The organism is Lysobacter spongiicola DSM 21749 (genome assembly GCF_900167055.1).
Lineage (GTDB): Bacteria > Pseudomonadota > Gammaproteobacteria > Xanthomonadales > Xanthomonadaceae > Novilysobacter > Novilysobacter spongiicola.
The window spans coordinates 110,597-339,602 of the sequence record NZ_FUXP01000001.1 but is presented as its reverse complement, the minus strand read 5'-3'; the positions used below and the strand labels follow the sequence as shown (position 1 = coordinate 339,602).

At 66.8% G+C, this 229,006-nt stretch carries 207 protein-coding genes, 7 tRNA genes and 7 pseudogenes (1 of these 221 only partly in view); 115 read left to right on the top strand and 106 right to left on the bottom strand.

Annotated features, from left to right (window positions below):
- The 4 genes from acnA to B5D37_RS15010 all read right to left on the bottom strand — a co-directional run.
- Positions 1-941: the start of an aconitate hydratase AcnA gene (gene acnA, locus B5D37_RS01620; RefSeq protein ID WP_078756948.1), read on the bottom strand. The gene continues 1,810 nt to the left of window position 1, outside the view; the window shows 941 of its 2,751 coding nt (coding positions 1-941); its start codon is at positions 939-941; the stop codon falls past the left edge of the window.
- A 183-nt stretch (positions 942-1,124) separates the two neighbouring features.
- Entirely contained in the window at positions 1,125-1,748 is a 624-nt protein-coding gene (hflD, locus tag B5D37_RS01615) for a high frequency lysogenization protein HflD (RefSeq protein WP_078756947.1), read from the bottom strand.
- Complete coding sequence (gene mnmA, locus B5D37_RS01610) at positions 1,745-2,878, bottom strand: tRNA 2-thiouridine(34) synthase MnmA (RefSeq protein ID WP_268776099.1); 1,134 nt, start codon at positions 2,876-2,878, stop codon at positions 1,745-1,747. The genes hflD and mnmA overlap by 4 nt, the downstream gene beginning before the upstream one ends.
- Positions 2,875-3,354 (bottom strand): NUDIX hydrolase, encoded by a 480-nt coding sequence (locus B5D37_RS15010; protein ID WP_234987677.1) that lies wholly within the window; start codon positions 3,352-3,354, stop codon positions 2,875-2,877. The genes mnmA and B5D37_RS15010 overlap by 4 nt, the downstream gene beginning before the upstream one ends.
- Positions 3,355-3,449: 95 nt before the next feature.
- On the opposite strand from B5D37_RS15010, the gene clpS reads away from it, so the two are divergent.
- Both clpS and clpA read left to right on the top strand, forming a co-directional pair.
- A complete protein-coding gene (gene clpS, locus B5D37_RS01605) occupies positions 3,450-3,782 on the top strand; it encodes an ATP-dependent Clp protease adapter ClpS (RefSeq protein ID WP_078756945.1) in 333 nt (110 codons plus the stop codon).
- Positions 3,783-3,916: 134 nt separating this feature from the next.
- Positions 3,917-6,190, top strand: a complete 2,274-nt coding sequence (clpA, locus tag B5D37_RS01600) for an ATP-dependent Clp protease ATP-binding subunit ClpA (RefSeq protein ID WP_078756944.1) — start codon at positions 3,917-3,919, stop codon at positions 6,188-6,190.
- Positions 6,191-6,251: 61 nt separating this feature from the next.
- Here clpA and infA read toward each other — a convergent pair whose 3' ends face one another.
- From infA to trxB, 4 genes are all read right to left on the bottom strand, one after another.
- Positions 6,252-6,470, bottom strand: a complete 219-nt coding sequence (gene infA / locus B5D37_RS01595) for a translation initiation factor IF-1 (RefSeq protein WP_078756943.1) — start codon at positions 6,468-6,470, stop codon at positions 6,252-6,254.
- A 101-nt stretch (positions 6,471-6,571) separates the two neighbouring features.
- Entirely contained in the window at positions 6,572-7,330 is a 759-nt protein-coding gene (gene aat, locus B5D37_RS01590; protein ID WP_078756942.1) for a leucyl/phenylalanyl-tRNA--protein transferase, read from the bottom strand.
- A complete protein-coding gene (locus B5D37_RS01585; protein ID WP_078756941.1) occupies positions 7,299-8,462 on the bottom strand; it encodes a GNAT family N-acetyltransferase in 1,164 nt (387 codons plus the stop codon). Before B5D37_RS01585 ends, aat begins: the two co-directional genes overlap by 32 nt.
- On the bottom strand, positions 8,459-9,412 hold the full coding sequence (gene trxB / locus B5D37_RS01580) for a thioredoxin-disulfide reductase (RefSeq protein WP_078756940.1): 954 nt from the start codon (positions 9,410-9,412) through the stop codon (positions 8,459-8,461). The genes B5D37_RS01585 and trxB overlap by 4 nt, the downstream gene beginning before the upstream one ends.
- 230 nt (positions 9,413-9,642) lie before the next feature.
- Between trxB and B5D37_RS01575 the strand changes: the two genes are divergently transcribed.
- The 5 genes from B5D37_RS01575 (at position 9,643) to B5D37_RS01555 (ending at position 16,310) form a co-directional block, all read left to right on the top strand.
- On the top strand, positions 9,643-10,713 hold the full coding sequence (locus tag B5D37_RS01575) for an alanine dehydrogenase (protein ID WP_078756939.1): 1,071 nt from the start codon (positions 9,643-9,645) through the stop codon (positions 10,711-10,713).
- A 103-nt stretch (positions 10,714-10,816) separates the two neighbouring features.
- Positions 10,817-13,180, top strand: coding sequence for a DNA translocase FtsK (locus B5D37_RS01570; protein ID WP_234987676.1), 2,364 nt, complete (start codon positions 10,817-10,819; stop codon positions 13,178-13,180).
- A gap of 234 nt (positions 13,181-13,414) precedes the next feature.
- A complete protein-coding gene (lolA, locus tag B5D37_RS01565; protein WP_078757437.1) occupies positions 13,415-14,035 on the top strand; it encodes an outer membrane lipoprotein periplasmic chaperone LolA in 621 nt (206 codons plus the stop codon).
- Positions 14,036-14,149: 114 nt separating this feature from the next.
- A complete protein-coding gene (locus tag B5D37_RS01560; protein WP_143814080.1) occupies positions 14,150-14,911 on the top strand; it encodes a hypothetical protein in 762 nt (253 codons plus the stop codon).
- 127 nt (positions 14,912-15,038) lie between these two features.
- The gene (locus B5D37_RS01555; protein ID WP_078756937.1) at positions 15,039-16,310 is read left to right on the top strand and encodes a replication-associated recombination protein A; all 1,272 of its coding nucleotides are present in this window, start codon (positions 15,039-15,041) and stop codon (positions 16,308-16,310) included.
- Between the two features lie 36 nt (positions 16,311-16,346).
- On the opposite strand, the gene B5D37_RS01550 is transcribed toward B5D37_RS01555, so the two are convergent.
- The 3 genes from B5D37_RS01550 to B5D37_RS01540 form a co-directional block, all read right to left on the bottom strand.
- Positions 16,347-17,075 (bottom strand): ferritin-like domain-containing protein, encoded by a 729-nt coding sequence (locus tag B5D37_RS01550; protein ID WP_078756936.1) that lies wholly within the window; start codon positions 17,073-17,075, stop codon positions 16,347-16,349.
- Positions 17,076-17,112: 37 nt separating this feature from the next.
- Entirely contained in the window at positions 17,113-18,282 is a 1,170-nt protein-coding gene (locus B5D37_RS01545; protein ID WP_078756935.1) for a hypothetical protein, read from the bottom strand.
- A 198-nt stretch (positions 18,283-18,480) separates the two neighbouring features.
- Complete coding sequence (locus B5D37_RS01540) at positions 18,481-19,068, bottom strand: DNA-3-methyladenine glycosylase (protein WP_078756934.1); 588 nt, start codon at positions 19,066-19,068, stop codon at positions 18,481-18,483.
- A 47-nt stretch (positions 19,069-19,115) separates the two neighbouring features.
- Between B5D37_RS01540 and B5D37_RS01535 the strand changes: the two genes are divergently transcribed.
- Positions 19,116-20,183, top strand: coding sequence for an NAD(P)-dependent alcohol dehydrogenase (locus B5D37_RS01535; RefSeq protein ID WP_078756933.1), 1,068 nt, complete (start codon positions 19,116-19,118; stop codon positions 20,181-20,183).
- Here the strand turns inward: B5D37_RS01535 and treY are convergent.
- From treY to B5D37_RS01500, 7 genes and pseudogenes are all read right to left on the bottom strand, one after another.
- Complete coding sequence (gene treY, locus B5D37_RS01530) at positions 20,180-22,957, bottom strand: malto-oligosyltrehalose synthase (RefSeq protein ID WP_078756932.1); 2,778 nt, start codon at positions 22,955-22,957, stop codon at positions 20,180-20,182. The genes B5D37_RS01535 and treY overlap by 4 nt on opposite strands.
- Positions 22,954-25,050, bottom strand: a complete 2,097-nt coding sequence (gene malQ, locus B5D37_RS01525) for a 4-alpha-glucanotransferase (RefSeq protein ID WP_078756931.1) — start codon at positions 25,048-25,050, stop codon at positions 22,954-22,956. Before malQ ends, treY begins: the two co-directional genes overlap by 4 nt.
- On the bottom strand, positions 25,047-26,819 hold the full coding sequence (gene treZ / locus B5D37_RS01520; protein ID WP_200809171.1) for a malto-oligosyltrehalose trehalohydrolase: 1,773 nt from the start codon (positions 26,817-26,819) through the stop codon (positions 25,047-25,049). The genes malQ and treZ overlap by 4 nt, the downstream gene beginning before the upstream one ends.
- 17 nt (positions 26,820-26,836) lie before the next feature.
- Positions 26,837-28,951, bottom strand: a complete 2,115-nt coding sequence (gene glgX / locus B5D37_RS01515; RefSeq protein ID WP_078756929.1) for a glycogen debranching protein GlgX — start codon at positions 28,949-28,951, stop codon at positions 26,837-26,839.
- On the bottom strand, positions 28,952-31,138 hold the full coding sequence (gene glgB / locus B5D37_RS01510) for a 1,4-alpha-glucan branching protein GlgB (RefSeq protein ID WP_078757436.1): 2,187 nt from the start codon (positions 31,136-31,138) through the stop codon (positions 28,952-28,954). It lies immediately after the preceding gene.
- Between the two features lie 29 nt (positions 31,139-31,167).
- Positions 31,168-34,496, bottom strand: a pseudogene (treS, locus tag B5D37_RS01505) (maltose alpha-D-glucosyltransferase).
- A complete protein-coding gene (locus tag B5D37_RS01500; RefSeq protein WP_078756928.1) occupies positions 34,493-37,708 on the bottom strand; it encodes an alpha-1,4-glucan--maltose-1-phosphate maltosyltransferase in 3,216 nt (1,071 codons plus the stop codon). Before B5D37_RS01500 ends, treS begins: the two are co-directional and overlap by 4 nt.
- Positions 37,709-37,988: 280 nt before the next feature.
- Here B5D37_RS01500 and B5D37_RS01495 point away from each other — a divergent pair.
- The 3 genes and pseudogenes from B5D37_RS01495 to B5D37_RS01485 all read left to right on the top strand — a co-directional run.
- Positions 37,989-38,726: pseudogene (locus B5D37_RS01495) on the top strand (efflux RND transporter permease subunit); the annotation flags it as partial.
- A 10-nt stretch (positions 38,727-38,736) separates the two neighbouring features.
- Complete coding sequence (locus B5D37_RS15005) at positions 38,737-39,198, top strand: copper-binding protein (RefSeq protein WP_234987675.1); 462 nt, start codon at positions 38,737-38,739, stop codon at positions 39,196-39,198.
- A gap of 823 nt (positions 39,199-40,021) precedes the next feature.
- A complete protein-coding gene (locus B5D37_RS01485; protein WP_078756926.1) occupies positions 40,022-40,588 on the top strand; it encodes a DUF305 domain-containing protein in 567 nt (188 codons plus the stop codon).
- Positions 40,589-40,863: 275 nt separating this feature from the next.
- Here the strand turns inward: B5D37_RS01485 and B5D37_RS01480 are convergent, their stop codons facing one another.
- On the bottom strand, positions 40,864-41,100 hold the full coding sequence (locus B5D37_RS01480) for a hypothetical protein (protein ID WP_143814078.1): 237 nt from the start codon (positions 41,098-41,100) through the stop codon (positions 40,864-40,866).
- Positions 41,101-41,516: 416 nt separating this feature from the next.
- Here B5D37_RS01480 and B5D37_RS01475 point away from each other — a divergent pair, with 416 nt between their 5' ends.
- Both B5D37_RS01475 and B5D37_RS01470 read left to right on the top strand, forming a co-directional pair.
- Entirely contained in the window at positions 41,517-42,413 is an 897-nt protein-coding gene (locus B5D37_RS01475) for a manganese catalase family protein (protein WP_078756924.1), read from the top strand.
- Positions 42,414-42,551: 138 nt separating this feature from the next.
- Positions 42,552-43,640, top strand: coding sequence for a potassium channel family protein (locus tag B5D37_RS01470; RefSeq protein ID WP_159447320.1), 1,089 nt, complete (start codon positions 42,552-42,554; stop codon positions 43,638-43,640).
- A gap of 553 nt (positions 43,641-44,193) precedes the next feature.
- Here B5D37_RS01470 and B5D37_RS01465 read toward each other — a convergent pair.
- From B5D37_RS01465 to B5D37_RS01420, 10 genes are all read right to left on the bottom strand, one after another.
- On the bottom strand, positions 44,194-44,958 hold the full coding sequence (locus tag B5D37_RS01465; protein WP_200809170.1) for a glutaredoxin family protein: 765 nt from the start codon (positions 44,956-44,958) through the stop codon (positions 44,194-44,196).
- A 259-nt stretch (positions 44,959-45,217) separates the two neighbouring features.
- Positions 45,218-45,673: a four-helix bundle copper-binding protein gene (locus B5D37_RS01460; protein WP_234987674.1), complete on the bottom strand. Its 456-nt coding sequence runs from the start codon at positions 45,671-45,673 to the stop codon at positions 45,218-45,220.
- A 485-nt stretch (positions 45,674-46,158) separates the two neighbouring features.
- Entirely contained in the window at positions 46,159-46,566 is a 408-nt protein-coding gene (locus B5D37_RS01455; protein ID WP_078756920.1) for a heavy metal-responsive transcriptional regulator, read from the bottom strand.
- Between the two features lie 274 nt (positions 46,567-46,840).
- Complete coding sequence (locus B5D37_RS15000; RefSeq protein WP_234987673.1) at positions 46,841-47,170, bottom strand: DUF411 domain-containing protein; 330 nt, start codon at positions 47,168-47,170, stop codon at positions 46,841-46,843.
- A 248-nt stretch (positions 47,171-47,418) separates the two neighbouring features.
- On the bottom strand, positions 47,419-47,922 hold the full coding sequence (locus B5D37_RS01445; RefSeq protein WP_078756918.1) for a YybH family protein: 504 nt from the start codon (positions 47,920-47,922) through the stop codon (positions 47,419-47,421).
- An 18-nt stretch (positions 47,923-47,940) separates the two neighbouring features.
- A complete protein-coding gene (locus B5D37_RS01440; protein ID WP_078756917.1) occupies positions 47,941-48,681 on the bottom strand; it encodes a c-type cytochrome in 741 nt (246 codons plus the stop codon).
- Between the two features lie 12 nt (positions 48,682-48,693).
- A complete protein-coding gene (locus B5D37_RS01435; protein WP_234987672.1) occupies positions 48,694-49,602 on the bottom strand; it encodes a copper resistance protein B in 909 nt (302 codons plus the stop codon).
- A 623-nt stretch (positions 49,603-50,225) separates the two neighbouring features.
- Complete coding sequence (locus tag B5D37_RS01430) at positions 50,226-52,109, bottom strand: copper resistance system multicopper oxidase (RefSeq protein WP_078756916.1); 1,884 nt, start codon at positions 52,107-52,109, stop codon at positions 50,226-50,228.
- Between the two features lie 83 nt (positions 52,110-52,192).
- Positions 52,193-52,648, bottom strand: coding sequence for a CopL family metal-binding regulatory protein (locus B5D37_RS01425; protein WP_078756915.1), 456 nt, complete (start codon positions 52,646-52,648; stop codon positions 52,193-52,195).
- Positions 52,649-52,759: 111 nt separating this feature from the next.
- Positions 52,760-53,008, bottom strand: a complete 249-nt coding sequence (locus B5D37_RS01420; RefSeq protein ID WP_078756914.1) for a heavy-metal-associated domain-containing protein — start codon at positions 53,006-53,008, stop codon at positions 52,760-52,762.
- A 174-nt stretch (positions 53,009-53,182) separates the two neighbouring features.
- Between B5D37_RS01420 and B5D37_RS01415 the strand changes: the two genes are divergently transcribed.
- The 38 genes and pseudogenes from B5D37_RS01415 (at position 53,183) to B5D37_RS01235 (ending at position 90,970) form a co-directional block, all read left to right on the top strand.
- Complete coding sequence (locus B5D37_RS01415; protein ID WP_078756913.1) at positions 53,183-55,618, top strand: heavy metal translocating P-type ATPase; 2,436 nt, start codon at positions 53,183-53,185, stop codon at positions 55,616-55,618.
- A complete protein-coding gene (gene cueR, locus B5D37_RS01410; RefSeq protein WP_078756912.1) occupies positions 55,608-56,069 on the top strand; it encodes a Cu(I)-responsive transcriptional regulator in 462 nt (153 codons plus the stop codon). The genes B5D37_RS01415 and cueR overlap by 11 nt, the downstream gene beginning before the upstream one ends.
- A complete protein-coding gene (locus B5D37_RS01405) occupies positions 56,066-56,797 on the top strand; it encodes a hypothetical protein (protein ID WP_078756911.1) in 732 nt (243 codons plus the stop codon). Before cueR ends, B5D37_RS01405 begins: the two co-directional genes overlap by 4 nt.
- Positions 56,798-57,097: 300 nt before the next feature.
- The gene (gene hutG, locus B5D37_RS01400) at positions 57,098-58,006 is read left to right on the top strand and encodes a formimidoylglutamase (protein ID WP_078756910.1); all 909 of its coding nucleotides are present in this window, start codon (positions 57,098-57,100) and stop codon (positions 58,004-58,006) included.
- A gap of 124 nt (positions 58,007-58,130) precedes the next feature.
- Entirely contained in the window at positions 58,131-58,532 is a 402-nt protein-coding gene (locus B5D37_RS15245) for a CopL family metal-binding regulatory protein (RefSeq protein ID WP_143814077.1), read from the top strand.
- Positions 58,533-58,666: 134 nt separating this feature from the next.
- Positions 58,667-60,517 (top strand): copper resistance system multicopper oxidase, encoded by a 1,851-nt coding sequence (locus B5D37_RS01390; protein WP_078756908.1) that lies wholly within the window; start codon positions 58,667-58,669, stop codon positions 60,515-60,517.
- On the top strand, positions 60,514-61,662 hold the full coding sequence (locus B5D37_RS01385; protein ID WP_353688666.1) for a copper resistance protein B: 1,149 nt from the start codon (positions 60,514-60,516) through the stop codon (positions 61,660-61,662). The genes B5D37_RS01390 and B5D37_RS01385 overlap by 4 nt, the downstream gene beginning before the upstream one ends.
- Before the next feature lie 13 nt (positions 61,663-61,675).
- Positions 61,676-62,446: a c-type cytochrome gene (locus B5D37_RS01380; RefSeq protein ID WP_078756907.1), complete on the top strand. Its 771-nt coding sequence runs from the start codon at positions 61,676-61,678 to the stop codon at positions 62,444-62,446.
- A gap of 17 nt (positions 62,447-62,463) precedes the next feature.
- Positions 62,464-62,973, top strand: coding sequence for a YybH family protein (locus B5D37_RS01375; RefSeq protein ID WP_078756906.1), 510 nt, complete (start codon positions 62,464-62,466; stop codon positions 62,971-62,973).
- A gap of 14 nt (positions 62,974-62,987) precedes the next feature.
- A complete protein-coding gene (locus B5D37_RS01370; RefSeq protein ID WP_234987670.1) occupies positions 62,988-63,512 on the top strand; it encodes a DUF411 domain-containing protein in 525 nt (174 codons plus the stop codon).
- Between the two features lie 70 nt (positions 63,513-63,582).
- The gene (locus tag B5D37_RS01365) at positions 63,583-63,933 is read left to right on the top strand and encodes a four-helix bundle copper-binding protein (RefSeq protein WP_078757431.1); all 351 of its coding nucleotides are present in this window, start codon (positions 63,583-63,585) and stop codon (positions 63,931-63,933) included.
- 163 nt (positions 63,934-64,096) lie between these two features.
- Positions 64,097-64,480: a copper homeostasis periplasmic binding protein CopC gene (gene copC, locus B5D37_RS01360; RefSeq protein ID WP_024867866.1), complete on the top strand. Its 384-nt coding sequence runs from the start codon at positions 64,097-64,099 to the stop codon at positions 64,478-64,480.
- Positions 64,481-64,490: 10 nt separating this feature from the next.
- Positions 64,491-65,420 (top strand): copper homeostasis membrane protein CopD, encoded by a 930-nt coding sequence (copD, locus tag B5D37_RS01355; protein ID WP_078756905.1) that lies wholly within the window; start codon positions 64,491-64,493, stop codon positions 65,418-65,420.
- Positions 65,421-65,525: 105 nt separating this feature from the next.
- Complete coding sequence (gene tatA, locus B5D37_RS01350; RefSeq protein WP_078756904.1) at positions 65,526-65,759, top strand: Sec-independent protein translocase subunit TatA; 234 nt, start codon at positions 65,526-65,528, stop codon at positions 65,757-65,759.
- Between the two features lie 30 nt (positions 65,760-65,789).
- Positions 65,790-66,278, top strand: a complete 489-nt coding sequence (tatB, locus tag B5D37_RS01345; protein WP_078756903.1) for a Sec-independent protein translocase protein TatB — start codon at positions 65,790-65,792, stop codon at positions 66,276-66,278.
- The gene (gene tatC, locus B5D37_RS01340; RefSeq protein WP_078756902.1) at positions 66,259-67,014 is read left to right on the top strand and encodes a twin-arginine translocase subunit TatC; all 756 of its coding nucleotides are present in this window, start codon (positions 66,259-66,261) and stop codon (positions 67,012-67,014) included. Before tatB ends, tatC begins: the two co-directional genes overlap by 20 nt.
- A gap of 290 nt (positions 67,015-67,304) precedes the next feature.
- Positions 67,305-67,703, top strand: a complete 399-nt coding sequence (locus B5D37_RS01335; RefSeq protein ID WP_078756901.1) for a heavy metal-responsive transcriptional regulator — start codon at positions 67,305-67,307, stop codon at positions 67,701-67,703.
- Complete coding sequence (locus B5D37_RS01330; RefSeq protein ID WP_078756900.1) at positions 67,700-70,072, top strand: heavy metal translocating P-type ATPase; 2,373 nt, start codon at positions 67,700-67,702, stop codon at positions 70,070-70,072. Before B5D37_RS01335 ends, B5D37_RS01330 begins: the two co-directional genes overlap by 4 nt.
- A gap of 66 nt (positions 70,073-70,138) precedes the next feature.
- Positions 70,139-70,408, top strand: coding sequence for an EF-hand domain-containing protein (locus B5D37_RS01325; protein ID WP_234987669.1), 270 nt, complete (start codon positions 70,139-70,141; stop codon positions 70,406-70,408).
- A gap of 239 nt (positions 70,409-70,647) precedes the next feature.
- Positions 70,648-71,220, top strand: a pseudogene (locus tag B5D37_RS14995) (copper-transporting ATPase); the annotation flags it as partial.
- Between the two features lie 43 nt (positions 71,221-71,263).
- Complete coding sequence (locus B5D37_RS01315) at positions 71,264-71,686, top strand: hypothetical protein (RefSeq protein ID WP_078756898.1); 423 nt, start codon at positions 71,264-71,266, stop codon at positions 71,684-71,686.
- 129 nt (positions 71,687-71,815) lie between these two features.
- Positions 71,816-73,138, top strand: coding sequence for a TolC family protein (locus tag B5D37_RS01310; RefSeq protein WP_234987668.1), 1,323 nt, complete (start codon positions 71,816-71,818; stop codon positions 73,136-73,138).
- Positions 73,135-74,547 carry an efflux RND transporter periplasmic adaptor subunit gene (locus tag B5D37_RS01305; RefSeq protein WP_078756896.1) on the top strand — a complete coding sequence of 471 codons (1,413 nt, stop codon included), beginning with the start codon at positions 73,135-73,137 and terminating at the stop codon, positions 74,545-74,547. The genes B5D37_RS01310 and B5D37_RS01305 overlap by 4 nt, the downstream gene beginning before the upstream one ends.
- 1 nt (position 74,548) lies before the next feature.
- The gene (locus B5D37_RS01300) at positions 74,549-77,701 is read left to right on the top strand and encodes an efflux RND transporter permease subunit (RefSeq protein WP_078756895.1); all 3,153 of its coding nucleotides are present in this window, start codon (positions 74,549-74,551) and stop codon (positions 77,699-77,701) included.
- 117 nt (positions 77,702-77,818) lie between these two features.
- Positions 77,819-78,328 carry a MerR family DNA-binding protein gene (locus tag B5D37_RS01295; protein WP_078756894.1) on the top strand — a complete coding sequence of 170 codons (510 nt, stop codon included), beginning with the start codon at positions 77,819-77,821 and terminating at the stop codon, positions 78,326-78,328.
- Positions 78,325-78,591 carry a DUF2933 domain-containing protein gene (locus tag B5D37_RS15135; protein ID WP_078756893.1) on the top strand — a complete coding sequence of 89 codons (267 nt, stop codon included), beginning with the start codon at positions 78,325-78,327 and terminating at the stop codon, positions 78,589-78,591. The genes B5D37_RS01295 and B5D37_RS15135 overlap by 4 nt, the downstream gene beginning before the upstream one ends.
- Positions 78,592-78,672: 81 nt before the next feature.
- Positions 78,673-80,058 carry an MBL fold metallo-hydrolase RNA specificity domain-containing protein gene (locus B5D37_RS01285; protein ID WP_078756892.1) on the top strand — a complete coding sequence of 462 codons (1,386 nt, stop codon included), beginning with the start codon at positions 78,673-78,675 and terminating at the stop codon, positions 80,056-80,058.
- On the top strand, positions 80,055-81,572 hold the full coding sequence (locus B5D37_RS01280) for a thymidine phosphorylase family protein (RefSeq protein ID WP_078756891.1): 1,518 nt from the start codon (positions 80,055-80,057) through the stop codon (positions 81,570-81,572). Before B5D37_RS01285 ends, B5D37_RS01280 begins: the two co-directional genes overlap by 4 nt.
- Positions 81,569-82,483 (top strand): ribose-phosphate diphosphokinase, encoded by a 915-nt coding sequence (locus B5D37_RS01275; protein WP_078756890.1) that lies wholly within the window; start codon positions 81,569-81,571, stop codon positions 82,481-82,483. Before B5D37_RS01280 ends, B5D37_RS01275 begins: the two co-directional genes overlap by 4 nt.
- Entirely contained in the window at positions 82,480-84,414 is a 1,935-nt protein-coding gene (locus tag B5D37_RS01270) for a phosphoketolase family protein (protein WP_234987667.1), read from the top strand. Before B5D37_RS01275 ends, B5D37_RS01270 begins: the two co-directional genes overlap by 4 nt.
- Positions 84,405-84,944 (top strand): hypothetical protein, encoded by a 540-nt coding sequence (locus B5D37_RS14990; RefSeq protein ID WP_234987666.1) that lies wholly within the window; start codon positions 84,405-84,407, stop codon positions 84,942-84,944. The genes B5D37_RS01270 and B5D37_RS14990 overlap by 10 nt, the downstream gene beginning before the upstream one ends.
- Positions 84,889-86,559: an ABC1 kinase family protein gene (locus tag B5D37_RS01265; RefSeq protein ID WP_234987665.1), complete on the top strand. Its 1,671-nt coding sequence runs from the start codon at positions 84,889-84,891 to the stop codon at positions 86,557-86,559. The genes B5D37_RS14990 and B5D37_RS01265 overlap by 56 nt, the downstream gene beginning before the upstream one ends.
- 35 nt (positions 86,560-86,594) lie before the next feature.
- A complete protein-coding gene (locus B5D37_RS01260; protein ID WP_138349939.1) occupies positions 86,595-87,077 on the top strand; it encodes a hypothetical protein in 483 nt (160 codons plus the stop codon).
- Entirely contained in the window at positions 87,074-87,931 is an 858-nt protein-coding gene (locus tag B5D37_RS01255) for an alpha/beta fold hydrolase (RefSeq protein WP_078756888.1), read from the top strand. The genes B5D37_RS01260 and B5D37_RS01255 overlap by 4 nt, the downstream gene beginning before the upstream one ends.
- Positions 87,931-88,551: an MFS transporter gene (locus B5D37_RS01250; protein ID WP_078756887.1), complete on the top strand. Its 621-nt coding sequence runs from the start codon at positions 87,931-87,933 to the stop codon at positions 88,549-88,551. The genes B5D37_RS01255 and B5D37_RS01250 overlap by 1 nt, the downstream gene beginning before the upstream one ends.
- A 29-nt stretch (positions 88,552-88,580) precedes the next feature.
- Positions 88,581-89,114, top strand: coding sequence for a hypothetical protein (locus B5D37_RS01245; protein WP_159447319.1), 534 nt, complete (start codon positions 88,581-88,583; stop codon positions 89,112-89,114).
- Between the two features lie 2 nt (positions 89,115-89,116).
- Positions 89,117-90,310: a cyclopropane fatty acyl phospholipid synthase gene (gene cfa, locus B5D37_RS01240; protein WP_268776098.1), complete on the top strand. Its 1,194-nt coding sequence runs from the start codon at positions 89,117-89,119 to the stop codon at positions 90,308-90,310.
- Positions 90,311-90,322: 12 nt separating this feature from the next.
- The gene (locus B5D37_RS01235; RefSeq protein WP_078756884.1) at positions 90,323-90,970 is read left to right on the top strand and encodes a DUF6629 family protein; all 648 of its coding nucleotides are present in this window, start codon (positions 90,323-90,325) and stop codon (positions 90,968-90,970) included.
- A 102-nt stretch (positions 90,971-91,072) separates the two neighbouring features.
- Here B5D37_RS01235 and B5D37_RS15240 read toward each other — a convergent pair.
- A pseudogene (locus tag B5D37_RS15240) lies at positions 91,073-91,231 on the bottom strand (IS5/IS1182 family transposase); the annotation flags it as partial.
- Positions 91,232-91,512: 281 nt separating this feature from the next.
- Here B5D37_RS15240 and B5D37_RS01230 point away from each other — a divergent pair.
- From B5D37_RS01230 to B5D37_RS01190, 8 genes are all read left to right on the top strand, one after another.
- The gene (locus B5D37_RS01230; RefSeq protein ID WP_200809168.1) at positions 91,513-91,836 is read left to right on the top strand and encodes an NADH-quinone oxidoreductase subunit A; all 324 of its coding nucleotides are present in this window, start codon (positions 91,513-91,515) and stop codon (positions 91,834-91,836) included.
- Positions 91,837-91,913: 77 nt separating this feature from the next.
- Positions 91,914-93,155, top strand: coding sequence for a hypothetical protein (locus B5D37_RS14885; RefSeq protein WP_200809167.1), 1,242 nt, complete (start codon positions 91,914-91,916; stop codon positions 93,153-93,155).
- Positions 93,148-94,083, top strand: coding sequence for a complex I subunit 1 family protein (locus B5D37_RS01215; protein WP_078756880.1), 936 nt, complete (start codon positions 93,148-93,150; stop codon positions 94,081-94,083). The genes B5D37_RS14885 and B5D37_RS01215 overlap by 8 nt, the downstream gene beginning before the upstream one ends.
- A gap of 3 nt (positions 94,084-94,086) precedes the next feature.
- A complete protein-coding gene (locus tag B5D37_RS01210) occupies positions 94,087-94,650 on the top strand; it encodes an NADH-quinone oxidoreductase subunit J (protein WP_078756879.1) in 564 nt (187 codons plus the stop codon).
- A complete protein-coding gene (nuoK, locus tag B5D37_RS01205; RefSeq protein ID WP_078756878.1) occupies positions 94,647-94,949 on the top strand; it encodes an NADH-quinone oxidoreductase subunit NuoK in 303 nt (100 codons plus the stop codon). Before B5D37_RS01210 ends, nuoK begins: the two co-directional genes overlap by 4 nt.
- Entirely contained in the window at positions 94,946-96,856 is a 1,911-nt protein-coding gene (locus B5D37_RS01200; protein WP_078756877.1) for an NADH-quinone oxidoreductase subunit 5 family protein, read from the top strand. Before nuoK ends, B5D37_RS01200 begins: the two co-directional genes overlap by 4 nt.
- Before the next feature lie 2 nt (positions 96,857-96,858).
- Positions 96,859-98,349: a complex I subunit 4 family protein gene (locus tag B5D37_RS01195; protein WP_078756876.1), complete on the top strand. Its 1,491-nt coding sequence runs from the start codon at positions 96,859-96,861 to the stop codon at positions 98,347-98,349.
- A gap of 15 nt (positions 98,350-98,364) precedes the next feature.
- Complete coding sequence (locus tag B5D37_RS01190) at positions 98,365-99,783, top strand: NADH-quinone oxidoreductase subunit N (RefSeq protein ID WP_200809166.1); 1,419 nt, start codon at positions 98,365-98,367, stop codon at positions 99,781-99,783.
- A gap of 224 nt (positions 99,784-100,007) precedes the next feature.
- Here the strand turns inward: B5D37_RS01190 and B5D37_RS01180 are convergent, their stop codons facing one another.
- The 3 genes and pseudogenes from B5D37_RS01180 to B5D37_RS15230 form a co-directional block, all read right to left on the bottom strand.
- A complete protein-coding gene (locus B5D37_RS01180) occupies positions 100,008-101,135 on the bottom strand; it encodes a cation diffusion facilitator family transporter (RefSeq protein WP_200809165.1) in 1,128 nt (375 codons plus the stop codon).
- Positions 101,136-101,233: 98 nt separating this feature from the next.
- Positions 101,234-101,359, bottom strand: a pseudogene (locus B5D37_RS15235) (hypothetical protein); the annotation flags it as partial.
- Positions 101,360-101,500: 141 nt separating this feature from the next.
- Entirely contained in the window at positions 101,501-101,680 is a 180-nt protein-coding gene (locus tag B5D37_RS15230; protein WP_425478007.1) for a hypothetical protein, read from the bottom strand.
- Here B5D37_RS15230 and B5D37_RS14875 point away from each other — a divergent pair.
- The 5 genes from B5D37_RS14875 (at position 101,627) to B5D37_RS01160 (ending at position 105,835) form a co-directional block, all read left to right on the top strand.
- Positions 101,627-101,980: a gamma-glutamyltransferase gene (locus B5D37_RS14875; protein WP_234987664.1), complete on the top strand. Its 354-nt coding sequence runs from the start codon at positions 101,627-101,629 to the stop codon at positions 101,978-101,980. The two genes, B5D37_RS15230 and B5D37_RS14875, sit on opposite strands and share 54 nt — an antisense overlap.
- Positions 101,904-102,284, top strand: a complete 381-nt coding sequence (locus B5D37_RS15225) for a gamma-glutamyltransferase (protein ID WP_200809185.1) — start codon at positions 101,904-101,906, stop codon at positions 102,282-102,284. The genes B5D37_RS14875 and B5D37_RS15225 overlap by 77 nt, the downstream gene beginning before the upstream one ends.
- A 108-nt stretch (positions 102,285-102,392) precedes the next feature.
- Positions 102,393-102,557, top strand: coding sequence for a hypothetical protein (locus tag B5D37_RS14860; protein ID WP_200809161.1), 165 nt, complete (start codon positions 102,393-102,395; stop codon positions 102,555-102,557).
- A gap of 79 nt (positions 102,558-102,636) precedes the next feature.
- On the top strand, positions 102,637-104,712 hold the full coding sequence (locus B5D37_RS01165) for a heavy metal translocating P-type ATPase (protein ID WP_234987663.1): 2,076 nt from the start codon (positions 102,637-102,639) through the stop codon (positions 104,710-104,712).
- Positions 104,713-104,731: 19 nt separating this feature from the next.
- On the top strand, positions 104,732-105,835 hold the full coding sequence (locus tag B5D37_RS01160) for an acetate kinase (protein ID WP_159447318.1): 1,104 nt from the start codon (positions 104,732-104,734) through the stop codon (positions 105,833-105,835).
- Between the two features lie 37 nt (positions 105,836-105,872).
- Here the strand turns inward: B5D37_RS01160 and B5D37_RS01155 are convergent, their stop codons facing one another.
- Positions 105,873-106,808 (bottom strand): hypothetical protein, encoded by a 936-nt coding sequence (locus B5D37_RS01155; RefSeq protein ID WP_234987662.1) that lies wholly within the window; start codon positions 106,806-106,808, stop codon positions 105,873-105,875.
- On the opposite strand from B5D37_RS01155, the gene B5D37_RS14985 reads away from it, so the two are divergent.
- From B5D37_RS14985 to B5D37_RS15220, 5 genes are all read left to right on the top strand, one after another.
- Positions 106,809-106,985 (top strand): hypothetical protein, encoded by a 177-nt coding sequence (locus B5D37_RS14985; RefSeq protein WP_234987661.1) that lies wholly within the window; start codon positions 106,809-106,811, stop codon positions 106,983-106,985.
- Between the two features lie 1,149 nt (positions 106,986-108,134).
- A complete protein-coding gene (gene relB, locus B5D37_RS01150; RefSeq protein WP_078756872.1) occupies positions 108,135-108,317 on the top strand; it encodes a type II toxin-antitoxin system RelB family antitoxin in 183 nt (60 codons plus the stop codon).
- A gap of 353 nt (positions 108,318-108,670) precedes the next feature.
- Positions 108,671-109,012 (top strand): HU family DNA-binding protein, encoded by a 342-nt coding sequence (locus B5D37_RS01145; RefSeq protein WP_078756871.1) that lies wholly within the window; start codon positions 108,671-108,673, stop codon positions 109,010-109,012.
- Positions 109,013-109,185: 173 nt separating this feature from the next.
- A protein-coding gene (locus B5D37_RS01140; RefSeq protein WP_143814076.1) for an IS3 family transposase occupies positions 109,186-110,342 on the top strand; the annotation gives its coding sequence in 2 pieces (ribosomal slippage) (positions 109,186-109,426 and positions 109,426-110,342; 1,158 coding nt in all).
- A gap of 306 nt (positions 110,343-110,648) precedes the next feature.
- Positions 110,649-111,497 carry a TniQ family protein gene (locus tag B5D37_RS15220; protein WP_078756869.1) on the top strand — a complete coding sequence of 283 codons (849 nt, stop codon included), beginning with the start codon at positions 110,649-110,651 and terminating at the stop codon, positions 111,495-111,497.
- 356 nt (positions 111,498-111,853) lie between these two features.
- On the opposite strand, the gene B5D37_RS01125 is transcribed toward B5D37_RS15220, so the two are convergent.
- The 5 genes from B5D37_RS01125 to ribA form a co-directional block, all read right to left on the bottom strand.
- The gene (locus tag B5D37_RS01125) at positions 111,854-112,498 is read right to left on the bottom strand and encodes a hypothetical protein (protein WP_078757426.1); all 645 of its coding nucleotides are present in this window, start codon (positions 112,496-112,498) and stop codon (positions 111,854-111,856) included.
- 156 nt (positions 112,499-112,654) lie between these two features.
- Entirely contained in the window at positions 112,655-112,924 is a 270-nt protein-coding gene (locus tag B5D37_RS01120; RefSeq protein WP_078756868.1) for a hypothetical protein, read from the bottom strand.
- Positions 112,925-113,352: 428 nt separating this feature from the next.
- Positions 113,353-113,790, bottom strand: a complete 438-nt coding sequence (locus tag B5D37_RS01115; RefSeq protein WP_078756867.1) for a hypothetical protein — start codon at positions 113,788-113,790, stop codon at positions 113,353-113,355.
- A 131-nt stretch (positions 113,791-113,921) separates the two neighbouring features.
- The gene (locus B5D37_RS01110) at positions 113,922-114,896 is read right to left on the bottom strand and encodes a glutathione S-transferase family protein (RefSeq protein ID WP_078756866.1); all 975 of its coding nucleotides are present in this window, start codon (positions 114,894-114,896) and stop codon (positions 113,922-113,924) included.
- A gap of 39 nt (positions 114,897-114,935) precedes the next feature.
- Positions 114,936-115,595 (bottom strand): GTP cyclohydrolase II, encoded by a 660-nt coding sequence (gene ribA / locus B5D37_RS01105; RefSeq protein WP_078756865.1) that lies wholly within the window; start codon positions 115,593-115,595, stop codon positions 114,936-114,938.
- A gap of 156 nt (positions 115,596-115,751) precedes the next feature.
- Here ribA and B5D37_RS01100 point away from each other — a divergent pair, with 156 nt between their 5' ends.
- The 5 genes from B5D37_RS01100 (at position 115,752) to B5D37_RS01080 (ending at position 119,941) form a co-directional block, all read left to right on the top strand.
- Positions 115,752-117,521: a copper resistance system multicopper oxidase gene (locus B5D37_RS01100; RefSeq protein ID WP_078756864.1), complete on the top strand. Its 1,770-nt coding sequence runs from the start codon at positions 115,752-115,754 to the stop codon at positions 117,519-117,521.
- Entirely contained in the window at positions 117,518-118,489 is a 972-nt protein-coding gene (locus B5D37_RS01095) for a copper resistance protein B (protein ID WP_078756863.1), read from the top strand. The genes B5D37_RS01100 and B5D37_RS01095 overlap by 4 nt, the downstream gene beginning before the upstream one ends.
- A gap of 29 nt (positions 118,490-118,518) precedes the next feature.
- Positions 118,519-119,073 (top strand): DUF411 domain-containing protein, encoded by a 555-nt coding sequence (locus tag B5D37_RS01090; RefSeq protein WP_200809184.1) that lies wholly within the window; start codon positions 118,519-118,521, stop codon positions 119,071-119,073.
- A 91-nt stretch (positions 119,074-119,164) separates the two neighbouring features.
- Positions 119,165-119,518, top strand: a complete 354-nt coding sequence (locus tag B5D37_RS01085; protein WP_078756862.1) for a four-helix bundle copper-binding protein — start codon at positions 119,165-119,167, stop codon at positions 119,516-119,518.
- Positions 119,519-119,536: 18 nt separating this feature from the next.
- Complete coding sequence (locus tag B5D37_RS01080; protein ID WP_078756861.1) at positions 119,537-119,941, top strand: hypothetical protein; 405 nt, start codon at positions 119,537-119,539, stop codon at positions 119,939-119,941.
- 12 nt (positions 119,942-119,953) lie between these two features.
- Here B5D37_RS01080 and B5D37_RS01075 read toward each other — a convergent pair whose 3' ends face one another.
- Positions 119,954-120,991, bottom strand: a complete 1,038-nt coding sequence (locus B5D37_RS01075; protein ID WP_078757424.1) for a LysR family transcriptional regulator — start codon at positions 120,989-120,991, stop codon at positions 119,954-119,956.
- A 341-nt stretch (positions 120,992-121,332) separates the two neighbouring features.
- Between B5D37_RS01075 and B5D37_RS01070 the strand changes: the two genes are divergently transcribed.
- The 6 genes and pseudogenes from B5D37_RS01070 (at position 121,333) to B5D37_RS01050 (ending at position 128,631) form a co-directional block, all read left to right on the top strand.
- On the top strand, positions 121,333-122,157 hold the full coding sequence (locus tag B5D37_RS01070) for an SDR family NAD(P)-dependent oxidoreductase (RefSeq protein ID WP_078756860.1): 825 nt from the start codon (positions 121,333-121,335) through the stop codon (positions 122,155-122,157).
- A gap of 89 nt (positions 122,158-122,246) precedes the next feature.
- Positions 122,247-123,401: an efflux RND transporter periplasmic adaptor subunit gene (locus B5D37_RS01065; RefSeq protein ID WP_234987659.1), complete on the top strand. Its 1,155-nt coding sequence runs from the start codon at positions 122,247-122,249 to the stop codon at positions 123,399-123,401.
- Positions 123,402-123,539: 138 nt separating this feature from the next.
- Complete coding sequence (locus B5D37_RS01060) at positions 123,540-126,707, top strand: efflux RND transporter permease subunit (protein ID WP_078756858.1); 3,168 nt, start codon at positions 123,540-123,542, stop codon at positions 126,705-126,707.
- Positions 126,700-127,122, top strand: a pseudogene (locus tag B5D37_RS15310) (hypothetical protein); the annotation flags it as partial. The gene B5D37_RS01060 and the pseudogene B5D37_RS15310, both read left to right, overlap by 8 nt.
- An 11-nt stretch (positions 127,123-127,133) precedes the next feature.
- Entirely contained in the window at positions 127,134-128,162 is a 1,029-nt protein-coding gene (locus tag B5D37_RS01055; protein ID WP_200809160.1) for a TolC family protein, read from the top strand.
- Positions 128,163-128,244: 82 nt separating this feature from the next.
- The gene (locus tag B5D37_RS01050) at positions 128,245-128,631 is read left to right on the top strand and encodes a DUF1622 domain-containing protein (protein WP_200809159.1); all 387 of its coding nucleotides are present in this window, start codon (positions 128,245-128,247) and stop codon (positions 128,629-128,631) included.
- A gap of 52 nt (positions 128,632-128,683) precedes the next feature.
- On the opposite strand, the gene B5D37_RS01045 is transcribed toward B5D37_RS01050, so the two are convergent.
- The 4 genes from B5D37_RS01045 to ppsR form a co-directional block, all read right to left on the bottom strand.
- Positions 128,684-128,759: transfer RNA gene (locus B5D37_RS01045), tRNA-Glu, on the bottom strand.
- Between the two features lie 64 nt (positions 128,760-128,823).
- Positions 128,824-128,899, bottom strand: a tRNA-Ala gene (locus B5D37_RS01040).
- Positions 128,900-128,943: 44 nt separating this feature from the next.
- Positions 128,944-129,438, bottom strand: a complete 495-nt coding sequence (locus B5D37_RS01035; protein WP_078756857.1) for a DUF1249 domain-containing protein — start codon at positions 129,436-129,438, stop codon at positions 128,944-128,946.
- A gap of 75 nt (positions 129,439-129,513) precedes the next feature.
- Positions 129,514-130,335, bottom strand: a complete 822-nt coding sequence (gene ppsR / locus B5D37_RS01030; RefSeq protein WP_078756856.1) for a posphoenolpyruvate synthetase regulatory kinase/phosphorylase PpsR — start codon at positions 130,333-130,335, stop codon at positions 129,514-129,516.
- 141 nt (positions 130,336-130,476) lie between these two features.
- On the opposite strand from ppsR, the gene ppsA reads away from it, so the two are divergent.
- Both ppsA and B5D37_RS01020 read left to right on the top strand, forming a co-directional pair.
- Entirely contained in the window at positions 130,477-132,852 is a 2,376-nt protein-coding gene (gene ppsA, locus B5D37_RS01025; RefSeq protein ID WP_078756855.1) for a phosphoenolpyruvate synthase, read from the top strand.
- Positions 132,853-132,949: 97 nt separating this feature from the next.
- On the top strand, positions 132,950-133,849 hold the full coding sequence (locus tag B5D37_RS01020; protein ID WP_078756854.1) for a mechanosensitive ion channel family protein: 900 nt from the start codon (positions 132,950-132,952) through the stop codon (positions 133,847-133,849).
- Here the strand turns inward: B5D37_RS01020 and orn are convergent.
- Positions 133,846-134,427, bottom strand: coding sequence for an oligoribonuclease (gene orn, locus B5D37_RS01015; protein ID WP_078756853.1), 582 nt, complete (start codon positions 134,425-134,427; stop codon positions 133,846-133,848). The genes B5D37_RS01020 and orn overlap by 4 nt on opposite strands.
- Before the next feature lie 62 nt (positions 134,428-134,489).
- Here orn and B5D37_RS01010 point away from each other — a divergent pair, with 62 nt between their 5' ends.
- Positions 134,490-134,972 (top strand): DUF2721 domain-containing protein, encoded by a 483-nt coding sequence (locus tag B5D37_RS01010; protein WP_078756852.1) that lies wholly within the window; start codon positions 134,490-134,492, stop codon positions 134,970-134,972.
- Here B5D37_RS01010 and tadA read toward each other — a convergent pair.
- From tadA to folD, 5 genes are all read right to left on the bottom strand, one after another.
- A complete protein-coding gene (gene tadA, locus B5D37_RS01005) occupies positions 134,969-135,472 on the bottom strand; it encodes a tRNA adenosine(34) deaminase TadA (protein ID WP_268776097.1) in 504 nt (167 codons plus the stop codon). The genes B5D37_RS01010 and tadA overlap by 4 nt on opposite strands.
- A gap of 51 nt (positions 135,473-135,523) precedes the next feature.
- The gene (locus B5D37_RS01000; protein ID WP_078756851.1) at positions 135,524-136,828 is read right to left on the bottom strand and encodes an NAD(P)/FAD-dependent oxidoreductase; all 1,305 of its coding nucleotides are present in this window, start codon (positions 136,826-136,828) and stop codon (positions 135,524-135,526) included.
- A gap of 83 nt (positions 136,829-136,911) precedes the next feature.
- Positions 136,912-138,477, bottom strand: coding sequence for a glutamine-hydrolyzing GMP synthase (gene guaA, locus B5D37_RS00995; protein ID WP_078757421.1), 1,566 nt, complete (start codon positions 138,475-138,477; stop codon positions 136,912-136,914).
- Between the two features lie 14 nt (positions 138,478-138,491).
- Positions 138,492-139,949: an IMP dehydrogenase gene (gene guaB, locus B5D37_RS00990; RefSeq protein WP_078756850.1), complete on the bottom strand. Its 1,458-nt coding sequence runs from the start codon at positions 139,947-139,949 to the stop codon at positions 138,492-138,494.
- 160 nt (positions 139,950-140,109) lie between these two features.
- Positions 140,110-141,021, bottom strand: coding sequence for a bifunctional methylenetetrahydrofolate dehydrogenase/methenyltetrahydrofolate cyclohydrolase FolD (folD, locus tag B5D37_RS00985; protein WP_078756849.1), 912 nt, complete (start codon positions 141,019-141,021; stop codon positions 140,110-140,112).
- Between the two features lie 126 nt (positions 141,022-141,147).
- Here folD and B5D37_RS00980 point away from each other — a divergent pair, with 126 nt between their 5' ends.
- Positions 141,148-141,921, top strand: a complete 774-nt coding sequence (locus tag B5D37_RS00980) for an alpha/beta hydrolase (protein ID WP_078757420.1) — start codon at positions 141,148-141,150, stop codon at positions 141,919-141,921.
- 9 nt (positions 141,922-141,930) lie between these two features.
- Here the strand turns inward: B5D37_RS00980 and moeB are convergent, their stop codons facing one another.
- The 9 genes from moeB to ndk all read right to left on the bottom strand — a co-directional run bounded on the left by moeB (position 141,931) and on the right by ndk (position 151,088).
- Complete coding sequence (gene moeB / locus B5D37_RS00975; protein WP_078756848.1) at positions 141,931-143,058, bottom strand: molybdopterin-synthase adenylyltransferase MoeB; 1,128 nt, start codon at positions 143,056-143,058, stop codon at positions 141,931-141,933.
- A 33-nt stretch (positions 143,059-143,091) separates the two neighbouring features.
- Entirely contained in the window at positions 143,092-144,294 is a 1,203-nt protein-coding gene (locus tag B5D37_RS00970) for a molybdopterin molybdotransferase MoeA (protein ID WP_078756847.1), read from the bottom strand.
- A 31-nt stretch (positions 144,295-144,325) separates the two neighbouring features.
- On the bottom strand, positions 144,326-145,726 hold the full coding sequence (der, locus tag B5D37_RS00965; RefSeq protein WP_078756846.1) for a ribosome biogenesis GTPase Der: 1,401 nt from the start codon (positions 145,724-145,726) through the stop codon (positions 144,326-144,328).
- 51 nt (positions 145,727-145,777) lie between these two features.
- Complete coding sequence (gene bamB / locus B5D37_RS00960) at positions 145,778-146,986, bottom strand: outer membrane protein assembly factor BamB (protein WP_078756845.1); 1,209 nt, start codon at positions 146,984-146,986, stop codon at positions 145,778-145,780.
- Complete coding sequence (locus B5D37_RS00955) at positions 146,986-147,615, bottom strand: YfgM family protein (protein ID WP_078756844.1); 630 nt, start codon at positions 147,613-147,615, stop codon at positions 146,986-146,988. Before B5D37_RS00955 ends, bamB begins: the two co-directional genes overlap by 1 nt.
- Before the next feature lie 103 nt (positions 147,616-147,718).
- Entirely contained in the window at positions 147,719-148,561 is an 843-nt protein-coding gene (locus B5D37_RS00950) for a RodZ domain-containing protein (protein WP_078756843.1), read from the bottom strand.
- Between the two features lie 8 nt (positions 148,562-148,569).
- On the bottom strand, positions 148,570-149,355 hold the full coding sequence (gene pilW / locus B5D37_RS00945; RefSeq protein ID WP_234987658.1) for a type IV pilus biogenesis/stability protein PilW: 786 nt from the start codon (positions 149,353-149,355) through the stop codon (positions 148,570-148,572).
- A 34-nt stretch (positions 149,356-149,389) separates the two neighbouring features.
- On the bottom strand, positions 149,390-150,643 hold the full coding sequence (gene rlmN / locus B5D37_RS00940) for a dual-specificity RNA methyltransferase RlmN (protein WP_078756841.1): 1,254 nt from the start codon (positions 150,641-150,643) through the stop codon (positions 149,390-149,392).
- 19 nt (positions 150,644-150,662) lie between these two features.
- Positions 150,663-151,088 (bottom strand): nucleoside-diphosphate kinase, encoded by a 426-nt coding sequence (gene ndk / locus B5D37_RS00935; protein WP_078757419.1) that lies wholly within the window; start codon positions 151,086-151,088, stop codon positions 150,663-150,665.
- A gap of 239 nt (positions 151,089-151,327) precedes the next feature.
- Here ndk and B5D37_RS00930 point away from each other — a divergent pair, with 239 nt between their 5' ends.
- The 3 genes from B5D37_RS00930 to B5D37_RS00920 are packed head-to-tail and all read left to right on the top strand — an operon-like array spanning position 151,328 to position 155,577.
- Positions 151,328-151,948 (top strand): TetR/AcrR family transcriptional regulator, encoded by a 621-nt coding sequence (locus B5D37_RS00930; protein ID WP_078756840.1) that lies wholly within the window; start codon positions 151,328-151,330, stop codon positions 151,946-151,948.
- 30 nt (positions 151,949-151,978) lie between these two features.
- Positions 151,979-154,354 (top strand): 3-hydroxyacyl-CoA dehydrogenase/enoyl-CoA hydratase family protein, encoded by a 2,376-nt coding sequence (locus tag B5D37_RS00925; protein ID WP_078757418.1) that lies wholly within the window; start codon positions 151,979-151,981, stop codon positions 154,352-154,354.
- Between the two features lie 20 nt (positions 154,355-154,374).
- Positions 154,375-155,577, top strand: coding sequence for an acetyl-CoA C-acyltransferase (locus tag B5D37_RS00920; protein WP_078756839.1), 1,203 nt, complete (start codon positions 154,375-154,377; stop codon positions 155,575-155,577).
- A 34-nt stretch (positions 155,578-155,611) separates the two neighbouring features.
- Here B5D37_RS00920 and B5D37_RS00915 read toward each other — a convergent pair whose 3' ends face one another.
- The 9 genes from B5D37_RS00915 to cmk all read right to left on the bottom strand — a co-directional run bounded on the left by B5D37_RS00915 (position 155,612) and on the right by cmk (position 165,250).
- Positions 155,612-156,907, bottom strand: coding sequence for an NAD(P)/FAD-dependent oxidoreductase (locus B5D37_RS00915; RefSeq protein WP_078756838.1), 1,296 nt, complete (start codon positions 156,905-156,907; stop codon positions 155,612-155,614).
- Between the two features lie 46 nt (positions 156,908-156,953).
- The gene (galU, locus tag B5D37_RS00910; RefSeq protein ID WP_078756837.1) at positions 156,954-157,853 is read right to left on the bottom strand and encodes a UTP--glucose-1-phosphate uridylyltransferase GalU; all 900 of its coding nucleotides are present in this window, start codon (positions 157,851-157,853) and stop codon (positions 156,954-156,956) included.
- Positions 157,853-159,766 (bottom strand): polysaccharide biosynthesis protein, encoded by a 1,914-nt coding sequence (locus B5D37_RS00905; RefSeq protein WP_078756836.1) that lies wholly within the window; start codon positions 159,764-159,766, stop codon positions 157,853-157,855. Before B5D37_RS00905 ends, galU begins: the two co-directional genes overlap by 1 nt.
- Before the next feature lie 3 nt (positions 159,767-159,769).
- On the bottom strand, positions 159,770-160,591 hold the full coding sequence (locus B5D37_RS00900) for an MraY family glycosyltransferase (RefSeq protein WP_159447317.1): 822 nt from the start codon (positions 160,589-160,591) through the stop codon (positions 159,770-159,772).
- Between the two features lie 163 nt (positions 160,592-160,754).
- Positions 160,755-161,933 (bottom strand): lipopolysaccharide assembly protein LapB, encoded by a 1,179-nt coding sequence (lapB, locus tag B5D37_RS00895; RefSeq protein WP_078756834.1) that lies wholly within the window; start codon positions 161,931-161,933, stop codon positions 160,755-160,757.
- A gap of 3 nt (positions 161,934-161,936) precedes the next feature.
- On the bottom strand, positions 161,937-162,200 hold the full coding sequence (locus B5D37_RS00890; RefSeq protein WP_078756833.1) for a LapA family protein: 264 nt from the start codon (positions 162,198-162,200) through the stop codon (positions 161,937-161,939).
- A 94-nt stretch (positions 162,201-162,294) separates the two neighbouring features.
- Complete coding sequence (locus B5D37_RS00885) at positions 162,295-162,597, bottom strand: integration host factor subunit beta (protein WP_078756832.1); 303 nt, start codon at positions 162,595-162,597, stop codon at positions 162,295-162,297.
- A gap of 99 nt (positions 162,598-162,696) precedes the next feature.
- Entirely contained in the window at positions 162,697-164,388 is a 1,692-nt protein-coding gene (gene rpsA, locus B5D37_RS00880) for a 30S ribosomal protein S1 (protein ID WP_078756831.1), read from the bottom strand.
- Between the two features lie 175 nt (positions 164,389-164,563).
- Positions 164,564-165,250, bottom strand: a complete 687-nt coding sequence (gene cmk, locus B5D37_RS00875; protein ID WP_078756830.1) for a (d)CMP kinase — start codon at positions 165,248-165,250, stop codon at positions 164,564-164,566.
- A gap of 152 nt (positions 165,251-165,402) precedes the next feature.
- Here cmk and ykgO point away from each other — a divergent pair, with 152 nt between their 5' ends.
- From ykgO to B5D37_RS00840, 7 genes are all read left to right on the top strand, one after another.
- Complete coding sequence (gene ykgO / locus B5D37_RS00870) at positions 165,403-165,528, top strand: type B 50S ribosomal protein L36 (RefSeq protein ID WP_036206164.1); 126 nt, start codon at positions 165,403-165,405, stop codon at positions 165,526-165,528.
- A gap of 184 nt (positions 165,529-165,712) precedes the next feature.
- On the top strand, positions 165,713-166,045 hold the full coding sequence (locus tag B5D37_RS00865) for a hypothetical protein (RefSeq protein WP_078756829.1): 333 nt from the start codon (positions 165,713-165,715) through the stop codon (positions 166,043-166,045).
- A gap of 39 nt (positions 166,046-166,084) precedes the next feature.
- Positions 166,085-167,134 carry an agmatine deiminase family protein gene (locus B5D37_RS00860; protein ID WP_078756828.1) on the top strand — a complete coding sequence of 350 codons (1,050 nt, stop codon included), beginning with the start codon at positions 166,085-166,087 and terminating at the stop codon, positions 167,132-167,134.
- An 85-nt stretch (positions 167,135-167,219) separates the two neighbouring features.
- Positions 167,220-168,104, top strand: a complete 885-nt coding sequence (locus B5D37_RS00855; protein ID WP_078756827.1) for a carbon-nitrogen hydrolase — start codon at positions 167,220-167,222, stop codon at positions 168,102-168,104.
- A gap of 62 nt (positions 168,105-168,166) precedes the next feature.
- Entirely contained in the window at positions 168,167-168,796 is a 630-nt protein-coding gene (locus B5D37_RS00850; protein ID WP_078756826.1) for a TetR/AcrR family transcriptional regulator, read from the top strand.
- A 21-nt stretch (positions 168,797-168,817) separates the two neighbouring features.
- Entirely contained in the window at positions 168,818-169,744 is a 927-nt protein-coding gene (locus B5D37_RS00845; RefSeq protein ID WP_078756825.1) for an alpha/beta hydrolase, read from the top strand.
- Between the two features lie 159 nt (positions 169,745-169,903).
- On the top strand, positions 169,904-171,133 hold the full coding sequence (locus B5D37_RS00840; RefSeq protein ID WP_078756824.1) for a TraB/GumN family protein: 1,230 nt from the start codon (positions 169,904-169,906) through the stop codon (positions 171,131-171,133).
- Between the two features lie 24 nt (positions 171,134-171,157).
- Here the strand turns inward: B5D37_RS00840 and B5D37_RS00835 are convergent, their stop codons facing one another.
- From B5D37_RS00835 to B5D37_RS00825, 3 genes are read right to left on the bottom strand one after another with little or no spacing between them, the layout of a single operon-like run.
- Positions 171,158-174,232 carry an efflux RND transporter permease subunit gene (locus B5D37_RS00835; protein WP_078756823.1) on the bottom strand — a complete coding sequence of 1,025 codons (3,075 nt, stop codon included), beginning with the start codon at positions 174,230-174,232 and terminating at the stop codon, positions 171,158-171,160.
- A complete protein-coding gene (locus B5D37_RS00830) occupies positions 174,229-177,744 on the bottom strand; it encodes an efflux RND transporter permease subunit (RefSeq protein ID WP_078756822.1) in 3,516 nt (1,171 codons plus the stop codon). Before B5D37_RS00830 ends, B5D37_RS00835 begins: the two co-directional genes overlap by 4 nt.
- An 11-nt stretch (positions 177,745-177,755) precedes the next feature.
- Positions 177,756-178,901 (bottom strand): efflux RND transporter periplasmic adaptor subunit, encoded by a 1,146-nt coding sequence (locus B5D37_RS00825; protein ID WP_078756821.1) that lies wholly within the window; start codon positions 178,899-178,901, stop codon positions 177,756-177,758.
- Positions 178,902-179,175: 274 nt separating this feature from the next.
- Between B5D37_RS00825 and B5D37_RS00820 the strand changes: the two genes are divergently transcribed.
- Together B5D37_RS00820 and B5D37_RS00815 are read left to right on the top strand one after the other, a co-directional pair.
- Positions 179,176-179,493 carry a c-type cytochrome gene (locus B5D37_RS00820; protein WP_078757417.1) on the top strand — a complete coding sequence of 106 codons (318 nt, stop codon included), beginning with the start codon at positions 179,176-179,178 and terminating at the stop codon, positions 179,491-179,493.
- A gap of 11 nt (positions 179,494-179,504) precedes the next feature.
- Positions 179,505-179,933 (top strand): c-type cytochrome, encoded by a 429-nt coding sequence (locus B5D37_RS00815; protein WP_078756820.1) that lies wholly within the window; start codon positions 179,505-179,507, stop codon positions 179,931-179,933.
- An 86-nt stretch (positions 179,934-180,019) separates the two neighbouring features.
- Here B5D37_RS00815 and B5D37_RS00810 read toward each other — a convergent pair whose 3' ends face one another.
- Positions 180,020-181,708, bottom strand: a complete 1,689-nt coding sequence (locus B5D37_RS00810) for a hypothetical protein (protein ID WP_078756819.1) — start codon at positions 181,706-181,708, stop codon at positions 180,020-180,022.
- Positions 181,709-181,724: 16 nt separating this feature from the next.
- Positions 181,725-182,321: an NfuA family Fe-S biogenesis protein gene (locus tag B5D37_RS00805; protein WP_078756818.1), complete on the bottom strand. Its 597-nt coding sequence runs from the start codon at positions 182,319-182,321 to the stop codon at positions 181,725-181,727.
- A gap of 103 nt (positions 182,322-182,424) precedes the next feature.
- Between B5D37_RS00805 and B5D37_RS00800 the strand changes: the two genes are divergently transcribed.
- Positions 182,425-182,766, top strand: a complete 342-nt coding sequence (locus B5D37_RS00800; RefSeq protein WP_078756817.1) for a 4a-hydroxytetrahydrobiopterin dehydratase — start codon at positions 182,425-182,427, stop codon at positions 182,764-182,766.
- Positions 182,767-182,769: 3 nt separating this feature from the next.
- Complete coding sequence (locus tag B5D37_RS00795) at positions 182,770-183,195, top strand: energy transducer TonB (RefSeq protein ID WP_078756816.1); 426 nt, start codon at positions 182,770-182,772, stop codon at positions 183,193-183,195.
- 12 nt (positions 183,196-183,207) lie between these two features.
- Here B5D37_RS00795 and B5D37_RS00790 read toward each other — a convergent pair whose 3' ends face one another.
- A complete protein-coding gene (locus B5D37_RS00790) occupies positions 183,208-184,167 on the bottom strand; it encodes an RluA family pseudouridine synthase (protein WP_078756815.1) in 960 nt (319 codons plus the stop codon).
- 481 nt (positions 184,168-184,648) lie between these two features.
- On the opposite strand from B5D37_RS00790, the gene rne reads away from it, so the two are divergent.
- Positions 184,649-186,808, top strand: a complete 2,160-nt coding sequence (gene rne / locus B5D37_RS14980) for a ribonuclease E (protein ID WP_425478006.1) — start codon at positions 184,649-184,651, stop codon at positions 186,806-186,808.
- Entirely contained in the window at positions 186,771-187,766 is a 996-nt protein-coding gene (locus B5D37_RS15210; protein WP_143814074.1) for a hypothetical protein, read from the top strand. The genes rne and B5D37_RS15210 overlap by 38 nt, the downstream gene beginning before the upstream one ends.
- 78 nt (positions 187,767-187,844) lie before the next feature.
- Here the strand turns inward: B5D37_RS15210 and B5D37_RS00780 are convergent, their stop codons facing one another.
- The gene (locus tag B5D37_RS00780) at positions 187,845-188,492 is read right to left on the bottom strand and encodes a response regulator (RefSeq protein WP_078756814.1); all 648 of its coding nucleotides are present in this window, start codon (positions 188,490-188,492) and stop codon (positions 187,845-187,847) included.
- 75 nt (positions 188,493-188,567) lie between these two features.
- Between B5D37_RS00780 and B5D37_RS00775 the strand changes: the two genes are divergently transcribed.
- Entirely contained in the window at positions 188,568-189,488 is a 921-nt protein-coding gene (locus B5D37_RS00775) for a M28 family peptidase (protein WP_159447316.1), read from the top strand.
- A 2-nt stretch (positions 189,489-189,490) separates the two neighbouring features.
- Here B5D37_RS00775 and B5D37_RS00770 read toward each other — a convergent pair.
- Both B5D37_RS00770 and B5D37_RS00765 read right to left on the bottom strand, forming a co-directional pair.
- A tRNA-Ser gene (locus B5D37_RS00770) sits at positions 189,491-189,580 on the bottom strand.
- Positions 189,581-189,627: 47 nt separating this feature from the next.
- The gene (locus B5D37_RS00765; protein ID WP_078756812.1) at positions 189,628-190,602 is read right to left on the bottom strand and encodes a LysR substrate-binding domain-containing protein; all 975 of its coding nucleotides are present in this window, start codon (positions 190,600-190,602) and stop codon (positions 189,628-189,630) included.
- Between the two features lie 112 nt (positions 190,603-190,714).
- Between B5D37_RS00765 and B5D37_RS00760 the strand changes: the two genes are divergently transcribed.
- Complete coding sequence (locus tag B5D37_RS00760; RefSeq protein WP_078756811.1) at positions 190,715-191,293, top strand: FMN-dependent NADH-azoreductase; 579 nt, start codon at positions 190,715-190,717, stop codon at positions 191,291-191,293.
- A gap of 24 nt (positions 191,294-191,317) precedes the next feature.
- Here the strand turns inward: B5D37_RS00760 and serS are convergent, their stop codons facing one another.
- Complete coding sequence (gene serS / locus B5D37_RS00755) at positions 191,318-192,598, bottom strand: serine--tRNA ligase (protein WP_078757416.1); 1,281 nt, start codon at positions 192,596-192,598, stop codon at positions 191,318-191,320.
- A 121-nt stretch (positions 192,599-192,719) separates the two neighbouring features.
- On the opposite strand from serS, the gene B5D37_RS00750 reads away from it, so the two are divergent.
- Positions 192,720-193,373: an energy transducer TonB gene (locus B5D37_RS00750; RefSeq protein ID WP_078756810.1), complete on the top strand. Its 654-nt coding sequence runs from the start codon at positions 192,720-192,722 to the stop codon at positions 193,371-193,373.
- Between the two features lie 30 nt (positions 193,374-193,403).
- On the opposite strand, the gene aroA is transcribed toward B5D37_RS00750, so the two are convergent.
- Together aroA and serC are read right to left on the bottom strand one after the other, a co-directional pair.
- The gene (gene aroA, locus B5D37_RS00745; RefSeq protein ID WP_200809158.1) at positions 193,404-194,726 is read right to left on the bottom strand and encodes a 3-phosphoshikimate 1-carboxyvinyltransferase; all 1,323 of its coding nucleotides are present in this window, start codon (positions 194,724-194,726) and stop codon (positions 193,404-193,406) included.
- Complete coding sequence (gene serC / locus B5D37_RS00740) at positions 194,727-195,812, bottom strand: 3-phosphoserine/phosphohydroxythreonine transaminase (RefSeq protein ID WP_078756809.1); 1,086 nt, start codon at positions 195,810-195,812, stop codon at positions 194,727-194,729.
- 125 nt (positions 195,813-195,937) lie between these two features.
- On the opposite strand from serC, the gene msrP reads away from it, so the two are divergent.
- Together msrP and B5D37_RS00730 are read left to right on the top strand one after the other, a co-directional pair.
- A complete protein-coding gene (gene msrP, locus B5D37_RS00735) occupies positions 195,938-196,906 on the top strand; it encodes a protein-methionine-sulfoxide reductase catalytic subunit MsrP (protein ID WP_078756808.1) in 969 nt (322 codons plus the stop codon).
- Positions 196,907-196,922: 16 nt separating this feature from the next.
- Positions 196,923-197,549, top strand: a complete 627-nt coding sequence (locus tag B5D37_RS00730; protein WP_425478005.1) for a protein-methionine-sulfoxide reductase heme-binding subunit MsrQ — start codon at positions 196,923-196,925, stop codon at positions 197,547-197,549.
- On the opposite strand, the gene B5D37_RS00725 is transcribed toward B5D37_RS00730, so the two are convergent.
- Positions 197,546-198,349 carry an FHA domain-containing protein gene (locus tag B5D37_RS00725; protein WP_078756806.1) on the bottom strand — a complete coding sequence of 268 codons (804 nt, stop codon included), beginning with the start codon at positions 198,347-198,349 and terminating at the stop codon, positions 197,546-197,548. The two genes, B5D37_RS00730 and B5D37_RS00725, sit on opposite strands and share 4 nt — an antisense overlap.
- Positions 198,350-198,438: 89 nt before the next feature.
- Between B5D37_RS00725 and B5D37_RS00720 the strand changes: the two genes are divergently transcribed.
- The 7 genes from B5D37_RS00720 (at position 198,439) to B5D37_RS00690 (ending at position 203,837) form a co-directional block, all read left to right on the top strand.
- The gene (locus B5D37_RS00720) at positions 198,439-198,714 is read left to right on the top strand and encodes a polyhydroxyalkanoic acid system family protein (protein WP_078756805.1); all 276 of its coding nucleotides are present in this window, start codon (positions 198,439-198,441) and stop codon (positions 198,712-198,714) included.
- Between the two features lie 91 nt (positions 198,715-198,805).
- The gene (locus B5D37_RS00715; RefSeq protein ID WP_078756804.1) at positions 198,806-199,759 is read left to right on the top strand and encodes a restriction endonuclease; all 954 of its coding nucleotides are present in this window, start codon (positions 198,806-198,808) and stop codon (positions 199,757-199,759) included.
- Between the two features lie 115 nt (positions 199,760-199,874).
- The gene (locus tag B5D37_RS00710; RefSeq protein ID WP_159447315.1) at positions 199,875-200,921 is read left to right on the top strand and encodes a L,D-transpeptidase; all 1,047 of its coding nucleotides are present in this window, start codon (positions 199,875-199,877) and stop codon (positions 200,919-200,921) included.
- Positions 200,922-200,991: 70 nt separating this feature from the next.
- Entirely contained in the window at positions 200,992-201,843 is an 852-nt protein-coding gene (locus tag B5D37_RS00705) for a murein L,D-transpeptidase catalytic domain family protein (RefSeq protein WP_078756802.1), read from the top strand.
- A 155-nt stretch (positions 201,844-201,998) separates the two neighbouring features.
- On the top strand, positions 201,999-202,919 hold the full coding sequence (locus B5D37_RS00700) for an MBL fold metallo-hydrolase (protein ID WP_078756801.1): 921 nt from the start codon (positions 201,999-202,001) through the stop codon (positions 202,917-202,919).
- Positions 202,916-203,689, top strand: coding sequence for an SDR family NAD(P)-dependent oxidoreductase (locus B5D37_RS00695; RefSeq protein WP_078756800.1), 774 nt, complete (start codon positions 202,916-202,918; stop codon positions 203,687-203,689). Before B5D37_RS00700 ends, B5D37_RS00695 begins: the two co-directional genes overlap by 4 nt.
- Before the next feature lie 73 nt (positions 203,690-203,762).
- Positions 203,763-203,837 (top strand) — tRNA-Val (locus B5D37_RS00690).
- A 493-nt stretch (positions 203,838-204,330) separates the two neighbouring features.
- On the opposite strand, the gene B5D37_RS00685 is transcribed toward B5D37_RS00690, so the two are convergent.
- Together B5D37_RS00685 and B5D37_RS00680 are read right to left on the bottom strand one after the other, a co-directional pair.
- Complete coding sequence (locus B5D37_RS00685) at positions 204,331-204,717, bottom strand: type II toxin-antitoxin system HicB family antitoxin (protein ID WP_078756799.1); 387 nt, start codon at positions 204,715-204,717, stop codon at positions 204,331-204,333.
- A gap of 9 nt (positions 204,718-204,726) precedes the next feature.
- The gene (locus B5D37_RS00680) at positions 204,727-204,909 is read right to left on the bottom strand and encodes a type II toxin-antitoxin system HicA family toxin (RefSeq protein ID WP_078756798.1); all 183 of its coding nucleotides are present in this window, start codon (positions 204,907-204,909) and stop codon (positions 204,727-204,729) included.
- A gap of 278 nt (positions 204,910-205,187) precedes the next feature.
- Here B5D37_RS00680 and arsC point away from each other — a divergent pair, with 278 nt between their 5' ends.
- Positions 205,188-205,538 (top strand): arsenate reductase (glutaredoxin), encoded by a 351-nt coding sequence (gene arsC / locus B5D37_RS00675; protein ID WP_078756797.1) that lies wholly within the window; start codon positions 205,188-205,190, stop codon positions 205,536-205,538.
- 12 nt (positions 205,539-205,550) lie between these two features.
- Here the strand turns inward: arsC and B5D37_RS00670 are convergent, their stop codons facing one another.
- The 8 genes and pseudogenes from B5D37_RS00670 to uvrC form a co-directional block, all read right to left on the bottom strand.
- Positions 205,551-207,176, bottom strand: coding sequence for an FMN-binding glutamate synthase family protein (locus tag B5D37_RS00670; protein ID WP_078756796.1), 1,626 nt, complete (start codon positions 207,174-207,176; stop codon positions 205,551-205,553).
- Between the two features lie 57 nt (positions 207,177-207,233).
- Positions 207,234-208,496 (bottom strand): annotated as a pseudogene (locus B5D37_RS00665) (lytic murein transglycosylase); the annotation flags it as partial.
- A 64-nt stretch (positions 208,497-208,560) separates the two neighbouring features.
- The gene (locus tag B5D37_RS00660) at positions 208,561-209,592 is read right to left on the bottom strand and encodes a YeiH family protein (protein WP_078756794.1); all 1,032 of its coding nucleotides are present in this window, start codon (positions 209,590-209,592) and stop codon (positions 208,561-208,563) included.
- Between the two features lie 22 nt (positions 209,593-209,614).
- Positions 209,615-209,701: transfer RNA gene (locus B5D37_RS00655), tRNA-Leu, on the bottom strand.
- Between the two features lie 49 nt (positions 209,702-209,750).
- Positions 209,751-209,824, bottom strand: a tRNA-Cys gene (locus tag B5D37_RS00650).
- Between the two features lie 124 nt (positions 209,825-209,948).
- Positions 209,949-210,024 (bottom strand) — tRNA-Gly (locus B5D37_RS00645).
- Between the two features lie 40 nt (positions 210,025-210,064).
- A complete protein-coding gene (gene pgsA / locus B5D37_RS00640) occupies positions 210,065-210,631 on the bottom strand; it encodes a CDP-diacylglycerol--glycerol-3-phosphate 3-phosphatidyltransferase (protein WP_078756793.1) in 567 nt (188 codons plus the stop codon).
- Positions 210,632-210,634: 3 nt separating this feature from the next.
- Entirely contained in the window at positions 210,635-212,548 is a 1,914-nt protein-coding gene (uvrC, locus tag B5D37_RS00635; protein ID WP_078756792.1) for an excinuclease ABC subunit UvrC, read from the bottom strand.
- A gap of 169 nt (positions 212,549-212,717) precedes the next feature.
- Here uvrC and B5D37_RS00630 point away from each other — a divergent pair, with 169 nt between their 5' ends.
- Positions 212,718-214,037 (top strand): DUF445 domain-containing protein, encoded by a 1,320-nt coding sequence (locus B5D37_RS00630; RefSeq protein WP_078756791.1) that lies wholly within the window; start codon positions 212,718-212,720, stop codon positions 214,035-214,037.
- A gap of 8 nt (positions 214,038-214,045) precedes the next feature.
- On the opposite strand, the gene B5D37_RS00625 is transcribed toward B5D37_RS00630, so the two are convergent.
- The 15 genes from B5D37_RS00625 to B5D37_RS00550 form a co-directional block, all read right to left on the bottom strand.
- On the bottom strand, positions 214,046-214,519 hold the full coding sequence (locus B5D37_RS00625) for a low molecular weight protein-tyrosine-phosphatase (protein WP_078756790.1): 474 nt from the start codon (positions 214,517-214,519) through the stop codon (positions 214,046-214,048).
- Entirely contained in the window at positions 214,512-215,288 is a 777-nt protein-coding gene (gene kdsB, locus B5D37_RS00620; protein ID WP_425478021.1) for a 3-deoxy-manno-octulosonate cytidylyltransferase, read from the bottom strand. The genes B5D37_RS00625 and kdsB overlap by 8 nt, the downstream gene beginning before the upstream one ends.
- 56 nt (positions 215,289-215,344) lie before the next feature.
- The gene (gene lpxK / locus B5D37_RS00615) at positions 215,345-216,382 is read right to left on the bottom strand and encodes a tetraacyldisaccharide 4'-kinase (RefSeq protein ID WP_078756788.1); all 1,038 of its coding nucleotides are present in this window, start codon (positions 216,380-216,382) and stop codon (positions 215,345-215,347) included.
- Positions 216,379-218,127 (bottom strand): lipid A export permease/ATP-binding protein MsbA, encoded by a 1,749-nt coding sequence (gene msbA, locus B5D37_RS00610; RefSeq protein ID WP_078756787.1) that lies wholly within the window; start codon positions 218,125-218,127, stop codon positions 216,379-216,381. Before msbA ends, lpxK begins: the two co-directional genes overlap by 4 nt.
- Positions 218,124-218,570 carry an ExbD/TolR family protein gene (locus B5D37_RS00605; RefSeq protein WP_078756786.1) on the bottom strand — a complete coding sequence of 149 codons (447 nt, stop codon included), beginning with the start codon at positions 218,568-218,570 and terminating at the stop codon, positions 218,124-218,126. The genes msbA and B5D37_RS00605 overlap by 4 nt, the downstream gene beginning before the upstream one ends.
- Positions 218,571-218,574: 4 nt before the next feature.
- Positions 218,575-219,237, bottom strand: coding sequence for a MotA/TolQ/ExbB proton channel family protein (locus tag B5D37_RS00600; protein ID WP_078757414.1), 663 nt, complete (start codon positions 219,235-219,237; stop codon positions 218,575-218,577).
- A gap of 28 nt (positions 219,238-219,265) precedes the next feature.
- A complete protein-coding gene (locus B5D37_RS00595; protein ID WP_078757413.1) occupies positions 219,266-221,641 on the bottom strand; it encodes a DNA internalization-related competence protein ComEC/Rec2 in 2,376 nt (791 codons plus the stop codon).
- Positions 221,642-221,722: 81 nt separating this feature from the next.
- A complete protein-coding gene (gene lolD, locus B5D37_RS00590; RefSeq protein WP_078756785.1) occupies positions 221,723-222,439 on the bottom strand; it encodes a lipoprotein-releasing ABC transporter ATP-binding protein LolD in 717 nt (238 codons plus the stop codon).
- Complete coding sequence (locus tag B5D37_RS00585) at positions 222,432-223,676, bottom strand: lipoprotein-releasing ABC transporter permease subunit (RefSeq protein WP_078756784.1); 1,245 nt, start codon at positions 223,674-223,676, stop codon at positions 222,432-222,434. Before B5D37_RS00585 ends, lolD begins: the two co-directional genes overlap by 8 nt.
- 409 nt (positions 223,677-224,085) lie before the next feature.
- The gene (locus tag B5D37_RS00575) at positions 224,086-224,343 is read right to left on the bottom strand and encodes an FAD assembly factor SdhE (protein WP_078756782.1); all 258 of its coding nucleotides are present in this window, start codon (positions 224,341-224,343) and stop codon (positions 224,086-224,088) included.
- A 14-nt stretch (positions 224,344-224,357) separates the two neighbouring features.
- The gene (locus tag B5D37_RS00570; RefSeq protein ID WP_078756781.1) at positions 224,358-225,143 is read right to left on the bottom strand and encodes a succinate dehydrogenase iron-sulfur subunit; all 786 of its coding nucleotides are present in this window, start codon (positions 225,141-225,143) and stop codon (positions 224,358-224,360) included.
- A 19-nt stretch (positions 225,144-225,162) separates the two neighbouring features.
- Positions 225,163-226,956 carry a succinate dehydrogenase flavoprotein subunit gene (gene sdhA, locus B5D37_RS00565; RefSeq protein WP_078756780.1) on the bottom strand — a complete coding sequence of 598 codons (1,794 nt, stop codon included), beginning with the start codon at positions 226,954-226,956 and terminating at the stop codon, positions 225,163-225,165.
- 6 nt (positions 226,957-226,962) lie between these two features.
- On the bottom strand, positions 226,963-227,370 hold the full coding sequence (sdhD, locus tag B5D37_RS00560; RefSeq protein WP_078756779.1) for a succinate dehydrogenase, hydrophobic membrane anchor protein: 408 nt from the start codon (positions 227,368-227,370) through the stop codon (positions 226,963-226,965).
- Complete coding sequence (sdhC, locus tag B5D37_RS00555) at positions 227,367-227,762, bottom strand: succinate dehydrogenase, cytochrome b556 subunit (RefSeq protein WP_078756778.1); 396 nt, start codon at positions 227,760-227,762, stop codon at positions 227,367-227,369. The genes sdhD and sdhC overlap by 4 nt, the downstream gene beginning before the upstream one ends.
- A 71-nt stretch (positions 227,763-227,833) precedes the next feature.
- The gene (locus tag B5D37_RS00550) at positions 227,834-228,010 is read right to left on the bottom strand and encodes a DUF1674 domain-containing protein (protein WP_078756777.1); all 177 of its coding nucleotides are present in this window, start codon (positions 228,008-228,010) and stop codon (positions 227,834-227,836) included.
- A 137-nt stretch (positions 228,011-228,147) separates the two neighbouring features.
- Here B5D37_RS00550 and ygfZ point away from each other — a divergent pair, with 137 nt between their 5' ends.
- Positions 228,148-228,930 carry a CAF17-like 4Fe-4S cluster assembly/insertion protein YgfZ gene (gene ygfZ, locus B5D37_RS00545; RefSeq protein ID WP_234987655.1) on the top strand — a complete coding sequence of 261 codons (783 nt, stop codon included), beginning with the start codon at positions 228,148-228,150 and terminating at the stop codon, positions 228,928-228,930.
- Positions 228,931-229,006: the final 76 nt, after the last annotated feature.

Here is a 229,006-nt window from a genome sequence, read left to right as displayed (position 1 = left end):
ATGCCGCAGGTCGCGCCGTACTCGGGGGCCATGTTGCCGATGGTCGCGCGGTCGGCCAGCGGCAGGTGCTGCAGGCCGTCGCCGAAGAACTCGACGAACTTGCCGACCACCCCGTGCTTGCGCAGCATCTGGGTGACGGTGAGCACCAGGTCGGTCGCGGTCGCGCCTTCCGGCAGCTTGCCGTTCAACTTGAACCCGACGACCTGCGGGATGAGCATGGAAGACGGCTGGCCCAGCATCGCGGCCTCCGCCTCGATGCCGCCCACGCCCCAGCCGAGCACGCCGATGCCGTTGATCATGGTGGTGTGGCTGTCGGTACCGAACACGGTGTCGGGGAAGGCTAGCAGCTCACCGTCGACCTCGCGCTCCATCACCACCCGGGCCAGGTTCTCCAGGTTCACCTGGTGCACGATGCCGGTATTGGGCGGCACCACCTTGAAATTCTCCAGCGCCTTCTGGCCCCAGTGCAGGAAGCTGTAGCGCTCCTTGTTGCGCTCGAATTCGATCCTGCCGTTGAGGTCCAGCGCATCGGCGCGGCCGAAGACGTCGACCTGCACGGAGTGGTCGATCACCAGCTCGGAGGGGATCTGCGGATTGATCTGGCCGGCGGTGCCACCCAGGCGGGACACGGCATCGCGCATCGCAGCGAGGTCGACCACGCATGGCACCCCGGTGAAGTCCTGCAACACCACGCGCGCCGGCATGAAGGCGATCTCGGTGGAGGCCTCGGCCGCGGGGTCCCAGCTTGCAACGGCCTCGATGTGGTCCTTGCCGACCGTCATCCCGCCATCCTCGTGGCGGAGCAGGTTCTCCAGCAGGATCTTCATCGAGTAGGGCAGCTTGCCCAGGTCGAAGCGCTCGCCCAGCTTGGGCAGGCTGAAGTAGGTATAGGACTTGCCGTTGACGTCAAGTTGCGAGCGGGTGGCGAAGGAGTCTGCCATTGGGGGCTCCGTGGCTGCAGCAGGGAAGGGCGGGACGCCCCCGAGCGGGGTATGTCGCCGCATATTTAGCTGGTCAATTATGCCGGAAACGGGCCCATCCTGCGTCGGCGCCTTGTGCACGCGGCGGGGATGGTGCCGGTTCGCGCGGCCGTCGCACGCCCTCCGTGGCGCGCTGCAGGGGGCTCAACGGAGCAGTTCGTCCACGGTGGCCGCCATCGCCCGGCGCCGTAGCAGGAAGTCCCACATGCTGCCGCCCATCTGGCGCCAGAGGACCGCCGAACGGACCGCTGCGAGCAGGACTGCACGCACCTCGGCCACTACCCCGGCCTGGCCCAGGTAGTGCGGGTTTCCCTGCACCAGCACCCGCGGCCGCAGGTTGCTCAGGGTGTCTGCATACAGGCTCCCCATCGCCGCGATCACGTCGGGGTGGGTGCATCCCAGCTCGCGAGCCGGCCCTGACTGCGCGCGGATCCCGGCCTGCACCTTGTCGGCCATGGCGGCGTCGCCAACGAACCTGCGCTCGAGCTGCATGACCGACAGGGCGAGCCGGGGGAGTTGCTCGTCCTTGGGCTTGCTGCCGAAGTACTCGCGGAGCAGCATCAGCCCCGGCCGGACCTGTTCGCGGCCGCCATATACGCCCTCGGGAGAGTCGGCTTCGATCCGGAACACCGATCCGAGCGAGGTCTCCAGCACGCTGGCGTTCGCCTGCCCGGTGTCGGCGATCCGACGCACCTGCGCCAGGGCCTGGACCAGTCCTGCCAGGGCCAGTACGCGTGCGGAAAGCGGGTTGTCACTGGTATCACTCATTCAGCGGTAGTCCTCATGCGGAGTTCGAGTGGCGCATTGGTGGTGGCGATGACCGCCCCGCCCAGGCAGGCGTCGCCGTCGTAGAGCACGACCGACTGGCCGGGCGTGACCGCACGTTGGGGGCGCTGGAACCGCACCTCCAGCGTGGCGTCCTCCCGCACGATGACGTCGCATGGCTCCTCCGCCTGCCGGTACCGGGTCTGGGCGGTGCAACTGAAGCGCGCAGCGGGCGGAGCACCGGCGATCCAGTGCATGGTTTCGGACTGCAGCGTCGTGGAGTGGAGCCATGGCGAATCACTGCCCTGGGCAACGTACAGTACGTTCTGCCGTACGTCCTTGCCGACCACGTACCACGGGGCGGGTTCGAAACCGCGGACACCGCCGATGTTCAGGCCCTCGCGCTGGCCCAGGGTGAAGTAGAAGACCCCGGGGTGCCTGCCGACCACGTGGCCTTCCGGGGTCCGCATCTCGCCCTCCCTGGCGGGCAGGTAGCGGCCGAGGAACTCGCGGAAGTCGCGTTCGCCGATGAAGCAGATGCCGGTGGAGTCCTTCTTTGCGGCGGTCGGGAGGCCTGCGCTGCGTGCAAGCTCCCGGACCTGGTCCTTGGGCAGCTCGCCGAGCGGGAACCGCGTGGCCGCCAGCTGTTCCTGCCCCAGTTGGTGCAGGAAGTAGCTCTGGTCCTTGTTGCGGTCCCGTCCACGCAGCAACCGGAAGCGCCCGCCATCCCCTGCAACCCGTGCGTAGTGCCCGGTGGCGATGTGGCTGGCCCCGAGTTCCCGGGCGGCATCCAGGAAGTACCGGAACTTGATCTCGCGGTTGCAGAGCACGTCCGGATTCGGCGTGCGGCCGGCAGCGTATTCGGCGAGGAAGTGCTCGAAGACACCGCTCCAGTATTCGCCGGAGAAGTCGCGGAAGTGGATGGGGATGCCGAGCCGCCCGCACACCGCGACCGCATCACGCCGATCGTCCTCGGCCCGGCAGTCACCACTGCCGTCGTCGGCCCAGTTCTGCATGAACAATCCGGCAATCGGCTCGCCCGCCTGCTGCAGCAGCAGTGCGGCGACGGAGGAGTCGACCCCGCCGGACATCCCCACGATGGTCCGGGCAGGCGTGGAGCCGGCAGCGTTCACGACAGCTGGCGGGCGAGGTCGAGCGGGTGCCGCCGACCCGCGAGGAAGTCGTCCACCGCCTGCCAGACCAGGGGGCTGCGGTGTTCGGCCGAACGAGCCTGCAGTTCCGCCGGGGTCAGCCACAAGGCCCGCACGATACCCGTATCGAGCGTTCGGGCCGGGTCGTGCGAGACCGGTTCCGCGGCGAAGGCGAATCGCAGGTAGTGGCGCCCACCGCTCCCGTCGGGCAGCACCGGGGCCTTCCACTGGTAGGCGCCGAGGAAGCAGGTGGGCTTCACCTCCCATGCTGACTCTTCGCGCGTCTCCCGCACCGCCGCATCCACCAGGCTTTCGTCCGGTTCGAGGTGGCCCGCCGGCTGGTTCAGGACCCGCTGCCCCCCGACGACCTCCTCGACCATCAACAGCTTTCCGTCGCGAACCACCACCGTGGCCACGGTCACGTCCGGTTGCCAAAAGCGGCCTTCGCGATAGCTCAAGGAGACGATCCGGTGGTGGGGACAATGCGCCATTCTGACCGTGGCGCCGGCGGTGGTCCATCGCCGCGCGGGCCGGCGGGATTTATAATCGCGCCATGCCCAAGCACTCCGACCGAGAACACGAGCACGACCACGGCCATGGCGCCATGGTCGAAGCCAGCCGACCCGAAGTCGCCAAGCCGCCGCTGTATTCGGTGTTGTTGCTCAACGACGACTACACCCCGATGGACTTCGTGGTGGAGGTGCTGATGCGCTTCTTCCCCATGACCGCCGAGAAGGCGACCCAGATCATGCTCCACGTGCACACGCGTGGCCGGGGCGTATGCGGGGTTTTCACGCGCGAAGTGGCCGAATCCAAGGTAGCCCAGGTGAACGAGTTCTCGCGGCTCAACCAGCATCCTCTGCTGTGCACCATGGAGCGGGCCTGACCGCCAGGCAGTATCTTCTGAACGAAGGGGGAACCTGCCAGAGCGTTCGGGGTCCAAAGAGGCCGGGGGCGCATGGAAAAGCCCGCGTACATCCCCATCTAGGATCGCAGTAGCTTTTCGGAGGCGTCCGCCCCATGTTCAGCAAGGATCTCGAGTACAGCATCGGCCAGTGCTACAAGCGCGCCCGTGAGGCGCGCCATGAGTACATGACGGTCGAGCACCTCCTGTTGGCCCTGACCGAAAACCCGTCGGCCGAAACCGTGATGAAGGCCTGCGGGATCGATTTCGAGCGGCTCCGGGGCGATCTGGAGCAGGCCATCACCACCTCCGTCTCCGTGCTTCCCGATGAGATCGACCGGGATACCCAGCCCACGCTGGGGTTCCAGCGCGTGCTGCAGCGGGCGGTCTACCACGTGCAGTCTTCCGGCAAGAAGGAGGTCACCGGCGCCAATGTGCTGGTAGCGATCTTCGGCGAGAAGGACTCCCACGCCGTGTACTACCTCAACCAGCAGGACGTCGCGCGCCTGGACGTGGTGAACTTCCTCTCGCACGGCATCGCTCGCCACGGCGACGCGGGCGACAGCGAGCCGGTCGAGGGAGAAGCGCAGCCGGTCGAGGGCGGCGAGGGCAAGGCCGATCCCCTGACCGAGTTCGCCGTGGACCTGAACCAGCTGGCGCGGGACGGGAAGATCGACCCGCTGGTGGGGCGTTCCGAGGAGGTCGAGCGCACCATCCAGGTGCTGTGCCGCCGTCGCAAGAACAATCCGCTCTACGTCGGCGAGGCCGGCGTGGGCAAGACCGCGATCGCCGAGGGCCTGGCCAAGCGCATCGTCGACGGCGACGTGCCCGAGGTGCTGGCCGACGCGACGATCTATTCCCTGGACCTCGGCGCGCTCGTGGCCGGGACCAAGTACCGCGGCGACTTCGAGAAGCGCCTGAAGGCGGTGCTCGCGCAGATGAAGAAGATCGAGGGTGCGGTGCTCTTCATCGACGAGATCCACACCATCATCGGTGCCGGCTCGGCGTCGGGCGGCACCATGGACGCGAGCAACCTGATCAAGCCGGCGCTGTCGTCGGGCGAGTTGCGTTGCATCGGCTCGACCACGTTCCAGGAATACCGCGGGATCTTCGAGAAGGATCGGGCGCTGGCCCGCCGCTTCCAGAAGATCGATATCGTCGAGCCGACCGTTGGCGAGGCCTTCGAGATCCTGCAGGGCCTCAAGCCGCGCTACGAGGCCCACCACGGGGTCACCTACGAGGACGATGCGTTGCAGGCCGCGGTGGACCTTTCGGTCAAGCACATCGGCGATCGGTTGCTGCCCGACAAGGCCATCGATGTCATCGACGAGGCCGGTGCCCGCCAGCGACTGCTGCCCGAGGGTGAGCGCAAGTCGCTGATCGACGTCGAGGAAATCGAGACGATCGTGGCGAAGATGGCCCGTATTCCCGCCAAGCAGGTCTCGGCGACCGACAAGGACGTGCTGCGCAATCTCGAGCGTAACCTGAAGATGGTGATCTTCGGGCAGGACCCGGCGATCGAGTCGCTGACTGCCGCCATCAAGCTCGCACGTTCCGGCCTGGGCAACCCCGACAAGCCCATCGGCAACTTCCTGTTCGCGGGTCCGACCGGCGTCGGCAAGACCGAGGTGACCAAGCAGCTCGCGCTGCAGCTGGGCATCGAGCTGGTGCGTTTCGACATGTCCGAGTACATGGAGCCGCATTCGGTGTCGCGCCTGATCGGTGCGCCTCCCGGCTACGTCGGCTTCGATCAGGGCGGCCTGCTGACCGAGAAGATCGTCAAGACGCCGCACTGCGTGCTGCTGCTGGACGAGGTGGAGAAGGCCCATCCGGACATCTTCAACATCCTGCTGCAGGTCATGGACCGTGGCGTGCTGACCGACACCAACGGGCGCGAGGCGAATTTCCGCAACGTGATCCTGGTGATGACCACCAACGCCGGCGCGGCGCAGGCCGCCCGTCGCTCGATCGGCTTCACCAAGCAGGACCACAGTACCGATGCCATGGAAGTGATCCGCAAGGGCTTCACCCCCGAGTTCCGCAATCGGCTGGACGCGGTGGTGCAGTTCCAGGCACTGGGGCTGGACCACATCCTGCGGGTAGTGGACAAGTTCCTGATCGAGCTGGAGTCCCAGTTGCACGAGAAGGGTGTCACCCTGAGCGCGACCCCGGAAGCGAGGGAGTGGCTCGCCCAGCACGGGTTCGACCCGCTGATGGGTGCGCGCCCGATGGCACGCGTGATCCAGGACAAGATCAGGCGTCCGCTGGCAGACGAGTTGCTGTTCGGCAAGCTGGTAGGCGGTGGCCGGGTCACCGTCGAGGTGAGGGACAACGAGCTGGTGATCGATGCACACGCCGAGCCCGAGCGGCTATTGCCAGCGACGGTATGAGACAGGTGGAAACGAAAAAAGGCGGCCAGTGGCCGCCTTTTTCTTCAGTAACTTACCGCAGTTACTTCATGCGGTAGGTGATGCGACCCTTGGTCAGGTCGTATGGGGTCATCTCCACCTTCACCCGGTCACCCGTCAGGATGCGGATGTAGTTCTTGCGCATCCGGCCGGAGATATGGGCAATGATCTCGTGCCCGTTTTCGAGACGCACACGGAACATGGTGTTCGGAAGGGTTTCCGCCACCGTGCCCTCGAATTCGATCACGTCGTCTTTTGCCATGTGTTTCCTAGTGTTGCCTTGAAGCAGCGCAAAATGCGGCCGCGAAGCCGGGCATTCTGCCACGGCAGGGGCCATCAAGCAAAGCCAGGCGCCCGGCGTGTTCAGCCGTCGCGGCGGTTGCCGTCGGCCGCTGCAAGGTCCGCGGCGTGGAGTTGGCCGAACGCATTGCTCCAGCAGCCCGTCATCCCCGGTTGTGCGCATAGTTCATGCACTGCCTGGAGAAAGCGTTCCCTTGGCCAGGATTCCGCGCCCAGTGAGAGCAGGTGCGGGTTCTCCACCTGCGCGTCGATCAGCGGGAAACCCCACCCCTCCAACCGATGCGCGAGCGCGGCAATCGCCACCTTGGACCCGCCGGAGGCGAGGCTGACCATGCTCTCGCCAAAGAACATGCGGCCGATCGCGATGCCGTACAGGCCGCCAACCAGCCGGGCGCCCGTCCGCACCTCGATCGAATGGGCATGGCCGAGCCGGTGGAGTTGGGTGTAGGCGGCCTGCATCTCGCTTGTGATCCAGGTCCCCGGCTGGCCGGCGCGGGGCGCGTCGGCACACGCGGTGATGACGTCCTGGAAGCAGGTGTCGGCGGTAACCGTCCACTCGCAGCGCCGCAGCGAGCGACGGAACCTTGATGACAGCCGGACCCGGCCGGTCCGGAAGACCATTCTCGGATCCGGCGACCACCACAGGAGGGGCTGCCCTTCGGCATACCAGGGGAACACCCCCTGCGCGTAGGCATTCAACAGGCGGGCCGGGGACAGGTCGCCGCCCATCGCCAGCAGCCCGTCCGGCTCCCGCAGGGCAGTTTCGGGCGGCGGGAATGCGGCCGTCGGATCAGCGGGAAGGGCGGGCAGGCGGATGGGCATCGGCGGGGAGGGTCTTGAAGGGCGAATGCGCGGCGAGGGTCGCAGCGTACGCCCGGACAGATTCCGCCTCCTGTCCGCACCATCCCTGCAGTGCATCGTGGAACGCAGGGTGGGCGATCCAGTGGCGGCTGCGCACGATGCTGGGCAGGAAGCCCCGCGCCAGCTTGTGCTCGCCCTGTGCACCGGGTTCGAAACGGGTCAGCCCATTGCGCAGGCAGTAGTCGATGCCCTGGTAGTAGCAGGTCTCGAAGTGCAGGCCCGGGATCGCCTCGCGTGCACCCCAATAGCGCCCATGGAGCGTGTCCCCGCCGCGAAGGCAAAGGGCGCCGGCGACGGGCTCGCCTGCGAGCTCGGCGAAGAAGATCACCAGCGACTGCGGCATCTTCTCCGCCAGGTGCTGCAGGAAGGCGAGGGTGAGCGCCGGATGGTTGCCATACTCGGCGAAGGTGCGCAGGTAGAAGCCGTGCATTGCCTCCAGGTCGGCCGGCGTGGCCTGCTGGCCCTCCACGACCCGGAAGGTTACGCCGGCACGCGCGACCCGCGCACGCTCCTGCCGGATGTTCTTGCGGTGCTTGTGGTCGAAGGCGGAGAGGAAGCCCTCGAAGTCCCGCCACCCGGCCTCGTTGTGCCAGTGGTACTGCACGTCGATGCGCTGCAGCCACTCGGGACCGAAAGCGACGTCATCGCGTTCGAGATGGAAGTTGACGTGGGCGGAAGACAGGTGCGTCTGTCGACACATCGCCACCATCACGTCGGGCAGCAGGCGCCGCGTCTCCTCGTCCTTCGCCAACAGGCGCGGCCCCTGCACCGGCGAGTAGGGCACCCCGCACAGATACTTGGGGAAGTACTCCAGGCCGTGCCGGGCATGGGCATGTGCCCATGCGTGGTCGAACACGAACTCCCCGTGGGAGTTGTCCTTCAGGTAGCCCGGTGCGGCGGCCACCAGTTCGTCGCCGCGCCACAGGGTGAGATGGCGCGGCGTCCAGCCCCAGTCGGGGCGCAGGCAACCCGTGGACTCCAGGCCTTCAAGGAAGGCATGGACCAGGAAGGGGTTGCTGCCATCGTGCAGCGCATCCCAACGCGCTGCCTCCACTTCAGCGAGGTTCGCGAGGAACCGCGCCTCCACGGTCACGCGTCCAGGTCGAGGAATTTCTCCGCGTCCAGCGCCGCCATGCAGCCGAAGCCCGCCGAGGTGATCGCCTGGCGGTACACCTGGTCGGCGACGTCACCCGCCGCGAACACGCCGCGCACCGAGGTCTGGGTGGCATTGCCGTCCAGGCCCGACTTGATCTGCAGGTAGCCGCCCTTCATCTCCAGTTGCCCTTCGAACAACGACGTGTTGGGCGTGTGCCCGATCGCCACGAAGAAGCCGTTCAGGGCGATCTCCCGGGTGGCGCCGTCCTTGGTCGAGCGCAGGCGCATGCCGGTCACGCCGGAGTCGTCTCCCAGCACTTCGTCGACGGTGTGGTCCCACACCATCTCGACCTTGCCGGCCTGGGCCTTGGCGAACAGCTTGTCCTGCATGATCTTTTCGGCGCGCAGGGTGTCGCGACGATGCACCACGTAGACCTTGCGGGCGATGTTGGACAGGTACAACGCCTCTTCCACGGCGGTGTTGCCGCCGCCGATCACCGCGACTTCCTGGTCCTTGTAGAAGAAACCGTCGCAGGTGGCACAGGCCGACACGCCCTTGCCCATGTACTTCTGCTCGGACTCGATGCCCAGGTACTTGGCGCTGGCGCCGGTGGCGATGACGAGCGCGTCGCAGGTGTACTCGCCGTTGTCGCCGGCCAAGCGGAACGGGCGCTGGGACAGGTCGGCGGTGTGGATGTGGTCGAACACCACCTCGGTATCGAAACGCTCGGCGTGGGCCTGCATGCGGGCCATCAGGTCCGGCCCCATCAGTCCGTGGGCATCGCCGGGCCAGTTGTCGACCTCGGTGGTGGTCATCAGCTGGCCGCCCATCTGGAGGCCGGTGATCACCAGCGGCTTCAGGTTGGCGCGGGCGGCGTAGACCGCCGATGTCCAGCCGGCGGGGCCGGAGCCGAGGATGATGAGACGGGCGTGTTTGCTTGGGGTCATGGGTATAATCGCGGCAGGATTTCCGGGGCGCGCCATCGGCGCGCGAAGCAAGGCCGCGCAAGCGCGGCCGACGTGGACATAGCTTGGCGGCGGCGCTCCGGCAAAACAAGGCAGGCACCACGGACGCAGCGTTCCAGTGCACCGTGGCATCTGTACACAAGGACCACACCCAACCTGGCCAGACGCCGCGCCGACGCGGCGTTTTTTCTGGCCCACCGGAGAGCACGGCAATGCGTATCGGCGTACCCAAGGAAACCAAGACCCTCGAAGGGCGCGTTGCGCTCGTGCCGGCCGCGGCCGGTGACCTGGTCAAGCGGGGCCATGAGGTCTGGGTCGAAAAGGATGCGGGCACCAAGAGTGGCTTCAGCGACCAGCAGTACATCGACCTGGGCGTGAAGATCGCGCCCGATGCCGCAGCCCTGTACGAGCAGGGCGAGATGATCGTCAAGGTGAAGGAGCCAATCGAAGGCGACCTGGCGCACCTGCGCAAGGACCACCTGCTGTTCTGCTACCTGCACCTGGCAGCGGAGCCGGCACTGACACGCCGCCTGCTGGACATCGGCCTGACAGGCGTCGCCTTCGAGACCGTCGAGTTGCCCAATGGCGACCTCCCGCTGCTCGCGCCGATGTCGATCGTCGCCGGCAAGATCGCCACCCAGGTCGGCACCACGCTGCTGCACCAGCCGCAGGGCGGCAAGGGCAAGCTGCTGGGCGGCCTGCCGTCGACCGAGCGGGGCAAGGTGGTGGTGTTTGGCGCCGGCAAGGCCGGTGGTGCCTCGGCCGAACTGGCTGCGGCCGGCGGTGCCAACGTGGTGGTGTTCGAGATGCGCCAGGACCGCATGGACGAAATGATGCGCCTGGGCCCGAACGTCACCGCGCTGTACCCGTACCACGACGTGGTCGCCCGCGAGCTCGCCACCGCCGACCTGGTGGTCGGTGCCGTGCTGGTGACCGGTGCCAAGGCCCCGCGCGTGCTGACCCGGGAGATGCTCAAGGGCATGCAGGACGGCAGCGTGGTGGTGGATATCTCCATCGACCAGGGCGGCTGCTTCGAGACCTCCCGCCCGACCACCTGGAAAGAGCCGACCTACGTCGAGGAGGGCGTGACCCACTTCTGCGTCACCAACATGCCCGGCGCGGTCCCGCAGACGAGCTCGCAGGCGATCTGCGCGGCCATCCTGCCGTGGGTGAACCGCATGGCGTCGAACAGCAACTGGCGCGAAGACCCCGCGCTTGCGAAGGGCATCAACGTGGAAGGTGGCAAGTTGGTGCATCCCGCGCTGCAGGACATGAAGGTCTGACCTGACGCAGCCACGGCGCCGGCCCAGTGCCGGCGCTGTCATTTTGCAATCATCCTCCGTATATTCAACGACTAACAGCACCTAGCTGAGGCAGAACATCACGGTGGCGCAAGCCTCGACCGCAACCCGCAGGAAGAAGACGACCGCATCCGACCGCCCCGCAGCCTCGCCGCGGCGGCAGCGGTTGATGCGCGACATCGCGCTGATCCTGATCGCGCCGTTCCTGCTGTACCTGCTGGTGTGCCTGGTGACGTTTTCACCCAATGACCCGGGCTGGTCGCAGTCGGGCAGCATCACCGCGCCGCTGCACAATCGCGGTGGCCGGGTAGGTGCGTGGCTGGCGGATGTCCTGTTGTACCTGACCGGCTACGTCGCCTTCCTGCTGCCGCTGGTGCTGGGCCTGATCGCCTGGATCGCGTTGTTCCGGATGGACACCGATGGCGACGGTGACCCGGACCTCGGGCCGGCGCTGCGGTTGGTCGGGATCGTCGGGTTCCTGGTGTCCGCTACCGGGCTGCTGCAGCTCCGCATCGGTCCCGTGCTGGACTTTTCCGCCGGGGCAGGGGGCATCCTCGGGCAACTCGTGGGCCGTTCGCTCTATAGCGGGTTCGGGCCCGTCGGCGGCAACCTGTTCCTGCTCGCATTGCTGCTGGTGTCGATCACCCTGGCAACGGGCATTTCCTGGCTCGCGGTGATGGACCGCATCGGGCAGTGGGTGCTGGCCGCGGGACCGGTGCTGATGGGCCTGTTCCGGCGCAGCAGCCGACAGGCCAGCGACTGGCAAAAGACCCGGGCGATGCGCGAGGAGCGTGAGGTCGTGCGCAAGGTCGACACCGAGCTGCGGGCGAAGCGCGCCCCGGTCCGGATCGAGCCCCCGGCGGCGCCGGCTGTCGAGAAGAGCGACCGGGCCAAGCGGGAGCAGCAGATCCCGCTGTTCCATGTCGGGGACGGCAGCGGCATCCCGCCATTGGCGCTGCTGGACGATCCCAAGCCGCAGCCCAAGGGCTACAGCGCCGAGACGCTGGAAACCCTGTCGAGGCAGATCGAGTTCAAGCTCAAGGACTTCCGGATCGAAGCGCAGGTGGTGGGTGCCTATCCCGGGCCAGTGATCACGCGCTTCGAAATCGAGCCGGCGCCAGGGGTCAAGGTCAGCCAGATCAGTTCGCTGGACAAGGACATCGCGCGCGGGCTTTCGGTGAAATCGGTGCGCGTGGTCGACGTGATCCCGGGCAAGTCGGTGATCGGCCTGGAGATCCCGAACACCCAGCGCGAGATGATCTATCTCTCCGAGCTGCTGCGCTCGAAGGAATACGACAAGTCCCAGGGCCCCCTGACCCTTGCACTGGGCAAGGACATCTCCGGTCGTCCCACGGTGGCCGACCTGGCGCGAATGCCACACCTGCTGGTGGCCGGCACCACCGGTTCGGGCAAGTCGGTGGCGGTCAACGCGATGGTGCTCAGCCTGCTCTACAAGGCTTCGCCGAAGGACCTGCGGGTACTGATGATCGACCCGAAGATGCTCGAGCTGAGCGTCTACGAGGGCATCCCGCACCTGCTGGCCCCGGTGGTCACCGACATGAAGGAGGCCGCCAATGGCCTGCGCTGGTGCGTGGCCGAGATGGAGCGCCGCTACAAGCTGATGAGCGCCGTCGGCGTGCGCAACCTGGCAGGCTTCAACAAGAAGGTGCGCGAGGCCGCCGATGCCGGGCAGCCGATGCTGGACCCCCTGTTCAAGCCGAACCCCGACATCAACGAAGTCGCGCCCCAACTGGAGCCGCTGCCGCACATCGTCGTGTTCATCGACGAATTCGCCGACATGATGATGATCGTCGGCAAGAAGGTGGAGGAGCTCATTGCCCGCCTGGCGCAGAAGGCCCGTGCCGCCGGCATCCACCTGATCCTGGCGACCCAGCGCCCGTCCGTGGACGTGATCACGGGCCTGATCAAGGCCAATATCCCGACCCGCATCGCGTTCCAGGTATCCAGCAAGATCGATTCCCGCACCATCCTCGACCAGTCCGGTGCCGAGACGCTCCTGGGCAACGGCGACATGCTCTACCTGCCGCCCGGCACCGCGATGCCCGAACGCGTGCACGGCGCATTCGTCTCGGACGAAGAGGTCCACCGCGTGGTGGAGCACCTCAAGCAGTCCGGCGGCGGCCCCGACTACATCGAGGGCGTGCTGGAAGAGGTGCAGACACTGGGCGACGGCACGGTGGTCGGTGCCAGTGGCCTGCCAGAGGCTTCCGGCGGCGGTGGCGACGAGTCCGATCCGTTGTACGACGAAGCGGTCCGGGTAGTGACCGAGACCCGCCGCGCCTCGATCTCCGGTGTCCAGCGCCGGCTGAAGATCGGCTACAACCGGGCCGCACGCCTGGTGGAGGCGATGGAGGAGGCGGGTGTCGTCAGCCGCGCGGAACACAACGGCGACCGCAGTGTCCTGGCGCCACCCCCACCGCGGGACTGAGCCCGGGGAGCGGGTTTAAGGCTTCTGTCCCCCAAGGGGACTTCCTTCGGGCGTAGGAGCGGCTTCAGCCGCGATCGGATCATCGGTTGCCCATCCGCTTCCGGATCGCGGCTGAAGCCGCTCCTACAACAGCGCGCGTATCCAACGGCTCCGCGCGGGCGATGTCGAGCACCTGTTCAGCTTGTCGCGCACACACTGCAGCCTGACTGATCGGAGATCGATTGCATGAACCAGATGATCCGCCGGGGCACCGGACTGTTGTTGGGAACCCTCGTTGCCGGAAGCGCGTTTGCTGGCGCCCGCGACGAGCTCAACCAATTCACCGACGGGCTGGAGGGGCTCGATGGCAGCTTCACCCAACAGGTGTACGACGCCCGCGGTGCGCTGAAGGAGACCTCCAGCGGCCAGGTCCAGTTGTCGGTGCCGCGGCTGTTTCGCTGGGAGTACGTCAAGCCGTATCCGCAGCTGATCGTGGCGGACGGGACGAAGGTATGGATCCTCGATCCGGACCTTGAGCAGGTCACGGTCCGCCCGCAGGGCGCGGAAGAACAGGACAGCCCGCTGTCCGCCCTGATCGAGCCGAAGAAGCTGGATGCGAAGTTCAAGGTCGAGGAAGCGGGACGGACCGGCGATCTGCAGTGGCTCAAGCTCACTCCGAAGGATTCCGAGCGTGCCAGCTTCAATTCCGCGCGGCTCGCCTTCGACGATGAGCAACTGGTGCAGATGGTCGTGGTCGACGGTGTCGGCCAGCGGACCGAGATCAAGTTCAGCGGCTGGCAACGCAATCCCGAATTCGCGCCCGGCACCTTCAGCTACACCCCCGCACCGGGCGTGGACGTGATCGGCGGAGGCTGAACGCGGCGCCAGACATAACCGTTCATATTCAGGCACTTGGCTCACATGGTTTCGACGCGCCGGTGGGGATAGTGGCTTCCAGGGGCACAGCCTGCCGCCCCGGGAGTCTGTATCGTGCAAGTGCCTTCATTGCGTTTTTCGCTGCGTCCCGCTTCTCTTCCGTTGGCCATCGCCGCGCTGGTATTCGGTGGCGCAGTGGCCACGGCTTCTGCCGGGCAGGACCGCGGGGGGGAGCAATCCGTGGTGGCCGTGCAGGCCGAGGCCCTGGAAGCACCCGACTCCCGTGTCGAGGGTGACCTCGCCATGGACGGTGCCGTCGCGGCGGCCGTGGTCGGCGCGATTTCCACGCGCTTCGATGAGCGCGACGTGGCGGTCAAGCTCGACCAGGTGGACGTGGAGCCGCTCAGCGTCCGGGACCGGGCCGTGAGTGGACATGGCCGCATGCGGATCGGCGACGGCGAAGCGTGGATGCCGCTCAGCTTCGAGGCGGTGTATGACACCCGCACGGCGACGGTCGGTTATCCGTACCTGGTGCTGGGCGACACCGGCGCCGGGGACGTTCTGGATGCGGGTTCGGAAGTGGCGGTCGAACTCGTCGAGCGCGTGAATGCCGCGCTGGCAGCCGAGTTCGCGGGCCAGCCGGTCGAGCTTGAGCTGGAAAGGGTCGTGGCGGCGCCGGCGGGCGGGCGATACCTCAGGGTCCGGGCCACAGGGACCGCCGATTTCGATACCGAAGGCACGACTGCCGCCCAGGTGCAGGCACTCTATGACCAGCGCTCGGGCGACTGGATCGACCTCGATTACGAACTCGGAACCACCGCCAACTGGGCGGGCGACCAACCGGAGCCGGTAGCCACATCGGTCGCCACGCGTTGAGCCGCTGCTTGGTATCTTAGGCGCCGGCCGCCACCCCGGACCCGCCTTGGCACGTCGCTCCGCCCGTTCCACCCCTGACCTGATCCCCGCTGCCGGTAGCGATGCGCTCCGCCCGCTCGCGGAACGGATGCGCCCGCGCGAACTCGACGAGATGGTTGGCCAGCGCCGGCTGCTCGCCCAGGGCTCGGCGCTGCGGCGCGCGGTGGAATCTGGGCACGTGCACTCGATGATCCTGTGGGGCCCGCCGGGGTGTGGCAAGACCACGCTGGCGCTGTTGCTGGCGCATTACGCCGACGCCGAGTTCCGCGCGATCTCCGCGGTGCTGTCGGGGCTGCCGGACGTGCGCGTCGTGCTCGCAGAAGCAGGGGAGCGGTTCGCGCAGGGGCGACGGACAGTGCTGTTCGTCGACGAGGTCCACCGGTTCAACAAAGCCCAGCAGGATGCCTTCCTGCCGCACATCGAGCGCGGCAGCATCCTGTTCGTCGGTGCGACCACCGAGAATCCATCTTTCGAGCTCAACTCCGCCCTGCTTTCGCGATGCCGCGTCCACGTGATGGAGGCGGTCTCCGCGCAGGACATTGCAGTCGCGCTTGAACGCGCACTACAGGATGACGAGCGCGGCCTCGGCGGACACGGGCTGCGGGTCAATGCGGAGGCGCTGGCGCAGATCGCCGGTGCCGCGGATGGGGACGTCCGCCGCGGCCTCACGTTGCTAGAGATCGCGGCCGAGCTTGCCGGGGACGAGCGCGGAGAAATCACTGAAGCCACGCTCGTGCAGGTGCTGGCCGACCGCACCCGTCGCTTCGACAAGGGCGGAGAGCAGTTCTACGACCAGATATCGGCGCTGCACAAATCGGTGCGCAGCTCCAATCCGGATGCAGCGCTGTACTGGTTCGCGCGCATGCTCGATGGCGGCTGCGATCCGATCTACCTGGCGCGCCGCCTGACGCGGATGGCCACCGAGGACATCGGGCTGGCCGACCCGCGCGCGCAGACCATGGCGGTGGAGGCGTGGGACACGTACGAGCGGCTGGGAAGCCCGGAAGGAGACCTGGCCCTGGCGCAACTGGTGATCTACCTCGCCAGCACCGCGAAATCCAACGCCGCCTACGTTGCCTTCAATGAGGCGAAGCGGGATGTCCGGGAACATGGCACGCAAGAGGTGCCCCTGCACCTGCGCAATGCGCCGACCAAGCTGATGAAGCAGCTCGGCTACGCCAAAGGCTACCAGTACGACCACGACGCGGAGGGTGGGGTGGCGCTCGACCAGACCGGTTTCCCGGATGCGATGGGGGAGCGCGTCTACTACCGGCCAGTGGACAGGGGGCTGGAGATCAAGCTCAAGGACAAGCTCGACCGCCTGCGCAGCGAGCGGAAGTCCCGGCGTCCCAAGGGCTGAACCGGGACTTCCACGTCTTCGCCACTCCGGTCGTATTCAGCCGACGCTGGCGACCTCGGCCATCGCCGCCGACAGCCAAGCCTTCACCGTGGCCTCGTGCCGGTTTTCGGCCTCCAGGGCGACGGTGAAACGGTCCACCAGCTCGTTCTGCTTGAACTGGCGGGCCAGTTCGATCAGCAGCTCCCACGAGGCGGCATCGATCAATTCGGCGTCGAGCAGCGTCTGCAGGGCCTGGGGGATGGTCACTCTCGGATCGTTCATCGCCTGCAGGAGCCCCATGCCCTGCACGGCGGCGATGTCCGCGCACGGCGTCTGGGTGGTGGGGTCGGCGCCAAGCTTCTCGATGGCATCGGCCAGCAGGAGGAAATGCGAGGCCTCTTCGTCACGTATTTCCCTGAGGCCGGCGACGGTGACCCCGCCGGGCAGGTGCTCCGCTGCCGACACCTTCCGCAGCATCGCGTCGTAAAGCCGGGTGCCCGCACGTTCGAAAGCCGCGCGCTCACCCATCTTGTCCAGCAGGATGTGCATCTTGTGCCCGGTCAATGCCTCGGCTGCCACGCCCAGCACGCCCTTGATCGACGTCGGTGGCGGGACGGTGCCCACCGCGTCCGCGTCGGCCTGGTAGGCGGCGCGGATCTCATCCGCGGTCGGGGAGGGCGCGGGGGCCGACTCCTGCAGTTCCTGCACCTCCAGCAGCGCCTTCGCGTCGATCGGCGAGGCCTTCATGCCGGTGCGGTTCATGCCGGTGTGTACGTTCTTCTCCATGGGATTCTCCTTCGGATCCTGATCGCTTGCGGGCCGGCTACTTCCGGGCGGGCCTCGGTGTCTGCTCGGTTCCCGGATTCCACATGTAGCCTTCGGCCACCGCCTCGGTCGGTGATCCCTCCGAGTTCATGTGGTCGCGGTAGCGGATCGACGCCTCGTTTTCCTGGTCCCTCGGGACAAAGTCCGGACCGTTCGCCCGCAGGTCGACCTCCTGCAGCAGTACCTTGCGCACGAAGTCGCGCTGGCTCGCGAACTTGATCGGCTCGGGCAGCTCGTCGGGAAGGATCTCCATCGGATCGCGCCGTTCGTGCTCCTTGAACAGGTCCATCGCGACCTGCAGGTGGCCCAGCTCGTAGTCCAGGAACCGCTCCCACAGCGCCTTGATGCGCGGATTGGTCTCCTGCTGCACGCAGCTGTAGTAGTTGTAGACCTCGTTGAGCTCGTGCATCACCCACTGCTCCATCCAGGTCTGGTCCGGATCGATGATCGATTCGTACTGGGTGACGTGCTGCTCCTCGATCGATGCGATCTCCGCATACAGCAGCCGCGCGATGGGATCGGTGAACAGCGGCCCGATGTTCATGTAGTAGTTGTGGGTCTGCTGCTCGGCGGCCATGATCGTCAGCGCGTGCAGCTTGGAGATCGGTGCGGCGGTCCGCCGGTCGAACGGGTTGCGCAGGTCGTCGTCCGGGTGCCGGTGCTCGACCACGGTCGGGCGCCCCGGAAGGATGTCGGTATAGCACTGCAGGATGTTGTTCGCGTCCTTGCCCTCGAGCCTATCCAGCATCGCCGAATAGCGGTACATGTGGTCGAAGTCCTCGAGCAGGCCGAAGCGGTAGGTCTGCGCGAGGTAGGCATCGGGCTCGGTCTGGGCCACCGCCGCGGTCACTTCGATGGCCACCTGCTCGTAGGCGATCGTGGTTTCCAGCGGAGAGTGGTCGGCACCGATCAGCCAGTTGATCATCGTCGCCTGGTGTTGCTCGACCCGCCGCAGCCGCGCGAGCGGTTCCCGTAGCGCACGATTCATGCGCGCGGCGGAGTGGGAGAAGCGCAGGGCCTCCATTTCCAAGCCGTTGAGCAGGATGATGCGCACCCGGGTGAAGGCGTCGTCGTCCAGCTTGCTGATCGGTTTCTGCACCAGCTCGCGCCAGGTGAAGCGCTGGCGGTCGATTGGGCAACCCTTGATGTCGGTAAGGCTGAGAGCCACGTTGTCCTCCTTCTGCGGCGGTGCCGCTCCTGTCCGTTGCGGTGCCCCAGGTACGGCGCAAACGGCGTGCCAACCCGGGGGTTCCGTGGAGGCGGAATCGGGACGGCCAGGCACGCTTTGGCATGTTCAACACCGCTGCACGACGCGAAGCTTTTTCAGGATCAGGAAAGACTTGCAAGGCGCCGGAGCAGGTGCCGGCTACGGACGCGAAATTCCGGCATGGCCAGGCACGTACCAGCGCCACGGCAGGTCGCGCGCCCGCGTGATGCCAACCCGGGTGGTCGCCACGGGGGTCGCGGGCGGCGGGGTGCCATCGTCGAGGATCCTGAACGCGCCGGTGGCCAGGTCTTCGCCGTCGAAACGCCCGTCGATACCCAGGGCCTGCGCAAGGCGGGCCGGTCCGCTGCACAGGTCGCGGTCCTTCCGTGCAGCCGGCCGGGCCGGGTACATCAGGTCCAGCCCCCGCAGCGGCTCGAGGGCCCGGAGCAGCACCGCGGTGCCTTCTCCATCTTCTCCGCACACGGCGTTGGCGCACCAGTGCATGCCGTAGGTGAAGTAGACGTACATGTGCCCCGCCGGTCCGAACATCGTCGCATTACGTGCGGTCATGCCGCGCCATGAATGCGAGGCGGGATCATCCGTGCCGAGGTAGGCCTCGACTTCTATGATGCGCCCCGCACGGCCGTCGGCTGCAACGAGGACCTTGTTGAGCAGGGCCGGGCCCACCTCGCGTGCATCGCGGCGGTAGAACGCGTGGGGCAGGGCGGGGGACGACATCCCGGTCATGATAGGGCGGCTATCCTGAGCGCTTCGATACCTTGCCCGGAGGCACCATGATCAAGTCGCGCGGCTATGCAGCCCAGTCCCCCACGGACGCCCTGGCGCCGTTCCAGTTCGAGCGGCGGGATGTCGGGCCCGATGACGTCAGGATCGACATCATCTACTGCGGCATCTGCCACTCCGACCTGCACACCGCCCGCAACGAGTGGGGCAACACCATCTACCCGTCCGTGCCGGGCCACGAAATCATCGGCAAGGTGGTCGAGGTCGGCAGCCAGGTGTCCCGGTTCAAGGTCGGCGACGTCGCCGGCGTCGGCTGCATGGTCGACAGTTGCCAGCATTGCAGCTCCTGCACCCAGGGGCTGGAGCAGTATTGCGAGAACGGCTTCGTCGGCACCTACAACGGGCTCGCCCCGGATGGTGGATGCACTTACGGCGGATACGCCGAGAACATCGTGGTCAAGGAGGATTTCGTCCTGAAGGTCGGTCATGCCGACAACCTGGCGGCCGTGGCACCCTTGCTTTGTGCCGGGATCACCACGTATTCGCCGCTGAAGCAGTGGGGCGTGGGGCCCGGCAAGCGCGTCGGCGTGGTCGGGCTCGGCGGACTGGGCCACATGGCGGTGAAGATCGCCCGGGCGATGGGCGCCGAAGTGGTGCTGTTCACCACCTCCCCGGAGAAGAAGGAAGACGCCCTGCGCCTGGGCGCGCACGAAGTGGTGGTGTCGCGCGATGCCGAGCAGATGAAGGCACAGACGAACAGCCTGGACTTCATCCTCAACTGCGTGGCCGCACCGCATGACCTGGATGCCTTCCTCAACCTGCTCAAGCTCGACGGCACCATGGTGCTGGTCGGCGCTCCGGCCGAGCCGCACCCGTCTCCGGGCGTGTTCAACCTGATCATGAAGCGCCGCCGGCTCGCCGGTTCGCTGATCGGCGGCATCGCCGAGACCCAGGAGATGCTGGACTTCTGCGCCGAGCACGGGATCGTCTCGGACATCGAGATGATCGACATCAAGGACATCAACGAGGCCTACGAGCGCATGCTGAAGGGCGACGTGAAGTACCGCTTCGTGATCGACATGGAATCCCTGCGCAAGGAAGCCGCGGCTGCAGCCTAGCCCGCAGTGGCGGGGCCTTCATCAGGATGGCAATCGCTGGCCTGCACGAGCAGTGCCAGCGGCCATCGGGGCATCAGCTCCGTCACTTCGATCGGGCGGCCGCCCTCGATGGTGGTGTCATCCAATACGCTCTCCCATCGGCCACGGGGGAGGTGGAGATGGGTGCCGGCCCAGCGTTCCCCGGGAATGGCCGGTACGTCAGATGATGCATCCAGCAGGCGCCAAGGCAGCCGCGGCGCAAGGATGATGGCGGCGCCCTCGCGATGCTTCCGCGCGAAAGCGACCAGGTGCCCTTCGCCGGGCCCGGTCGGTTGCAGTGGCAGGTAGGTGCCGTCGGCAAAGAGTGTCGGGAGGCGCCTCCTCGTGGTCAGTACGCGTTCCACCAACCGCTGCTTCAGGGCACCGTCGCGCCAGCCGGCGAAGAGGGCGGGCAGGGCCCGCTCCGCCGCAAGTTCATTGGCGCGGAGGGCATGGTCCACCTCGCGCCGGTTGTCGGGATCGACCATCGAGAAGTCCCAACGGTCGGTGCCCTGGTAGAGATCGGGGATGCCGGGGGTGGTCATCCTCAGCAACGCCTGGCTGAGGCTGTTGATGGCGCCTGCCGCGCCGATCGTGCGGACAAACGCGTCGAGCTCGCGGGGGAAGGTGTCATCGCCAACGGCCAGGCATGCCCGGAGGAAGTGATCGCAGGCTTCCTCGTAGTCCTCGTCCGGGCTGATCCAGGACGAGTGGCGTTTGGCTTCGCGCAGCGCCTTGCGCTGCCATTGCGAGACGCGTTCGGTGAACGCGTGCAGGGCTGGCGCGTCGTCAGCCTTGAGCTCCAGAGGCCAGGCACCTACGAGGGTCTGGTAGAGGATCAGCTCGTCGGCGGGATCGGGGGCTTCGCTTGCGCCGGAGGTGCCTCGGTGGCGCGCGTTGAGCTCTGTCCATCTTTCGACGTGCCGCGACCACACGTCCGGCATCTCGCTGAGCACCGCGAGCCTGGCGCGGGCGTCTTCACCCCGCTTGTTGTCGTGGGTCGCCGTCGCGAGCAGCGTGTGGGGCATCGTGCGCTGCCGGTGAAGGCACGCCGCGTGGAAGCGATCGGGTGGCAGCGCGAGCTCGCCGGGTTCGGCGCCGACCTCGTTGCGCGACAGCAAGCGGCCGTAGCGGTAGAAGGTCGTATCTTCGATGGCCTTCGCAGCGACCGGCGGCGTCAGCTGCTGGAACAGGGTCACGAGCCGGGCGGTCTCCGCTTCGGCGCCGTCGGGGCCACGCCCTTCCAGGCACTGCAGCAGGAATGCAAGGGCCGGCTCGCTGATGTTTCCGCCGGATCGTGCGCCCCGGGCTGCACGCTCCAGGACGTCGGCATCAGGCGGATCGCTGCCATGCCTGCCGACATAGGTCCGGTAGACCGGGAAATGCACGATCAGCTCGACGAGGGTGTTGCGGAGGTCTTCCGTCGAAGCCCCGACCGCGTCCGCTCGAGCCGCCAACGCGGCCAGTGCCCGCAGCGTACGGTCGAGGTCGGGGGAGAAGTTCTCCAGCGTCATCTGCCGGCGCGCATCGAGTGCGAGCGTTTCGTACTTCTCCGGACCTCCACGGCTTTCCCAGAGCCTGTCCAGCGCCGCCTCGCCGGCCGGGTCGTGCATCAGTGCGCCGGCCTGGTCCATGAACTCGTAGCCGGTCGTTCCGTCGGCGGTCCAGTCTTGGCGCAAGGTTTCATCCGGTGCCAGGATCTTCTCGACGACCAGGTACGCCGGCCCTCGGGGGGTGAGTGCGGGTCGGCCGGGATCGAGGGCGTCCAGTCGGCCGCGCAGCTTCCGGCAGTAGCCGCCCGGGTCGACCAGGCCATCGATGTGGTCGATGCGGAGTCCGTCGATCAGGCCCTCGGCGTAGAGCTCCAGCACCAGCCCGTGCGTCGCCTCGAACACGTCCGGCCGGTCCGGCCGGATCGCCACCAGCTCGTTGACGTCGAAGAAGCGGCGCCAGTTGATCCTGTGCCAGGCCTCGCGCCACGGCGCCAGCAGGTAGGGCTGGCGTTCCAGCAGGTGTTCCAGCCGTGAGCAGCCCCCGGACTCATCGGCAGCGTACGAGCGCAGGGCTTCATCGATTCCGGCCCGCCCGCTGGCGTCGGCGCCGTGGGTGGCAAGCGCCGCCAGTGCGTCATCGTAGGTGCGGCCGGGCGCGGCGTCCCGGAACAACTCCACCAGCGGGGCCAGGCCGGGTTGCCCGGCAAGCACTTCCGCGTATGCCTTCGCGGCGAGCGGAAAGCGCTGGCCTGCAATGTCCCACTCGATCCTGCCGCCATTGTCGGCGTCGAACAGCAGCTGGACCTCGCCGTCCGCCAGCAGCGACTCGATAGCGCGGTCCAGCGTCGGCACCAGCACCCGCCCGTGGAGCTGCCGGTCCGGGGCTTCCCAGTCGATATCGAAGAAGTCGGCATGCGCGCTGGCCGGTCCCCATTCAAGGACGTCACGCCACCACGGGTTCTCCACGGTGGCGGCCATGTGGTTGGGCACGATGTCGAGGATCAGTCCCATGTCGTGACGCCGCAGCACCTGGACCAGTCGCCGGAGCGCATCCAGGCCGCCCAGCTCCGGGTTGATGCGAGTGGGATCGACCACGTCGTAGCCATGGCCCGACCCTGCCCTTGCAGCCAGCAAGGGAGACGCATAGAGATGGCTGACGCCGAGGGCTGCGTAGTAGGGCACCACCTCGCAGGCATCGTCGAGGGTGAACCCGGCGTGGAACTGCAGGCGCGCGGTGGAGCGTGGAGGATGGGGTGCCGTCACGTCGCATCTCCCCGTGCTTCCGCGAGCGTGGCGAGCCGCTGTCGTACGGCAGGCGCGTCCAGCATGCCGTCCAGGTCGCCGGGCAGGCGGCGACGCCAGTTGGGGTGCTCGTCGCTGGTGCCGGGCACGTTGGGCGCCTCGACCAGGGCGAACACATCTTCCATCGGGATGACGGCAAGCGCCGCAGCCGAACGCCCGACGTGCCGGATGGCCGCATCGACGAAGGCGGGGGCTTCGTTGGCGGACGGCGCGGCCGGCACCGGATCCGCGTCCGCATGCATTGCCTGCCACAGCGCTTTGTGTTCCGATCCGCGCTGCTTCAACTGGTCCCGGGCCTCGGAGTCGGAAGGGACGATGCCCAGATTGCGCCGCACTTCGATGTCATGCCCCAGCCACCAGCCGGCCGACGTCGGAAGATCGTGGGTGGTGGTCATCGCGACCGATGTCCTGCGCCACTCGCGGCCGGGCAGGAAGTTGCCGGCGTCGCCGCGTTCGAACCAGAGCACGCTCATTCCGAGTACTTCGCGGTCGCTCAGATCGTCTCGGAAACCCGGTGGAACGGTGCCGAGGTCTTCGCCGATCACCACGCAGCGATGCCGCCAGGATTCGAGCGCGACCAGCCGGAGCAGGTCCTCGCGCGGATACGCGAGGTAGGCGCCCTCCAGCGGAGAAGCGCCGTCGGGCACCATCCACAAGCGGTTCAGGCCCAACACGTGGTCGATGCGGATGCCGCCGGCGTTGGCCATGTTGGCGCGAAGCAGCTCGATGAACGCATTGAACCCGCCATCGCGCATGGCGGTGGGCGACAACGCCGCCAGACCCCAGACCTGTCCGTTGGCGGCCAACTCGTCGGGTGGTGCACCGATCGATGCCCCGACCAGCGTCTCGCGCTGTCGCGACCAGGCGTGGCTGCCATTGGGGTCGGAGCCGACCGCGAGATCGGCGATCAGCCCGATCGACATGCCCGAGGCCCGCGCACTCGATTGGGCTCTCCGCAGCCCACGTGCAGCCAGCCACTGCAGGACCTCGTGGAAGCGCACCCCGTCGGCGTGTTCCCTCGCGAAGGCCAACACCGCGGGGCTGCCGGGATCGCGGAACGCGCTTGGCCACTCGCGCCAGCTCCACAGCCCCTGCTCGAGGAAATGTGCGTGCAGCACCTCGAAGCGGGCGTGGTCGGCCAGCGCGCCACCTGCCGCCAGGCGATGCTGCTCAAACTCCGCCTGAAGTCCCGGCATTGTCGGCAGTACCCGGTCATGCAGCCAGCGCAACTGTGCGAGGCGGGCCTTCCCGGCGATCTTCCAGTCGATCAGCGCGGACGACTCGAGCCGGTCGAGCTCCGATTGCAGGTCCAGCGCACCGGCGGCGTCCATCGCGGCGGAACCGAAGGCCTCGCGCGGGTCGATGTGCAGTGCGTTCAGGAGCAACCGACTCGAGGGCGAATAGGGGCTGCGATGGCCGGGCTCCGCCGAAAACAGGGCGTGCACCGGGCTGACTGCGACCGCATCGGCACCGTCAGCGGCCAGTCGCCCGGCCAATCGCCCCAAGGCTCCGTACGTGCCGATGCCGCCGTCTCCCTTGGTCCGCAGCCCATACAGTTGGGCGGCGACGCCCCAGGCGCGTCCGGTCTTGTCCCCGCGCAGCTCGTCGACGCTGGTGCAGCGCTGCGGCGCGACCGCAAGGGTGGTTGTCGTTCCGTCGTCCAGGGTCAGCCGGTGATAGCCCGGCTCTTCCAGCGGGGGCAGGGCACCGCCGGCAGCATGGTCCTGTAGCCGCCCCTCGATGCATCGCCCCGATTCCAGCGTGAGGCGGAACAGCGACCCTGCCTGTCCGACGCCTGGGCGCAGCGAAGTGCGCATCCCCTGAAGCGTTGTCAGCAGTGGTGGCAGACCTGCTTGGGTGCTGGCCGCTGTCAGCCGTTGGCGGCTGTCGGCGAGATCCCCGGCGGTGTCGCAGGGGAGGTCGAGCGCGGCGAGCAGGCGACGCAAGATCTCCGGCTGGACCTGATGCCGCGCCCCCCGGAAGTCCTCCCAGTTGACGGCGATGCCGGCAAGCGTCGCGAGCTCGCGCAGATCGTTTGGTGGCGCCGAGGTCATCGCGCGTCCCCTTCCGGGGCCGGCGCCAGCAGCGCCAACATGCTGCCGGGGACAAGACACCCTTCGCACATTCTGTCGAACGCGCCGGTGGGCGTTTCGAACAGCAGCTGGTCGGATGCCGGTGCAGGATCGGTGACAACCTCCTTGCCGAGGTTGACGAGGATCGTGAGCACCGCGCCATCTCCCATGCGCCAGCGTGCGACCACGGCGCCCGGCCCCAGCACCTCGGCGCCCAGCGCGCTGGTTCCGGGCAGACGCTGGGTCAGGGCGTGGTGCCGCAGTGCGAGCAGTTCCCGGATCCAGTCGCGATGGGTACTGCCGGGTGGCGCCTGCACGCATTCAAAGTCCGGGATCGAATCGGTAAAGGTCTCCAGTGCATTCGGATCGGGGATGCGCTCGCGCCGCTCCGGATCCCGGAATGCCGGGAACTTCGAAAACTCGCGGCGGCGGCCCTCGCGTACCGCTTCGGCGAGCTCGCCGTGGTGATCGGTGAAATAAAGGAACGGGCGCCGTGAGTTCCATTCCTCGCCCATGAACAGCATGGGCACCTGGGGCACCAGCAGCAGCAGCGCCGTGGCGGCGCGCAGCGCATCGGGGTCTGCGAGTGTCGATAGCCGCTCTCCCAGCGCGCGATTGCCGATCTGGTCGTGGTTCTGGAGGCAGTTGACGAAAGCCGTCGTCGGCAGGTGGCTGCTGGGTTGCCCGCGCGGCGCACCATCCCGATGGCTGCATGGCTGGCCCTGGTAAACGAACCCGTCGCCAAGCCACTTGGCGAGGCCATCCGTCGGATCCGCTGCGTAGTCGGCGTAGTAGGCATCGGCCTCGCCGGTGAGCAACACGTGCAGGACGTGGTGCGCATCGTCGTTCCACTGGGCGTCGAAGCCCCCCTGCAGCAACCCGGCATCGTTGTGCTCGTTCTCCAGCACGAGATGCACGTGCCGGACCGTTTCGACTTCTTTGCGAACGGTCGCGGCCATCTCCACCAGCCAGGCGCGCTCGGTGATGGCATGCGCGGCGTCGATCCGCAGACCGTCGAAGCGGTACTCCATCAACCAGTACAGGGCGTTGCCGATGAAGTACTCGCGGACTTGCGGGCGACGGAAGTCGATTGCCGGCCCCCATGGGGTGTCGAGGTCGTCGCGGAAAAACGCACTCGCCAGGCGCGGCATGACGTTGCCGTCGGGACCGAAGTGGTTGTAGACCACGTCCAGCAGCACCATCAGCCCCAAGCCGTGGGCGGTATCGACCATCGCCTTGAGCTCGTCCGGCGAGCCGTAGCAGGCAGCGGGAGCGAACGGCAGCACGCCGTCGTAGCCCCAATTGCGCGAGCCGGGGAACTGCGCGATCGGCATGAGCTCGATGGCGGTGATGCCCAGCGCCGCGAGTTCGGGCAGCCTCTCGCGCAGGCCGTTGAAGCCGCCGAACGCACCCACGTGCAGCTCGTAGACGACAGCGTTGCTCCAGGGGCGGCCGAGCCAATCCGCGTGTCGCCATTGATACGTACAGGGATCGACCACGACGCTGGGGCCGGACACGCCGCCCGCCTGTGCGCGGGCAGCGGGGTCTGCCAGCTCGCTGCCGTCCGGCGGCACGTAGCGGTAGGTGGCACCCGGAGAGCAGGGGAGCACGCCCTCGAACCATCCGTCAGCGGCCTTCTGCAGGGGCACGGGCGTGTCGTGGTCGATCTTGACCGAAAGCGCGTCGTGGTCGGGCGCCCAGGTCCGGAAGCGCACCTTTCCGTTGCCGGCCACCTCGGCGCCGAAGGGCAAGGATCTTGCGAAGCACCTCATTGACGCGACGGCTCCGGTCCGGGATGTGCCACCAGCAGGCGCACGCTGTGCGCAGCCACCAGCACCGTGTCGGTCGGCACTTCCTTCTCCACTGCCTCGGGATGAGCCGAGTCGAGCAGGGTCCGCCACCTCAGGGTGGGCCCAGGCAGGTGGAACACCCGGTCCCTGTGGTCGCCGTTGACGAGCAACAGGCTGACCTCGACATCGCCCCCGCGACCGCGGACGGCCCTGCGGATCGCAAGCAGGCGGCCGAGGGGGTTCTGCCAAGCATCCTCATCCATCGGGCGCGCGTGTTCGTCGAACCAGCTCAGGTCGGGGATGTCGGGCCACGGCTCCTCGTCGCCATGGCTGAAGCGGTCCAGCCGCAGGGTGGGGTGGCGCTTTCGGAGTGCCAGGAGCCGGGATGTGAAGTCGAACAGGGACCGGTTCCGGCGTGCCTCCAGCAGGGTCCAGTCCACCCAGGAGATCTCGTTGTCCTGGCAGTACGCGTTGTTGTTGCCGCCCTGGCTACGGCCCATCTCGTCGCCGGCAAGCAGCATCGGCGTGCCGTGGGACAGCAGCAGGGTGGACAGCATCGCCCGCTTGACCCGCTCGCGCTGGGCGACGATGTGGGGGTCGTCGGTCGGCCCCTCGACGCCCCAGTTGCAGCTGGCGTTGTCGTCATGCCCGTCGCGGTTGTCCTCACCGTTGGCTTCGTTGTGCTTGTGCTCGTAGCTGACGAGGTCGTGCAGGGTGAAGCCATCGTGGGCGGTGATGAAATTGACCGACGCCCACGGTCGGCGGCCGGTGTGATCGAACATTTCGGCCGATGCCTGCAGGCGCTTGGCGAGGTCGCCGCGTTGCCCGTCCTCTCCTTTCCAGAACCTGCGCACATCGTCGCGGAACTGGCCGTTCCACTCGCCGAAGCCCGCCGGGTGGTTGCCGAGCTGGTAGCCGCCGGGGCCGAGGTCCCACGGCTCGGAGATGAGCTTTGTCCGGGCCAGCACCGGGTCCTGCCGGATGGCGTCGAACAGCCCGGCGTTGGGATCGAAACCATGGCTCTCGCGCCCCAGCGCCACCCCGAGATCGAAGCGGAACCCGTCTACGTGGAACTCCTCCACCCAGTAACGCAGCGAATCCATGATCATCTGGATCACGCGCGGATGGGCGGTATTGAGGGTGTTGCCGCAGCCGGTGTCATCGATGCAGTGGCGCGGGTTGTCGGGCAGCAGGCGGTAGTAGCTGGCGTTGTCGAGGCCGCGGAACGAAAGCGTCGGGCCCAGCTCATTGCCTTCGCAGGTGTGGTTGTAGACCACGTCCAGGATGACTTCGATGCCTGCCTTGTGCAGCGCCTGCACCGCCCGCCGGATCTCGTGCAGGTTGCGCTCCTGCAGGTAGCCGGACTCGGGGGAGAAGAACGAAAGCGTGTTGTAGCCCCAGTAGTTGCGAAGCGACATTTCGGCCAGGCGGCGATCCTGCACGAAGGCGTGGATCGGAAGCAGCTCGACAGCGGTGACGCCCAGCCTGACCAGGTGGTCGATGACATGGGGATCGGCCAGGGCGGCGAAGGTGCCGCGCTGGTCAGGCCTGACTTTTTCGAACTGCCGGGTCAGCCCTTTGACGTGGGCCTCGTAGATGACCGTGCGGTCCCATGGCACCCGCGGGTGCGCGTCGCCGTGCCAGTGGAAATGGTCGTCCACCACCATGCTCTTGGGCACGGCAGCGGCGCTGTCGCGACGGTCGAAGGAGAGGTCGGCGCGCGGCGAGTTCAGCCGGTACCCGTGCAGCGCGTCGGTCCACCTGACCTGGCCGTACAGCATGCGCGCGTACGGATCGACCAGCAGTTTGTGGTGGTTGAAACGGTGGCCACGCTCGGGTGCATAGGGGCCATACACACGATAGCCGTACAGCTGTCCGCCCCGCACGTGGTCCAGATAGCCATGCCATACACCGTCGGTGCATTCGGGCAGCATGTGGCGGCCAATCTGCCGGCGCCCCTTGGTGTCGAACAGGCAGAGCTCCACCGCGCTTGCGTTCTCGGAGAAGACGGCAAAATTGGTACCGGTGCCGTCACTGGTGGCACCGAGCGGATAGGGGGAACCGGGATCCATCCGGTCAGGCAGCACCGGCATCTAGCGACCCTCCAGCACGAACAGCATTCCCGACAGGGGTGGCAGCGACAGCGAAAGCCGAGCCGGTCGGCCATGGCAAGAAACCGCTTCGGCCGTCACTCCGCCGAGGTTGCCGCTTCCCGACCCGCCGTACTCCACCGCGTCCGTGTTGAGGACCTCCCGCCAGTAGCCGGTTTCCGGTACCCCGACGCAGTACTGCTCGTGGCGCAGTGGCGTGAGGTTCACTACCGCCAGCACGGGTGGGTCACCCAGGCGGCCGCGTCGCAGGAAGGCCAGCACGCTGTTGTTGCGGTCATCCTCGACTACCCACTCGAAACCCTCCGGATCGCTGTCGCGGGCGTGCAGGGCAGGGTGCTGCGTGTAATGGACATTGAGGTCCCGCACCAGGCGCTGGATCCCGCGGTGCCCTGGATCATCCAGGTGGTGCCAATCGACCTGCCCGTCGTGGTTCCATTCGCGCTCCTGCGCGATCTCGCAGCCCATGAACAGCAGCTTCTTCCCGGGGTGCGCCCACATGAAGGCCAGGTACGCGCGCAGGTTCGCCAGGCGCTGCCATTGATCCCCGGGCATGCGCCCCAGCAGCGACCCCTTCCCGTGCACCACCTCGTCGTGCGAGATGGGCAGCACGAACCGCTCCGAGAAGGCGTAGAGCAGGCCGAACGTCATGTCGTGGTGGTGGTGCGAACGGTGGATCGGGTCGCGCGACATATAGCTGAGCGTGTCGTGCATCCAGCCCATGTTCCACTTGTAGTCGAAGCCGAGCCCGCCCGACGCCACCGGCGCGCTGACGCCGGGCCACGCGGTGGACTCTTCGGCGATCACCACCGCGCCGGGGCAGCGTTCGGCGACAACCTCGTTGAGGCGCCGCAGGAAAGCGATGGTCTCGTAGTTCTCGCGGCCGCCATGCACGTTCGGCACCCATTCGTCGGCCGCCCGGCTGTAGTCGCGGTAGAGCATCGACGCCACCGCATCCACCCGCAGGCCGTCGACGTGGTAGCGCTCCAGCCATTCCAGTGCACTGGCCACCAGGAAGCCGCTCACTTCGTGCCGGCCATGGTTGTAGATCAGGGTGTTCCAATCGCGGTGGAAGCCCTCGCGCGGATCCGCGTGTTCGTAGAGGGGGGTGCCGTCGAAGCGCGCGAGCCCGTGCGCGTCGGAGGGGAAGTGCGCGGGCACCCAGTCCAGCAGGACGCCGATGTTCTCGTGGTGACAGCGGTCGACGAAGCGGGCGAAGGCCTCTGGCGAGCCGTGGCGGGCCGTGGGCGCGAACAGGCCCAGCGGCTGGTAGCCCCAGGATCCGCCGAAGGGGTGCTCGGTCACGGGCAGCAGTTCGACATGGGTGAAGCCCATGCCGGCGACATACGGCACCAGCCGCTCGGCAAGCGCGTCCCAGTCCAACGGCTCGCCATCCTCGTCGCGCATCCAGGAACCGGCGTGCAATTCATAGATAGACACGGGCGCGTCAGGCGACTGCCTCGCCTGGCGCCTGTCCATCCAGTCGCCATCGGTCCACTCGAAGGCTTCCGGCGCCGCCACGATCGACGCAGTTGCAGGCGGACACTCGGTGGCGCGGGCAACGGGGTCGGCCTTCAGCGGCAGATGTGTGCCATCGGGCCCCAGGATTTCGTACTTGTATCTCGCACCCGCGCCCAGCCCGGGCAGGAACAGCTCCCAGACGCCCGCGGACTGGCGCAGGCGCATCGGATGGCGTCGCCCGTCCCAGGCGTTGAAGTCGCCGACCACCGATACCCGGCGGGCATTCGGCGCCCACACCGCGAACCGCACGCCCTCCACGCCGTCCACCGTCCGCACCTGTGCACCAAGGGTGTCGGCCAGCCGGAGCTGCCGCCCTTCGCTGATCAGGTGGAGGTCGAGGTCTCCGAGCAAGGGGCCGAACGAGTAGGGGTCACAGGTCCGCTGGATGCCGCCGGGCCATTTGATCCCGAGCTCATAGGTACCGTCACCGATCGGGCCGCCAAACAGCGCGGGCTCGATCTCTGCAGATTCGAGCGAATGCGTCTCGCCGGTACCACGGGCCACGACCGAAACCGACTCCGCACCCGGCGCCCACACGCGCACCACGCGGGTGTCACCGATGTGGTGGGGCCCGAGGACGGAGAAGGGGTCACCGTGGCTGGCACGTGCGAGCGCCTGCACCACCTGCGGGTCCGGCACCCAGTCCGGCATCCGGCCGTGGGGGGCGTCGTTCTTCGCCTTCATGAAGGGTCCTCCGTCGGCGGTGGGTCGATCAGTTTCTCCAACAGCGTGGCCAGGCCCTGGACCGGCACTCCGATCCAGGCGGGGCGGTTGGCCGCCTCGTAGACGATTTCGTAAGCCGCCTTTTCGATGAGGAACAACGTCGTCAGCGGCTCGATGGCGTCGGCGCCTGCCCACGGTGTTGGCGCGGTCGCGACGACATCCCTGTAAGCGGTCAGGAAGCACTCCGATGCCCGGGTCCTGAACCCTGCAAGGAACCCGTCCAGGTGCTCGTCCGACAGCGGCGCCACGCCGTCCTCCCCCCGTGCGAGCACGGCGGCGGCATAGTCGAAGGAGCGGGCCAGCCCGGCAACGTCGCGCAGCGGACTGGCCTTGGCGCGTCGCTCATCAAGCGAGCGCGCCGGTTCGCCTTCGAAATCGATGAAATGCACATCCTCCTGCACCACCAGGATCTGGCCCAGGTGCAGGTCGCCGTGCACCCGCGATCGCAGCGAGCCTTTGCCGGCCTTCGCCAGGCGCGCCAGCACGGGGTCCAGTGCCTGTCGGCAATTACGAACGCGCTCCACGTCGGCGGCGGCCGGGTCGTCGGCTGGCACGGACTCGAGCGAAGAAAAGGCGCGGTCGAGCCACTCCCTGACCCCGTCCACCCAGCGCTCCGTGTCCTGCTCCCCCGCGACTTCTGGCGCGAAGGCGGGGTCGTCCGTCGGCGTCACCAGCGCCTGGTGCAGTTCGCCGAGGCGCCGGCCGAGGCGTGCGGCGAAACCGTCGTAGGCGCCGAGCAACTCGTCGCGGCGCTCGTCATCCTCGGCGAGCACGCGGTAATCGTCGAAGGTGCGATGCAGGTGGTCCAGGGTCCAGTGCCATGCGTTGCCCTGGTTCTGCAGGAAGCCCTGCAGAACCATCAAGGTGGTCGGCGTGCCGGCCTGATCGACATGCACCACCTCCCCGAGCATCGGAGCCACGTTCGGATAGTCCAGCTTGGTGAGGTACCTGCCCAGCTCGGTCTCCGGATTGATGCCCGGCGACACGTGCCGGACCAGTTTGAGCACAGCGCGGTCGCCGATCACCAGCAGGCTGTTGGATTGCTCCGCGGCAAGCCAACGGATGGGTTCGTGGCCGTCGACGTCGACCGTGGTCAGCCGGTCGGTGGGTTCGAACCGAATTTCTCCGCTGCCGGTGTCGCTTTGCGCGGTGATCGGGAAAGTCGCCTGGCTGCGCATGGCCGAGAGCACATGGGCCGACAGCTCCGGCACGGCAAAGCCGTCGGTCAGGAAGCCCACGTGGCGCCCGCGACGGACCCGGCTCAACGCCAACTGCTGGGCTAGGGCGGGTTGGTCCGGCGCTTCCCAGACAATGCCCAGTGGCAGGAAGTAGCGCTCCCTGGCCCCTCCCGCGAATCCGACTTCCACCTCGCCCAGCAACAGGTCGCCGTCACCGTCCGGCAGAACCGACGTGTAGGCGACGCGGACGGATTCGATGGCCTTGTCCTTCGACGCGAACCAGCGACGATGCCCGAGGTAGAGCGGCAGCACGTCGCGCTCGATGGTATCGCGGTAGCGCTCCAGCCAGCCGTCCTTCCCGAGGGATTCGCGCAGCACCAGCGTCTCGTATTCCGGCATGGGCTGCGGCTGCTCGACGTGCCAGTCGGGCATGTGCGCCTCGTTGACGATCTGGAAGGAATAGAACCCGTAGGGCGGCAGGGTCAGCAGGTACGGCAGTTGTCCGATCGGCGGGAAGGCGGTGCCGCCGAATATCTCCACGGGCACCTTGCCGTCGAACATCGGCAACTCCAGCTCGACCGCCTGGGACGTACGGGCGAGGTTGGCGACGCACAGCAGCACCTCGTCGCCGTGCTGGCGGAGGTACGCCAGGATCCGGCGGTTGCGTGGATACAGGAACACCAGGTCGCCACGGCCGAACGCGCGGTAGCGGTTGCGCACCTCGAGCATGCGCCGGGTCCAGTTCAACAGCGAATGCGGATCGTGCTGCTGGGATTCCACGTTGACGGTCTGGAAGCCGTACATCGGGTCCATCAACGGAGGCAGCACCAGCCGCGCCGGGTCGCTGCGCGAGAACCCGCCGTTGCGGTCGATCGACCACTGCATCGGCGTGCGGACGCCATCCCTGTCGCCCAGGTGGATGTTGTCGCCCATGCCGATCTCGTCGCCGTAGTACAGCACCGGCGTGCCGGGCATGCTCAACAACAGCGACGTCATCAGCTCGATGCGGCGGCGGTCGCGCTGGAGCAGCGGTGCCAGGCGGCGGCGGATGCCGAGGTTGATGCGGGCGCGCCGGTCGGCGGCATAGGTCTGCCACAGGTAGTCGCGTTCGCTGTCGGTCACCATCTCGAGCGTGAGCTCGTCGTGGTTGCGCAGGAAGATCGCCCACTGGCAGTTGTCGGGGATCGGGGGTGTCTGCCGCAGGATGTCGCTGATGGGGAAGCGGTCCTCGCGCGCGATCGCCATGTACATGCGCGGCATCAGCGGGAAGTGGAAGGCCATGTGGCATTCGTCGCCGTCGCCGAAGTACTGCTGGGTGTCCTCGGGCCACATGTTGGCCTCGGCCAGCAGCAGGCGGTCGGGGTAGTGCGCGTCGACCTCGGCGCGGATGCGCTTGAGGATGGCGTGGGTCTCGGGCAGGTTCTCGTTGCTGGTGCCCTCGCGCTCGATGAGGTATGGCACGGCGTCCAGGCGCAGGCCATCCACCCCCAGATCCAGCCAGAACCGCATCACGCCGAGCACCGCGTCGAGCACTTCAGGGTTGTCGAAGTTCAGGTCCGGCTGGTGCGAGTAGAAGCGATGCCAGTAGTACTGCCCGGCCTCCGGGTCCCACGTCCAGTTCGATTTCTCGGTATCGCAGAAGATGATGCGCGTCCCGGCCAGGGCCTGGTCGGTGTCGGACCAGACGTAGTAGTTGCGCTCGGGGGAACCGGGCTCGGACCGGCGGGCGCGCTGGAACCACTCGTGCTGGTCGGAGGTGTGGTTGATCACCAGCTCCGTGATCACCCGCAGGCCGCGGCGGTGGGCTTCATCGATGAAGGCGCGGACGTCCTCCATGGTGCCGAAGTCGGGGTGCACCGCGGCGTACTCGGCGATGTCGTAGCCGTCATCGCGGCGAGGGGAGGGGTAGAACGGCAGCAGCCAGAGCGTGTTGGCGCCCAGGTCGGCAATGTAGTCCAGCTTGCTGATGAGGCCCGGAAATCCCCGATGCCGTCGTCGTTGGAATCGAAGAACGACTTGACGTGCAGCTGGTAGATCACCGCGTCCTTGAACCAGGTCGGGTCGTGTGGCTGTGCGTCCCCGCCGGTGCTCGCCATCTGATGTTTCATCCGAGTTCCTCGCCGTGGGGGCCGACCCGCCAGATCGCGAACGGCAGCTCGCCGGGGTCCAGTCGCAGGTGCTGCATCTTTCCGTGCCATGTGGTCCGGGTGCCGTGCCACAGGTCCTCCACCTGCAGGGCCCCGTGGTCGGGCAATCCCCACTCCCACAGCGGCAGCTCGAAGTCGGCTTCATGGGTGGCGTACGGGTCGAGGTTGATGGCCACCAGCACCATGTCCCCGCGCTCGCCAGCCCGCTTGCCGAAATAGAGGATGTTGTCGCTGAAGGCGTTGTAGAACCGGACGCCCAGGTGCGTCTGCAGCGCCGGATTCAGGCGGCGCAGCAGGTTGAGGCGGGTGATCTCGGCAACGATGTTTCCCGGCCGTTGCCAGTCCCAGTCGCGCAACTGGTACTTCTCCGAATCCAGGTATTCCTCCTTGCCCGGGAGGAGGGGAGTGGCTTCGCAGAGCTCGAACCCGCTGTACATGCCCCACAGCCCCGACAGCGTCGTTGCCAGTGCCGCGCGGATCAGGTGCCCGGCGCGACCCGAGTGGTGGAGGAACGTCGGGTTGATGTCCGGCGTGTTGACGAAGAAGTGCGGGCGGAAGTAGTCCCTCACCTCGCTGTCGGCCAGTTCGGTGAGGTATGCGGCAAGCTCATGCTTGTCGTTGCGCCAAGTGAAGTACGTGTACGACTGCGAGAAGCCGACCTTCGCCAGCCGATACATCAACTTCGGGCGCGTGAAGGCCTCTGACAGGAACACCACGTCCGGGTTGCGGCCGCGGATCTCGCCGATCAGCCATTCCCAGAACGGGAACGGTTTGGTGTGCGGGTTGTCGACCCGGAACAGGCGGACGCCTTCATTGACCCAGAACGCGACCACGTCTCGCAGCGCGATCCAGAGGTGGGGAATGGCACCGTCGGCGTAGAAGTCGACGTTGACGATGTCTTCGTAGCGCTTGGGTGGATTCTCCGCGTAACGGATGGTGCCGTCGGCGCGCCATGCGAACCAGTCCGGATGCTCGCGTAGCCACGGGTGGTCGGGCGAACACTGGATGGCGAAGTCCAGCGCGAGCTCCATGCCTTGTCCTGCCGCGGCCGCCACCAGTCGCCGGAAGTCGTCCAGCGTGCCCAGTTCGGGATGGATGGCATCGTGGCCGCCTTCCTTTGCGCCGATGGCGTAGGGGCTGCCGGGCTCGCCGGGCACGGCCGTCACCGAGTTGTTGCGACCCTTCCGGTTGGTTCGGCCGATCGGGTGGATCGGCGGCATGTAGAGCACGTCGAAACCCATTTCGCGAATGGCAGGCAGGCGGGCGATGACGTCGTTGAAGGTGCCGTGGGGCTGCTCGCCGCTGGGGGCGGTACGAGCCTGGGAGCGGGGAAACAATTCGTACCAGCTGCTGAAGCCAGCCGCCGTGCGCTCGGAATCGACCTGGAGCGGGGTGGGGTGGCGGATCAGGAATGGCCGGGGACCCGATCGCGCCATCGCTTGCGCCGTGTCGGGCGCGACCAGCAACGCAGACCGCTCGTTGTCGTCCCCGGCTTCTTCAAGCTTCTTCGACAAGGCCGCCAGCTCCGCGTCCCCGCTTTCGGTGGCCGCCCTGTCGACCAGCTGGCACACTTCGTCGACGTCCAGCGTCGACAGCTTGCCTGCGGCCTGGCGTTTCTCGAGGTCTGCACGGGCGGTGGCGAATTCGTCGCGCCACGCTTCGATCGTGAACTCGTGGCGGCCGACGCGCGCGAGTGTGAACTCCCCGCACCAGCGGTCGTTGCCCAGGTGCCGCATCGGGGATGAGTTCCAAGTGCGGCTTCCAATTGGGCGCCACAGTACGGCGGCGGCCAACCGGTCGTGGCCATCGCACAGGATGTCCGCTTGCACCGCTACGCGCTCCCCAACGATCCGCTTGACCGGGAAGCGGCCCGCATCCACCACGGGCGCCACCGATTCGATGGCAATGCGTTCCGACGTGGCCGCTTGCTCGGCCGTCATTCTGGACTCCGGGAGCGTGACCATCGCCGGCTGCGTGGCCCGCCAGGTGCGTACCTGGCCCGGTTCCAGCGTGATCGTCGCCCCATCGGCCGTAGCATCAAAGGGCTCGCCGGCCTCGGGGTGGAGCGGCTCCAGGCAAGTGAACCCGCCGGCATGGTGCAACCAGTCTCGGACGGCGACGGTCATCACGTGGTGGTCGTCGGGATTGACCGCGACCAGCGTCGACTCCGGTGCCTGCCCGTCCTGATCGATGGCGTCTGCCAGCAGGGTCAGCACCGGTGTGCCACCGCCAGCCGTCAGCGGGCGCAGACCCTTGCGCGGCGTCTCAGCACGTTCGGCAATGGCGCGGTTGGCCTGCTGTATGGCGTCGTCCATTGCGGAATGGGCGTGTTCGTCCAGCACAACGAACAACCCGTCCGCGGTCGCTGCGGCGAAGTCCAGCTTCCGCGAGCGTCCGAGACGGGACGGGGGAGGGGGTGAGTAGGGCGCGTCGGCCGCGGCGACCACGGCCGGGAACGACCTCAGACGGTCGTCCTCCTCCAGATACCAGTGGCCGTGGAAGTCCCACCAGGCCAGCGACGAGAACGCGCCCTGGAAGCCGCATTCTGAAAGCCCAGCGAGATCGGAGGCTGGAATGCCCGGTGTCCAGGCCCAGAAGCGGGCGCCGCCGGCATGCTCGATCATCTGCGTCCAGCTGGATGCGGGAACGTTCTGCGGCCACAGGCACCGAAAGCCCGCGACGCCGGCCTCGTGCCACCGCCGGAGCAGATCTCCCCACCAGCGTACGAGTTCATCGGATACGGATGCATCGTCGAACCGGGCGACCGCCACTTCAGCACGCTTGGCGGGTCGGCGCGGATCCGGAGGAGTGCCTTCAGTGGCACGCCGGGGACGGAACCGGTTCGGCTTCGACGCCACGACTGGTGCGTGTCCCGACAGCTGGTCGACCCGGAGATCGATCACCAGATCAAGGCTGCGCTCCCGCGCCATGCCCGCCAGCGCCGCCAGCCCTTTAGTGCCGTCGCCAGGCCAATCGAATACGTCGGCGAGCCGGTCAGGGTCGGCCAAGCGGGCCTGCTGCCAGTCTTCGGCGTCCACGAACGGCGAAGGCAGCGCCACGGACGTGAAGCCGAGCGCTGCGCAGCGATCAAGGATGTTGGAAAAGCTCTGGATGGAACCAAGCAGGCTTGGCTGGACAAAGCCGGCGCGGATGGCGTTGCGTGCACGTTCCATGGTGCTCCCGTTCGGCGAGATGGTTCTTGTAGCTGCCGACAGGGAGTTCAGCGGGTGGGCATTGCCTTGATGCTCCACGTCAGCAGTGTGGTGACGTGCAGTGGACTACAGCCGGCGTTAACGGCGCGCATCGCGGAGGTGTGGAGGGGACTCTCGCTCCATCTAGGACTTCGCATAATGCATATTATGTAAACAGCGACATGACCATCACCGCCGCGTGCGCTGTCGGTATCCCGCTTAGGGTGTCGGCTGATCCCTTACCTTGTCGCCACCCGTAACCATGGCCGGCCCGCCGATGCTCAAGAGTGAAAACGGCCGACTGGCGGGCTATGTCTTCGTCGACGTCGCCGATCGCGACCTGGGTTCGGTGGTCACCGATCTGCAGGCCGCGATGGCCGAGCAGCTCAAATTGCCGCCCGGCTACAGCCTGGAATGGTCCGGGCAGTACGAGTATCTCGCGCGCGCGACCGAGCGACTCAAGTGGGTCGTTCCGGCGGCGCTGGCGATTATCTTTCTGCTGATCTACCTCGTGTTCCGGGACGCCGCCGAGGCCTCGATCATCATGCTCAGCCTGCCGCTCGCGCTCGTCGGCGGTCTATGGCTGATCTGGATCCTCGGCCATGCGATATCGGTTGCCACGCTGATCGGGTTTATCGCGCTGGCCGGCGTGGCCGCCGAGTTCGGCGTGATCATGCTGCTCTACCTGCGCCAAGCCTGGCACGAGCGCCTCAAGCGGAACCCGAGCGCCGACGCCGACGATCTCGACGATGCGATCCGCGAAGGCGCGGTGCTGCGTGTGAGGCCGAAGGCCATGACAGTGGCTGTGATCCTGGCCGGCTTGTTCCCACTATTCATCGGCGATGGCCCGGGGTCGGAAGTCATGCAACGCATTGCCGCGCCGATGCTCGGCGGCATGGTCACCGCTCCGCTCCTTTCCATGCTGATCATCCCGGCGGCTTATCGACTGCTGTGCCGCCGCCGGATTGCCCGCAGCCGTTCCACCCCCGTAACCACCTGAGGAAACACACATGAAAATGCTGATTGCTCCCCTGCTCTCGATCGCGTTCCTGGCTGGCTGTTCCGAGGAAGCCGGCACCGCTGAAACCGCCGTTGCACCGACGGACACCGCAGCCTCCGCCGAGGCCGCGACTCCGGTTGCCGCCGAGCCTGCCGCACCGATGGCAGGCGCTGACGCGCAGTCGATGGACATGTCTGAAGCCGACCATCAGGCGATGGGCATGGAGACCACGGGCGACGCCGCTGGCACCATGGCAACCGCGACGGGTACGGTCGAGTCGGTCGATCCGGCCACCAACAGGATTGTCATCGCGCACGGCCCGGTCGACGCCCTGAAGTGGCCGGCCATGACCATGGGCTTCGTCGCGACCCCGGAACAGATCCAGGCGGTGCAGGCCGGCCAGAAGGTCAACTTCGAGTTTCGCTCGGCGGGCGCGAACAACACGATCACGAACATCACTCCGGCTCAGTAAGCCGCACCGGCGCACCGGGGTCCAGAAGGGCTCCGGTGCACCAGGACCGCGCACGGTCGCCCTGACTGAAGCCGTCGTCCTATAAGTTGCCACAGCACACCGAGGCAGCGCCTCCATCGCGAGCAAAGGCTAAGCGGCTCTCCAGCGATCGTCGCTCCGAGACGATCCGCTTTGCCCGACCCACGGCAATCGTAGGGCTGGGATCTCTTCACTACGCGGGATAACCGAACTCGATGGCTTCGCCGTGCGCTGGAGTCGACTCCAACGGCGATTCCACCGACGCTGAAAGGCGCGCGATCTGTCGCGCACGGCGCAGCATATTCGTTGGGGACCAGGCCGCTGCAGCTGAAGCGCCGCGGACACGGCGTGTTTCTACACCACTCCTCAGGGCAGCGCCGACGGGTTTCGCACCACCGCGGTCGCGGCCGGGGCGAACTGCCTTAAAGAAAAAAGGTTGGACTGGTAGTCCAGACAGTTTCCATTCGGCGCTCACGAGTGGTGTGGCTCACTGCCAATGCGATACGCCTTTGGGTCCAACAGTCGACTTGATAGCTGAGACAGGGACGCGGAGCCTTTATGAGCAGGCGTGCAAACGCGCAGTACTCGCGCTCCCAGCAACGACCGGCAATCAATGCGCGGCGGGATGGGCAGCAGGCATGCTTCGCGCAATCGCTGCTCTGAGCGGCTGCGACACCGCTGACATGTCCCCGCACGTGCGATTTCAGCGAACGCTGCGCCGAGACAGTCGTCCGCGTGCACCCGATAGAACGCACTTTCCAAAGATTGATTTAACTACCGCTATTAACGCAGCAGGAGGTGACCGATGAAGAAGCACGCAGGAGGTGGCGAAATGGGCCACATGGGATGGGGAAAGTTCGCGGCAATGATCGCAACGTCCTCGTTCATCATGTTCTTCCTGATGTACCAGCTCATCTATAGCGTGGACCACGCCACCTTCAGCATCAACCGACTTGTGGCTTCGCTGGTCATGGGATCGGTGATGACGCTCGTCATGCTGGGCTTTATGTGGTCGATGTATGAGGGCATGGGGAAAAAGGTCGTCGTACTGAGCCTGGCGGCGCTGGCAGGAATCATCCTGTTGTTCGTCAACCGCAGCCAAAGCCTGATCGGCGACACCGCCTTCATGAAGTCGATGATTCCGCACCATTCAATCGCGATCAACAACGCTCGAAAAGCAGACATCAGCGACCCGCGTGTTCGCAAGCTTGCCGACCAAATCATTGAGTCGCAGGTTCGGGAGATTCTGGAGATGAAGCTCCTGCTCAGCGACATCGAACAGAACGGAGAACGCGGCAACGCGGTTTTACCTGCGCGCCCCGCCGAGGTAACCCCGGAAATGGCAGCCAAGGCCCGCGAAGTGGTGCGATAGACCTTGCTCTTGCGCCGCTTGCTTCAACAAGGAGCGGTGGCTGGGCGCCACGCTGGCCAAGGCGAGCGTGGTGGTGCCGCACAGGCACATGCCTTACGACCAGGCCTGGCCGGCGACTGCCAATGGGGCGATGGACGCGATTAACAGCACTGCCGCATGGGCAGTGCTGTCTCTCAGTCCTGATAGGCTGCAACCCGGGCTAAGTGCGTCGTGGCGCGGGTTACGACGAGCCCTGTGGCGGTCGAACGCCTCACCGAGCGACAGGCGACGCTTGTTCAGCCTTCATCGTCATAAGTACTCATCAGGTTCGATAAGTACTCATCAGGTTCGCCGAATTTCTCCGGATCCGGACGGCCGATCATGCGCTCCTCACCGGGAAGGTACGGGTTGCGAATGCTCTCGTCGCCCAGCGGCGCATAGCCTCCACGCGGAAACTGACGCGAGTCCTGATCTTCGACCGGCAAAACTGTTTTTCCATTCGGCGGCTTTGGTGTACTGCGTCGGTTGCTCATCGCACGCTCCCATCAAGTGACGTACCTGCCTCATCGTTACAAGCAACGTCCCAGATAAGTCTTATCGAGACAACAAACAGTCCTCGAGGCGTTGCTCCGACGGCTGCTGGACTGATCAAGCGGCCCATCCGAGCCGCCCAATGCGCCCAAAATGCCCTGCTCCAGTGAATCCCCTGGCGATGCAATGAGGTTACGGAGCACTTCGTTGAGTGCGCAAGCACCTGCTTACCAGTTCGACACGCGCGAGGGTCTTTGAAGTACTGGCATGCCCGCCTATTTCGCCTGTGCCTAACGGGCAATCAGGCAATGTTGGCATTGCAGCGGAAGGCCGTTGCCGCGCAGCCGTTGGGCCGATCAAGGACCGTTATCGCGCAGGGAGTACTGGCTGCCGATCATCCACGCTCAAGGAGCCCCGTATGTTTTCGCATAACCAGAGACTGCAGTACTCAGTTCACGTGCATGAGCCAAACCCCGCCCTGGCGAACCTGATGCTCGAGCAGTTCGGCGGGCCGCAAGGCGAGCTTGCCGCAGCGATGCGCTACTTCACCCAGGCGCTAGCGGAAGACGACCCTGGCCGGCGCGACATGCTTTTCGACATTGCGACCGAGGAGCTCAGCCATCTCGAGGTCATCGGGACCATCGTGGCGATGCTCAACAAGGGCGCGAAGGGCGAACTCGCTGAAGCAGTCGACTCGGAAGCCGAGCTCTTTCGAAAGCTGCAGGGCGCAGGCAACGACTCGCATGTTACGCAAGTGCTGTTTGGTGGAGGGCCCTCTCTCATTAACTCGGGCGGACAGCTGTGGACCGCAGGGTACGTCGACAGCATTGGCGAGCCCACGGCAGACCTGCGCTCAAACATTGCCGCCGAAGCTCGCGCGAAGATCGTTTATGAGCGACTGATCAACCTCACGGATGATCCTGGCGTCAAGGATGCGTTGACGTTCCTGATGACGCGCGAGATTGCACATCAGAAGTCGTTTGAAAAAGCGCTCTACTCGATCGAGCCGAATTTCCCGCCCGGCAAGCTGGCTGGCCGCCCCGCGTTCGCCGACATGTACGTCAATACGTCGCAGGGCGCCGGCGACATGCGAGGGCCGTGGAACAACGACGCCGACTTCAATGTCGTGTCCGATCACGAAAAGCACATGGGAATTGACGGCGGCGATGGACTGATGTCGGTCAAGCTGTCCTCCGACCAGAAAAAGATCGTGGACCAGATGACGGCCCGCTTGAAGTCGAACCTGGACGTCAACCCGACGACTGGAGCCGAGCTCGGCAAGGCCGGCGGTGGTGACCAGCTCAATCGCCACTGAGCCGGATGTTTGATGCAAAGCAGGCAAGCAGGGAAGCTTGCCTGAATCCGTTGGAACGCATCGACGATGCGGCAAGTGGACACAGCCAGGCTGGCTGGGCACCAGCCGCCTGAACGTGAGAACAGGAGCGAACGGGGCATGCCAGAAGGCGTCATGGAAATTTTGGGGGGCGCCCTGGTAGTGCTCGCGCTCGTCGATGTATTTCTTACAGTCCTCTATAGCCGCGCCGGCGTCGGGCTGCTGACGCCTCGGCTGTACCGCGGCACCTGGGCGCTGTTCAAGGCGGTTGGCGGGGTCGCGGGGCGGCACAAGGACGCAGTTCTTTCGTTCTCCGGCCCCGCGATGATGCTGCTCACCGTCGGCATGTGGTTCCTGCTGCTCCTACTCGGATTCTCGCTGATCGTCTGGCCGGCTCTCGGCGTGTCAGTGACGAAGAGCAGCGGTGCGACGCCGACGGACTGGTGGACTGCGGTCTACTACACGGGATACTCGCTCACGACGCTCGGCACGGGCGACCTCGTTCCGAATTCCGCCTTTTACCGCCTTCTGATGGTTGCGAAGGCACTGGTCGGATTTTCGATCATCACGTTGACCCTGACCTACTTCATGTCCGTCTACTCGGCGCTGGTGCGCCGCAATACCCTGGCGCAGGTGTTGCACCACCTCTCCGGTGGAACAGGCGGCGCGGTCCAGCTGCTCGTGCGCGTCCACACCAGTGGCTGGCTGAAAGGGGGGCAAGGCGGCTTCATGGATGTCGGAATGCAGACGTTGGACCTTCTCGAGTCGCACCATTCCTACCCGGTGCTGCACTACTTCCGCATGCGCGACCCGCGCTACTCGATGGCACGGATTGCGCTTCTCGTGCTGGAACCTTTGACGCTGGCACGCAGCGCATTGGCTGAGCCGCCGGGCAAGCTCATGTCGCGCGCAGAGATCAGCATGCTGTGGGGTAGCGGAACCGACCTGCTCGGACAGACGGGGCGCTCGCTGCTGGGCGCGCAAGCGCTCGGGCAGGATGACCCGGTCAAACGCTCACGATTTCCCGACGCGTTCCAGCGGCTGCGCGAGGCGGGGCTTGAGGTGGCTGACGACCCGGGCAAGGCAGAAGAGTCCTACCACTGCCTTCGGGGGCAGTGGGTTGGGGCTGCCTACGCATTTGCGGAGATGATGGCCCATCCGTGGGACGAGATAGAACCGCCGAAGGCAGAGCGATCCGGCGGACGATAGTCCGTCCGGAGCGACCGCAACGAACGGTTCAGCTGTTGCGAAGGCCAGGTGCACTCTCCAGCCCTCTGCACGAGCCTCGCTCCTCCCGAAGAACGGTGGCGGCTGTGCGAACAGCCTCGGGTCACCGACGCTCCTGCTTCCGCCCTACCCGTCCCCTGTCGGGATATCGTCTTCAGGTCCCAGCATCGGCTCTGCATACCGTGCACGGCCGCTTGCTGTACCGGCGGTTCCGTCGTCGGGAAGCTCCTCCAGCCCATCCCCTACTTCATCCCCCGACGCGGCCGAGATCCCGGAAGGCTTGGCTTCGGTTTGCGTCTGCCCCGCTTCTCGTGGAGCGGTCGCTGATTGCCCTGGCCGAGTGCGGCTGGGGCCGTCGTGCACGTGCTCGGTGCTCATAGGTGCCTCCCGCCGGCAGGCCGTGCGGCGCGTGGGTGCGAAAACATCGAGGTCTCCGTTCTGGACGAATTGAACGATTCCCTGTCCCCGCGAAGCGTGAAGCCGGCCGTTTCCCACCCCGGCCGAGCAGGCAGGGCTTTCCTCCTGGCAGGACTGATCAGTGGACGCCTTGCAGGGCAGCCCCGCCAGCCAGCATCCACAGCGCCATCCCGACCATTAAAAGATTCTCGCTCAGGGACACAAAGCCGAGCGGGACATTCGTGTCGCCCCCGACGCATGCGCATTTGAGTTCGCGTTTGTCGACGTAAACCGCTTTGATGACCGAGACCGCCCCGATCGTTCCGATGAACAGCGCGACGGGAATCGACACCACGTGCAGTGCACCTGCCGCCATGAGTACGCCAGCGAGCAGCTCCGCCCACGGATAGACGTAGGCGTACGGGACCCAGTGCTTGGCGAGCAGGTCGTAGTTGAGGAACATCGAAGAAAAGCTCTCAACGTCGCGCAGCTTCAGCATTGCCAGCAGACACATGGCGAACGCGATGAACCACTGGATCGATGCGGCGCCAAGCATCGGCTGCCCGCTGGCATAAGCCACGGCCAATGCCATAAGCGCCGAAACCCCGAACACCGCGGCGACGGGGCGGTACGTCGTGGCCTTCGGATCCCGTGTGCGCAGCCCGAGCCAACGGCGCAAGTCCGTGTACCCGCCGATCCTCTCGCCGTCCACAAAGGCCTGAGGTGTCGTGGCCACATTGTGCTCGGCCTTGAATGCGTCGACTTCCTCCCGGCTGGTCAACCAGCGATCCTCGACCTGGAAGCCTTTCCGGCGCAACAGCGCCACGGCTTTGAGACCATAAGGGCACACGTGATTGGGCATGACCATGCGATGGACCGTGGCCGTCTTGCGACGTTGTTCCATGAGTCACCTCGTGCGTATCGCCGCGGGAGATGCGGTGTGGAGATATCGAATCGCCTAAGCGCTAGACCTGGAATACATCGGAGCGCCCCCGGCCGTCAGATGGCGGGTACGACGCCTGCACGAGGGCGGCCATCGAGCCGAGCACGCGCTGATGACGAGCCCGGCGGGCGCGTACGCGGGCTGGCTCAGGGCAAGCAAGGCGCTCCGCGCCGACAGCGCTTCGGGCGGCCCCGCCGCAACGGGGCCGCACGGTTGGGTTTTACATGGACGCCATCTGGGCGCAGCTTTCGGCGCAACGGCGGCATGCCTCCGCGCAGCGGCGCATCGCCTCGTCATCGCCCATCCGCTCGCAGGCCTCGGCGCACTGGCGGCAGATCTCGGCGCATGCGCCGCAGGTCACCTTGTGTCCTTCGATGCCGCGAAGCATGGCGTTGGCGCTGACGGTGCAGATATCCGCACAGGTTTGCAGCAGGCCGATGTGTTCCGGAGATGCATGCTGCCCGCCTTTGGTGAGGCAGTGCTTGACCGTTTCGACACAGACCACTGCGCACTTGATGCAGTTGTCGATGCACTCGTTCATGTTGTGATCTGACATGGATACTTTCCGTTGTTGGCGGGCGTAAATCGGCGCGCCCGAGTCACCGCACTGCGACAACCCAGCTTCTTCGCAACCGGTTAACCGCGCCTGCGCTTGGTCCATCAGCCAAAACAGCACTCACTCCGCGCCGCAGAACTTCCGCGGGCCGGTCACCCGGCGCTTGCAGCATGCGGCGCGACACGGCGACGCAGATCCGCAAACTGCCATGGCGCGAGCGCTGATCAGTCGAACCCGAGGCACGGACTGCCACGCAGCAAACCGTTGGTGGATTGCATGGGTTGCTCGCCCGATCCTTGCAGCGCGCCTGTTGGGCCGCGGTGAGCAGAGTTTGGAGCGTGCTCAAGGCTTTGCGGCATTGGGGCACCGCTTGCCGTCGCAGTGGCGCCACGCGCAGCCATCTCGTCGCGTGAGTCGGCGCGATGGCGGTGTCGTGAGGCCGGGTGCGCGCGCAGCGTCACGAGATGGATGATTCCCGTCGATCCACCCGCAGCCGGCGTGCGCGTCGCACGGAGTCGGCGCCGTTTTACGGATCCAACCGCCCGCCTCCGGGGAGCGACGCGTTCGCCTGATCCGCGGGGCACACAGCGCATTGAGAACGTCGATTATTCGCGTGGCTTTCGCCAGTCCAGCAGCGCAGCGCGGATCGGGCACCCCGTTACCGGTCCGGCCCCAGGGCATGCATCGACCAGCTCACCCAACCCGTCGCGAATGCGTGCGAGCGCCGAAAGTCGTATCTCGATTTCCTCGAGCTTCGACTTGGCAGCGGCCTTGATCGCCGCCATGTCGCCTTGCGCATTGTCCGAAAGCGCGAGGAGTTCGCGGATCTCCGACAACGTAAACCCCATGGCCTTGCCGCGAAGCACGAAGTTCAGCCGCGCGATGTCGTCCGCGTGGAAATCGCGATATCCGGATTTGCGCCGTGCCGGCGGCGGCAGCAGTCCGTTGCGCTCGTAGTAGCGTATGGTATCGATCGGCACCCCTACACGGCGCGCCACCTCGCCGATCTTCATGGCCGCCCACCCGCCAGCTGAAGCATTTCACCGTATGGGGGATGAGCTGACGTGCGGCTCGATCGAGATGACCCGCCCCTGCAGCTCGGCAAACAGGCCATCGCCCGCTTGCTTACGCGTGCAACGTTCGAGCCGACGCGCCTGCCCGACGCACGTTGCCCGATGAAGATGACGCCGCTGGCTGCGTACTCTCGCAAGCGCCGTGCATCCGGCGCCGGGTTTGCGCTGGTCATAGTCAATGTCCCTTCGAATTCGACATGGCGGAGCTCTCGCTCTACGGCTGGCCGTGTTCTCCGTGCACGGCGAACGGGTGCGTTTCGCCTTGCGCGTCCACACGCTCGACCGTGTACCGCTCGACTCGACCGTCAGGCATTTCCATCCCGGGCGAGCCGATCGGCATGCCCGGCAGGACCAGGCCCTTCGCGTCGCCGCCTTCGGCAAGCAGCCGCTTGATGTCCTCGGCTGGCACGTGGCCCTCGACGAAATAGGGTCCTACTTCAGCCGTGTGACACGAGCCCTTCCCAAATGGCACGCCGAGGCGCTGCTTGATCGGCTCCACCTCGTCGGTCTCATTGACCTCGACGGTGAAGCCGTTCTCGCGCATGTGCTCGACCCATGCGGCGCAGCAGCCGCACGTCGGACTCTTGTGGACCAGCACGGTTGGAAGCGCAGTCCGGGCAACCGGGAGCGCGCCAGGGGTCGGGCTAGATGGCGCGATCGCCTCGGTCGTCGCCACGGCAGCGGGCGCTGGCTGCCCTGAGGCCACGCCCTGCAACGCTGCATCCGGCGCTTGGGCGCAGCCACCCAAGCCAACTACGGCAAACGCTGCAAGCAGCCACCTGGCCGGGCGCCTCATGACTTGGCCGCCTTCTTCGGACGCGACGACCAGTGGATGTGCACGATCTGCCAGTTGCCGTCCTGCTTCTGGAGCAGCATGGTCTCGGTGCTCAGCAGCGTCTTCGCCTGGCTGCCCTCGCCCGTCTTGATCTCGCTTTCGCTGCCGACGAACGCAACGTCGCCACGCACCCAACCCTGGCGGCGCACGGGCGTCACGGTCGCCTTCCCCAGGAAGGCTGCATCGGAGATCGCGTGGTGCCCGAGGTATTCCTCGCGGCTGCGCTCGGCGCCACCGCTTTCCAGGATCAGTACGTTCTCGTCCAGCAAGGTTCCGACCGTGGCCATGTCGCCGGACTTCAGCGCTGTCCCGAAGCGTTCGACGACGGCAGTCGCCTCTGCGAGTGCGGGATCCGCCGCGGGTGCGGCTGCAGCCGGCGCCGCCTGGGCTTTTTCATGGGCTAGCGCAGGCGCGGCCGAAAGCGTCATTGCAATGGCGACGGAAATCATCAGGTTCTTCATGGCATTCCCTTTGGGTGATCAGTGTTCGTGAGCCGGGGCGCCCGGCGGATCGACGTGAGCAGGTGCATCCACGTGCGGCGGCGTGCCCGGTGCGTGGTCGTGGCCAGTGGTGGCTTTGGCCGGCGTTGCGTGATGAGGTGCCATCCCCGGTGGATCAGGATGGTGGGACGCGGCACCCGACTCCGGCGGGCTAGAACCGTGGTCGTGCGGGGTCGTCTCGCCTCCACCGTGGGAATGGCCGTCGCTTTTCCCAATTAGCGCCTGGTAGCCCGCCGCGTCGAGCTCGGGCAGGCGTTGCAGGAAAGCGGCCATGTTCCAGATGTACTCATCGTCCATGCTCTCGCCCCAGGCCGGCATGCCCGTCGCCTTGATGCCGTGCTTGATCACCCAAAACGCTTCGTCGGCATCGACCGCCTCCTTGGTCAGATTCGGGGGCGCCGGGTACAACCCCCGGCTGATCTCGGTCGGCTGCATGCCGGGCGCAAGATGGCATTGGGTACACATGGCGGCGTAGTTACCCGCGCCCTGGACAATGCGCGCCTCGCTCATCAGATCTTTCGGGACCTCCAGGGTGCGCGCCCGCGCGCGGACAGAGGCCTGCCGCACCTGCTCGAGCAACGCAGTGGTGGCCGGGTAATGCGGCTCGTCCGCCGCGACGTTGTAGATACCTGTGCGCACGAATGCGTACGCGCCGAGCGAAAGCAGCAGCACGAGTGCGAGCAAAATCCAGATCCAGGACTTCCGGTGATGGGTTCGCATGGCCTGCCCCCCTTAAAACCAGAACCGGACGCCCGCCACCAGGCGCGTGTCACGCACCGGCTCGCCGTGTTCGCGACGCAGGTCGGCTGTGCCGCCGAACGCACGCTCGAACTCGACGCCCAGGTACGGCGCGAAGCGACGCGTGATCTCGTAGCGAAGCCGCGCCCCTGCCTCCACCGTGCTCAGGCCCGAACCGATGCCCCGCTCCGGGTCGTCCTTGCCGTGCAGGCTGGCTTCGGCCTGCCACTGCAGGATCAGCCGGTTGGTGATCAGCGTGTCGTACTCGGCCTCGACGGTTGCGGCGGTGCGGCCGCCCGTGCCCACGTAGGCCGTGGCCTCGACCTCGAACTTGTAGGGCGCAAGGCCCTGAACGCCGAACGCGGCGTAGGTGCGTGACGGCCCTTCGCCGAAGTCCTGGCGAACACCGGCCACGACGTCCCACCAGGGATCGACGGCGCGCCCGTAGAGCACCTCGAGGTCGCCCGATTCGATCTCGCCGTCGCTGGCTTCGCCCTCGGTGCGCAGCCACACGCGGTTGATGTCCGTTCCAATCCACGCCACGCCTTCCCACGCAAGACTGCCTTCCTCGGTGTCCTGCCATTCGAGGCGGTCGGCCAGCCAGTAGGAATGGATCGCCGTATCGTGGGTCTCGTGGCCTACGTGCATCGGCGGGACCGCGGCAAGCAAGTCGGCTTCGGTGATCTCGGGAATCGGCGTGCGCGGCTCGGCATCGGCCGGCAGGTCGCCGTTCGGGGCATGGCCCATCGCGGCGTGATCGACGGGCTGACCGGGGCCATGCCCCATCGCGCCATGGTCCATTCCCTCGTGCCCGGTCGCAGCAGGCGTGCCCGGCGTGGCGGGCGTCGGCGCGTCGTGGCCCATCGCCGAGTGGTCCACTGTGTCCGATGCGCCGTGGTCCATGCCGGCGTGGTCGGAACCGCTTCTGGGCTGGGCGGCAGGAGCGGCTTGCGGCGACTGTGGACCGTGCCCCATGGCTGCATGGTCCACGGCCTGCGCTGCCCCTGCGGGCGCGGCAACAGGCTTTTTGGATGGTGCCGGCTTTGCGGCCGGTGTGGCATGGGCGCCGTGCCCCATCGCGGCGTGATCGACGCCGGTCGCCGCAGGTCTCGTTGCCGACGCCGGCGGCTTCGCGGGTTTCGCAGCCGCTGGCGCAGGAGCGGCCTGTGTCCCATGGCCCATTGCCGCGTGGTCAACCGGCTGGGCCGCCTGCGCCTTTGATGCCGGCTTGCGTACCGGCGCGGGCTTGGCCGCAGGCTTGGTGGGCGTACGGGCGGGGGGCGGTGGAGCGCCGTGCCCCATCGCGGCATGGTCGACGACCGCGGCTGGCTTCGCCGCAGGCGACGGTTTCGCCGGCACCGGCTTGGCGGCCGGCTTTTTGGGGACGGGCTTTTTCTCAGCCTTCGCCGGGGGCGGCATGACGTGACCTTCGTGCCCGGCATGCTGCGCCTGAGCAGCAGGCGCCAGCGCAAGTGCGATCGCCACCGCGATCAACCGCGCGGCGAGGGGCGTGGACGAATATCTGCTCATGCCGCCACCTCCACTTCGCGCATCATCCCCGACTCCATGTGGTAGAGCAGATGGCAGTGATACGCCCAGCGTCCGAGCGCATCGGCACGCACGCGATAGCTGCGCTTCGTCCCGGGCGGCATGTCGATCGTGTGCTTGCGCACCAGGAAGTTGCCATCGGCATCCTCCAGGTCGCTCCACATGCCGTGCAGGTGGATCGGGTGCGACATCATCGTGTCGTTGACCAGCGTGATCCGCAGGCGCTCGCCGTAGTTGAAGCGCAGCGGCTCGGAGCTGGAGAACTTGATGCCGTTGAATGACCAGGCGAACTTCTCCATGTGCCCGGTCAGGTGCAGCTCCACGGTGCGGCCCGGCGCACGGCCGTCGGGGTCGGCAAACAGGCTGCGCAGGTCGCCGTACGTCAGCACGCGCCGGTTGTTGTGACGCAGCCCGATTCCCGGATCGTCGAGCTTGGGCTCGGGCGACATCGACTGCATGTCGACCAGCGGATTGCCTCGCTCGCTTGCCGGGTGGTGCTGCATGGCCCCTTCCACGGCCGGGTGATGCATGCCCCCCGCCGCTGCGTGCGCATGGGGAGTCGCCGGACCGGGGTTGGCCTGCATCACGTGTCCCGCGTGCTCGGACTTCACGTTGGATGCGGCGCCCAACGCGGGTACCGCATGCGTTGCGCCGCCGGCCGGGCCATGTCCCATCGCGCCGTGGCCCATGTCGCCATGGCCCATGTCCTCCATCGTGAGGATCGGCCGCTCGTCGAGCGGCGGAATGGGCGCCCGCAGGCCCGCGCGGACCGCCAGCGTGCCGCTTACGAAGCCGGTGCGCCCGTTGTCCTGGGCGAAGATCGTGTAAGCATCCTGCCCGTCGGGCTCGACGATGACGTCATAGGTTTCGGCCGTCGGGATCCGAAGCTCATCGACGGTCACGGGATGCACGTACAGCCCGTCGACCGCGACCACGGTCATCTTGAGGCCCGGGATGCGCACGTCGAAGTACGTCATCGCCGAGCCGTTGACCAGCCGCAGCCGGATCTTCTCGCCGCGCTTGAACAGCCCCGTCCAGTTGCCCAGCGCGGTCGTGCCGTTCATGAGGTAGGTGTAGGTGCGGCCGTTGACGTCCGACAGGTCGGTCGGCTCCATGCGCATGCGGCCCCACATCAGCCGGTTCTCGACGGTGTCCTTGAGCCCGTACCGGTCGACGTCCTCGACAAAGTCGCCGACCGTGCGCTTGTAGAGGTTGTCGTAGTCCGACATCTTCTTGAGCCGCGAGAACAGCGCACGCGGGTCGAGGTCCGTCCAATCACTGAGCAGCACGACGTAGTCGCGCTGGTAGTTGAACGGTGGCGGCTCGATCGGATCGACGATGATCGCGCCGTAGACGCCGGCCTGCTCCTGGAACGCCGAATGGCTGTGGTACCAGTAGGTGCCTGCCTGATTGACGTCGAATCGATAGTGGTAGGTCTCGCCGCGCTCGATGCCGTTGAAGCTGACTCCAGGCACCCCGTCCATGTTGGCCGGCAGGATGATGCCGTGCCAATGCAGCGACGTCTGGTGGCCGTGGATCGAGTTCGGCGGCAACGCGTTGCTGACCCGCAGGTTCACCGTGGTCCCTTCCTTCCAGCGCAGGATCGGCGCGGGAATGGTCCCGTTGACGGTGATGCCGGGGCGCGTACGGCCAGTGAAATTGACCGGGGTTTCGCCGATGACGAGGTCGAACTGGGTGCCGGCGAGCACGTGACTGTTGCCCACGGCACGGCCTTGCGCGAGCAGGCCCTGGGGCAGGCCCAGTGCAGTTACAGCACCACCAAAGGCCAGGCCCTGGACAAAGCGACGCCGGGTCGGCATCGCGACGCCCCCCTCATTGGGAGGCACGAGAAGAGATGACATGGAACACTCCGATAAAAGGCGAGGCAGCCCACAGGGCTGGAGGCGCACAGGCGCCGCTCGCGCGCACAAGGGCGCGCCTTCGCCTAGCCGATCGGAGGTCGGATGAGATGAGGCAGGCGCGGCGGCAGATGCCGCGGGTTGGCACGCGCCACGACCGACGCATGCGAGGCCGTCACACCGGACACGCCGGCCGGGACCGATGCCATGGGCGCATGCTGGGCACACACGCACTGGCAGCTTTTGCCTTCACAGCAATCGGTGGCCTGATCGCCGACGTCACCTGGACTGTCGTGTCCGCCATGGTGATCCGGCAGCGCCTTTGGCGATGCCGCTTCGGTCATGCCCGGCTCATGGCATGCCGGCTGGCTCTCGCCGGCCGCCGCGACCACGGCCGCAGCAGCGGCGACAGGTGCCGCCGCATGCTCGGCATGCTCGGCGTGAACCAACTGCATGCGCGTCGCTGCCTGCGCCAAGCCCGCGCCATTGGCGATCAGGCTCACGCTCAGCACGATGCGCAGCAGAAGTGACAGGAGGTTCACCTGGGTACTCTAACGCGAAGTTGGCCGTGCAGTGTTCAACGTCGATGAACTCTGGACCCCGCTCCGGGGTCGCGCAGCCGGGCCCGCCCACGCACGGCGAGCCCGTGGTTTTCAGCCTCGGCAGCCACAGCAGCTGCCGCCTGGACCGCCGCCGCGTTCGGCGTCGGCCGCCTGGACGTCCACCACTTTGTAACCCTCGTCCTCGATCGCTCGACGTACGGCCGCGACATCGGTTGTGCCCTCGACCGTGACAGTTCCGCGGGTCAGGTCCACCTGTGCACGGCCGCCAAGCGCGTCCACGGCACGGCTGATCGCCGCCACGCAGTGCCCGCACGTCATGCCCTGTACTGTCAGATTCATCTCAAGCTCCAAAAGCGCCGACCCACGCCGGCCTGGACACCGTCAGGCTTGCCACGGTGGCAAGGTCAAGGCGGCTCAACGCTCCGCCGGCGATCAGTTCAGGTGATCAGGCGTGTTGACCCTCCCACCATGGGAGGCCCGAGCCTGATACTCCCTGATTCCGGAAAGACCGCCATGAATGCCGTGTCCGCGTCGAACATCCCGCCTCCGCTGCGCGTACCGGTCGAGGGCATGACGTGTGTCTCGTGCGTCGGTCGCGTGGAGCGGGCGCTGCGTGCCCTGCCGAACGTCGACACGGCCACGGTGAACCTGACCACCGAAACGGCCGAAGTCCGCGTGAGCGCCCCCCTGTCCGTCACGGACGTCGCAGGTGCAATCGAGGCTGCGGGCTATCGGATACGGACGCGCCAGGTTGACCTGACCGTTGAGGGCATGACCTGTGCCTCATGCGTGGGCCGCGTTGAACGTGCGCTGCGAAACGTCCCGGGCGTCGTCGGGGCGACGGTGAATCTCGCCACTGAACGCGCAAGCGTCGAGGTGACGGGCGATGTATCAGACGCCGTGCTTTCAGAGGCGGTCGCCAACGCCGGTTACACCGTGCGGGTTGATACGCCGGAGGTCCCGCAATCAGAACCGGCCCGTGGCACGCCGGGCCGCGAGGCCCGCCATCTGATAATCGCGAGCGTGCTGACGCTGCCGCTCGTCGCCCCAATGCTTTCCTTGTTATGGGGTGAGCACTGGATGCTGCCGGGATGGATCCAGTTCGCGCTGGCCACCCCCGTCCAATTCTCGCTGGGCGCCCGCTTCTACCGCGCTGCGTGGCGTGCCCTGAGGGCCGGCACGGGGAACATGGACCTGCTGGTGGCCCTGGGAACGTCGGCCGCTTACGGCCTGAGCGTCTATCACCTGGTCCGGGGTGCGGCGCACCACGGGGCTGGCCCGCTGTATTTCGAGGCTTCGGCGGCCATCATCACCCTGATCCTGCTGGGCAAGTTTCTCGAGGCCCGAGCCAAGCGGCAGACGACCGAGGCGATCCGCGCCCTGCAGGCCTTGCGCCCCACCACCGCGCGCATCCGCCAATCGGGCGCCGATCTGGAGATTCCGGTCGAGCAGGTCGCCGTCGGGGACGTCGTGGTCGTTCGGCCCGGCGAGCGGTTCCCCGTGGACGGCACCATCCAGGAAGGTCGCACCCATGCCGACGAGTCGCTCATCACCGGGGAATCGGTGCCTGTCGCCAAGCTCGAGGGCGATCGCGTCACAGGCGGGGCCGTCAACGGGGAAGGCTTCGTGCTCGTCGAAACGACGGCAGTGGGCAGCGAGTCGGCCCTCGCGCGGATCATCCGCCTGGTCGAGGACGCCCAGGCCAAGAAGGCCCCCATCCAGAAGGTGGTCGACCGCGTCAGTGCGATCTTCGTTCCGGTGGTGGTCGCCTTGGCGCTCGTCACCGCGATCGGCTGGGGCCTTGTGACCGGCGACTGGACGCAGGCGATCCTCAATGCCGTCGCGGTCCTTGTGATCGCCTGTCCCTGTGCGCTCGGACTCGCAACGCCCACCGCCATCATGGCCGGCACCGGCGTCGCAGCGCGCGCCGGCGTCCTAATCAAGGACGCGCAGGCGCTGGAGACGGCCCACCGCGTGAGCGTCGTCGCCTTCGACAAGACCGGTACGCTCACGGCCGGCAAGCCACGGCTGGTGGCGGTTACCGCGCTTGACGGTGCAGACGACGCGCTGGTGCTGCGGACCGCGGCCGTGCAGGCCGGCAGCGAGCATCCCCTGGCCCACGCCGTGCTGGCCGCGGTCGATGGGCACGAACTGCCCGCTGCACGGGATATCGCCGCCGTCCCTGGGCGCGGTCTGCGTGGGACCGTGGACGGGATCGAGCTGCTCGTCGGCAGCACGGCGATGATGGAAGACGCTGGCGTCGACCTCGCGCCTCTGCTCGCACGCGCCGATGCCCTGCGCACGCAAGGCCACACCCTGTCTTGGGTTGCCTCCCGGCAGGCGGACGGCGCGCAGCTGGAGGGGCTGCTCGCGTTCCGCGACGAGCCGCGCGCTGGTGCAGCCGCCTCGATAGCGAGGTTGCATGCCCTGGGCATCCGCACCGTCATGATCTCAGGCGACAACGAGGGCGCAGCCCGCAGCGTGGCCGATGCGTTGGGCATCGACGAGGTCCGCGCGAACGTGCAGCCCGGGCAGAAAGTGGACGCGGTGCTCGCGCTCAGGGAGAGAGGTACGGTGGCCATGGTGGGCGATGGCATCAATGACGCCCCCGCCCTCGCCGCCAGCGATGTCGGTATCGCAATGGGCACCGGCACCGACGTCGCAATCCACGCGGCCGGGATCACGCTGATGCGTCCGGACCTGGACCTGGTGGCGGCGTCGCTCGATATCTCGCGGCGCACGACCCGCAAGATCCATCAGAACCTGTTCTGGGCGTTTGGCTACAACGTCATCGGCCTTCCGCTTGCAGCATTCGGACTGCTTGACCCGGTGATCGCCGGCGCGGCCATGGCGTTCTCCTCGGTCAGCGTGGTCGGCAACACCCTGCTGCTGCGCCGGTGGTCTCCGCCGCGATCGCCCGAGTCGAACGAGGTGGCCCATGCCAAGTAATGCATTCCGCCCCGAGCTCGCCGAGGCCCGCGAGCAGGGCCTGCACAACATCGGCGAAGCCGCGGCGCTCTCAGGCGTGAGCGCGAAGATGATCCGCCACTACGAGTCGATCGGCCTGATCCCCGAGGCAGCGCGCACGTTCGCCGGCTACCGGCTCTACAGCGACGCCGACGTGCACCGCCTGCGCTTCGTCAAGCGGGCGCGGAACCTTGGGTTTTCAATGAAGCAGATCGAGGTGTTGCTTTCGCTGTGGAGCGATCGCTCGCGCGCAAGCGCCGACGTCAAGCGCCTGGCCAACGAGCATGCCGCAGGGCTCGCCGAGCGCATCGCCGAGATGCAGGCCATGCAGCGCACACTGGAGAACCTGGCACGGCGCTGTCATGGCGACGGCCGGCCGGAGTGTCCGATCCTGGACGACCTGGCCGCCGCAGACGACGCGCGTGCATCGTGACGACCGCGATACCCTATGAAAACCAGCTCATCGGCGCTTTCCTCTACGCGTTAGGCTATGCCGATGCGCGCTACGCGGCCCAGCACGCGTCCGGTGCGCTGGCGGCGGCTCCGATGTCTCCAATGGCGGTTAACCTGTTCCAGCAGACCCCGCTGGACTGCGCCTTCAGCGACCTGGTCATCGGACGCGAACAATGCCTGGTGCTTGAGTTCAAGCGTTCGCCCGCCGAGCTGGGCTCGGAAACGCGGAAGCATCGCGCGGCCTGCTGCAAGGCGTTTGCTCAGGACAAGGCGTTGCGCGCGTTGAGTCGCCACGGACATTTCGTGGTCTATGGACAGCACGCTGAGGCCGGCGTCGACCTTCGCCTGTGCCTGTATCTGGACGTCCTCGGGCTCACCGAGCCCGTCAAGCTTGATCGCGGATCGGCCCGCTTTCTGGTCGACCACTTGGCTCGTCCCACGCCACCTGCGAAACCGCGCTTGGGGCTGAAGCCTGCCGCGATGGTGACCTATCTGGATCACTTGCGCCGCCTGCGCGCCGAGCAGATCGGCTCCGCCGGGCGGATCGGAACCGAGCGGTGGCTGGGTCTGGCGCGGGACGGGGCTGGCCTGAAGGTCGTCGCGGCTCATTCGATCGAGGCCTTACTCGGGCTCGACATCGACCGCGCTCCCGGCCACGATCTGGATCGGGCGATCAAGCGCAACCGACCGCGGGGCCCGGAACGCTGACCCGCGTACGGGAACGGCCCTCAAACTAGGAGAACGAGATCATCGTCGCTGGCGTGATCGCCCGTGTTGGCTGAGGAATTGACACGCCCGACAGTGGATCTTTCGCCGCCCGCGATACCGGGGTCTCCTCGGTCCGGCTCGAACAGGCGTTCGACCTGATCCGCACGGTCGTCCCCCGCTACGACGAAGATCGTTACTTCGCCCCCGAGATCGCGGCGGCGGACACGTTGATTGTCAGCGGCCGGCTCGCCGAACTGGTACGCACCGAGTTCCCGGACGAGCTGGGCTGATGGACAACTGATGGAAAGCTGGCACGGTCGAATCGATGACGAAGCGGACCCCGAGACCTTCCGCTGGCACCAGATCGTGCGTCCAATGGAACGCCACGCCACCCCGGGCATCGCTCTGCTGGGATTTGCCAGCGACGAAGGCGTGCGCAGGAACAACGGCCGGACCGGCGCGGCACAAGGCCCATCGGCGTTGCGACTGGCCCTGGCCAACCTGCCTGTCACCCACTCGCGCCCTCTGTATGACGCAGGCGACATCGCCTGCACCGACGGCGATCTGGAAAGCGCGCAACAGCGCTACGCCGACCGCCTGACTGAATTACTGTCGGATGGCCATTTTCCGGTTGGCATGGGCGGTGGACACGAAATCGCTTTCGCCAGCTATCTGGGATTGGCAAACAACCGCGATGCCGGGCGCATCGCCATCGTCAACCTGGATGCACACTTCGACCTGCGCGACAGCCCGATCGCCACCTCCGGAACCCCGTTCCGCCAAGCCATCCAGCACGCCGACAAACATGGCATTGCGCTGGACTACTTTTGTCTCGGGGTCAGCAGCGCATCCAACACGCGACGTCTGTTTCACACCGCTCGGGAGACGGACACGCGTTTTTTGATGGACGAGGAAATGACGCTGGCGAATTCGTGCGCGCAAGTCGAGCGGCTTCTGCAGTGGTTGCAACCAGCCGACTCGATCTACCTGACCATCTGCCTCGACGTCCTCCCCCATGCTGCGGCGCCTGGCGTCAGCGCGCCCAATGCCCGGGGCATCACCCAAGAGGTGCTGGAGCCACTCATCGCCGCCACGTTGAGCACGGGCCGGGTGAAAGTCTGCGATATCGCCGAGCTTTGTCCTCCGCTGGATCGGGACAACATTACGGCCAGGGTTGCTGCACGTCTGATACACGGCCTGGCGCAGTGACCGCTCATGTGCCGATGGCGGACCCCGCTTGTCGACTTCTTGGGCGACGTTCCTTGACCATCGTTGAGCGACGGTTCAGGGAATTCCCGGCAATGCCAACATGTTTTGGTTAATGTAGCCCGATATGTCGCTCCAGCACCTTCTACTGCGTGTACTGGTTTGCATCGCCCTGGTCCTCAATGGATCGGGACTCGCGGTGGCGGCCACGCAGATGCATGTGCAGCACTTGGCCATGGTCAGCTCCATGCCCGCCCCAGCGCCTGCTGAAGACGATCATGCAGTCTGCGGGGAACATGCCGAGGCAGCTCCTGCCGTCGAAGCGGCATTGTCTGGCAACCATTCCACGGCAATCGATTGCTGTGAGGGTGCAGATTGCGCGGTTGTCTGCCCGGCAGGAATACTGGGGACACTCACGGCACCGGCCCAAGGCTGGGGGATGACGTCGCACATCCTGGCCGCTGGTCCGGCCTTGGCCGACCGCCCGGCCCCGTCGCTTCAAAGTCGCTACCGACCTCCGGTTCGCTAAGTCCCGGCGCCCTTGACGGGCGGCCGTTCCGACTTGCTGACTACGCGCTTGTGCCATCGGCGCGGCGCCAGCAGATGTCGAATGATTCCGCTTTCCCGCGGATACCGACTTTCCCGAATTCACGGAGTGTTTCCATGCCCACCGATTCTTCCGGCTCCCCCCCGCCGGCGCCCTCGCGACGTCGTTTTGTCACCGGTCTGGCCGCCGGCGGCGTTGCTGTCGGCATGGGGCTTTGGCGCTTGCCGGCGTTTGCCGCCAGCGGCGCTGCCCAGCCGCTGCAAACCCTGAGCGGCACCGAGTTCGACTTGACCATTGGCGAGACGCCGATGAACTTCACCGGCGTCACCCGCCCTGCGATCACGGTCAACGGATCGATTCCCGCGCCCTTGCTGCGCTGGCGCGAGGGCACCACCGTCAACCTGCGGGTCCGCAATGCCCTGCCCCCCGGCTCGATTCATGGCGAGCAGGCGTCGATCCACTGGCACGGCATCCTGCTGCCCGCCAACATGGACGGCGTGCCCGGTTTGAGCTTCGACGGCATCAACCGCGGCGAGACTTACCAGTACCGCTTCAATGTGGTGCAAGGCGGTACGTACTGGTATCACAGCCACTCCGGTTTCCAAGAGCAGGCGGGCCTGTACGGGCCATTGGTGATCGATCCAATCGATCCCGAGCCGTTCGCGTATGACCGCGATTACGTGGTCATGCTCAGCGACTGGACCGACCTCGATCCGAACAGCCTATTCGCCAGACTCAAGAAGCGGTCGGATTTCGACAACTTCTCCAAGCAGACGGTTGGCGACTTCTTCGATGACGTGAAGCAGCACGGCCTGGCCGCCACGGTCGAAGACCGCAAGATGTGGGGCCAGATGCGGATGACCCCGACCGACCTGTCGGACGTCAACGGCAACACCTATACCTTCCTCATGAACGGCACGACTTCGCTCGGCAACTGGACCGGCCTGTTCCGGTCGGGCGAGAAGGTCCGCCTCCGCTTCATCAACGGGTCCGCGATGACGTACTTCGACGTGCGCATTCCGGGCCTGAAGATGACCGTGGTCGCAGCCGATGGCCAGTACGTGCATCCGGTCACGGTCGATGAGTTCCGCATCGCCACGGCCGAGACGTTCGACGTCATCGTCGAACCGACCGGGCAGGATGCGTTCACTATCTTCGCGCAGGACACCGGCCGCACCGGCTACATCAGCGGCACGCTCGCCGTCAGGGAGGGGTTGCGGGCGCCCGTGCCCAACGTCGACCCCAAGCCACTCCTCACCATGGACGACATGGGCCACGGCGGAATGGGTGGCGGCGGTCACGACATGTCTTCGATGTCTCAGGGGGCAATGGCCGGCGGTGCGATGGCCGGAATGGACCACAGCGGCCACGACATGTCGTCGATGGCCGGAGGCGCGATGGCCGGCGAAAGCATGGCCGGCATGGATCACGGCGCCGACGGAATGCAGGAACACCCTGCCACCGAAACCGGCAACCCCCTGGTCGACATGCAGACGATGGCACCCACGCCCAAGCTGGATGATCCGGGCATCGGCCTGCGCGACAACGGCCGCCGCGTGCTGAGCTACGCCGACCTGCGAAGCACGTTCCGCGACCCCGACGGGCGCGAGCCCGGACGCACAGTCGAGTTGCACCTGACCGGCCACATGGAGCGCTTCGCGTGGTCGTTCAACGGAGTGAAGTTTGCTGACGCGGAGCCGCTGCGGCTGAACTACGGCGAGCGCATGCGGATCGTGCTGGTCAACGACACGATGATGTCGCATCCGATCCACCTCCACGGCATGTGGAGCGACCTGGAGGACGAATCCGGCAACTTCATGGTGCGCAAGCACACCATCGACATGCCGCCGGGCAGCAGACGCAGCTACCGGGTGCGCGCCGATGCGCTCGGCCGCTGGGCCTACCACTGCCACCTGCTCTACCACATGGAAGCCGGCATGTTCCGCGAAGTGCGGGTGGAGGAATGAACGCCATGATCCTTTCAAGTCGTCATCCCCTGGCCGTCGGCCTGGCCTCCGCATTGTCTCTCGCAGCGGGCTTCGCGCCGGCGTGGGCGCAGGAGACGGACCACACCGCGCACCACGCGGCAGCGAAGCCAGCTCCAGCTGCAACTCCGGCGCCGGCCAAGCCTGATGACCCGCACGCGGGTCATCAGCCAACTCCGCCCGCCAAGAGTTCCGATGACCACGGGACCATGGACCACGCCAGCATGGACCACGGCGCCATGAAGCAAGGGGCCGCAGACACGACCGGCGACGATCACTCCACGATGGATCACTCCAGAATGGACCACTCCAGCATGGACAGCTCCGGGATGGACCACGCGGGAATGGACCACGCGTCCATGGGCCATCAGCCTGGTGCCAGCCAGGATCTCCCGGCGACCGCGGAGCCGCGCGAGCCTATTCCTGCCATCACCGCGGCCGATCGGGCCGCGGCGTTCCAGGACCTCGACGCGCACGTGATACACGGCGAATCGATCAACTCCTACTGGTCGCTTGACCGGCTTGAGGCCTGGGACGCGGATGAGGACGGCACCGGCATGGCCTGGGAAGCGAAAGCCTGGGTCGGCTCCGACTTGAACCGGCTCTGGCTCCGCAGCGAGGGCGAGCGTGCGGGCGGATCCACCGAGTCGGCGGATGTGGAAGTCCTGTACGGTCGGGCCATCGCCCCCTGGTGGGACGCGGTCGCCGGTGTCCGCCATGACTTCGGTTTCGACGGCGGTCCATCGCGCACCTATGCCGCGCTTGGTGTCATCGGTCTCGCCCCGTACAAGTTCGAAGTCGAAGCGACCGCCTACGTGGGCGAGTCCGGCCAGGTCGGTCTCGGCGCGGAAGCCGAATACGAAATGCTGTTCACCAACCGGTTGATCGGCCAGTGGCTGGTCGAGGGCGAAGCCTGGAGCAAGGATGATCCGGCGGTTGGAATCGGCAGCGGGCTGAGCAAGGTCGAAGCCGGTTTCCGGCTGCGCTACGAGTTCCATCGACAGTTCGCGCCGTATGTCGGCGTGGTCTGGGAGCGTGCCTACGGCGGAACCGCAGACTTCCGTCGCGCGGAGTCCGGTGATGTCGACGACACCCGTATCGTGGCGGGCGTGAGGATCTGGTTCTGATCGGAGTACTCGTATGCAACCGAAGACTCGCAAGCGTGTTTGGCTGATCGGAGTTCCCCTGGTTGCCGCAGTGGGCGCGGCGGGCTTTATCTGGAGCGGCGTATACAACGTCGCCGCGGATGACATGCACACCAGGCCCGTGCACTTTGTGCTCGAGACCGCACGCGAGCGCTCCATCCTGGCGCGTGCGGGAAGGTTGGACGTCCCGCCGGGCCTGGACGATCCAGCGAGAATCGTGCAGGGCGCGGGCAACTACGCAGCGATGTGCGCCGGGTGCCACCTGGCTCCATCGATGGCCGAAACAGAGATGAGCCAAGGCCTGTATCCAGCCCCGCCCAACCTCAGCCAGTACGGGGTCGATGCGCCAAAAGCGTTCTGGGTGATCAAGCACGGGATCAAAGCAAGCGGCATGCCCGCCTGGGGCAAGAACATGGAGGACGAGTACATATGGAACATGGCCGCGTTCCTGCAGGTGCTGCCCACGCTCGACGCGGCTGCATACAGGGAACTGGTCGACAGCAGCGAAGGCCACGCGCATGGCGGCGGCGAGACACACGACGACGACCATGACGAGGCGGCGACGGAGGATCACCCTGCCCAGCCCACAGCTGGGAGCGACGCGATGCCGCACGCGCAGTCGCCGGGTATGGACGATGACCACGGAACGCGTGTCACCGACACAGAAGTCCGCGCGGTAGAGCATCGCCATGCCGACGGCAAAGTGCAGTCTCCACCTTCACCCCATATGACCGAGGCCGAAGACGGCCCTGCGCACACTCACTGAAAACCTGGAGTTGAACAATGAATGCAACAGCAATTTCGTCTGGCCTCGCGCTGATGCTGGCAATGGTGTCGCCCGCAATGGCGCAGACGGCACAGTCGCATGCACATCACCCCGCCGCTGCGGCAGCGGCGGACGTAGACGTGCCGGCCGCCGCGAAGGCCGCCGTCGACGTGGCGGAGCGCTTCAACGCCGCCCTCTCCAGCGGCGACCTGGCCACGGTCGGATCCCTGCTCGCTCCCGACGTCCTCATCCTCGAGTCCGGGGGTGCCGAGCGCAGCCGCGAGGAATATCTGGGTCATCACGCAGTCAGCGATGCGGCATTCCTCAAGGGCGCCCATCGCCAGCTGCTCCGTCAGCGTGCACGCACCGCTGGTGAGTTCGCATGGGTCGGAACCGAAAGCGAGCTGCACGCCCAGAAAGACGGTAAGCCACTGACCGTCCAGAGCACCGAGACCATGGTGCTGAAGCAGACCACCGACGGTTGGCGGATCGCCCACATCCACTGGTCTTCGCGGACCAGGCGCTGAGCGGAGAACCAGAAATGAAAACCTGCAGATTGAACCGACTGGCGTGGGCGGCTTTTGCGGTCGCCGGCCTGGGTGCCTGCACCCAGGCGGCGACACCCGCGCAGTCCACCATCGCGCCCACTGCACAGGTCGTCCCGGAAACAGCCGACGCGACTCCAGCCGCCCTGCCACGCATGACCGTCCACAAGACCCCGACCTGCGGGTGCTGCGGTAGCTGGGTTGACCACGTGCAGAAGGCGGGCTTCACCGTGGATGTGCATGACATGGATGACCTGGGTCCGGTCAAGGAGCGCCTGGGTGTCCCCTATGCAAAGGGCTCCTGCCACACGGCCGAGGTCGACGGATACGTCATCGAAGGCCATGTCCCGGCCGAGGACATCAAGCGCCTCCTCGAAGAAAAGCCGGACGCACGCGGCCTGGTCCTCCCAGGGATGCCGCTTGGTTCTCCCGGCATGGAGGTTCCGGAGGGGCGACAGCAGCCGTACACGGTCGAGCTGGTCCATCGCGACGGAACCACTGAACCGTTCGCACAGCACTGATCCGTCGCAGCAACAGGGGGCGGTGTTGCGGGCGCGCCGATTCTCGTCCGCGATGAAGCAGGAGATCCACATGACTCACCATTCCGAAGACCACCGGTCCCAGGCCATGAACGAGTGCATCGACAACTGCACGCAATGCCACGCGATTTGCCTTGAGACCATCAACTACTGCCTGAGCAAAGGAGGTGCCCACGCAGCCCCGGAGCACATCGCCCTGCTGGCGACGTGTGCCGATATCTGCGCCACCAGCGCCGACGCCATGTTGCGTGGCGCCAGCGCTCACTCGGTGGTTTGCAGTGCCTGCGCGGAGATCTGCCGCCAGTGCGCCGAAGCATGCGATGCCATGAACGACCCTGAGATGCGGCGCTGCGCCGAAGTTTGTCGGCGATGCGCTGAAAGCTGTAGCGCCATGGCAGCCTGATGCGTCGGAGGATCCCGCCTGAGCGGCGGGATCCTCATCTCAAATATCAAAAGCCGACCAACCGTGGTTTCGGTGACAGCCCGACACCTAACGCTTGTCGGATCCAACACAGCACGGCGCCGAACGGGGCTTTGCATCACATTCGCAATGAGGATTTATCCCTATGAAATCATCAAACGTCCTTCGCTCCTTCGCGCTCGTCCTCGCGATTGCGGCTGGGCAGTTCTCCCTGCAGATCGCGCACGCCCACGCCGCGCTGCAGCAGTCCACACCGGCGGCAAATGCGGTGGTGGCTTCGCCGGGCCAGATCGATCTCGTGTTCAACGAAACATTGATTCCGCGGGCGTCGCGTCTCAAGTTGCTCATGAAGCACGGGAGTTCCACCATGCCGATCGAGAATTTCACGACCGAGATCGTCAACAACGGTAAGACCCTGCGTGCCAAGTTGCCCCAGCCGCTGACTCCGGGCGTCTATACCGTGGAATACCGCGCCGTTGGAGGCGACAACCACCCCATGACCGGCAATTTCAGTTTCACGGTGCGCTGAGGAGCAACAAATGTTCGACCTCTCGGCTTATGCACTGAGATTCCTCGAATATCTGGTTCTCATGGTGCTTTTCGGGGTTCCACTGTTCGGTTGGTACGGTTCGCGTCGACCGGCACTCGCCGACGCCCTGGCCGGGTGGCCATTCATGGGCGTTCTGTTGGTGAGTGCCGCCTTCGGGCTCGTGCTCACCGGGGCCGATGTCTTCTTGAAGACCGCGGGCATCATGGGAATGCCGGTCGCCGACGTTGATCGCGAATCGCTGGGCTGGTATCTGTTTGAGACGTCGGCAGGCCGCGCAGCCATGGCGAGAGGCGTGCTGCTGATCGCCATGATGTCCGTGCTCGGGTGGCATCGTCGCCGCGGGAAGGTGGAGTCCGCTTTCCCGCAGGCGGCGACGCTGGCGGGCGGCGCACTCGCTTCGCTGGCATGGAACGGCCACGCCGCCGCTGGCGAGGGCGTGGCAGGCGCGGTCCGACTTGCTGCGGGCTTGGTCCATCTTCTAGCGGCAGGCGGCTGGATAGCAGCGGTCCTGATGTTCCTGGGGATGCTCCTGCGCCGCAAGGAGGCCTCGGGTAACGAGCGTCTGCGATCGACGCATGACTTCCTGCATGGATTTTCGACGCTGGGAACGATTTTTGTTGCTGCGCTCGTCGTGTCAGGCGTCGCGCACTACGGGGATCTCACCGCGTGGTCATTGTCGACGCTGCTGCAGAGCACCTACGGAAACCTGCTGCTGTTCAAACTGGCTCTGTTCGGTGGAATGCTGGGCCTGGGAGCGCTGCACCGATGGACGCTGGTGCCACGCCTGGGTCGGGCACTGACCAACGGGGATCCTGCGCAGCAGGTGCGCGCCCTGCGACAGAGCGTGGCGGCTGAATCCGCACTGGCCATTTTGATCCTGATTGTTGTTGCAGTGCTCGGGACGCTGAGCCCGATCTAGCGCTGCAACCGTCTGCACCATTGCGTACCTCAAGCGCTCTACAGTTACCGCAAATTATGGGTATCGAAGCGAGCGTTCATATCAACTATTGTGGTGGAATCATCCATGGGAAGTTTCAGTATTTGGCACTGGTTGATCGTGCTTGCAGTCGTGGTTCTTGTGTTCGGTACCAAGCGATTGAAGAATGTCGGGCAGGACGTTGGCCAGGCGATCAAGGGCTTCAGGCAGGGTGTCAGCGACGATGAAGCGATGCCGCCTGTCCAGCTGCGCGACGACACTCGAGAGGACGCCCGTCGGGACGCCGAGCGTAACCACGGCGGCGAACGGACGCCGCGCTGAGCGTGACTGCGGTCCGAAGCCCACGTCTGCATGTTTGACATCGGATTCTCCGAGCTGTTCGTGATCGCGATCGTCGCCTTGGTGGTGCTCGGCCCAAAGCGCCTGCCACGCGCAGCGAAGTTCGCCGGCGTCTGGGTACGACGCGCGCGCGCGCAGTGGCATTCGGTAAGGTCGGACCTGGAGCGCGAACTGGCCGACGAGGAGTTGCGGCGCAGCCTGCGTCAGGCGCACGAGGAAGTCGTCCGTGCCGAGGACGCACTGTTCGCGGGTGGCCGATCGCTGCAGCGCGATCTGGCGCGGGCGTCCCAGATCCCGATCGCAACTTCAGCTCTGCCAGCATCTGTAAACGCTTCAGAGTCTCACCAGTCGGCGCCGGACGAAGCCCGACCGGACAAGCCGCCCAGAGGCGAGCCCTGCACCCCGCCATCGGGTCGGTCGCGTCGCCCTCGACGCCGCAGGGGATTCGGGATGATGCGGACGCCTGTCCTGCCGCCCGTCCATGAACCTCCCCAACCCTGACACTGACACCGGTACGCGCGTAATTGACCATTTGGTCGAGTTGCGTGCGCGTCTGCTGCGCGCAACGGCCGGCCTCTTACTGGCGCTGCTGGCGCTGCTGCCGTTCGCCAACCGCCTGTACGCCTGGCTGGCTACGCCGCTGCTGGACAAGCTGCCAACTGGCGGGCAGCTGATCGCGGTCGAAGTGGCCAGCCCTTTTTTCGCTCCGCTCAAGCTCGCATTCTTCGGGGCGGTAATGCTGTCGATGCCTTGGTTGCTCTACCAGGCGTGGGCGTTCGTAGCTTCCGGTCTGTACCGGCGCGAGAAGCGCTTGGCGCTGCCGCTACTGGTGTCGTCGGTGGCACTCTTCTACGCCGGGTGCGCATTCGCGTTCTACCTGGTGCTGCCGATGGTATTCGGCTTCCTCACCAAAGTCGCTCCCGAGGGGGTGACGATGATGACCGACATCAACGCCTACCTCGACTTTGTGTTGGTAATTTTCCTCGCCTTCGGTGCCAGCTTCGAGCTGCCGGTTGCGCTTGTGATTGCGGCCGTTCTCGGCTGGGTCACACCGGGGCAGCTGCGAGAGTCGCGCGGCTATGCGATCGTCGGCATCTTCGTCATTGCCGCAATCATCACTCCGCCCGACGTGGTTTCGCAGTTGATGCTGGCGATCCCGATGTGCCTGCTGTACGAAGTCGGGATCATCGCCACGCGCTGGGTGGCGCCTGCAGACGATCAAGCCGTTGGCCCGTGAGGGTATATGTTCGACTGTCATGGCGCACGTTTCCCAGAACAAAAAAGCGCCTGGGCCGGACCCGCCAGATCGGCGCCAGGCCGCCGCGCTGGAGACGCCGCTGGATGCCGACACCCACTGTGCCGACGTGCGCTGGTGCAGATCGCCGCTGCAGGTCTACGTCAGGTATGTGCAGCGATACTTGCCTTAGCCCCCCGGATGACGGGCACGAGCGCGAGAGCCACCGCCACTTGACTCTGGACCATGGTCAAGGGTAGACACTCGGCATCTGGTCTGACGGAGCGCCCACCATGCAGATAGGTCAACTCGCCAAGCGGACACACGTGCCAATCGACACGATCCGCTACTACGAGAGCCACGGCATCCTGCCCGCCCCTGCCCGTCGCAATTCGGGATATCGATCCTACGACGACGCCGACGTGGCACGCCTGCATTTCGTGCGTCGCGCCAAGGCGCTTGGCTTCACGCTGCGCGAGATCAGCGAGCTGATGCAGCTCTCGGGGCGGTCGGGTGAGGACATGGCGGGGGTGCGTGGGTCGGCGGCGGCACGCCTCGCCGACGTCGAGCGCAAGCTGGATGAACTCACACGCATCCGCGATGGGCTGCGCCAATTGGTCACTGCCTGCCCGGGTCACGGGGGCATCGAGGACTGCCCGATCCTGGGCGCATCGTCGAAGGAAGACGCATGAACACGCACGAGCCCCACCAGCATGCGCACGGACATGGCGGCAGCACTGCCGGGCACGCGCCTGAAGGCGGCCCGCCAACCCCGCCTCCCGGAACGGTGAAGGATCCGGTCTGCGGAATGAACGTCGATCCGCAGACCTCGCCCCACCACGCCGAACACGCCGGCACGACGTACCACTTCTGCTCGGCCGGCTGCTGCACGAAGTTCGTCGCCGACCCCGGCAAGTACCTCGCGCCCACTTCGGCCGAACCTGTGCCTGTGGTTCCGGGCTCCATGTACATCTGCCCGATGCATCCCGAAGTCCGCCAGGACCATCCCGGTACCTGCCCGATCTGCGGCATGGCGCTGGAGCCGGAGATGCCCGGGCTTGACGACGAAAAGAACCCGGAGCTCGTCGACTTCAGCCGCCGCTTCTGGTGGACGCTGCCGCTGACGCTGGTCGTGCTGGTACTGGCCATGGTCGGTCACCGGTTCGCCTCGCTGCCAACCGATGTGCGGACCTGGCTCGAGCTGGTGCTCACCGCGCCAGTGGTGCTCTGGGCCGGCTGGCCGTTCTTCGAGCGCTGCGTGCAGTCCATCCGCAACCGCAGCCCGAACATGTGGACGCTGATCGGCATCGGCGTGGCAGCTGCCTTCGGCTACAGCGTGGTGGCGACCGTGGCCCCCGGCCTGTTCCCCGACTCGTTCCGCGAGCACGGCCGTGTCGGCGTGTACTTCGAAGCCGCCGCGGTGATCGTCTCGCTCACCCTGCTCGGGCAGCTGCTGGAACTGCGCGCACGCTCGCAGACCTCCGCCGCGATCAAGTCGCTGCTCGGCCTTGCCCCGAAGACCGCGCGCCGCCTGCGCGACGACGGCACCGAGGAGGACATCGATCTGAGCCACGTCCACGTCGGCGACCGCCTGCGTGTGCGTCCCGGCGAGAAGGTCCCCGTCGACGGCAAGGTGCTGGAAGGCCGCTCCAACATCGACGAGTCGATGCTGACCGGCGAACCGATCCCGGTCGAGAAGGCGGCCGGCGACCGCGTCATCGGCGCGACCATGAACGCCACCGGCAGCCTGGTGATCCGGGCCGAGAAAGTTGGTTCCCAGACCGTGCTGTCGCAGATCGTGCAGCTGGTGGCCCAGGCGCAGCGCTCGCGCGCACCGATGCAACGGATGGCCGACAAGGTCGCGTTCTGGTTCGTGCTGGCGGTGCTGGCGATCGCGGTCGCCACGCTGCTGGTCTGGGGATTCTTCGGCCCGGAGCCGTCGTGGACCTACGCCGTGCTCAATGCGGTGTCGGTGCTGATCATCGCCTGCCCCTGCGCGCTGGGGCTGGCGACGCCAATGTCTATCATGGTCGCGACCGGCCGCGCTGCGCAGGGTGGCGTGCTGTTCCGTGATGCCGAGGCGATCGAGAACTTCCGCCGCATCGACACCCTCATTGTCGACAAGACCGGCACGCTCACCGAAGGCAGGCCCGCGTTCCGGGAGACGATTGCGGCGAATGGTTTTACGGAGGACGAGGTGCTGCGCCTGGCTGCCAGCCTGGACCAGGGCAGCGAACACCCGCTGGCCGATGCCATCGTCGCCGAGGCGCGTCGTCGCGGCCTGGCGTTGGAGACGCCGCAGGACTTCGAATCGTCCACCGGCATCGGCGTGCGCGGCACGGTAGGGGCGCTCACGCTGGCGATCGGCAACACACAGCTGATGCGGGAACAGGGCGTCGACCCAGCCTCGCTGCAGGCGCAGGCCGAGACGCTGCGTCACGAAGGCGCGAGCGTCATGTACCTCGCGGTCGACGGGGCCCTGGCCGGACTCATCGCCGTGGCCGACCCGATCAAGGCCTCCTCGCGCGAAGCCATCCGGGCCCTGCAGGCTGACGGCCTGCGCATCGTGATGGCCACCGGCGACGGCGTGGCCACCGCAAATGCCGTCGCGCGCGAACTGGGCATCGACGAGGTGCACGGCGAGGTGCGGCCGAAGGACAAGATCGACCTCGTGCAGCGGCTGCAGGCCGAAGGCCACAGGGTCGCGATGGCCGGCGACGGCATCAACGACGCCCCGGCACTGGCCGGCGCCGACATCGGCATCGCCATGGGCACCGGCACGGACGTCGCCATGTCGAGCGCGCAGGTGACCTTGGTCAAGGGCGACCTGCGCGGCATCGTGCGCGCGCGCAAGCTGTCCAGTGCCACCGTGGCGAACATGAAGCAGAACCTGACCTTCGCATTCCTCTACAACGCACTCGGCGTCCCGATCGCCGCGGGCGTGCTGTATCCGGTGTTTGGCCTGCTGCTCAGCCCGATGGTGGCGGCGCTGGCAATGAGCCTCAGTTCAGTATCGGTGGTAGCTAATGCTCTTCGACTGGGCAAGACCCGGTTCGAATAACTGCCAGGCGGGTGTGCCGGGAACCGCGCCCATGGCATCACAATCACGTTCCCTGGAGCTCATCAAATGAAAATTGCAGCCATGGCGTCAGCGTTGCTCCTGTCACTGGCCGTCGTTACCCCGGTGGCAGCCGCCGAGCCGCCGGCAAAAGACCGCGCCGCACACGAATCTCACAAGCAGGCCACCGGAGCACAGGATTTCGCCGCTCTGGACAAGAACAAAGACGGCTCGCTGTCGAAGGAAGAGATGGCGAAGCATCCGATGGCCGCACACTTCGGCATGATGGATGCAGACAAGAATGGCGAGCTGAGCAAGAGCGAATACGAAAGCATGTAGGAGCTATGCCGCCGCCCGGCTGCGGCCATTCGACCTAGCGTGCTGCGACCAGCGCGGGGCGAACCCGCCGCCAGGCGTGCGGAAGTTGGTGGTCTGCCTCTGGTCCAAACGCGCCGAAAACCTCAGCGGCATTCCTCGGGAGGCGTAACAGCGGATGTCGATCTTCAGCTGCCAAGCTTTCTGCCCATTCTGCGTTCGCCCGGCGGTACCAGTTGCTGCGCGATGTGGGGATTGATGGCGGCATGGGGGTTTGCGGAACCGTGGCCGGTCACACGCTTGCGCTGGGCAATACCGCACTCATGGACGACCTGGGCGCCAACCCGGCGCGCACGTCGACGTGGCCGAACGGATGCGCCGCGAGGGCACCAGCGCCATGTTTCTCGCCGTTGACGGTCGACTGGCGGGCCTGATCGCTGTCGCCGACCCGATCAAGACATCGGCCGCGACCGCCATCTACGAGCTGCACGCCGCCGGGCTGCGCAGCGACCGGCGACGGGCTCACCACCGATCACCCTGGTCAAGGGCGACCTGCACGGCATCCTGCGCGCCAGGAAGATTTCTCAGGCTACCGCGGCCAATATGAAGCAGAACCTCGCCTTCGCGTTCGCCTACGCGCTGGGGGTGCCGGTCGCGACCGGGGTGCTGTACCCCGCATTCGGGATCCGGCTGAGCCCGATGGTCGCGGCGCTCGCGATGAGTCTGAGCTCGGTGTCGTTGTCGCCAACGCGCTTCGCTTGGCCAGGTCGACCGCGGTGCCGGCTACACCGAGGGCGACCGCGCCGGAACAGACTCCCGGTCTGGCCAAGAGTTGATCTGGATCAGTTGCGTCAGACCGGGTAGTGGTAAGCTCAAGTCATGGCCCGTCTTCGCCACCGGAACTGGTTCAAGCGCACCGTCTTCCTCGCGATGGCGGCGCTGCTCTGGTCCCAGTTCGCGCTGGCAGGCCATGGCGAGTGCCTGGACCTCCCAGGCACGCCGGCGGCGCTGGTCGCTGCCGCCACCGACACCCAGCACGACCATGGCCACGGCTGCGATGCCGAGCTCCCCTCGGCGAGCAAGGCACTGTGCGACAAGCACTGCACCGCGGATGACATCTCGGCGGACAGTGGGCGCATCCCTTCGATTCCGCCGCTCCTTCTCGGAGCATGGCTCTCCTGGTTCGCAGTCGCCGAGATCGGGGATGGTGCGCGGGGCGTCACGTCCACATGGGTGGATTCGCCACCCAGGCCCGCCTGGCACCGACCTACCGCCCATCCCGCGGCGCTCCTGCTGATCTGATGCCCGGACGCTGACTGCTCCGCACCTCTGTGCGGCGCGGTCCTGTGCGTTCGCGCCGTGGCTGCGTCACGGCATGGGTTCCTGCCCTCGTCCGAGCGACCTGCGTCGTGTCGGCCCAAGGACACTGATATGACATCCCTGTTCCACCGATTGCAGGCCTGGCGCCCGCACCCTCGCCCGCTGTTCCGCCGTCGGCAACCACTCCGGCACCTTCTTGCCGGCGTGCTCGCCGGCGCCCTGTGGACGCTGGCGCTACCTGTGACCGCAAGTGAACCCGTGCCGGGGCACAGCCTCGAGTCGATCCGCGCCTGGGTTCTGGAACACAACCCGGAATTGCGGGCCATGGACTTCGAGGCCCAGGCCGCTGAGGCACGGATCCAGCCAGCGGGCGCCCTACCCGACCCGACGGCTTCCCTTGGATTCCGCGGCCTCGATCCGGACAAGCCCTGGCGCTCCGCCGGTGCAGACCGCCAAGTCGACTACGCATTGCGCCAGCGCTTCCCGCTCTGGGGCAAGCGTGGTCTGGCGCGGACCGCGGCCAGCCAGGACGCGGTCGCGGTCGGGCTTGACCGCATCACCGCGGCGCGCGACCTGCTGTCTGACGCCGAGGCGGCCTACGCACGCTACTGGCATGCCGATCAGGCCGTGGCCGTGCTCGACCGCCGCATCGCCCTGCTCCGGCAGGTCGAGGAAATAGCCGGCGTGCGCTACGCCCTGGGTCGCGCGGCGCAGCAGGATGCCATCCGCGCCCAGGTCGAGCAGACCAGCCTACAGCGCGAGCGGATCGAACGCCTCGCGACCAAGCAGGAGGCGGCCGCCACCTTGAACGCGGTGCTGGGGCGCCGGTCCGATGCACCGCTGGCGACTCCCGGCGAGGCGCCGCGCCTCGCCGTCCACAGCGCCTCGCTTGCCGAGGCACTGGATGACGCCGATGCGCACCCCGCGGTCCGCTCACAGCAGGCCCGCGCCGAAGCCGCGCGCACGAACGTGGTGTTGGAGCGTCGCAACCGGTTCCCGGACATCACCGTGGGCGTGGGTGCGATGCAGCTCGGCAACGGCATCGAAAGCACCGAGCTGATGCTGGAGGTCGAGATCCCGTTCCAGCAGCGTGCACGCCGCGAGCGCGAGCGCGAATCGCGCCTGCTCGAAGACGCGGCGCTGGCGCGCATGGACGCCACCCTGCGGGCCGTGGAGGAACGCGGCGCCTCCGCCTGGGCGCGGTGGACGAGCGCACGCGAACGCCGGCAACTGATCGAGAACACGCTGCTGCCGCAGGCCGACGCCACCTGGCAGTCCGCGCTGGCCAGCTACCAGGTCGGCGAAGTCGACTTCGGGACGCTGCTGGAAGCACTCAATGAATGGCAGGGCGCCGACCTCGCACGGGTCGATGCACTGCGTGACGAACTGTTGGGCGCCGCCGCCGTGCGCGCCATCGAAGGAGATATCCGATGACCCGTGTCCAGACCCTGTCGCTCGCCATCGGCGTCGCACTCGCCGCTCTCACCGTCGGATGGGTGGCCGGCCGCGCCACGAACGATTCCACGACCGCAACCACGTCCGCCGAGGCGCCGGCCGCGGAACGCAAGGTGCTCTATTACCGCAATCCCATGGGCCTTCCGGACACCTCGCCAGTGCCCAAGAAGGACTCGATGGGTATGGACTACGTCCCGGTCTATGCCGACGATGCACCGCCGGCGGCACCGGGCACGGTGGTGCTGCCGCCGGACAAGGTGCAGGCGCTGGGCGTGCGCACCGAAGCGGTCAAGCGGGGGGCCCTGGCCGCCACCGTGCGCACCAGCGGCACGGTCGAGGTCGACGAGACCCGGCAGTACGCGATCGCGCCCCGCTTCGAAGGCTGGGTGGAGCGCCTGTACGCGGACCAGACCGGCATGCGGGTCCGCGCAGGGCAGCCCCTACTGTCCGTCTACAGCCCGGAGCTGGCCGCGGCGCAGCAGGAATACCGACTGGCGGACGAGACCGCCCGCCGGCTGGCCGGGTCCGATCCCGCGAGCGCGGCGTCGATGGTCCGCCTGCGCGATGCCGCCCGCACCCGTCTGCGCAACTGGGAAATCAGCGACGCGCAGCTGGGCAAGACGGGGCTGGTCCTCACGGCGCCCGCGGACGCGGTCGTGATCGAGAAGCCGGTGGTCCAGGGCGCACGCTTCGAGCCCGGCGAAACCATCCTGCTGCTGGCCGACCTGTCGACGGTGTGGGTGATCGCCAAGGTGCCGGCGGCGCAGGCCGCGGACATCAGGGTCGGCCAGCCGGCCCGCTTTGAAACCGTGGCCCTGCCGGGCCAGGTGGCCGAGGGCGAAGTCACCTTCGTGCAGCCCGTCATCGATGCGATGACACGCACCGTGGACGTACGCATCGCGCTGCCCAATCCCGATGGCGACCTGCGGCCGGGACTCTACGGGACGGTGCTGCTCGAGGAGCCCGGGGCCGGCCCGCTCCTGAACGTGCCGCGCTCGGCGGTGCTCGACAGTGGCACACGCCAGGTGGTGCTGGTCGAGACCGGTCCCGGCCGCTTTGCTCCGCGCGATGTCACCCTGGGGCGGCGCGGCGGCGATCGTATCGAGATCCTCGACGGCTTGGCAGAGGGCGAACAGGTCGTGGTCTCCGCCAACTTCCTGATCGACGCCGAAAGCAACCTGCAGTCGGCACTCGAGGGACTTGAGGGACACGCAGGACACGGGGCGCCCTCGGGCACCGGCGAGGATCCGCAGCCCGGGTCCGGTGATGGCGCCTCCGACCCGCACGCAGGCCATGGTGACGAAGCCACTGATCCGCACGCGGGTCATTCGATGCCGGCCACCCCGGAGGAGGCTCCGCCCTCCGCCACCGGCCACGAGGGACACTGACATGCTTGGTCGCCTCATCGAGTGGTCGGTCCGCAACGTCTTCCTGGTGCTGGTGATGACGCTGGCCGTGGTCGCCGGCGGCGTCTACGCACTGATGCAGACGCCGCTGGACGCGCAGCCGGACCTGTCGGATGTCCAGGTGATCGTGTTCACCGAGTACCCGGGGCAGGCGCCCCAGGTGGTCGAGGACCAGGTGACCTACCCACTGACCAGTGCGCTGTTGTCGGTTCCCAAGTCGAAGGATGTCCGTGGCTTCTCGTTCTTCGGCGCCTCCTTCATCTACGTCATTTTCGAGGAAGGCACCGACCTGTACTGGGCTCGCTCACGGGTGCTGGAAAACCTCAACGTCGCCACCAAGAACCTGCCAGCGGGAGTAGCACCCGCACTGGGTCCCGACGCCACGGGCGTGGGCTGGGTCTACCAGTACGTCCTCAAGAGCGACCGCCATTCGCTGGACGAACTGCGCGCCATGCAGGACTGGTACCTGCGCTACCAACTGACCACCGCCCCGGGCGTCGCCGAGGTCGCCAGCGTCGGTGGCTTCGTGCGCCAGTACTCGGTGACCGTCGATCCGGTCCGCCTGCGCGAATTCGACATCCCGATCTCCCGTGTCTCCGAGGTGATCAACGAGAGCAACCGCGACGTTGGCGGCCGCGTGATCGAGATGGGCGAGACCGAGTACATGGTGCGCGGACGCGGCTACCTGCGCGGCATCGAGGACATAGAGAGCCTCGTGCTGCGCGCCGAGGGCGGCGCCCCGGTGCTGATTGGCGACGTCGCCCGGGTCGAACTGGTGCCCGACGAGCGCCGTGGCATCGCCGACCTGGACGGCGAAGGCGATGTCGTGGCCGGGATCGTCATTGCGCGCTTCGGCGAGAACGCTCTGGCCGTGATCGGCGGGGTAAAGGACAAGATCGCGGAACTTGCACGCGGCTTGCCCGAAGGCGTCAGCGTCCAGGCGGTCTACGACCGGTCCGATCTCATCGTGCGTGCGATCAAGACGCTGCGCACGACATTGCTCGAGGAGAGCCTGATCGTCGCGCTGGTGTGCCTGCTGTTCCTGTTCCATGCGCGCAGCGCACTGGTCGCGATCGTCATGTTGCCGGTCGGCGTGCTGATCGCGGTGATCGCGATGCGTGCGCTGGGCATGAACTCCAACATCATGAGCCTGGGCGGCATCGCGATCTCGATCGGCGTGATGGTCGACGCGGCGATCGTGATGATCGAGAACGCGCACAAGCACATCGAGCGCTCCGACGGCTCCCGAAGCCGAGCCCAGCTGATCATCGACGCCTGCCGGGAGGTCGGGCCGGCGCTGTTCTTCAGCCTGATGATCATCACTGTCTCGTTCCTTCCGGTATTCGCGCTGGAAGCGCAGGAAGGCCGCCTGTTCAAGCCACTGGCGTTCACCAAGACCTTCGCCATGGCTGGTGGCGCGCTGCTTTCGGTGACGCTGGTGCCGGTGCTCATGCTGCTGTTCGTGCGCGGCAAGATCGTGCCCGAGCACAAGAACCCGGTGAACCGGTTCCTGATCGCGGCCTACCGGCCCGTGATCAACGTGGTCCTGCGGTACCGGATGGCCACGATCGCGATCGCGCTGGTCGCCCTGTTCGCCAGCCTGTGGCCGGCATCCCGCCTGGGCAGCGAGTTCATGCCCACGCTCAACGAGGGCACCCTCCTGTACATGCCAGCGTCGCTGCCGGGCATGTCGGTGACCAAGGCCTCCGAACTGCTGCAGCAGCAGGACCGGATCATCAAGGGCTTCCCGGAGGTGGAGTCGGTGTTCGGCAAGGCGGGCCGCGCCCTGACCGCCACCGATCCTGCACCTTTGGAGATGTTCGAAACCGTCATCAACCTCAAGCCCGAGGACGAGTGGCGGGACGGCATGACCACCGACAAGTTGATCGCGGAGATGGACGAGGCGCTGAAGTTCCCGGGCGTGGCCAACTCCTGGACGATGCCGATCAAGGCCCGGACCGACATGCTGGCCACCGGCATCCGCACGCCCGTGGGCATCAAGTTGTTCGGCACGGATCTTGAGCAACTCGACGCGTTGGCCACCGAGATCGAAGCGGTGGTGCGCGAAGTGCCGGGGACGACCAGCGCGTTCGCCGAACGCCTGACCGGCGCCTACTACCTCGACATCACCCCGGACCTGCCCAGCCTGGCGCAGTACGGCGTGACCCTGGGCGAGGTGCAGGACGTGGTGGCGGCCGCTCTGGGCGGCGAGATCGTCACCACCATCCTTCAGGGCCGCGAGCGATTCAGCGCGATCGTGCGCTATCCGCGCGAGCTGCGAGACGATCCGCACCGTATCGGCAACCAGGTCCTGGTGCCCGTGCCCGGCGGCGCGCAGGTGCCCCTCGGCGAGTTGGCGCGAATCGAGGTCACGAAAGGGGCACCGAGCATCCGCACCGAAAACGCGATGCTGGCGGCCTACATCTACGTCGATACGCGTCAGAGCGATCTCGGCCGTTACGTGAAGGCCGCGCAGGATGCCGTCGCCGAGCAGGTGCAGTTCCCGCCCGGCTACTACGTGACCTGGAGCGGTCAGTACGAGTACATGCAGCGCGCCGCCGAGAAAATGCGCGTCGTCGTCCCGGTAACCCTGGCGCTGATCTTCCTGCTGCTGTACCTCAACTTCCGCCGCGTCACCGAGTCGCTGATCGTGATGCTGTCGGTGCCGTTCGCGCTGGTCGGCGGTGTGTGGCTGATGTGGATGCTCGACTACAACGTCAGCGTCGCCGTGATCGTCGGCTTCATCGCGCTGGCCGGCGTCGCCGCGGAAACCGGCGTGGTGATGCTGATCTATCTCGACCACGCGCTGGAGGCTCGCGCCGCGCAGCGCCAGGCCGAAGGCCGCTCGCTGGATGCACGCGACCTCCGCGAGGCGATCGTCGAAGGTGCGGTCGACCGCGTGCGCCCCAAGATGATGACCGTGGTCGCGATCATGGCCGGCCTGCTGCCGATCATGTGGAGCAGCGGCACCGGCTCGGAGGTCATGCGCCGCATCGCCGCGCCGATGGTGGGCGGCATGGTCTCGTCCACGATGCTGACCCTGGTGGTGATTCCGGCGCTGTATTCGCTGATCAAGCAGCGGCAGTTGGCCAGGAAGCGGCCAATATCCGCTGCGCTGCCGGCGGACCTGTCGTGATTCGGCCGACCTTCAGCGCGCCGGCCGCCTGGTTACGGATGGAGGTGTGTCAGTCGAGCTTGACCTGTGTGCGGGACACAGGTCTAGCCTGATCAGCATCTATCAGGGAGCGCGCCAATGACGGGCAAAGGCGAATCAGCGCCGCCGCTGATGACAGTACGCCAGCTGGTACAGCAGGGCGGCGTCACGGTGCATGTGGTGCGCAACTATCTGCGGCGGGGCCTGCTACAGGCGGCCACCCATACCGAGGGCGGCTACCAGCTGTTCTCAGCCTCGGAGCTCCAGCGCCTGCACTTCATTCGTACGGCGCAGCAGCTCGGCTTCACGCTGGCCGAAATCGAGGAAATCATCCGCCACAGCCTGCAGCGGCATAGTCCCTGCCCGCTTGTGCGGGACATCATCCGGCGCAGGCTCGACGACACCCGCCAACAACTGGACAGGCTGCTGGCCATGCACGAACGGATGGAGCGTGCCATCCACGCTTGGGCCGCGCTGCCGGACTCCATTCCGACGGGCGACGATGTCTGCGCATTGATCGAAGCTGTAGCCGCGGCGGAAGGCGGCAAGTTCGTCAGATCCACCCCGCGACGACTTCTCGGACGCCGCATTCAGGAGAATTTGCCATGACTGCCCCCCGCTCTCCAACTGCGTCGGGGTCCCGACGCTGGGTCTTCTGGATATTCCTCGCGCTGGCTGTCTTCTATCTGGGCGTCGAGCATCGCGCCCACCTCACCGGAACGCTCCGCTGGTTGCCGCTGGCCATCCTGCTGCTGTGCCCGCTCATGCATGTGTTCATGCACAAGGGACATGGCAGTCACGGAGGCCACGGGCAAGACAGAAATGCAGATGCCAAGGGGTCGCCTCGATTCTCGAGCCGCTCGGCGGGGTGAGGACCACCGGCACGTCGTGCAACCCATGTCTCCTTTTCCCGTTTTGATGCCGCGGCACTGCCGCAGTCCCCAGGAGCAACCATGAACAACAAAACAACTCCCACTCTCCAGTTCCTCGGCGCCGCGGGCACCGTCACCGGCTCACGCTACCTGGTCGAGGCCAACGGCCAGCGCGTGCTGGTCGACTGCGGCCTGTTCCAGGGCTACAAGCAACTGCGCGAGCGCAACTGGGCGCCGTTTCCCGTCGAGCCGTCATCGATCGACGCGGTGGTCTTGACCCACGCCCACCTGGACCATTCGGGCTACCTGCCCGCCCTGGTCAAGCAGGGATTCAGCGGACGCATCCATTGCACTCGCGGCAGCGTCGCCCTGTGCGGTCTGCTGCTGCCTGACAGCGGACACCTGCTCGAGGAGCAGGCGAAATACGCCGCGCGCAAGGGCTACTCGAAGCACGCGGAGCCGCGGCCGCTCTATACGGAGGATGACGCCCGCCGCAGCCTGAAGCAGCTCAAGGGGCATGACTACGGTCTCGACATCGAGGTCGCGCCCGGCTTTACGGTCCGCTTCCATCCGGCAGGCCACATCCTGGGCGCCGCCCACGTCAGCATGGACGTCCAGAACCAGCGCCTGCACTTCAGCGGTGACCTGGGGCGGCAGCACGAGTCGCTGATGAATCCGCCGACGCCGCTTCCTGCCTGTGACGTGCTGGTCTGTGAATCGACCTACGGCAACCGGGCCCATGTCGCGATCGATCAGGAGGCCGAGCTCGCGCCGATCATTCGCCGGGTGGCCGCCCGTGGTGGCGTGATCGTCATCCCGGCGTTCGCCGTCGGTCGCGCCCAGGCACTCATGCTTCATATCGCCCGGCTGCGTGAGCGCAATGAGATCCCACGTGTACCGGTCTTTCTCAACAGTCCGATGGCGGTCAACGCCACCGGGCACTACCACGCCCATCACGACGAGCACCATGTCTCGGACGAAGACTGCCAACGGATGTTCGATGTGGCCACTTTCGTCAACACCGTGGAGGAGTCAAAGGCGCTCAACCGACAGCGCGGCCCGATGATCATCATTTCGGCCAGCGGCATGATCACCGGCGGGCGCGTGCTGCACCACATCGAGGCGTTCGGATCAGACGACCGCAACGCAATCCTGCTCGCGGGTTACCAGGCCGGCGGAACACGCGGCGCGGCGCTGGCTGGAGGTGCGCGGACCCTGCGCATGTTCGGCCGCGAGGTCGCCATTCGCGCCGAGGTCGTGCAGTTGCAAGGCTTCTCGGGCCACGCCGATGCCGGCGAGCTCCTGGACTGGATGCGCACTGCGCCTTCCGCGCCGCGCGTGGTGTACCTCACCCACGGCGAGCCCGACGCAGCCGACACGCTGCGCGGGCGGGTGCAGCGTGAACTGGGCTGGCGTGCGCGTGTGCCGGAGCACCTGGAGCGCGTTGAGTTGGAGGATGCGCGGTGACCACGCCGGTCCCAGGCCACACCCGCCTGCGCGTCACCCGTGCCGGCATCGACACCTATCAGCAGCCGGTGGTCTACATGCACCGCGACTGCGAAGTCTGTCGCTCCGAAGGCTTTGCGGCGATGACGCGCGTGAGGCTGGACGTCGGCCCGCGCACGCTGGTGGCGACGCTGAACGTGGTCGTCGACGACAGGCTGGGACTTGACGAGGTGGCGCTGTCGGAGGTCGCGTGGACGCTCCTCGAACCCATGCCGGATGCACTGGCCCGGGTCCGGCACGCGGAACCCGCGGCGTCGGCAGGCGCGCTCCGTGCCAAGGTGTTCGGGGCCCGGCTGGACGACGCGCAGTACCTCGCCCTGGTGCAGGACGTGATGGAAAGCAGGTTGTCGGACCTGGAACTTGCTGCGTTCGTCACGGCCAGCGCTGGCGACCGTCTGGACCAAGCGGAGACGACCGCGCTGACGCGGGCCATGATCGCCGTTGGGCAGCGCCTGGACTGGGGCCAAGGGCCGGTGCTGGACAAACACTGCGTGGGCGGCCTGCCGGGCAATCGCACCACGCCGATCGTGGTGGCCATCGTGGCCGCGCTTGGCTACCGCATTCCGAAGACCTCGTCGCGCGCGATCACGTCGCCGGCGGGCACCGCCGACACGATGGAGGTCATGGCGCCGGTGGCGCTCGATCTGGCGGCGATGCGCCGGGTGGTGGAGCGCGAGGGCGGCTGCATCGTCTGGGGCGGCAACGTGCGCCTGAGCCCGGCTGATGACATCCTGATCCGGGTCCAGCGCCCGCTCGATTTCGACAGCGATGGCCAACTGGTCGCCAGCGTGTTGTCGAAGAAGATCGCCGCTGGTTCAACCCACGTCCTGATCGACATGCCGGTGGGTCCGACCGCCAAGGTGCGTGGCGAGGCCGCGGCCAACAGCCTGGGCACGCGGCTTGAACACACCGCCGCTGCGCTTGGATTGCAGCTGGGGATCCATCGCTCGGACGGCACCCAGCCGGTGGGCCGCGGAATCGGCCCGGCGCTCGAGGCGCACGATGTGCTCAAGGTGCTGCGCAATGCAGCCGATGCACCCGTCGACCTTCGCGAGCGCGCACTGGCGCTGTCCGCGGTGCTGCTCGACATGGCACCGGGCAGCAGCGCCGGCACCGGGCTGCAGCGCGCGCGCAGCGTGCTGGATTCCGGAGCTGCGCTGGCCAAGTTCCTGGCGATCTGCGAGGCCCAGGGAGGCTTCCGCGAACCGCCACGGGCGGCGTTCACCGCCGACGTCCCGGCAACTGCATCGGGCCGCATCGCGGAGATCGACAACCGCAGGCTGGCCAAACTGGCCAAGCTGGCCGGCGCCCCGACATCCCCCACCGCCGGCCTCGAGACCGGTCTGCGGATCGGCGATACGGTCGAGCGGGGACAGCCCATGATGACCCTGCATGCGGAGTCGCCGGGAGAACTGGCCTACGCCCTGGAGCACGCCGCGACGCTGCAACCCTTTGTGCTTGGAGAGGTTCCATGACCCGTGTGCTGATGCCCTTCCCGGCCGATGCAGTGTTGGCCGGCACCATCAACCAGCCCCTGCAGGCGCGCATTGCATCCGTGGCTTGGCGGCACTTCCCAGATGGCGAATCGCTGGTCACCCTGGACGACGCACTGGCCGGAGCCGATGTGGCGCTCTTGGCCAGCCTGCGCAACGCCGATGCCATGGCCCTCCCGCTGCGCTTCGCTGCCCAGACGGCCCGCGAGTTCGGGGCGCGCTCGGTCGGCTTGATCGCACCGTACCTGGGGTACATGCGCCAGGACACTCGTTTCAATCCAGGGGAGGCGGTCAGTACGCCACTGTTCGCGCAGTTCCTCGAAGAGGCCTTCGACTGGCTGGTAACCGTGGACCCGCACCTGCACCGTGTCGAGCGCCTGCAGTCGCTGTACCGGATCCCGACGACCCACGTGTCGGCGACGCCAGCCGTGGCCCGCTGGATCGCAGAGACGGTCCCCGACGCGGTGCTGATCGGACCCGACAGCGAGAGTGAACAATGGGTCGCCGACATTGCGGCCCGGTGCGGCATGCCCTACCAGGTGCTGGCCAAGGAACGGCATGGCGACTACGACGTGCGCGTGAGCCTGCCCGACCCGCAGGCGGTATCCGGCCGGACCCCGGTCCTGATCGACGACATCGTGTCGTCCGGCAACACGATCCTGGAAACCCTCGCACACCTGCGTCGATTGTCGCTGCCACCGCCGTTGCTGGTCGCGATCCATCCGGTGTTCGCCGGCGATGCCTATACCCGTCTGCAGGAAGCGGGCCTGGCCCGCATCGTGAGCACCGACACCATTGCCCACCCGTCCAATGCGATCGCGCTGGGTGCGGACCTCGCCGCCGCGTCATCGAGCCTGATGACCGCTTCGACCGATTCCACGGAGGACCCATGAACCTGCATCTCAACTGCTGCACCGCCGACCAGCTGTCAGCCGCCGAGCGCCAGCGGATCCTTGAACTCGCCGACGCCCACCGGCAGGCCGATCCCGCGTTCGCCCACTGGGCGGCCGGCTACGGGGTGATCCGACATGACCCGCTCACCCAGCTCCGCGTGCGCCAGATGGTGGCCGAGCTGGTAGCTCTGGGCCGCACGCCCGATGCGGGTACCGCCTGGCAGCGATTCGCCGCGGCCGACCGCGTTACCAGCGCCGGCATGTGGCTGGTGGCGCACATGACCTACAGCCAGCGCGTCCGTACCGACGGTGCGGCCCTCGAGTCTGATGACTTCAAGATCACGCCCGAAGGCCACACCGGCGGGTCCCTCAACATGGTGCCCGCCTATGCCGGCTACCTGCTGATGGACGCCCTGGATGGCGTCACCCGCGCGTGGATGATGGGTCAGGGGCACTGCGTGGCGGCGATCGACGCGCTGAACCTGCTGGTTGGCAACATGACGGCCCGGCACGCCGAACGTTACGACCGCTCCGACGCGGGGCTGAGCCGGTTCGTCGGCGACTTCTACGCCTACACCCTCAATCCGGACGGAACGCCGGCGTCGCCCCTGGGCTCCCACGTCAATGCGCACACCGCCGGGGGCGTGATGGAAGGCGGCTATCTCGGCTTTGCCGAGCTGCAGTACGTGCATGCGCCGCTCAAGGACGAACGCCTGGTGGCATTCCTCAGCGACGGTGCGTTCGAGGAACAGCGTGGCAGCGACTGGGCGCCGCGCTGGTGGCGTGCCGAGGACAGCGGGCTGGTCAGCCCGATCATCATCCTCAACGGGCGGCGCATCGAACAGCGCAGCCAGATCACCCAGCAGGGCGGCGAGCGGTGGCTGGACCGGCACCTGCGATTGAACGGCTTTGACCCGATCGCGCTGGACGGGCGCGATCCGGCCAGCATCGCCTGGGGCATCCATGTGATGGAGTCGCGCCTGCAAGCTGGCGCGGAAGTCCCCGATATCGACGTGCGGTTGCCCTATGGCATCGCCGAAACCGTGAAGGGCTTCGGCTTCCCCGGCGCCGGGACCAACGCCTCGCACAACCTGCCCTTGCCCGGGAATCCGGCGAAGGATGCCGAGGCACGCGCGCTGTTCAATGGAGGCGCCGCGGCGCTGTTTGTGGCCGCGTCCGAGCTCGAGGAGGCCATTGCCGCACTCAACAGCCACGATGACCAGCAGCGGGTTCGCGAGCGCGACCACGCGCTGGCCGATCGCCAGGTGGACCCGCCCCGCATTCCAGCGATTGCCGACCGCGGCGCCGGCGGCGAGAGCTCGCCGATGACCGCGCTCGACGAGCAGTTCGTCGCCATCGCCGAAGCGAACCCCGGACTGCGCGTGCGCGTGGGCAATCCCGACGAGCTGCGCAGCAACAAGCTCGACCGCACCCTGGACGCGATGAAGCACCGGGTGCACGAGCCCGAGCCCGGCGTTGCCGAATCACCGACCGGGGCAGTCATCACCGCGCTCAACGAGGAGGCCGTGGTCTGCGCCGCGCTCGGCAACAAGGGTGGGCTGAACCTGGTGGTCACCTACGAGGCGTTCGCACCGAAGATGCTCGGCGCCGTGCGCCAGGAGTTGATCTTCGCCCGACATCAGGCCCAGGCGGGACGTCCGCCCGGCTGGCTGGGCGTGCCGCTGGTCCTGACTTCCCACACATGGGAGAACGCGAAGAACGAACAGTCCCACCAGGATCCGACCATGGCCGAGGCGCTTCTGGGCGAAATGGCCGACATCTCGCGCGTGGTGTTTCCTCCTGACGCCAATGGCGCTGCCGCAGCCCTTGCCCACGCCTACGCGCAACGCGGCACGGTCACCGCCCTCGTGGTCCCGAAGCGGCCGGTGCCTCACGAGCTGACGCCACAGCAGGCCAGTCGTTGGCCGTGACCGGCGCGACCTGCCTGGCCGGCGATCCGGCGACGGCGGCGATCCTGCTGGTCGCCACGGGCGCTTACCAGTTGCAGGAAGTGCGTCGTGCGCAGACGCGTCTCGTCGAACGGGGTGTGTCGGCAGCGATCCTCTATCTCGGCGAGCCCGGCCGGTTCCGCGCGCCACGCGATCCGAAGGAAGCGCAGTACGTGCACTCCGACAGCGAAGTCCATGCGCTGTTCCCGGCGGAGCGGCCGCGTGTATTCGTCACCCACACCCGGCCCGAGCCTTTCCTAGGGGCCCTGCGTCGGCTCGACACCGGTCCCGCAACGACCGCGGCGCTGGGCTTCGTCAACCGCGGCGGCACGCTGGACGTGCCAGGACTGCTGTTTGCCAACCGCAGCACCTGGGCGCACGTGGTCGATGCGGCTGCAAGCGTCCTCGGCGAGTCCCGTGGCAACCTGTTGACCGAGGCGGAGCTGGCGGCAGTGGATGGCCAAGGCGATCCGGCCACCATCCTGCGCCCAGCAACGGGCCCGGCATCGTGAGCCGGCCGGCCAGGGCCGCGCGCTGATGGCGGGCACGGTGCGGCGCGGAGGGCAGATCGCCTGGGCCGGACTGAAGCTCGGGGCCGCCGTGCTGCGCCTGCGCCGGCGCGCACCCGAACGGCTTCCCGCGTACGTCAGCGCCACCTTGGTCGGGCTGGGCACCACCTTCGTCAAGCTGGGCCAAGGTTTGAGCCTGCGTTGGGACCTACTGCCGGTGCCCTATCGCGAGGCGCTTGCGCGGTTGCACAGTGACGTGCCGGCGTTTCCTGCAGACCAGGCCAGGCGCATGGTCGAACAGGCGTTCGGCGCACCGGTCGAAGAGCTCTTCGCCAGCTTCGATGACAAGCCGCTGGCCGCGGCTTCAGTGGCCCAGATCCATCCGGCACGTATGCATGATGGTCGCGACGTGGTCGTCAAGATCACCCGCCCCGGGATCCATGCCCAGGTGCAGGCCGACCTGCGGCTCCTGCGGCGCACAATGCGCGTGGCCCAGTGGATCTGGCCGCCACTCAAGCGACACCGCCCGCTCGAACTCGTAGACGAACTGGGCGCATTCCTGCGCGACGAGATCGACATGCGCCACGAGGCGCAGAACATGCGGCGCATGGCCAAGGTGCTTGATGCCCTGCCCGGCATCACCCAGCCACACGTCGTCGAGCCGTACGCCACCCGCGACGTGCTGGTCCAGGATCGAAGCCACGGCATCCGCCTGGACGCCGCCTATGGGACAGCGGCCGCTCCCGCGATGGCGAGCGCGCTGCTCGATGCCTACGTGCATCAGCTCTTCGGCGCCGGCGTGTTCCATGCCGACCCGCACCCGGGGAACCTGTTCTTCTTCGACGACGGTCGCCTGTGCCTGCACGACTTCGGCTCGATCGGCGTGCTCGACCCGGCATCCCGCCTCGCGCTTGGCGGCATGGTCGAGGCCATCGCGGCCGACGACGCCGAGGGCGTGCTGGATGCGGCAATCGCCTTGGGTTTCTTCCCGCCACAGGTCGAGCGACGCTCACATGTGCGAGAGATCCACCTGATCCTGGCCGAGATGGCCAGCCGCCCGCTGGCGGAATGGTCCATTGCCGAGGCGATCTGGCGCGTGGCACGCATTGGGCAGGGCGCTGGCTTCCGGCTACCCGCCCACCTGTTGGCCCTGATCCGCACGTTGTTCTTGGTCGAGAACACGCTGCGGGCACTGGATCCGGACATGGACCTGCTGGGCACGCTGTCGGCGCAGGCAGCCGACGTCATGGCGATCGTCGACGCCAGCCGCCCCGCGCGCCGTCCGCTGGCGATGCGGCTGGCACGCACCGCCCGCCAGCTGCCGCAGATCGCCACCGACCTGTTGCGACAGGCACAGCTGAGTGACGGACGACCCGCGTTCTCGGTGCACCACCACGGCCTGGCTCCCACGCACGAGGCGCTTGCGCGCACCGGCAACCGGCTGGCGCTGGCCCTGGTGACCTTGGGCCTGTACGTGAGCGGCTCCCTGCTCGCCCTGCACAGCACCGGTCCGCTGCTGGCCGGACATCTGCCATGGCTGTCCGTCATCGCGTTCGCCGGCGCAGCGCTCCTGTCGCTGCGGCTCGTCGTTGCCATAGGGCGATCAGGCCACCTGTAAGCGCAACAACGCCACTGATGTCCGGAGGAACCGCCATGAAACGTCGCCTTGTCCTGTCCCTCGTCGGCATGCTGTCCCTGGCCGTCGGCAGCGCGTCCGCCACCGAGGCGCCCATGGCGGGTCCAGTCCAGCATATCGATGGATACACGCTGTATTTCGGCATGGTGCCCAGCGCGATTGCTGCGCCCTCGATCGGAACCCACAGCCCCGGTCCGCGCGACGCGCACGGATTGCCGCGCGGGGACTATGCGCGCGAACATCACCTGCTGGTCGTCGTCGAGCGCATGCGCGACGGGGTGCGTCCGACAAACGTGCAGGTCGTGGCGACCGTGCCGATCGCCGGGCAGACGATAAGTCGCACGCTCGGGGCGATGTCGATCAACGGCTCGATGAGCCACGGCGCCGTGTTCGTACTCGCGGGCCCGGGGCGCTACGTCTTCACCACCACCGTGCGCGTGCCTGGCGAGCCCGAACTGATCGTCGCCCGCTTCTCCTATACGCTGGCGCACAATCCATGACCACGCTGCCAGGCTTTGCCGACCCGGCACATCCCGGTTTTCCCGAACGCCTGCATGTGGAGTCTCTCGGCCGGGGGTCGCTACGGGTGACGTTCCTGCCGGGCCTGGGTGGCACCACGCGCTACTGGACCTCGACGCCGGTGGCACCGGCGTTCCGGCATGCGCAGACCGAGCTGGTCGATCTCTACGGGTTCGGGCACTCGCCCCGGCCCTGGTGCCGCTACACGGTAGAGCGGCACGTCGACGCGCTCGCACGCACCCTCCAGGCCGGCCCGCCGCGGGTCCTCGTCGGCCATTCGCTCGGCGCGGCGCTGGCGCTCGCCCTGGCCGCGCGCCACCCCGACCGGGTCCAGGCGCTGTGCTTGTTCAGCCTGCCCGACTACGGCTCGCGCGCTGGCGCGATCGAATGGTTCGCCAGCCAGCGCGGTGGCTGGGTGTACACGAACATGCTGGCGACCGCGCTCGCGTGCCTGGTCACTCGCCGCGTGGCGGGCCGTTGGCTGCCTTATCTGGTGCAAAACGTTCCGCCCGAGGTCGCGAGCGACCTGGTGTTGCACAACATGGCCTCGTCCACGACATCGCTGTGGGAGGTGCTCTACCGGCACGACGTGCGGGCCGACGCTGCCGCTCTGCCACCGGACCTGCCGGTAGCGTGTGTGCACGGCCTGCATGACGCGACGGCACCGCTTGCGCGCGTGAGCGAGCTGGCGGCTCGTTTCCCGCTCTGGCGCCATGTGACGGTGGATGCCGACCATCATCCGTGGCTGCGCGATCCGGGCGCCTGCCATGGGGTAGTCGACGCACTCTGCGAGGCGGTTCAGCCCCACGCCATCCGCGCCGAGGCGATCGGGTGATGGCCGGACGCGAACCCGTTGGCATCGCGAGCGCGAGGCCGGGGTTGGCGGCGAGCGCAGCGATCGCGCTCGCCTACGGTGCGGTGCTGCCGGTCCTGCCCACGGTGGTGGCTTCGTCGCCTTCGCCGGCGCGCGCGATCGCCGAGTTGATGGCCGTCTACAGCGCCGCCATGGTGGTGACGGCGCCGATCTGGGTACTGGTCTGTCGCCAACTTCCGGCACACCTGCTCGTGCGCCTCAGCCTGCTCGGCCAGGCCGCGGCGATGATCATGCTCCTCTGGTCTTCGGAAACGACGATGCTGCTGTTGGCGCGCGGCCTGCAGGGCATCTTCGCAGGTGCCGCACTCCCCGCCCTGCAGACCGCCGCTTCGCGCGCCGCTGGCAGCGAGGGCGACCGCTCGCAGCGCCTGTCGGACCTGACCCGCGCCGCGCTGGTCGGCGGCCTGCTTGGCCCCGGCGTGGGGGGGGCGCGGCGCCCGACGACAGCCTGGTCGGCCCGGTCCTCGTCGGCGTTGCCGTGCTCGTGCTTGCAGCCGCAGCGCAGCGGCCGGCGACCGGGTCCTCCACCATTGTCGTGGCCGGCCCGGGTTCGCCACGCGATCGCGACGTCGTCGTCCTGATTCTGCTGGCTGCCCTGGCGGCTGCGGCAATGAGCGTTTACGAGGTGGGGCTCGCGACGCAGGGGCGCTTGGTGGATGGCCTGTCGGCACGCGCGCTCGGCTTCATGTTCACGGGCTGCGGGGTGGTGATGCTGCTCAGCCAGTCGCTCGTCTTCCGCCCGCGACACGACCCGTTGCGCGCATTCGCCTGGGTGGCGCCCTCCTTCGTCGCCACCGCTGCCGGCCTCGCGTTGCTCGCCTGGCTCGGGGGCCGGTGGCCGAGTGCGCTCGGCCTGGTCCTTGTGGCGGCAGGTGGCGGCGTGCTGCAGCCGGCGCTCGTCTACTGGACCTCCCGCGCCGCGGGGCCCGCCGAGGCCACCGGTCTGGGGTGGCGCGCTTCGTTCACGAGTGCCGGCCAGGCGCTTGGCAGTCTTGCCGGCGGTTTCGCTTTCGCTGCGACCCTTGTGGGAAAGATCGCGCTGGCCACCCTCCTCTTGACCCTGCTTGCCGCGGCCATGCTCGCGCTCGCACGACGCCGCGCACCGGCCGGGCTTCCACTTTCCGTATCGACTCAGGAGCGATGACCGTGTCCCAGACCACTCTCCCTGCTGCCGACCGCGCTGCGCCGCCCGGTAACGTCCCCCAAGCTACGCCGCCGACGCGCCGGCCGGTCCCTGGCCAAGCGGCCGTCGCCACTGTCCTTGCACGCGCCGACGTGCTTGTCGACGGGCCGCGCTCCTGGGACATGCGCGTGCACGATCCCGGGGTGTTTCCCCGCCTGCTGCGGAACGGCTCGCTCGCACTCGGCGAAACCTACATAGATGGTGCCTGGGACTGCGAGGCGCTGGACCAGATGCTCACGCGCCTGCTGCGTGCGCGGCTGGATGAAGCCGTCATCGGCTGGGCCGACCGCTGGGACGCCCTGCGTGCGCGGCTGTTCAATCGCCAGCGCGGCCGGCGCGCCTTCGAGGTCGGCGAGCGCCATTACGACCTGGGCAACGATCTCTACCGCGCCATGCTCGGCGCGCGCCTGGTCTACAGCTGCGCGTACTGGAGCGAGGCGACCGAGCTCGACGCCGCACAGGTCGCCAAGCTCGACCTGATCGCGCGCAAGCTGCAGCTCGCGCCGGGCATGCGTGTGCTCGACATCGGCTGCGGCTGGGGCGAGGCCCTGCGCCACTTCGCCGAGCACTACGGCGTCAGCGGTGTGGGCCTGACCATCTCCAGGGAGCAGGCGGACTTCGCGCGCGAGCGTTGTGCCGGGTTTCCCGTCGAGATCCGCGTGCAGGACTACCACGATGTGGGAGGCGAGTTCGACCGAGTGTTTTCCGTCGGCATGTTCGAGCACGTGGGCGTACGCAACTACCGCGCCTACTTCGAAACCGTGCACCGCTGCCTGCGGCCGCATGGCCTCACGCTGCTGCACACGATCGGCACCAACCGGTCGACCGACCGCACCGACCCATGGATCGAGCGCTACATCTTTCCCAATTCGATGCTGCCCTCAGCGGCTCAGATAACGGCCGCGAGCGAGGGTCTGTTCGTGCACGAGGATTGGCACAACTTCGGTGCCGACTACGATCGAACGCTGCAGGCCTGGCGCCGCAACATCGAAGCTGCCTGGTCACGGTCGCCGGCCCGCTACGACGAACGTTTCCGCCGCATGTGGCGCTATTACCTGCACGCCAGCATGGCCGCGTTCCGCAGCCGCAACGCGCAACTCTGGCAGCTTGTCCTTTCCCGCGACGGCGTGCCAGGCGGCTACGTCGCACCCCGCTGACAGGAGGTCACCATGTGCTTTTCCGCCACGGCCAGTTTCACCGCCAGCGTCGCACTCACCGGCATCGGCGTGCTTGCGCTGCGGGCCGCGCACACGCCCGGCGAACGCATGTTCGCCCTGATCCCGCTCCTGTTCGCTGCCCAGCAGGCGACGGAAGGCCTGGTATGGATGAGTTACCCGTGGGACGCACCCACCCTGCGCGCCTGGGCAACACAGGTCTATTCGGTCTTCTCCCACCTGGTCTGGCCCGTCTTCATCCCCTGGGCGGTGCGTGCACTGGAGCCTGTGCCGTGGCGGCGCCACGTGTTGGCGCTGCTTGGTGTCGCGGGCTTTCTGAGCGCCCTGTTCCTGCTCTTCGGCATGGTCGCCACGCCGATCGAGGTGGTCCCCACCGGAGGCCACCTCGCGTACCGATCGCCACACTTCTTCCTGCCGATATCGCTGACGCTGTACCTTGCCGCGACGACGGTCGGGCTGGGCATGTCGAGCCAGCCGGTGATCCGCTGGTTCGGCGTGCTGGCACTGGCATCGGCGGGGTTCACCTATCTGGTGTATGCGCGCTGGTTCATCTCGGTCTGGTGCTTCTATGCCGCCTTGCTCAGCGTCATGGTCTACATCGCGCTCACGTCGCGCCGGACCGCGGCTCGCTATGCAACCTGACTTCTATTACCGCAGCTTCTTTGTCAACGATGAGCTCAATCCATTGGCGTTTCACCGTTTCAGGTGGACGATTCTCCGGCATGTACGGCCGGCGGATAGAGATCCAGGCCGCCCAGATGGAAATAGATGGCGTCGCGGACACTGCGACTCGATCAGCGCCAGCAACGCCTTTCACCGCACCACGTGCTCCATCTCCGCCAGAAAGATCTCCCGGCCCGTGCGCTCGCGCTTGCCAATGCCATCGGCGTCACCAAACGTCAGCTGCGTGAATCGTCATCCACATCAGGTTGCGCTATTGTCGCGCGAAACAGAGGCGTTGTTCAGAGCTTCCTTAACCGCCCCAAATATCACGTGGAAGGGATCTGCATCACCATGGCCGAGACCCACGACTTCATCGTTCCGGGGATAACGCGCGGTCATTGTCAGACGCCAGTGCACCTGGGCATGACTCGCGCAGGTTCACCTCTCCCGATGACAAGTGACAGATTTCGTTTTCTCGACCACAGGGAAAGGTGACTGTAATGTACTCCGGGATTATAGCCATGGCACTGCTGGCGATCTTCGCTGTAGTGTTCCTCTACGCGCTTCACCGGGCACTCAGCGTGGAGCCTGAACCACTGACTGTGCTTCCTGCCCAGTCGGGGTGGTTGCCCCAGGAGCACGCGCTATCCCGGTTCCATGCGCGCTGGTACCTCGCTTCGATCGTCTTCCTCGCCTTCGACGTGGAGATGTTGTTCATGTATCCGTGGGCGGTGGTTGTAGCCGAGGTAGGGGTCTCTGCGGTGGTGGAGATGTTTCTGTTTCTCGGAGCCCTGCTCGTCGCGGTGGCGTGGGCCTGGCGGGAGGGAGCCTTCCGGTGGGCTTGACCAGGACTTTTGCGAGTCTGGCGGTTCGCGCAACCCGGGTCCTCGTCGTTGAGGTCCCGGGCCATTGGTTCACGCGGGTGGAACTCGAACAACAACTGTCGCGCCGTGGTTGGCGTCGGGCATCGACGGCTGCAGATGCGGACGTGCTCGCGGTCTGTGGTGTGCCCGGCCTTGATCTCGCACAAATAGTCGACCGTCTGTGGGATCAGATGCCCGGCCCCCGGGTCCGTATCGACGCGACCTCACCCAGAGAGGTGGGTTCCGCTCTGGACGAGGCCGCGACTCTTCTTGTCGACACCCCGTATCACCGCACGGACGCCAAGGAGCGGGCAAAGAGACCTCAGATTCCCGAAGACCATGATCAGATGGGCGATAAGGGTCATGGGCAGATGGGCCACGAAGACCATGATCAGATGGATCATGAGTGTCATGATCAGATGGACCATAGCGGCCACGACCCGATGAACCACGAGAGTCATGATCAGATGGACCATGGCGGCCACGATCAGACGAGTCACGAAGGCCTTGGCCATATGGACCATGGCGGCCACGACCAGACGAGTCACGAAGGCCATGGTCATATGGACCACGAGACTCATGGTCAGATGGACCATGGCGGTCACGGCGGTCATCACGGGATGGACATGGCTCCGGAGGGGATTCCTCTGGCGCAGGGTGGACAGGGCCGGGACGGCCTTCAGATGGATGTACTGCACCTGCCGCTCGGTCCCGTGCTTCCGTTCTGGCCGGCCGGACTGGTGCTGCATTGTTCTCTTCAGGGTGATGTTGTCGTCGATGCAGTGACCGCTGTCGTTGCGGGACACAATGGTGGGGGCCGAGCACATGGCTCCCAGCCTGACCTGGCAACTGCCGTGCTGTCGGACGACGTCATGTCGCTGCTGGCCCTGGCTGGGGCTGATGACCTGGCTGCCCGGGCCAGTGTGGTTAGAGACGCTCTAGTGCGTGGGGATCGGGCTGCTGCCCGGGACAGCGCCGTGCGGTTACAGCGCAAGATTCGGAGATCTTTGTTGCTGCGCTGGTTTCTACGGGGGGTGCTGGTACTCGATCAGTCCGATCTGGAACACCATGACTTGCCGGAAAGTTATCGGGGCGACGCCTATGACAGGTTGTTGTCGATGGTTGAACGGGTCCAGGCCGGGGTGGGCGGCGGGAGTCTGGTTTCAGAGCAGGATGGGGCTGTTCCGTGGGAGACGTTGCCGAAACTGATTACGGGGTTGGAGCTGGGTACTGTGCGACTGGCCGTAGCAAGTTTGAATCCAGGGGCGTTCCAGACCAGCCAGGAGGTGCGGCATGCCTGAAGAAACGGTGGTGGTCGTGCCCGCTGTGTGGGCAGTACTTGCCGCGTTCATCTTGTTCGGTCTGGCTTTCTTCGCGGTGGCTCTTGATGCGGTCCTGTCAGCCCGGGCCCAGGGCGGCAGCGGTGGGTGGTCCGCGCCCTTGAGCGGCACTGCCCGGCTGTTGCGACAGCGTCGGCGCAAGACCGTGGCGGCGGATGTCCTGCTGTGGCGGGTGGGCGGCGCTGGAATGTTTATGGGTGCGTTCTTGATGGTCGCGGTGATTCCGTTGGGCCAGTGGACACTGTTCGATCTCGATGTCGGTGTTGTCTGGTTCAACGCCGTCGATATAGCGGTCTGGGCGTTGGTGTGGCTGATGGGGTGGGGAGCGAATTCAACGCACAGTCTGGTAGGGGGCTACAGATTCCTGGCTCACGGGATGGCCTACGAGCTGCCGTTGATGTTCGCCCTGGTGGCCCCAGCAATCGCTGCTGGCAGTCTCGCCGTCGGGGACATCGCTGCCGCGCAAGAGGGCCTGTGGTTTGTGGTGTGGATGCCGGTGGCGTTTCTTGTCTTCTTGATCGGCGTGACTGGATTTTCCGTGTGGGGTCCGTTCGCCTCAGCTCTGTCTGCGGACATCGCTGGTGGGGTACGAGCCGAGCTTTCGGCGGTGGACCGCCTGGTATTCGAGGCCGGCCGATACATGTTCCTTGCCGCCGGGGCTGCGTTCTCGGTGCCACTCTTCCTGGGTGGGGGCTCAGGGCCGTGGTTGCCAGGCTGGGCCTGGGTGCTGATCAAGACTGTCGCGGTGTTGGCCGTGCTGGTGTGGCTGCGCCGAAAGATTCCCTTGGCGCGCCCGGATCGGTTCATGGAAATCGGATGGGTAATCCTGCTCCCCGCTGCCGTGGCTCAGGACCTGGTCGTTTCTCTGGTCGTCCTCTGGGAAGGTTGAAACATGTTTATCGGCATCACGTTCTGGGTGCTTGCTGTGGTTGCTGTCGGCGCGGGTGCGTTGGTGTTCGTGGTGGACTCCATGGCTCGAGCGACGTATGCGTTGGCGGTGTCATTCCTTGCCGTGGGTGTGCAGATCCTCCTGCTTCAGCAAAGTTATCTTGGTGTGATCACGATCCTGATGATGGTTATGGAAATGGCTGTGATGGCTGTCTTTATGGTGATGTTCATGGGTATGAATCCGGCGCTGATGCCGATGGATATGACCCATGGGAAGAAGACAGCCATCGGCGTTTCGGTCGGTGTTTTCGTGCTGCTGGCAGGCGGTGCCTTGCTTATCCCGTGGCCGACTCGCCGCGGCGGACCGCCGGACGATGTCACATACGCACTCGGCTTGGCGATCATGGGCGACAAGATGCTGGTCATGGCTGTGGTGGCCCCCGTCATGGTCGCAACCATCGTCGCCGGAGTGGTCCTCGCCGCCCACCGCAGCCGTTATGACCGATTCGGTGACGACTTGCGTCGGCGACCTGCAGACGATCCCCAGCCGGGGGGTGTGGGCCGATGACACTGGAAGGTGTGTTGGTGATCGCCGCAGCCTTGTTCTCGGTGGGTCTTTACGGGGCCTTGTCTCAGCAGGTCGTCGTCATGGTGATGATGGGACTGGAGTTGATGATCAACGGGGTGTTGCTGGCTGCCGCCGGGTTCTGGTGGTTTCTGGCCCCGGACCCGTCTGGACAGGTTCTGCTGCTGGTGATATTGGCCGTGATGACGGTCGAGATGGCCATGGGCTTTGCCGTGGCCACGCTATTGCACCGCCGACGGCAGACAGACATGACCGATAATGCCCAAGAGCTGGCCGGATGACCGGGGCCCAAATCGCACTCCTGGCCATGATTGTGCTTCCGGCCGCCGCGGGCGCTGTGCTCGTCCTGACCCGGACACGCCGGTTCGCGATCCCGATCGCGCTCATGACTGCAGGGCTGACGACTGTCCTGGCTTTGGGCAATGCGCTGGCGCGGCCTGCGGTGTCGTACCCGTTCGTGGCCGGGGCCGACTTCGCGTTGGAAATCGACGCTCTCGCGGCGTTAACCGTGCCGATGGTCGCCGCAGTGACCTTCCTGGTACTGGTGTTCGCGGCCGGAAACATACGGCAGTCACACGCCCGTTTCCACGGGCTGATGCTGATTTTCTCCGCAGCTGCGCTGGCAACCGCATCGGCCGCCAGCCTGCCTGCACTGTTGTTCGCCTGGGAGCTAATGGGGGCGACCTCGTATGCCTTGATCGGGTTCTGGTGGCGGGACTCCGACCAGGTTTCGGCAGGACTGACTGCCTTTATCACGACTCGCACTGCTGACCTGGGCCTCTACGTCGCTGCCGGTGCCGCGCTGGCCGGTGGGGCGGGCATGGCGTTGGCCGATCTGCCAGCCGCACAGGGCCCGTGGGGACACGTCGCCGCGGCCGGGATCCTGGTGGCGGCTCTGGGCAAAGCTGGACAGCTGCCCTTCTCTTTCTGGCTTTCCGGGGCGATGAAGGGTCCCAGCCCGGTGAGCGCACTGCTGCACTCGGCAGCGATGGTCGCCATGGGCGGCTACCTGTTGTTGCGTGTCGAGCCGTTGCTGGCCTCGACCGGGTGGGCCGGGCCGGTGACCGCCTGGATCGGTGTGATCACAGCGGTCCTCATGGGGGCTGTCGCGTTGGGACAGCGGGACCTCAAGCAGCTGCTCGCCGCTTCCACGGTTGCCCAGTTGGGCTTCGTGGTGCTTGCCGCCGGTGTGGGCGCCGTGAGTGGAGGTGCCGCCCACCTGGTGGCACACGCCTCGGTCAAGGCGCTGTTGTTCCTGGCGGCCGGTGCGTGGTTGACGGCACTGGGCACCGAAGAGTTCGTGAAATTGCGCGGTGTGGCCCGGCGGTGGCCTGTGACGGGCGTGGCCGCGACCGTGGCTTCATTGGCGTTGGCCGGGGTCGCCCCCTTGTCCTTGTGGGCCACGAAAGACGCAGTGCTCACGGCCACACTCGAATCTTCTCCGTGGCTCTACGCTGTCGGACTGGTGGCCGGAGCGCTGTCGGCAGCCTATTCCGGCAAGATCCTGTGGACGATTTGGCGCCGCAGTGCGCGCGAGAGCGTCGATTCCAATGCCACCGGCACGGTCAGTACCCCGGAACAGGTTCCCCTGTTCGTGCTCGCTGTCGGTGCAGCCTTGCTCGGTGCGCTCGCCCTGCCGCCGTTAAGCGGCATACTGACCGCCGCGATGGGTGGCCACGGTGAAGTCTCTGTCACCGAACTGATTATCTCTGCCGGCGTCGCTGCGGTCGTGGTGCTGCTGATGCGCAGACTCCGTACACCCGAACCCGGGTGGGCTCTCGGGTGGCTGGGGCTGGAGGCGACTGCGCACGCCATCGTTGTCCGTCCGTCGCTGGCCCTGGCCCACGCCCTGGCGTGGTTCGATGACCAAGTTGTAGACCGATCCCTGAACGCCCTGGCCGGGGTAGTGCCTGTATTTGCCAGGAGTGCTGCTCGTGTCGATGACGAAGGGATCGACCGAGGTGTTGAAGTCATCGCCGGGGCAATGCCCGTGATAGCCAGGGGTATGGCCCGTGTCGATGACGAGGGCATCGACCGAGGTGTCGAGGTCATCGCCGGCTGGGTTCGCCGGCTCGGACATCTTGCCCGGGTCCCGCAGACCGGGGCCGTCCACCAGTACTTACTCCAGGCCGTCGTGGTGCTCGCCGTGGGCGTCGTGATCTGGTCCATCTACCTTGTGATTGGATAAGCATGCTCAGTCTGATTGTTTTTCTGCCTCTGGCCGTTGCACTCGTTATCGCGGTAGTGCCCGCGATCGGGCCCGCGACCTCCCGGTGGGTGTGGGTGGCCGTAAGTGTCGTGGAACTGGTGCTCGTGGGCGTGCTCTGGGCCGGTTACGAAGATCCGGGCCCGAACGCGTTGGCGTTCGAAGAACGGGTGCCCTGGATCCCGGGGGTCAACAGTAGCTACCACATCGGTGTGGACGGGCTGTCATTGCCGCTGTTAGCTATGACGGCAGTCGTCTTCTTGGCCTGTGCCATCTACGCTCTTCGGGACGTTGAACGGCCCCGCGCGCAGGTGGGGCTGTTTTTATTCCTGCAGAGTGTGAGCCTCGGCGTGTTCGTGTCCGCCGACCTCATCTTGTTCTTCGTGTTCTTTGATCTTTCCATCGTGGGCATGTACTTCTTGATCGCCGGGTGGGGCCACGGTAACGCAGCCCGTTCGGCCCTGAAGTTCTTCCTCTACACTTTTCTAGGCTCCTTGGCCCTGCTGCTGGGCTTCATCGGGCTCTACGTGGCTTCTGACCCACACACCTTCGACATTCTCGAACTTGTCGCAGCCACCCCGCTGGACGACAGTCCGCTGGTCGGTGGACTGGTGCTGGCGGCAATCCTGGTGGGTCTGGCCGTGAAGACGCCTACCGTGCCTTTCCACACGTGGTTGCCCCCGGCGCACACCGATGCGCCATCCACCGGCTCGGCTGTGCTGGCGGGCGTGCTGCTCAAGATGGGCACGTATGGTTTCGTGCGCATCGCCATGCCGATCCTTCCCGCGGCGTGGCAGGCCTGGGCCTGGGTGATCATAGTCATCGGTATCGTCTCGGTGTTGTACGGTGCGTTTGTAGCGCTGGCTCAGACCAACCTCAAACGGATGATCGCCTACACGTCGGTGAACCACATGGGGTATATCGTCCTGGCGCTGGGCGCGGCGGGGCTCGTCGTCGATGACACAGCCGAAGCGCGTTCCGTGGCAGTAACCGGGGCGGTCGTGCAGATGGTCAGCCATGGTCTGGTCACCGCCGCGCTCTTCTTGCTGGCCGGTTCGATGTATGCCCGTGCCAAGACCTACAACATTGACTCCTACGGCGGTTTGGCTGCCCCCGCACCTCGCTACACGGTACTGTTCGCCGTTGCGGCGTTCGCCTCCCTGGGCCTTCCAGGATTGTCCGGGTTTATCGCCGAGTTCCAGATCTTTGCCGGCAGCATCGCTGTTGCCCCCGTCACAGCGATTGGGCTTGTGGGCATCCTGATCACCGCCGCGTTGTTCCTGCGTGCGTTCCAGCAAGTCTTCTTCGGTCCCACGCAAGGCCACTCGCGCGGATTTTCAGACCTCCACGGCCGAGAGCTATGGTCCATCGGTCCGTTACTGGCCTTGTCGCTGTTCATTGGGGTATTACCCCGGACGTTACTCGATGTGATCGTGCCGGCCTCGGCCGCTCTCGTCGAACTGGTCGGGAGGTAACCGTTGGACCCCTCGATGCAGATGGACCCTGCACTGCTCCTGCCGGAAATCATCGTCTTTCTCGGTGGATTGGTCGTGCTTATAGGCGGGTCGTTTCTGCCCCGCGACCGGCAGTGGGTCGCTCGCACGGTGGCTGCCTTGGCCCTGGTAGGTGCCGCCATCGTCGCCGCCGTGGCCATGGCCGATCCGCCGCAGGCGGCGTTTGCTGGCACTTACGCCGTGGACGTCGCCACCGGCGCAGCCCGGGTGATCATCGCCCTGGCTACCCTGTTGGTCCTCGGTGTGGCATCTGGAGAGATCGCCGGCTCCCACCGAGAATCCGACACTTACGCGCTGTTCCTCTTCGCGGCCACCGGGGTGATGGTGCTGGCCGGGACCACCGATCTACTCGTGCTCATCGTTGGGTTCCTGCTGACCAGCATCCCCTTGTATGGGATCGTGGGGCTCACCGGCGGCAAAACCGGCGCTGAAGCAGCCATGAAGACGTACTTCATGGGGTCACTGTCCGGCATCGTGCTCATGCTCGGAGTCACCGTACTCTACGCCTTGGCGGGCGGCACCGACTACAGCCGACTCACCGACGAGTTGCCTGCTGCCCCGGTCGCAGCCGTCGGCGTCGGGGTGCTCTGCGTGCTGGCCGGGCTGATGTTCAAGGCCGGTGGCGTGCCCGCCCACTTCTGGATACCCGACGCGGCGCAAGGCACCGGTGGCACCGCTGCCACATTCCTCACCACCGTCCCAAAAATCGGAGCGCTGGTGGCCGTGTACCGGCTTGTGGCCACCGTCTCGACCGGCAACGAGTCCTGGTTGATCGTCGCGGCAGCATTAGCCACGGCCTCGATGTTCTTGGGCAACCTCGCTGCCTACTGGCAGAGTGACCCCCGCCGACTGCTGGGCTGGTCGACAGTGGCGCAAGTGGGATACATGCTCGTGCCCGTAGCCGCCGTCGGACGGAGCGACCTCGCCCTGCCCTCGCTGTTGTTCTACCTGGCAGCCTACGCCCTGACCAATGTGGCGGCTTTCGCCGTCACCGCGGCGCTACCCGAGCACAGGAAACTCACCGACTACCGGGGTTTGGTCCGCACCAGGCCGGGGCTTGCACTGACCTTGCTCGTCGCATTGCTGGGACTGGTAGGTACTCCACCCCTGGCCGTGTTCGTCGGTAAGCTCACCACTGCCACCGCCGCCTGGGATGCCGGCCACGGCTGGCTGACCTTCGTAGTGATGCTCAATAGCCTGCTCAGCCTCTTCTACTACCTGCGCTGGATCGGCCCCGCTTTCGCGCGGCCGACCAAGGATTCCTCCGGTCCCCGCCCGGGTACCACAGGCGCATGGCCCGCTGTCACCGGCGCTACTGCCGCTATCGCGAGCCTGGGCCTCGGTATCCTGGCAGGTTCGCTGTGGGCGGCGTTAGAAGGGCCTCTGTTGCTCTGAAGGGCAACAACGCAGTCGCCAGCCCCCCGATAACCGTCCGGGGCGGATGGCGGCGGCCGGACTGTCCCGATGGATGTTGAACCCGCCCAGACAGGCTCACTATGAAGTCGCAGGGCTCAGGGCGCGGGCGGACGCGACAAGGCGACCGCAATCGTCGCTCTCTTGGGCGTCCCCGACTTCGCCGATGACTGTCCGGCCGTCCTCTGGGAGGAGCCAACCCGCCGCTACAGATCCGCCCTCGTTCTCCCACTGGCTGATCGCCTCTTGGCGCATTCGTGCACCCACGGATGCGGCGTTCCTGTCCTCGCGCTGCATGCCTGGACTCCTCCTCTGCTTCCGGGATTTCGTTTCATCCGTGGCCGGCTCGTGTAGCGCCCGTTGTCGCGCTCGTACCGGACTCGCGCCACGTTATTCGATCGTGGTCGCCGCCCCTTCTTCGGTCGCAAGGCAGCGCTCCTCGATCTGGTGGTCGAGAAGTAGATCTGGAATCGCTCGCGCAGGAGGCTGCTCACCTCCCGCAGCACGCGGTCGCCTTCCGCCACGCTGCGCACGCGGACATGGCTTGAGAAGACATTGACGCTCGACGTCAGGCTCCACGCGTGGACATGGTGGACGTCGGTGACGCCCTCCACGTCACGAATGGCGGAGATCGCGGCGTCCAGATCGAGATCCTGCGGCGTGCCTTGCAGGAGGATGTGGAGAGCGTCTTTCGTGATCCCCCATGACGCCCACAGGAGCACGACGCCGAACGCCATCCCCAGCAGCGGGTCGATCGCCAGGAAGCCCGTGAAGCGGATCACCAGGGCGGACACGATGATCAGGAGGCTGCCGACGAAAGTCTGGAGGATATGCCAATAGGCGCCGCGGAGGTTCAAGTCGGCCTTCTGTCGCTCGTAGAGCAGCCAGAGCGCGACCAATTCCGTAGCGATGCCCCCGGCCGCGGCGATCAGCATGGGCGTCGTCGGCAGATCGATGGGCTCCCTCAGCCGCATCGCGCCCATCCCGAAGACGAACAGGGCCATGATCGCGAGGAACAGGCCGTTGAATAGGGCGCCCAGTATCTCTGCGCGCACATAACCGAATGTCCGGGCGGGGCTGGATTTGCGCTCCCCGAGCTGTAGCGCGACCAAGGCGATGAGGACGCCGCCGACAGCGGAGAAGGTGTGGAAAGCGTCGGAGGTGACCGCGACGGAGCCCGTCCAGAGCCCGATCCCCAGTTCAATCACGAAGTAGACGCCGGTCAGCCAGCCCGAAATGGCCAGCGCTCGCTTGTCGGTCGTCGCAGGCGTGTGCCCCGAATGACCAGAACCGGGTTTAGCCATCGTCGGGCTCTTTGGGAGCAGGGCCAGCATCGCTATTATACCTTGGGACGCTCTTGCGGCAGGACTACAAGTACACCGGCCAACCTTCGCCAGGCGGACTCATCCAGCAAGACCGTGCCTGACATCTGCTATCTCGGCCCCTTGCCGACCGTGATTCCGCCGGGACCGGATCCCACCGGAATGGTGCGCGCCGCGCGAGGGGTTTCGGGGTCGATCTCCGAAACAATGTCGGCGAAACTGTTGACGACGAAGACCCTGTCGCCGCTGTGCTGACGGCGACTCCATGAGCACCCGCCAAGGTGATGATCTCAGGGATCACCTTCTGAGTCGTGGTGTCGATGACCGACACGGTGTTTCCGGGCGACGCTTCCGTTCCCTGATTGACGACGTAGAACTCACGTCCGTTGGGCAGAGCGAAAAGTTGGATCGGGCGGGGGCCCCAGCGGGACTTTGGTGATGACACGCCGGCCTGCGGTGTCGGTCACGGCTACGCTGTTCTCGTCGCGCAGGGAAACGTAGCAGTGGCGTCCATCCGGGGTGAAGCCGACCTGGACCGGAGCCTTGCCGACGGGCACGCGCGCGACCTCTGTCAAGTCTTGTTCGCGCGGGGCTGCGGTGGCTTGATCGACGTCGCGTCCTGGGGCGAAGGCAGCGCCGGCTACTACCACCACATCGTGGAAGCGGTGAAGATCGCCTTCGCCGATCGCGACGAATGGCTGAGCGATCCGGGCTTCGTCGACATCCCACTGCAGAAGCTGCTGTCGAATGATTACGCCGACGAGCGCCGCGCGCTGATCGATCCTGCGCGCGCTACCGATCGGCGGGGTCGAGCCGGGCCTGCGCTACGGTCCCGCTGCCGACCGCCGGCCAGCTGACGGCGACACCGTCTATTTCTGCGCCACCGACGGCGACGGCCTTGTGGTGTCGAACATCCAGTCGATCTACCACGACTTCGGCTCGGCCGTGGTCGCCGGCGACACCGGCGTGCTGATGCAGAACCGCGGCAGCTTCTTCTCGCTCGACGACCGCCACCCGAACCGGCTCGAGCCTTGCAAGACCCACCTTCCACAGCATCATCCCGGCCATGCTGCTCAGGGACGGTGCGTCGATGCTGGCCTACGGCACCATGGGTGGCGAAGGCCAGCCGCAGACCCAGGCGGGCCCTGCTCACACGGATGATCGACTTCGGCTTCGACGTGCAGCAGGCCATCGAAGCCCCGCGCTGGCTCATGGGTCGCACCTGGGGCACGGCGTCGAGCAGCCTGCTGCTGGAATCGCGCATCTCCGATGAAACCACGCGCGAACTGCGCCTGCGTGGGCTGCCCCGCGGCCATCGCCCCTCGCTGGGAGGGCTCGCTGGGCCACGCCCAGGCGATCCGGATCGACCGCCGCACCGGCTCCTTCGAAGGCGGTGCCGACCCGCGCGGGGATGGGGCGGCGATGAAGTTCTGACCAGGCGCGTCAGACCGTCAGGTTGATCCATCTCCCCACTGATGCATCATTGCATTAGTGCATCCTGGAAGACGGACCCATGACGCAACACAATCATCATCATCAAGATCATCAGGCGCATGGCGAGCAACCGCCGCATCCCCGCACGGGTGCTGAAGGTGACGTCCATGCCGGGCACGACAAGCATGCCGGCCACAGCGTGGCGAGCTTCCGCGACAAGTTCTGGTTCACGCTGCTGCTGACCATCCCCACGCTGATCTGGAGCGGGATGATCCAGCATTGGTTCGACTACACCGCACCACAGTTCCCGGGGTCGGCGTACATCCCGGCGGTGTTCGGCACGATCGTGTACTTCTACGGCGGCTCGCCGTTCCTCCGCGGCGGATACCACGAGCTGAGAAATCGCCTGCCGGGCATGATGACGCTGATCTCGCTTGCGATCACCGTCGCCTTCCTTTACAGCGCGTTGGTCACGCTCGGCGTTGTCGAGGGCTTGGACCTGTGGTGGGAGCTGGCGACGCTGGTGGCGATCATGTTGCTCGGCCACTGGATCGAGATGCGTTCGATCAACCAGGCACAGGGCGCTCTCAAGGAACTCGCGAAGCTGCTGCCTGATATGGCGGTGCGGTTGGATGAGGCCGGTACCGCGAAGGAAGTCTCTGTCGCGGAACTGAAGCGCGGCGACCTGCTGCTCATCAGGCCCGGCGCGAGCATTCCCGCCGACGGCGTCGTGAAGGAAGGGACCAGCGCCGTCAACGAAGCGATGATCACCGGCGAGTCCAAGCCGATGGACAAGTCGACGGGCGACCGGGTGATCGCCGGCACCGTCAACGGACAGGGCTCGTTGCGTGTCGAGGTGACGGGAACCGGCGACGAGACCGCGCTCGCGGGTATCATGCGGCTCGTCGAGCAGGCCCAGACGTCGCGCTCGCGCGCCCAGGCCCTGGCGGACCGGGCGGCGTTCTACCTCACGATCATCGCCATCGTCTCCGCCGCGGTTACCGCCATTGTCTGGCCACTCCTCGGTCGACCGTGGAGCTTCACGATCGAGCGCGTAGTGACCGTGCTTGTGATCGCCTGTCCCCATGCGCTGGGTTTGGCCATCCCGCTGGTGACCGCCATCTCGACCACGATTGGCGCACGGAACGGCCTGCTCGTGCGCGATCGACGCGGCCTGGAAGAGGCCCGTTTGCTGAACACGGTCGTGTTCGACAAGACAGGCACGCTCACGCTCGGTTCGCACCGCGTCGTGAAGACCACTGCCGCCGATGGACTCACCGACGACGAGGTGCTTCGCGTGGCTGCGTCCGTCCAGCGCGATGCCGAACATCCGATCGCGCAGGCACTGATGACCAGTGCAAAGGAACATGGCATCGACGTTCCGATGTCCCAGGACTTCGAGTCCATGCCGGGTCGCGGCGTACGCGCAGTCGTCGAGGAGCGTTCACTTCACGTTGGCGGGCCGGGTCTGTTGAGGATGCTCGCCGTCGAACCGCCGGAAACGCTGCGGCGGGCCGCCGAAGCCGCGGCGGCCGATGGCCAGTCTGCAACCTACCTGGTGGAAGGTGACAAGGTGCTCGCCGTGTTTGCCATCGCTGATGCCATCCGTCCCGAGTCCTTCGATGCGGTCAAGCGCCTGCACGCCAGCGGACTGGAGGTTGTCCTGCTGACCGGTGACTCCACGGCGGTCGCAAACGCGGTTGCAAAGGAACTCGACATCGATACCGTCTTCGCCGAGGTATTGCCCGAGGACAAGGTGGCGAAGATCGAGGAATTGCAGGCGCAGGGCAAGCGCGTCGCCATGGTGGGTGACGGCGTCAATGACGCCCCGGCGCTGCTCACGTCCGACGTCGGCATCGCCATCGGCACAGGGACCGACGTCGCGGTCGAGGCCGGCGACGTCGTACTTGTGCGCAGCGACCCGCGCGACGTGCCGGCGATCATTGCATTGAGCAAGGCGACCTATCGCAAGATGATCCAGAACCTGTGGTGGGCCGCCGGCTACAACATCGTCGCCATCCCCCTGGCCGCGGGGGTTCTCGCCTCGTGGGGGATTCTGCTGCAACCTGCGCTCGGGGCGGTTCTTATGTCGCTGAGCACCATCGTTGTGGCGATCAATGCGCAGCTGTTGCGCCGGGCGGTGCGGTCCCCATGAACATGATTTGGGGACACCTGTGACCACGCGCCGGCTTCTGGCACTCAACGTTGGCTCGTCCACCCTCAAGGGGGCGTCCTATCTCTTTAACTCTGACGGACCAGGCGCGCAGCCTCGCGTCGTCGAGCGCTCCCGGGCCGAGATTGCTATCGGCGCGGATGCGCAGGAGCGCCTTGCCACCCTGCTCGAAACCTTGTCGGAACCGGCGACCGGCCCCGAAGTGGTGGTGCATCGGATCGTCCATGGCGGTGACCTGCGCGGCGCCCGTGAACTCGACGAAAACGTGCTCGCAAAACTGGATGCATTGGTGCCGTTCGCACCCTTGCACCAACCTGTAGCCCTCGCCTTCGCGCGTGCTGCACGCCTGCGGTGGCCGCAAGCCCGCCAGGGCGTGGCCTTCGACACCGACTTCCATGCGTCACTCGCACCCTGGAGCCGGCGCCTGCCCATCCCCGAAGCATGGGATGCTCTCGGCATCCGCCGCTACGGTTTCCACGGACTCGCCTTCGCCTCCGCGCTGCGAATCGTGGCCCGCCACGATGCCGGAATCCTGAAGAGCCGCGCCGTCTTCGCACATCTGGGGGGTGGCTGCAGCGTCTGCGCCGTCGAGAACGGCCGGAGCCGCGACACCACCATGGCGCTCACTCCGCTAGGTGGAATCCCGAGCCCTACCCGCTCCGGGGATCTCGATCCCGGTGCGTTGCTGTACCTGCTCCGGCAAGAACGTCTGGATGCGCAGGCGCTTGAAAACGGCCTGTCCCGCACTGCAGGCCTTGCCGGCATCGCCGGCCACGGCGACATGCGCGTGCTGCTCGCCGATCCTCGCCCGCAGGCCCAGCTTGCCGTGGAGCTGTTTGCAGTCCGGATTGCACAGTCGATCGCGGCCATGGCCACGGGAATCGGCGGACTCGACCATGTCGTCTTTTCCGGCGGCATCGGCCATCGCGCGCCGGGTCTGCGGGCTCGCATCGTCGCGCGCTTGGGCTGGCTCGGCTTGGCGCTGGCTCCTGTCGACAACGACGCTGGAGCCGTAAGGATCCAGGGAGGGATCGGCCCGGCCATATGGAACGTCGCGATCGATGAGGAGCGCGAACTGGCTGAATCCGCGCTGGCCTGGTTCTAGTCGCCGGGCACAACCCCAGAGCCTGCTCCGGCGACGATCACTCGCCGATCAGTGGCGTCGTGAGCACCGCTGCGAATCCACCACCGGGGGTGCGCATGTTCGTTGTCTGGCCTTGGTACAACCTGGCCGCGAACAGCAGCACACCCGCCTCGGACGCGAAGCAGCGCACATCCGCCTTGAGGGCCTGGCCCCCATGCACGATCCGCATGCTCGGTGGCGCGAAGGCCTGTGCGATGTAGGTTGTCGAGGCCATGGACTCCCACGTTCGCCGGGTGAGCTTGTCGCCCCGATAACTCCCGCGACTGCCGAACCCTGCTGCGGGCTTGAAGAAGTAGCCATTGCGCGCGGCCCACAGCGCATCCCGGTTCTCGAGCACGACTTCAACCGTGGGGGGGATCACCTGTGCCAACAGGGCCGTCGAACCCGCATCGACCCCGAACCCGCCAAGCAGGCCAGGGTCTCCCAGCACCGCGAGGTTGCGCTTGTCGGCGAACAGCGCGTGCGCACGCGGATGCGGTGTCAGCGCGACTTCCCCTGCCAGGTAAGCCTGACGAAGGTCTGTAAGTGACGCGTTCTCAAGCGCGAAATCAGTCAACCGGTTGTAGACCGTGTCGATCCGGCCGTGCGCATCTGCAAGCCCGTCCAGACCAAACTTCAGTTCCTCGGGTGCACGTATCACACAATCCACGCCATGCTCCCGGAATGCGCCCGCGTACAGCTCGAACTCAGGGTAAAGGAACTGCTCCCGCGGGGCGCTGTCCACGATGGCGATACGCGAAGGCGCGCGGCCCGACTGCTGCCGGGCATCGTCAAGCCAGGCGGCGACAGTCGCGCTGCGCGCTTGTGCCGCCGTGGTCCAGGTGGTCCACGCAGCCGGCGCGCAGGACCGCACGGCATCGTGCAGCACTGCGTTGAGGAGCAACCCGCCCGGATTCGTGTTGACCTCGATCAACCGCGGGCCGTCGACGGTCAAATGAAAGTCCAGCCCCAGGACGCCACCCGGCGAACCTGGCCGATGGCTGGCGATCTGGGTCGCCCATTGCATGACCTGCTGGCGGTATCCCGAATTTCCCGCCACCTCGAAGACCGCGGCCGCAACTCTCCCCATGGCGTCCAACGCCGCCCGGTCAACGAACAGGGCGTAGGGTGAAAACAGGTGCGCGTGCACGGCTGGATCTGGCCTGAACTCCGGAAAGGTGGAGCGGATCGACTCGTGCAGACGGAGGACGTCAACCACTTCGCATGCGCACCGCTGGTTGAGCGGCGCACCCAGCGAAATGGCACAGTTGATCTCGCAGTCTGACTGGCCACTCATTGCCGCAGGCTCCTTGGAATTGCGCTTCGACGCAGCGATGCGCCACTGCTTCGATTTCTTGCGGTAGTCATGTTAGATGCTTTCGGGAGCTACCCGGCGGCGACCTATGAATGAATACCGAGAAAAAAGCCATTGGTATGTCGCGCGTCTGCCCCGGCTTGCAGCTCCGCTTGGGGTGGCGATCTGGTCTGCCTACCCTTGATAGCCGGCCCTAATCGTTTCGGGGCGACGGCGGGCGCACGAGGCCGTCATGTACGGGCGAGCTCGTCCAGGTCGCTAGACGTCCTGCACGCTGAGGGTGAGGCGTCTAGTGCCCGAGTTGGCACCAAAATCCATGAAGCAGTCATTGCGCCATGCCGTTGATCACGTTGCTAAAAGACGCACCGGATCAGGGTTCAATGCACTGGTGGTGAACAGATCGAAGGCAGAGAACCGGTAGCCCCATGGGAAGCTCACGCAAGCTACACCTCTACCGATTGTGCGCAACCGCCAGTGTTCGGCATGTCCGATTCACTGATCAATGGGTGCCTGTCCGGCACCCCGGCAACGTCATGTATACCCAATTATCCTACGCCGGTATACAGTATCCCTCCGTTGGATAATTTCAGATAATTGCTAGCAACCCATTGAGGTAGAACGATTTTCGTTCGTAACAACCGGCTGCTGCTCTCGGCCACGGGGGAGGCGGCCAGCGACTGATGCCGTGTTCTGGGAAAGTCTTTACGGCGCCCGCGTCCTGTTCGTTGCATCCGGCAAGATGCCACTCTCCTGTTGCCCCATCGCCAGCGGCACTTCTGCTGTCGCTCGTTGGGTGGGAAGCGCCGTGCCTTGAGTATGAGGGCCACTCATTGGAAGGCCATGGCGAACGCCGAACAAGAAGGTCGGCAGAGAGCCGTGTAAAAACGGGGCGGCAGTGAGATAAAGTACTGTCGCTATTAGGGTTAATCACGCCAAGACCGTCGGCATTGCAACGCAAATGTACCCATGACCAAGCTTGACCCACGCCTTTCCGAGTTCGAAAGCACCGAGGTCGCCGAGAGCTACGACTGCTGGTTCCGTGCCAAGGTCGAGACGGCGATAGCCGACACACGCCCGAAGCTCCCGCACGACCAGGTCATGGCGGAGATGGAGGCGATCATCGTTGCGGCTGAACGCCGTCCGGCATGACGCTGCCAATTGAGCGGCAGCAGTACGCCGCGAGAAGATACTGACGGAGCCGATGGCGGTCTTGATGCACAGCAGGAGCTAGGCTTTCCCTTGCAGAACCTGGTCGAAGCCGTGCTGGGCGATGGACCATGGGAGCCCTCCCCTATTGCGTGGGGCGAGGGAATCGAGCGAGGCCAGTTCGCCTAATGCCTACGCTGGCGCGAGACTGTTCGCGCAGGAGAGCCGTCTGCGCCTAGTCGCATGCTACATCCGTAGCTCGCCCCGGGCGCCGTCAAACCCGCTAACCTTTCCGTTGAGCCGCTCGGGCATCGGCTCGTCAACTTCCTGCCCGGAACATTGGAGAAGCAACACCCATGGCGAAGGCACCTACCAAACGCGTCAAGCCGATCACCGAGCCGATGAACAAGACTCAGCTCATCGCATTCATTGCAGAACGCACCGAGCTCAGCAACCGTGAGGTTCGTGATGTCCTGTCTGTATTGGACGAGGCAGCAAAGGCTTCCTTGCACAAGAAGGGCGCTGGTCAGTTCACCATCCCCGGACTGCTCAAGATCACCTCCGTGAAGGTGCCGGCCAAGCCACGCCGGAAAGGGATCAATCCTTTCACCAAGGAAGAGCAGGTTTTTGCAGCAAAACCGGCCAGCATCAAGATCAAGGTGCGACCGTTGAAGGCACTCAAGGACGCCGCGAACTGAGCTTGAGTGGCACCCCTCTCCAGTGGCCACCGTCGCTGGAGAGGAAACATGGCCCAGCGGATCCGGTGACCAACTCCGTCCGACCAGCTCAACTCCCGGCTGATCAGAAGAGGGTTCACCCCCGTTTTCACGGACACTTACGAGAAGGCCGATCGAGGCCATGAGGAGTGTTCATGTCGAAGCGAAGGAAGTTCAGCGCGGAGTTCAAGCGCGGTGCGGTTGAGCAGGCCAGCCAACCGGGTGTCAGCTGCGCCCAGGTGGCGCGGGAGCTGGGGATCCGGGACACCCTGCTGACCCGCTGGAAACGGGAAGCCCAGAGCCAAGGCAAGGTGGCCTTCGGGGGCACCGGGACGCCCCGGGACGAGGAGCTGGCCCGCGTCAAGCGCGAGCTGGCACGGGTGAAGAAGGAACGCGATTTTTTGCGAGAAGCGGCGACGTTCTTTGCCAAGGGATCATCCTGAGGTATCAGGTGATCGAACGTTGCCGCGATGAGTTTCCGGTTCGGCTGATGTGCCGCTGCCTGCGGGTGTCGGCCAGCGGTTATTACGACTGGAGCAAACGCCTTCCCAGTGCCCGAGAGCTCGGCAACCAGCGCTTGCTCGGTCGGATCCGGGAGCTGCACGAGGACAGCCGGGGCACGCTGGGTGCGGGTCGCATGCACGAAGACCTTGTCGATCAAGGCGAGTCAGCCAGCCTGAACCGGGTGGCGCGCCTGATGGCCGCCGATGGCCTGCAGGGCTGGCCGCGACCGAAGCGGCGTGGTCAGCGCGGCCGGCCTGCGCTGACGCCGCCGGGCGTGCGCAACCTGCTCGAGCGGGACTTCACCGCGCTGGAGCCGGAGACCAAGTGGGTCACCGACATCACCGAGATCAAGACCCGGCAGGGCAAGCTGTACCTGTGCATCGTGCTGGACCTGTTCGACCAGCGGGTCGTGGGTTGGTCGATGCATCACCGGCAGGACCGGCAGATGGTGATCCGGGCCGTGCAGATGGCGGTCTGGCAGCGACAGGGCGGCCCCCCGGTGGTCCTGCACTCCGATCGTGGCAGCCAGTTCCGAAGCGGCGACTACCAGCGTTACCTGGCGGCCAACGAGCTGGTGTGTTCGATGAGCGCGGTGGGCCACTGCGGTGACAACGCGGCATGCGAAGGCTTCTTCGGCCTGCTCAAGCGCGAGCGGATCTACCGCATGACGTACCCGACGCTCGATGCCGCACGGACTGATGTGTTCGAATACATCGAGCGGTTCCACAATCCGAGGATGCGGCGCAGGGTCGCCAGGCAAGACCAGAAATTTTCAGCCCTTTTACAACCGTCCGTGATTTCGGGGTAGAACCCCTGTGTGGAAGCAAGACGTACATCTCGTTCGCCTGCTGGACGTATTGGAATGCGCGCTACCGTTGCGCAAGCGATCTCACCTCTCATCTCCTGCCTTGAGCTCTGAAATCCTGCGTCTATCGGAAGGTGTCCTGGATCCGATGATGAAGTTGGTGACCTACGCTGCAGCACACGCTATCGAGTGCGGAGATGAACAGATTACGGTCGGGTTGCTCCAACGCGCACGGGTTGAACCACCCGTCGCGGCTGTTAGACATGTCGCCTCGACCGACGACACGTCCAGACAAGCAGCGTGAGCAAAATGCCACACGAGACTCGATGGTGGATTCAGCCGCCTGGGCCAGATGAATCCCTCCGGTCGGTATTAGGCCGAGCAGCAGCGATGTACGAATGCTCCCCCGACGATCTGTGGGGGTCCTTGAATAAGGATGCAGTGGAAGTCTGCGGTGATGTGGAAGATCCTTCGTGCGCAGCCATGTGCAGGATGGCCCGCGCTTTGGGTGTCGCGCCGAAGGTCTTGAGATCACACTGCTCCCCCGACGCACCTTGGCGCTTGGCGCCTGACGCGGGCGCCAGCTACTGCCCAGAGTGCTGGAACGAAGATATTCGTTCTGGTCGGCCCCGGATGCTGCGCCGTAGTTGGAGGCATGTACTGCGAACGCACTGCCCTATGCATCGCCTCCCACTGCAGCTTGCGCGAGACACCTGGGCAACGGGCTCAGTTCGAACTCATTACCCTTCCTGCACTTTCACCTTAGACGAGCGACAGACTCTGGATTTGATCGAAGACTTCGGTGTGACCCTCGAAAAGAGTCTATATTTTCGGGAGCCTTGGCCTTCAGGTTGGGGCGCTTCGCCAGCGGGCGCTCGATCACTGATAACCTCCGTTAGCTTCAATCTAGGTCGTACCAGGGACTTTGCGCCGAGTCACTGCGTGTATGCGAGAGGCAATCTGTCGGATCTTGTTCACGGCCCGCGGCGAATGCTAGACCCACTTCGACAGCCCGAGTGGGAGGCCTTTCGCGCTCTCGGGAACCCCGCGGTTCGTCGCGCGGCCATCTGGATCGCTGCTTGGGCTCTCATCCCTGATCTGCCAGAGAAATTCTCTCCCGGAAGGTTTCCCAGGCACGTCGTTGTCCTTGACTCGTAATGCTCGATCAAACGCATGCATCTCGGCGGTCCCGAGTGTATCCGGGTGAAAGACTCTCCAGCTCAACAAGAACAATGCGCGGATCGGACGGGTTGACCTGAGCTCGACGCCCGTGGGGCTTGAAGTTGACGCCCGATCGCTGGAAGTCGAGCCTCTAACGGCCGAAGCGCCTCGCACTGCGGGGCAAGATTCCGCACCCTTTACCTCGTCATAGTCTTGGATCTGGCCCCGTAACCGTGTCGCGGGCAACGTCACGCGGAAGCAATCTGCTGGGGGAATCCTTGTAGATCCAATTGGTTACGTGTCGCGTCATCATAAAGGGGCTGCCGACATGTCGCCGGTGTTCCGCCTACTTCCTAACTAGCTGAGCGGCTCTGCACGAACTCCGGAAAGGTCTCCGCCAGCGATGCAGTGTCCGGCAAGATGTAGAACACCCCGCCCCGCTCGAACGTGGGCCGGATGATCCCCTCGTAGAACCCGGGGGCGACGTTGATGCAGCCATGGGTGACGCGGTTGTCGTCCGGCGCCGGTGATGCGAGGCGCTCGGCGCGCCTCTCGGCCGGCACTCCAGTTGCCGTCGGGTGCATGGAGACCGCGGAATCGTAGTCCACCCACAGGACGCGCCCCGCGTCGCTGGACGGGCCGTAAGCCCCCACGAAACGACCGGCGGGCGTGGTGCGATCCCCGCCCGGGATATCGCTAAGCGCGAGGCCGGCGATGCCGGGGGCCGCGTGGTCGCCGACCGCCGAGCCGAAAAGCCCAGGCGCCGCTCCCCGAAGTCGGCCGTCGCCGTCGAACACCAGCACCTGGGCAGCGGCCTTGTCCATGATCGCGAACGGATAGCCTCCGGCATCCCGGGTGGCGATGATCCAACCGGCGAGTTCAGTCACCGTGCGGGACACTTCCTGGCTCGGCGGAAGCTGGTCGACGGCGGCCACCGATTGCTGCTGCACGGCATCTTCGGCGCTGGCTACGCCGACGCTTGCGAAGGCCAGCACCAGCGCCAGCGCGCGATAGGTGATCGAAACCACAGGTCTCATACGCATACGGATGAGGCAGCTCCTTTAGAACCAACGTTGGGCAGAAACAGAAGACCGGTGGTCAGCAAAGGCCACCGGTCTCAGGCTCGAGCCGTTCGTTACAACTCGTGCAGGCAACTAACCGCGCGGCGCGCGACCCGGTGCCCCTTCGATCCGCTGGACGCGGCTTTCCAGTTGATCCAGCCGCTGGTTGGCCTGCTGCGCCGATTGGTTCGCCGATTCGGCGCTCTGCGCTGCGCCCTGAACCCTCGTGTCGAGTTGATCGAGGCGTGAGTTGATCGTTGCAAACTCGTCGTCATAGGTAGCGCAGCTGGCAAGACCCAACGCGACGACCATTGCCACGCCGAACGTACGCGCCGTTGACAGATGTTGCCTGTTCAGAAACATGCCAATTCTCCTTCGACTGGGATATCGGAATATAGCGGCCTTTCCGCCGGAGTCATGATCCACCTTCAGCTGACATTGAAGTACGTATGCGGACTGTGAAGACAGGGCGTAGAGCGCTTCCAGTGCTGCCCGATGCAAGAACCTCAGACAACTGGTGAGGCTCGCAATTCACCGAATACAGGATCAGGCTTGGACACCCGTATCGCGAGCGCTCAGATGCAACCGACTCCAACGCCTTCCGCCCCGAATCGACCCGCATCTATCGAAAATGACGCCGAGATTGAGGTGCGGGTGATCAAGCGGAACTCCGAACCGGATGACCTGGACGTGGTCGAGGAAGCCGGTTAGGAGTCTTTTCCAGCAAGCGATCCTCCGTGCTGGACACCGTAGCCTTCGAAGGTGCCAGTCCGGTAAAGCGCCGGCGACCCTCATTTGCACGCGTTGTAAACCATGTCCCCCAGCCGCTCCAGGTCCTTGTAGGTCAACCGCCGCTTGGCGGTCCTGCGGGCGCGGTCCCGCCTCTCCTTGGCGGCTGCGCACGGGGAGCCGCGGCCGTGCTTGGCATTGATCGCGGTCGTGCCTCCGCCGGCATTCCTGTACCGGCCGGCCAGTTGCCTGAGATAGCGGGAATCGGCGGCTTCCCGTTTGCGCTGCGCCGCCTGTTCGCGACGTTCGGCAGCCGTGAGCGGCTGGATCTCGACCGCCCAGGTCTTGGCTGCCTCCAATCCGTCGGGGCACGGTTCTGACTGATAGCTCGCGACGCCGCTGCCGTCGTCACACTTGTGGATGACTTCCCCTGCGGTCGAGGATCCTGTCCACAGCGTCAACGCCGCGATCACCACCGAAACGCTGTGCAGTCGCCGCATCACATGAATTCCCTTCCATGGAAAGCGACCAGCCTAGGTGGCGGTTGCGAGACGGGCCATCAGAAAAGCCCCCGCTGGATGGTCATTCATCCGCCAGGCGTCCGTTCGCCATGGCAGGGCACCACGCTCCCCTACTCCGCACGCCCATGCGGCGCATCCAGGTCCAGCGCCGGGCCCTTCGGCACGATGCCGTTCGGGTTGATGGTGCCGTGGCTGCGGTAGTAGTGCTCCTTGATGTGCTGCAGGTCCAGCGTCTGGGCGACGCCAGACCACTGGTACAGCTCGCGCGTGTATGCCCACAGGTTCGGGAAGTCCGACAACCGCCGCAGGTTGCACTTGAAGTGGCCGTGGTAGACAGCATCGAAGCGGATCAGGGTCGTAAACAAGCGCCAATCCGCCTCGGTGATGCGGTCGCCCGTCAGGTACCGCTGTCGCGACAGGCGCTCTTCCAGCCCCTCGAGCGACTCGAATAGCGCGGTCACCTCGCGCTCGTAGACGTCCTGCGCGGTGGCGAAGCCGGCCTTGTACACGCCGTTGTTGATGGTGTCGTAGACGTGGCTGTTGGTCTGGTCGATCTGCTCCAGCAATTCGGCGGGCGCATAGTCACCGGGCGTGGCGCCGACGCCATCGAAAGCGGAGTTCAGCATGCGGATGATCTCGGCCGACTCGTTGTTGACGATGGTGTTGCGCTCAAGGTCCCACAGCACCGGTACCGTCACCCTGCCGCTGTAGTCCGGGCGGGCGCGCTGGTAGACCTGATACAGATAGTCGGCGTTGTCCACGGGATCCGGCACCACGCCGGGCGCGGGGTCGAAGGTCCAGCCGTTCTCGGCCATCAGCGGGTTCACCACCGAGACGCTGATCATGTCCTGCAGGCCCTTCAGGGCGCGGAAGATCAGGGTGCGATGGGCCCACGGGCAGGCCAGTGACACATACAGGTGGTAACGGCCGGGCTCCGCGGCGAAGCCACCTTCCCCGCTGGGGCCGGGGCTGCCGTCGGGGGTGATCCAGTTGCGGAGCTGGGCGTCGCTGCGGACGAACTTCCCGCCCGTGCTCTTGGTGTCGTACCACTGATCGACCCATTTGCCGTCTACTAGCAGGCCCATGTTCTCCTCCGCTGGTGTGGTGTGCCCTGCCCCGCTTGTTCAGGAGGTGGGCGCGCCGCCGGTGCCGGCGGCGAACAGATGACCCAGGCGTGCGGCCTTGGTCTCGAGATAGCGCTGGTTGGCCGTGTTGTGGCCGGCCAGGATCGGCTGCCGCTCGATGACCTGCATACCGGCGGCCTGCAGCGCGGACACTTTCGCTGGGTTGTTGGTCATCAGGCGCAGCCGCTGCACGCCGAAGTGCTTCAGCAGCGGGGCGCAGACGGCGTAGTCGCGCATGTCGGCCGGGAATCCGAGCTGTTCGTTGGCTTCGACCGTATCCGCGCCGGCATCCTGCAGCTGGTAGGCGCGGATCTTGTTGGCCAGGCCGACGCCCCGCCCTTCCTGCCGCAGGTAGAGCACGATGCCGCGGCCTTCGGTCGCGATGCGCCGCAGGGCCTCCTCCAGCTGGGCGCCGCAGTCGCAGCGCTGGCTGAAGAGCGCGTCACCGGTCAGGCATTCCGAATGCACCCGGGCCAGCACCGGGGCGCTGTCGTCCAGCTCGCCGAGGGTGATCGCCAGGTGTTCCTTGCCGCTGTCCGGATCAACGAATCCATGCAGCCGGAAGGTGGCCCACGGCGTGGGCAGCTCGCAGGCACCGATGAACTCGGGCAGCCGCGCGGCGCTTTCCAGCGCGTTGGCAATGGGGGCGGTTTGCGACATGACGGCATTATCCGTCGTCGTCGATGCCGGAACAATGACGTTATCCGGGACTTATTGTTGCGCCAGCCGCCCCGCCCTCGGCCTGACCTCGATCATTGACCTTCCATCGGTGGCAAGGCCCACTATCGTGCGCGCCTGCAGACCCGGAACCGAACAATGCGTGACCGATCGCTCCCCAACCCGTCCGTGGACAGTGGCCGCCGCCGCTTCGTCACCGGCCTTGCCGTGGGCGGGATCGCCGGTGGCCTTGGGCTGTGGCGGCTGCCCGCCCGCGCCGCGAGCGGATACGCGACGGGGCCGGAGACGCTGACGGGCACCACGTTCGATCTTTCCATCGGTTCTTCGCCGGTGAATTTCACCGGCTCCACCCGCTCCGCCCTGACGATCAACGGTTCGCTGCCGGGCCCGCTGCTGCGTTGGCGCGAAGGCACGGATGTCACCCTGCGGGTCGCCAACCGGCTGCAGGGCGTCAGCTCCATCCACTGGCATGGCCTGCTGCTGCCGGCCAACATGGATGGCGTGCCGGGGCTGAGCTTCAACGGCATCCAGCCTGGCGAGACCTTTACCTACCGGTTCGATGTCCGTCAGTCGGGCACCTACTGGTACCACAGCCATTCGCTGTTCCAGGAACAGGCCGGGCTGTACGGCGCGATCATCGTCGATCCGGCGCAGCCCCCGCCCTACCGTTACGATCGCGAGCACGTGGTCCTGCTGTCGGACTGGACCGACATGGATCCCGCCGCGCTGTTCCGTCGCATGAAGAAGGTCGCCGAGCACGACAACTTCTACAAGCGCACCGTCGGCGACTTCTTCAACGACGTCGAGCAACATGGGCTCGAGGCCACCATGGCCGACCGCGGCATGTGGGGCCGCATGCGGATGACGCCGACCGACATCTCCGACATCAACGCCCACACCTATACCTACCTGATGAACGGAACGGCGCCGGGTGGCAACTGGACCGGCCTGTTCCGCCCGGGCGAAAAGGTACTGCTCCGTTTCATCAACGCATCGGCGATGACCTACTTCGACGTCCGCATCCCGGGCCTGAGGATGACCGTGGTCGCCGCCGACGGCCAGTACATCCACCCCGTGAGCGTCGACGAGCTCCGCATTGCGGTCGCCGAAACCTTCGACGTACTGGTGGAGCCGGCCGGCGCCGACGCCTTCACGATCTTCGCCCAGGACATGGGCCGTACCGGCTACGCGCGTGGCACCCTCGCGGTCCGCGAAGGGCTGCAGCCCGGCGTGCCAGCGCTGGATCCCCGCCCGATCCTGACCATGGACGACATGGGCCACGGCGGCATGGACCACGCGGCGATGGGCCACGGTAGCGGCGGTGCCGTCGACCATGCCGCCATGGGCCACGACATGGCAGGCATGGACCACGGCAGCGGTGGCATGCAGTCCCATCCACCGAGCGAAACCGGCAACCCGCTGGTCGACATGCAGACGATGTCGCCGGCCCCGAAGCTCGACGACCCGGGCATCGGCCTGCGCGGCAACGGTCGCAAGGTCCTGACCTACGCCGACATGAAGAGCGCATTCCCCGATCCCGACGGGCGCGAGCCGTCACGCACGGTGGAGCTGCACCTGACCGGGCACATGGAGAAGTTCGCCTGGTCGTTCGATGGCATCAAGTTCAACGACGCCGAACCGCTGCGGCTGAACTACGGCGAGCGCATGCGCATCGTGCTGGTCAACGACACCATGATGACCCACCCGATCCACCTGCACGGCATGTGGAGCGATGTAGAAGACGAAGCCGGTGAATTCCACCTGCGCAAGCACACCGTCGACATGCCGCCGGGCACACGGCGCAGCTACCGGGTGCGCGCCGATGCCCTGGGCCGCTGGGCGTACCACTGCCACCTGCTGTACCACATGGAAGCCGGCATGATGCGCGAAGTGCAGGTGGTCGAATGAATCGCCGTCGCTCGCTCCCACTCGTACTACTTCCGGTGATGTGCCTTGGCGCTGCTGGTGCCGTGGTCGCCCAAGAGGACCACTCGCACCATGGACAACACCCGCCGGTCGAGGAGCGCGAGCCCACGCCGACCGCGGAGCAGCCCGTCGAACATACGGCCATGGACCACTCGACCATGGACCATTCCGCCATGGATCACGATCCCGTCGACCACGAGGCGATGGGCCATGCGATGCCGGATGGCCCTGCCCCGGCCGAGCCGATCACTCCGATCCCGCCGCTGACCGATGCCGATCGCGCCGCGGCCTTCCCCGAGCTGCACCATGCGATGCACCACGATTCCGGGATCAACAGCTTCGTGCTGTTCAACCGCCTGGAGGGCTGGGACGCCGACCATGGCAGGGCCTTTGCCTGGGAGGGCCAGGGCTGGATCGGCACCGACGTCAACCGGCTCTGGTTCCGGACCGAGGGTGAGCGGGAAGACTCAGCCACCCACTCGGCCGACCTGGAGCTGCTGTACGGGCGCGGGGTGACAGCCTGGTGGGACGTGGTCGCGGGCGTGCGCCAGGAGTTCCAGCCGGCTGGCCGGACCTGGGCGGCCATCGGCGTGCAGGGTCTTGCACCGTATATGTTCGAGACGCAGGCAACCCTCTACGTGGACGAAGACGGCCGGGTGGAAGCCAACGTGGAAGTCGAGTATGAGCTGCTGCTGACCAACCGCCTGGTCCTGCAGCCGCTGGTCGAGGTGAACTTTGCCGCCCGCGACGATGTCGAACGCGGGGTGGGTGCTGGCCTGTCCACTGCCGAAGCCGGACTGCGGCTGCGATACGAGTTCACCCGCAAGTTCGCTCCCTACGTCGGGCTTGCCCATGAACGCGCTTTCGGAGGCACCGCTGATCTGGGTCGGGCTTCCGGCGAACCCGAAGCCGATACCCGCTGGGTAGTGGGCCTTCGTACCTGGTTTTGAGAATGCCCTGAGAGGACGACCCAATGAAGATGCAACACCTGCTTGCCACCACGCTCTCCCTCGCCGTGCTCGCTGTCCTTCCTGCCTGCGCGAAGGATGCCCCTCCTCCGGCCGCGAATGCGGAGAGTTCCGCGCCCGCCTCGCCCGCGGCGGACGTCAATGCCGGTGCCGATGCGGGCGCCACGAGCGACACCGGCCTGGTACTGCCCACGGTGCTCGTGCACAAGAGCCCGAGCTGCGGCTGCTGCGGGAACTGGGTCACCCACATGCAGGAAGCCGGCTTCCAGGTCGAGGTCCGCAACGTCGACAACGTCAACGAGGTCAAAGAGCGCGTGGGCGTGCCGCTGGGCAAGGGCTCCTGCCACACCGCCGAAGTGGGTGGCTACTTCGTGGAAGGGCATGTACCTGCGGCCGACGTGAAGCGCCTGCTCACCGACGCGCCGGAGGCCAAGGGCCTGGTAGTGCCGGGCATGCCGGCCGGTTCCCCTGGCATGGAGATGCCGGACGGAAGGGTGCAGCCGTACACCGTCGAACTCGTCGCACATGACGGCAGCACCAGCGAGTTTTCACGGCACGGTGAGTAGCCGCTGACATCGGGGAAACACGGGCGGCGCTAGGTTGGGCCGGTGCCGCGGACGCACCGGATCGTCCGCTTCCAGCTACCAGGAGCCCGACATGACACATCACAGCGCCGAACACCGCAGCCCCGAGATGAACGAGTGCATCGACAACTGCACCCGTTGCCACGCGATCTGCCTGGAGACGATCAGCTATTGCCTGTCCAAGGGCGGCAAGCACGCCGAGCCCTCGCATATCGCGTTGATGTCCGTCTGCGCGGACATCTGTGCCACCAGTGCCGATGCGATGCTGCGCGGCGCCGAAGTACACCAGTACACCTGTGGCGCATGTGCGGAGGTTTGCCGCAAGTGCGCCGACCATTGCGCCAGCATGGGCGAGGACGCCGAGATGCAGCGCTGCGCCGACATCTGCCGCCGTTGCGCCGACACTTGCGCGAGAATGGCGGCCTGACATCAGGTACACACACCCATGACCGTGCGTTCAAAAGCCAAGCGTGATGCCAACCGGAAGAAGCAGGACCGCAATGAAGACGGTGGCGGTACGGTCGAAGGGCATGCCGAGCTGCGGGACCCGAGTGGGCAGCTGCTCGGCGGTATTGCCCGGAAAGACGGCGAATGGGTGCTCGGCCTCGATGGCCGGATGGTCGGCGGGTCGGACAGCGCGGCGACCATCCTGTCCATGCTGAAGCGCGCAGCGGCCATGCACGAGCGAGCGGGCAACAAGGTAACCCTGAAGTTCTCCGATGCGTTGCGTGCGGCGGCAGAGGAAGACGCGCGCCTGCAGGGGATGAGCCTGGAGGCGTTCCAGGAGCGCCTGGAGCGGGAGCTGCCGCGCGCGGAGGCGCCGGTCAGCGCGCCCCCTTCCACCCATTGAGCCGATAGCGCCTCAGGCGGCGATCTCCTCGGCCTTGCGCCTAGCGGCGGTGGTCGCGACTTCCGCGGCCTTCTGCGCCTCGAGTGGAACCGTGCCGTCGCAAGCGCCCTTCTCTCCCTGCCGCTGGTTGGGGCACAACGTCTGCATGTAGTCGGCGTCGAAGTTCAAGCGCTCGACCAGGAAATCGACGAACGCGCGGACTTTCGGCGACTGCACGCGGCCGCCCGGGAACAGCGCGTTGAAATCGAGTTTCGGACCGGTCCATCCAGCGAGCACCCGCTGGACGTTGCCGCGCTCGGCATAGGCCTTGATCGTAACGTCACTGGCCAGCATCAGCCCCTCGCCGCACAGCAGCGCACCCTTCAAGGGCCCGGGATCGTTCGCGACCAGCACCGGGTCGACCGGATAGTCCACCTCGCCATTGCCATCGTCGAGCGTCCACGCGTAGTGGCCGTTGCGACGTGACTTGAGCATGGCCAGCGTACGGTGGTGGCGCAGGTCGTCGGGATGAAGTGGCTCCCCGTGTCGCGCGAGATAGGACTGGCTTGCGTACACCTGGGTGCGAAATACCGCAAGTCGTCGCGCCACCAGGTTCGAGTCCGGCAGGTTGCCGATGCGCAGTGCGACATCGAGCTCTTTGTCGATCAGGTCGAGTGACTCGTTGGTCAGTTGCATCTCCACCCGCACTTCCGGGTGGCGGGCGTGGAACTCCCCGAGCAGCGGCGCGATCCAGGTGATGCCGATGTCGTAAGGGGCGGTGAAGCGCAGCCAGCCACGCGGTCCGCTCTGCAGTTGCCCCACCGCGTTCTCGGCTTCATCGAGTTCACGCGCGATGCGCTTGCAGTGTTCGAAGTAGATGTTGCCTGCCTCGGTGACACCGAGCTTGCGCGTGGTCCGGTGCAGCAGTTGCGCGCCCAGTCGCGCTTCCAGGTCCTGGACCTTGCGGCTGACGGTGGTCTTGGGCAGTCGGAGTGACCGGGCGGCGGCGATGAAGCTGCCGTGCTCGACCACCTTCACGAAAATCAGGGTGTCGTTGAGATCGCGGGCCATGGTGCCTCCGTTGTGCGCGCAGTCCATTGACCCGCGTTCGGGACAATTATTCCCCGATCCGATGGCTAATCAAGCAGCCATCGCGGCCATAGGCTGTGTCCTGACCCGACAGGACCACCCGCAGGCCGCCCCATGCCACTCGCTTTCCCCCAGCTGCATGCCCCGACCCCGACAGCCCAAGAGGCCCATGTGTCTGGCGCGAACCCAGCAGCGGCGGGCGTGTCCGGCGACCGGTCCGTCGGGTCGATGGCCGCCATCGCTTTCGGCCGGCACTTGGCCAGATCCTCCTGTCACGGGCTTGACATCCCGTTCACGGGAGAAAAAATCCCGAGGGCGGGACAATGAAGCCGCTCTTCATCGTGCTTGGCGCCACGGGTGGCATCGGCCGTGCCGTGGTCCGCGCCGCACTCGCTGCCGGCTACCCGGTCGCCGCCGTGGCGCGGCGGGAAGACGGCCTGGCTTCGCTACGCACGGAGCATGGACACTCGCCGATCACCCTGGTGCCAGGCTCGGTGGCGACCGATGCCCAGGCATCCGCTCTGGCCGAAGATCTCCGGGCGCTGGACCGGCCCATAGCCGGCATCGTCGCCAGCGTTTGTGGCACGGCAGGGGCGTGCCGCGGCCGCGTGCTCGATCAATCGAGCTCGTTGCTGCAGGGCAAGTTGGAGGCTGACCTGCTTCCGCACCTTGCGGCGGCGCGACACCTGCTGCCCCTCCTGGTGGAAGCAGGCCGCGGCGGCTACCTGATGGTCGGTGGTCCGGGCAGCGAACGGCCGTGGGCCGGCTACGGGCACCGTTCCATCGCCGCCGCCGCACTTCGCATGCTTGCGATGGTGCTGCACGACGAGGCACGTGCGCTCTCGGTCAGGGTGCAACTGCTGACGGTGGATCTTCCCGTCGCGACCGAACACAACCAGGCACACGCGGGCAGCCAGTGGCCGCGCGCACAGACCATCGCCGAGCACGCAGTGGCGCTGGTGACCCGGAGCGGTGCCGACGAAGCCGTCGTGCACTACCCCCGGCAGTCGCCCTCCATCTCCACTTCTTCTTTTGGCCCAGGCAGCGAGCAGCCCCCGGCGGATGCGCGGTGCCAATCCCTCGCCGACATCCGAGCGCTGCTGGGCCGTTTTTCACTTGCAGGATCCAACAAGGACCAACCGTCATGACCTCCCCCCGTCATCCCCGCAATCCCCTCTCCCTCCCCTCTCCGATACCACCTGCGCGGCCCCGGTTCGGGGCGTTGCCGGAGCTCGCCATGGCGGCCGCTGTACTCCTGGCCATCTCGGGCTGCGGTGGCAGCAAGGCCGCGCCCGGCGACGCGATGCCCGCGCCCCAGGTCAGCGTCGCCCAGGTGGTGGAGAAACCCGTGCAGCAGTGGGACGAGTTCAACGGCAGGATCGAAGCGGTCGGTTCGGTGGAGCTCAGGCCCCGCGTGAGCGGCTATGTCGAGCGTGTCGCATTCGAAGAAGGCCAGGAAGTCGCCAAGGGCGATCTCCTGTTCGAGATCGACCCGCGGCCCTACCGCGCCGCGCTGGCCCAGGCCGAAGCCGATCTTGAACGTGCGCGCAGCGAAGCGAAGCTCGCTCGGGCGCAGGACGAACGCGCACGGTCCCTCGTGGAGGCGCGCGCGATCTCCCGCGAAGAGGCCGAGGCGCGTTCGGCGGGGGCCGCACAGGGCACCGCCGCCGTGCGTGCGGCGGAGGCCGCCGTTGCGAGGGCACGACTGGACCTGCAGTTCACCCAGGTACGCGCGCCCATCTCGGGTCGGGCCGGCCGGGCGATGATCACGGCCGGCAACCTTGCCCAGGCGGACACGACGGTGTTGACCAGCGTGGTGTCGCTGGACCCGGTGCATGTGTATTTCGAGGGGGACGAACAGACGTTCCTGAAGTACCAGGCCCTGATGCGCAGCGGCGACCGCGCCGACTCCGGCAACCCGGTACGAATTGGTCTTTCCGGCACCGACGGCTATCCATACGAAGGCGTGGTGGATTTCGTCGACAACCAGGTTGATCCGGCCACCGGCACCATCGGTCTGCGCGCGGTGCTGCCCAACCCGGACCGCTTGTTCACGCCGGGCCTGTTCGCCCGCGTGCAACTGCTCGCGCGCAACGAGAGCGACGCGATGCTCGTGGACGAGAAGGGGATCATGACCGACCAGGACCGGAACTATGTCTACGTCATCGGTCCCGACGACACTGCAGTGCGAAAGGATGTCCGTCTGGGTGACACCGCCGACGGGTTGCGGATCGTCAACGGCCTGGAAAGCGATGACCGCGTCATCGTGCACGGCGTACAGAAGGTGTTCTACCCCGGCATGCAGGTCGATCCGCAGCCGGTGGTGATGGGCGCCCCGCCGGCGCAGCAGGTAGCGGGCAGCGGGGCCGGGGCGGAGCCCTCCTCAGGCTGAAGCCGCCGACCGGGCTGCCGGTCTTTGCAACGGCCGGCAGCGCCTCCGCGCATCAAGCAAGTGCACCACGCCACCTTCCCGCACCGCGGGAGGGAAGGCCCGACTCACGCGGCGTTCGCCGTGCAAGGACTCATCGCCATGGACTTTTCCAGGTTTTTCATTGATCGCCCGATCTTCGCCGCAGTGCTCTCGATCGTGATCTTCGCCGCGGGCGTGATCGCGATCCCGCTGTTGCCGGTCAGCGAGTATCCCGACGTCGTGCCGCCTTCCGTGCAGGTGCGTGCGGTCTACCCCGGCGCCAACCCGAAGGTGATCGCCGAGACGGTCGCCGCTCCGCTCGAGGAGGCGATCAACGGCGTCGAAGACATGATGTACATGAAATCGGTCGCAGGTTCGGACGGCGTGCTGGTCACCACCGTGACCTTCCGCCCCGGCACGGATCCCGACCAGGCCCAGGTACAGGTGCAGAACCGCGTCAGCCAGGCCCAGGCGCGGTTGCCGGAGGACGTGCGCCGGCAAGGCGTGACCACCCAGAAGCAGTCGCCGACGTTGACGATGGTCGTGCACCTGGTCTCCCCGGACGGCCGCTACGACTCCCTCTACATGCGCAACTACGCGACCTTGAAGATCAAGGACGAGATCGCGCGCATCCCCGGCGTTGGCCAAGCCGGCCTGTTCGGCTCGGGTGACTACGCCATGCGCATCTGGCTCGATCCCGACAAGGTTGCCTCGCGCGGCCTGACGGCAGGCGACGTGGTGCAGGCCGTGCGCGAGCAGAACGTGCAGGTGTCCGCCGGACAGTTGGGCGCGGAGCCCACGCCCAACGGCAGCGACTTCCTTGTTTCCATCAACGCACAGGGCCGCCTGCAGACCGAGCGCGAGTTCGGCGACATCGTGATCAAGAGTGGCGGCGATGGCGAGGTGGTGCGCCTCTCGGACGTGGCACGGCTGGAGCTGGGCGCGGGCGACTACACGCTGCGCTCGCAGCTGGACAACAAGGACGCGGTGGCCATACCGATATTCGAATCCCCCGGCGCGAACTCGATCGAACTGTCCAATGCCGTGCGCGAGAAGATGGCCGAACTCTCGACCCGCTTCCCCGAGGGGCTCGAGTACAAGGTCGTCTACGACCCGACGGTGTTCGTGCGCGACTCGATCAAGGCGGTGGTCACCACGCTGCTCGAGGCCGTCCTGCTGGTGGCGCTGGTGGTGATCCTGTTCCTGCAGACCTGGCGGGCATCGATCATTCCGTTGCTGGCCGTCCCGGTGTCGATCGTCGGCACCTTCGCCGCGCTGTACCTGCTGGGCTTCACGATCAATACGCTGACCCTGTTCGGACTGGTGCTCGCGATCGGCATCGTCGTCGACGACGCGATCGTGGTGGTCGAGAACGTCGAGCGGAACATCGAGGAAGGCCTGACCCCGCTGGCTGCCGCGCACCAGGCGATGAAGGAGGTATCCGGGCCGATCATCGCGATTGCCGCTGTGCTGTGCGCGGTGTTCGTACCGATGGCGTTCCTCTCGGGCGTGACCGGCCAGTTCTACAAGCAGTTCGCGGTCACCATTGCGATCTCGACCGTCATCTCGGCGATCAACTCGCTGACCCTCTCCCCCGCCCTGGCCGCCATGCTGCTCAAGCCGCACGGCGCCGCGAAGGATGGACCGACGCGGCTGATCGACCGCCTCTTCGGCTGGGTGTTCCGCCCGTTCAACCGCTTCTTCAATGCCAGTTCCGGGCGTTACCAGACTGCGGTCTCCCGTTCGCTGGGCAAGCGCGGCGCGGTGTTCGGTGTGTACCTGTTGCTGCTGATCGGCGCCGGGATCATGTTCCAGGCGGTGCCCGGCGGCTTCATTCCCACCCAGGACAAGCTGTACCTGATTGGCGGCGCCAAGCTGCCCGAGGGCGCATCGCTGGAGCGTACCAATGAAGTGATCCGCAAGATGAGTACGATCGCCATGGAAACCGAAGGCGTGAGTTCGGCCATCGCCTTCCCGGGCCTGAACGCATTGCAGTTCACCAACACGCCGAACACCGGCACGGTCTTCTTCGGGTTGGAGCCGTTTGGCGACCGTGACCGCAGCGCTGCCGAGATCAATGCCGAGCTCAACCAGAAGCTCGCCGGCATCCAGGAGGGATTCGGCTTCTCGATCATGCCGCCGCCGATCCTCGGGCTCGGCACCGGCTCGGGCTATTCGCTCTTCATCCAGGACCGGGCGGGGCTGGGCTACGGCGCCCTGCAGGACGCGGTCAACGGGTTCTCGGGTGCGGTGTCGCAGACGCCCGGCATGGGCTTCCCCATCAGCACCTACCAGGCCAACGTGCCGCAGCTCGACGTGGACGTCGACCGGTTGAAGGCCAAGGCCCAGGGGGTGTTGATGACCGACCTCTTCGGCACCCTGCAGACCTACCTGGGCTCGTCCTACGTCAACGACTTCAACCGCTTCGGCCGTACCTACCAGGTGATCGCCCAAGCCGACGCCCCGTTCCGGGACAACGCGTCGGACATCGCCAACCTCCGCACGCGCAACGCCAGCGGGGACATGGTCCCGATCGGCAGCATGGTCACGGTGAGCCGTACCTTCGGGCCGGATCCGGTGATCCGCTACAACGGCTATCCCGCCGCCGACCTGATCGGTGAGGCCGACCCGACGGTGCTGTCGTCCGGCGAGGCGATGGCGACGCTGGAAGCGATGGCCCAGGAGGTGCTGCCGGGCGGCATGACTACCGAATGGACCGACCTGAGTTTCCAGCAGGCGACCCAGGGCAACGCCGCACTGGTGGTGTTCCCGCTGGCGGTGATGCTCGCCTTCCTGGTGCTGGCCGCCCTGTACGAAAGCTGGACCCTGCCGCTCGCGGTGATCCTGATCGTGCCGATGACGCTGCTGTCGGCGTTGCTGGGCGTGTGGTTGACCGGCGGCGACAACAACGTGTTCGTACAGGTCGGGCTGGTGGTGCTGATGGGCCTGGCATGCAAGAACGCGATCCTGATCGTCGAGTTCGCCCGTGAACTGGAGATGCAGGGCAAGGGCATCGTCGAAGCCGCGCTGGAGGCCTGTCGCCTGCGCCTGCGCCCGATCGTGATGACTTCGATCGCCTTCATCGCCGGCACGGTGCCGCTGGTGCTGTCTTCCGGTGCCGGGTCGGAGGTCCGCTCCGCTACCGGTATCACCGTCTTCGCCGGAATGCTCGGCGTCACCCTGTTCGGGCTGTTCCTCACACCGGTCTTCTACGTGGCCCTGCGCAAGTTCGTTACCCGACTCGACAGACAGTCCGACAGCGGACTGCAGGAGATCCAACATGCCTGATTACCGCACACGCGCCACCCTCCGCCTCCTGCCGGTGTCGATCCTGGCCCTGGCGCTGGCCGCCTGTACCGTCGGTCCGGACCATGTCCGCCCCACCCTGCCGGTTCCACCGGCGTACTCGGGCGTCGATGGCAGTGCGCAGCCGTCGCCGCAACCGGCCCCGGACGCGGATTTCTGGAACGCCTTCGATGATCCGGTGCTGACCTACCTGGTCGACGAAGCCCTGCTCGCCAACCATGACCTGCGCATCGCCCTGGCACGCTACGACAGCGCCAACGCGCTCCTGCGCGGGGCCCGCTTCGATGCGTTGCCGACGGTGACCGCCAGCGGACAGGCCAGCGATTCGCGGGCAAGCAAGGACCAGTTGCCCGGGGTCGACCGGGCGGCTCGCGATGGCGAGCGATATTCGGCTGGTATCGACGTGGCATGGGAGCTCGACCTGTTCGGCCGCGTGCGCCGGGGCATCGAAGCCAGCCGGCCAACACCGCCGCTGCCGCCGCCGACCTGGGTGCCCTGCAGGTCAGCATCGTGGCCGGTACCGTCCAGAGCTACATGGACCTGCGCGGCCTGCAGGAGCGTTTGCGGGTCGCCCGCGCCAACGCCGACAACCAGCGCGAGACGCTGCGCATCGTGCAGGCGCGCCTGGATGCAGGCAGCGCGACCGACTTCGACCGGTCCCGCGCCAGTGCCCAACTGGAGGCAACGCTTGCCCGGGTGCCGGCGCTGGAGGCGGAAGCGACGGTGCTGATGCACCGGATCGCCGTGCTGACGGGCAAGGCACCCTCCGATCTCCTGACGCAACTGGAGCAGCCGGCGGGCTTGCCGGCGATCCCGGCTGCGGTGGATCCGGGCACGCCGGGCCACCTGCTGCGCCGCCGCCCGGACATCGCCGCGGCCGAGCAGCGCCTGCATGCGGCGACCGCGCGCATCGGTGTCGCGACTGCGGACCTGTTCCCGCGGTTCACCCTCGGCGGCTTGATCGGAAGCCAGGCCATCGATGCAGGTGACCTGTTCGAGCGCGACAGCGAAACCCGGCTGGTGGCGCTGGGCGTCGACTGGTCGTTCCTCGACATCGGACGGGTCAAGGCGCGGATGGCTGCCGCCGATGCGGATGCTTCGGGCGAACTCGCGCGCTACCAGCAGACCGTCCTGCTTGCGCTGGAGGAAACGGAAAATGCGCTGGTGCGCTACCAGCGCTCCCGCGAAGAGGACACCCACCTGAGCCAGGCGGCGCTCGACAGCACCCGCGCCGCCGAGCTCGCACGCATCCGCTACGACGCCGGAGCCACGGGCCTGCTGGAAGTGCTGGACGCCGAACGGGTGCGGCTCCAGGCCCAGGATGCCCTGGCCGCGGTCCGCACCCGGACCGCCAACAATGCGGTGGCGGTCTACAAGACGCTGGCCGGCGGCTGGCCGGACCGCATCCCGCTACGCGAGAACGTCGGAAACGGTTGAGCTGCTCGTTCGATGCCGCGCATGGACCCCATCGTCACGCCGGCCAAGGAACATCGGACCTCCACCCCGGCGGGAGCGTCCCTTGGACACACTGAGCAACGTCGCGCACCAGGCCACGCAGTTCGCCACGCTGCTGCTGGAAATGCTGGGCGTGGCGGTGATCGTGCTGGGTTTCGCCTACTCGCTGTTCCGCACCCTGCGACACCCGGACGGGGAGATCGGGCGCTACCAGCAGCTTCGACAGGACCTGGGCCGGAGCATCCTGCTCGGCCTGGAGTTGCTGGTAGCCGGCGACATCATCCGCACGGTCAGTGTCGAGCCGACCATGGAGGGCGTGCTGGTGTTGGGGATGATTGTCCTGGTCCGCACCTTCCTCAGCATTTCGCTGGAAGTGGAGCTCGAGGGCCGCTGGCCCTGGAAGCGGCACGAAGGCACGCCCGGCGAGCGCGACGCCGGGATCCGCGGCTGACACGCATAAACAAAGAGGGCCGCCTTTCGGCAGCCCTGTTTGCTTGAAGAAGTGGCGTCCCCACGGGGATTCGAACCCCGGTCGCAACCGTGAAAGGGTTGTGTCCTAGGCCTCTAGACGATGGGGACGCAGGGGTCCTTCGCACTTTGGCCGACTGCTTTCACTCAGTCGAGTAACGAAGAACCTTTGAAGTGGTGGAGCCAGGCGGGATCGAACCGCCGACCTCTACAATGCCATTGTAGCGCTCTCCCAGCTGAGCTATGGCCCCACGTGCTGGAAAGTCGACAAGCTTAAGGATGAGTTCCGAAGTCGTCAAGCGGTCTTTTGCAGATCGGGCGGAATTTTTTCGACGGCCGCCAAAGTGTGGATGCCGTGGCCGCGGTCACCCAGGTACTGCAGCCATTTGCCGAGGAAGGTGTTCATCCGCATGCGGTGGTCGATCAGCTCGGCCGCGGGCGGATACATGCCGATCACGTCCTGCCATCGGCGCCCGATATAGCAATGGGTCGCCTCGAGCTGGCGCGCGTCGTGGTACTGGCGCAGGTACGCGGACGGGTCTGGTTCGCCGGTGACCGGATCGGCCATGCTGTAGCTCAGGCGCAGTTCGGTGGTGTAGCGGTGCTGCTCCAGTACGTCCACCCGCAGGTCCAGTCCGTCGCCGACGCTGGACACGTGCCGCCCCTGCTCCATCCGGGCGGTCTGGAAGAGACCCGACAGGCGGTCGTGGTTCTCGGTGTACAGCCCCATGAGCCAGCCGAAGCGGCTCAGGGTCGGGATGTGCATGCGGCGGGTGGTGACGGTGCTCATTCCCCGATGCTACACGGGGGTCGGCCGCCGCGGCAGCCGGTGCGGGCACAGGTCACCGTTTGCCGTACAGCTTGTTCAGAACATCTCGCGGCGGATCCCCAGCGTCGACAGCACCTTGCTCGCGATCTCCTCGATCGATGTATGGGTGGTGCTCTGCGTCGGGATCCGCTCGGCACGGAACAGCGCCTCGGCCTGCGTCACCTCGCGCCGGCAGGTTTCCAGCTGGGCGTAGCGGGAGTTGGGGCGCCGTTCCTGCCGGATTTGCTGCAGGCGCACCGGGTCGATGGTCAGGCCGAACAGCTTGTCCCGGTACTGGCGGAGGCGGGGTGGCAGGCGGTCCTGCTCGAGGTCTTCCTCGGTCAGCGGATAGTTCGCCGCCCGGACGCCGTAGTGCAGCGCCAGGTAGACGCAGGTCGGCGTCTTGCCGGCACGGGATACCGCCACCAGGATCACGTCCGCGTCCGAATAGTCGATAGCGGCCCCGTCGTCGTGCGCCAGCGCGTAGTTCATCGCGTTGATGCGGCGGTGGTAGGTGTCGAAGTCGACGATGGCGTGGGCGCGGCCGACGTGCCGCTGGCGGGATTCATCCAGCTCCCGTTCCAGCGGCTCGATGAAGGGCGCGAACACGTCCAGCATCAGCGCCCCGCTCTCGGCGAGGGTCTCGCTGACGTCGGCATCCATGCATGAATTGATGACGATCGGGCGGGCACTATGGATCTCTGCAGCGGTCCGGATCCGGTTGGCCGCCTCGCGCGCGCGCTCGACGCTGTCCACGAACGAGATGCGCTCACCGATGAACTGGGTGTCGGTGAATTGGGTCAACAAACTGTGCCCGATGGTCTCGGCAGTGATGCCGGTACCGTCGGAAATGTAGAAAACCGGCCGCAACTGCGCCATCCGAACCCCCGCCCTTCTGGTCCAACAACAGGAAAAAGCCCGTCGAATCAATCTTGTAAGCATCCGACGCAGGAGCGATCATAGCGGTTTGGCTGAGACGGCCGTTCCTGCCCGATCCGCCCACCCCCACGGAGACCCTGCTTGAAAGAGAACATCCTCTGGCTGCACGCCCTGCGCCTCGACGACCTGGCCCGCGTGGGCGGCAAGAATTCCTCGCTCGGCGAGATGATCGGCAACCTCGCCAACCTGGGCGTTTCCGTCCCCGGCGGTTTTGCCACCACGGCGGAGGCGTTCAAGGACTTCATCGCCCACAACGATCTGGAAAAGCGCATCTTCGACCGCCTGGCTTCGCTGGACGTGGAGGATGTCGGTGCGCTGACAGCTGCGGGCAAGGAGATCCGGGGCTGGGTGATCGACGCGCCGCTGCAGCCGGAGCTCGACACCGGCATCCGCGAGGCCTACGCCAAGCTGTGCGGCGAGAACGGCGGCGGGGACGTGGCGGTCGCGGTGCGCTCATCGGCCACCGCCGAGGACCTGCCCGATGCCTCCTTCGCCGGCCAGCAGGAAACCTTCCTCAACGTCACCGGTGTCGAGGACGTGCTGGTCAAGGTCAAGGAAGTCTTCGCGAGTCTCTACAACGACCGCGCCATCGCCTATCGCGTCCACCACGGTTTCAAGCACGAGGATGTGTTCCTGTCGGCCGGCGTGCAGTTGATGGTGCGCTCCGACGTGGGTGCCTCCGGCGTACTCTTCACCCTCGATACCGAGTCCGGCTTCCGCGACGTGGTGTTCATCACCTCCAGCTACGGCCTGGGCGAGATGGTCGTGCAGGGCGCGGTTAACCCGGACGAATTCTACGTCTACAAGCCGACGCTGGCCCAGGGCAAGAACGCGATCCTGCGTCGCTCGCTGGGCGCCAAGCAGCTGCGCATGGTGTATTCCGACCAGCCCGGCGAGCGGGTGCGCACCGAGGACACGCCATCCGAACTGCGCAATGCCTTCTCGGTGTCCGACGAGGACGTGCACGAGCTGGCGCGCCAGGCGCTCACCATCGAGAAGCACTACGGCCGCCCGATGGACATCGAGTGGGCGAAGGACGGCGTCAGCGGCAAGCTCTTCATCGTGCAGGCGCGCCCGGAAACGGTGAAGTCGCGCTCGCACGCCACCCAGATCGAGCGCTTCCAGCTTGGCGAGCGTGGACCGGTGGTCTGCGAAGGCCGCGCCATCGGCCAGAAGATCGGCAGCGGCGTGGCCCGGGTGGTGCGCTCGCTCGATGACATGAGCCGTGTGCAGCCCGGCGACGTGCTGGTCGCCGACATGACCGATCCCGACTGGGAGCCGGTGATGAAGCGCTCGGCCGCCATCGTCACCAACCGCGGCGGCCGGACCTGCCACGCCGCGATCATCGCCCGCGAGCTGGGCGTCCCGGCCGTGGTCGGCACCGGCAACGGGCTGGACACGATCAAGGACGGCCAGACCGTGACCGTGAGTTGCGCCGAGGGCGATACCGGCTTCATCTACGAGGGTGCCCTGCCCTTCGAGCGCCACGTGGCGGACCTGCAGGACATGCCGCCTGCGCCGCTGAAGGTGATGATGAACGTGGCCAACCCGGACCGCGCCTTCGACTTCGCGATGCTGCCCAACGCAGGCGTCGGCCTGGCGCGCCTGGAGATGATCATCGCCAGCCACATCGGCGTGCACCCCAGGGCCCTGCTGGAGTACGACCAGCAGGATCCGGAAACGAAGAAGAAGATCGACGAGCGCATCGCCGGCTACAGCAGCCCCGTGGATTTCTACGTGGATCGCCTGGCCGAAGGCATCGCGACGATCACCGCTTCGGTTGCACCGAATCCGGTCATCGTGCGCCTCTCGGACTTCAAGTCCAACGAGTACGCCAACCTCATCGGCGGCTCGCGCTACGAGCCGCATGAAGAGAACCCGATGATCGGCTTCCGCGGCGCCAGCCGCTATGTCGACCCAAGCTTCTCGGAGGCCTTCGCGCTGGAATGCCGCGCCGTGCTGAAGGTGCGCGAGCAGATGGGGCTGACCAACTGCTGGGTGATGATTCCCTTCGTCCGCACCCTCGACGAGGGTCGCAAGGTGGTCGAAGTGCTGCGCCAGAACGGCCTCGAGCAAGGCAAGGACGGGCTGAAGATCATCATGATGTGCGAGGTGCCGTCCAACGCCCTGCTGGCGGAGGAGTTCCTGGAGATCTTCGATGGCTTCTCGATCGGCTCCAATGACCTGACCCAGCTCACCCTGGGCCTGGACCGCGACTCCAGCATCGTCGCCCACCTGTTCGACGAGCGCGATCCGGCCGTCAAGAAGCTGCTGTCGATGGCCATCCAGACGGCAAGGGCCAAGGGCAAATACGTCGGCATCTGCGGCCAGGGCCCCAGCGACCATCCGGACCTGGCGCAGTGGCTGATGGAACAGGGCATCGAGTCGGTGTCGCTGAACCCGGATACCGTCGTGGACACCTGGTTGCGGTTGGCCAAAGCCAAGGCGAAGGGCTGAGCGGCGAACACAACCTGCTGACATCGCGGCTGCAAAAGTAGCCGCGCACCGACGCCCCGCCCGTGCGGGGCGTTGCATTTGACGATGTGGAGGACCGATGGAAGCGACCAGCTGGATTGCAATGGCGAAAGCCGGTGAATGGACCGAAGCGCTGACTGCCCTCGGGCTGCGGCTCGGCCTGGCACTGCTGCTGTTCCTGGTCGGTCGCTACGTGATCGGTTGGATACTCAAGCTGGTCGACCGCGCGATGAGCCGCTCCGGCATCGAAACCACCGCGTCGCAGTTCCTGCGCAAGGTCGCCTACGTGATCCTGCTGGTCGTGCTCATTCTTGCCGCGCTGCAGGTGATCGGGGTCCCGATGACCTCAATGTTCGCCGTGCTGGGTGCCGCCGGCCTTGCCATCGGCCTCGCGCTGAAGGATTCGCTGTCGAATATCGCATCGGGCGTGATGCTGGTGACGCTCAAGCCTTTCCGGGTCGGCAACGTGGTGACCATCAACGGCCAGACCGGCGTGGTGGAGGATGTCAGCATCTTCCAGACCCGGCTGCGCGGCGCCGACAACCAGACCATCGTGCTGCCCAACAGCCTGGTCACCACCGATTCGATCATCAACCTGACGCCGGACGTGATGCGCCGGGTCGAGCTGGTGATCGGCATCAGCTACAACGCGGACATCGACCAGGCCCGGGAGATCGCCCTCGGCCTGATGCATGCGGACGAGCGCGTGCTGTCCGAGCCCGAGCCGACGGTGCTGGTCTACGCCCTGGCGGACAACTCGGTGAACCTCGGCATCCGCTGCCATGCCGCCAACGCGGACTGGTTCATGACCAAGTGCGAATTGACCGAGCGCATCAAGAAGGCTTTCGACGCCGCTGGTATCGGCATCCCCTTCCCGCAGCGTGACGTGCACATGTACCACCACACCGTGGATGGCAGCGTGGTCGACCCGCGCCTGCTGGCAGCGCCCGCGGACGCCAACCCCGAAGGGCGTGGCTAGGAGGCCGTCGGCGGCTGCAGGCCGCTCAGGTCACCCATGAAGTAGCGGTAGTGCCGCAGCTCGGCGATGGAGTCCTGCACGTCGCTCAGCGCGGTGTGCCTGGCCTCTTTCCCGACACCGGCCAGGATCTGCGGTGCCCAGCGGCGCGCCAGTTCCTTCAGCGTGCTGACGTCGAGGTTGCGGTAGTGGAAGTGCTTCTCGAGCGCCGGCATCTGCCGGTGCAGGAAGCGCCGGTCCTGGCAGATCGAGTTGCCGCACATCGGCGAGGCGTTGGCCGGCACCCACTTGGCAAGGAACGCCAGCGTGCGCTCCTCCGCCTCCTGCATGGTCACTCCCTGCTCCAGGACGCGCTGCCATAACCCGGACTTGCGATGCTGGTTCCGGTTCCAGTCGTCCATCGCCTCCAGCCGGGTGAGCGGGTGGCGAATGGCGAGCTCCGGCCCCTCGGCCAGCACCTCGAGGTTGGCGTCGGTGACGATCGTCGCGATCTCGAGGATCGAGTCGTTGTCGGTATCCAGCCCGGTCATCTCCAGATCGATCCAGATCAACCGCTGTTCGTTCCCTGTCGTAGTGCCCATGGGTCGCCGTCTGGTGCAAGGGGAGGCATGATATCCCACCACACCCAGCGCGCGGTCCGTTCATGCTTCCGTTCCAGAGTCACTATGCCGTGCTGAGCGCGATGCTCGCACCGGCGTTCTTCCTGACGGCGACCGCGTCGCTGCTGCTGTCGGCCAACAACCGCCTCGCCCGGGTCGTGGACCGCCTGCGCCAGATGATGCGCGACATGGAGCAGGCGGCCAACGAGGACGAGCGGGGCTGGCTGGACCACTGCATCGCGAGGCAGCGCAGGCGCACCGGCCTGATCCTGCGCGCCAGCCAGATGCTCTACATTGCGGTGAGCTGCTTTGTCGGCACCAGCCTGGCGGTGGCGCTGGACGCGTTTGTCCACTACCGCGTGGGGATGCTGCCCACGTCGTTCGCGGTACTCGGCGTGCTGGCGCTGTTCGTCGCCAGCCTGGTGCTCTCCCGCGAGTCGACGATCGCCGTGTCGATCCTCAATGAGGAAATGGATCGCAGCCACACCCGCGCGCAATCCAGCCAGCGGAACTTCCCGGGAAGCTAGAGGAGCGGCCGGCCGCGCTTGCGCCGGAAGTAGTTGCTGAGCGCGATCCCGGCCTGTTCCGCAAGCACCCCGCCCTGCACCGCCACCCGGTGGTTGTGGCGCGGGTCGGCCAGCAGGTCGAAAACGCTGCCGGCGGCACCCGTCTTCGGGTCGAACGCGCCGAAGACGACCCGGTCGATTCGTGCATGCACCATGGCCATTGCGCACATCGCGCAGGGCTCCAGCGTGATGTAGAGCGTGGTACCGACCAGGCGGTGGTTGCCCAGCCGGAAGCCGGCCTGCCGCATGGCCACGATCTCCGCGTGGGCGGTCGGGTCATGCTCGGTGATGTTGCGGTTCCAGCCTTCCCCCAGGAGCTCGCCGCTGGCCGAGACCACCACCGCCCCGACCGGGATCTCGTCGTCTTCGCGCTCCGCACGGGCTGCGAGCGCCAACGCGTGCCTCATCCAGCGCTGGTCGTCGACCTCGATGGTGGCGGGCGTGGATTCCGGCGTAGACACGGTCGACGATGTCCTGTGGGCGCCAGCGGGTGCGGCGGGCGCGCCATGTTATCAGTGCATCTTCAGGCGGGGCTCGGTGGAGCGCCCCAGCTGGTCGGACAGCACCAGCAGCCCCGTACGCAGGAACCCGTGCAGGGCCAACTGGTGTTGGCGGTACAGCGAAGCGTAGAACATCCGTGCCAACCACCCCTCGAGCTTGACGTCGCTGCCGAGGTTGCCCATCAGGTTGCCGACGGCGCTGTAGCTCGACAACGAGACCAGCGATCCATGGTCGCGATAGGTGAAACGGGGCAGCTCCCCACCCTGTATCCGCGCCTTCATCGAACGCACCAGCATGCTTGCCTGCTGGTGCGCCGCCTGCGCGCGAGGGGGCACTGTCTTGTCGCCCTCCTCTCCCAACGGGCAGGCCGCGCAGTCACCCATTGCGAAGATGTCGGGATCCCGGGTGGTCTGCAGTGTGCGCTCCACCACCAGTTGCCCTTTCCCGTTACTTTCCAGTCCGTCGAGGTCCTTGAGCAACGCTGGCGCACGGATGCCGGCGGCCCAGACCTTGAGCGCGGCGGGGACGAAATCACCGTCCTTGATCTGCAATCCGTCTGCCCGCACCTCCTCGACCGTTGAACCGGTCCTCACATCCACCCCCAGCCGCACCAGCTTGTCGTGCGCCGCCCGTGCCACCCGCTCCGGAAGCGGCGGCAGGATGCGCGGACCGGCCTCGACCAGGCTGATGCGCATGTTCTCCGGACGGATCTCATCGAGGCCATAGGCGGCCATCTCGCTGGCGGCGTGGCGCAACTCCGCGGCCAGTTCAACGCCGGTGGCACCCGCCCCGACGATTGCGACGCCCACCATGCCGTCGCGCTGCCCGTCATCGCAGGCATGTGCACGGAGGTAACGGCCAAGCAACTGCCGGTGAAAGCCTTCGGCCTGCTCCCGGTCGTCAAGGAAAGTACAGTGCTCGGCGGTCCCCGGGGTTCCGAAGTCGTTGGTTTCGCTGCCGATCGCGATCACCAGCGTGTCGTATGACAGCGCGCGCGCCGGCACCAGTTCGCGGCCCTCCTCGTCGAGCGCCGGTCCAAGCAACAGTCGCTTGCCCTTGCGATCGAGCCCGCACATCCGCCCCAGCTGGAAGGAAAAACCGTTCCGCTTCCCCTGGTCGAGGTAGTTGAGGTCATTCTCGGAAGAGTCGAGCGAGCCAGCTGCCACTTCATGCAGCAGCGGCTTCCATACGTGGGTCAGGTGCAGGTCGACGAGCGTGACCTCTGCCCGCCCCTGCTTGCCCAGGCTGCGGCCGAGACGCGTGGCCAGTTCTACTCCGCCCGCGCCCCCGCCGACGATGACGATGCGATGGCCCATGCGTTTTTCCGGTTGGATTCGCGCATAGCAGAACGCATGGGGCGCGACGGTGCCGTCATGGCCGCCGGGTCATCGGGCAGCCGTCATTCCCATTCGATCGTTGCCGGTGGCTTGCCGCTGATGTCGTAGACGACGCGGGAGACGCCGCGAAGCTCATTGATGATGCGGTTCGACACCTTGCCGAGGAACTCGTACGGCAGGTGCGCCCAGTGTGCGGTCATGAAATCGATGGTCTCCACCGCACGCAGCGCGATCACCCATTCGTAGGCGCGGGCATCACCGACGACGCCGACCGAACGCACCGGGAGGAACACCGCGAACGCCTGGCTCGTCCGGTCGTACAAGCCTGCCTTGCGCAGCTCGTCGATGAAGATGTGGTCCGCCTTGCCAAGCAGCTCGGCGTATTCGCGCTTCACCTCGCCCAGGATGCGTACACCGAGGCCCGGGCCGGGGAACGGGTGGCGGTAGACCATGGTCTCCGGCAGGCCCAGCTCCACGCCCAGTCGCCGCACTTCGTCCTTGAACAGCTCACGCAGCGGCTCGACCAGCCCCATCTTCATGTGCTCGGGAAGCCCGCCGACGTTGTGGTGGCTCTTGATGACGTGGGCCTTGCCGGTCTTGCTGCCTGCAGATTCGATCACGTCGGGATAGATGGTGCCCTGCGCCAGCCACTTCGCATTGGCGCACTTGCCGGCCTCCTCGTCGAAGATCTCGACGAACAGGTTGCCGATGATCTTGCGCTTCTTCTCGGGGTCGCTGACGCCCTCCAGCGCCTTGAAGTAGCGGTCGGCGGCATCGACGCGCACGACCTTGACGCCCATGTGTTCGGCGAACATTGCCATCACCTGGTCGCCTTCCTTCCAGCGCAGCAGGCCGGTGTCCACGAACACGCAGGTGAGCTGGTCACCGATGGCCTTGTGCAGGAGCGCGGCCACTACGGAAGAATCCACGCCGCCGGACAGGCCGAGGATGACCTCGTCGCTGCCGACCTGCTCGCGCACGCGGGCGATCTGGTCCTCGATGATGTGGGCGGCGGTCCAGAGCGTCTGGCAGCCGCAGATCTCGGTCACGAACCGGCGCAGCAGGGTCTGCCCCTGCAAGGTGTGGGTGACCTCCGGGTGGAACTGCACGCCGTACCAGCGCTTGTCCTCGTTGGCCATGGCGGCCACGGGAATGCGGTCGGTCCTTGCGGTCACGGTAAAGCCGGGGGGCGCGGTGGCGACGTGGTCACCGTGGCTCATCCAGACATTCAGGCGCGGCTCGCCGCCGTGGTCGCTCAAACCGCCCAGCAGCGCGTCATGCGCGACCAGCTCGACCTCGGCGTGGCCGAATTCGCGGGCGTCGGCGGCCTCGGTGGAACCACCCAGTTGGGCGGCCAGCGTCTGCATGCCGTAGCAGATGCCGAGGATAGGCAGGCCGGCATCGAAGACTTCCTGCGGGGCCCGCGGTGCGCCCTCGAGCGTGGTCGATTCGGGGCCGCCGGACAGGATGATGCCGCGGGCCCCATAACGGGCGATTTCCGCCGGATCGTGGTCCCAGGCCCAGACCTCGCAGTAGACGCCGATCTCGCGGATGCGGCGGGCGATCAGCTGGGTGTACTGCGCCCCGAAGTCGAGGATCAGGATCTTGTCGCTGTGGATGTCGGTCATGTCGGCCGGGCTCATCAACCTGCCTGGTAGTTCGGGGGTTGCTTGGTGATCTGTACGTCGTGCACGTGGCTCTCGCGCGAGCCCGCGTTGGTGATGCGCACGAACTGCGGCTTGCTGCGCATGTCCTCGATGGTCGGGCAGCCCACGTAACCCATCGTGGCCCGGAGTCCGCCCATCAGCTGGTGGACCACGTTGCGCAGCGGGCCGCGGTACGGCACCCGCCCTTCGATGCCCTCGGGCACCAGCTTGTCGGCGTCGCTGGAATCCTGGAAGTAGCGATCCTTCGACCCCTGCTCCATCGCGCCCAGGCTGCCCATGCCGCGGTAGCTCTTGTAGCTGCGGCCCTGGAAAAGCTCGGTCTCGCCCGGAGACTCTTCGGTGCCGGCGAACAGGCCGCCGACCATGACCGTCGATGCACCCGCGGCAAGTGCCTTGCCGATGTCGCCGGAATAGCGGATGCCGCCATCGGCGATCAGCGGGATGCGGTCCTGCAGTGCCTCGGCGACCATGTCGATGGCGGTGATCTGCGGCACGCCGACGCCCGCGACCACGCGGGTGGTGCAGATGGAGCCCGGGCCGATGCCAACCTTGACCGCATCGGCGCCACTGTCCATCAGCGCCAGTGCGGCATCGCCGGTGACGATGTTGCCGCCCACCACCTGCAACTGCGGAAAGTGCTTCTTCACCCAGGCGACCCGCTCGAGCACGCCTTGCGAGTGCCCATGCGCGGTGTCCACCACGACCACGTCGACACCGGCCGCGGCCAGCGCCTCGATGCGCGATTCCGTATCTCCACCCACCCCCACTGCGGCGCCCACCAGCAAGCGCTCGCTGCTGTCGTAGGCGGCGTTGGGGTTGTCGGATTTCTTCTGGATGTCCTTCACGGTGATCAGGCCGCGCAGCTCGAAGGCGTCGTTGACCACCAGCACCTTCTCGATCCGGTGCTTGTGCAGCAGGCCCAGCACCTCCTCGTCGGAGGCGCCCTCCTTCACCGTCACCAGCCGGTCCTTCTTGGTCATGATGTGGCGGACCGGATCATCGAGCTTCTTCTCGAAGCGCATGTCGCGGCTGGTGACGATGCCGACCAGCTGACCGCCATCGACCACCGGGACCCCGGAGATGTTGCGCTCGCGCGTGAGCTTGATGACCTCGGCGATGCTGGCATCGGGGCCCACGGTGAAGGGCGAGCGGATGACGCCGGCTTCGAACGTCTTGACCTGGGCGACGTGGGAGGCCTGCTGCGCCACGCTCATGTTCTTGTGGATGACGCTGATGCCGCCCAGTTGGGCCAGTGCGATCGCGAGACGGGCCTCGCTGACGGTATCCATGGCCGCCGACAGGATCGGCAGGCGGATCGACAGGTCGCGGGTGACCCTGGTGGTGAGCGAGACGTCCTTGGGCAGGACGGTGGAGTGCGCCGGAACGAGCGAAACGTCGTCGTAGGTAAGTGCTTCAGCCTGGATGCGCAGCATGGGGCGGGCCCGGGAGAGGTGAAGCGCGCCATTGTACCGCGTTCGGCCCCGGCGACGCGCGTGGCGCGTGCTGTTGTAGGAGCGGCTTCAGCCGCGATCGCCGTGTTTCGCGCCCGTACAACCCAGGGCCCTTCGGAACCCATCGCGGCTGAAGCCGCTCCTACAGGGGCGCCGCGTTGCCTTCGGCGGCTTCCGCGGCTTCCAGAGTGTTCTGCATCAGGGTGGCCACCGTCATCGGGCCCACGCCGCCGGGGACCGGGGTGATCCAGCTGGCACGTTTGGCGGCCTCTTCGAAGCCGACGTCGCCGCACAGCCGCCCGTCCTCCAGGCGGTTGATACCCACATCGATCACCACGGCGCCGGGTTTCACCCACTCGCCGGGGATCATGCGCGGTCGCCCGACCGCCACCACCAGGATGTCGGCGCCGCGCACGGCGGCTTCCAGCACCTCGGGCGGGGTGAACTTGTGGCAGCAGGTGGTGGTGCAGCCGGCGATGAGGAGCTCCAGCGCCATGGGCCGGCCCACGTGGTTGGACACGCCGACGACGGTGGCGCTCTGCCCCCGCACGGGACGGTCGGTGTATCCCAGCAGCGTGGTGATGCCGCGCGGGGTGCACGGCCGCAGGCCGAACTGGCGCAGCGCCAGGTGCCCGACGTTTTCGGGGTGGAAGCCGTCGACGTCCTTGGCAGGGGAAATGCGGTGGATCAGGGCGGTGGCGTCGCGACGGTCGGGCAGCGGCAGTTGCACCAGGATGCCGTGCACGGTCGGGTCCGCGTTCAGCCGATCGATCAGCGACAGCAGCTCCTCGTCGCCAGTGTCGGCGGGCAGGTCGAAGTCGATGGCACGGATCCCGACCTTTTCAGCGGCGCGGCGCTTGTTGCGCACATAGACGGCCGAGGCCGGGTCGGAGCCGACCAGCACCACCGCCAGGCCGGGAGGCGCCTTGCCCGAGGCGACCCTCGCATCCACCCTTGCCTTCAGGTTCCCGAGCAGGTCCTCGGCGATCCGCTTGCCATCGAGTATCCGGGCACCAGCGGTGGAGTCCGGGAGAGCCGTCGGTGGTGCCGTCATGCGTGTCCTGCAGGCCTGCGCTAGAGTCGGGCCGGACATTATCGCCCATTCGGATGCCATGCTGCCGATGACCGAGCGCCCTGCCCTTCGCGGTGTCGCATCGCTCCACTTGTGGAGCTCCCGCTGATGGGCTGGAAAGGGTGGCTGGCAGTGGTCGCGGTAGCTGTGATCCTGTACCTGGCCCTCGCTGCACTGATGTTCACCCAACAGCGCAGCATGGTCTATTACCCGCAGTTCACTCGCAGCGACCGGGCCGGTACCGACTTCGGCCTGCAACGCGGCGGTGTCGAATTGCGTGGTTGGGTGGTGAATCCTTCCGCGCCGGCGCCGATCCTCTACTTCGGTGGCAACGCCGAGCGTATCGAGGCGAACCGCGGTGACTTCGCTCGCTGGTTCCCGCATCGCAGCGTCTACCTGCTGGCCTACCGGGGCTACGGCGCAAGCGGCGGAGAGCCGACGCAGGAGGCACTCACCGGTGACGCGCTGGCCCTGTACGACCATGTGGCCGAGCTCCACCCCGGGGAGCCGGTATCGGTGGTCGGACGAAGCCTCGGCAGCGGCGTCGCCGCCCACGTCGCGGCGCATCGGGAGGTCGACCGCCTGGTTCTCGTGACCCCGTTCGACAGCTTGGCCGCCGTTGCGCAGGGCCACTACCCGTGGCTGCCGGTCCGCTGGTTGATGACCGAAAGGTACGACTCCATCGAAGCACTGGCGAGGCACGGAGGACCGGTGCTGGTACTGGCGGCCGGTCGTGACGTGGTTGTCCCGCCGGAGCGCACGCAGGCACTCGTCGAGGGTCTGGCGGTCACGCCGGAGGTGGCCGATTTCCCGGCGGCGGACCACAACGATATCCATCTCCAGCCCGGCTACGGGGAGGCGCTGTCACGGTTCCTGCGGTAACCCCATGCCTCAGCGACCGGAGCAGAAAGCCTCGTAGTCGATGTACCCGGGAAATGCCCGTCCCGGCGCACACACCGGGCACTCCGGGTCCGGCTCCAGGCGCATTTCGCGGAAACGCATCGACAGCGCGTCCAGGTGCATCAGGCGGCCGGTCAACGGCTCACCGATGCCCAGCAGCAGCTTGACCACCTCGGTCGCCTGGATCATGCCGATGATCCCTGGAAGTACCCCGAGCACGCCGGCCTCGCTGCAGTTGGGGGCGGCCTCGGGCGGCGGTGGCTCGGGGAACAGGCAGCGGTAGCAGGGGGACACGCCGCGATGGCGGCCGGCATCGAAGACGCTCGCGTGCCCTTCGAAACGGTGCACCGCCCCGTGCACCAGCGGCTTGCGCAGCTTGATGCAGGCATCGTTGAGCAGGTAGCGCACGGCGAAGTTGTCGGCACCGTCCAGCACCAGGTCCGCGTCCTCAAGGAGGTCCTCCACGTTGGTGCTGGTCAAACGTTCGTTGCGGGTTTCGATGGCGACCGACGGGTTGAGCGCAGACAGCGCCTGCCGGGCCGAGTCGACCTTGGCACGGCCGATCCGCTCTTCGGTATGCAGGATCTGGCGCTGCAGGTTGCTGCGATCGACGATGTCGTCGTCGACCAGCACCAGGGTCCCCACCCCTGCCGCCGCAAGATAGAACAGCGCCGGCGAGCCGAGACCACCGGCGCCCACCACGACCACCCGCGCCGCCTGCAGCTTGCGCTGGCCGGCCTCTCCCACTTCCGGCAGGCGCAGGTGGCGCGAATAGCGCTCGAGGAAGTCATGGTCGCCCGCGGGCCGGACCAGCGGCAGCGCCTCTCCTCGCCAGCGGCGCGTACCGCCCTGGACCGATGCCACCCGGCGATAGCCCGCATCCATCAGCGCCTGCGCGCACTGCTGCGAGCGCGCACCGGTCTCACAGATGAGGAGGACGTCCGCGTCGGGTTCGGGCAGTGCGTCGGTGGGAGCGGCCTGGAGCCGGGACTGGGGAACCCCGAACGCGCCCTCCGCCATGCCGGACGCCTGCTCGTGGGCCTCGCGTACGTCGACCAGCACCGCACCCGCGCGTTGCCGGCGCCGGGCTTCGGCAGGCTCGATGATCTCTATGTCCATCGGTGCATTATCCGCCCAACCGCGGGGCCGGAGTTACAGGGGCAGGACTTCCACCATCGATCCGGCGGGTAGCTCCTGCGCGCCTTCGGGGACCACGAGAAGCGCATCGGCATCGGCCGCCGCGCGCAGGCGGTGGGACCCGGTGGCGGTGGAAGGCTCCACCTCCATGCCGACCTCGCCGTGCCCCAACCGGCCGCGGATGAACTCGAGGCGGTCGTGTGGCTTGCGGACGGGCGACGTCAATCGGGCCACCCAGCGTCGCCGCGGCTCGGTCCTCCCCTGCATCGCATCGGCGAGTGTACGGCCCAGGGTGAGCCACGTGGCCAGCACCGACACCGGGTTGCCCGGAAGTGCCAGCACCCTCGCCTGGTCCAGGCTGGCAAACAGCACCGGCATGCCGGGCTTCATCCGCACCTTCCAGAAGTGGATGTTGCCGAACTCCGCCAGGACCGCCGGGATGTGGTCCTTCTCACCGATGGAGACTGCGCCGCAGGTCACGATGAGGTCGAAGGCGCAACCGGCATCGCGCAGCGCGATCGATATCCGCTCGGGATCATCGGGCAGAATCGGCCAGGCCGTGGGCTCCAGCCCTTCCGCGCGGAGCAGGCCCATCAACAGCTCGCGATTGCTGTCGTGGATCTGCCCCGGCTCCAAGGGCAGCCCGGGTTCCACCAGCTCGTCGCCGCAGGTGAAGACGGCAACCGTAGGCCGGCGCGAGACCATCAGCGAATCGATGCCGAGAGCTGCAGCCAATGCCACCCGCGCCGGTGTCAGCACGTCTCCGCGGCCGAACACCCGGGTGCCTGCCTCGACATCCTCGCCTGCATGCCGGACGTGGGCGCCCCGCGTCGTCACCTCCACCCGCACGCCGGTGCCTTCGATGCCCGCGTGTTCCTTCATGACGACCGTGTCGGCACCCACTGGCAAGGGGGCGCCGGTGGTGATGCGGACGCAATGCCCCGGGGGCAGCGCCAACCCGAGGTGGGGGCCGGCGAACTGCTCGCCTGCCAGCGTCAACAGCGTGTCGCCGGGACCGAGGTCGGAATGCCGCAGGGCAAAACCGTCCATGGCGCTGTTGGCGAATCCCGGCAACGGCCGGGGTGCCAGAACTTCTTCGGCGAGAATCCGCCCATGGCATCGTGATAGTGCGAGCGTCTCGGGCGCCAGCGGGCTGACGCCCACCTCCTCCTGGATCAGCCTGCGGGCGGCCGCGAACGGGATTTCCGTGGCTGTCATGCCCAGACCCCCGCGATGGCCGGCTCCAGATTCACTTGCCGCGCTTGACGTGCCTGATCAGCCGCCGCTTCTTGGCGATCTGCTTGTCGCTCAGGACGTTCTTCTTGCCTTCGTAGGGGTTGCTGCCTTCCTTGAAGATGAAGCGCACCGGCGTCCCGACCAGCTTGAACCGCTTCCGGAAGAAGTTCTCCAGGTAGCGCTTGTAGGAGTCGCTGAGCGTCCGCAGGCGATTGCCGTGCACCGCGAAGGTGGGCGGGTTGCTTCCGATCGGGTGAGCGAACCGCAGCTTCGCCACGTGCCCGCGCACCACCGGGGGTGGATTTGCTTCGTAGGCGATCTCGATCGCCCGGGTCACTTCGCTGGTGCTGAACTCGTGGGTTGCCGACGCGTGGGCACGATGCACGGCGGCGAACAGCTCGCGCAGGCCGGAACCATGCTTCGCACTGATGCGCACGGCCTCCGCCCAGTCCACGAAGCCGAGCTTCCTGGCCAGAAGTGACTCGGCCTGCTGGCGCTGGTAGTCCGTCAGCCCGTCCCACTTGTTGACCGCGACCACCAGTGCGCGGCCGGCGTCGAGGGCATACCCCAGCACGCTGGCATCCTGGTCGGTCACGCCCTCGCCGGCATCGAGCATCACCACGGCGACCTGGCATTGCTCGATCGCATGCAGGGTCTTGATGATCGAGAACTTCTCGACGGCCTCGTCGACCCTCGACTTGCGCCGCAGGCCGGCGGTGTCGATCAACCGGTACAGGCGGCCATCGCGCTCCATGTCGATCGCCACCGAGTCGCGCGTGGTGCCAGGGACATCGGAGGCGATCATGCGCTCCTCCCCCAGCAGCCGGTTGACCAGTGTGGACTTGCCGACATTGGGACGGCCGATGAAGGCCACCCGGATGCGGGCAGGGTCGTTATCGAGCTCCTCCGAGGTGCCAACCTCCGGCAGGCGGGCGATGACCTCGTCGATCAGGTCATCGATACCCTGGCGATGGGCGGAGGAGATCGCAATGCCGTCGCCGATGCCGTAGCGGGAGAATTCGTTCAGGGCCGCCTGCGAGTCGCGGCCCTCGGTCTTGTTGACTACCAGCATCGTCGGCCGCGCGGCGCGGCGCAGCCAGGCGAGGATCTCGTCGTCCAGGGCGGAGGCGCCCTCTCTTCCGTCGACGATGAACAGCACGAGGTCGGCTTCCGCCGCGGCGGCCCGGGCCTGGCGTGCGGTGGCACCGACCAGGCCTTCGTCCTCGCCGGCGATGCCCCCGGTGTCGACCACGGCGAACTCGCGCTGCCCTTCCGGTCGACACACCCCGTAGTGGCGGTCGCGGGTGACTCCCGGCTCGTCGTGCACCAGCGCATCGCGCGTACGCGTGAGCGCGTTGAACAACGTTGATTTTCCGACGTTGGGGCGACCAACGATTGCTACGAGCGGGAGCATGGGGGATCCAGGAGCGGAAACGGGAAAAGCGGAGTTCCGCTTGGTCGGGGGCTACTGCCCCAGGCGATAGGCGCTCAGCCCGCCATCGATGTCCTGGGCGACGAGGATGTCACCGGAAACCGCCGGAACACCGCGCACCGGGTCGCGGCCGGTGCGGACGCGCGCGGCGAACTCTCCATTGTCCAGGCGCATCCAGTGCAGGTAGCCCTCGAAGTCGCCGACGACCGCGTAGTCACCGTGAATGGCCGGCGCACTGGCCGACCGGCGCAACAGGCCGGGCTGGCTCCACATCGCGGTGCCGGTATTCCGGTCGAGGCCGTAGACCGTTCCGTCAGGAGCGGAGACCACCAGCCGGCTGGGCGCCGCGCCAATCCGGCCCGGGCCGCCGTGCTCGCTCAGCCACATCGGCTGGCCACTCGGCGCGTTGATTGCAAGGGTTTCGCCGGTGAAGCTGGTGGCGAACAAGGTGGTGCCATCCAGGACCGGCGCACCGTCGACGTCGGCCATCCGGTCCAGCTCGGTGCGCCCTTCCTGCTGGCCCACCGCCTGCTCCCAGAGCGGCCGGCCATCCGACGCCGACAACGCCACGACGGTGCCGTCGTCGTTGCCCACGAACACGAAGCCGGGGCCGAGGACCGGCGCGCTGTTGCCCCGCACCGACAGCGACGGGACGTCGCGGTTCCAGAACCAGCGACGCTCTCCCGTCGCCAGGTCGAGGGCGGTCACGCGACCGTCGTTGGAGCGGACGAACACCATGTCCATGCCGATCGCCGGGGCGGAGATCACCTCGTTCGGGACATTCGCACGCCACAGCTCGGCACCGCTGGCCGCGTCGAGGGCCACGACGTCGCCCTCCAGGCTGCCGACGGCCACTACGCCCTGCCCCACGCCGGGGCCACCGGCGATACGCAGGTCACTCCCGTATACCCAGGCACTCGCGCCGCTGACGAGATCGAAGGCCCGCACGCCACCCTCGACGGCAGCCGCGTAGACCCGGCCATCGGCGATGACCGGGCGCTGGCGTGCTCCCAGAAGTCCCTCACCTTTGCCGGCACTGGCCGTCCAGAGCCTGGCAATGGGCTGGGTCTGCTGGAATTCCACCAGCTCCACCGGCGCCACGGCCTTGTCGTCGTCATCCCCGAACCAGCCCTTCACCGTGTTGCACCCGGCAAGGGCGATGACGCAGAACCCGATGGCCGCGCTGCGGATGAAGTAAGCCCGCGAGGCGGGGACGCGCGTGGGCGCAAGATTGTGCTTCATCAAGACTGGGCCTCGGTGCTGGCGGGGACTCCCCCGACTTCCATGAATTTGAGTTCGATGATGCGGCGCTGCGGCGCGTCGGGTTCCAGTGCGGCCAGGGCCGACCCGTACGATTCGCGAGCTTCTTCGTGACGATCCAGTGCAACGTAGGCATCGCCCCGCACCTGGAGGGCGTTCGGGTCATCCTGGCCCGCCAGCAGCTCCAATGCGGCTTCGGCATCACCCGAATCGATCAACAGCCGCGCGAGGCGCTGGTCCACGACGGCGGCCATCGCGGGATCGGTCGGCTGGATGCTCCGGAGCGTGGTGATCGCTTCGGGCACGCGCCCTTCCCGGACCTGTGCTGCCGCCAGGTCCATCGCTGCAAGTGCGCCATAGACCGTTCCTTCGAGCGACGCTACCGAAGTGGCGGCCCTTTCGTCCCCGGCTTCGACCTGGTCGACGGCCGTCTGGTAGCGGTCGGCCACCGACAAAGCCTGCTGTTGGCGGTCCTGCTCCCACCATTTCCAGCCGCCGATGGCCGCAAGGCCCAGCACGATGCCGCCGATGAGCCCGGCACCGTTGTTCCGCAACCATTCCAGGACACGTTCGCTTTGTTCGTGCTCGTCGAGCAGATCGTCTATTGCCATGCTGGGGCCGTGATGCCATCCCGCCCCGCCTGGCGGCGAGGACATTGATTAGGACAGGCCCGGGAACCCGGGCCGGCGAGGACGCTGATCCGCCTGGCGCGGGTCAGTTCTCGACCGGCGCGACGGAGCCGTCAGAGGATAGCGCAAAGCGGGCCACGTTCGCTCGACTGAAGGCGGCCACGTCGACGGGCTTACCGTTGGCGCGCACTTCCACGGCCGCCGAATTGCCCAGCACCACCCGCCCCACTTCGCCCTCGGCGTAGTCACGGCTGTCGCCGCTGGACAGCAGTGCCTGCTCGAGGACCTCGCCCTCGGCATCGAACACCTCCACCCAGCTGTCGCCCTGAAAGGACAACGCCAGGGCGGGAGCGGCCCCGCTGCCGGAGACACCCTCGGAGGCAGAGGATCGCAGCGAACCCATCGACGCAATGAGCGGGGTGCGCAGTGGCGCGGGATCCATGCGTTGCCCGGGCGCACTACCGGATGCCGACGTCGCGGGCGGATCGACCGGGACTTCGAGGGACTGGACGCTCAGCTCGCTGGACAGGTGGCGACTTGTTTCCAGCCACACCGGCACCGCGATCACGGCGGTGATGGCGATATACGCGGCGCGCCGGGTGGCCTGCTCGAACACCCGGCGGTAGCGCGGGACGTGGCCATGGCTGACCAGTTCCGGCGGTGCGACCACCCCCACTTCCTTCTGCAGGAGGTGGGCGTCGAGCTCGACGCCCACCAGCCGGGCATAACTGCGCAACTGCCCACGGACGAACACGGGAGCGCCAATGCATTCCCAATCGTCGGCTTCCAGTGCGCGGATCACCCGCAGCGGGACCTTCAGCTTCGCCGAGGCCTCCTGTTGCGTCAGTCCTGCCGACTCCCGCCCCAGCCGGAGGCGTGAGCCACAGCTGAGGGCGCCTTCGGGCGCGGTGTCGTTCGACTGCTTCATGGTGTGACTTATTCCCCTTCTCCGGAGCCCGACGATGCCGGGAACTCCGCCTCCATTCGTTGAACGTAGCCGGCGGCAGCCTCCCTGTCGCCCAGTTTTTCTTCAATTTGTGACGCAAGCAACAACACGTCGGCGTTTATTGGCTCAACCCCCAGGCGCCGCTGCGCGAAAGCGCGGGCGCGGAACGCGTCGCCGCGATCCAGTTCCAGCCGCGCCATCGCCTCCAGCGCCACGGGGTTCCCGGGGTCTCGCTCCAGTGCCGCATCCAGATACCCGACGGCCCTGTCCTGCAGGCCCGCCCTCGCTGCGCAGGAGCCGGCATTGGCGAGTGCAGACGCTACGGATCGATAACCCGGCAGCGTGACCGCATTCTCGAACCACTCCAGCGACTCCTGCTCCCGGCCGCTGCCACACAGCCATGCACCGTAGTTGTTGTGCATCCCGCCCTGCTGTGGCGCGAGCTCCACGGCGGTCCGGTAGTGCTTGCCGGCGGAACGGGAATCGCCGAGTCGGTCGGCAGTGATCGCGAGCAGCGTGTGGGCGGAGGACGAGTCGGGCGCCAGGCGCACGGCCTCACGGGCCAGCTTGGCCGCCGCAGTGATGTCGCCCTGGCCGAGCGCCACCTGGCCACGCTGCACGGCGACCCGCGCGCCGCTTGCGCCGGACCCACGCTGGTCCGGGGTCATGTCGACTTCGGGAGCCGTCCTTTCGAAATCGCCACGACCCAAATCGGGTTTGACGAAGGTCAAGCGACTGCAACCAGCGACTACCGTGCATAACAACACGAGCACCATGCCGTGCCTGGACAGGGCCCGGATGCGAGCCACCTCACGCAGCGGCATCACCTGCTCCCGCTGCCTCGAGGGTCTTGCGGAACTCGGCCTGTCGCCGGGTACGATCCATCACCTGACCCTTGAGCTGCCCGCAGGCGGCATCAATGTCGTCGCCCCGGGTGCGCCGCACCGTAGTGAGCACACGAGCTTCCTGCAGCAACTTCTGGAACGCGCGGATGTCCTCCTCCGCCGAACGCTCGAAGCGGGTGCCGGGGAACGGATTGAACGGAATCAGGTTGACCTTCGCCGCATCCTTCATCTGGGTGGCGTTGTCGAACTGCCGCATCAGCCGCGCCAGCTGGCGGGCGTGCACCGGCTGGTCGTTGACGCCCTTCATGAGGGTGTATTCGAAGGTGATGGACGAGCGCGGCTTGCGGGTGACGTAGCGCTGGCAGGCGGCCATCAATTCTTCGATCGGGTACTTCTTGTTCAGCGGTACCAGCTCGGTACGCAGCTCGTCGTTGGCCGCATGCAGTGAAACCGCGAGCGACACGTCGCTGACCTGCCCGAGCTTGTCGATCATCGGGACCATGCCCGCGGTCGAGAGGGTGACGCGCTTGTTCGCCAGGCCGTAGCCCAGGTCGTCGCGCATGATGCTCATCGCACGCACGACATTGTCGAAATTCATCAGCGGCTCGCCCATGCCCATCATCACCACGTTGGTGAGGCGGCGCTGCTGGTGCGGCAGGTTGCCCAGCTGCCGCGCGGCGATCCAGACCTGGCCGATGACCTCGGCCGTGGTCAGATTGCGATTGAAGCCTTGCGTGGCGGTCGAGCAGAACTGGCAATTGAGCGCGCAGCCGACCTGGCTGGACACGCAAAGGGTCCCGCGGTTCTTCTCGGGAATGAAGACCGCTTCGATCGCGTTCTTCGGATCCATGCCGATCAGCCACTTGATGGTGCCGTCGGCCGAGGGCTTCTCGTGGATGACCATCGGTGCCCGGACCTCTGCGTGCTCATGCAGCTTGGCGCGCAGGGCCTTGCCGAGATCGGTCATCTGGTCGAAGTCGGTGACGTAGCGGTGGTGGATCCACTTCATCACCTGGTGGGCACGGTAACGCTTCTCGCCGAGCACCTGCTCGAAGAAGTCCTCGAGCGAGACGCGGTCGAGGTCGAAGATGTTCTTCTTCGACCCCGCCGCGGGATTCCCTCCGGCTTTTGCGGCGGATACGGCTTCGCCCCCCTCGACCGGTCCCGCAGGATCGGTGGCGAGGGTGATGTCGATGGCGTTTCCGCTCGGTGTGCTCATGGCCTTCGGGTAAATGCGATCAGCGTGCGTGGACGTCGGTCGACGGGAAGAAGTAGGCGATCTCGATCGCGGCGTTCTCCAGGCTGTCCGAACCGTGCACGGCGTTGGCGTCGATGCTGTCGGCGAAGTCGGCGCGGATCGTGCCGGCTGCGGCATCCTTCGGGTTGGTGGCGCCCATCAGGTCACGGTGCTTCAGGACGGCGTTATCGCCTTCCAGCGCCTGGATCATCACCGGGCCCGAGGTCATGAACTCCACGAGTGCGTTGAAGAACGGACGCTCGCGGTGGACGGCGTAGAAACCTTCGGCTTCGGCCCGGGAAAGGTGCTTCATGCGGGCGGCGACGATCTTGAGGCCGGCCTTCTCGAAACGGGTGTAGATCTCGCCGATCACGTTCTTGCCAACCGCGTCGGGCTTGATGATGGACAGCGTGCGCTCCAGCGCCATGGGTATCTCCAGGTAGGCGGGCCGCACGACCCTCATGTAGTGGGTGCGGCCCCGATGGTAACAGAAAAACCCGCGGCAGAACGCGGGTTTAGCCAACATGGCTACGGTAATTCTAGCGGATTGCCGCGGCGTTTTGCGCGTCGCACCTGTACGGGATTTGACCACCGTCGCGTGCGCCCCTAGCATCAAACAAACGTTTGATTCGCGCCGGGCGGCGATCGCCCCGCAACGGAGGCCGCTTGGCATCTCACGCTCCCTTCTCCACCAAGGACCGCATCCTCGGCGCTGCGGAGGAACTGTTCGCGCAGCACGGGTTCACCGGGACCTCCCTGCGGCAGGTCACCAGCCGGGCCGAGGTCAACATCGCCGCGGTCAACTACCACTTCGGCAGCAAGGAAAACCTGGTCAACGAGGTATTCCGGCGCCGGATGGACGAGATGAGCGCGCAGCGGCTCGCGGAGCTGGAGGCCGCCGTCGCCGGGCATCCGGGCCAGCTGGAGCCGATCCTGGCGGCGTTCGTCGAGCCGGCGCTGGCGCTTGCACAGGACCGCTGCGGTGGCGCGGCCTTCGTGCGGGTCATCGCCCGTGCCTATGCGGAGAAGAACGACAGCCTGCGCAAGTTCCTCTCTGATCACTACGGACACGTGTTGCGGGAATTCGCCAAGGCCATCGCCAAGTGCCTGCCGGACATGAGCAAAGAGGAGTTGTACTGGCGGCTCGACTTCCTTGCCGGTGCACTGACCTACGCCATGGCCGACTTCGGCCTGATCAAGCGTCCGACAGGGACGGGCGAAAAAGCACACCGGGAGCGGGCCGCCCGGGAACTCATCCGGTTTTCAGCAGCAGGATTCAGAAGTTGAACACCCATATTTTTCAAGGAGTTGATGGCAATGTCTGAGAAACTACTTGTGCGACGGGCCGCGGTACTCGGTGCCGGTGTCATGGGCGCACAGATCGCCGCGCACCTGACCAATGCCGGCGTGGATACGGTGCTGTTCGACCTGCCTGCAAAAGAGGGCGATCCCAATGGCATCGTCAACAAGGCGATCGCCAACCTGGCCAAGCTGAGCCCTGCCCCGCTGGCCGACAAGGCGCTGGCCTCCCGCATCGTCGCCGCCAACTACGACACCGGGCTCGAGCTGCTGGAAGGGTGCGACCTGGTGATCGAGGCGATTGCCGAGCGGATGGACTGGAAGCAGGACCTCTACCGCAAGATCGCGCCGCATGTCCCCTCACACGCCGTCCTCGCCAGCAACACCTCCGGCCTGGGCATCAACAAGCTGGCCGAAGTGCTGCCCGAGGAAATGCGCCACCGCTTCTGCGGCGTGCACTTCTTCAACCCGCCGCGTTACATGCACCTGGCCGAGCTGATCCCGGCCAAGGGCACCGATCCGGCCATTCTGCAGGGGCTGGAGGCGTTCCTGGTCACCACCCTCGGCAAGGGCGTGGTGACCGCGAAGGACACCCCGAACTTCATCGGCAACCGCATCGGTGTGTTCTCGATGCTGGCCGCAATGCACCACACCGAGCAGTTCAAGCTTGGCTTCGACACCGTCGATGCGCTCACCGGCCCCGCCATCGGCCGGCCGAAGTCGGCCACCTATCGCACCGCCGACGTGGTCGGGCTGGACACCATGGCCCACGTCATCAAAACCATGGCCGACACCCTGCCGGACGACCCGTGGCACAAGTACTTCAAAGCGCCCAAGTGGTTGTCCGGACTGGTCGACAAGGGCGCCCTGGGCGCCAAGACCGGCGCGGGCTTCTACACCAAGAAGGGCAAGGAGATCATGGTCCTTGACCTCAAGGCCCAGGACTACCGGCCTTCCGGTGCGGAGCTGGATCCGGACGTTGCGGCCCTGCTGAAGGAGAAGGATCCGGCGAAGAAGTTCGCCGCCCTTCGCGCCAGCGAGCATCCACAGGCGCGCTTCCTCTGGGCCTGCTTCCGCGACACCTTCCACTACAGCGCCTTCCACCTGAAGGACATCGCCGAGACCGCGCGTGACGTCGACTTCGCGATGCGCTGGGGCTACGGATGGTCGATAGGCCCGTTCGAAACCTGGCAGGCCGCCGGCTGGAAGCAGGTGGCCGAGTGGATCGCCGAGGACATCGTATCCGGCGAGGCGATGAGCAACGCCACCCTGCCCGACTGGGTCTTCGATGGCCGCGAAGGGGTGCACGGCAAGGACGGCAGCTACAGCCCCGGTCGCGACGCCATGGTGCCCCGCTCCACCAACCCGGTCTATGCGCGCCAGCGGCACCCCGACGCGTTGCTGGGCGAGAAGTCCTCGCAGGGTCGCACCGTGTTCGAGAACGACGGTGTCCGCATGTGGGCCGACGAAGGCGATGACATCGCCGTGGTGGGCTTCAAGACCAAGATGCACACCGTGTCGGACCAGGTCCTGGACGGCCTGCAGGAGGCGATCAGGATCGCCGAGCGTGATTTCCGCGGACTGGTGATCTGGCAGCCCAGGGAGCCCTTCTCCGCCGGCGCCGACCTGTCGGGAGCGCTGGGACTATTGAAGGCTGGCGATATCAAGGGCTTCGATGCGATGGTGGCGAACTTCCAGCGCACCAGCCAGGCGATCAAGTACTCGTTGGTGCCGGTGATTGCCGCGGTCCGGGGCCTGGCACTGGGTGGTGGCTGCGAGTTCCAGATGCACGCCGCACGCACGGTGTTCGGCCTGGAGAGCTATGTCGGGCTGGTCGAGGCCGGCGTGGGCCTGCTGCCGGCAGGCGGCGGCCTGAAGGAGTTCGCCGTGCGCGCCTCGGAGGCGGTGGGCCCCCACGGCGACGTCTTCAGCGAACTCAAGACCGTGTTCGAAACCGTGGCGATGGCCAAGGTCGCGACCTCGGCGATGGAGGCCAAGTCGCTGCGCCTGGCCCGCGCCGAGGACGTGGTGGTGTTCAACGCGTTCGAACTGCTGCACGTCGCCAAGGCCCAGGCCACGGCGTTGGCCGATGGCGGATACCGGCCGCCACTGCCGGCACGCAAGGTCCGCGTGGCGGGTGATGTCGGTATCGCCACTTTCAAGATGCAACTGGTGAACATGCTCGAAGGCAGGTTCATCTCCGAGCACGACTACGAGATCGCCACCCGCATCGCCACCGTGCTCTGCGGCGGCGAAGTGGATCGCGGCGCGGTGGTCGACGAGGAGTGGCTGCTCAGGCTGGAGCGCGAACACTTCGTGGCGCTGGCGCAGATGCCCAAGACCCAGGAGCGCGTCGCGCACATGCTGAAGACCGGCAAGCCACTCCGCAACTAAGCGACGACGAGGACAAAGACATGACCAGACAGATCCAGGACGCCTACATCGTCGCCGCCACCCGCACCCCGGTGGCCAAGGCGCGCGGCGCATTCCGCAACACCCGCCCCGACGACATGCTGGCGCACGTACTCAGGTCGGTGATCGCCCAGGCACCGGGCATCGACGTCAACCGCATCGAGGACGCGATCATCGGCTGTGCGATGCCCGAAGCCGAGCAGGGCATGAACGTGGCCCGCATTGGCGTGCTGCTGGCCGGCCTGCCGGACACCATTGCCGCGCAGACCATCAACCGCTTCTGCTCATCCGGTGTGCAGGCGGTAGCCCTGGCGGCGGACCAGATCCGCCTCGGGCAGGCCGACCTGATGCTGGCGGGCGGTACCGAATCGATGACGATGGTGCCGATGATGGGCAACAAGATCGCCCTCTCGCCTTCCGTCTTCAAGGACGACAATGTGGCAATCGCCTACGGCATGGGCATTACCGCCGAAAAGGTCGCCGAAGAATGGAAGGTCAGCCGGGAGGACCAGGACCAGTTCGCGCTGGAATCCCACCTCAAGGCGCTCAAGGCCATCGAAACCGGCGAGTTCAAGGACGAGATCAGTCCGCTGGAGGTGGTCTCCCATCAGCCGGACCTGGGCAGCAACACGATCCGCGTCCACAAGACCATGGTCGACACCGATGAAGGCCCCCGTCCCGGTTCGACCATCGAAGGCCTTTCGAAGCTGCGCCCGGTGTTCCGCAATGGACAGTTCGGGGGCAGCGTCACCGCAGGCAACTCTTCGCAGATGTCCGACGGTGCCGGTGCGGTGCTGCTGGCCAGCGAGCAGGCGATCAAGGACTACGGTCTGACACCGCTTGCCCGCTTCGTCAGCTTCTCGGTGGCCGGCGTACGCCCGGAGGTCATGGGCATCGGTCCGATCGAGGCGATTCCGAAGGCGTTGAAGCAGGCCGGGCTCACGAAGGACCAGTTGGACTGGATCGAGCTCAACGAAGCATTCGCGGCGCAGGCGTTGGCCGTGATCCGCGACTCGGGACTGGATCCTTCAAAGGTCAATCCCCTGGGTGGTGCCATCGCGTTGGGTCACCCGCTGGGCGCCACCGGCGCCATCCGCCTGGCCACCGCGCTGCACGGCCTGCGTCGCCGCAAGCAGAAGTACGGCATGGTGACCATGTGCATCGGCACCGGCATGGGCGCGGCGGGCGTGTTCGAGTCGCTCTAGGCGACCTGCCTCGTAGCAACCCCTGGAACGGCCCTCAATGGGCCGTTCTTTTTTCTTCGGCGACCGCTTTCAGTCCGTCCTTCGCCTGTGCCCACCAGTAGGCCAGTTGGGCACCGATGTATCCCACCGGCTTGAACGCCGACTGCAGACCGAATCCCGAGAGCTCCCGCCAACGTTCGTCGCCCTCGGCGATTCCGGCGGCCACAAGCTCGCCGGCAAAGGTGGTCGGCGCCACCCCATGGCCGCCGAAAGCCTGGGCCAGCCACAATCCCGGCTCGATCATCCCGACCTGGGGCATCTGGTGGCGGGCGTAGCTCATCAGGCCGGACCAGGCATGTTCGATACGCACGCCTTCCAGTTGCGGAAAAACCTTCAGCATGTCGCGGTACAGCAGGCGCTTGACGGCCTCGGGCGATCGATCCCGCACCGAAATGCGCCCACCCCAGAGCAGTCGCGAATCGACCATCGGCCGGTAGTAGTCGAATGCGAAACGGGTGTCGTAGACGGCAGCACGCGAGCCGAGCACCGCCGCCATCCGGGCACCCAGTGGCTCGGTGGCCATGGCGTAGGTCGCGATCGGGAGTACGGCGGCGTCGACCTGCTTCCTCAGTCCGGCGAGATAGCCCCCACAGGCAAGCACGACATGCCTGGCACGCACCTCGCCGGACGGGGTCCGTATCCTCCACCCTGCTCCATCGGGCTCCAGCCCGACGGCCGGCGTGTTCTCGTGGATCGAAACGCCCGCCATTTCCGCAACGGCGGCGATGCCGCGGGCGTACTTCAACGGATGGAAGTGGAACGCGTCGCGCTCGAACAGTCCCTCGCTGTAGCGTTCGGTATTGATCCGGTCGCGCAGCTCGGTGCGTGACAGCCATTCCCACCGGACACCGAAGTGCTCCGACAGCAGCGCCTGCCGATCCCGCAATATCCGGCTGTCGCGGAACCAATTGGCCCACACCACGCCGGCGTCTACGAGCTCGCAATCAATCGCCATCGCCTGGCTGCGATGCCGGATGAGCGAGACGGCGTCGAGGGTGCCGCGATACAGGGCCCGGGCACGATGCGGCCCGAGCTCCCTCAGGAGCATCGCCTCGTCCAGCGAAAAACCGCCGAAGACGAAACCGCCGTTCCTGCCGGAAGCCCCGTGGCCGATTCGGCGTGCCTCGAGCAGCGCGACGCTGACAGCGCCACGCTCGACCAGCCCGATCGCCGTGTTCAGCCCGGCGAAACCGCCGCCAACGATGCAGACGTCCACGTCGTGCCGCCCTGAGAGCGATGGGCGCGCAGGCGCATCGGGTCGGTGCGTGGCGTCGTAGTAGGTATCAGCCATCACGCCAGTCAGCCGTGGCCGACCGGCGCTGTCAACCGGAGCGCGCCTACTCGAGCTCGGTCACGCCCATCTCCTTCAGGGCGTCCTGCATCAACCCCTGGGCGGCTTCACTCAGCTTTTCGTGATCGAGTGCGTAGCGGATCGTCGCTTCGATCAGGCCCAGGTGGGTACCGCAGTCGAACCGGGTGCCCTGGAAGCGGAACGCATTCACCGGCTCTTCCGCCAGCAGCGATGCGATGGCATCGGTGAGCTGGATCTCCCCGCCCGCCCCCGGATCAGTACGCTCCAGGAAATCGAAGATGCGGGGGCTGAGCACGTAGCGCCCGACCACTGCGAGCGTGGTGGGCGCATCGGCCGGTTGTGGCTTCTCGACGATCGCGCTGATCCTGCCCTGGCGATTGGCGAAATCCTCGGTCGCGACGATGCCGTAGCTCGCCGTCTTCTCGCGTGGCACGTCCTGCACGGCGATCATGCTCGCACCGCTGGCTTCCGCCGCGTCCGCCATCTGCTTGAGCGCGCCCGGTCCGCGGTTCCAGATCAGGTCGTCTGGCAGCATCACGGCAAAAGGTTCATTTCCGATCACTGGTTTGGCACACAGGACGGCGTGGCCAAGACCCAGAGCCTCCGTCTGGGTCACGAACACCGCCCGCACGCCCTTCGGCAGGACATTGCGGATCAGTTCGAGCTGCTCCAGCTTGCCGGCACTCTCCAGCTTCTGTTCGAGCTCGTAGGCCTTGTCGAAGTAGTCGGCGACCGCGTGCTTGTAGCGATTGGTCACGAACACGAGGGTTTCGCATCCGGCCTCGATTGCCTCGTCCACCGCGTACTGGATCAGCGGCCGGTCGATGATCGGCAGCATCTCCTTGGGGACGGTCTTGGTGGCGGGGAGGAACCGGGTGCCGAGGCCGGCGACGGGAAATACGGCGGTACGGATTCTTGCTGGCATCAAAGCTTCCTGGCGGTGCGTGACGGGAAAGCCACGACGGTGGGGGAATCCTCCTTGATCGGAGCATGCTGCCCGACAGGCTGGAACTCCGGGACCGCCTGGCGCAGCAACTGGGCCAGCGCTTCGCGGTCGTATCGTTGTGAAGCCTCGCGCAGCTTCCGCAAGGAGGCGTGGATCTGCTCCGCATCGACCGCGCGCGGCTCCGCCTGCAGGATCTTCGGATGGGCGGTGGCGCGGTAGCGCTCGTCGGCATGGAACAGGGTTTCGTGCAACTTCTCGCCGGGCCGGAGCCCGGTATAGGCGATCGAAATATCACGCCCCGGCTGCTTGCCGGCGAGGCGGATCATCTGTTCGGCCAGCAGGCGGATGGGCACCGCTTCGCCCATGTCGAGGGTATAGACGGCCTCGTGGGACCCGATGGCGGAAGCCTGGAGGATCAACTGGCACGCTTCCGGGATCGTCATGAAGAAGCGGGTCACCTCGGGGTCTGTCACCGTCACCGGTCCGCCGGCGCGGATCTGTTTCCGGAACAGCGGCACCACGCTGCCGGCTGAATCCAGCACGTTGCCGAACCTCACCGTCACGAACCGGGTGCCGCGCTGGTCCGCCAGGGACTGGCAGAGCATTTCCGCAAGGCGCTTGGTGGCGCCGAGCACGTTGCCCGGATCGACCGCCTTGTCGGTGGAAATGAGCACGAACGTGCCAATTCCCGACTGGTGGCAGGCACGTGCAACCGTCTCGGTCGCCAGCACGTTGTTCCGGATCGCCTCGCGCAGCTGGGTTTCCAGCAGCGGTACCTGCTTGTACGCAGCGGCGTGGAACACGGCTTCGGGTTGCGCGGCGCCGATGGCGTACTCGATTACCGCGGTGTCGCCGCAGTCGCCCAGTACCGGAATGAACTCGAGATCGGGGAAGTCGCGCTTAAGGCTCGCCTCGGTGGTCACCAGCGCCAGCTCATCGATCTCCACCAGCGCGATGCGGCGGGCACCGTGGCGCGCGCACTGCCGGCACAGCTCGGACCCGATGGAGCCGCCGGCGCCCGTCACCAGTACCGACCGGGCGCCCAGCCACGATCGGATCGCCTTCCAGTCGGGCAGGACCGGCTGCCTGCCGAGCAGGTCCTCGATCGCGACTTCCTTCAGCTCGCCCGGCAGCGAACGTCCTTCAAGGACATCGCTCAGGCGCGGCACCATGCGGAACGGAATGCCCGAGCGTTCGCATGACGCCACAACACGGCGCATGGCATCCGCATTCGCGGAGGGCATGGCGATCACCAGCAACCGTGCGGCAGTCTCCCGGGCGATCTCGGCGACATCCTCCACCCTTCCCAGGACAGGCACGCCCTGCACCTTGCTGCCCCGCAACCGCGAGGCATCGTCAAGGAAGCCCACCGGCTGATAGGTGCCGAACCGCCGCAGGTCGCGGACGAGGGCCTCGCCGGCGTGTCCTGCGCCGAGGATCAGGATCCGAACGGAGGTGCCGCCGCCCCGCTCCATCCGGCTGTCCTTCCAGGCCCGGTACAGGAGCCGGGGGGCTCCAAGGACGCCCATCAGGACGAGCGGGTACAGCACCAGGACGGTGCGCGAGACGAGATCGAGCCTGTTGTACAGGAACAGGCCCAGCACCACCGCGAACAGGCCGAGCGCACACGCCTTGAAAATGTTCCAGAGGTCCGGGACGCTCGCGAACCGCCACAGTCCCCGGTAGAGGCCGACCTGCCAGAACACCAGCCCCTGCGCGAGCAATACCAGGGCGATCTCGGTCGACCACCACGGCATTTCCGGAGGGCTCTGCATCACGCCGAAACGCAGACGGTGCAGGCCCTGCCAAACCAGCCACACCATCGCCAGGTCGTGCAGCACCACCGCGACCCGCGGTATGCCTCCGGACCACCGATCCCGCCACTGCTTCATCTTCTATCCCTGTAAATGGCGCACGGCACGATGGTCGGCGCGTTGCAGCCACCACCACGCCAGAACGGCGGATGCATACCAGAGCACACAGGCCGGTAGCAGCCATGATTCCGGCAGGCCGGCAGCGGCGAACATCGCCAGCATCCCGGCAGCGGTCCATGCTGCATATGCCAACGTGACGACCGCGTGGCCTCCACGACGCGCCCAGGCCTGGTACGCGTGCTGGACGTGCGGGGTCCACCAACGCTCGCCACGAACCACGCGTCGAATCAGCGTCAACCCCGCATCCACCAGGAATGCCGACAGCGGGAGCAGCAACCAACCGGACTTCAAGCCGCCAACGCCCACGGCCGTGGTGGCAAGCGCGGCGATTGCAAAACCGATCGCGCCACTGCCGCCGTCGCCGAGGAAGATCCGGGCGCGCGGGAAATTGTAAGGCAGGAAACCGGCCGACGCAGCCGCAAGCGCAACCGCCACCATCCCCCAGGTGCCCCCGAGGGCGAGTCCGAGCGCCACCGAGAGCAGCAACGCCTGGCTCGAAGCAATTCCATTGATGCCATCCATGAAGTTCCACACGTTGGTCAGCACCAACGTCGAAACGAGGGCGATCAGGCCAACCCACGGGTCGGAGAACACGACGAATGCAGTGGCGGCAAAGATGCCACTGGCGACGACATGTACCGCCAGGCGAGACCACGGAGAAAGCGGCCGATGGTCATCCAACAGCCCGACACCGGCAACAAGGCCGATGGATGCAGAAAGCGCGAGCAGCAACTGCCGCTGCGAGGGATCCTTCCAGGCGAGCGAGAGGGTCGCCACCAGCATTGCAGCCACGATCGCCATGCCGCCTCCCCGGGGCGTCGCCACGACATGGCTTCGCCGCTCACCGGGGTGATCGAGCAGGTCCCGCTGCAATGCATACCGCCGGGCCAGCCACGTACCGACGACGCCGATCGCTGCATGCAGGATGAGCCAGACCAGCACGCGATCAGACGACGGCGTAGTTCAGGAGTGGCTTGATGGTGCCCCACTCCTTGCAGCTCGGGCACTGCCAATGATGGCTCCGGGCGCCGAAACCGCAGCGGCCGCACCTGTAACTGGGATTACGCACCAGCAGCTGGTCGGTGATGTGCTTGAGGTCGTCCAGCGTCGCCGCCGGGTCGGCACCCTCCGCCAGCGTGAGGTCGATCAATGCCGCCTCGCCGCGCACGGATGGACGATCCTTGAGTTCCTTGGCCAGGTAGGCGCGGGCAGACGCGACGCCTTCGGTCTGCTCGACCATCCGGGTCAAGGCCAGCACGGGCGCGATGCCGCGATAGTGTTCGCACATCTCCGACAGGAATGCCCGTGCACCGGGGCCATCGCCAACCCGCTCATAGCTGGAGAGCAGCGCGGGCATGACCTCGGGCAGGTAGTCGGGATCGTGGCGGGCCACGCGCTCGAACGCACGGATCGCGCCGGCATCGTTGCCAGCCTCGACTTCGATCCGTCCTTCCAGCATCCCTGCACGGACCGAGTTCGCGTCGGCCTGGTAGGCGCGCGCAACCGCTGCCCGGGCAGCGGCGGCATCGCCGGCGGCGCGGTGTCGGTCGGCCAGTTCGCACTCGAACTGGGCGATCAGCTTCCCCATGGGTTCGCCGGTCGCCGCCTCGTAGCGCTGGGCGTTCTCGATCGCCTTGTCCCAGTCACGCTCGGCCTGGTAGATGTTGATGAGGTGGCGCAGCGCCAAGGGCGCGCGCATGTCCAGGTTGACCAGGTCGCTGAACACGGTCTCGGCCCGGTCCAGCAGGCCCGACCGCATGTAGTCCTCGCCGAGCGCAAGCAGGGCCTGCACCTTCTGCTGGTCGCTCAGGCCGGGGCGTTGGACCAGGGCCTGGTGGAGCCGGATGGCACGGTCGACCTCGCCACGGCGGCGGAACAGGTGCCCGAGCGCGACCTGGGTCTCGAAGGTGTCCTTGTCCAGTTCCGCGATGTGCAGGAACAGCTCGATGGCCTTGTCCGGCTGCTCGTTGAGCAGGTAGTTGAGGCCGCGGAAATACGTGGTCGACAGCCGGCTGACCTGGGTGGTGCTGTGGCGTTCACCGCCCCGGCGCCCCACGACCCAGCCGCTGACGGCCGCGATCGGCAACAGGAGGAAGAACCAGAACCACTCGCTTATGAATGCCACGGTTCAGTTCCCCGAACGGGTTTCCGGCGCAGTCTGCTGTCGCTCGGCCCGCGCCAGGCGCCGGCGCAGCGGCAGTACCAGGCTGGCACTGATGGCCAGACCGCCGGCGAGTACGCCGATCAGGAGCGCGACCAGCAAGGCAATGCCGAGGTTGGTAGGCAGGTGGGCAAAGCCCAGGTCGATGGAGACCGGCTGCCGGTTGAGCGCGCCGACGATCGCGCCCAGTGCAAGGCAGGCGAACGCGAACAGGTAACGGATCACACGCATGACGGCCTCCCGGGCACTCCTTGCAAGACGGCTAGCTTACCGGGCGTCATCAGCGACACAACCAGAAGCGGGGTAAAGCGGTTGCAACGGGGTGTCAGTCGGACTCGTCGACCGGCATCGCGTTGCTGACCCGTTCGCGCAATTCCTTGCCGGGCTTGAAATGGGGCACATGCTTGCCCGGCAAAGCGACGGACTCACCCGTTTTCGGGTTCCGGCCGAGGCGCGGCGGGCGGTAGTGCAGGGAAAAACTGCCGAACCCGCGCACTTCGATGCGCTCCCCTTGTGCGAGGGAGCCTCCCATCATTTCCAGCAGCGACTTCACGGCCAGATCCACGTCCTCGGCCTTCAGGTGGGCCTGGCGCTGGGCAAGGATCTCGATGAGCTCTGACTTGGTCATGGGATGCCGGTACTCGGATAGCAGACAGAGGAACGGCCCGGCCAAGGCCGGGCCGTTCCTGGTTACAGCTTCGCGACGTGCTTAAAGCAACGCTGCGACTTACTCGGACTTGTTGCTGTTCAGCTGTTCGCGCAGCAGCGCGCCCAGCTTGGTGGTGCCGCTGGCTGCGTCGGCGCTGGCCCGGTTGTAATCGGACACGGCCTCCTGCATCTCGGCCTCGTCCTTGGCCTTGATCGACAGCTGCATGCTGCGGCCCTTGCGGTCCATACCGATGAAGCGGGCTTCGATCTCGTCACCGACCTTCAGGTGCTTGGTGGCGTCGTCGACGCGCTCCTTGGCGATGTCGCGGGCAGCCACGTAGCCTTCGATGCCATCGGCCAGCTCGATCGTCGCGCCCTTGGCGTCGACTTCCTTGACCGTACCGGTGACGATCGAGCCACGGGTGTTCGACGCCATGTACTGGCCGAACGGATCCTGCTCCATCTGCTTCACGCCGAGGCTGATGCGCTCGCGCTCCGGGTCCACTGCCAGGACGACGGCTTCGAGCGTGTCGCCCTTCTTGTAGTTGCGGACCACGTCTTCGCCGGTGGTGTTCCAGCTGATGTCGGACAGGTGGACCAGGCCGTCGATGCCGCCGTCCAGGCCGATGAAGATGCCGAAGTCGGTGATCGACTTGATCTGGCCTTCCACCTTGTCGCCCTTCTTGTGCAGCACGGCGAAGGTCTCCCACGGATTGCTGGTGACCTGCTTCATGCCCAGCGAGATGCGGCGACGCTCCTCGTCCACGTCCAGCACCATGACCTGGACCTCGTCACCGACCTGCACGATCTTGGACGGGTTGACGTTCTTGTTGGTCCAGTCCATCTCGGAGACGTGCACCAGGCCTTCGACGCCCGGCTCGATCTCGACGAACGCGCCGTAATCGGTGACGTTGGAGACCTTGCCGAACACGCGGGTGTCGGCCGGATAACGGCGTGCGATGTTGTCCCACGGATCCTCGCCCAGCTGCTTGAGGCCCAGGCTGACGCGGTTGCGCTCGCGGTCGTACTTGAGCACGCGGACGTCCAGCTCCTGGCCGACTTCCACCACCTCGGACGGATGGCGCACGCGCTTCCAGGCCATGTCGGTGATGTGCAGCAGGCCGTCGATGCCGCCCAGGTCCACGAACGCGCCGTAATCGGTGAGGTTCTTGACCACGCCCTTCAGGATCGCGCCCTCGACCAGCTTCTCCATCAGCTGCTCGCGCTCTTCCGAGTGCTCGCTCTCGACCACCGCACGGCGGGAGACGACGATGTTGTTGCGCTTGCGGTCCAGCTTGATCAGCTTGAACTCGAGCTCCTTGCCTTCCAGGTAGGTCGAGTCGCGCACCGGGCGCACGTCGACCAGGGAGCCCGGCAGGAAGCCGCGGACGTCCTTGATGTCGACGGTGAAACCACCCTTGACCTTGCCGCTGATACGGCCGGTGATGGTCTCGTTCTTCTCGAGCGCTTCTTCCAGCTCGTCCCACACCATGGCGCGCTTGGCCTTCTCGCGCGACAGTACGGTCTCGCCGAAGCCGTTCTCGATGGCGTCGAGGGCAACCTTCACCTGGTCGCCCACGCCGACGTCGATTTCGCCGTCGTCGTTACGGAACTGTTCGATCGGCACGATGCCTTCGGACTTCAGGCCGGCGTTGATCACCACCACGTCGCCACGGACCTCGACGACGGTACCGGTGACGATGGCACCCGGCTTCAGCTTGGCGAGGTACGCCTCGCTCTGTTCGAACAGTTCGGCAAATGATTCGGTCATTGGAAAATTTATCCGGTTGAACACACGGGCCGCACCGGCTGTCATCGTTCCCCGAAAGGGGGTAACGCAAGCAGCACGTGGTCGACCCACCCGTTATGTGGTGCGATGGAACTGCACCATGTGTCGGTTGGTTGATCCGCCGCGGTATTGCGACGGGGCTATCCGCTGCGGCCGATCAGGCCCCGGTTGCGGGCAGCAAGGCCAGCACCCGCTCGACCACCTCGTCGATGCCGATCCCGGTGGTATCGATGCGGACGGCGTCATCGGCCGGTCGCAAGGGCGCCACCGCGCGACTGGCATCGCGGGCGTCACGGGCAAGAATCTCCCGCAGCAGACCAGCCAATGTAACGGAAACTCCCTTGTCCTTCAACTGGTTATAGCGCCTCTCCGCCCGCTCCTCCGCGCTGGCCGTCAGGAACACCTTGTAAGGGGCGTCGGGGAAGATGACCGTACCCATGTCCCTGCCGTCGGCAACCAGGCCCGGGGGTTGGCGGAAAGCGCGCTGGCGATCCTTGAGGGCGGCCCTGACCTCCGGGATCGCGGCAATCGCCGAGGCCGCCGCGCCGGCCGTTTCGGTCCGCAGCTCCAGGGTGGCGTCCGAGCCGTTGACGAGGACGTGCAGGTCCTCGCCCTGCTCACGGAAGCTGACCTCGGTATCGAAGGTGCAGCGGACCAGTGCGGCGGGGTCGGCAAGGTCGATGTCGCCCCAGCCGGCGGCGACCCCCACCGCGCGATAGAGCGCGCCCGAATCCAGGTAGTGCCAGCCCAGGCGCCGCGCCACCAGGCGGCTGATGGTGCCCTTTCCGGAGCCGGAGGGGCCGTCGATGGTGAGGACGGGTGCGGGGTCGGTCGTCGTATTCATCCTGCCATTATGATGTGCAGGCGCCGATTCCGTCGCCGTCCCCCGGGGCCATCACAGCGGAATCGTACGCTGCGGTCCGCAAACACTTGATGTGCCTGCGGAAAGCCTGCATAATCGCGGGCTTGCTCATTTTCCTGTTGCCGAGGTCTGTCATGAAGGTCCTGTCCTCCCTGAAGTCGGCGAAGAACCGTCACCGCGACTGCAAAGTCGTCCGCCGTCGTGGCAAGGTCTTCGTGATCTGCAAGTCGAACCCGCGTTTCAAGGCGCGCCAGCGCTGAGCTACGCGGGCGCTTCGTGCGCCCAGTTGTCCGGAAGGCCGCCCAAGGGCGGCTTTCTGCGTTTGGGCGGCTGCAAGTGCCCGCCCAGTGACCTGCTTTCGGGGTCTGCGACCGCCATTGCTGCCGGTCGCGACGCCTTGTGCTTACAATCGCCGCCTCACTTAATGGAATGGGGAATGGGGAAATGACCAACAAATCGGGTGCCCTCGCGCTTTCGCTGCTCGTCCTGCTCACCGTTCCGGCAGTTGCCGCCGCCGAAACCCTGCTGGTCGAACGGGTCCAACAGGAAAGTGGCAACGTCCCCGTGCGCGGCCAGGCGATGTCGGACGTGGAAGCACGCTTTGGCGCCCCGGCCCAGCGACTCGATCCCCGTGGCGGCCAGAAGCGCCAGTGGCCGACGATTAACCGCTGGGTCTACCCCGGATTCACCGTCTACTTCGAAAAGAACCGGGTGATCGACGTGGTGGTCAACCAGGCCCACGCCGCCGAAGTCGGCCCCAAGCCGCCCATCCTCTGACAGCACCCTGACGAGCATCTCCTCCTGAAAAGCACTGCCTTGACCGACTCTTCCAGCCCGACGAGCGGGTTCCACTTTCCCGCGGAATGGGAACCACAGTCCGCGATCCTGCTGGCCTGGCCACACCCCGGCACCGACTGGGCCGACCGGCTCGCAGGCGTGGAGGACACCTACATCGCACTGGTGGCGGCCATCACCCGCTTCCAGGATGCCGTTGTCTGCGTGGCCGACGAGAATGTACAGGCCTACGCACGGGCGCGTTTGGCGTCGGCGCGGGTGGACATGGAGCGGGTACGGTTCGTCGAGGTCCCCTACGACGACACCTGGCTGCGCGATTCCGGCCCGATCACGCTGCGTGGTCCCGAGGGGTTCCGCCTGCTCGACTTCAGGTTCACCGGCTGGGGCGGCAAGTTCGAGGCGGGCCTGGACGACCGGCTGGTGGAGGCCCTGTCCGAAGGCGGAGTGTTCAACGACGGCAAGCGCCAGGACATCGATTTCGCGCTCGAGGGCGGTGCCATAGAGACCGACGGCGAAGGCACGCTCCTGACCACCTACCGCTGCCTCGCCGAGCGCCACCCCGATGCATCGCGGGAGGAGCTGTCCAGGCGACTCGGCGGATGGCTGGCGCAGGACCGGGTGTTGTGGCTTGACCACGGCTACCTGGAAGGCGACGACACCGACGCCCACATCGACACGCTTGCCCGCTTCGCCGCCGCGGACGCCATCGTCTACCAGGCCTGCGACGACGCCACCGACTCGCATTACGACGAACTCCAGGCGATGGCAAAGGAGCTGGCCGCACTTCGCACCCGCGATGGCGCCCCGTACCGCCTGTTCCCCCTGCCCTGGCCGGAACCCGTGCTGGATGAGGGGCGTCGACTGGCGGCGAGCTACGCGAACTTCCTGATCATCAATGGCGCGGTGTTGATGCCGGCCTATGGCGACCCTGCGGACGCGGGCGCCGCTGCCGTGCTGGCCGAGGCCTTCCCGGGCCGGGAGATCGTGCCGGTGCCCTGCCGGCCACTGATCTGGCAGAACGGCAGCCTGCACTGCATCACCATGCAGTTGCCTGCCGGCGCCCTGGCCTGACCCATCGGTTTGATGGGCTGGCGACAGCCGCCGTGCCATCGTTGCCCTTTCCTCCTCCCGGCCGTCGCGCCACAACGGACCCGTCATGAAGAACCCAACGCTGCCCGTCGCCCTGATCCAGGAGCGCAACCAGGGCGATGCCGACGCCAACCTCGAAGTCATCGAAGGGCGCATCCGCGAGGCCGCGGCCCAGGGGGCGCGCCTGGTCCTGCTGCAGGAGCTCCACAACGGGGCCTATTTCTGCCAGCACGAATGCGTGGATGCGTTCGACCTCGCCGAACCGATCCCCGGCCCGAGCACCGAGCGGCTCGGGAAGATCGCGAAGGAGGCCGGCGTTGTGCTGGTCACGTCGCTGTTCGAGCGCCGCGCCGCCGGCCTGTACCACAACACCGCCGTGGTCTTCGAAACCGATGGCTCGATCGCCGGCAAATACCGGAAGATGCACATCCCGGACGATCCCGGCTTCTACGAGAAGTTCTACTTCACCCCGGGTGACCTCGGATTCGAGCCGATCGACACCTCCGTCGGCCGTCTCGGCGTGCTGGTCTGCTGGGATCAGTGGTATCCGGAAGGCGCGCGCCTGATGGCCCTGGCCGGCGCAGACCTTTTGCTTTACCCCACCGCGATCGGCTGGGACCCGGATGACGACCAGGCCGAGAAGGACCGCCAGCGCGATGCCTGGATCCTCAGCCACCGCGGCCACGCTGTCGCCAACGGGCTGCCGGTGTTGTCGTGCAACCGGGTCGGCCATGAGCCTTCGCCGGTCGGCGCATCCGGTATCGACTTCTGGGGCAACAGCCACGTGCTGGGCCCGCAGGGCGAGTTCCTGGCGCAGGCGGGCGGCGAGCCGGAAATCCTGATGGCCGAGGTGGACCTCGGGCGCAGCGAGCAGGTGCGTCGCATCTGGCCGTTCCTGCGCGATCGTCGGATCGACGCCTATGGCGACTTGCTGAAGCGCTATCGCGACTGACCCCGCGAGGCACTTGCCTCTGACACGGCGACAATTACGAACGGTCGTGCTATTTTCGACCGATGTCGTCCATCCCCGCCACCTCCAAAGGCGCAGCCACCCGCGACCTGATCCTTGATCGGGCCTACGGGCTTGCCTGTGTCGGGGGACTGGATGGCCTCTCGATCGGCACCCTCGCCCACGCCGTAGGCATGTCCAAGAGTGGCGTCTTCGGCCACTTCGGTTCGCGCGAGGACCTGCAGCTCGCGGTGCTCGATGAGGCGGGTGACCGCTTCGTTGCCCACGTCCTGCATCCCGCCCTGAAGGCGCGGCGGGGGCTGCCGCGCCTGCGTGCGATCGTCGTGGCGTGGCTTGATTGGGTCCGCCATGCGTCCGATGGCGGGTGCCTGTTCGTGGCCGCCGTCAGCGAGTTCGACGATCGCCCGGGCCCGGTCCGGGACCGGCTGGTCAGCCACGAGCACCAGTGGCGACAGGAGCTGGCGCGGGCCATCGGACTGGCGGTGGAGACCGGCGAACTCCGGCCCGAGACCGACCAGGCCCAGGTGGCCTTCGAGATCTTCGCCATCGCCCTGGTGGTGCACCACGACGCTGGCCTGTTCGGTTACGAGCCGGCGCTTCAGCGCGGGCTGCGGGCTTTCGAGCGCCTGGTGGCCTCCTGCTCCGTTCCCGGCACCAATCCCCAACCAGCTTGATCAACTGACACGGAACCCGTCATGTCCAGCCTCCTTGCACGAAATAGCACGATCGTTCGTTCTTACGCAAAATGGGCCGCCCTGCGCACGAGCTTTCGCATCGGAGGACTGCTTGCCCCGGACCGCACCGCGGCACGAGCCGGAGCCCTTTTCGCGACGCCGCTGCCGGGCTCGCGCCAGAGGGCGCTCAAGGTGTCGCCGGACGGCGCATCGACCACCCGCTTCGACGCCGGCCTGGACACCGTCGCCGAGTACGTCTGGGGCGATCCGAACACGCAGCCCTATGTACTGTTCGCACACGGGTGGTCGAGCCACGGCTGCCGCATCCTTCCCTGGGTGCAGCCCCTGGCGGCGGCCGGAATGGCCGTGGTGGCCTTCGACCAGCTGGGCCACGGCCGGAGCGGCGGCTCACAGAGCAACCTGCCCTCGTTCATCGACACGCTGACGCGGGTGGCCGAGCGCCACGGCCCAGCAGCGGCAGTGATCGGCCACTCACTCGGAGGCGCCGCCGCCGGCGTTGCCCTGGCGCGCGGTCTGCGGGCGCAACACGCGGTGCTGGTCGCCCCGGCGGCCGACCCGCTTGACGCCAGACACCGCTTTGCACGACAGGTCGGGCTGTCCGAGCGGTTGTGCCAGAGCATGGTGCGCAACTTCGAAACCATGCTCGGCATCCGCATGGACGAACTGCAGGCGCATCGCAATGCGCCCGCGATCGGTTGCCCCGCACTGGTGGTGCACGACGTCGCGGATGTCGAAGTCCCATGGGCGGAGGGCGAACGCTGGGCACGCTACTGGCCACGAGCCCGGATGATCAGCACCGCGGGACTCGGACATCGGCGGATCATGGATGACCCGGCAGTGATCGGGGCCGCCGTCGCGTTCCTTCGTGGAGAGGCGGTGGGCGAGCGTCTGGTGGCGTCGGAGAACCTCCCTTACGGCGTCGCCTGAACGCTGAACCGCCCGTATTGGGCCGCGTGGGCGTGTTTGCCGCTACCGGTCCGATTCTCTAAGCTCCAGCGTCCTCCGCACTGCCCCCTCCGATGTCCTTCCCTATCCGCTTCCCCGCCTGCACGGCTGCAGCCACCACCCTTCCCCAGGCGCGGCGACATGGCCACTGACGGCGCCCGCACCGCCGAGCAGGTGCTGGAGTCCCAGCCCCATCAGATCGTCGAGCGGGACGGGGTGCGCTACACCCTGCTCGGTACCGCCCATGTCTCGCAGGCGAGCGTGGACGCGGTACACGATGCGATCCACAGCGGCCGCTACGACGCGGTCGCGGTCGAGCTGGACGAGCCGCGCCTGGCTGCGCTGACCGACTCCGGAGTGCTCGCAAAGCTGGACCTGATCCAGGTGATCAGGAGTGGGAGGACCGCGATGTTCGCGGCCAATCTCGCGTTGTCCTCCTACCAGCGGCGGCTGGCCGAGCAGCTGGGTGTCGAACCGGGGGCGGAACTGAAGCGCGCAGTGCAGGAGGCACGCCAGCAGGCATTGGCTGTCCACCTCATCGACCGCGAGATCGGCCTGACCTTCAAGCGCGCGTCGGCGCGGCTGGGGTTCTGGGGCCGGGCCAAGCTCGGAGGGGGCCTTCTGGCCTCCCTGCTCGCCCACGAGGAAGTCGGCGAGGACCAGATCGAGAAGTTGAAGCAGGGCGACATGCTTGAGGCCAGCTTCAATGAATTCGCGGAGGAGAGCCCAGCGGTCTACGAAACGGTCATTGCCGAGCGGGACCGCTACATGGCGGCGCGCCTGCGCGAGATCCGGGAGGACACCAACCACGACGGGGCCCGGGAAGTGCTGGCGGTGGTCGGCGCCGGGCATCTCCAGGGCCTCGCCCGCCACCTGCGGGAAGACACGGGTCCGGCCGAAGTGTTACGCGCGGAACTCGAGACGCTGCCGCCCAAGAGCAACATCCCCTGGTTCACGCTGATCCTCGCCACCTTCGTCATCGGCGGCTTCGCCTGGGGCTTCTGGCAGGGCGGCATCGACGTCGGCAGCGACCTGCTGCTGCAGTGGGTACTGGCCACGGGCATCCTCGGTGCCATCGGTTGCGCCATTGCCGGGGGGCATCCGCTGAGCATCCTGGTGGCCTTCCTCGCCTCTCCGATCACGCCGCTGCACCCGGCGCTGGCTTCCGGCACGCTCAGCGCACTGACCGAGGCCTGGCTGCGCAAGCCGACCTACGCCGATTTCATGGCCCTGAGGGACGACCTCCAGAACATGCGGGGCTGGTGGCGCAACCGGGTGGCCCGGGTGCTGCTGAACTTCTTCCTCACCAGCCTCGGCACCGCCATCGGCGTATGGACCGGCGGGCTGCGCATGCTGGGCACGCTCCTGTAGGAGCATGCTCAGCCATTGCAGGTCCTACGCCGTCCTCGGCTGCGGGCCGGCGGCCGGCACGCCGCGGGCGCGGCGCACGATGCGCGCGGTGTTGTTGCGCAGGTCATCCAGGATCGCGTAGATCGTCGGCAGGAACAGCAGGCTCACGACGGTGGAAAACGCCAGTCCGCCGGCCACAGCGCGTGCCATCGGGAAGTACGTGATCCCGCCCAGCACCTGGGTATCGCTCAGGCCGATCGGCACCATCGCCAGGATCGCCGTGCCCATGGTCATCATGATCGGCCGCAGGCGTTCGCGACTGCCTTCCACCAGTGCGTCGGTACGTGCCAGGCCTTTCCTGCGCAGGTTGTTGATGTGCTCGATCATGACGATGCCGTTGTTCACCACCACGCCCATCAGCACCAGGATGCCGATGAAGGCCATCACCGAGAAGGTCGTGCCGGTGAGCCAGAACAGCCAGAACACGCCGAAGATGGAGAACAGCACGCAGCTCATGATCGCCGAGGGGAAGATCAGCGATTCGAAGACCGCTGCCATCACCACGTAGATCATCACCAATGCGATGACCAGGTTGAAGACCATCTGCGCACCGGCGTCCTCGTCGCGTTGGAAGGCGCTGCCGTCGAAGCTGTAGCTGTAGCCGGCCGGGAAGGAGACGTTGCCCATCACCCGCTCCATCACCTCGCGGGCCTCGGGTACCGTGGTCTCGCCGGCGAGCCCGGCCTGTATGGTCAGCGTCGTCTGGCGGTTGGTCCGGCTGATTTCGGTCGCTGCGGGCTGCACCGCCACGTCCACCATCGCCATCAGCGGGACGGTGCGTCCATCGGCGGCGCGTACGGTGAGACCGGCGATGTCCTCCACCCCGAAATGCTCGGCGTCTTCGAAACGCACCCACACCGGCACCTCGCGGTCGCCCTGGCGGAAGTCCCGCAATTGCGCCCCGCGCAACGCCAGCGAGACGAACTGGGAGACTTCCTGCGCACTGAACCCGAAAGCCGCCGCGCGATCGCGGTCGACCCGCACCGTCAGCTCGCTGTTCTGGTCACCGGCATCCACGCGCACGTCGCGCAGTTCCGGGTTCGCGGCCAGGATCGGAACGATGTCCTTGGCAAGCGCAGCCAGCTCCTGGGTCGAGTCGCCCACCAGTTGGACCTGCACCTTGCCACCATCGTCATTGCCACCGCGTTCGCCGATGCCGATCTTCGCGCGCGCGGACTTGGGCAGTTCCTTGCCAATCGCCTCCACCAGCTCGGACGGCTTCTCGACGCCATCCCGGAAGGTGACTTCGGTCCCGGCCCAGCCTTGCTCGCTGTACCACGAGTAGATCTGCTGGATCTGGAAACGCTCGCGGTTGTCGTTAAGGAAAGCCTCGACCCGGCGCACCTCCTCGGAGATCTGCTCCTTGGTGTAGCTGCCGTTCCACTGGTAGAAGACGTTGGCTTCGGTGCTGTCCTCGCCTCCGCCGAACATGTCGAACTTGGTCTGCGTCATCGGCACGATGCTGACGGCGATGATCATCAGGATGCCCAGCACGCTCCAGCCGCGGTGCTCGAGGGTCCAGCGCAGGAAGCGCGCATAGCGCGCCTGCAGGCGCTGGATCACGCCCTTCTCGTTGCGCACGGCGGGCGGCGTCTTCATCCGCGCCGACAGCATCGGGATCAGGCTCACCGCCACCAGCCAGGACGCCAGCAGCGACACCGAGATCGTGATTGCGATCTGGGTCATGAAGATGCTGATGTCGTTGGTCTCGCCGAACAGGTTCGGCACGAACACGATGCAGTGGCACAGCGTGCCCGCCGACAGGGCGATGGCGACGTTGCGGGTACCGACGATCGAGGCGCGCATCGGCTGCCCGGGTAGCCGCTCGCGCTCCTGGTAGATGCTTTCGACCACCACCACCGCGTTGTCCACCAGCATGCCGACCGCCAGCAGCAGCCCCATCAACGACAGGACGTTGAGCGTTACGCCGGCGAAGTACATGAAGCCGAGCGTCATCACGAAGCAGATCGGGATGGCCAGGGTCACCATCAGCGTCGACGGCCAATGGCGCAGGAAGAAGAACAACACCGCGATCGACAGGACCAGGCCGACGCCACCCGCTTCGGCCAGCTCCAACAACGAGCTGGTGACGTCTTCGCCCAGATTCTCGACGACCTTGACCTGGATGTGGCTCAGGTCCGTCCGCTCTCGGACGCGGTCGATCTCCGCAAGTGCCGCAGTGGAGACCTCCACCAGGTTCGCGTTACGCTCCTTGAAGATCTCCAGCCCCACCGCCGGCTGGCCATCCAGCCGCCGCCCGTAATTCATCCGCTGCGGCTTCAGCCGTACATCGGCGATGTCACGCAGACGCAGGCCGCTCTGGTTGATCACCAGGTCGCGCAACTGGTCGAGGTTCGCCATCTCCCCCACCGGCTGTACGCGCAGGCGTTGTTGCCCTGCTTCAATCTGGCCGGCGGACAAGGAGAAGTTCACCGTACGCAGGCGGGTGTTGAGTTCGTTGAGGCTGATCCCGTGGGCGCCCAGCCGCTCGGGGTCGATCGCGACCTCGATCTCGTTGGGAGGCGCGCCGACGATATCGACCTTGGCCACGCCCGGGACGCGTTCGAGCGGGCGCTGGAACTCCCGCTCGATCATCTCGTAGCTGCCGGTCAGGTCCGTTTCGCCCGCCAGCCGCACCTGCAGGATCGCCTGGTCATCGGTGGAGAAGTTGCCGACGAAGTAGCGTTGCAGGTCGTCGGGCAGCTCGTCGCGGATCGCGTCCAGGCGCTCGCGCGCTTCCGATGCGGCGATCTGCACGTCGGTGTCCCAGTCGGAATAGAACACCCCGACGAACGCGCCGTCCGCGTTCGCCTCGCCCTGCATGCGCTCCAGCCCGCTCATCGTGGCCAGCGCTTCCTCCGCCGGCCGCAACACCATCCGCTCCACTTCCTCGGGCGTGGACCCCAGGTACGGCAACTGCACGAACACCGCAGGATACGACAGCGAAGGCAGTGCCTCCAATGGCAAGCGCACCGCGGCGATCAGGCCGATAACGAACATCGACACGAACAGCATCACCGTCGTGACCGGCCGCCTCAGGCTCAGTTCCGCGACGCTCATGCAGGCTGCTCCAGTCCGTCGCCGTCTTCATCGTCCGTGCCACCGGCCAACCGCGCCGCCCGGGAGCCCCGCTCGCGGTAGTACGCATCCGCGCGACGGTCGAGCCGGTCGTAGACCACCGGGATCACCAGCAGGGTCAGCAGGGTCGACACCAGCAGGCCGCCGATGACGGTGATCGCCATCGGTGAGCGCACCTCGGAACCTTCACCGAACGCGAGCGCCAGCGGCAGGAAGCCGAACAGCGTGCACAGCGTGGTCATGATGATCGGCCGCAGGCGCGAGCGCGCGCCTTCCACCAGCGCCTCGCGCTTGGCGACACCCGCCTCGCGCAACTGGTTGACCTTGTCGATCAGGATGATCGCCGTCTTGGTCACCAGGCCTACCAGCAGGATCAAACCGATGAACACCACCACTGACACCGACGAACCCGTCAGCAGCAGTGCCAACACCGCACCCACCAGTGCCAGCGGGATGGTGAACAGGATGACGAACGGGTGCAGCAGCGATTCGAACTGCGACGCCATCACCAGGTAGACCAGGAAGATCGCCAGTCCGAACGCGAACAGCAGCGACTTCACCGACTGGCTCAGCTCTTCACCCTGCCCCCCGATGCGCATCTGCACGCCCGGCCCCAAGGGATTGTCGTCGACCATCGCCTGCACTTCCTGCACCGCGCTGCCCAGGTCGATGTCGCGCAGGTTCGCCGACACGATCGCGACGCGCACCTGGTCGGCCCGATGGATCTCGCTAGGCCCCATGGTTTCGACCACCTCGGCCACCGAGCCCAGGCGGACCGTCGCACTACCACCCGGGTTGATGATCAGGTTGCGGATGTCGGCCACCGACGACCGGTCATCCTGCTGCGCCCGCACGAGCACGTCGATCTTGCGGTCCCGGAAGCTGTAGCGGGTGGCCACCTCGCCCCGCACCTTCGCCACCACCGCGTCGGCGATCTGACGGGTGGTCAGGCCGAGCGCGGCCGCGCGCTCCTGGTCGAAGTGGATCTGGATCTCGGGGAAGCCCTGCTCCACGGTGGAGCTGACGTCGGCGTAATGCGGGTTGTCGCGGAGCATGTCCGCCATCGCCCGCCCGGCCTGCTCGATCGCCTGCAGGTCGTTGCCCTGCAGTTCGATCTCCAGGGGCGGCGAGAAACTGAAGAGCTCCGGTCGGCTGAAGTCGACCTGTGCGCCGGGATGTGCCTGCATGGCTTCGCGCAGGCGCTCGGTAGTGTTCGATTCGACTTCCTCGCTGCCGCCATCGGCCATCACGATGCTCAGCTTGCCGATGTTCTCTCCGCTCTCGGTCGGGTTGGCGTCCAGCCGGGTGCCGCTGCCGCTCACCCCGTAGATTGCATGGAGACCAGGCGCATCGGCCTGCCCTGCCTGCAGTTCGCGCACCAGCGCGTCGGTCTGTGCCAGCGGGGTGCCCGGCGGCAGCTTGACCGTCATCTCGAACCGGTCCTGCGCCAACTGTGGAATGAGGTCGGAGCCCAGCATCGGCACCATCAGCAGCGTCAGCAGGAAGGCGCCCGCCGCGGAAGACAGCACCAGCCACGGCCGGTCCAGCGCTGCCGGCAACAGCTTGAGGTAGCCGCGCTCGGCACGGCCGTAAGGGGCCATGGCGATGTCGCTCGCCTTGCGCATGATCGGGCCGACCACGGCCGCGCCCACGCGCCATGCACGCACCACCACCCACGCCAGGCCGAAGAAGCCACCCCGGGCACCGGCACGCGCACCACGGCCGGCAAGGGCCAACGGCTTCTGCAGGCGGGAATCCGGGCGCCAATCCGGGTGCGGCGGCTCCTCGGGGAATGCCAGCGGCGGGCGCCCCTTGAGCGCGCTCAGCATCGGGATGAGCGTCATGGACACCGCCAGCGAGATCGCGATCGCGATCGCCACGGTCAAGGCCTGGTCGCGGAAGAGTTCGCCGGCCACGCCCTCGACGAACACCAGCGGCAGGAACACCGCGATCGTCGTCAACGTCGAGGCGACCACCGCCATGCTGACTTCGCGTGTCCCGGTGATCGCCGCCTGCAGGATGCCGAGCCCGCGCTCGCGCGCCTTGGCGATCGACTCCAGCACCACGATCGAGTCATCCACCACCAGGCCGGTCGCCAGTGCCAGGCCGCCCAGCGACATCACGTTGAGGCTCAGGTCCAGCTGTCCCATGAAGAAGAACGTGGTGACGATCGATACCGGCAACGACAGGCTGATGACGAACGTGCTCCAGCCATCGCGCAGGAACAGGAAGATGATCAGGATCGCGAGCGCGCCACCGATGAGCGCGTCGACCTTGACGTCGCTGATGGCGTGGCGGATGAAGGTCGACTGGTCCTCGATCACCGTCAACTCGACGCCCGGCAGGACCTGCTTGCGGATGTTCTCCAGGCTGGCATGCACGGCGTCCGCCGTGGCCACGGTGTTGGCATCACCCTCCTTGTAGATGGCGAGCTCCACCGCCTCCTGCCCGTCCAGCCGGATGATGGCCTCGCGTTCCTTGTGGCCCTGGCGGACGATCGCGACGTCTCGCAGGCGTACTGGCATCCCGCCAGCGACCGTGCTCGAAGCGCCTGAAGAGGCGCTCTGAACCGACGCCGCAGCGGCCATGGCATCGGCCGAACCCGTGGCCGCGGCCACGCGTGCCATCTGCAATGCGGCATCCTGCGCCGCGTTGTTGCCGCCGGCGCTGGTGGACACCAGCATGTTGCCGATCTCCTCGACGCTGGCGAACTGGTTCACCGTGCGCACCAGGTAGCGCTGCGAGCCTTCCTCGAGGCGGCCACCGGAGATGTTGATGTTCTCCTGCTGCAGCCGTTCGATCACGCGCTCGATCGGCAGGTTGAGCTGCGCCAGCTTCTGCTGGTCGATCAGCACCTGGACTTCGTCTTCCAGGCCGCCGCCGACCTTGACCGCGGCGACGCCCTCGACCGGTTCCAGCTTCTTCTTGAGGTCGTCGTCCGCATACCGTCGCAGCGCTGTCAGTTGCGCGGTGCCGTCCGCGTCGCCGGTGGCCGACAGCGCCAGGCGCACGATCGGTTCGGTCGAAGGATTGAAACGCAGCAGCACCGGAGGCTCGGCCTCCAGTGGCATCTGCAGCGCCTCCATCTTGTCGCGTACCTCCAGGCTGGCCTGGTCCATGTCGGTGCCCCAGGCGAACTCGAGCACCACGTCGCTCTGGCCGGTACGCGATACCGACTTGAGCTTGCGCAGCCCCTTGACCACGCCCACCGCCTCTTCCACCGGCTCGCTGATCAGCGTCTCGATCTCGGCCGGCGCGGCGCCGGTGTACTCGGTACGCACCGTCAGGGTCGGGTAGCTGAGATCCGGCAACAGGTTGACGTTGAGGTTGCCCAGCGCGATCAGTCCGAACAGCAGGAACGTGATCGTGACCATCGCGACGGTGACGCGGCGCCGGGTGGAAAACTCGACCAGGCTGAAACGCCCGGCATCGGGCATCGCTTCGCCGCCGTCCGGACTCGGGCCATGCCCGGAAGGCTGTGTGTTCTCGCTCATGGGCGCCTCCGTTACTGGCTCTGGGCGGTGGGCGAGGCAGCCTGTTCGGCGCCTGCACCATCCGCCAGAGCGGCCGGTGCAGGCGCTCCGATGACGCTGACGGCCGTGCCTTCGCGCAAGGCGCTCTTGCCGGCGACCACGACCTGGTCTCCCAGCTCAAGCCCGCCGCGGACCTCGGCCCACTGGCCGTCCAGGTAACCCAGCTCGATCGGCGTGCGTGCGACCTTGCCCTCGCGCACCGCGAACACGGCCGGCTCGCCCTGCCCCTCGAGCAGGGCGACCCGTGGTACCACGAGTGCGTCGGCACGCTGGTCGTAGTCGATGCTGATCCGGCCGAACATGCCCGGCTGCAGCACGCCACCGCCCTCGAACGCCATGATCACCCGGAACGTGCCGCTGCCCGCGTCCACCACCGGCGACATCCGGTCGATCACGCCCTCGAAGGTCTGGCCCGGCAAGGCGTCGACCTGCATCGTCACCGGCAGGCCGGTCTGCAATGTGGCCAGCTCACGCTCGGGCACGTTCAGCACCGCCTCGAGCCGGGAGGTATCGACGATGCGCACGATCGGCGTGTTGATCTGCACGAAGTTGCCCGGCTTGGGGCTGACCGACGCGACCACGCCGTCGATCGGAGCCTTCACTTCGGCGTAGGACAGCTCCAGATTGGCCAACCTGTTGGTGGCACGTGCATTCTCGAGGTCGAAGCGGATCTGGTCGTGGTCCGAGGCCGCGATCAGCTGCTCCGCCGCGAGACGCTCCGCCCGGGCGAACTGGTTCTCCAGCTTCCTCATCTGCGCTGCGGTCTGGTCTGCCTGCAAGCGCGCCCGATCAGCGTCGAGGCGCGCCAGCACCTGCCCCGCACGCACGTGGTCGCCCTCCTCGACCAGGACCTCCAATGCCACGCCGGAAGTCTTCGCCACGACCTGCGCCTCGGTGGGCGCTTCAAGCGGTGCCGTGCCCGTGTAGCTTGCCGCGACGGCCTGGCGGGTGACCCCGGCCACTTCCACGGGCACCGCTTCTTCGGCCTTTTCGTCGTCCTTGCCCGCCTCCTTCGCGCCGCCGCTGCAAGCGGCGACGGCGAACAGGCAGGCCAGCGCGAGGGCGGCTGCGGGGGCAGCGCCGCGGGTGCGGGAACGGAACAGGATGTGGTGCAGCATCGGAAGACCCCAGTCAGGTGGTGCAGGCGGGAACCGGCGCCATGCCGGTGTTGTAGATAGGTATATCAGTACCCGGGCCGAATCCCCATCCGCCGAAGGTCATGGTGAGGTGCGACAGGGGGACGGGCTGGAGGCCGGTGCCGCTGCTCCCTTCGCGGCCGGGCGCGTGCGGGCTATACTTCACCGCTTGTGCGCTGGGGAGCGCATTGTGCGTACCCCGACCCGCCGCTTCAACACCTTTCGCTAGCTACAAGAGATTGCGGACTACGACATGATGCGACCGCTGACGACCGCCGCCTGCCTGGCCCTATCCATCGCCGCCGCCCCGGCCGCCGCCCAGGAGGGCAACGTCGAGAACGGCCGCCTCCTGGCCTATACCTGCCAGGGTTGCCATGGCGTCGAGGGCTACAAGAACGCCTATCCGAACTACCACGTGCCCAAGATCGGCGGGCAGTCCGAGCAGTACCTGGTGAACGCGCTGAGCGACTACAAGCGTGGCAGCCGCAAGCATCCGACGATGCAGGTCCAGTCCCAGGGCTTCTCGGACCAGGACATCGCCGATCTCGCCGCCTATCTTTCAAACCTGAAGTGAGAGTGCAGTCCATGACGATCCGCAACTTCGCCATCGCCCCTGCACTCGCCGCTGCCCTGCTGCTCGCCGCCTGCTCTTCCGAGGAGTCCGGCGTGACCCACAGCGACGCCGCGGTTTCTTCGTCCGCGGGCCTGCCGGCCGGCAACATCGCCGCGGGCGAACGCCTCGCACAGGAGAAGCGGGAGGCCACCGGCCAGTCCTGCGTGGACTGCCACGGCGCCGAGGGTCTCGCGCCCATCGATGCCAGCTATCCGCTCATCGGTGGCCAGTACGCCGATTACACTGCGCAGGCGCTGCAGGCCTATCGCAACGGCAATCGCGACCACGCGCTGATGGCGAGCCAGGCCAAGGACCTGACGGACCAGCAGATCGCCGATCTCGCTGCCTATTTCGGATCGCGTGAAGGTTCGCTGCGCACCATCCGGGGCGTGGGCGACTGAGCTCCCCGCTCCTTCCGGATCGCAGCATTGAAAAAGCCCGCCTCGTAGCGGGCTTTTTCGTGGGCGCTGCACCCTGCCTCGGCTGATCAGCCAGCAGGGCCAGGTGCGACGCTGCCGTTGTCTTCCTGCAGTTCGGGCTTGAACGGAATGTCCGGCGGCGGCCGCGCAGTGGCGGGCTGCTCATTGAGGTTGGGGTCGCTGATGTCGCACGCACCGCCCACCACCAGCAGCACGGTCTGGCAGACGATGTGCTTGTTGGTGCCCGGCACCGGAATGCGGACGGTCGTGATGCTGCGCCTCACCCATTCCTGCAGCAAGTTCTCGTCCGGACGCCAGTACTGGTCGAAGGCGGTCGGCTCATAGTCGGTCGGCGGTCGCTTCAGCCAGGTGCCGGCCCGATCGAGGTTGGCGATCTCTTCGGTGACCGTTCCCGGTGGCTGCCCCGGCGAGGCCGAGCCGGGCGTCTTTGCAATCCGGACGCTGCCGTCACTGTTGTAAAGACCCGGCGGTTGGCCCTGCTGGCCGCCCGGAGTCTCGGTGTCGGACATGCCCCAGTCGTCGGCGCGCTCCGGTGACGGCCATCCGCCGGCGGTGGCGACGGGCTCGGGGCCGGTCGTGCTGGCCGCAGCCTCCGGCGTCGCCTCGGAGGCCGTCGCCCTGCTTCCATCCTGCTGCGGCGACCGCTCGCCGGACTCGGTTTCAGCCGTGGAGGCCGTGGTTTCACCACTTCCCGGCTCGATGGCGATCTCGCGCACGCGTGGCTCGGGTGCCTGCGTGGCCAGCCGGGGCATCGACACCTCGGGTTGGGCGACGGGCCGGGCGGTCGGTCGGGGCACCACGGGTATGTCCCGACTCGCCAATTCGGGAGCGGTCGCTGCGATCGTCGGTTGCACCAGCTCGGGCTGTGGAAGCGCCCGCGCCGCCGGACGGGGGACTGTCGCCACCTCCATCTCCTGGACCTCCGGTGCGGCAGCGGCGATTTCCGGCATTTCGATCGAACGGTTCACGGACCGCGGTGTCGTCGCGGGCAGCACGAAGGTCTCGCTGCTGTCGGGCACCGGCTCGCTGACGACCAGCGGTTGTTCAACCGCCGGCGGCTGGGGGATGTCCCGTTCGACCACCTCGGGTGGCGTCGTCGGCACGATCGGCATCTCGGTCGCGATCTGGATGGTCGGCATGGCCGGCGCCGCGGGTTCCAAGGGTTCGGCTGTCGTTTCGGGGCTTGCCGGGGCGCCAACAACGGCATCCGGCGCAGCAGCCGGGGCGGCGGGGGCATCGGTCGGATCCTCCGTCGGCTCGGCTTCGCCTCCACCGACCTCCTCGGGCGTCCCGCGGCCGATGTACTCCACCTGGATGACCGTCTCCTCCCCTTTTGCAGGCGGATGGGCGACGCTTATTAGGTCCAGGTACATCAGCCAGAGCAGCAGCGCCCCGATGGCCACGTGCCACACCACCGTGGTGGCGCCCGCAAAGATCCGGGTGCCGCGGTCGTCGGGCTCCGCCGAGTGCCATTGCTGCAGCCACAGGGAGCGGAACGCCTGCCAGCGGCCGAGGTCCCGCGAGGCCCTCGGCGGCACCGCCGGTTCCCGCCGCACCAGCACGGCCGTGATTTCATCCGCAGCCGCGCCGGACACGCGGCCCGGGCGTTGGCCAGCCGCATCGAGCCATTGCTTCCAGCCGGCGGGCAGCTCACCGGGTGGCCGCCGCAGGTGCGGCGCGAACAGCCGCATGCGCCGCTGCAGGGCCTGGATCAGTGCGTCGGCGGAGATCCTCAACGACGCGACGCCGTTGTCAGGCTACGTTGCCGCGGCTGATGTAGGGCGCCGCTCCGGTGTCGTGGTCGGTGGCGTCGCGGACGGCGGTCACCCCGGGCACCTTCTCCAGCAGGGTCTTCTCGATGCCCTGCTTCAAGGTCACGTCGGCCATTCCGCAACCGTGGCATCCGCCGCCGAAGCGCAGCATCACCACGCCTTCGGCGGTGACCTCTTCCACGGCCACGCTGCCGCGATGGGCAGCCAGCTGCGGGTTGATCTCGTTCTCCACGATGTAGTGCACCCGCTCCACCAGCGAAGCCGACTCGCCGGGTGCGACACCCTTGATCTTCGGCGCACGGATCTGCAGTTGCCCGCCCGTGTCGCGCGTTTCGTAATCGATCTCCGCACCATCCAGGTAGCTGACACTGGCAGCTTCGAGCCACAGGGTGAATCCGGTGCAGTCCACGGCCCATTCGTCGCCCTGCAGGTCCGCCGGCTCGGTGAATTCCAGCCGCACGTCGGCGCGCGGGGTGCCGGCATGCACCGCGGACAGCTTCACGCCCAGCCCCGGCAGGGACTCGCGTTCGATCAGCTTGCGGAAATGGGTCTGTGCGGATTCGGTAATCTGGATCATGCCGCTATTCTAACGGCCTGCACGCTATACGACATCGAGCGCGCTCCACCGTCGACGGCCGATCCGCTTCCCGTTCAGCCGCGACCCGTCCGAAGGTACCGCCATGACCGACCTGATCCCCCTCTCCCAGGCCCACTGCATCCCCCGCCGCGGCATCGAGCACAAGCTCACCCAGGCGCGGGTCAATGAGCTGCTCCCGGAAGTGCCGGGCTGGCACGTGGTCGAAGACGGCCACGCGCTGCGCAAGGAGTTCGGCTTCGAGGACTACCACCGCACCATGGCCTTCGTGAACGCCCTCGCCTTCATCGCCCACCGCGAAGACCACCACCCGGACCTGAGCGTGCACTACGATCGCTGCGTGGTCCGCTATTCCACCCACGACGTGGGCGGATTGAGCGAGAACGACTTCATCTGTGCGGCGAAAGCCGACGCCTTGACGGAGTAGACGATGAGCCTGCCCACCCCGAACACCCGCTCCACCATCCTGCTGTCGGCCTCGCTGGCGACCCTGCTGTTGGCAGGTTGCAACCAGGAGGCCGGGGACGCCGTGCCCGTGGTCATGCCGACCCAGCCCGCAGCAGTCGATACCCCGCCGCCGGAGTATCCGGTGGAGCTCGCATGCCAGGACGTGGGTGGAACGGTCGGCCTGATCCTGAAAATCGGCACCGACGGAGCCCCCACGGACATCCGCGTCGAGAACAGCAGCGGCCACCCGCAGCTTGACTCGGCGGCCGCCGAAGCGGTCACCGATTGGGTGTTCCGGCCAGGGACCCGTGGCGGCAGCCCGGTGGAGACCGACCTCCGGGTGCCGGTGACCTTCACCCCGCCGGTGGAACGCCCGGACGCATGTTTCCAGCTGGAAGACGCGCGCTGACCCTCGCCGGCATCAGGCCAGGCGGTCTAGCACCTGCACCAGCTCGGGCGCCAGCGGTGCGTCCAGCAGGTAGTGGGCTCGTCCACCGTCCAATGAGAACTCAAGCGTCGCCGCGTGCAGGAACAGCCGTTTCAGGCCCGCCTGCTCCCGCAGCCGCTTGTTGACCTCTGGGTCGCCGTACTTGTCGTCCCCGGCGACAGGGTGTCCGATGTGCTGGGCGTGGGCGCGGATCTGGTGGGTGCGCCCGGTCTCGATGCGGACCTCGCAGTAGGAGTGCCCCCCGCGGCGCTCGAGCACCCGGAAGTGGCTCAGGGATGCCTTCCCGGCCCGGTTGACCTGTACGTGGCGTTCGCCGCCCTGTCGCAGCCCGACGTGCAGAGGCGCGTCCACCGTCATGACACCGTCCGGCATCCGGCCGGTCAACAGCGCCATGTAGCGCTTGGCGATGCCGCCCCCCTCGCGCATCAGCGCCTGCATTTCCGTCAGCGCCGAGCGCTTCTTGGCGACGATCAGGAGGCCGGAGGTGTCCCGGTCGAGCCTGTGCACCAGCTCCAGGGTGTGTCCCGGCCGCGATGCCCGCAGCGTCTCGATCGCCCCGAAGCTGATGCCGCTGCCACCATGGCTCGCCACGCCCGAGGGCTTGTTGAGCGCGAGCAGGCGGGCATCCTCGAAGACGATCGCGGCATCCAGGGCGTCCATGAAGCCTTTCGGCGGTGTCGGGCGTTCGCCCTCCTCGGTCACGCGCACCGGAGGGATGCGGATCTCGTCCCCCCCTTCCAGCTTGCGCTCCGCCTTGGCCCGGCCGCCGTTCACGCGCACCTGTCCCGACCTCACCAGCTTGTAGACCAGCGAGCGCGGGGCCCCCTTCAGCTGCCCGAGCAGGAAGTTGTCCAGCCGCTGTCCCTCGCGGTCTTCGGGCACCTTGACGGTGCGTGCCCCGGGGCGGTTGCTCGTACTTTCTGAATGGGTCATCCGGAGGGGTTATCTGTTACACTCGCGACGCGAGATAAGGTTTTGATTTCGCAGGGAGTTGTCCCGCCGACGCGTCAGCGTGCCGGCTGTGGTCGAACCAGGGCCGAAAGCCCGACCTGCGATTCCGTTCCCCGCGTGACTCCTGCCTTCGGGGCAGCCATGTTATCAGCGGCGATCGGTGGAGCCCCGTCCCGCCCGGTATCCGGGGCGAACCATCGCCACGGGTGGCGGTCGAAGATGAACACGACCCGCGCGGCGACAGGGCCCCTGCCCTGAGCGCCGCCGGCCCAGAAAGATTGGAAAGCAACAAGCGCTCCCGCGGAATGCCGTGGTGCAGAAGCGCTGGAAATTGTCAGGCAACGCCAGCGCGCGCGGGACAGCGACATCGTCCGGCAGGCAACACGGTCGCGGCGGCGGGGCACAGGTTCCAGAGGCGAAACGCCACGGCGTTCCGCGCGTCAGAGCGCGCGAGGACGCAACAATGAAGCGCATGCTGATCAATGCGACGCAGGCAGAAGAACTGCGCGTCGCGATCGTGGACGGACAGAACCTCTACGACATCGACATCGAGCAACCGTCGAAGGAACAGAAGAAGTCCAACATCTACAAGGGCAAGATCACCCGGCTGGAGCCCTCGCTCGAAGCCGCGTTCGTCGAATACGGCGCCGATCGCCACGGCTTCCTCCCGCTGAAGGAAATTTCCCGCGACTACTACCAGTCCGGGGTCGACCACAACAAGGCCGGCCTGAAGGAACTCCTGCGCGAAGGCCAGGAAGTGGTGGTGCAGGTGGACAAGGAGGAGCGCGGCAACAAGGGCGCCGCCCTGACCACGTTCATCTCGCTGGCCGGCCGTTACATGGTGCTGATGCCCAACTCCCCCACCGCCGGCGGCGTCTCGCGCCGGATCGAGGGCGAGGACCGGGCCGAGCTGAAGAAGGCCATGGACGCGCTGACCATCCCCGACGACATGGGGGTGATCATCCGCACCGCCGGCGTCGGCCGCGACGCCGAAGAACTTCAATGGGACCTGGACTACCTGCTGCAGGTCTGGAAGTCCGTCGCCGAGGCCGCGCTGACCAAGCCGGCGCCGTTCCTGATCTACCAGGAATCGCGCCTGATCATCCGCGCCCTGCGTGACTACATGCGCCCGGACGTCGGCGAGATCCTGGTCGACACCGAGGAGATGTACGCCGAGGCGCGCGAGTTCGTCGAACAGGTGATGCCGCACAACCTGCGCAAGCTCAAGCACTACACCGACGACGTGCCGCTGTTCAATCGCTTCCAGATCGAATCGCAGATCGAGAACGCGTACGAGCGCGAAGTCCGCCTGCCCTCCGGCGGCGCGCTGGTGATCGACCAGACCGAGGCGCTGACCGCGGTCGACGTGAACTCCGCGCGTGCCACCAAGGGTGGCGACATCGAGGAGACCGCGTTCAACACCAACCTGGAGGCTGCCGAGGAAGTGGCCCGCCAGATGCGCCTGCGCGACCTGGGCGGCCTGGTGGTGATCGACTTCATCGACATGTCGTCCAACAAGCACCAGCGCGAGGTCGAGAACCGCTTGCAGCACGCGCTGCGCCAGGACCGTGCACGCGTGCAGGTCGGCCGCATCTCGCGCTTCGGCCTGCTGGAGATGAGCCGCCAGCGCCTGCGCCCGAGCCTGGGGGAATCCAGCCAGCTGGTCTGTCCGCGTTGTGAAGGCCACGGCCGGATGCGGTCGGTGGAATCGCTGTCACTGTCGATCCTGCGCGTAGCCGAAGAGCACGCGATGAAGGAGAACACCGGACAGGTCCTGGTACAGGCGCCGACAGAGATCGCCAACTACCTGCTCAACGAGAAGCGCCGCGCCCTCAGCGAAATCGAGAAGCGCCACGATGCGCCGATCGTCATTGTCGCCGACGAGCAGCTCCACACGCCGCACTACGAGGTCACGCGCATCCGTGAGAACGAGATGGGCGAAGAGACCAACCGGCCCAGCTACCACCGCGGCACGCCGCGCAAGCTGCCGACCCACGCGCTCACCAAGGCCCACCTGAACATCCCGGCGACCCCGGCGGTGACCAACGTGAAGCCCGCCCAGCCTGCACCGCTGCGCGAGCCGCGTGAAGCCGCTCCGGAGCCGCAGGCAGCCGCGCCGGTGTCGAGCGTGGTGGCGCCGACCCACTCCATCGGCGTGGTCGAGCGGATCATGCGCTTCTTCCGCGGAAGCCAGCCCGACACGGCAGGCTCCGACAAGCAGGACCGGGCCTCGCGCGGACGCGGTGAGCGCACCGACCGTGGCGAGCGCAACGAACGCAATGACCGGGGCGACCGCAACGGCCAGCGCCGCGGCAAGGGCGCCCGCGACGGCGGACGCCGGGACGACTCGCGCCGTGGCAACGGCCAGGCCGGCGCATCCGCCCCGGCGGCGGCTTCGGACAAGCCCAACGGGCGCAGTGGCAAGCAGGGGCGGCAGAAGCAGCCCAAGCCACAGGCGGCCGACGAGCGCGCCGCGGCAGGTACCGAGCGCGGCCAGCAGGCCGAAACGCAACCGAAGCCGCCCCCGCCCGCCGCGTGGAGAGAAGCCGGCGAAGGCCGCGGCCGAAGCCACGCCGGAAGTCGCAGTGGCACCGGCCGCCGCGGTCGAGGCGCACACGGCTGACTTCAAGGACAACGAGAAGCAGCAACAGAAGGACGTGGCCGAGCAGGACACCTCCGGCACCCAGACCGGCGCACCGGCTGCAGAGGCCACCGAAGGTACCGGTGAAGGCACCGCACGCCGCCGGCGTGGTCGTCGCGGCGGACGTCGTCGTCGGCGCGGCGGTGGCGAAGCGGGCTCCAGCGAGGAGAACGGACCTGACACGTCGCTGCTGGACGATGACGGCGATACCGAAGGCGGCAACACGCCGGTAGCGACGCGCTCGCAGCCGGAGTTCGACTTCGATGACCAGGCCGCTCCCGACGCCCAGGCCGCCACCGGGGCGGAAGAGAAGCCGGCCAAGCCACCGCGCCAGCCGCGCAAGCGGGCTGCTGCGAAGCCGCAGGCCGGGGAGACGCAGGACGAGGCGAGCCCGGACCAGCCGGCGCAGGCGCCATCAGCCGACGCACCGGAGACAACGCCGGCGGTTGCGGCCGCTGCCGCGATCCCGGTGGCTGCCGCAGCGGTCGATAGTGACGCCCCCTCGCCTGCCGCAAGCCCGGTGATCGCGGCCGATACCGGCACGCCATCCACGGAAGCAGGGCCGTCGTCCGTCGACAGCGAGAAGGTGGAAGAAGAGGTCGTTCCGCAGCCGGAACCCGTCGCCGACGCCACCGTAGTCGAAGAGTCGGTCGTACCGGCTCCGGTCCCGGTCGAGCCGGAAGCCGAGAAGCCCCGGCAGCCGGAAGCGGGATCAGCCGTGGGCACGCCGCCGGCAGGCACCACGCCTGCAGCCGGTTCCTCCTCGGGCCACGTCCAGGACGGCAACGGCATCGCCAAGCACACCGCCGGCCTGTTCGACACGCAGCAGCAGGAGCCGGAAGCACCGGCCGCCGAAGCCGCAGTCGAAGGCGATGCTGGCACCCGCGCATCCACGCAGGACACGCCTGGCGGTGACGGAGACCATGATCGCCGCGCCTGATCGCGCGGTGGCATGACAACAAGGAAGGGGCCGCTCGCGCGGCCCCTTTTTTATGTCTGTACGTCCCGGGACGTCCCGTTAGAGGGCCATGGCGGGTTCCGCCAACCCGTACTGTCCCAGCAGCCGTGCGAGCGCGATGGTGTCGGTGATTTCCAGCTTCTCGAACAGCCGGCTCTTGTGCGTGTTGATCGTCTTCGGGCTCAGGCTCAACCGCCGTGCGATTTCTTCCTGCCGCAGGCCCTGGGCCAGCAGCAGCGCGATCTCCAGCTCGCGCGGCGACAGCTCGTCGAACGGGGAACCCGAGCTGCCCAACCCGGACAACGCCAGGTGCTGGGCGATGCTGTACGCCAGGTAGCGTCGCCCCTGCGCCACGTCGCGGACGGCGCGCAACAGCTCGGTGGCATCCCCGCCCTTCCCGACGTAACCCGAGGCTCCGGCTTCCAGCAGGCGGCGTGGCATCGGGCCGTCCTCAAGCACGGACACGATGACGACCCGCGTGCCGTGGTCGCCCTTGACGATGCGCTCGGTGACTTCCAACCCACTGACCCCGGGCAGGTGCAGGTCGCACAGCACGACGTCGGGCTTGAGCTGGCGGACCAGCGGCAGGCCGAGCTCGCCGCTTTCGGCGTCGCCCACGACCTCGATGTCGACTTCGCCGGAAAGAATCATGCGCATGCCGGTCCTGACAAGCGCATGGTCGTCGATGATGAAAACGCGGATGGTCATCCTTTACCCCTGCGAGTTAAGCTCCAGCGGCGCAGGCTACTGAGCGCCCGCACGCCACGCAAGCAAGGACATCGAATGCAGCCACCCCGCGCCCTCCTCGCCGGCACCATCACAGCCCTGCTCTGCGCCTGCTCGCCCTCCTCGACGGTCGCACCGGCCTCCGAAGCAATCGTGCCCACCAGCCAGGCTGCCACGGAGTGGCTGGAAGTGGTCTCGGATATCGCCGAAGAGGATGACAATGCTGCCCGCCGCGGAGCGATCCGCCAGCAACTTGCATCGATCGGTCTGGAAGCCCGCGCGGAAAACTTCGACAGCGAACACGGCCCGGGCGAGAACCTGCTGGCCGAGGTTGGCGGTCCCGCCGATGCACCGATGCTCCTGCTCGGCGCGCATTCCGATCGTGTGGATTCCGGAAACGGTGCGGTCGACAACGCATCGGGCAGCGCGGTGGTGCTCGAGCTGGCAGAGCGGTTCGGGTCGGATCCGCTCGAGCACCACCGGGTGGTCGTCGGCTTCTGGGACCAGGAGGAGCGCGGGCTGCTCGGCGCCGGCGCCTTCGTCGCCCAGGACAACGCGCCGGCCGTCCTCTACGTCAATTTCGATGTGTTCGGCTGGGGCGACACCCTGTGGATGTCGCCGCCGGGGCCCGAACATCCCCTGCTCGCTTCGAGCCGCAGCGCGGCAGATACGGTAGGCCTTGAACTGTCGGCGGCAGACAACTACCCGCCCACCGACCACCTCGCGTTCCGCAAGGCCGGTTGGCCGGCGGCATCGTTCGCACTGGTCGGTCGCGAAGAGATCGACGGGATCCTGGCCGCCTACGCCGGCACGCCTCCGGAACAGACCCCCAGGCTGATGGAAGTGATCCACAGCGAACTGGACACGGTCATCGAACTGGATCCCAACGCCGCGGTGCGCGGCATCGACGCTGTCGAGAATGCGTTGCGTGCGTGGGATTCGCAGGTGGGGACGGAACTGCAGGGGGCCGCGGGCTGATGTGGCGGAGAGAGTGGGATTCGAACCCACGGAAGGTTTGACCCTTCGCCGGTTTTCAAGACCGGTGCCTTAAACCGCTCGGCCATCTCTCCGGTGTGCTTTCAGCGGGCGCATTCTCGCACGAGACGGGCGGTTCCGCTCAGCGGCCGAACGCCTTGAGTTCGTCTTCGTTGCAGGGGCGGCCGGTGATGTCGCTGCACCCCAGCCGGGCGCTCTCCACCAGCTCGGGGACCTTCTCGGCGAGGTAGTCGATGAACACCCGAACCGCCGGCAGCATGCCGCGCCGCGAGGCGAACACCGCGTGGAAGATGCCCTGGGGCAATCGCCACTCCGGCAGCACCACCTCCAGCTCGCCCTTGCGTACGGCGTCGGCGCAGACGGTTTCCGGCAGCATGGTGATGCCGATGCCCTGTTTGGCCAGCGCCATCAGCATCGGGAAGTCGAAGCCCATCACCCTGGGGGCCAGCTCGATGCGCTCGCGAGCACCGTCCGGCCCATGCAGTTCCCATCGCTGCCGGGCGTCGTCTTCGCTCATGCTCATGGTGACGTGGTCGGCAAGCTCGGCCGGTGCCGTTGGCCGGCCCATCTTGCGCAGGTAGTCGGGACTGGCCACCAGCAGTTCCTGGATCTGGCCGAAGCTGCGCATCACCAGGCTGCCGTCGTCATCGAGCTTGTTGCGGACCCTCAAGGCGACGTCGATTCCTTCGTTGATCACATCGACCCGGCGGTTGGTCACCTGCAACTGCACCCGCACCTGCGGATAGCGCGCCAGGAACTCCGGCAGCAGCTTGGGCATCTGTTGCTGGGCCGCACCCACCGGCACGCTCACCCGCACGACACCGCGTGGCTCGGCGCTGAGCCTGTCCACGACCTCCCGCGCGGCGTGCGCCTCGGCCAGCATGGTCTGGGCGTGGCGGTAGACGCTGTTGCCGACATCGGTGACGGCAAAGCGCCGGGTGGAGCGCTGCAGCAGGCGCACGCCCAGGTCGCTTTCCAGCTGGCTGATGCGACGGCTCAGTCGCGACTTCGGGATGCCCAGTGCGCGCTCGGCGGCGGCAAAGCCGGAGTGCTCGACCACCATCGCGAAGTAGTAGAGATCGTTGAGATCCTGCATGCGGATAATTCCAAGTACAGAACGTACAGTGGCATTTGAGCAGGTTTATCCCACCAGCACAACAACCTAGATTGGTCCTCGACGCGGCGTTGCCGCCCCAAGAGGATTCCCCATGAAGCTACTCCACATCGATTCGAGCGCGCTGGGCGCCGGCTCCGTCACTCGTGAACTGAGCGCCGCCATCGTGGCCCGCTGGGCCGACAGCGTGCCGGATCTGCAGGTCCGCTACCGGGATCTCGACTCAGACCCCCTCCCCCATCTCAACGGCCACGCCCTGGCCAAGGCGGACCCGGCCGCGGCCGCCGAGGCCGAAGAAATCCTGGGCGGGTTCCTGGAGGCGGACGTGGTGGTGGTGGGTGCACCGATGTACAACTTCACGGTTCCGTCCACACTGAAAGCCTGGATCGACCGGATCGCGGTAGCCGGCCGCACGTTCCGCTATACGGAGAACGGCCCCGAGGGGCTGGCTGGCGCCAAGAAGGTCATCATTGCCAGCGGGCGTGGCGGCATGCACCAGGACGCGCCAAGCGACTTCCAGGAACCGTTCCTGAGGTTCCTGTTCGGGTTCCTCGGTGTCACCGACATCACGTTCGTGCGGGCCGAAGGGGTGGCGCTGTCGAGCGACCACCGCCAAAGCGCGGTGACCCAAGCGCTGGCGTCGATCCCCGAGCCGGTGCGCGAGGCCGCCTGATCGGCCGGGAGCGTTACGACGCCGTCAGGAGATGGCGTCGACGCCGCCCATGTACGGCCGCAACACCTCGGGCACGGTGATCGAGCCGTCGGCGTTCTGGTAGTTCTCCATTACCGCGATCAGGGCGCGGCCCACGGCGACGCCGGACCCGTTCAAGGTGTGCACCGGCTCGGGCTTGCCGGTCTCCGGGTTGCGCCAGCGCGCCTGCATGCGGCGCGCCTGGAAGGCTTCGCAGTTGGACACGGAGGAGATCTCGCGGAAGGTGCCCTGGCTGGGCAGCCAGACTTCCAGGTCGAACGTCTTGGACGCCGCAAAGCCCATGTCGCCACTGCACAGCAGCATGCGGCGGTATGGCAGCCCCAGGCGCTCGAGCACGACCTCGGCGCAACGCGTCATGCGCTCGTGTTCGGCATCGCTGTCTTCGGGGCGGCTGATGCAGACCAGCTCGACCTTCTCGAACTGGTGCTGCCGGATCATGCCGCGGGTATCGCGGCCATAGGCGCCCGCTTCGGCCCGGAAGCACATCGAGTGCGCCGTCATCCGCATCGGCAGGTCGGCGGCATCCACGATCTCGTCGCGCACCAGGTTGGTCAGCGGCACTTCCGCGGTCGGGATCAGGTAGCGCTTGCTTTCGCCAACCGCGGTGGAGAACAGGTCGTCCTCGAACTTCGGCAACTGCCCGGTGCCCTGCATGCTCTCCGGGTTCACCAGCAGCGGGACGCTGGTTTCCTGGTATCCGTGTTCGCCGGTGTGCAGGTCCAGCATGAACTGGGCGAGTGCACGGTGCAGGCGCGCCAGCGATCCGCGCAGCACGGTGAAGCGCGCACCACTGAGCTTGGCGGCAGCGTCGCCATCCAGCCAGCCGTTGCGCGCGCCCAGCTCGACATGGTCGAGGACGGCGAAGTCGAAGCTGCGCACATCGCCCCAGCGGTGCTGCTCGACGTTGTCGTTCTCGTCGCTGCCGAGCGGCACCGACGCCTGCGGAAGGTTCGGGATCACCAGCGTGATCGCTTCCAACTCGGCCTTGATGGCATCCAGCCGGGCCTCGCTGGCCTTCAGCTCGTCGCCGAACCCGGCCACCTCGGCCAACAGGGGAGCGACATCCTCGCCCTTCGCCTTGGCCTGGCCGATCGCCTTGGAACGGGTGTTGCGCAAGTTCTGCAGCTCCTGCGTCCGTACCTGGATCTGTTTGCGCTCCGCCTCGAGCGCCTCCAGCGACTGCGCGTCGAGATCGAAGCCACGCGTCTGGCGCAGGCGGTCGGCAAGTTCGGCGGGCTGCTGGCGCAACAGGTTGGGATCGAGCATGGCGGCATCGCTTCCGGTGATCAGCCGCTGATTATCGCGTGGAACGGCTTGCGATGGGACCGTTTCCGGCGCATGGACCTGTCGGTGCACAATGGCGCGGTCCACCGCACCCGGTTCGACCATGCCCACATCCCCCACGCCTCCGCCCCGTCCCTTCTTCAACGGCATCTCCGCCTGGCGCCCTACCGCGCGCTCCCTGTGGCTGGTGCTCGCCGCCTTCCTGGGCGGGTTGGCGCTGTTCCTGCTGGTGTGGTCGGGCGATCGCAACGACGACCAGTTCTTCCGTGCGGGAGACGCTCCGCCCACTGCGCGTGCGCCGAGCTACACACCGCTGCCAGCGCCGCTCCCGGCCCGCGGTCGCGAAGGCGACGCCAGTGGCCTGGAGCGCGGCCGCGAGGAAGCTGCCCGGCAGCAGGAGGAACAGGCCCGCTTGGTTGAAGAGTCGCCGCCGCCTCCGCCGCCGCAGGAAATCGCACCGCCCACCGCGGCCCCCGCGCTCACCTCGCCACGGCCCCTCGCCGGACAGACGCCGCCACCGACCTATCCAGCCCGTGCCCTGCGCCGCGGCGAACAGGGGGTGGTCCGGGTGCGTGCGGATATCGGCCCCGACGGAGTACCGACCTCGGTCAGCGTCGCCGGCAGCAGCGGGTCGCGACAGCTGGACCGCGCGGCGGTCAATGCGGTGTTGCGCTGGCGCTTCGAGCCGGCCACCGCCAACGGGCAGCCCACCGTAGGCACGGTGGAGGTACCGATCGAGTTCAATCCCGGCCGCTGACGGTTCCGGGGGCAGGTATCGGCGGTCGAGTCAGTCCGTCGCTGTCCGCAGTTGCATGCCGGCCTGCGCGGCCAGCGCGTCGAACCCCGGGAACGAGGTGGCGACGTTCGCCACGTCGCGGATCCGCACGGGCCCCGAAGCAAGCTGCGTGGCAACCGCCATGCTCATCGCGATCCGATGGTCGCCGTGGCTGTCGACCACGCCGCCGGTCATCCCGCCGCCCTCGATGATGGCCCCGTCGGGTGTCTCTTCGATCCTCACGCCCAGCGCCTGCAGCGCCGTCGCCATCGTGGTGATCCGGTCGGACTCCTTGACCCGCAGCTCCGCCGCGCCGCTGACGATGGTGCGGCCCTGTGCGCAGGCAGCGGCCACGAACAGCGCAGGGAACTCGTCGATCATGTCCGCGACCAGCGCCGCCGGTACCTCGATGCCACGGAGCGGCGCATGCTGGACCACGAGGTCGGCGACCGGCTCTCCACCGTGCTCCCTCACGCCCTCCATCCGGATCCGTGCGCCCATCATCTCGAGCACCCGCAGCAGGCCTGTGCGCCGCCGGTTGATGCCGACCGATTCCAGGGTGAGCACCGAACCCGGGATCACGCAGGCCGCGACCAGGAAGAACGCTGCCGACGAGAAGTCCACCGGCACATGCACGTCCATTGCCTGCAACCGGTGGCCACCGGACAGCCGCACCCGGCCAGGCGAGAATTCCACCGGCCAGCCGAACGCCGAGAGCATGCGCTCGGTGTAGTCACGCGTCGGATGGGGCTCATGCACCTCGGTGGTGCCTTCCGCATAGAGGCCGGCGAACAGCAGTGCCGACTTCACCTGGGCACTCGCTACCGCGGGTGCGTGCGCCATGCCCCTCAGCATCGCACCACCGCGGATGCGCAGCGGTGGAAGCCCGCCCGCCTCGCTGGAGAGCTGGGCTCCCATCGCCGTCAGCGGTTCGATCACGCGCGCCATCGGTCGGCGCGAGAGCGAGGCATCGCCCACCAGGACGCTGTCGAACGCCTGCCCCGCCAGCAGGCCCGCAAGCAGCCGCATCCCCGTGCCGGAGTTCCCGCAATCGAGCGCACTGCCACTGGCGCGAAGGCCCCGCAGCCCGACGCCATGCACGATGCGCCGGTCGTGACCGGGCGATTCGATGGCCACGCCCAGCGCCTGGAAGATTGCAGCGGTAGCCCGCGTGTCCTCGCCCTCGAGGAAGCCTGAGATCTCGCTGGTTCCCTCGGCCAGTGCCGCGAGCATCACCGCGCGGTGCGAGATCGACTTGTCGCCCGGCGCACGCAGCTTGCCCCGCAGAGGTTCACCGGCGGGGGCAGCCAGCCAATCGATTCGCCGTGCGCCCACTCAGCCGCGCCGCTTCTGGAAGTCGCGCATGAAAGTGGCCAACGCCCGCACCCCTTCCACCGGCATCGCGTTGTAGATGGAGGCACGCATGCCGCCGAGGGCGCGATGGCCCTTCAGGGAGATCAGCCCCGCCGCCTTGGCTTCCACCAGGAAATCGGCATCCAGCGCGGGATCGTGCAGGAAGAACGGGACGTTCATGCGGGACCGCACCGGCTTTGCGACCTCGTTGCGATAGAAGCCACCGGAGCCGTCGATCACTTCGTACAACATCGCGGCCTTGGTCGCGTTGAGTTTCGCGAACGCGTCCACGCCACCCTCGGCCAGCATCCACTTGAACACCAGTCCGGCCAGGTACCAGTTGAAGGTCGGCGGCGTGTTGAGCATGGATTCGTGCTCGGCATGTGCGCGGTAATCGAGTATCGGCGGCCGTGGCTGCCCGGTGCGCGCAAGCAGTTCGGCGCGCACGATGAGCACGGTCAGGCCCACCGGCCCAAGGTTCTTCTGGGCGCCCGCATAGATGACACCGAACTTAGAGATGTCCAGGGGCTCCGACGCGATGCTGGAGCTGAAATCGGCCACCAGCGGCACCGCGCCGACGTCGGGTATGTCGCGGAACTCCACGCCGTGGATGGTCTCGTTGGCGGTGTAATGCACATACGCGGCATCCGGCGAGAGCCGCCACTGCGAGCGCGCCGGGATGTCGTGGAAGCCGCCGGGTTCGGCATCGGCGGCCACGTTGGCCTTGCCCCAGGGCTCCGCCTGCTTGACCGCGGTCTTTCCCCAGTGTCCGGTGACCACGTAGTCGACCGGCTGCCCGGCCTTGGCGAAGTTGAGCGCGAACAGCGCCTGCTGCGTGGTTGCCCCGCCCTGCAGGAACAGCACCGCGTAATCGTCCGGAACGGAGAGCAGCTTGCGCAGGTCACTCTCGGCCTCGGCCGCCACCTGCATGAACTCCGGGCCGCGGTGGCTCAGTTCGACGATGGAGGCGCCTGCGCCATGCCATTCCAGCAGTTCCTCCCGCGCCTGCTGGAGGACCGGCTCGGGCAGCGTCGCGGGACCTGCACTGAAGTTGTAGGCGCGCGTCATCCTGAACACTCCTGTGGTGATCGGGCAGTATGCCGCACCGCAGCACCAGCGCCAGCCCCGTGGCGCTGCAACTTCTTAACCCGGTATGAGGTCTTATCATGTGACCGATTCGCCGGAGCCATCGCATGTCGCTGCGCGACGCCCTGAGGATTCCCGAGCACGAGATCACTCCCGAGGCCGTCTATCGCGAGCGACGGCGCTTCATGGCGGCGATGGCGGCCGCGCCGATGATGGGCCTTGGCGGATGCGTCGAGGCCGACCCGCCTCCCCCGGTCGACCTGCGTGTCACGCCCGCCCAGGCACGCGAGGGGTTCTCAACCCGCGAGGAGCTGACCACCTGGCAGGACGCCACCACCTACAACAACTTCTACGAGTTCGGCCCGCGCAAGGAGCAACCCTCCGAAGCCGCCCGGACGCTGAGCGCCGATGGCTGGACCGTCACCGTCGGTGGGCACTGCGCTAAACCCGGTGTCGTTCCGCTCGAAGAGTTGCTGGCACCCCACGAGCAGACCGAGCGCGTCTACCGGCTGCGTTGCGTGGAGGGCTGGTCGATGGTGATCCCGTGGCTCGGCATCCCGCTGGCCGACGTGCTGAAACGGTTCGAGCCGACATCCCGTGCGCGCTACGTGGCCTTCACCACGCTCTCCGCCCCGCGGAAGATGCCGGGAATGGCCTACCGCACGCTGGACTGGCCCTATCGGGAAGGCCTCAGGATCGACGAAGCGATGCACCCCCTGTCGTTCCTCGCCACCGGGCTCTATGGAAAGCCGCTGCCGCAGCAGAACGGCCTGCCCATCCGCCTGGTCGTGCCGTGGAAGTACGGCTTCAAGAGCATCAAGTCGATCGTCTCCATCGATTTCGTCGAGGAGATGCCCTTTACCAGCTGGAACGACCTGCAACCGCGGGAGTACGGATTCTTTTCGAACGTCAATCCCGAAGTCGACCACCCCCGCTGGACGCAGAAGACCGAACGCCGCATCTCCGGGACCGGCAGCAAGCTGTTCGCAAACAGGATCCCCACGTTGATGTTCAACGGTTATGGCGAGCAGGTGGCGGGACTCTACGCAGGCATGGACCTGGAGAAGTGGTTCTGACCCCGGTGGCCCAGCGTTGAGCTCGCGACCGGATCCGGGCAGCCGCCGGCTCGCGCTGTTGAAGGCGGTGGCTCACCTGCTGGCACTGTCGCCAGCGTTGGTGTTGGCCTGGCAGATCCGTTCGGAGCTGTTGACCGGCTCGGGAGCCCTCGGTGCGGATCCGGTCGCGGCGGTCGAACACCATCTCGGCATCTGGGCACTGCGCATGCTGCTGCTGACCCTGGCGATCACGCCGCTGCGCCAGCTCACCGGACTGGCATCGTTGCTGAAGTTCCGCAGGATGCTGGGGCTGTACGCCTTCTTCTATGCGACGGCGCACTTTGCCGCCTACCTGGTGCTCGACCTGCGCGGCTATTGGGCGCTGATCTTCGAAGAGATCGCCAAGCGGCCCTACATCACCGTCGGCTTCCTGGCCTGGCTGTTGCTGCTGCCGCTGGCCCTGACCTCGACCCGCGCGGCAATGCGCCGCCTCGGCCGCAACTGGGGGCGACTGCACCGGCTTGTCTACCCGATCGCGATCCTCGCGGTGCTGCACTTCTGGTGGGTGGTGAAGTCGGACATCCGCGAGCCCTTGCTGTATGCAGGCATCCTGGCGCTACTGCTCGGTTGGCGGATCAGCCGCAGGGTTGTCCGGCGGCGTTAGCGGGTCCCGTACATCAGGAGCAGGGCCAGCGCGCCGGCCAGCAGCAAAGCGGCCACCAGCAACCACGGCATACGCCGCCATGCCCTGGGCGCGCGGGCCGTCTCCGGCACGGGGAGCTCCTCTTCGGCGGCCACCTCCGCGCTTTCCGCCGTGACCGCGTGGGCCACACCCTCGGTCAGTGGCGCTTCCAGGATGAATCGATGGCCGGCCCCGAAGACAACCTGGGAACCGGCGCGCAACAACCCGTCCTGCACCCGATGGCCGTTGACCAGCGTTCCGTCGGTGGACCCCAGGTCGCGTAGTACCACCCCGTCGGCGTGCGGCTCAAGCCGCGCATGCTGCCCGGCGAAAGCGGGATCGGTGATCCGCACATCCGCCGCCACGTCCCGGCCGACCACGCAAGGGTGATCCAGGCTGAAACAGCGTCCGTGGTGTTTGCCACCGATACCTCGCAGCACCATGTGGCGCGGCGCCGGCGCAGCGACGGTTTCAGAAGCGGGCGGTGCCGGCGCCGGTTGCTCGCCGAGCACGGTCAGCTCGCTCCCGTCCAGATGCAACGCATCGCCGGGGCGCAGCATCGCCATCCGGCGCACCGGCCGACCATTCAGATGCAACCCCTGCACACCCTCCCGCACCTGGAGCCATGCACCGCGGCGGTCCACGCAGACCTGCAGGAGCGGATCGCCGCCTTCAACCGGGGAGAGGCCACCGGCCGGATCGCGTCCAAGGGCATGCACGCCCTGGTCGAGCACCAGGTCGTCACGTTGGTTATCGGGAAATCGCAGTCTGAGGGCGTTCACGCCGCGGCAATCTACCACGCTGTCCAGCGAATGCGCTCTTGCCGCCGCCGCCTGCGCACGCACAATGGCACCCAACACAGGAGAACACCATGTCCAGCATCGACATCACCCAGCCCCACTCCATGCCGCCGGCGCAGGCACGCCAGGCCGTGCAGGAGATCGCGGACAAACTGCACGACCGCTTCGGTGTCGACTGCCAGTGGAACGGCGACATCCTCGGCTTCTCCCGGCATGGCGTGGATGGGCGGATAGCGTTGCTGCCGCACGAGGTCCACGTGAGTGCGCAGCTGGGCTTCCTGCTGGCAGCGATGAAGGGCCCGATCGAGGCCGAGATCCGTCGCGTCCTGGAGCAGCGATTCGGCTAGGCGGAGCTGTGCGCCAGCTCACCCCACCGTCGCCACCGCCCGCGTATATTCGGCCACCGATCCCCCTGCACCGCGACAAGGCCTACCGCAGATGCTCAACGCTTCACTGGCACCCGCCGCACTGTTGTTGATCGTGGTGGCCGGCGCCGCCTTCACCGCCTGGCTGTGGACCACCTGGTCGCAGCGGCTGGTGGTCGAGGCGGGCCTGAAGACATTGAGCGCGATGCGCTGGCGCGAATTCTCGCGCTTCGTGATCGAGGCGCTGCAGGCGCAGGGCTTCGAGGCCAGCCGTGTCGAACCCGATGCCAGCCGCGGCCAGAAGGCGGACCTGCTGCTCAACCGCGGTGGCCAGATCTGGCTGCTCAGCTGCAAGCAGGGCACGCACCACCGCATCAGGCCAGGGATGGTGGACGAGCTCGCCGGGGCCGTGCGCGACAGCGGCGCCAGTGGCGGGATCCTCGCCACGCTGGGAAAGGCCGATACCGATTCCACCACACGCCATGCGCAGATCGAGGTGATCGATGGCCGCACGCTGTGGCCATTGATCGATCCGCTGCTACCACCCAGCGTGCACAACGACCTGCTGACGCAAGCCCGCAGGAAGACGGTCCGGACCACTGCGATGACCTGGGTGGTGGTGGTGCTGGCTTGCCTGGCCGTGGCGTGGCTGGCCAGTGCAATGGCGGGAACGGAGGCGACTTCGCTGCCCCGCGTGGACCCCGCGCCGGCACCTGCGCCGGTCGCGGCACCGGTCGCCCCCCCCACGGCAGGCGAGCTATCCCCTGCCCGCCCGACCCTCACCGAAGACCAGCAAAGGCAACAGGCTGCGCAGGCTGTGGGGACGCTGGCAGACGTCGTGCGCGTGCAGTGGGCGACCAGCTCGACGCTGGTGGTGTATCTGCCTGGAGCCGCCGGCAAGGAGCACGTGGACGCGATCTGCCAGGTGCTGGAGCAGTACGAGGACATCCGCAACTCCCGCATCCAGCTGCAACCGCCCGAAGAGAGTGGGATCCCGGTGCGCTTCGTACAGTGCACGGCGTTCTAGCCCGAGGAAGCAGGGTTACCGTCCCCGTGCGCTCCCCTTGATCGGGATCAAACGGACTCCTCGGCTGTCGGGCAACATGGGCTGGCTGATCAGGCGCGTTGCAGGAGTCCGAAGAATGAGGGGTTTTCTCGCCGTTGCTGCCCTGGCAGTGGGCATGTTGTCGATCTCCGCCACGCCCACCCCGGCCGCTGCCGAGCCGCCAGTGCCATTCACCTGGATGCCGGAAGTGGCACCGCAAGGGCCGGTGCTCATCGTTATCGGGCTCGATGAGCAACGAGCGGTGGTCTATCGCAACGGCGTGCGCATCGGAAGCTCGCCCGTGAGTACCGGCAAGGAGGGGCACGAGACGCCGACCGGGATCTTCAACATCCTGCAGAAGCGGCGCGAGCACTACTCCAACCTGTACAACAATGCGCCGATGCCATTCATGCAGCGCCTCACGTGGGATGGCATCGCCCTGCATGCGGGCCATCTGCCGGGCTATCCCGCATCCCACGGATGCGTGCGGCTTCCGTACGAGTTCTCCGAAGCCCTGTTCGGCATCACCGAACGCGGCATGACGGTGGTGGTGGCGCAGAGCCTTGGGCAGCCGCAACTGCAGTCGCCGGAGCCCCTCGGCATGGCAACCGCCAGCACAGGTGCATCGCCCGACTCACGATGGACCTGGCAGCCTGAGCGAATGGACCAGGGGCCGGTCACCATGGTGCTGAGCATCGCCGACCAGCAACTCGTCGTCATGCGCGGGGGTGTCGAGATCGGACGCGGCGATGTCGCGGTGGACGCACCGGACGTCCACACACAGGCTTACGCAGTCATGGGCGGAACCCCGGCCGGTGAGAGCCGCCTGGTGCCGGGCCGGCCGGCGCTGAACTGGATGCGGATCCCGATCCAACGGAATCTCCAGCGGGATCTCCAGCGGGATCTCCAGCGGGATCCATTGGAAGCCGGCAGCGCGGGGAACGTCGATGCGGCTGGCGCCGCGATCGGGGGCGGCGCGGTCAGGATCGATCCGGAATTCGCGAAGCGGGTGCACGACGCCCTCGCTCCCGGAAGCACGCTCCTGGTCACCCCGGAGCCGGTTTCCGCCGTGAGCAACCAGGGAATGACCGTCTTCGAGAGCGCACCACGGCCGCAGCAGGCACCTGAACCTGCACATGAATAAACGGGGCGAAGGTGAACAGGATGTTGTGCCAAGGGTCGACCCGGGCCCGGCTATCACGTAGTTTTCACTCATGACCGGATTCCGATTCCCCGCCGTCCTCCTCGCAACCACAGTGGCACTGGCGCTCGCGGCTCCGCCCGCCGGTGGCAGCGACAGCGGCGCCTCGTCCAGTCGCTCAACCGCTGGCACCCCGGCTCCGGCCACGACAGCCTCTGCCACGGCTGCCAAGACCGTAGCGGGCGGAACGGCAGCAGCGACCGTCGGCAATGCCTCGCTTTCCACGAGCATGCTGGCCACGCTGGTCGCCACGGCACCTTCCGTGGATACGCGCGCGCTTGGACTCGCGTTGGCGGCACGGGACTGCGCCGTCGCCTCCGGCCAGGCCAGTCCGGATGCGAACCTCACCCTGATCGACTATTCCAGGCCGTCCACGGAGCCCCGGATGTGGGTGTTCGACCTCGCCTCCCAACGCCTGCTGTACGCCGAACACGTGGCGCACGGACGGAATACCGGCGAGAACATGGCACAGCGGTTCTCCAACGTCGAAGGCAGCTACCAGTCGAGCCTGGGTCTCTTCTCCACCGCCGAATCCTACGTGGGCAGCAACGGCTACTCCATGCGCATGGACGGCCTCGAGCCCGGCATCAACGACGCCGCACGGGCGCGTGCGATCGTCATCCACGGCGCCCCTTACGTGGACCCGGAGCAGGCCCTGCGCCAGGGCCGGCTGGGTCGCAGCCTCGGCTGCCCCGCCCTGCGGCAGCAGGTCGCGCGGGAGGTCATCGATACGATCAAGGACGGACACCTGGTGTTCGCGTACTACCCGGACGAGGAGTGGCTCGCGTCTTCGCAATTCCTCGATTGCCCGGCGGGACGGTTGGCACGGGCGGCAGCGGAGGCGGACGCCCCGTCCCGCGGCTGACATCCGCGCTGCCATGCGTGATCGACCGGGTTGATCCCGATCAATACGGCGTCCGGTGGAAAGGGTTCCATTAGAGAACACTTCCAATGACGGAGCGCACTGATGGATGCCGGATGCAGACAGTCCAACGATAAGTCCCACTCCGGGGCGCGAGGATGAGCGGCCCGGCTGAAAATGGGTTTGCGCTCACCTTTCTCGGCGCCGCAGGGACTGTCACCGGCTCACGTTACCTGGTGCAGGCTGGAGGTGCCCGCGTACTGGTCGACTGCGGGCTTTTCCAGGGCTACAAGCCATTGCGCTTGAAGAACTGGTCGGCGTTCCCCGTCGAACCCGAAAGCATCGATGCGGTCATCCTGACCCACGCCCACCTGGACCACAGCGGCTATTTGCCACGGCTCGTCGCCGAGGGATTCGACGGGCCCGTCTGGTGCACCCGCGGCACCCGCGACCTGTGCTCGATCCTGCTGCCGGATTCTGCGCGACTGCTGCAGGAAGAGGCCGTGCACGCCAACCGCATCGGCTCCTCCCGCCACCACCCCGCCAGGCCGCTCTACACCGAGGAGGAAGCCGCCGCGGCGCTCCAGCGAATGGTGACGATCGAGTTCGGGGAGCAGTTCGAACCCGTTCCCGGGTGTTCCGCTTCGATCCGTCCACAGGGCCACATCCTCGGTGCCGGGGCGGTCACGCTGGAGCATGCCGGCAGCCGCATCACTTTCAGCGGTGACATTGGTCGCCCGTCCGACCCGGTGATGCACGCCCCGCAGGCGCCTGCCGACAGCCACTGGATCGTGTGCGATATCGATGTCCGGGCACAGGTCTTCCAGCTGGACACGGGCTCGGCACATGCCGACGCCGACGAGCTGCTCGCCTGGCTGGGATCGGCACCCCGCCAACCGCGAGGGGTATTCCTGACCCACGGCGAACCGGATGCCGCCGATGCGCTTCGCCAGCGGGTGGAACGGGAGCTTGGCATCCCGGTATGCGTGCCGGAGTTCCGGGACCACGTGGACCTGACCTCGAGCTCCGCCTTTCCCTGCACTGCCACCCCACCGTCCCTGCCAAGGAGTCCGACATGAATCGCGTGAAGAACAAGACCTGCGTCGTCACCGGGGGAGCCGTCGGTATCGGGCGGGCCTGCGTGGAACGGTTGGCCGAAGAAGGCGCCCGCGTGGCCGTCATGGACCTGCAGGACGAGGCAGGACGGGAGCTGGTGTCGGCATTGGAGGCGCGGGGCCTCAGCGCCCGCTATTGGCACGTGGATGTCGGCGACGAATCCGACGTGGCCCAGGCGATGGACAGCGTCTCCGAGACGTTCGGCAGCATCGACGTGCTGGTGAACAACGCCGGGATTGCAGGCGCCAACAAGCCCACCCACGAGATCAGCGAGGCCGAATGGGACCGGGTGCAACGCATCAACGTGAAGGGTGTCTTCTTCTGCACCAAGCACGCCCTGCCCCATCTGCGGCAAGCCGGCGGCGGCAGCATCATCAACCTCTCCTCGATCTACGGGCTGGTGGGAGCGCCGGACCTGCCGCCCTACCACGCCTCCAAGGGTGCGGTGACGCTGATGACGAAGACCGACGCCATGATCTACGCGGCAGAAGGCATCCGGGTGAACTCGGTCCACCCGGGCTACATCTGGACCCCCCTGGTCGAACAGCATCTGCGCGACAGCGGGCAGCCGGACATGGAGAACGGCAAGTCGGACCTCGCACAACTGCATCCCCTGGGGCGGGTGGGACAACCCGACGACGTTGCCTGGGGCGTGGTCTACCTCGCGTCGGACGAGTCGAGGTTCGTGACAGGCTCGGAACTGGTGATCGACGGCGGCTACACCGCGCGCTGAGGGCAGCAAAAAATCCACCGGCATCTTGCGCACTTGCCGGGACCCTGCTGTATACTGCGCGGCCCGAAACACCGGGCGGTTAGCTCAGCGGTAGAGCATTGCCTTCACACGGCAAGGGTCGCAGGTTCGATCCCTGCACCGCCCACCACGAAACACCAGAAACATCAGTAAGTTACCGCCGAAAAGCCACCCCTCACCGGGTGGCTTTTTCGTTGTACGGACAGGGGTACCGAAAGTGCCCTACGATTTCGCAACTCCCCGACCGACGGCCGAGCCCGTCCCGCCGACATCGGCACCGAACGCGTCGAATTGCGCGAAAGCGATCTCAACTTCTGCGGCACCACCTCCCTACCCTCGCCGCATGGCTGACACGTGGCGCGAGCGAATGGGGAGATGGGAGCTGGTCCGAGGCGGAAGAGTCATCGCACAGGTCACTCCGGCCGCCGGTGGCGTCGAAGTCTGGATTGATGCCCGCATGATGTGGGAGACCTTGGGAGGTCGCTCCCGGTCAGTGGCAGCAGCCAAGCGGGGTGTAGAGAAATGGCTACGCCACCACGCACCGAATCAGTAGCGGGCAAAAAAATGCCCCGCGCCACATGGGCAGGGGGCCAGGCGCCGCATCGCGCACAGGCCAGGATGGCTTAGCCGATGGCCATGTGGGCGATGTAGCCGGACCGACTCTGCCCCGACTCTCTTGCCTTCGCGTCGAGCCGCATCAGGACACGCTTGGGAAGCGTGATGTTGACCCGTTCAATGGTGTCATCGAGAAGCGCGGGGTCCACGTTGACATAGCTCACGATCCAGCCGGAGAAATCCCCCTTTTCCATGGCGGACTGTGCGGACGAGGGACGAGGAATCTCCCTCCCCCGATCCAAGGCAGCGTCTATCCATGCTGCTGCCGCCTCTTCTACGGCAGACATTGCTTCGTCCAACGTGTCGCCGGCCGAGAAACAGCCAGCAAGGTCGGGAACCACAACGCTCCATGCGGTGTTCTCGTCGCCAGCTTCAATCATGACGGGATAGCGCATAAATGCCTCCTACTTCAGCCCCGCGATCTTTCGCAGGTTGTTAACCAGCCCCTTACCCAGATCTTTTTTTGGATGCGGGACGGTAATGATTTCGGGGATGTCCGGGTGGATAAAGACGTGATGGGAACCGCGCACCCGGTCAAGCGTCCAACCGTGGGCCTCTAGCTCCTTGATAAGGTCGCCGCTCTTCATTGGTGTGTACCATACACACAGGAAGACAGTCGGTCAACGGGCACCCCGCCTCCGTTAAGGTTGCAGACCGACTGCGCCGGGGCGTTCTCGTCGCCAAGGATGCTGCTATGGGGTACAGGATCGAACTGCTGGTGTGCGACGAGTCGGGCGAAGAGACGCCTCTCCAAGTAGAGTCCGAGTGTCATAGGGGGCTAGTGGATGCTTGGTCCGACGCCCCCCCCAATTTCGAGTAGCAGTCCGATCTAGAGTTTGCACCCAGACCATTGGAAGAGGCCGCGATGAACGACACCCTTCTCTACCACAACCCCAGTTGCTCGAAGTCCCGCGCCGCTCTGCAGTTGCTGCGGGACCGCGGCGTCGAGCCGACCCTCGTTCCGTACCTCGAGACGCCGCCTACGGTGGAAGCACTGCGGGAACTGATCGGGATGCTCGGTGTGGCGCCACGCCAGTTGCTGCGCACAGGAGAGGCGGAGTTCGCCGACCTGGGGCTGGGTTCGGAGGCCACGACGGACGAGGACATGTTGCAGGCGATGGCCACCCATCCCCGGCTCATCGAGCGGCCCGTTTTCGTGCGCGGTGGCCGTGCCGTTATCGGCCGCCCGCCCGAGCGCGTGCTCGAGCTGCTCTAGCAGGCCAAAACCTCAGAACGATTTGCTCTCCCGCATCGAGCGCACGTGGTCCGGCGCCACGAAAGAGTCGCTGCGGGCATCGGCCCAGTATTCCTTGAAGACCGCGTGCTCCGACACGCCCTTGAGCAGCTCGCCCGGCTCCAGGAAACGGTAGATCTTCGCCAGCGAGCGCACTTCCACCGCGGACAGCCGCCTCAGGATGTGCTCGGGGCCAATCTCCCGCGGATGGGTCAGACCTGCGGCTGCCAACAGCTCCGCCAGCGCGTGCACCGTGTTGCGGTGGAACATCTGCACCCTCACCGCCTTGTCGTTCACGTCCAGCCCTTTCCATCGGCGCGGGTCCTGCGTCGCGACGCCCGTGGGGCAGTGCCCGGTGTGGCAGCTGAGTGCCTGGATGCAGCCCACCGCGAACATGAAACCCCGCCCCGAGTTGCACCAGTCCGCGCCCATGGCGAGGGTGCGGGCGATATCGAAGGCGCTGGTGATGCGCCCGGCCGCCGCGATGCGGATGTCGTCGCGCAGTTCCAGTCCGACCAGCGTGTTGTGCACCAGCATCAAGGCCTCGTGCATCGGCAGCCCGACATGGTTCATGAACTCCGCAGGCGAGGCCCCCGTTCCTCCCTCGGCACCATCGACCACGATGAAGTCCGGCATGATCCCGGTCTCCTTCATCGCCTTGGCGATGCCGAACCACTCCCACGGATGGCCGATCGCCAGCTTGAAGCCGGTGGGCTTCCCGCCCGAGAGGCGGCGCAGTTCGGCGACGAACTCCAGCAGGCCGATCGGCGTCGAGAACGCGCCGTGCTGCGCCGGCGATACGCACTCCACCCACGCCGGCACCCCACGCGTCAAGGCGATTTCCTCCGAGACCTTCGGCGCCGGCAAGACGCCGCCATGCCCCGGCTTTGCGCCCTGCGAGAGCTTGATCTCGATCATCTTGACCTGCGGGTCGGTGGCGTTGGCGACGAAACGCTCGGGACTGAAGCGCCCGTCTTCGTCGCGGCAGCCGAAGTAGCCCGACCCGATCTCCCAAACCAGGTCGCCACCGTGCTCGCGGTGGTACGGCGAGATCGAGCCTTCGCCGGTGTCGTGGTAGAAGCCGCCTGCCTTCGCGCCCTTGTTGAGAGCACGAATGGCACTGGCCGACAACGAGCCGAAACTCATCGCCGAGATGTTGAACACGCTTACCGAGTACGGCTGTTCGCGCTTCTCCCCGACGAGCACCCGGAAGTCGTCCCCGGAACGGGGCGCGGGCAACATCGAGTGGTTGATCCATTCGTAGTCGGTCCCGTAGACATCCTCGAGCGTGCCAAAGGGCCGGGTGTCGTTGACCGACTTGGCACGCTGGTAGACCAGCGCCCGCTGCAGCCGCGAGAACGGCACCTCCGCGGTATCGGACTGGATGAAGTACTGCCGCATCTCCGGGCCGATGGACTCCAACCCGTAACGGAAGTGCGCAAGCAGCGGATAGTTCCGGCGCAAGGTGCTGCGCGTCTGGAACAGGTCCACCGTGCCGATGACCGCGAGCGCCCCGAAGACCAGCACCGCCCACAGCCACCCGGCGCCCCACAGTAGCGCCGCAGCTGCGGAGAGAACGGTCAGGACGACGGCAACGATGTATGCGGTATAGCGCGACATGCGGGCTCCATCTTGGGCCGGCGCCGGTGCTGCGCCAGCCGTTGAACCGGTGGATCAGCGGGGCGTGCCAGCTCCGGCTGGCGGACGGGCGTTGCGGAGTGCGGCCAGGACATTGCGGCCTGCCCTGCCATCCGGCTCGAGGCCCAACTTCCGCTGTTCCGCCACGATCGCCGCGCGGCTCGCGCTGCCGATGATGCCGTCCACCTCCCCGATGTCATGGCCGCGGGCCAGCAGCAACTCCTGCAACTCCCTGCGTTCGCGCCGGGACAGGCCCGGGTCGGGGGTCGGCCAACCGGCCCCCAGGCCATCCGATCCGCGCAACCGGTCGGACAACAGCGAGATGGCCAGCGCATAGCTCATCGCCGCGTTGTACGAGTAGATCGCATCGAAATTCTTGAACACCAGGAACGCTGGACCGTCCTTGCCAGCAGGCAACAGGAGCGCGGTGGGCGTGCTCGAACCCTCCAGCGGCAGCCCGTCCACGCGCTTGATTCCCCGCTCGACCCAATAGGACAACGGCCGCCTCGAAGTCCGTCCCGACACAGCCGTGTCGAACCCGGCGGGCAAGCGCACCTCATGTCCCCAGGGTTGGCCGCTGCGCCAACCGGACCGCTTCAGGTAGTTGGCGGTGGAGGCCAGCGCGTCGGGGACGCTGTCGACCAGGTCGCGGCGCCCGTCGCCATCGAAATCCACCGCGATGCGGCGGTAGGTCGAAGGCATGAACTGGGTATGGCCGAAGGCGCCGGCCCAGGATCCGACCAACCGCTCGGCCGGCACGTCGCCCGCCTGGATGATGCGCAACGTGTCGATCAGCTCACCACGGAAGAACTCCTGGCGACGCCCCATGCACGACAGCGTAGTCAGCGATTCCAGCAACGGCCGTTTCCCGAAGACCTTGCCGAAGTCGCTTTCCACCCCCCAGACCGCCACCACGGTGGCCGGGTCGACGCCGTAGGACTTCTCCACCCGCGCCAGGGTATCGGCATGGCGCTCCAGCATGGCCTTGCCATCCTCTACGCGCTCCTCGTCGACCAGGCCTGCGAGGTAGTCCCAGATCGGCGTCTTGAACTCGGGCTGGTTGTCCAGCAGCTTCAGCACCGAAGTGTCCGGCACGACACTGCGCACGTGGCGATCGAACACGGGGGTCTCGATCCCCGCCGAAGATGCGTGTTGGCCGAGCCGGTCCAGGCACGAGCGGTAAGCGCCGCGATCGTAATCGGGGGCCTCCGGTGTCGACGCCACCTGGGCGGCGGCGATGGGCGTGAGCAGGACGGCAAGCAGGGATACGGAAAGCCGGGGAAGGAACGCAGTCGGAATCATTGGGAAACCTTATCGGCCAACCGTGATGGGCCCGTCATCGTGCCACGCCGGGCAGCACGCCACCTCATGCAAGGAAGCGGACCAGCAGGTATCCGCCACCCAACAGCCAGACGAACAGCATGGCCGCGAGAAGGAGCGGCCGCGGGCCGAGCGCGCGGAGCTTGGCGAAACGCGTGGCCACACCCAGTGCCGCCATCGCCGTGGCCAACAGCAGCGTGTCGAGCAGCAGCAAGGCCGACCGGAAGCCTTCGGGAAGCGTCACGAACGAGTTCAACACCACCACCGCGAGGAACCCCAGCGCGAACCACGGCACGACCATCGCGCGCTCCCCGCCCCGGCGCGACTCGTGCCAGCCGAGCACGAACAGCACGGGCACGAGCATCAATACCCGCGTCAGCTTGACGATGACCGCCGCATCCGCCGTTTCCGGGCTGACCGCGCTGCCCACCGCGACCACCTGCGCAACCTCGTGCACGGTGGCGCCCGTGAAGAGGCCGAAGGCATCGGCGTCCAGTCCAAGGTATGGATACAGCGCCGGGTACAGGAAGATGTCGAGCGTGCCGAACAGCACTACCGTCGCCACCGCCACGGCCACCTTGCTGGGGTCGGCGCGGATGACCCGTTCCACCGCGAGCACCGCCGCCGCGCCACAGATCGCACTGCCCGCCGCGGTCAGCAGCGCGGTGTCCCGGTCCAGGCCGAACCATCGCCGACCCGCCCAGGTGCCCAGCACCAGCACCGACACCACCACCACCACGTCGACCACCAGCCCGGCGACGCCGATCGCCATCACGTCCTGGAAGCTGATCCTGAGGCCGTACAGCACCACGCCTGCACGCAGCAGCGTGCGCTGCGCCACGTGCATGCCGGGGGCGAGCCGCGACGGCAGCCGGTCGCCTGCGATATTGCCGACCAGCAGGCCCAGCACGATGGCCACGGTAAGTGCACTGAGCTGCCAGCGTGCCAACAGGGGTAGTTCCGCAAGCGCGAGCCCAGCCAGCCCCAACGCTATCGCGAGGGCCAACCCGGGCAGGAGCGGGACGAGTGTCTGCAGGGGACGCCACCGGGACCGGTGCCGTGGGACCACTTCATGCATCGATGGCTTCCATTGCAACGCGTGGTGCCCGGACCGGGAATCGAACCCGGATGGCCTCGCGGCCGACGGATTTTAAGTCCGTTGCGTCTACCAGTTCCGCCATCCGGGCTGAAGCATCGCGACAAAGAAAAACCGCGCCGAAGCGCGGTTTCTGAAGATGGAGGCCGAGGTCGGAATTGAACCGGCGTACGCGGATTTGCAGTCCGCTGCATAACCACTCTGCCACCCGGCCGGATGACGCGCACCGCAAGCATAACGCCTGTGGCGCAGGTTGCGGAAACGCAACCACCTGAAAAAACAAAACCCCGCGAGCGGGGCTTGTTCAAAGCCACTCCGGCGAACCGGAGTGCTGAATCTGGAGCGGGAAACGAGACTCGAACTCGCGACCCCGACCTTGGCAAGGTCGTGCTCTACCAACTGAGCTATTCCCGCTGAGGAGCCGCCATTTTAGGCATAGAAGAAAAACTGTCAACTAGTTTTTGGCGTCTTCCTTCAGCGACGGCCAGGCCGCGCGCAGGTAAGCGAAACCCGACCACAGGGTGAGCAGCGCCGCGGCCGCCAGCAGCCACTCACCGATGATGAAGATCGGCAGCCCCCACAGCGGGTCACGGTAGAGCAGGAACACCAGCGCAACCATCTGGACCACCGTCTTGACCTTGCCCAGCGTGGCGACCTTGACCTTGGCACGCTGGCCGACCTCGGCCATCCACTCGCGCAGGGCCGACACCGCAATCTCGCGGCCGATGATCACCGCCGCCCACAGCGCCATCCAGACGGTGTGGTGCTGCTGCACCGTGATCACCAGCGCCACGGCCACCATCAACTTGTCGGCCACCGGATCCAGGAACGCGCCGAAGGCGGAGAACTGGTTGTAGCGGCGCGCGATCCAGCCATCGAGCCAGTCGGTGAGCGACGCGAAGGCGAAGATCATCGCGGCGGCGAAGTTCGTCCACCGGTAATCCAGGTAATAGACCAACACCAGCACCGGGATCAGCAGAATCCGCAGCAGCGTCAGCAGGGTCGGCACCGTCAACTTCATCTGTTACTCCGTCGGCGTACTGGCGCCTTGTCCTTCGAGCCCGTGCAGGGTGGCATAGATGCGCTCGGCGAGCGCGTGATTGACGCCTTCCACGCGCGAGATCTCCTCCACTCCAGCGGCCTTCAGGCCGCCCAAACCGCCGAAGTGGCGAAGCAGGTTTCCGCGCCGCCGCGGGCCAATGCCTGCAATGTCATCGAGCCGGCTGGTGTTGCGCGCCTTCTGGCGCCGGCCGCGGTGGCCGGTGATCGCGAACCGGTGGGCTTCGTCGCGCACCTGCTGGATCAACTGCAGGGCCGGCGCGTCCGCGCCCGGGCGCACGCAGCGGCCATCCGGCAGCAGCAGTTCCTCGTCGCCCGGACGCCGCGCCGGTCCTTTCGCCACGCCCACCAGCGCCACGCCTTCGATGCCCAGCTCGTCCAGCACCGACTTCGCCTGCGCGACCTGCCCCGCTCCGCCGTCGATCAGGAGGATGTCGGGCAATACGGCCTCGGCCTTGCTGGCGCGCTTGCCCACCTTGGCGTTGACTCCCGCGTCCGCCACCTCTTCGGCCGGCGCCGGCGCGGCGCGGCGGAAGCGGCGACTGATCGCTTGGTGCATGGCTGCATAGTCATCGCCGGGCTCGATGCCGGCGATGTTGTAGCGGCGGTACTGGCCACGCACGGGTCCCTCGGCGTCAAACACCACGCAGGAGGCCACCGTGGCCTCGCCCATGGTGTGGCTGATGTCGAAGCATTCGATGCGCGAAGGCAGCGCCGCCATTCCCAACAGGTCGCGCAGCGCCTCGGCACGTGCCAGCTGGGCGGCGTGGCTGGTCCGCTCGGTGGCCAGCGCGACCTGCGCGTTGCGCGTCGCCATGTCCACGTATCCGGCGCGTTCGCCCCGCACCCGGCAGCGCAGTTGTACCTTGCGCTCGCCGGAGCTGGAGAGTGCCTGCTCGATGAGTTCCCGGTCCGGGATGTCCCGGTCCAGCACGATCTCGCGCGGCGGGATCTGCTCGCCGTAGTACTGGGAGACGAACGCGGCCAGCACCTCTTCGGGATTCTCGCTGCCGTTGGTGCGTGGGAAGAAGGAACGCGTCCCCAGGTTGCGGCCATCGCGGAAGGCCAGCAGGACCACGCACGCCGCGCTGCCCTGCATCGATACCGCGAGCACGTCGAGGTCGGCGGCACGCCCGTCCACGTATTGCCGGGCCTGGAGCGTGCGGATGGAGCCGACCAGGTCGCGCAGGCGCGCCGCCTCCTCGAACTCCAGCCGCTTGCTCGCCGCCTCCATCGCGCGCCCCAGCTCGCCAGTGAGTTCATCGCTTCGGCCGTCCAGCAGCAGGGTCGCGCGACGCACGCTTTCGGCGTACTCGCGCCCCGCCACCAGGCCGACACACGGCGCGCTGCAGCGGCCGATCTGGTGCTGCAGGCACGGCCGGGAGCGGTTGCGGAAGACGCTGTCCTCGCAACTGCGCAGCTTGAACAGCTTGTGGATCAGGTTGAGTGTGTCGCGTACGGCGCCCACGCTCGCGTATGGGCCGAAGTACCGCCCGGGTACCGAGCGCGGCCCCCGGTGCATGGCGATCCGGGGCCACTGCTCCTGGGTCAGCAACACGTACGGGTAGCTCTTGTCGTCGCGCAGCAGCACGTTGTAGCGCGGCTTGAGCGACTTGATCAGCTGGTTCTCGAGGATCAGCGCTTCGGACTCGGTGCGCGTGACCGTCACCTCCATGCGCACCGTCTGCGAGAGCATCGCCATGATGCGCGACGACTTCGGCGTCGCGTTGAAGTAGCTCGAGACACGGTTTTTCAGCGCGCTGGCCTTGCCAACGTACAGGACCTTGTCGTCGGCGCCGATCATCCGGTAGACGCCGGGCGCGGTACTGAGGCCCTTGGCGAAGGCCTTGCCGTCGAATTCGCTGCCGCCCCTGCTCACGCCGACACCCCCTGGCGCGGCGGCGGTATCGCCGCCTCGACGGCCGGGCACGTAGGATCGGGGAGGAAAGGTGGACGCATCGACTCCATGGATGGGGCAGATTATGCGTCAGCCAACCCCAACCGCCCCGATACCGGAAGGAAGATGCTGAACAACCGGCCCGAAACCGATGGCACCTGACGGCACGCAGACGGCCTCCGCCAGCCGCACTCCAGGCCGCGCCGCCGCCCTCGCCCGCCGCAAGCAGATCGCGCTGGCGATGCTGGCCGTGGCTGCCCTGGTATTCCTGGTCGGCACCTGGCTGGAGATGCGCCATCCCCACTGGGGCTTCGAACTGCTGGTGGCGATGGCGGAGGCAGCGATGATCGGCGGGCTGGCGGACTGGTTCGCCGTGGTGGCGCTGTTCCGGCATCCGCTGGGGCAACGGTGGATCCCGCACACGGCCATCATCCCGGCGAAGAAGGAAGCGCTGGGCGCAGCCCTTGCTGACTTCATCTGCGAACACTTCCTGGAGAAGGAGGAGGTACTGCGCAAGGTGCGCGAGTTCGATCCGGGCGGTCGCGTGGCGGCCGCACTGTCCCGGCCGGAAAACGCCGAGAAGGTGGGCGGATTCGTGGTCAACCTGGCGCCCCACCTGCTGGAGCTGCTGGACAGCGAGCGCCTCCATCGCCTGCTGCACAACCTGGCTCGTGATGCGCTGCGCCAGGTGGATGTGTCGGCGCTGGCCGGACAGGTCCTGGAGACGCTGACCCATGAACGGCGCCACCAGGCGCTGCTGGACAGCGTGCTGCGCGACCTGGGCTCCGTGTTGGCGGACCCGGCCACGCGTGACATGGTCGCCGACAGGATCACGCCCCAGCTGTGGTCGGTGCTGCGGCTTGCGCGGCTCGACGAGCCGCTGGCGCGTCGTCTGGCCGCGCAGGTCGTGTCCGGCGTGGGCGAGCTAGTGCTGGACATGGGCGAGGACCCGCAGCATGAGCTCCGCCTGCGCTTCGATGACTACGTCCAAGATTTCGTAGAGCGCCTGCGCACGGATCCGTCCCTGCGATTGAAGGGCGAACAGTTGCGCGACCGCGTGATCGACGACCCTGCCCTGCCCGGCTACATCCGGGGCGTATGGGGCGACCTGATGTCGTGGCTGCGCGCCGACCTCGAGCACCCGGGTTCGGTGACGCGCCGCAAGGCATCCGACGCAGCCCTGGCCGTGGGTGCGCGGCTTGCCGCGGACCGGGAGCTCCAGGCGTGGATCAACCAGTGGCTGTTCGATGCGGTCGAACCGATGGTCGAGCGCTACCGGGGCAGCATCCGCGGCTTCATCGTCGAGCGCATCAGTCGATGGGATACCAGCGAGCTGGTCGAACAACTGGAGCTCAGCGTCGGCAGCGACCTGCAGTACATCCGCTACAACGGCACCGCGATCGGCGCGCTGATCGGTGGACTGCTCTACGGCATGGTGCAGGCGATCGGCTGGCTGGCAACGGCTGCCTGAGCCGCGGGTCAACGCAGCCTGCGAACCACCCCGTCGGCGGCCTGCTCCAGCATGTTCCACACCTCCTGGAAATGCTCCGGGCCGCCGGTATACGGATCAGGGATCTCGGATGCGTCCGGCACGCCCGTCCACTCCAGCAGCAACGCGCCGCGCTCCCGCGCAGCGTCGTCGGGTGCCAGCGCACGCACATCCCGCAGGTTCTGGCGGTCGGCGCACAGTATCCAGTCGAAGCGTTCGAAGTCTTCCGGTGTGAACTGGCGCCCGCGCAGGCCTGCGATGTCCACCCCGCGCTCAGCCGCGGTCTCTATGGCCCGGCGGTCGGGTTCACAGCCCACGTGCCAGTCGCCGGTACCGGCCGAATCCAGCTCCACGCGTTCGGCGAGGCCCTCGGACAGGAGCCGCGCCCGCAGGATGCCCTCGGCCATCGGCGAGCGGCAGATGTTGCCGAGGCAGACGATGAGCAACCGGAGCTTCTCAGGCATGTGCGAGCCTCTCCTCGGCACGCGCCAGGTCCCCGGGGGTATCGACGCCGGGCGGGAACGGCTCGGGGGTCAGGCCCACGCTGATGCGGTGGCCGGCTTCCAGCACGCGCAGCTGCTCGAGTGATTCGATCTGCTCCAGGCGGCCCAGGGGCAATGCGGTGAAGTGCTGCAGGAACCCGGCCCGGTAGGCGTAGATGCCGATATGCCGGAGCCAGTGCCCGCCCGGCGGCATGCTGTCACGACCTCCGGCAAAGTGGTCGCGTGGCCACGGCATCGGCGCGCGGCTGAAGTACAGGGCATCACCGGCCGCATCGCGCACCACCTTCACGGTGTTGGGGTCCAACAGGTCCCCGAGCGACTCGACGGGGGTGGAAAGCGTCGCCATCTCCGCCCCACTTTCTTCCAGTAGGGCGGCGGCGGCGCTGATACCGGCGGCCGGTGCGAAGGGCTCGTCGCCCTGCAGGTTCACGACAATGGTGTCCTCGCTCCAACCGGCGATGCGGGCGCATTCGGCGAGGCGGTCCGAGCCCGACGCGTGGTCCTTCGCCGTCATGGCAACCCGGACGCCGGCACCCTGGAGCGCCGCGGCAATGCGGTCGTCATCCGCCGCAACCCATACCTCGGATGCACCGGCGGCCAGGGCGCGGCGAGCCACGTGCAGGACCAGGGGCTCGCCCGCCAGCAACCGCAGCGGTTTACCCGGCAGGCGCGAGGCATCGTGGCGGGCGGGGATGGCGACTACGAAATCGGGCTGGCTCATGGCCGGGATTGTTGCATGTGGCGGCGCTGGGGCTGTCAACGTCTGCCTTGGGAACGGGTCGCGACTTACGTCGCTCCTACAGAGATGTCGGGGGGCGACGACGGGGCCGAGATCGAATCGAGGCGGTCCAGCAGGGAGATCCAGAAGGCTTCGGGCAGCTCGGCGCGCACCGGCACGCTATGGAAGGCGTCGGTGGCGAACTCGGCGCATTTGACGGCGTCCTTCTCCGTCATCAGCACCGGCAACTGGCTGCCGAACTCGAAGTCCGCCGCACGGTAGCGATGGTGGTCGGCAAAGGCATGCGGAACCACCGCTATGCCGAGGTTTCGCAGCATCACGAAGAAGCGCTCCGGATTGCCGATGCCCGCGACCGCATGCACGCGATGGCCCTTGAAGGATTCGAGCGCGCGCGGGCGCCCGCCGCGGACCGGCACGGCACGGTCGAACAGGAGGCGCATCGGCCATTCGCCGAAGCCCGCGTCCCCGCCATTGATCACCCGGAAGTCGCAATCGGCCGCGCGGGCCGGCAGCTCGCGCAGCGGGCCGGCGGGCAGCAACTGGCCGTTACCGTAGCGCCGGCGCCCGTCGACCACCTCGATCTCGATGTCCCGCCGCAGGCGGTAGTGCTGCAGCCCGTCATCGCAGATGACGACGTCACAGCCGGCGGCGGCCAGCGCTTTCGCAGCGGCGGCACGGTCACGATCCGCCCGCAGCATCACTCCGGTACGGCGGGCAATCAGCACCGGCTCATCGCCGCCGACGTCGGGCGGCGTCGCGGCATCCACCCACACCGCTGCACTGGCGTCCGAACGCCCGTAGCCACGGCTGGCGACGCCGGGATTCCAGCCTTCGCTGCGCAGGCGTTCCACCAGCGCGATCGTCATCGGGGTCTTGCCGGTCCCGCCGGCGGTGATGTTGCCGACCACGATGACCGGTACGCCGGGATGCCCGCGCCTGAGCCAGCCACGCGCGTACAGTCGCCGCCGCATGCCGCTGACGGCCGCGTAGACCGCCGCGAGCAGCCTCGACGCGAGCGGTACCGCGCCCCCGCCATACCAGTAGGGCGGCTGGTGTTCCCGTCTCGGCCCCGGCGATGCGTTCATTGCGGCTCCCGGAACTGCATCCGGTGCAGGTGGGCGTAGAGGCCTTCCTTCGCGAGCAGTTCGGTGTGCGTACCGCGCTCTACGATCCGCCCCTCGTCAAGCACGAGCACCTGGTCAGCGTGTTCGATCGTCGACAACCTGTGCGCGATCACCAGCGTGGTGCGATCCGGCATCAGGCGGTTGAGCGCATCCTGCACCAGACGCTCGGACTCGGTGTCCAGGGCGGCGGTGGCTTCGTCGAGGATCAGGATCGGCGCGTCCTTCAACATGGCCCGGGCGATCGCCACCCGCTGGCGCTGGCCGCCGGAGAGGCGGCCGCCTTTCGCGCCGACGCTGGTCATGGCCCCTTCCGGCAGGCGTTCGACGAACTCCATGGCGTTCGCGCCGCGGATCGCCCGGTCCAGTTGCTCGGGGGCCGCCTGCTCCATTTCGCCATAGGCGATGTTGGCCGCGACGCTGCCGTCGAACAGCATCACCTGCTGGCTGACCAGGGCGATCTGGCGCCGGAGGTCGGCCAGCCTGTATTCCCGCAGCGGATGGCCATCCAGCAGGATCTCGCCGGATTCCACCTCGTAAAACCGCGGTATCAGCTTGATCAGGGTCGACTTGCCACTGCCGGAACGGCCGACGATGGCGGTGACGGTCCCGGGCCTGGCGATGAAGCTGGCGTCCGACAGTGCCGGCGCCCCCTGCCCTTCGTAGCGCGCCGAGACATTGCGGAATTCGATCAGTCCTTGAGCGCGCTCCAGGGTCCGGGTGCCGGTATCGGCCTCGTCCGGGGCATCGACCACGTCGAACAGCCGGTCCGCGGAGGCAACGCCGCGCTGGAGCATGCCTTGCACGTTGGTCAGGGACTTGAGCGACGGGATGATCGCCATCATCGAAATCATCAGCGTGACGAAGCCACCTGCGGTCAGGCGTCCCGCCAGGGCCTCGCGTCCGGCGAAGAACAGCAGCAGCGCCAGTCCGATGGAACCCATTAGCTGGACCATCGCCGAAGAGATGCTGCGGGTGGATTCGACCTTCAGGCTCAACTTCAGGTGGTGGTCCGCCTGCGTCCGGTAACGCGCCAGCTCGACCTCCTGGGCGCCATAGACCTTGACCTCCTGCTGCCCGCCCAGCGCCTGGTCGGCGGACTGCATCAGCGCCGCGCCGCTTTCCTGGATCTTGTGGCTGATGCGGCGATACCGCTTGCCGACCTTGTCCATCACCCAGGCCAGCGGCGGCGCCATGATCAGGATGGCGATCGTCACCTGCCAGCTGGTGTAGAGCATCACTCCCAGCATCACGATGACCTGAAGCGACTGTTGCACCATCACCTTCATCGCGTCGATGGCGGCCTGCGCCACCTGGTCGCTGTCGGACCCGAGGCGGACCAGCATCGAGGGCACCGGCTCGCTGTCGAAGCGCATGCCGGGCAACCGCAGGTACTTTCCCAACACCCCCACCCGCATGTCGCGGGCGATGCCCCGCCCTGCCCGCGCCATGTTGACGTCGGTCAGGTACCCGGCAATGCCGCGCAGCACGAACAGACCCACGATCGCCAGCGGCAACAGGATGCTGAGGTCGGCATCCTTTTCGATGAAGGTGGCGTCGACCACCGGCTCCATCAGCTTGGCGAAGGCGCCGGCGGCGGCGGCTTCGATCAGCATGCCGACGGCGGCGATGCCGAGCAGCGTCTGGTACGGGCGGGCGAAACCGAGCAGGCGCCGGTAGACCCCCCAGGGCGAGCCGGGTTCGCTCACTCGTTGTCCCCGGCGGTTGGCGCATCCCCGCCCTCGGCGGGCGCCGTGGCGCTCATGATGCGCCGGAAGCCGAGCTGCCCCAGCGCATCGTAGACAGTGACCACCGCCTGGTACGGCGTGCGGGCATCCGCCCGCAGCATGACCGGCCGCTGGCGGTCGCTGCCGGCGACCTCGACGATGGTGGACTTCAGCGATTCCAGGTCGTCTCGCAACACCTCGCGGTCGTCGACGAAGAACCGCCCCTGCGCATTGACCAGCACGACCAGCGGCTGGTTCGCCTCCACCTGCTCACCCGTCGCCCTCGGCAGTTCCAGCTTGATCACCGAACGTGCGTCGAAGGTCGCGGTGACCACAAAGAAGATGATCATCACCAGGAGCACGTCGATCAGCGGGATCAGGCTGATCTCGGGCTCGTCGTGGGCGCGGTGGTCGCGGATGCGCATCGGCTCAGCTCGCGCTCACCGGCGGGGAGATGCCGTGGGCTCCAGGGGCGACCTCGGCCGAGGCCGGCGGCAGCTCGATGGCGTCGAGCAGCTGGATCGCCTCCGACTCCATGTCGACGATGTATTCCGCGATGCGACCCCGGAACCAGCGGTGCGCCATCAGGGCCGGGATGGCCACCACGAGGCCGGCAGCCGTGCTGACGAGCGCCTTGCCGATGCCGCCCGCGAGCAGGTTCACGTCGCCGATACCGGTGTCGAGGATGCCGAAGAACATCTGGATCATGCCCACCACCGTCCCGAACAGCCCCAGCAGCGGGCCAGCCGCGGCGATGGTGCCCAGCGTGTTGAGGAAGCGCTCCATCCGGTGCACCAGATGGCGGCCGACGTCCTCGATGCGCTCGCGGACCTGGTCGCGTGGCCGGTGGCGCACGTCGAGCGCGGCAGCAAGCAACTCGCCCAGCGGGGATGTCGCCCGGAGGGAGTCGATGTGCCCGGCTGCGAGCTTCCCGCCGGCGGCCCAGGTGCGAACTTCCTTGCCCAGGCCCGGCGGCAGCACTGTCGCCCGCCGCAACGCCCACGCCCGCTCCACGATGATGGCCAGCGCAAGCGCCGACAACACCAGCAGCGGGATCATCGGCCAACCACCGGCCATGACGAGTTCCAGCACGTGCAAACCTCCGGCCGAACGGGCCGATTCAATCCGGCCGATAGGATAGCCCAGCCGGCGGCCCCGCCGCGGCCTGCTCCAGCCGGCGCGCAGCATCCCACGCACGCGGGTGTGAGGCGCGTCGCGTTTCCAGGTGGGGCCCTTCAGCGCCCATGTGCACCACCAGCGCGCCACCCTCCGCCGTTCCCGACACCCGCGCTCCGTGCAACCGCCACCGCTCGACGACGTCCGCCCGCGGATGGCCGAAACGATTCCCGTGCCCGCTGGATACCAGTGCCATTTCCGCTGCCGTGGCTTCGACGAACGAGGGGTCCGAACTCCCGCCGCTTCCGTGGTGGGCGATCAGCGCCACGTCCGCAGCCACCGTCGCTGCCGGATCCTCGCGGCTTCGACGCACGAGGTCACGCTCGACCACGTCCCCAATGTCCCCGGTCAACAGGACGCTGCCATGATCGCCTTCGATGCGCAGGACGCAACTGGCCTCGTTCCCGAGGTATGGAAAGTACTTCGGCGGATGCAGGAACCGGAACCGCACACCGTCCCATGCCCACTCCTCGCCCCCGACGCATGTCGTCGAGCCATCGATGCCCGCACCTTGCGGCGCAATGACATCTTCCGTCGGGAAAGCCGCCCGGACCGCCGCGAAGCCGCCGGCATGATCGTTGTCGCCATGGCTGACCACCACCCGATCCAGCTGTCCCACGCCCAGGGCACGCAGCGACGGCACCACGACGCGTTCGCCTGCGTCGAAACCCTCGGCCGCGGCGGGTCCCGCGTCGTACAACAGGGTCCGGTTGGACGTGCGTACCAGCACCGAAAGCCCCTGTCCCACGTCCAGGACCTGCAACTCGAACTCGCCCGGGGCCGGCAGGTTGCGCGCAGGCCACAGCAGCGGGAGCCACAACAACACCGCCAGGGGGCGACCCGGCAATCCCCGTGGCAGCAACAGCCAGAAGGCCCCGAGCAAGGCCAGCGGCAACGCGAACCACCGCGGCTCCGGCAGCCACAACAGCGAGAAGGGACTCTGCGCGACCCGCTCGAACAGGCTCCAGCTTGGCGCGAAGCACCAGGCGGCCGCGCGCCACGCCCAGCCGCCCAGACCTGCCTGCATCGCTTCCAGCGCTGTGCCGAGCAGTGACAACGGCACCACCACCAGGCTCCACCACGGGACGGCGAGCAGGTTCGTCAGCGGGCCGGCGATCGAGGCCTCGCCAAAGAGCATGGCGCTGAGCGGAAGCAACCCCAGCGTTGCCACGCCTTGGGCAGAGAACAGATCGCGGAGCGGATTGCGCCCCGCATCCGGCAGACACCAGACCAGCCACGCCACCCCGGCAAAGCTGAGCCAGAAGCCCGCGCCCAGAACGGAAAGAGGATCTGCCAGCAGCAACACGATCGCGGCGAGTGCCATGCTGTCGAAGGCCCCGGCACGCCTGCGGAAGATCCGCAACCCGGCAATCACCGCGATCATGAGGACGGTGCGGACCGTTGGCAGCGCGAAGCCTGCTATCGCGGCGTATCCAGCCGCGCCCAGCAGCGCCGCGATGGCCGCGGCAGTCGGCCTGGGCAGGCGTCGGGCGAGCGAGGGCAGCACCCACCAGATGGCGCCCGCGAACAGCGCAAAGAATCCCGATACGAGTCCGACGTGGAAGCCCGAAATCGCCACCAGATGGACCAGGCCGGTTGCACGAAGGGTGCGCCAGTCCTCGTCGGCCAGCAGCCGCGTGTCCCCGAGCGCGAGCGCCCGGATGAACCTGCCGCTTTCCGACGGGATCGACATGGAAATCTGATCGGCCATCGACTCCCGCCACGCATGCAGTCCCGACGCGTCTCGCCGCAGCAGGGCGGCACCGGGTTCGCGGACATAACCGTTGGCGACCAGTCGCCGCGCGAGCGCGTGCTTCTCGCTATCCGCACCGCCCGGATTGCGCAGCCCACGCGGCGCCTTCAGCCGGACCTGCTGGGTCCACTCCTGCCCGGCCCGCAAGCGGTCGCGCCCGGTCGGGCTGCCATCGAAATCGTCGTACCACGACAGTCGGACCAGTCGGCCACGCAGCGGCTCGGGCTGCGAGTGGTCCTGCGCGATCCGGAACAGATAGGAAGTGCGCCGTGCCTGGTGGTCCGGCAGGTCCACGATGCGCCCCGACACCTCGAAGTCCCCACCCTCGAGCGCGGGCGGGAGCTGGATGGCCAGCGCATTCGCCCCATGCAACCCGGCCAGCACGAAACCGCCCAGCAAGGGACCCATCCATCGGCCGCGCCTCCCGCGCCACCACGCGATCCCGGCGACAGGTGCAATCGCGAACAGGTACCCCGCTGCCATGAACGTGGGCAGCCACAGACCGGCCATGGTGCCAGCCAGCAGAGCCAGCGCCGCCGCCTTGCCAAACGGAGCGATCCCGACCATACGGGTTTCATGCTTGCAACCGTCGACCACTCCGTGGCCGATGCGACTGTCCAGCGGCGTCCTTGCCGCGTCTTCCATGTCCTACACCTCGTCGGGTTGCAGTTCCCTCAGCTTGCCGTCATGCAGCTCGAGCACGCGATCCAGCCGGCGCGCGAGGCGCCGGTCGTGCGTCACCAGGACCAGGCTCGTGCGCTGCTCGCGGTTGAGCCCCAGCATCAGGTCGAACACGGTCGCAGCGGTTTTTTCGTCGAGGTTGCCGGTCGGCTCGTCGCCCAGGACGCAGGCCGGCCGGTTGACCAGGGCACGCGCGACGGCGGCACGCTGGCGCTCACCGCCGGAGAGCTCCCCCGGCTTGTGGCCGAGTCGATGCCCCAGTCCCACCGACTCGAGCAGGATTCGCGCGCGCTCGGTAGCCTCGGCGACTTCACGTCCATTGAGCATCACCGGCAGCATCACGTTCTCCAGTGCGGTGAACTCGGGCAACAGGTGGTGGAACTGGTAGACGAAGCCCAGCGCACGGTTGCGCAGCGCACCGCGAGCGGCATCGGACAGTGCGCTCATGCGGTGCCCCGCAACGAAGACCTCGCCTTCGGTAGGCGTATCGAGCCCACCCAGCAGATGCAGCAGCGTGCTCTTGCCCGCGCCGGAGGCACCGAGGATGGCCACCGTCTCGCCCTCGCGCACCGACAGGTCCAGCCTGTCGAACACGGGCGTACGCAGCTTGCCCTCCGCGTACACCATGCCCAGCGATCGGCAGCCGAGCACGACGCCCTCGCCTGGCGTGCTCACGTCACTCATAGCGCAGGGCCTCCGCCGGTGGCGTGCGCGCCGCACGCCACGCCGGGTAGATCGTTGCAAGGAACGCCATCGCCAGTGCGACGAGCGAAATGGCGATGACATCACTGGGCTTGAGTTCAGTCGGCAAGCCGGTGATGTAGTACACGTCCTCCGGCAACAGGGTCACGCCGAACACCTTTTCGATCGCGAACAGGATCGACTCGAGGTTCAGGGTCAGCACGATGCCGCCGATCACGCCAAGCAGGGTGCCGACCGTACCGATCAGGCTGCCCTGCACGATGAACACCTGCATCACGCCACGCGGAGTCAGGCCCAGGGTCCGCAGGATCGCGATGTCCGCCTGCTTGTCGGTCACCAGCATCACCTGCGAGGAGACCAGGTTGAACGCGCCCATGGCGATGATCAGCGACAGCAGGATCGCCATCAGCGTCTTCTCCATGGTCAGCGCCCGGAACATGTTGGCGTTCTCGGTGGTCCAGTCGCTGACGCTGTAGGGACCATCCAGTTTGACCGCCAGGTCACGGGCAACCTCCCACGACTGGTCCATGTCGTGCAGTTTCAGGCGGACACCGGTCACGCCCTCACCGATGCGCAACAGCCGCTGCATGTCCGCCATGTGCACGAACGCCATGTTGCGGTCGTACTCGTTGTAGCCGACCTCGAAGATGCCGCTGACGTGGAAGCGCTTGACCTGGGGCAGCGCACCGACCGGCGTACTGCGGAAGTCGGCAATGGTCATGATCAGGTCGTCGCCGGCGGACACGCCCAGCCACTGGGCAAGCTCCCGCCCCAGCACGATGTTGAAACTCCCCTGCTGGAGCGACTCAAGCTCCCCGACCACCATCTTGTCGCCCAGGACCGAGACCTCGCGCTCGTCCGGCGGGACCACGCCACGGATGAATGCCGGTTGCTGCCGGGTGCCGTTGAGCAGGGCTTCCTTCTCGACGTACGGCGCTGCACCCGCCACCCGTGGATCGGCGATCGCGGTGTCGATGGCGGCCTGCCACCCCGCCATGGGCTCGCCGTGGCTGCTGACCGTGGCGTGGGCCGCCATCTGCAGCATGCGATCGCGGATCTCGCGCTGGAAACCGGTCATGACCGCCAGGGTCGTGATCAGCGCCGCCACGCCCAGGGCAATGCCCAGGATCGAGGCGAGCGAGATGAAGGAGATAAAGCCGTTCCGGCGCTTGGCACGCAGGTAGCGCAGACCGATGGCAACAGGGATGGGTTTGAACATAGCGCGCTATGGTGCCACCGAAAACGTGCCGTGCGCTGAAGTTTCCGGCGACGCGGCAATGCGCAGTTCACGACGCTTGCCGGCTGGCAGGGTGTCGGGCCACCAGCAGAGCCTGTCCTTCCCCCCACCCGGCCGCTCCCATGTCGCAAACGCGAGATGACCCCGCCAGGACACCCTGAAGTTGCGCACCTCGGAGCCATCCGCCAGCACCTGCTTGCCACCGGGCTCGATTTCAATGCTCCTGGTGGCTTGCCGCCGCTGCTTTCGGATCGCCCGCGACGCGTGCAGTACTGCTGCACACGACAGCGGCCATGCCAGCATGCGCGGCAGGTCCGAGGCGAGGACGGCGACTACGGCGCACGCACCCAGCAGGATCAGGGCGACCTCCAGCCAGCGCGAAGGCCGCCACTCAAGGCGGCAGGGAGCGGATGTCCTGGACGAGCGTGGAGAGGTCTGCATCCGCTGGCGTGTCATGCCCCATGAACCAGTGCCAGAGCTTATCGTCCTCGGTTTCCAGCAGCCGTAGGAAAACACCGCGCTCCTGCTCGGAAGCACCCCTCCATCCGCGGTCGAGGTAACGCTCCAGCAGCTGGTCGAGCTCGCGCATCCCGCGCCGGCACTTCCAGCGCAGCCGGCGCAGCTCCACCTCGTCGTCCTGTTGCGCCATGCCCGGTGCCGCCGTCAGAGCGCGCGGCGCTCCATCATCAGCTTCTTGATCTCGCCGATCGCCTTGGCGGGATTGAGCCCCTTCGGACAGGTCCGGGTGCAGTTCATGATGGTGTGGCAGCGGTACAGCTTGAACGGATCCTCGAGGTCATCCAGGCGTGCACCGGTGTCCTCGTCGCGACTGTCCATGATCCAGCGATGCGCCTGCAGCAGGATGGCCGGGCCGAGGTAGCGGTCGCCATTCCACCAGTAGCTGGGGCAGCTGGTCGAACAACAGGCGCACAGGATGCACTCGTACAGCCCGTCCAGCTTCTTGCGATCCTCCGGCGACTGCAGCCGCTCGCGATCGGTCGGGGTTGCGCTCTGCGTGCGCAGCCAGGGCTTGATCGACGCGTACTGCGCGTAGAAGTGCGTGAGGTCGGGCACCAGGTCCTTCACCACTTCCATGTGCGGGAGCGGATAGATCGGTACCTCGGCTTTGCCGCAATCGTCGATCGCCTTGGTGCAGGCCAGGGTATTGGTGCCATCGATGTTCATCGCGCACGAACCGCAGATGCCCTCGCGGCACGACCGGCGGAAGGTCAGCGTCGGATCGATCTCGTTCTTTATCTTGATCAGCGCGTCCAGCACCATCGGGCCGCACGCGGCCATGTCCACCTCGTAGGTGTCCACGCGCGGATTCAGGCCGTCGTCGGGGTTCCAGCGGTAGACCTTGAAGGTGCGCGGCTGCTTCGCGCCCTGCGCGGCGAAATGCCGACCATTCTGGATCTTCGAGTTCTTCGGTAGCGCGAATTCGGCCATCTTCTCTATTCCTGCAGGATCAGTAGACGCGCTTCTTCGGCGGCACCACGTCCACGTCCTTGCTCAACGTGTACATGTGCACCGGGCGGTAGTCGATGCGGGTATTGCCGCTGTCGTCGACCCAGACCAGGCTGTGCTTGTGCCAGTTGGCGTCGTCGCGATCGGGGTAGTCGTCGCGGGCGTGGGCACCACGCGATTCCTTGCGGTTTTCTGCGCAGACGATCGTGGCCAGGGCCTGGTCCAGCAGGTTCTTGAGCTCGAAAGTCTCCACCAGGTCCGAGTTCCAGACCAGCGAGCGGTCGCTGACCTTGACGTCGGCGAAGGACGCGTGGATCTCGCGGATCTTCGCCACGCCCGCCTCCAGGGTTTCCTGGGTGCGGAACACGGCGGCGTCGGCCTGCATCGCACGCTGCATCTTGTCGCGGATGACCGCCGTCGGCGTGCCGCCATTGGCGTTGCGCAGGCTGTCGAGACGCGCAAGCGCCGCGTCGCAGGCATCGCCCGGCAGGTCCGGCAGCGAGGACGACGGCGTGATGGTTTCGGCACACCGGTTGGCGACCGCACGACCGAACACCACCAGGTCGAGCAGCGAATTGGAACCCAGCCGGTTGGCACCGTGCACCGATACGCAGGCAGCCTCGCCGATCGCGTAGAGCCCCGGCACCACGGCGTCCGGGTCACCATCCCTCAGGGTCACCACTTCACCGTGGTAGTTGGTCGGGATGCCGCCCATGTTGTAGTGGACCGTCGGGATCACCGGGATCGGCTGCTTCTCGACGTCGACGTTGGCAAAGATGCGTGCCGATTCGGCGATACCCGGCAGCTTCTCGTGGATGACTTCGGGACCCAGGTGGGTCAGGTCGAGCAGCATGTGGTCCTTGTGCTCGCCGACGCCGCGGCCCTCGCGGATCTCCATGGTCATCGCGCGGCTGACCACGTCGCGCGAGGCAAGGTCCTTGGCCGAGGGTGCGTAGCGCTCCATGAAGCGCTCGCCATCGGCATTGCGCAGGATGCCGCCTTCGCCGCGCACGCCCTCGGTAATCAGGCAGCCGGCGCCATAGATGCCGGTCGGGTGGAACTGAACGAACTCCATGTCCTGCATGCCGATGCCGGCACGCAACGCCATGCCGCCACCGTCACCGGTGCAGGTATGGGCGGAGGTCGCGGAGAAATAGGCGCGGCCGTAACCGCCAGTAGCCAGCACCGTGCCCTGGGCACGGAACAGGTGCAGCGTGCCTTCAGCCAGGTCCATCGCCAGCACGCCCTGGCAGGAGCCGTCGGCGCCCATGATCAGGTCGAGCGCGAAGTACTCGATGAAGAACTGCGCGTCGTGGGCCAACGACTGCTGGTAGAGCGTGTGCAGGATCGCGTGGCCGGTCCGGTCGGCCGCCGCGCAGGTGCGCTGCGCCGCCGGGCCTTCGCCGTAACGGGTGGTCATGCCGCCGAACGGACGTTGGTAGATGCGGCCGTCTTCGGTCCGCGAGAACGGAACGCCCTGGTGCTCCAGCTCGATGATCGCCGGAATGGCCTCGCGGCACATGTATTCGATGGCGTCCTGGTCGCCCAGCCAGTCCGACCCCTTGATGGTGTCGTAGAAGTGGTAACGCCAGTCGTCTTCGCCCATGTTGCCGAGCGCCGCGGCGACACCGCCCTGTGCGGCCACGGTGTGGGAGCGTGTCGGGAAGACCTTCGTGATGCAGGCGGTCTTCAGCCCCTTCTGGGCCAGGCCGAAGGTGGCGCGCAACCCGGCGCCACCGGCGCCGACCACGAGCATGTCGAATTTGTGTTCATGGATCTTGTATGCAGCAGGCATTGCCGATCAGCCCCCGAGCGCGATGCGAATGACCGCGAGCACGCTGGCGAGCCCGGCGAGTACGCAGATGAAGATGACCGCGAGCTGCGAGACCGCCGCCAGCCCCGGAGTCTGGATGTAGTCCTCGATGATCACCTGCATGCCCAGCTTGGCATGCCAGAAGGTGGTGATCAGGAACGCGACCAGCAACGTCGCGTTGGCAGGGTGTGCGACAGCCGCCCGCATCGCGGCGTAGTCGCCGCCGATCATGGCGATGACCAGGCCGACGACATAGATCGAAAGAAACGCCAGCGCGATGGCGGTGATGCGCTGGATGATGAAGTGGCCGGTGCCGTCCTTCGCCGAGCCCAGCCCGCGGGCCCGCTTGAGGGGATGGCGCAGGTCCGGGCGCCGGCCGGTGTTCTGGATGCTCATGCGTTACCCCACTGCATCATCGCCACGACCCAGATGACGGCCGTCAGCAGCAGGCTGCCGAAGACGGAAATCCAGCTGTTGCGGATGGTGCCCTTGATGTCGAAGGCGTAGCCCGCGTCCTGCGCCAGGTGCCGCACACCGTTGATCAGGTGGAACGCCAGTGCCCAGGTCCACCCGAACATGACCAGGAACCCGAACCAGGAGCGGGCGAAACCACTGAAGGTCGACCAGGAGTCGGGGCCACCGGCAAGCGCGACGAGCGCCCAGGCCACCAGCAAGCTACCGACGACGAGGATGACACCGGTGGCGCGGTGCAGGATCGAGGTCACCATCTGCACCTGCCAGCGGTAGACCTGCAGGTGTGGGGACAAAGGACGTTCTGGGTTCGCCATGCGCTGGCTGTCTCGGCTGGGCGGCCATGGGGCCGCGTGGCGGGAATGGAGCTGTGGTGACCGGCGATCGGTCAGAAATCGATGCAGCGGCCGTTCTTCTCCCAGTCACCATAGCGGGTGGGGTCCGGACCGTCGCGGCCTCCGTGCTCCTCCGTCGGAGGAGGCTGCGGAGCGAGTGCCGGTCCTTGGGAGTCCGACGCCGGCGCTGCCTTCTCTTCGCTGGGGTCCACGGTGGATTGGCCTATCATCACGACGATGAAGCTTAAATCCCGACCCCATGCATGACAAGTCGAAAGACGGCACTGGCCCGGTTTTTGCGAGGCTGCCGCACACCCTGCTGACGCTCACCGGGCGCGACGCCGGGACGTTCGCCCAGGCCCAATTCATGAATGATGTCAGCGGCTTGCAGCCGGGGCACTGGCAGTGGAACGGCTGGCTGACCCCCAAGGGCCGGGTGGTGGCTTTGTTCGCATTGCTGAAGATGCCCGATGGTGAGCTGTGGCTGGTGTTGCCCGATGCGGGCGCGCAGGAGTTCGCAGCGGCGCTGCGGCGTTTCGTCTTCCGCAGCAAGGTGGCGGTCGAAGTCGTGGACCACGCGTGTGTGTCGGGCTGCTTTGGACCGGCTCCGCAGACAGCCGCCGCTGATTCCAGCAACGCGCTGGGCCTCGGCCAGGATCGCGTTGAACTCGACATGACCGGCGACGGCGACCCGCGGATCCTGCGCGTGGAGATGCTTGGGAACGCAAACCTGCCCCCGATCGACAGCGGGCTCGCCGCACGGTGGTGTTGCCACGACCTGGAACACGGGCTCCCCCGCCTGCCTCCGTCACAGACGGAAAGGTGGACTCCGCAACAACTTTCGTTGGAGCGGTTGCAGGCCTTCAGCGTCAAGAAGGGCTGCTACCCCGGCCAGGAAATCGTCGCGCGCACCCACTTCCTCGGAAAGGCCAAGCGGGGACTGGTATTGGTTGAAAGCCCGGCGGCACTGGGGGCCGGAACCGAGGTCCGCGCGGACGGTGCCAGCTACGGCACGCTTGTGTCGGTGTCCGAGTGTGGCCCGCGACACCTCGGACTCACTGTGGCATCGACGGACGCGCCTCCCGCCACGCTCACGGTAGAGGGACACGAGGTCCGCAGGCTGGAACTGCTCAACGGTCTCGCCCGCTGAGCCCCTTTCATTTGTAGGAGCGACGTCAGTCGCGACCCGGGCCAGTGACGCTGGTTTCCGAGATGTCCGGTCGCGA

Bases quoted from the DNA above. Each gene is read 5' to 3' on its own strand.
- hflD (WP_078756947.1), bottom strand. From the start codon at position 1,748: ATGAGTGATACCAGTGACAACCCGCTTTCCGCACGCGTACTGGCCCTG.
- clpS (WP_078756945.1), top strand. From the start codon at position 3,450: ATGCCCAAGCACTCCGACCGAGAACACGAGCACGACCACGGCCATGGC.
- clpA (WP_078756944.1), top strand. From the start codon at position 3,917: ATGTTCAGCAAGGATCTCGAGTACAGCATCGGCCAGTGCTACAAGCGC.
- infA (WP_078756943.1), bottom strand. From the start codon at position 6,470: ATGGCAAAAGACGACGTGATCGAATTCGAGGGCACGGTGGCGGAAACC.
- aat (WP_078756942.1), bottom strand. From the start codon at position 7,330: ATGCCCATCCGCCTGCCCGCCCTTCCCGCTGATCCGACGGCCGCATTC.
- trxB (WP_078756940.1), bottom strand. From the start codon at position 9,412: ATGACCCCAAGCAAACACGCCCGTCTCATCATCCTCGGCTCCGGCCCC.
- B5D37_RS01575 (WP_078756939.1), top strand. From the start codon at position 9,643: ATGCGTATCGGCGTACCCAAGGAAACCAAGACCCTCGAAGGGCGCGTT.
- lolA (WP_078757437.1), top strand. From the start codon at position 13,415: ATGATCCGCCGGGGCACCGGACTGTTGTTGGGAACCCTCGTTGCCGGA.
- B5D37_RS01555 (WP_078756937.1), top strand. From the start codon at position 15,039: ATGCGCCCGCGCGAACTCGACGAGATGGTTGGCCAGCGCCGGCTGCTC.
- B5D37_RS01550 (WP_078756936.1), bottom strand. From the start codon at position 17,075: ATGGAGAAGAACGTACACACCGGCATGAACCGCACCGGCATGAAGGCC.
- B5D37_RS01540 (WP_078756934.1), bottom strand. From the start codon at position 19,068: ATGACCGGGATGTCGTCCCCCGCCCTGCCCCACGCGTTCTACCGCCGC.
- B5D37_RS01535 (WP_078756933.1), top strand. From the start codon at position 19,116: ATGATCAAGTCGCGCGGCTATGCAGCCCAGTCCCCCACGGACGCCCTG.
- malQ (WP_078756931.1), bottom strand. From the start codon at position 25,050: ATGACCTCGGCGCCACCAAACGATCTGCGCGAGCTCGCGACGCTTGCC.
- glgX (WP_078756929.1), bottom strand. From the start codon at position 28,951: ATGCCGGTGCTGCCTGACCGGATGGATCCCGGTTCCCCCTATCCGCTC.
- glgB (WP_078757436.1), bottom strand. From the start codon at position 31,138: ATGCCGGACTGGGTGCCGGACCCGCAGGTGGTGCAGGCGCTCGCACGT.
- B5D37_RS01500 (WP_078756928.1), bottom strand. From the start codon at position 37,708: ATGGAACGTGCACGCAACGCCATCCGCGCCGGCTTTGTCCAGCCAAGC.
- B5D37_RS15005 (WP_234987675.1), top strand. From the start codon at position 38,737: ATGAAAATGCTGATTGCTCCCCTGCTCTCGATCGCGTTCCTGGCTGGC.
- B5D37_RS01485 (WP_078756926.1), top strand. From the start codon at position 40,022: ATGAAGAAGCACGCAGGAGGTGGCGAAATGGGCCACATGGGATGGGGA.
- B5D37_RS01480 (WP_143814078.1), bottom strand. From the start codon at position 41,100: ATGAGCAACCGACGCAGTACACCAAAGCCGCCGAATGGAAAAACAGTT.
- B5D37_RS01475 (WP_078756924.1), top strand. From the start codon at position 41,517: ATGTTTTCGCATAACCAGAGACTGCAGTACTCAGTTCACGTGCATGAG.
- B5D37_RS01470 (WP_159447320.1), top strand. From the start codon at position 42,552: ATGCCAGAAGGCGTCATGGAAATTTTGGGGGGCGCCCTGGTAGTGCTC.
- B5D37_RS01465 (WP_200809170.1), bottom strand. From the start codon at position 44,958: ATGGAACAACGTCGCAAGACGGCCACGGTCCATCGCATGGTCATGCCC.
- B5D37_RS01455 (WP_078756920.1), bottom strand. From the start codon at position 46,566: ATGAAGATCGGCGAGGTGGCGCGCCGTGTAGGGGTGCCGATCGATACC.
- B5D37_RS15000 (WP_234987673.1), bottom strand. From the start codon at position 47,170: ATGCGCGAGAACGGCTTCACCGTCGAGGTCAATGAGACCGACGAGGTG.
- B5D37_RS01445 (WP_078756918.1), bottom strand. From the start codon at position 47,922: ATGAAGAACCTGATGATTTCCGTCGCCATTGCAATGACGCTTTCGGCC.
- B5D37_RS01440 (WP_078756917.1), bottom strand. From the start codon at position 48,681: ATGCGAACCCATCACCGGAAGTCCTGGATCTGGATTTTGCTCGCACTC.
- B5D37_RS01435 (WP_234987672.1), bottom strand. From the start codon at position 49,602: ATGGACCACGGCGCATCGGACACAGTGGACCACTCGGCGATGGGCCAC.
- B5D37_RS01430 (WP_078756916.1), bottom strand. From the start codon at position 52,109: ATGTCATCTCTTCTCGTGCCTCCCAATGAGGGGGGCGTCGCGATGCCG.
- B5D37_RS01420 (WP_078756914.1), bottom strand. From the start codon at position 53,008: ATGAATCTGACAGTACAGGGCATGACGTGCGGGCACTGCGTGGCGGCG.
- B5D37_RS01415 (WP_078756913.1), top strand. From the start codon at position 53,183: ATGAATGCCGTGTCCGCGTCGAACATCCCGCCTCCGCTGCGCGTACCG.
- cueR (WP_078756912.1), top strand. From the start codon at position 55,608: ATGCCAAGTAATGCATTCCGCCCCGAGCTCGCCGAGGCCCGCGAGCAG.
- hutG (WP_078756910.1), top strand. From the start codon at position 57,098: ATGGAAAGCTGGCACGGTCGAATCGATGACGAAGCGGACCCCGAGACC.
- B5D37_RS15245 (WP_143814077.1), top strand. From the start codon at position 58,131: ATGTCGCTCCAGCACCTTCTACTGCGTGTACTGGTTTGCATCGCCCTG.
- B5D37_RS01390 (WP_078756908.1), top strand. From the start codon at position 58,667: ATGCCCACCGATTCTTCCGGCTCCCCCCCGCCGGCGCCCTCGCGACGT.
- B5D37_RS01385 (WP_353688666.1), top strand. From the start codon at position 60,514: ATGAACGCCATGATCCTTTCAAGTCGTCATCCCCTGGCCGTCGGCCTG.
- B5D37_RS01380 (WP_078756907.1), top strand. From the start codon at position 61,676: ATGCAACCGAAGACTCGCAAGCGTGTTTGGCTGATCGGAGTTCCCCTG.
- B5D37_RS01375 (WP_078756906.1), top strand. From the start codon at position 62,464: ATGAATGCAACAGCAATTTCGTCTGGCCTCGCGCTGATGCTGGCAATG.
- B5D37_RS01370 (WP_234987670.1), top strand. From the start codon at position 62,988: ATGAAAACCTGCAGATTGAACCGACTGGCGTGGGCGGCTTTTGCGGTC.
- B5D37_RS01365 (WP_078757431.1), top strand. From the start codon at position 63,583: ATGACTCACCATTCCGAAGACCACCGGTCCCAGGCCATGAACGAGTGC.
- copC (WP_024867866.1), top strand. From the start codon at position 64,097: ATGAAATCATCAAACGTCCTTCGCTCCTTCGCGCTCGTCCTCGCGATT.
- copD (WP_078756905.1), top strand. From the start codon at position 64,491: ATGTTCGACCTCTCGGCTTATGCACTGAGATTCCTCGAATATCTGGTT.
- tatA (WP_078756904.1), top strand. From the start codon at position 65,526: ATGGGAAGTTTCAGTATTTGGCACTGGTTGATCGTGCTTGCAGTCGTG.
- tatB (WP_078756903.1), top strand. From the start codon at position 65,790: ATGTTTGACATCGGATTCTCCGAGCTGTTCGTGATCGCGATCGTCGCC.
- tatC (WP_078756902.1), top strand. From the start codon at position 66,259: ATGAACCTCCCCAACCCTGACACTGACACCGGTACGCGCGTAATTGAC.
- B5D37_RS01335 (WP_078756901.1), top strand. From the start codon at position 67,305: ATGCAGATAGGTCAACTCGCCAAGCGGACACACGTGCCAATCGACACG.
- B5D37_RS01330 (WP_078756900.1), top strand. From the start codon at position 67,700: ATGAACACGCACGAGCCCCACCAGCATGCGCACGGACATGGCGGCAGC.
- B5D37_RS01325 (WP_234987669.1), top strand. From the start codon at position 70,139: ATGAAAATTGCAGCCATGGCGTCAGCGTTGCTCCTGTCACTGGCCGTC.
- B5D37_RS01315 (WP_078756898.1), top strand. From the start codon at position 71,264: ATGGCCCGTCTTCGCCACCGGAACTGGTTCAAGCGCACCGTCTTCCTC.
- B5D37_RS01310 (WP_234987668.1), top strand. From the start codon at position 71,816: ATGACATCCCTGTTCCACCGATTGCAGGCCTGGCGCCCGCACCCTCGC.
- B5D37_RS01305 (WP_078756896.1), top strand. From the start codon at position 73,135: ATGACCCGTGTCCAGACCCTGTCGCTCGCCATCGGCGTCGCACTCGCC.
- B5D37_RS01300 (WP_078756895.1), top strand. From the start codon at position 74,549: ATGCTTGGTCGCCTCATCGAGTGGTCGGTCCGCAACGTCTTCCTGGTG.
- B5D37_RS01295 (WP_078756894.1), top strand. From the start codon at position 77,819: ATGACGGGCAAAGGCGAATCAGCGCCGCCGCTGATGACAGTACGCCAG.
- B5D37_RS15135 (WP_078756893.1), top strand. From the start codon at position 78,325: ATGACTGCCCCCCGCTCTCCAACTGCGTCGGGGTCCCGACGCTGGGTC.
- B5D37_RS01285 (WP_078756892.1), top strand. From the start codon at position 78,673: ATGAACAACAAAACAACTCCCACTCTCCAGTTCCTCGGCGCCGCGGGC.
- B5D37_RS01275 (WP_078756890.1), top strand. From the start codon at position 81,569: ATGACCCGTGTGCTGATGCCCTTCCCGGCCGATGCAGTGTTGGCCGGC.
- B5D37_RS01270 (WP_234987667.1), top strand. From the start codon at position 82,480: ATGAACCTGCATCTCAACTGCTGCACCGCCGACCAGCTGTCAGCCGCC.
- B5D37_RS01265 (WP_234987665.1), top strand. From the start codon at position 84,889: ATGGCCAAGGCGATCCGGCCACCATCCTGCGCCCAGCAACGGGCCCGG.
- B5D37_RS01260 (WP_138349939.1), top strand. From the start codon at position 86,595: ATGAAACGTCGCCTTGTCCTGTCCCTCGTCGGCATGCTGTCCCTGGCC.
- B5D37_RS01255 (WP_078756888.1), top strand. From the start codon at position 87,074: ATGACCACGCTGCCAGGCTTTGCCGACCCGGCACATCCCGGTTTTCCC.
- B5D37_RS01250 (WP_078756887.1), top strand. From the start codon at position 87,931: ATGGCCGGACGCGAACCCGTTGGCATCGCGAGCGCGAGGCCGGGGTTG.
- B5D37_RS01245 (WP_159447319.1), top strand. From the start codon at position 88,581: ATGAGCGTTTACGAGGTGGGGCTCGCGACGCAGGGGCGCTTGGTGGAT.
- B5D37_RS01235 (WP_078756884.1), top strand. From the start codon at position 90,323: ATGTGCTTTTCCGCCACGGCCAGTTTCACCGCCAGCGTCGCACTCACC.
- B5D37_RS01230 (WP_200809168.1), top strand. From the start codon at position 91,513: ATGGCACTGCTGGCGATCTTCGCTGTAGTGTTCCTCTACGCGCTTCAC.
- B5D37_RS01215 (WP_078756880.1), top strand. From the start codon at position 93,148: ATGCCTGAAGAAACGGTGGTGGTCGTGCCCGCTGTGTGGGCAGTACTT.
- B5D37_RS01210 (WP_078756879.1), top strand. From the start codon at position 94,087: ATGTTTATCGGCATCACGTTCTGGGTGCTTGCTGTGGTTGCTGTCGGC.
- nuoK (WP_078756878.1), top strand. From the start codon at position 94,647: ATGACACTGGAAGGTGTGTTGGTGATCGCCGCAGCCTTGTTCTCGGTG.
- B5D37_RS01200 (WP_078756877.1), top strand. From the start codon at position 94,946: ATGACCGGGGCCCAAATCGCACTCCTGGCCATGATTGTGCTTCCGGCC.
- B5D37_RS01195 (WP_078756876.1), top strand. From the start codon at position 96,859: ATGCTCAGTCTGATTGTTTTTCTGCCTCTGGCCGTTGCACTCGTTATC.
- B5D37_RS01190 (WP_200809166.1), top strand. From the start codon at position 98,365: ATGCAGATGGACCCTGCACTGCTCCTGCCGGAAATCATCGTCTTTCTC.
- B5D37_RS01180 (WP_200809165.1), bottom strand. From the start codon at position 101,135: ATGCTGGCCCTGCTCCCAAAGAGCCCGACGATGGCTAAACCCGGTTCT.
- B5D37_RS14860 (WP_200809161.1), top strand. From the start codon at position 102,393: ATGAAACCACGCGCGAACTGCGCCTGCGTGGGCTGCCCCGCGGCCATC.
- B5D37_RS01165 (WP_234987663.1), top strand. From the start codon at position 102,637: ATGACGCAACACAATCATCATCATCAAGATCATCAGGCGCATGGCGAG.
- B5D37_RS14985 (WP_234987661.1), top strand. From the start codon at position 106,809: ATGAAAGTCCAGCCCCAGGACGCCACCCGGCGAACCTGGCCGATGGCT.
- relB (WP_078756872.1), top strand. From the start codon at position 108,135: ATGACCAAGCTTGACCCACGCCTTTCCGAGTTCGAAAGCACCGAGGTC.
- B5D37_RS01145 (WP_078756871.1), top strand. From the start codon at position 108,671: ATGGCGAAGGCACCTACCAAACGCGTCAAGCCGATCACCGAGCCGATG.
- B5D37_RS15220 (WP_078756869.1), top strand. From the start codon at position 110,649: ATGCCACACGAGACTCGATGGTGGATTCAGCCGCCTGGGCCAGATGAA.
- B5D37_RS01120 (WP_078756868.1), bottom strand. From the start codon at position 112,924: ATGTTTCTGAACAGGCAACATCTGTCAACGGCGCGTACGTTCGGCGTG.
- B5D37_RS01115 (WP_078756867.1), bottom strand. From the start codon at position 113,790: ATGCGGCGACTGCACAGCGTTTCGGTGGTGATCGCGGCGTTGACGCTG.
- B5D37_RS01110 (WP_078756866.1), bottom strand. From the start codon at position 114,896: ATGGGCCTGCTAGTAGACGGCAAATGGGTCGATCAGTGGTACGACACC.
- ribA (WP_078756865.1), bottom strand. From the start codon at position 115,595: ATGTCGCAAACCGCCCCCATTGCCAACGCGCTGGAAAGCGCCGCGCGG.
- B5D37_RS01100 (WP_078756864.1), top strand. From the start codon at position 115,752: ATGCGTGACCGATCGCTCCCCAACCCGTCCGTGGACAGTGGCCGCCGC.
- B5D37_RS01095 (WP_078756863.1), top strand. From the start codon at position 117,518: ATGAATCGCCGTCGCTCGCTCCCACTCGTACTACTTCCGGTGATGTGC.
- B5D37_RS01090 (WP_200809184.1), top strand. From the start codon at position 118,519: ATGCAACACCTGCTTGCCACCACGCTCTCCCTCGCCGTGCTCGCTGTC.
- B5D37_RS01085 (WP_078756862.1), top strand. From the start codon at position 119,165: ATGACACATCACAGCGCCGAACACCGCAGCCCCGAGATGAACGAGTGC.
- B5D37_RS01080 (WP_078756861.1), top strand. From the start codon at position 119,537: ATGACCGTGCGTTCAAAAGCCAAGCGTGATGCCAACCGGAAGAAGCAG.
- B5D37_RS01075 (WP_078757424.1), bottom strand. From the start codon at position 120,991: ATGGCCCGCGATCTCAACGACACCCTGATTTTCGTGAAGGTGGTCGAG.
- B5D37_RS01070 (WP_078756860.1), top strand. From the start codon at position 121,333: ATGAAGCCGCTCTTCATCGTGCTTGGCGCCACGGGTGGCATCGGCCGT.
- B5D37_RS01065 (WP_234987659.1), top strand. From the start codon at position 122,247: ATGGCGGCCGCTGTACTCCTGGCCATCTCGGGCTGCGGTGGCAGCAAG.
- B5D37_RS01060 (WP_078756858.1), top strand. From the start codon at position 123,540: ATGGACTTTTCCAGGTTTTTCATTGATCGCCCGATCTTCGCCGCAGTG.
- B5D37_RS01055 (WP_200809160.1), top strand. From the start codon at position 127,134: ATGGGAGCTCGACCTGTTCGGCCGCGTGCGCCGGGGCATCGAAGCCAG.
- B5D37_RS01035 (WP_078756857.1), bottom strand. From the start codon at position 129,438: ATGAGCACCGTCACCACCCGCCGCATGCACATCCCGACCCTGAGCCGC.
- ppsR (WP_078756856.1), bottom strand. From the start codon at position 130,335: ATGGCGCAGTTGCGGCCGGTTTTCTACATTTCCGACGGTACCGGCATC.
- B5D37_RS01020 (WP_078756854.1), top strand. From the start codon at position 132,950: ATGGAAGCGACCAGCTGGATTGCAATGGCGAAAGCCGGTGAATGGACC.
- orn (WP_078756853.1), bottom strand. From the start codon at position 134,427: ATGGGCACTACGACAGGGAACGAACAGCGGTTGATCTGGATCGATCTG.
- B5D37_RS01010 (WP_078756852.1), top strand. From the start codon at position 134,490: ATGCTTCCGTTCCAGAGTCACTATGCCGTGCTGAGCGCGATGCTCGCA.
- B5D37_RS01000 (WP_078756851.1), bottom strand. From the start codon at position 136,828: ATGGGCCATCGCATCGTCATCGTCGGCGGGGGCGCGGGCGGAGTAGAA.
- guaA (WP_078757421.1), bottom strand. From the start codon at position 138,477: ATGACCGACATCCACAGCGACAAGATCCTGATCCTCGACTTCGGGGCG.
- guaB (WP_078756850.1), bottom strand. From the start codon at position 139,949: ATGCTGCGCATCCAGGCTGAAGCACTTACCTACGACGACGTTTCGCTC.
- folD (WP_078756849.1), bottom strand. From the start codon at position 141,021: ATGACGGCACCACCGACGGCTCTCCCGGACTCCACCGCTGGTGCCCGG.
- B5D37_RS00980 (WP_078757420.1), top strand. From the start codon at position 141,148: ATGGGCTGGAAAGGGTGGCTGGCAGTGGTCGCGGTAGCTGTGATCCTG.
- moeB (WP_078756848.1), bottom strand. From the start codon at position 143,058: ATGGACATAGAGATCATCGAGCCTGCCGAAGCCCGGCGCCGGCAACGC.
- B5D37_RS00970 (WP_078756847.1), bottom strand. From the start codon at position 144,294: ATGACAGCCACGGAAATCCCGTTCGCGGCCGCCCGCAGGCTGATCCAG.
- der (WP_078756846.1), bottom strand. From the start codon at position 145,726: ATGCTCCCGCTCGTAGCAATCGTTGGTCGCCCCAACGTCGGAAAATCA.
- bamB (WP_078756845.1), bottom strand. From the start codon at position 146,986: ATGAAGCACAATCTTGCGCCCACGCGCGTCCCCGCCTCGCGGGCTTAC.
- B5D37_RS00955 (WP_078756844.1), bottom strand. From the start codon at position 147,615: ATGGCAATAGACGATCTGCTCGACGAGCACGAACAAAGCGAACGTGTC.
- B5D37_RS00950 (WP_078756843.1), bottom strand. From the start codon at position 148,561: ATGAAGCAGTCGAACGACACCGCGCCCGAAGGCGCCCTCAGCTGTGGC.
- pilW (WP_234987658.1), bottom strand. From the start codon at position 149,355: ATGGTGCTCGTGTTGTTATGCACGGTAGTCGCTGGTTGCAGTCGCTTG.
- rlmN (WP_078756841.1), bottom strand. From the start codon at position 150,643: ATGAGCACACCGAGCGGAAACGCCATCGACATCACCCTCGCCACCGAT.
- ndk (WP_078757419.1), bottom strand. From the start codon at position 151,088: ATGGCGCTGGAGCGCACGCTGTCCATCATCAAGCCCGACGCGGTTGGC.
- B5D37_RS00925 (WP_078757418.1), top strand. From the start codon at position 151,979: ATGTCTGAGAAACTACTTGTGCGACGGGCCGCGGTACTCGGTGCCGGT.
- B5D37_RS00920 (WP_078756839.1), top strand. From the start codon at position 154,375: ATGACCAGACAGATCCAGGACGCCTACATCGTCGCCGCCACCCGCACC.
- B5D37_RS00915 (WP_078756838.1), bottom strand. From the start codon at position 156,907: ATGGCTGATACCTACTACGACGCCACGCACCGACCCGATGCGCCTGCG.
- galU (WP_078756837.1), bottom strand. From the start codon at position 157,853: ATGCCAGCAAGAATCCGTACCGCCGTATTTCCCGTCGCCGGCCTCGGC.
- B5D37_RS00905 (WP_078756836.1), bottom strand. From the start codon at position 159,766: ATGAAGCAGTGGCGGGATCGGTGGTCCGGAGGCATACCGCGGGTCGCG.
- B5D37_RS00900 (WP_159447317.1), bottom strand. From the start codon at position 160,591: ATGCTGGTGGCGACCCTCTCGCTCGCCTGGAAGGATCCCTCGCAGCGG.
- B5D37_RS00890 (WP_078756833.1), bottom strand. From the start codon at position 162,200: ATGCGTGTGATCCGTTACCTGTTCGCGTTCGCCTGCCTTGCACTGGGC.
- B5D37_RS00885 (WP_078756832.1), bottom strand. From the start codon at position 162,597: ATGACCAAGTCAGAGCTCATCGAGATCCTTGCCCAGCGCCAGGCCCAC.
- rpsA (WP_078756831.1), bottom strand. From the start codon at position 164,388: ATGACCGAATCATTTGCCGAACTGTTCGAACAGAGCGAGGCGTACCTC.
- cmk (WP_078756830.1), bottom strand. From the start codon at position 165,250: ATGAATACGACGACCGACCCCGCACCCGTCCTCACCATCGACGGCCCC.
- ykgO (WP_036206164.1), top strand. From the start codon at position 165,403: ATGAAGGTCCTGTCCTCCCTGAAGTCGGCGAAGAACCGTCACCGCGAC.
- B5D37_RS00865 (WP_078756829.1), top strand. From the start codon at position 165,713: ATGACCAACAAATCGGGTGCCCTCGCGCTTTCGCTGCTCGTCCTGCTC.
- B5D37_RS00855 (WP_078756827.1), top strand. From the start codon at position 167,220: ATGAAGAACCCAACGCTGCCCGTCGCCCTGATCCAGGAGCGCAACCAG.
- B5D37_RS00850 (WP_078756826.1), top strand. From the start codon at position 168,167: ATGTCGTCCATCCCCGCCACCTCCAAAGGCGCAGCCACCCGCGACCTG.
- B5D37_RS00845 (WP_078756825.1), top strand. From the start codon at position 168,818: ATGTCCAGCCTCCTTGCACGAAATAGCACGATCGTTCGTTCTTACGCA.
- B5D37_RS00840 (WP_078756824.1), top strand. From the start codon at position 169,904: ATGGCCACTGACGGCGCCCGCACCGCCGAGCAGGTGCTGGAGTCCCAG.
- B5D37_RS00835 (WP_078756823.1), bottom strand. From the start codon at position 174,232: ATGAGCGTCGCGGAACTGAGCCTGAGGCGGCCGGTCACGACGGTGATG.
- B5D37_RS00830 (WP_078756822.1), bottom strand. From the start codon at position 177,744: ATGAGCGAGAACACACAGCCTTCCGGGCATGGCCCGAGTCCGGACGGC.
- B5D37_RS00825 (WP_078756821.1), bottom strand. From the start codon at position 178,901: ATGCTGCACCACATCCTGTTCCGTTCCCGCACCCGCGGCGCTGCCCCC.
- B5D37_RS00820 (WP_078757417.1), top strand. From the start codon at position 179,176: ATGCGACCGCTGACGACCGCCGCCTGCCTGGCCCTATCCATCGCCGCC.
- B5D37_RS00815 (WP_078756820.1), top strand. From the start codon at position 179,505: ATGACGATCCGCAACTTCGCCATCGCCCCTGCACTCGCCGCTGCCCTG.
- B5D37_RS00805 (WP_078756818.1), bottom strand. From the start codon at position 182,321: ATGATCCAGATTACCGAATCCGCACAGACCCATTTCCGCAAGCTGATC.
- B5D37_RS00800 (WP_078756817.1), top strand. From the start codon at position 182,425: ATGACCGACCTGATCCCCCTCTCCCAGGCCCACTGCATCCCCCGCCGC.
- B5D37_RS00795 (WP_078756816.1), top strand. From the start codon at position 182,770: ATGAGCCTGCCCACCCCGAACACCCGCTCCACCATCCTGCTGTCGGCC.
- B5D37_RS00790 (WP_078756815.1), bottom strand. From the start codon at position 184,167: ATGACCCATTCAGAAAGTACGAGCAACCGCCCCGGGGCACGCACCGTC.
- rne (WP_425478006.1), top strand. From the start codon at position 184,649: ATGAAGCGCATGCTGATCAATGCGACGCAGGCAGAAGAACTGCGCGTC.
- B5D37_RS00780 (WP_078756814.1), bottom strand. From the start codon at position 188,492: ATGACCATCCGCGTTTTCATCATCGACGACCATGCGCTTGTCAGGACC.
- B5D37_RS00775 (WP_159447316.1), top strand. From the start codon at position 188,568: ATGCAGCCACCCCGCGCCCTCCTCGCCGGCACCATCACAGCCCTGCTC.
- B5D37_RS00765 (WP_078756812.1), bottom strand. From the start codon at position 190,602: ATGCAGGATCTCAACGATCTCTACTACTTCGCGATGGTGGTCGAGCAC.
- B5D37_RS00760 (WP_078756811.1), top strand. From the start codon at position 190,715: ATGAAGCTACTCCACATCGATTCGAGCGCGCTGGGCGCCGGCTCCGTC.
- serS (WP_078757416.1), bottom strand. From the start codon at position 192,598: ATGCTCGATCCCAACCTGTTGCGCCAGCAGCCCGCCGAACTTGCCGAC.
- B5D37_RS00750 (WP_078756810.1), top strand. From the start codon at position 192,720: ATGCCCACATCCCCCACGCCTCCGCCCCGTCCCTTCTTCAACGGCATC.
- serC (WP_078756809.1), bottom strand. From the start codon at position 195,812: ATGACGCGCGCCTACAACTTCAGTGCAGGTCCCGCGACGCTGCCCGAG.
- msrP (WP_078756808.1), top strand. From the start codon at position 195,938: ATGTCGCTGCGCGACGCCCTGAGGATTCCCGAGCACGAGATCACTCCC.
- B5D37_RS00720 (WP_078756805.1), top strand. From the start codon at position 198,439: ATGTCCAGCATCGACATCACCCAGCCCCACTCCATGCCGCCGGCGCAG.
- B5D37_RS00715 (WP_078756804.1), top strand. From the start codon at position 198,806: ATGCTCAACGCTTCACTGGCACCCGCCGCACTGTTGTTGATCGTGGTG.
- B5D37_RS00710 (WP_159447315.1), top strand. From the start codon at position 199,875: ATGAGGGGTTTTCTCGCCGTTGCTGCCCTGGCAGTGGGCATGTTGTCG.
- B5D37_RS00705 (WP_078756802.1), top strand. From the start codon at position 200,992: ATGACCGGATTCCGATTCCCCGCCGTCCTCCTCGCAACCACAGTGGCA.
- B5D37_RS00700 (WP_078756801.1), top strand. From the start codon at position 201,999: ATGAGCGGCCCGGCTGAAAATGGGTTTGCGCTCACCTTTCTCGGCGCC.
- B5D37_RS00695 (WP_078756800.1), top strand. From the start codon at position 202,916: ATGAATCGCGTGAAGAACAAGACCTGCGTCGTCACCGGGGGAGCCGTC.
- B5D37_RS00685 (WP_078756799.1), bottom strand. From the start codon at position 204,717: ATGCGCTATCCCGTCATGATTGAAGCTGGCGACGAGAACACCGCATGG.
- B5D37_RS00680 (WP_078756798.1), bottom strand. From the start codon at position 204,909: ATGAAGAGCGGCGACCTTATCAAGGAGCTAGAGGCCCACGGTTGGACG.
- arsC (WP_078756797.1), top strand. From the start codon at position 205,188: ATGAACGACACCCTTCTCTACCACAACCCCAGTTGCTCGAAGTCCCGC.
- B5D37_RS00670 (WP_078756796.1), bottom strand. From the start codon at position 207,176: ATGTCGCGCTATACCGCATACATCGTTGCCGTCGTCCTGACCGTTCTC.
- B5D37_RS00660 (WP_078756794.1), bottom strand. From the start codon at position 209,592: ATGCATGAAGTGGTCCCACGGCACCGGTCCCGGTGGCGTCCCCTGCAG.
- pgsA (WP_078756793.1), bottom strand. From the start codon at position 210,631: ATGAAGTTGACGGTGCCGACCCTGCTGACGCTGCTGCGGATTCTGCTG.
- B5D37_RS00630 (WP_078756791.1), top strand. From the start codon at position 212,718: ATGGCACCTGACGGCACGCAGACGGCCTCCGCCAGCCGCACTCCAGGC.
- B5D37_RS00625 (WP_078756790.1), bottom strand. From the start codon at position 214,519: ATGCCTGAGAAGCTCCGGTTGCTCATCGTCTGCCTCGGCAACATCTGC.
- lpxK (WP_078756788.1), bottom strand. From the start codon at position 216,382: ATGAACGCATCGCCGGGGCCGAGACGGGAACACCAGCCGCCCTACTGG.
- B5D37_RS00605 (WP_078756786.1), bottom strand. From the start codon at position 218,570: ATGCGCATCCGCGACCACCGCGCCCACGACGAGCCCGAGATCAGCCTG.
- B5D37_RS00595 (WP_078757413.1), bottom strand. From the start codon at position 221,641: ATGGTCGGGATCGCTCCGTTTGGCAAGGCGGCGGCGCTGGCTCTGCTG.
- lolD (WP_078756785.1), bottom strand. From the start codon at position 222,439: ATGAGTGACGTGAGCACGCCAGGCGAGGGCGTCGTGCTCGGCTGCCGA.
- B5D37_RS00585 (WP_078756784.1), bottom strand. From the start codon at position 223,676: ATGTTCAAACCCATCCCTGTTGCCATCGGTCTGCGCTACCTGCGTGCC.
- B5D37_RS00575 (WP_078756782.1), bottom strand. From the start codon at position 224,343: ATGGCGCAACAGGACGACGAGGTGGAGCTGCGCCGGCTGCGCTGGAAG.
- B5D37_RS00570 (WP_078756781.1), bottom strand. From the start codon at position 225,143: ATGGCCGAATTCGCGCTACCGAAGAACTCGAAGATCCAGAATGGTCGG.
- sdhA (WP_078756780.1), bottom strand. From the start codon at position 226,956: ATGCCTGCTGCATACAAGATCCATGAACACAAATTCGACATGCTCGTG.
- sdhD (WP_078756779.1), bottom strand. From the start codon at position 227,370: ATGAGCATCCAGAACACCGGCCGGCGCCCGGACCTGCGCCATCCCCTC.
- sdhC (WP_078756778.1), bottom strand. From the start codon at position 227,762: ATGGCGAACCCAGAACGTCCTTTGTCCCCACACCTGCAGGTCTACCGC.
- B5D37_RS00550 (WP_078756777.1), bottom strand. From the start codon at position 228,010: ATGATAGGCCAATCCACCGTGGACCCCAGCGAAGAGAAGGCAGCGCCG.
- ygfZ (WP_234987655.1), top strand. From the start codon at position 228,148: ATGAATGATGTCAGCGGCTTGCAGCCGGGGCACTGGCAGTGGAACGGC.